Origin of the sequence: Grimontia indica, from assembly GCF_000333895.2 — a bacterium.
Taxonomy (GTDB): Bacteria; Pseudomonadota; Gammaproteobacteria; order Enterobacterales; family Vibrionaceae; genus Enterovibrio; species Enterovibrio indicus.
In genome coordinates this window covers 1-230,686 of the sequence record NZ_ANFM02000018.1, presented here as the reverse complement: position 1 = coordinate 230,686, position 230,686 = coordinate 1, and the positions used below count along the sequence as shown (strand labels likewise).

Sequence of the window (230,686 nt, the reverse complement as noted above, 5' to 3'; positions counted from 1 at the left end):
TCCGTTTTTGAGCCGTTTTTCAGTGTCGACCCTTCCCGGAACAAAGCCAATATGGGCCATGGATTGGGTCTTGCTATCGTTAAACTTATCGTTGAAAAACACGACGGGCATGCCGTTTTTGAAGAAAGCGCAAAGGGAGGAGCCAAACTCATTGTGACCATTCCAAACCAAAGACCCTGACAATCGCTGACAAACCCGTGACAAATTGATTCTATTGTCAGTTAGCCGAGTTTTGTACGGTGTTCATTAAGTGCACAAACAAGGACAGAATCATGAATAAATCTGCATTACTCTTTTCCATTCTCGCCGCTGCACCTACGGTACAGGCAGCGAATCAAACTTATATTCTTAACGGCAATATCTATAGCAAGCAAAGCACCTGGATTGCTGAAGCGGGCGTAGCTGCAACCAGCGACCTCTACAAAGAGCAAGATCACTCAGTTGTTCCACTCCTTAACTTTGGCTACCACGGCGAAGACTTCAACATCGACTTCAGTGGTGCAAACTACCGCTTTTATGGAACCGACGGTGATCTGGTCAATCTAGGTGTTCATCTCACCAGCGCGGGGATCGGTTACGATGACGATACCTCGGACTTCCTGAAAGGTATGGATGACAGGGACGTCAGTGTCGATCTTGGATTAAATGCTGACTTCCAAGTTGGTACCGGCGTGATTTCTACCTACTTCCAGCATGATATATCTGGCGCTTACAAAGGCTATCTGGCGGGTGTGAGGTACTTCGACATCTTTTCCATTGGCGATGCGAATTTGGTTTCCTTCGCAGGGGTGATGTTCCAGAGTAAAGACTTTGTGGACTACTACTTTGGCGTGCAGCCAAAAGAAGCACGCGCCAACCGACCTGAGTACACGGGCAGCAGTTCAATCGCTTATGAAGTAGGTTATAAGCTGATTTATCCTATCAGCGAGAACTGGAACCTGACTCAATCCACCCAATACACAGGTTTGGGTAGTGAAGTTGCTGACTCCCCTATTGTTGACAGCAAACACCAATGGCTGGTTGGCGCGACAGTCGCTTATCACTTCTGATCAAAAAAGCCTGACGACATAACATCGTCAGGCTTTTCTTCATTGTTTTGTTTAAGGTTAGGCTCTAAACCGAAGCACCATCAAACACATCAAATGGCAACTTGGTTGTATCGATACCATCAAGGCAACCGAGATTAACCCGATAGTGTCCTGGTTTTCTAAGTGTTTGATGGAAAGGATAAATCCCACAACGGTTACAGAAGTGATGTTTCGCCGTACCACTACCGAACGAATACGTCGCCAGCACACCTTCTGCTGCTGTGATATTCATGGCTTCCGGTGGCACGGTAAACGCGCTCATCAATGCCCCTTTCTTCTGGCAGATTGAACAATTACAGCGCAACCCTGATTTAATTTCATGCTCTTCGAATTCAAACGTCACCGACCCACAGTGACAACTTCCTGTATATTTCATGCCTTTCTCCCAGCTGTACTTATGATTATTTTTTGAGCTTTACCAGATTAACACGCCAAGCTGGTTATTTTTCAATCAAGGATTGTTAAGTGGTCTGAAAAACTAGGCGAAACGAAGTGCTATTCTGTTGGCATAACATTGAGGAGGGGAAGATGAACAGAAGAGTGGTCATTAACGGAAAAGAAATCTCCAACCCGGTTGCCATCTTGGCGCTTCAAGCTGGCGCATTAATCGTTGCCGCATTGGTCATTGCTTTTGTTTTCTTTGTGATTCTTCCGTTAGTCGGCCTTTTTATCGGCTCTATTTTTATTGCTGTGATTACCTTTTTGGTGGTCATTGCTGTTGCAGTGATTATCGGGATTTTCAGCAGCGTGATTTCTGCTTATCTTTCTGAGCTTTTCGGTGGAAATAGGCGTTAATCTGACTTTTCTTTTTCCACTAACCTCTCGGTTAGCCACTGTTGGCTGGTTTGGGTTTCTTCGCCACATCTCACCTGATACGCGCGGCCAGTAAACCAGCTTTTGGAAGCCACCTCTTCAATAAACATTTCCGTCGATTCCACCCTGTCTTCGGCATATTCCCACTTATTCTGAAGATGTTCGGCCGCCTGCAGATTGTCGTATTCAGAACCATTGCGTACAAAGGTACAATCCGAGCTTTTCATCTGCGCAATGAGGTATTCCACATCGTTTTTTACCGATGCGGAAGCTGGGATACTGACTAAGGCAGCGACAGCCAATGCCGCCGCAAGTCCTGATTTTTTCATCATTCCTGATTCCACCATTCAACCACTGGCAACGCCTCACCGATAGCCAAACGCTGACCAATCTCTGGGCTAACCATGGTCACGCCACGCTCATTGCTGATTTCCAGCGCCTTTTTCATCGGCTCTTTCCAGTCATGCATCGCCAGATCGAAAGTACTGTTGTGAATGGGCAACATCACGCTACCTTTGAGGTCAATGTGTGCCTGCACGCTTTGCTCCGGGAACATATGAATGTTCGCCCAAAGAGAGTTATAGGCACCAGTTTCAATCATGGTAAGGTCGAATGGGCCATATTTCTCACCAATTTCCTTAAAACCATCGAAGTAGCCTGAGTCGCCGCTAAAATACACCCGTTTTTCAGGGGAGAGCATTACCCAACTTCCCCAAAGTGTAGAATCGCGATCGGTTAGGCCTCGGCCTGAGAAGTGTTGCGTTGGTGTCAGGGTAAAATCAATACCATTGACCACCCGCGATTCCCACCATTTCAACTCTACGACTTTCTCTGCTGGCACACCCCAATCCTTTAGGATTGCACCAATCTTCAATGGCACTAAAAACAGTCCTGTTTTGTCTGCTAACGTTTTCACCGACATTTTATCCAAGTGGTCGTAATGATCATGACTGATCACAACCACATCGATCTCAGGCAAATCTTCTATTGAAATCGGTGCTGGATGGAAGCGCTTAGGACCCATAAATTGCACTGGTGAAGCGCGGTCGCTGAATACCGGATCAGTCATCACGAGACTACCATTCAGTTTCATCAACATACTCGAGTGGCCAAGACGATAAACCACATCTTCACGCTCATCGATCAGCTGCTCGGTCGTAATGGTATGCATTGGAAAATCAAACGTCGGCTTGGGCGTTCTCTCTTCCGCCTTAATGAAAGCCATAAGGATTTCAAAAGGGTTGCTTTGCCTTTCGAACGCCGGATCGCTATTTACAAATTTGTCTGGATAATCCGCTTCTGGCCCATCAGTACTGGAACAAGACAGCATTGTTGAACTCATCGCAATCACTCCTAGTGTCGTCAGTAAGGTGTGTTTCAAAAGGTTTCTGTCCATAGCGACCACGTGTTGATTGATGAATTTTGATGTAAACTACTCGGTGTAGTTTACAAAAGAACAATGAAAAGTAAACCGCTTAGTGTAATATAGTCACCGTTACTTTTTGAGTTGGCACCTAACCCAATGACAGTGAAGAAAAAAACCAGAAGCGAAATAAAGCGTGAAGCCATTCTGGAAGCCGCGCGTCAGGCTTTTCAGGAGTTTGGCGTGCAAAATACCAGCATGGATAAGCTTGCCGCGCTCGCCAATGTCTCCAAGCGAACCGTCTACAACCACTTTCCCTCTAAAGAAGCACTGGTGATGGAACTCCTCTCAGTGCTTTGGAAAAGCTCCATCACGCCAGAATGCCTTGAAGAGCTGTCGAAACTGCCACTGTCTGAACAGCTATCTACTCTGCTCTATCAGGAAATTGCAGTGATTGCCCAGCCAGATTATCTCGACATGGCAAAAGTGGCTTTTGGTCACTTCCTGTTCCAGCCAGAAGCGTTGCAGGAACAAATGAAGAGCATGTCGAAGGAAGATACCGCCTTACATGCCTGGCTGGTTGAACAAGACAGAATCGGCACCTTGAGAATGGAGAGTGTAGAGCTGGCGCGCACTCAACTGCACAACTTGATTAAAGGCTCAGCATTTTGGCCACAGTTGATTGGTGCTTGTCAGCCCCTTAATGAAAGCGAAGGAAAAGCTCTGGCAGAAAACACAGCTGCAATATTCCTTAGTCACTACAAGAAATAAACTCACTATCAATTTAATAAAAAGCGCTGCTAATCAGCGCTTTTTATTGACCACTTAAAATATACACATTGCAACTATCAAAGATAAATATATATAATTTCAATCACCACGCATGCTAACATCACCAGGGAAATTAGTGATAATACAATCATTATCGCGATATTAATATATCATTACACTAAAATAATATTTCTCACTTAATTTACCTTTTCATACATTCAAGCTCTCAGTTTCTGATTAAAAATGATCCAGCTCAAAAATAGTTTGCGATACATACCTATATTCCTTTTCCAAAGCCAAATTAGAAAAGGAAGTAATGATGAAAAAATTGAGCACGCTAATTCTTGCCTCTGCTGTCGCAATGCCAGCATTTGCCGATCATAATGTTATCGATGGTATGGACTTTGGTCCTCTAGCCTCTCTTGTGGGTACTTGGAAAAGTATTGAAACAGGCGGCGTTGATGTCGCACCGGCTCAGGAAGGTACTGAACAAGGTAAAGGCGCACCTGCTGTTACGCCATTCTACGAAACCATCACTTTTGAAGTGGCAGCCGACGCAGTTAACGCGAGCGATCAGAGTCTAGTTGCTCTTTACTATAAGCAGGAAGTTTTCCGTAAATCAGATGACTCTAAGTTCCACGACCAACGCGGATACTTTATTTACGATCAGGAAAACCAAATCGTCTATAACTCGTTCTGTGTTCCGCGTACTACTTGTGTAACTGCAGAAGGTACAGCTGGTAAGACGATGACATTGAAGGCATCAAACCGCGGTATCGCAGAGTCAAACTATATGACGCAAAACGCTACCACGACTGACTTTACGATGACGATTAATATCGAAGACGATAAGTTGACATATTCTCAAAATACCGCATTAAATATTTATGGCAGCGACTTTTCACATACTGATAGCAGCACCTTATATAAAGTAGCTGAATAAATAATAAAGCCAGCACTAATGTGCTGGCTTTTGCATTTGGCGGGTTTGGTTCATGGTTCTCGAACCCGCCGTTCCATAGGTGTTGATATCATATCGATTGGGTGAATAACCTCTTTGCTTACGGTACTGGGTGTCTAAGCTTCTCAGGTTGATACCGTAAGATTGGTTGATTCGTTCCACGACCTCATTGATCTGAGACTGCGGTGCATTCTGGGATCTGAGGAAATAATAAAGATTGATGGCACGTTGCTCATCCATAACTCACCTCCTCTTTCAGTGATGAAGTGAGTATAGATTTCAATCTGAGCTTTGATAATCCACCAAATCAGGAACAGATTATTTCCACCTAGCAATAATAGGGATCTTCGCACCAGTATTATACCCAAACAACCTGAAGATGCATGATTCAGCGAGATTGACTGGCGTTGTGATCGCGGCGTTCCTTTGCAGGTGTAGTCATCTCCATCAAAAAGGAACAACAAAGAGCACGGCGTCAGTCAACTCGCCCGAAGGGAGGCCCTCAATGCGCCCACTTCTTCGTTAAACTCCACGGAAATAGAATGACTATTCCTCGCGAAACTTGCCTCGAATTGAACGCATTGATGACCTCTGAATGCGAGCATCTTCAGGTTGTTTGGGTATATTTAACTATAACTTTCGAAACCAAAAGCTTCGCGATAGCCCGGCAATGCCTGAGCACCACCTGTATGCAAGAACACAATGTTGTCGCAGTCTTTGAATTCGCCTTTACGGATAAGGTCGATAAGTCCCGCCGCGCCTTTGCCGGAATAAACTGGGTCCAGCAAAATGCCTTCGTAGCGGGCAAACATTTCTATCGCTTCCATGGTGCTCTCCGCGGGAATGCCATAACCACCTCCAACGTAATCACAGTTAGCACGCACGTCTTCACGTTTAACAGCGCCAGAGATACCTAATAAATCGCAGGTCTTTTCTGCCAGCTTGAAAACATTCCCTTCTTGCTGTGGTTGAGGCACACGAACGCCGACACCAAGCAAAGGTATTTGGCTGTTAGTCGCAACAAGACCCGTGACTAGGCCAGCCTGTGTACCGGCAGAGCCAGTGGCGTGGACAAGGTGATCGATTCTAAGGCCCATCTCATTGGCTTGGTTGACCAGCTCCAACGCACAGTTGGCGTAACCCAATGCACCAATCGCATTCGAGCCACCACCCGGGATGATGTAAGGTTTTTTGCCTTCGGCACACAGTGTGGCAGCAACATCTTCCATCGCAGCATTCATGTCTGTACCGCCTGGATATTTGCTGAGTGATGCGCCAAACAGTTGTTCCAGCATCACGTTGCCATTGAGTACATAATCCGGGTCTTCGGACGCGGTGCGATCTTCCAGCAAAATATGGCACTCCAAACCACATTTCGCTGCGATTGCTGCTGTCTGACGACCATGGTTAGTTTGGGTCGCGCCTTGGGTAATGATGGTGTCTGCGCCTTGTTCAAGTGCATCTGCCATCAGGAATTCGAGTTTGCGGGTTTTGTTACCACCACCAGCCAGACCGGTACAATCGTCGCGCTTGATCCAGATTGTTGGCCCGCCCAAAGCTTCAGAGAGGCGCTTCATTGGCTCAAGCGGTGTAGGTAGATGCGCAAAGCGCAAACGTGGGAATCGTGAAAGGTGCATGTCGTTGTCCCTAACAGTTAAAAAATAGAAAAATTCATTGCTATTTCAGACTGAGAAACTTTTTTGACTTACGCCAATACCTATATTGAAGGGGCCCCGGTTACTTTTCGGCATAGCGAAAGCGTAACTTCGCTAATACTTTGATTATTTTGAATTAAGTTGACTCCACGGTGCTCTGCCGTTTAGTAACATTTAACGTTTATCAAAAACAGCAGCAGCATGTTTTGTGACCAAAGTTACATTAAGAAGAGATACCCTAAAATGATGAAGGCTTTATCTAATGGCAGTGCAAAAACGTGAATGAACAAACAAATTTCACTTACTTGGTCGTATTGAAGAACTCAGTCAGCACGATATGGGTGACGACTTGTTTCATCTCAGGAATCGCCTGAATCTCTTCCCGAATTTTGTTGATGCGATTCATGCTAGGCACTTCGAGATACAGCATCATATCTGTTTCTCCACTGATCGCATGGCACCATTTCACCCCCTCAATACGGCGTATAGTGTCAGCGTATGCTTCGCAATAGTGTTGGCTGGTGGAGGTGTCATATTTCAGCGCAAGATAAGCGCAGACCATTTCAACGCTTTTGTTCTCCACCACATCGGCGTGATAGCCAAGGATGACTTTGTCTTGCTCAAGCTTTTTGATTCGTGCTGTCACTGCGGAACGCGACAAATTGACGTCCCGCGCGATTTCGCTGACGGAACGACGTGCATCCACGCGCAGAATATCCAATATTTGTTGGTCGAACTTATCCATGTTCTTCTTTCGATTCTCTTTTCACAAACTCGTTGAATTCTGCGCGAAAACCGTCACTTTGTCAGCTTCAGCAATAAAAACCGTCAATCTGACGCTGAACAAAGACACTTTGCGCGATGCTTTTTCAATCAATCAGCTTTAATCTGACATCAATAGTCAACTCACAGATACTGGCTGGGACGCCCCATGAATCAACTCAAAAAAGAAATCACATTACTGTCCGGTATCGGCCAACTTTCCACCACCCTTTTGGGTACCGGGCTGTTTATGATCCCTGCTATTGCGGCAGGCATTGCTGGTGAGTTTTCCCTCTGGGCGTGGCTTTTCCTGTTCGTCGCGATTTGCCCGATTGCCCTGACATTCGCCCAATTAGGTAAGCGCTACCCGAATGCAGGTGGTACCGCTTATTTCGTCCGCAAAGCTTTCGATAAAAGGTTAGAGCGCAGCGTAGCCTGGCTGTTCGTCAGCGTGATTCCCGTTGGTGTTCCAGCAGCCGTTGCGCTTGCCGCAGGCTTTCTGCAACAGCTTTTGCCTGAGCCGATTAATGGCTCTCTGACAGCTCAACTTCTTACGGTCGCGCTCTTGGTGGGTGTCAATTTGATGGGGGCTAAATCTTCGGGTCAGCTGCAAACCCTTATTGCGATTAGCATTTTTCTCTTGGTCGGCGCTTTTCTGTGGAAAGGCGGCGTTGGCGTTACCGATCTGACCATGCCCTCCATCAATGAGGAATCCTTATGGCCCATTGGTGCTGCGCTTGGTGTAATGTTCTGGTGCTTTGTTGGTATTGAAGCTTTCGCCCATATGGGGGAAGAGTTTAAAAACCCGGAAAGGGATTTCCCTATCGCCATCATCGCCGGCTGTTTCGTTGCAGGAGCAACCTACTGGGCAATGTCTGTGGTCATACTAAAATTTGGCGCCTACGGCACCCAACAGTTTGATAGCGCTTCAATCCCCTGGTTGAGTGAGAACTTATTTGGCCCCAACTTTAAAATGCTGATCAGTGTCATTGGCTTCTCCGCCTGCTTCGCCAGTGTCAATCTCTACACCCAAAGCCTTTCACGCATGGTTTGGGCGCAAGCGCGAGAGAACAAGCCAGCAGGAAAAATGGCACAGGTCTCGAGCCGCGGCGTCCCCCAGAATGCGACCTTGAGTATCGGTGGTGTGCTGGCGGCCTCCTGTATCATAGGGTATTGGTCAGGCTTGGATTTGGAGTTTTTCCTTAAGCTCGCCAACAGTGTGTTCGTGTTGGTTTATCTGATGGCGATGCTCGCAGCATTCAAACTTCTGGAAGGTGCAGCGAGATGGCTGGCAGGTATTGCACTGGCACTCTGTCTAATTGTTTTCGTCTGCCTAGGCTGGTCAATGCTGTATGCGCTTAGCGTGTTTTCCCTTCTGATGTTGCAAGGCAAAAAAGACGTTTCAAAAGCGGCACTATAACCCGTCTAGACATAGCAAATATTTTGTGAGACCTTTCGCAAAAGTTTTGAAATGCCCAAATCTATTTGGGGTACAACAAGAAAGAGCGATCACGGATGTTTGTTTTATTAGATGGCGGCATGGGGCGAGAGCTTCAACGTATCGGCGCCCCATTTTCCCAGCCTTTATGGAGCGCTCAAGCGCTGATTGAAGCACCAGATTGTGTTTATCAGGCGCACCAGAATTTTATTGATGCGGGATGCGATGTCATCACAGTCAACAGCTATGCCTGCGTCCCTTTCCACTTGGGCGAGCAGCGATATCAAGAACAAGGCTTTGAACTGGCCGAGTCTGCCGCGCAAATTGCCCGTCGTGCTGCCGATGACAGCGAGAAGAAAGTCAACGTTGCAGGCTGTATTCCTCCAGTTTTGGGTTCCTACCGTCCTGATCTTTTCTCAGCAGAAAAAGCGCGTCCCATTATTCAAACATTGGTTGATGCACAAGCGGGTTACTCAGATATTTGGATAGCTGAAACCATTAGCTTGATTGAGGAATTCGAAACGATTTTCGAAGTACTCAAAACCACCAATCAACCTGCCTACTTTGCCTTCAGCTTAATGGACACTGAAATCGATCAACCTCGATTACGTTCTGGTGAATCTGTGGCAGATGCAATTCGCGTTGTCTGTGAAAAAGGCGTTGATGGCGTGCTGTTTAACTGTTCACAGCCCGAAGTGATGTTGGACGCCATTGCTGTGGCAAAAGCGATCATTGATGGCAGCGGCAAACAGATCTCCCTTGGTGCTTACGCCAATGGGTTTACGGTCATCCATCAAGACCATGAAGCCAATGATTCGCTGACCACAGTTCGTGATTTACCGGCTGATGAATACGCAGCGTTCGTTCGTGCCTGGCTGGATGCGGGTTCAAATATTGTGGGTGGATGCTGTGCAATTTTTCCGGAGCACATCGCCTATTTGGATGCACTCCGGAAGAGTCACGACTAGGTCGTCACTGCCAACTGACGTTGTTTCACTTTGTCACTTTGCAAAAATTCAATCACCAGTAGATTGAAAATCCGCGCTTTCTCAAGGTGGGTGTTGTGCGCCGCCAGCGGCACCACGGCGAGGTTAGTATCTTTTATGCCTCGCCACAGTGTTTCGGTTTGCTCCCACATGTACGAGCGATCGCTGTCTGGCCACAAAACCAGCGTTTTCGCTTCAATCTGTTCGAGGCGTCCCAGAGACTTCCACCCCGCCATCGCACGCAGTCCATTGATATAGGTTTGTGTGGACACACGTTCAGCAAGTGCCATTCCCCCAACAAAATCAGGATCCTCTTCCCCTTCAGAAAACCAAGTTCGGACGGTATCCCGAGCCACTTGCTCTGTGCCCTCTTTTTCGGCGCGCGCCATGCTGTCTTCAAGCGATTCAAAGCGCCCCGGCAAGCGACCATTCGGACCGGTTGCGTAGAGCACTAACCCCATCACCCTGTCTTTCGCTTTTATTGCCACTTCCTGGGCAATCATTCCTCCCATTGAATGTCCCATCAGATGAAAACAGTCAATACCGAGTTCATCCAGTTTTCCCAATACGAAATCTGCAAAGCCTTCAACGCTGTCCAGACCCGTTTCTTTCGCCTTTCCCCCATAGCCCGGCAAATCGAACGCGACAACGTCGAAGCGCGTTGAAAACAATTCAATCTGTTTTTCCCAATAGGTCAAACTGCTGAGAAACCCATGAACCAGTACCAACGTGGGTCCGGTTCCTACACGTATACAATTCATCGTTATTATTCCATTAACTCAGGGAGCCAAAGCGCTGTGTCAGGCAGTCCGACCAACAACAGCAGCAAAATCACAAGCGCGAAAATAAAAGGAACACAGCCAATGATCACATCCCCAATGGTCACGTCATCTCTGGCGAGACTCTGTATCACAAAGAGGTTGAGCCCGACAGGCGGTGTCAGTACGGCTATCTCCATGGTGATGGTGTAAACCACCCCAAACCAAATCAGGTCAAAGCCTGCCGCATGCACCAAAGGGAACAGGGTTGGCAGAGTGATAAAAGTCATGGAGACAGGTTCTAAGAACATGCCGAGAATGATGTAGAAGACCACAATCATTGCCAGCACGGCGTAAGGTGATAAATCCATTTCAACAAACAGCTGGGTAAACTGCTGTGGGATTTGGTGGTAGGTCATCACGAAGCCAAATAACACCCCTGATGACAGTAGCAAGCCCAAGTATCCCATGGTCTGCATCGTCGATTTGAGGGATTCGAGCAGGCCTTCCCAACGAAGGCCACCAAAGCAAAAAGCCATGATGAGGGTGATGACCGAAGAAACCGCCGCCGCTTCTGTTGGCGTCGCGATGCCTGCATAGATTGAGATGGTGATGACCAAGCCGATAATCATCACTGGCGTCAGCGCCGACAAAGCCACCAGCCAAGGGATCGGCTGGATGCTCTCTTGTCCCGGAATGTCCTGCGGCGCTACTTTTCCCCAGACAGCGACGATAATGAAAAACATCGTCACAAGCACCAACCCGGGTACCACACCCGCAATAAACAGCGAGCCAATGGATTGGTCTGTCACAATGCCATAGAAGAGCAAGATCAAGCTCGGCGGCAACAGAACACTCAGCGTCCCCCCAGCTGCCAATACACCGCTCGACAGGCGTTTCCCATAACCCAGCTTCAGCATTTGCGGCAAGGCAACACCACCGATAGTGAGCGAGCCGACCATACTCGAACCACATACAGCACCGAAACCTGCACACGCACCAATACTGCCATACGCCGCTGCACCACGTAGCGGAAGCTTACTGTGCATAAACCAGTAAAGGTTGGGACCAATCGAAGAGCGGCCTATCAATTCTCCTAGAAAAACGAACAGCGGAACCGCCAGAAGAATGTAGTCAAACCACACGCCCCAAAGTTTCAGTTCTACCGTCACCAAGGAGGATTTCAGGCTTAAGATATCGAGCAAAAATGGGATTGAAGCAGCAGCAAGCGCAAAGGGGATCGGTAAGCCAATGATGATGAATCCCATCAACAAGCCCAGCATACCTAGCCCGACAACGTACCATTCCATAACACTTCCTTGTTATTGTTTGTTTTGGCTGAGTTCAGCGTTATCCGTTGCCGCTCTTCCTTGCGGCTTACGAGGTGGTCTGCCAGCCAGCAGCAAATAGGTTGCAGTCAGGCAGAAGGCCATCAGGGATAACACGACGGGGATCCAAAAATAGAATCGCGGCCAGAGAAGAATTTCGGATGCCGCACCGGAATCAATCGACTTGAACATGGCTTTCGCTGATGCAGTAAAGAAGAATGCGCCAATCAGCAACATCACCAACATGTTCAGCTTGTCGACCCAAAATTGCAGGGTCGCGGGCAGCTTGTCACGCACGATCCCCACTTTGGGGTAGGCGTCATTCAACAGCGCATACGAGATACCGAGAAACGCGACAGGTACCAGCAGGAGCGCGGTGGCTTCTGTCACCATGCCATCTGGCGAATCGAGGATATAGCGAACTCCAACACCGTAGCTGATCCAGACAGCCTGGATCAGCACGATAACGGCACCGCAGTAGAGCAACGCTAGAGATAGCCGGTTCAAAGCCTTTAACAGGTTTGATTTCATACTGCGCACCTCTTCAATTATTCGCTGTGCGCTGCAAACAAGCTCCGGACTTTGTCAGCGAGTGGCACGCCACAGGCACCATTTACTTCTGGTGTCCATTTTTCCTGAATACCCGCAAGTAGTTCACCGGTACGTTCTTCAGACATGGAAACCGCTGAACCGCCGTTCGCCATCACTGCATTGCCGACTCGCTCATCAACCCAAGTTTCATAGCGCGGTTTCAGCCAAGCCTCGGCTTCCTTCGCCGCTTCCTTCAACGCTTTCTGGTTATCTGCGCTCAGGCCATCAAACTTGTCTTTGTTCATCATGTAGATGATGTTGCCGTAGAACATGTTGGCGTTAACCATGTAAGGCATGACCGACCAAAGTTTCCATGAACTGTATGTCGCGACGCCCATGTTGATGCCATCAACCACGCCACGCTCTGCTGACTGGAACACCTCTTTCGGCGCAACGAACACTGGCTTGCCGCCCCAGGTTTCGATCATCAGGCTCACCAAAGGACCAATCGAGCGAACCAACTTTCCGTTCAGCTTACCGATGTCGGATACAGGCTCTTCAAACCACCACTCTTGGTCGTAGGAATAGTTAGAGTTGATCAAAGGGATAAGATCAGCCTTTGCCGCTTCCGCTTCAATCAATGCTGCGTAATCAGCATCAAGCTCGATTTGTTTTTCAAGATTGATAGCAACGGGATACAGCGAAGTGACGCGATAACACGGCAAACGCTTATCGGCAGGAATCCAACTGATATCCGATACGCCGCCTTGAACCGCATCCACACCTTCACTCCAACCATGCAAAGTGCCGGATGGGAAAACCTGAACTTTCAAGTCGCCATTACTTTTCTCTGCCGCAAGTTCTGCAAATTTCTGGAAGCCTTGATAGCGAATGTCGGACTCGTTGACATAAGTGGACAGGCGAATGGTTTCTGCCGCTTGAGCGGTGAAAGGTAAGGCACCGACAATGGCGACACTTAATGCGCTTTTCAGAAAAGAACTGACGTTGTTGCGGTACTTCATGAGACTTCTCCCTAGTCTGATTTTCCATGCTTTGCAGCGCTGGACATTCGCTGCGGTTCATCCATATTGGTTTTCGGCCGCCGAGGTAGCGTGCGGCTAAAAACACTCAATTAAGCATGGTCAGGAGAGCTGATTTTGCATCATGCCAATTCGGTTGCCCTACATACCGAAAAGTTATGCCCCCAAATAACTCCCATAAATTCATAGCATTAAACACCGAAACTTCACTCATCCTAGAAAAGAAAAACTTTTCACACTTATCCTTAAATTTGGTGGTGAATAGGCCATTTTCTTATCTTTAAGCCTACGAAAAGAACGCTTTCTGATAGCTTTAATAAATCGAAGGAATGAAGTTCACGAACGACATTGGCACCAAGCCACGCTGTAACTGGCTCGGAGGGAGTATTGGATTTTAAACTATTGGAAGATTTTGTTTGTCTGGCGCATTCAAGCAGTTTTACGTCTGCCGCCAGGGAACGCTTTGTCACCCAACCCGCGTTCAGTCGACGCATTAAAGCCTTGGAACAATGGGTAGGCACAGATCTCGTGAACCGCGACTCTCCGCAACTGGAACTCACGGAACAAGGCAAAGCCTTTTTGGTTGAAGCGGAAGAGATCCTCAATCGACTGCATCTCGCCAGAGAATCGGCCCGGGCATTGAAGAAAACCCGAACCAATGAGATTTCCGTCGCCGCACAGAACTCGATCGTTCAAACGGTCTTTATGTCATGGATGCATGAAATCGAAAAAGAAGTCGGCCCTGTTTATGTGAAACTTTCGTCTGATCGTCTCGCTGATTGCGTAGAAATGTTCAGAAATGGGTCTGTTGATTACCTGCTTTGCTATACCCACAGCGAGCTTGGAAACGCTATTGATGACAACCGTTTTCAAAGCACAGTGATCGGCCAAGAAACCTTGGTTCCAGTCTCCCTGGCAACCAACAAACAAGCCATGTTTCATCTACCTGGTGAAGCCAATAACCCGATTCCTCTCGTGGCTTACACCCATCAGTCTTTGTTTGGTAAATCAATCGACCAATTGCTCGACAAAGAAGCGTGTTACCTAAACAGACGCTATGAAAACCCATTCGCCCATACCCTAAAATCCATGGTACTCGGCGGCTATGGCTTAGCTTGGCTCCCTTATTCATTTGTGAAGGATGAATTGGTGCGCGGAGAGCTTGCACTGGCAGGCGATGAGAAATGGAATATCCCGTTTGAAGTCAGGCTGTTTTATAGAAAGCCCGATGATTCGTTATCTCACGCGATTCATAACATTTCTGAAGGAATGACGGAGATGGCCAGCATTAAATAGGTGGGGAAACTACTGCCTTTTTTGCGCTATTCAACCCACAAACCGCAGATTTAACTACTTATCTCCACTGCAGTACTTTTTGCGTTCATCTCCACCCAACGACTTTAAATACCCTTTGTTAAACATGACCCCTCAAAGAACTATTGAAACCCAGATGAACTGCTGCTGTCTTTTGAGCACAGCAAAAGGTCAACCAAACCTTGAATCGTAGATTGCCTCTCAAAACCCATCAAATGAGGTAAATACATTCAATTAAAGCCCAGTAATGAAACAACTGCTTAGTCTTTTTTCCTAGTCTAAAAAAAAGTATCAACAACATAGTCATATAGGAGCGAAAAATGACACCTCGCCTTATCCCGTACACACTACTTACTGCCGCTCTTCTTCAAGGATGTAACGATAATCAAACCTGTATTGATGCCACTCCAAATATCGCGAATTATCAAGCCATAAGCGAACACATTCATGACCCCACCATGGAAAAGCAGGGCTCATATTACTACTTATATTCCAGCAGTCCCCTCGGCGCATTTTATTCCTCATTAGATAAAATCAACTGGGACTATCGTGGCAATGTATTTTCAGAAATACCTGTATGGCTGACAGATTCCATTGAGAACCTTGATCACATCGGCGCTCCAGATATTTCATTTTATAACGGGCAGTACGTTTACTTTTATCAGTCACATAAATCAGGCACTTGCAATGCAGCCACTGGCCTTTTGACAAATACCACTCTTGACCCAGAAGCGCCTGATTACAAATGGGTGGATCATGGTGAAATACTGCGTTCAAAACCTTTATTGGGAGAGATCATTTGTGGCGGTTATGGCAGGCACTATAACGCTATCGATGCCATGTTTTACGTCGATGACGACCAAAAACCCTGGTTAGTATTTGGTTCTACAATGGGTGACATATCGCTTGCAGGTGTTATTCCTCAAATTTACATGGGAGGTATCCATCTCTTGGAACTTGATCCTAAGACCCTGAAGCCAATCGATCCCAGTAAAATGATCACTTTAGCCAGCCGTCCCATTACCGATATTTCCACTGGCGAATTTGTGGTTGAAGCACCATTCATCCAGTACAAAAATGGTTTTTACTACCTGTACATGTCTTACAACAGTTGTTGTAAAGGCCCAGACACAAAATATGAAATCAGGGTAGGCCGTTCTAAAGATATACAAGGACCTTATGTAGATAGCTATGGAAGGCTATTGAATGAAGGCGGCGGCACAAAACTACTAGACAAAGATGGTGAGCAAATTGGAACAGGCCACAACGATGTCTTCACAGAAGACAATCAAGACTGGCTGGTGCACCACGCCTATGATTCTACTAATAACTACAAACCAACACTGCAACTCAGACAGATAGAGTGGGAGCAAGGTTGGCCAAAGGTATGCAACAAGTGGGTCGATAAGTAACTTTGAAAAATATGGCTGATTAGTAACAAAGCCCTCTCAAAAGAGGGCTTTTTGCACGAAATCCTCTGAATCAAACCATTTCGAAAGGCTTTTAATTATCACTTCTTCGTCGGCCTTCTTTTCGGCGTAGCCGGTGAAACCTTTCTCTTCGTTGTTGCTTTTAGCACGGCCTCGGTATTTACCTTGGGTGTTCTTGGTGTGCGAGGCTTGGGTTTTGGTTTCGGCTTTTCTTCGGTTTTGGGTTCTTCTGGCTCCGCGACCATCTTTTCGAACCGCTCTATCTCAATGAGCTGTTTTTTCTCTCGCGTTATCGCTTCATCCATTTTTTTATTGAACGCTGCACGTTGCTCTTCCAGTTCTTTGATACGACTTTCAACCTTTGCCTTTTTGGCCGCAGCGGCAGTGCGGGTTTTCACTACCGGATTCTTCACGTTATTCGGTTGAGCCGCCTTTTCCATTTCGCTGATGAGCGAAAGGTGTTTTTTCAATACTGTGCTTGCCTTTGCCATGATTTCGCTCCTTGGTTATGCCTGAGTGTTAAAGCCAGACTCAGGCGCTGGGAATTCAGGGTAATTGATGATAGAGCCGCGGACGACATTGCCAATAAAAGGCCCTTCCATGCCGTTGAAGTTGAACGAGGGAAGGAAGAAAGTACCGGATTTGACGTGGTTACCCATCACTGATGCTTGGCTGCCATTAAGGATGACTGTCGCGCCGTTCGCGATGTTGTCATCGTTGTTTCCGACGTGCTCAATGAAGTTGTTGTTGAACAGGACACGTTCAAAACGAACACGAATATTGTCGTTCAATCTGTTTGAAAGGATTTCTACCAAGGTGTCAGCACCACGGCCAAGGAATTTATTGTTGGCTACCTGACAGGCATAGCCGAGAAACACCACGCGTCTGTCGCCAAAAGGGAATGAAATTTCCATTAATCCTTGCATCAACAAGGCGCGGTCTTCCAAAACACGTTCCCGCGTCAGCAAATCAGAGTAGGAAACCAGATTGCTTTCCACACGGGCTTCAAGCACATACAGCGCGCCGATGCCGACGGTTCTTTGCTGATTCACCACGTCGTCTCGACCCACACCCGTGTTCAACACTTCATTGGATTCAATGTGACATTCACCGAGGTGGAACAGGCTCATGATGGAAGAAGCAAAAATATTTGCGCCTGATACACCCACGTAGTTGAGACGGTTTCCAATAATGCCCGCTCTCGCGATACACAGAAGAACGACTATCCCGCCATGGGTACAGTTAGCGATTTGGTTGTTGGTGATATCAACACGCACACAGCGCTCACAGAAAATCGCGGCACCAGCATCACGGATTTGATTGCTGTTGATTTGAACGTCTTCACACTCACTGGCAAACACTGCCAATGTAACGGTCACCATGGTGTTGTTTTCGATACTGACCAAGGTACATTGCGTTGCCGATACCGCGAGTTCAGTGCCTCTGTCGCCTGAAATGTCATTGTTGTCGACACGTAGCCCAACGACCTGCTCAGCGACGACGCCACCACTACACCCGCTAATCCAGTTTTGCGCGGCGGTGATACCACCAGTAAAGAGTTCATCGTCGTCACTGCCGATCATTATTGCGACTTGAGTTTCAACCTGCTCTTCGGTTTGAATGCGGTTGCGCTCAATCAAGGTGCCAACACCACGAACCATAATGCCAGTGCTCTCTTCCGCCAACAGGAGGATCTGGTTTTCAGACACCGTGCCGTATGCACAGTTTGATTCCACTGCAACCGCATCAAGCTCACCCACCATTCGGCTCAATGTGATGCGGTTTCCTTTGACTTCACTGTATGAAGCCGTTGAGAACGAAGCGCCGGCGGGTTGATTATTGATCACCACCCCTTGAGCGAAGCCGTCGATGTCGTTTTCAATAATCCTCGCCCGGCCCGATATTCGGGAGACGGCAACACCAATCAAACCGGGCAATTGCTCCCCATTGAAACGGACAAGGTTGTTGTTGATAGTCAGATCTTCTCCACCATCACCAATCCAGACACCGATCGGTGAGCCTTCGAACTGACAATGACTGACCCTTACTCGCTGGCAATCAAACAAACCAACAGCGGGGTTATTGATCGATTGGACGCTACCGTCGAGCGTCAGCACCCGGCAATCCTCGACCAAACTGTCCTGAACCGTTCTTAGTGAGATGATGCCTTCTGGCTTCTCCGTCGCGCCGCGATTCAAGATGGAGACGGTAGAGAGATGAATACCAGTGAGCACACTGCCATCGTCCGAACGGACATCAATAGCAGATTCACCGGAAAGGTTTCTGATCTGTGCGCCATGGCTTTCCCCATGAAGCGTCACGTTGGGATAACGAATTCGAAGCGCTCGACGAATGGTATGAACACCCACTTTCAGGCATACACAACCCCCAAATTCAGGGGAAAGGCTATCTAACGCGGCCTGAATATCTTCGCCCGGACGAACCACGACGGTGCAGCAGCCGGCTGTGCCAATCGGGTCACGGCAGTCCTGAAAAATCGGCTCAACAAACTCTCCTCCCAGAACATCCAGAACCGCCAGTCGGCAGTAGTGGTGATGGAAGGCCTGTGGAGGCGCTTCTGTCAGCGTTTCTACCGAGCTGTCTGCATAGCGGGTGATAAAACTCCAATTGTCGCTGACATGGTATTCTCCGGCGCCATCTTCGAGAGATATAGCCACTTCCACGCCATCTTCAAGCGCGATAAATGTGCCTTCTGGTGCTGGGATTAAACCATCACTTCCCGGCGCATCGAGATTAACGATTTCATTACCGTCAGTGTCCAAAACTACGCCAGATTGATCCCAGCGGCGCAGTATTGGATGAATAGACTGATTAGCGGCATTCGATGCGGGCATCAGCATAATTTCGCCAACGCCTAGGGGGTTTGCCAGTACAACGGTATTGGTCGCATCATTCACAGAAAGGATTTGCACCATGGCGCCAGGGTTACCTTCCAGCACTCGAACATCATCCGTTATTTCGGCCCAATCTCCCGCGTTGAATCTGAGGTAATCGTCTTTCGCTACCTGCTCTAACGTCAGAGTATTGTTTGCAGGTTGTGCGAGGATTCGTCCGGCAAACGCACCATTAACACGGGACCATTTCAGCAGTGGCACTTCATCTTCATTAGTGTCATGCACGGCCACCATGTAGGTGCGGTTTTCCAAACCTCGATAACCGCCTTCTGGTGGTAGTAAGCAAGGGTCATCGACCGCTGATGCTGGGTTTGCACGGGTAGAAAGGCGGGCAGCAGAAGGCTCAGTAAACGCTTCCCATCCTTCAATATCCTCATCATCGGTATTGCAGGTGACACCGTCATCCACAGCAAAGAGTTTTACCTGCCAAACGGTTTGTACCCGCGCGCTGGTATCTACGCCAATGGCCGGGTCGATGAGCTCTGGATCTTCAAGAAACGTGACCGGACGTTTCCAAACATCCAGAAAGGCTAAATAGCGACCATCTTCCAGCTCAAGCGGTTCCATAATGGGAAGATAAGGCTGGGCATCAAAAGGGACAGGTTCTGAGCTCCGCAACTCTTCCAATGGCAGATAAAAGTCGTGTTCCCCATGACCGAAGTTTTCCGCCATTAAGCCATCGACATAATAGCGGCCTGGGTTAATCAGCAATTCTCCACCAGAGATTTCAATCCGGAAACTGTCCGGCAGATGAGCCGGATATCCGCTGAATCCTGCTAAATCAATGGTTTCTGCACGAAAGCGTCGATCCACAATCGCCGCGCCCTCATTGAGCGGCGTATCCGACACCACCCTTCCCTGCATTGACACCAGTTCGGAGTAGTTATGGCGTGGATCAAACGTTTTTCCTGAAATATCTATAGCCATGAGTTCCTCCTCAGGTCACATAGATCAAGCCCGCATCAAGGCCGATGGGTAGAAATTCATTGAGACGAAACAGCAAAGCATCGTGCCGCTGCGGGTGATAGAGGTGGTGATAAACGCCCATTTCACTGCCACTGTCCGCGCCGCGCCGAATTTCCTCAGGAACGGAAAGCAACAGTTGACCGTAGGCAGGGTCGTTGTATCGGGTTGACGTAAACGCAGGCACAACGCGCGCCCGAACACCGCGAACGATATGGGAACGCGCCAAATCCGAAAGTTCCTGCCGTATCCTGACTTCTTCTGCTTCCACCGCTTTCAATGCCGCAAGTTGTGGCTGACAACGATGTTGACGTGGCGCTCTCGAATCTGGCGGAATAAAGGAAAATCTCGCACAGCCCGTCTGTCGTTGAAGTGCCCAGACTGGCGCAGTCCAATCGTCGCCTTCCGCTAACGCCGCATCCAGAATACTGTTGGAAATCAAGGGGAATGAGCGGGCACCTATTTTGCCAATCACAGTGGTTTCACAAAGTGTCAGCACACCGCCATGGCTGGTACCATCAAGCGAAGCGAAAGCTGTTCGCGAATTGGAGGTGGCGTCCAGAATGCTGTCTTTTATCGTGACAGCAGCGCCTTCGACAGTGCGAATTCCGCCGAGAATGGAACGTTCAATTTCCACAGTCACATTGGGAATTTCAACCACCAGCGAAGGCTGCTCTGGCGAAGTCGGCTCTCCGTTAATGTCCAGCGAAAGCCCCGGCAAAAGCGTGACATTGCGCAGCACCAAACGGCGAAGTGCGTTGTCGCCAGTATCGGGGATCAGCAAACGACCACCTGTCACTACCAATCCATCAAGGACGATCTCTGCTTCTTCACCGCCAATCAGCGTCATGTTATCGCCATCAAGATCAACAAAGGCGCGATGACCGTCAGCCGCACGCAGGGACAATGTTTGGTCGGCATTGACCGATACATTAAGCGCTTCGGTGAACACATGGGAAACACCAATTTCCGCTACGCCACCGTTTTGAATCTGGTCCAGCGCAGGCTGAATGACATCGCCCTCACCAATCTCCTGAGCGGGCGTATTGAAGACAATAAAGCCTTCGCCGCGAGGGTACGCGCCGCCTCCAATATCGGCGACTGCGCCATAGTGGTAGGTCACTTCGACGGTATCAGGCACGGGTATTGAGGTCGGAAGTGATAGCCTGCCTAACTCAGGATCAACGGAAATACGGTCGACTGGCGAATGCGCCCAGTCAGCGCCGTCATTGCTTAAATTGCAAATTTGGAGTTGATCAGCCGTCTGCAAAATTCCGTCAATCACCACCGCAAAAGCATGAGGATAAAAAGTCGCCAAACGCGAGCCTGCAATGCTTCTTCGTTTCAGCGCTACAGGCAGGTTTTCTTCTTCGGCGAGATGATTGATATTTGGCTCTGGGATAGGCTGATTGAACAATTGGGTATTGCACCCCAGCGGATTAAACAGGTAGCGTCGTGCATCCACCTGATAAGCAGGCACAATGGATTGACGATGATGAGCGAGACGCCACATGAATACACCGACATTCCGGAAATGATGTTGCCCTTCACCCTGACTGATTCGCCCCACTGCGGTGCTATAGCTGGCAGAATCAAATGCTGTTCCAATGGATTCGCACTTGGCACTGTTTCTCACATCCAAGGTGTAGTGATTGTTCGGACGAAGTGCTGCCAAATGCTCAGGTCTCGACAGCAAACGGAAGAATTCCACGACTCTGGCGGGATAACGTGTGGTGTCTGTCGCCAGTTGCTCTAACGCTAAGGCAACACCGCGACGACGGGTGATGCGAATCTGATTGGCAGCAGACGCGCGTTGGCTGACACCAGGGATCTCCGGACCATACCGATAACCCACCAACTCGCCCAAATACGGTGCCGCCCATTCGTCACAGGTTTCTATGAACTGGTTGTCGTAAAACCGGTCGATATCATGCTTCACGATAGCCGCCTGCTCAGCCAATATTTCCATCAGCGCTTTGAGCGGGAAGCCCTGCTCTTCATCACGCCGACGGTAAACCTCAGGCAAGAGGTTGTATAAGGATTCCGGTGACAAGCTACTCATAAGCTGGCCTCCATAAAATCAAGCGCTTCAGGGTGCAGGCTTAAAATGGTGGCACCTACGACTTCCCCCGAGGCAAGTTCGGCAACGGGGGCGGCAATAGCGTCATGACGTGTCGGCGTGTTTCCGGTGTAGAGTCTGTCAACCACCACCGCATCTAAGCCATCTACTTTGTGGAGCAAAGCAATCACTTCACTGGCAAAGACGGGCTGGCCGAAATCGCGGGCCTCAAAGGAAAGCGAATCCCGAAGCTGGCTTTCCGCACGGGATATGACATCATCAGCAAGATAGTCTTCGTTGACTTTGATTTTGATGCCCAGGCGGAAAAACGTTTGCCTGAAACTGCGCAAGACAAAACGGGTGAATGGATCACCAGCCGCCACCAACGCTTCCGTCAAGGCATCGTGTAAATCGCCACCTTCAGGCACTTGAACGCCTTCTTCTGCCGCCACGGTGACCACAACTTGAGGCCCACTGCTCAGATGCAGCCATTGCGATGTCGCCTTGGCGATGCCGCCATAGGCGCGGGAAAAATCGGCATAGTCTGTCAGGGAGACCACACGTCCCAAGGTTCGGCAGGAAAGTGGCGCACTGACGCGGATTTCATCGAAGCTTTCAGGGTCAGCCCCACCTTCCGCATCAAGCAAATTGTTTACGCCCTGCAAGCCCAAGGGTTGGGACATGAGTAGATTAAGTTGCCCTGCTTTCACCCGTCCTTCCAAACCCAAGGTTTTACGGTAGCTGGCTCGGATATTTTGTTGCCCTTTGCCCGGCATCGCCCCCATCACGCCATCACCAAACGCCACATGGCTGTAGCCGTTTTCATCGATGCGTAACGTGTAAACCCGATCTGTTGGCGAAGCATTGAGGAAGTGCGGCACCTGCTTCCAAAGGATCTTGTTAACGCGGATTTCCATCGTTGGCTTCACGCCTGTCGCCGTTGCTGCTGGCACAAAGGTTTGAGGCGTTTGTTTGGCAGTGAAGGTAAGATGCGGCGTCGCACTGCCATCGCCCAGTACTTCTGCCACAGACTCACCTTGTGTTGCTTTAGCGATGTTGGCGTGGATGCGCAAGCTTTGGGGCAAATAGGCAACGCCAATCGGCGCGGAAAACGTTAGTGTAGAAGTGCTGTTTTCATGCGTGATGGATTGGATTATCTGTGTTGTCACTACAGGCTCTTCCCCAAACCCATCCGCTTGACCCTTCAGAATAACTTTGCGTCCTTCTTCTGCGGTAAACAGACTGTTCAGCTCCAACGAGATACTGTTTTCATCCATTGGTTCAGTGATAGGCGGATCAGCAATATCAATCCATTCGCTGGCACCAAAACACGTGGTGCCACGGATGGATAGATCGTTAAAGTGATCATCATCGTTCAGGGTTAAACGCGAACTTTTACCCGTAACAGAAAAGAATGAAGCAGAGGTTTCCGCAGTGTCTGTCACGTTATAACGCGACCATTTCCTGCCGTCTTTCAGAACAACCGTGCTGCCCTTGCTGATTTCAGACACCGCACGTTCCAGATAGACATGGTTGCTGTCGTCTTCATCCATCACATTGAGCATGCCATCCGCCCACTGAGCATCTTCCAACCCGGCGTAAGGACCAGGAACGACATCGTCAACAACTGCTTCATCCCCATCCAAGACGAATACAGGCGATGTCCCCGTCAACGAATAGTGGAGCGTATCGAGCGGTGGCGCAGCGTGGCCGAAAATCGCCGCTTTGGTCCGGAATACCTGAACCTGCCTGACACTTTTAGATTGCGCAGCCAACGCGGAAAAGAAGGCTTTCTCACTGGTTTTTTCTTCCATCAGCACGGTACGAAGCTCTTTTCCGTTGATGGCTTTATCAACATATCCGCCCACTTCGGCAGCAAATACTGTGGTGATGGTACCCGTCACACCGGAATGTGTGGTGACTAGTGGCCCTTCACCGACTGGCGATACGTCTAGCCAGGTAAGATCTTTCGCATCTGGGTCTGTGGCGATGTCAGCTAACACAGGTGTCACTGCGTTGATGGTGGCAAAGACCTGCTGCTCATCGTCGGAGACAAAAAACACGGCGTCGCCCGGTTTCAAATTGAGATTGGTACCCGGCAATGGAATACGAGTCGTGCTTGCCGTCAATGGATGTGGCGCAGTGAGCCTAGGACGCATCGCATTCCAAGCTGCCCGCGCTGTCAGGTCTTCCAGCGTTTCGTAGATAACAGGTTTCTCGTCCTGCCCCGGCGTACTCTGCACTTTGGTCCCTGCAGGCACTGTGATTTCTTCCGGTATTCCTTCACCCGCAGCGATGGTGAAAGCCAGATCTGCTGTCGCTGCTGCGCCAGGATGAGGCGCGTAGTCAATCAGCATCGCCATTTCATGCAATGATCCGGTTTCCATCGCGGTGTTAACGTAGGCTTCGTTCAGCCACATTTCGTTGTAGAAGGTCAGCACATCACAACTGGCGGCCCAGGCATCAATGAGTGCCAACGAAAAATCACCAGAATCGCGCGAAGTCAGTACACCCAAAGCGCCATATTTGGCAGAAGAAAGTCTCGCGGTCATGCTGGCGAAAAAATCGTGGTATTCGCCGCTTCGATAACCGATTCGGGATAAACCTTGGGTGTTTTGTGGTGCTTTCGGTGTCAGCACCTCAATGCCGCTGCAAGCGCCACAATGGGATTCATGGTTTGCCATATCAACGCCCTCCATCCATATCGAGAAGGAACACGCCATTGCCCGGATGACTGATATCGTTGTCAATCCGTGCGATTTCCGTGCGGCCGAATTCGAGCTTTCTGTCTACCAACCCACTGGTTCTTGGGTCCCCAAAACGGCGGAATCGTGTCACTTTGGCTGCTATCACTCCTTCTACATTCTGAGCGGCAGCCAACCAAGGTGAGAGATGAAGCGTTTCTCCAGCACGGAACCGATTAGGGTGTAACAAACCTAAAGCGCCATCAGGCAAACGGTTTGACGAGAAGAGTTTCAACAGGCGCTGACGAACATGGGATTTCGACGCATTCGGCGCGACACAAACATGAAGCGTCACTTCAAGGGGAACATAAACTGGTGACGACACTTCCACATCATGGGCGGCGAGGCGGAATCTCTCGTAATGGTCACGAAGCGTGGTTCGCAATGTGTCAGACACTTCTACCCTGTCTTCCGGATCGGGCAAGGCAAAGGTCGTCATCCAACTGCCCGTGTGGATGTAGGCGCAACTGACGTCCTGAATACCGGCCACCCGTCGACCCAGCGCTTGATAGTCATCCCGCGTGACTGCCCGCTCTTGTGTTTTGAACAGGAAAGGCGCACGTTTTCTGATTTCCGCATTGGTTTCTGGGTTTCGCCCTCCTTCACCGGGGGTGATATTGCGTACCTCCGTTACCTCAGGAATAGGTAATGCGAGATGATATAGCTTGTCCGCACCGATGTGACCGGCTGACCCCACTCCTACGCGATAGTTGGCTGTAAACTGGGTTTCAGGCAAAGGGCGACGACCGTAGACGTTGTCACCAAATCGCAATGAAACCACGCCATCCCGCTCGATTTCCGTGGTAAATACCAAGGATGAATCGTCTGCTGCGAGCATATCCCTGATCACGTGATAAGAACGCACTTCAACGCCATCATCTGCATCAAGAGAAACACTGGCGAATGTTTCGCTCGGTGAAGGTGTTTTCAAAAGCTCCGTCGCAGGCGCGCCCTGCGTATAATCGGGGGAAAACGTCAGTGGACGATTGGCGAGAGTCGGCTGATATCTTGGGGTGATGGTTTCAGCCTGTTCCTGTTCGCAATTGGCTTCTGTGCAGCTTGCTCCTTTCGCGCTATCACCTTGCATGCCCTGCCCCGGCGCCCAACTCAGCGTTGGCAGTGGCACTTCTGGTAAACGCTCGCCAGAGATCGTTTGACCATGATCCACCAGCACCATATTACCCCGGGCAACGGTGACGGGTTCAAGGTACCGGCGTCCTTCCTCAATGGAAGTTTCTGATGAAATGCACATTGGGAAACGCAAGGCATCGGCGCCATGCCAGACAACCTCTGTGATAGGTAATTCCGTTACCGGATCGAGGAGTGGTTCACCATCTGCATCAAATGCCTGCACTTGTGTCAGGAGAACCACCTGGCGTTGCGACAGTTGTCGGTCAGCCTGAGTGCCACTTCGTGCCCCCATCACTTCTTCAAACGCCAGATACATGCCCGCTTCTAAATCAGGGAAGTGGCCATCTAAAGTGGCACTTATAGCGCCTTTTGGCAGGTAGCAACGAGCGTCACTCCAGGTATAAAAAGTGATTTCGTTGTGGAGGCTAAAAAGTGCAGGTACGTCATGGCAGGTTTCATACACAGCACCACTTTGCGCGAGCAAAGCGTCGTCTCTCGCAAATGTTCTGGGTTGCTCACTCAGTTGGGTACACACCGCGCTGCCTTGGGGAATGACCAAGGTGGCTGGGGCAATAGGATGTACATCTGCCGACACAGCAAAGTGGCAAAAACAACGGGCATTACAGCCTTCATCCACGCTGTAATCCACCAGCCGTGTCATGCGTTTGAGCGAAATCCGAGAGCGTGCTTTATTGAGATAGGCTTCCGTTGTGGCGGCATCTTGTTGGTAAGCCAGTTGGTCAGCGGTATAGGCCAGCACTTCCACCAGTGCAGTAGAAAGGTCTGCGGGGTGTCCGGTCGCCGCGGCTGGCGCCGTCACTGAAAGCCTGTCGAGCATCATGCGGCGGAAGGAATAGAAATCTCTTGCCGTGTAATCTATCTCTGTATTAAGGGTTTCTGGTTCAGGGCAATCGCAACTGCTTTGACAGTCGAATGGCGAAGGGCATTCAACTTTGAAAGAGAAGCTAACCGATGCCAGCGCAGGATCTATCTCTGATGGTGGCAACGGATTTAATGCGCTGGTGACAATGTTGATGGTGTAAGGCGAGAAATCACCGGGCTCGGCGACTTCAATCACCAATACATTGGTTTGTCCGTCCAGTCCCATCATGACATTGACTATTTCAATGGCATTCGGCCCTTCTATGCGAATGTTATCGACGGTGTAAACAAATGCACCGGGATCATTGACCAAATGTAAGTGAAGAAACCGTTGACGGTCAGTTTCCACCGCCGCTTCACGATCGATGACTTCAACGAAATCGATGCCATTCAAATCGGACTGGCGCACTGCCTCACGTCGGCGTTGGTCGCAGCAAAAATAGATCATGCTGACATCTCCCGCTCAAACGTGGCCTGTTGTGACTCTCCAGTAGGAAGAACGATGTAGGCAACATTGATAAAAAGCGCGCCATTGTCGAAATAGACGTCTACCTCAGAAAGATTGATATCGTCCTGCATCCAAGTTTGCAGCGAGGTCGCCACCAGACTCCGTGTGTTCTCAATCACCGCTTCGCTGACGCCCGCGAAAAGAAGACGGTTCAGCCCGCAACCGAATGTTGGCATCATCACCCGCTCGCCCGGCTCAGTGAAAAGCACCTGCTCGATACGATCGCGAATGACATCCAACCGCGTCGTGGTTGCTGTCCGGCCTTGGGTATCAATGCGATAAGGAAAATCGGGATAAGCCATAAGGATTCATTCCCTCAGGTCGCCAGTACACGCGGTTGAACCACGGATGGGAGCATAGGCGTGCCAGTGGGTGCGCAAACAGATTGTCCCGTTTGCAACGCGAAAGGCTGCCCCAATGACAACACGCGTACTGAGCCTGAAAGCCACTGCCCCGTCACACAAGGACCATTGCCAGCGTTCGGCGGTGGCATGGCACAACCGGCGACGGCATAAGGTGAGGTTTGCAACACAGTTGGTTGTCCCGACACCACCACCCTTGGATTAGGCACAGTGGGTGTCGCCTGCCCACCATGTGCGCAGGTGACTGTGGCACCAACATGAAGAATCGCTCCTGGCATTGCTTTTCTCCTTAGGTAATGGTCAGCGCGCCGTTATTGATATCCACGGTTGGTCCCACCATAGATATCTGCGCCCCTTTGCCGTTGTTGATGAATATGCCCGCGTCAGTCACTGACAGCGTTGCCCCTGTTGCTGTTTGCAGCGTGATACCGCCCATGCCCATTGGCCCGCCAATATCGCAAATCACAATGCCGTTATTCGCCATGGTTTGCAGCGTGATGGCTGAAATGGGCGGCACTGCGGTTCGCGCCAGCGTCGGTACATCCGAAGGTGAACCTGCAAAGCATCCCGTCCAGATGGGGTAATCCACATCCCCTTGTTCAAACTCGATCCACACGCCTGCACCAATAGGTGGGACCGAGAAAATTCCTGAGTTCAAGCCCAACACAGGCAGACAAGGCATACACCAGCTTCCGGGAACCATGCCCGACACGCTGGGAACCGTGGCGAGGATCCGTCCTTGCTGCATTGGGTCGACATTGTTGACCACGGTGCCGCGGAATTTACCGTAAAGAGGTGTTGTCATGCGGACACCCTGTTAACGGTCGACAGCAAACCGTCCCTACTCAATTGAAAATCCTGCTTCAATTCGCCTTCCTTAAAGGTGGTGGTAACAGATTCCACATAGTGAATGCCATTGAACGCCGGGCTCGAACCTCGCACATACACCAAGCGCCTAGCCATCAGCAAAGAACCGTAAGCCAGCACGTCCAACGAGCCTGTCATTTTCAACACGCGAACCGCAGATTGGGCTGCTTTCGCCATGCCGATCATGGCCGCCTGAACCGGCGAGTATTTAGCGGTTTCATAGATGTTTTTGGTCTTTAAAGTGATGGGGCGAATCAAGCCCAGTGGCGGATTGAGTGGATTGAAGTCTGGTACTGGAATCGTCAGTGGCATTTTGGTCTGAGGATTCTGAATGGTGACCAACGGAATGTAAGCTTCCTGCGCGTCATATGAGCCAGACAGCGAGGTCACATTACGGTTGGCATCCAAGTCGTCATTGAGCGGTTTCTGCACTTTCCCGATACGAACATCCGGCCCCCAATACGCGACAGACACACCCACGGTATCCGTGGTTTCTGTATAGAACACATACCCCACGCGGTCGGCCAACGATTGGATATAGGCGAGATCGGTTCCCTGCTGAGTGGGTATGCGGTCTGTCGGCACTGGTACATCAATCAACACAGACGGGATAACTTTTGGGACCAGCCCAAGGAACGCATACTTCGCCAGTACCAAGTTGATTCGGGCAAAATCGGGCATGGCAGGAAAGCGCATAAAGCTGAAATCGAGATAGCTGAGCACATGCGTCAAATCACTTCCGGTCACCGTCACCCGAGATACACCCGGAGCGCTGGCAGGGCTGACATTGTGTTGAGTGATAACGCCGTCCATCAACACACTCTGCTTGCCGTGCATTTCTACCGTAATCACGGTGCGCACCAACGGGATGGGATTGTTGCTGGCGAGCATAAAGATAGTGTGCAGCGGCGAATTGTTGTCGATTTCAAACACCAACTGAAAACCGGAAGGCCCCTCAGTTTTGGATTGCACTTCACAGGAAACAAAGGCGTTGATAACGGCTTTTGAAACCGGAACCGGTGCAACAGGGCCAATGTAAAGGCTCATGACAACATCAGACATCAACCCTCCCCATCGCCCGAAGAAAGGGCAATTTTCCGACCCGGTGTCGCCACCAAATCACCGGGATAAGCTTCCTGATTGGCATCCGCAATGTGCCACCAACGCGATGGCTCCGCGTAATACGCTGCCCCCAACAAATCCAACCTGTCTCCTTCCCTGACCAAAAGCATGGGAGCGGTGCCTTCCACCGCGGGTTGGGGGACGAAACGACGGCTTACAAAAACCCTCTCGGTGCCATTGCTGTCCATCATCACTTTTAAAGGCGCACCCGCATAACGACTGCTTGGCGTAAAGTCCGCGGTTTCGTCGGTGTTACTGAGAAGGTACTGGGTAAGATCAGTCATGCTATTCGCCCCTAATCATCCATCTACTGCGGGTTTGATGACTTTCGCTGCTTGCTTCTCGATGCCATCAAGGTAATGCAGGAAGAGCGACGAAGCAGGATGGTCAAAGCCTAAATCATCGACCGACAACACTTGCAGTGACAGGCTGGCTTTGGCGCGGATAGGATTTAACTGCGCGCTGAAAAACTCTTCCGCCACAGAAAGACTACCGACTTTAACAGGCATTCTTCGACGCAATCCCCAACTGAAAACAGGCAAAGGCTGGGTCATCGGAATAATGGTGAGCTTGCCTTGTCGCGCCAGCGTGTCATTGTCTAAAAGCTGGCGTTTGGTTGGTGAAATCAGGCTACGAAGCGCAGCGATGTAATGCCCTATTCCGTATTTCACTGCGTCCTCGTCACCCCGTGACATGGCATCTGTCGCATCGAGAATGGCATCAAACGTAATGGTTTCTTTTGGCGGACCATTCAGACGAAGTTGTTCACTGCGGGTTTCAGAGGTCGATGGCGATTTCACCTCAAACTGTGTATTGAGTGATTCCGGATTAATCAGCAACGGAATGGCACTCATTGGCTCCGCGCTTTGTGGATCCAACAGCACAATTCCCGCTTTGAGGTAGTTAGGTTGGGAAGACAGCATTTAGCGCTCCCTCCTAGCTGCAACAGTCCGGGATAATTGCCTTGCCGCTGAAGCCGCTGCTTGCTGCTGTGCCAGCCTTTGGTGCTCTGATGAGACGGATGTCATACCCGGCCAGTTTTCCCGAACGGCACCAGACATCACGCGATAAATTTCGCGATAGGAGGCGTTTTCAGCGATGTCGATTTGATCGAACCTAATCGTGATTTTCATTCATCCTCCTATGGCACCGCGAGATTGCCAGGAATGGTCCACCAAAGCGGTGGCGCTAATGATGGGATCATCCGAACACCGCGATAAATGAGATAACCAATGCCAACCGCAGCAGCCCCTGCAACCACAGGTTTAACGGCTGGGCGCAAATCCGGCATTTCGGGAAGTTCTGGCATACGCCAAGGCTCTGAAGGCGGCTCCACAGGTCTTGGTGTTGGGCGCGGAGCGGGCCTTGGTGAAGGCACTGGCTGTGGATTTGGCTGTGGGACAACTCTGGGCACAGTGCGAGGTAGCAACACTGGAACCGGTAAACGAACGCGGATTCGCACTCTTCTCGGGGCTCTTCTTCTGCGTGTGTTCCGACAGCGGTAGTAATAAACACCATTGGAAGCAGAACCACCCACAGCAGGCCAAACATCGATATTCTGCAAAGGGTTCGCCACAAATGGCATGGTCGGAAAGGCGTAAGACCACATGGTGGTTGCGGGGCCAATGATGCGCTGGTAATTGGCTATATCGCGGTTTAACTGGGCTTCGGCGTCAACCTGACGACCGTTTAACCAAGAAGCAGGCTTGATTTCTCCAACTTCATCTACAAAAGGCCCTTGAGACCATTGCTTCACCATGTCAGGTCGTGTTGAGCCGGGAATTTGAAAACCAGGGTGACCATTTCCCAAACAAGGTGTTGTGGGAGAAATCGCTTGGTGAAGTACACCACAGAATCCACCAATCTGGCGGTGCGCAGCGACGCCAATCTGACCCATTGTCATGGTTGGCACGTTACAACCTGCTACGATTGCCCGCTGGATTACTGGAAGTCTTCCCTGTGGCGATGCGCCATCCAACAACTTAGCTTGAGGAATGGGTGCCGAAGGATGCGGTCGGTTATCGCCAAAAGATTCCACCGCAGATTCTGGGATGAGATAGAGCTTGCTCTCTGGAGTCTCCAGCGACTGCAAATCAGTAAACAGGCTTTCAACCTCAGACTGCTCCATCATCTCGCCGAGAAATTCAAGGTCGTGGGAAGGTGATTCCGAGCCTACGACTTCCGCAGATTCTGCCGCCCCCATCCTTTGTGGGAAACGCCCGATCGAGCCTTGCGGTGACGACACACTGAAGCGCTTACCTGCAGCAAATGCATCACCACCCCGATCAGCCTCTTGCTCGTAAGTGTCACCTGCACCTTGAAGTTTCGAAAACGCCAGTCCTCTGCGCTGCTGCACCACATGCGTCAACTCATGCCCGATCAAACGTAAGCCTTCCGGTGTATCAGGCCGATAGAATCCGCTACCGAAATAGACATCATTGCCTGCGGTAAATGCCTTTGCTTCGAGTTGTCGGGCATAATTTTGCGCCGTACCACCGGTGTAAAAATTCACATCCGGCAGCGCAGTACCGAAGGTCTGTTCCGCACGCTCTCTTAAAGATTGCGGAATAGCACCATCAGGTTGAGTCGCACTCGTGCTGACAGTGGGCTTTTTCAATACTGGGCTGTTCGCAGCTGCTTTGGCGGCGCAAGCAGAACAAGTGCCTCCTGTCGGTGCTGCATTCCCACAGCCGCATTTTTTCTGAATCACAAAACCGTTACGTGGGGTATTGGCCGCTTTCTCAGCATGAGATTTTTGCAGTGTCAGCGAAGAGAACTCAGCCATAATCTAAATCCCCCGCTTTAATAGGACGTTCCAGCTTTTGAAGCTCTGCCGCGGCGGCTTCCATCAGCCACCGCATAGACACCGATTCATTGTATTGCGCCGCGAGAAACGCACCATTCAACGCAACATTGTGGATACTGCCGCCTGTGAGGTTAAGTCGAGCAAGCCGAGCTGGGTTAACGTCGGAAGCCAATGGAGTTTGGATCGGGAATACAGAGCGCCAGATCTTCTCTCTTTCCGCTGGCGCTGGGAATGGAAAATCCACCACAAAACGCAGACGACGCATAAAGGCTTTGTCGATTTGGGATTTTAGATTGGTGGCGAGAATCGCCAATCCGTTGAACATTTCAATCCGTTGCAGCAAGTCATCGATGCCAATATTGGCGAATCTATCATTGCTGTTTTTCACCTCGCTTCGCTTGCCAAACAGTGCATCAGCTTCATCAAAGAAGAGGATGGCTCCACAGCGCTCAGCCGCCTGAAATAAGGCGCGCATTTGCTTTTCGCTTTCGCCAATGTATTTGCTGATCACACTGGCAAGATCGATACGGTAAAGATCGAGGTTCAGGGTATTAGCAATCACCTCTGCTGCCATGGTTTTCCCTGTCCCGCTTTCACCGCTGAACATGGCGCTAATGCCCATGCCCCGGCTCATGCGTTCACGAAATCCCCAGGACTGATAAACACGGCTGCGAAGAGCAACCTGAGAAGCAAGCTGCTCCAACATCTTAGTTTGGGATTCCGGTAACACCAGATTCTCCCAACTGGCTTTGCACTCGATGCGTTGGGCGAGTTTCGAAAGCTCAGTAGACGCGCCACGTTGGCAGATTTTCCAAAGTGCTTTTTCAAATTCTGAGTCATTGTTTGCGCCACTTTGGGCAGCAGCCACTGAGGCAGAGCGGAAAATGTCTGGCTCGCTCATCGAAAACTGTTCGGCCAATCTTGCAGGGAGCTGTTTGTCTTCAACCGGAAGCAACTCTGACCAAATCGATTCCTGCTCTTGCACCGTGGGGCGTTTCACTTCAAGCGGAAAGCTTCTACTTGAAAGGGCTGCAGAAGCGCGACCTGTCTCAATCAACACCAATCCACGCAATCTCTCGACAAACTGCGCAGCCAGCTTTTGCTTTGGCGCATCGTCCGCTTCTTCGACCAATAGCAGCATGGGTAAAAGACTCGCTTCCCGCAGCCAGAGCCTTGCTAATGCATCTAAATCGTTCGCTCGAGAAGGTAGATTAGCTGCATTGATCCGTTGCAAACCGGTATTTAGCTCGGACGAAATAGAGACCGCCATTGTGCGCTTAGCGAAGGCATCATCACCAAAAAGCTCAAACACCGTCGAGGTATTATTCATTTCGAAGCGCTGGCTTTGAGAAAGGTAATTTAATGCGGCATCCAACTGTTGGCGCTGGGATGGCATAAGAGAAGCAGCAGATTCTGAATTAGCAGGCTCAAGCAATACGGAAAGGCGTTCATCGATATAGCTAAGGCCTCGGACAAAATTCACCACCCGCTCATCGGCACTCAATACTCCGTCGCCAGAACCTAACGGCTGCCATTCCACCAGCAACCAATAACGAAGTGGGGAATGCGGTGAAAAGCTGCTCCAGTCACATTCCGAGATCCGTGATACACAAAGCATCGCTGTCGGAAATGGATTTGAGTGGTTGCCGGAAAGTGTCGCGCAACGATCTCCCACCAATGGTTCAAGGGCGGCGGCAATCACCAAAGCCAATACGCTCTGGTCGCTTTCATTCAGTCCAAACTGATCGTTCAAGACATTGATTGAACTCGGGTTGCCCACTTTAGCTTCAGAACGAAATCGAGCATTTAAGGATGAAACCGATTCCGACGATGTGGTGCTGTCTTCGTCTGACAGCAATTTGAGCGCCCAATCTACCAAGGCGGCTAAATGAGCGTTGTTCAACGCCTGCCAGCGCTCAAGAGATTGCGCCTCTCTGGCTTGTTGCTGCTCAGAAATAGAAAATTGGATGGACTCAGACATTACGGCACCACCACTACCTGAGTCGGGTCGAAAATCGGTGCCCGAGGGGTAAAGTCAGGAGCAACAGGTGGTCTGTCACGAAGGATAAACCAGCTATCGACACCATCAACACGCAATCTGGCTGGGTAACTGCCTGCAGCCAGTGGCCCAAAGATAAAAACAAGGGTGTTTGTCGCCACTGCGACAGATTCCGCCGTCGCCCCTTCTGAACCGAGCCACATCATGGCTTGTTGTCCGGGATGAACATGCGGGGTAACGCTTAACGTGACAACCACAGTTTGACCATTTCGCACCACACTGGTGGGCGGCAAGGTCATCACTGGGGCGATTTGGGCGGAAAGTTGATTAGATTGTAATGGTTGACCACCAACGTCAGCAGTAAAGAAAAGTGAATAGATACCTGCTGCCCAATTGGCTGCAGCATTCGGCAGTGTCACTGACTGCGCGCGTGCTGTTCCGCCCGCCTCTGCATTGATTGTATGTTCCACCTCCTGTGAGATATGCGAGAGCGTAAATCGAGGATTCGCGCCATCCAGCGCAAAACCTTCGGTGTCCAGGGTATCTCCCAACCTTGCACTGGGCTGCAAGGCGGGAGGGATAATGCGCGCCAGTTGGGGGACTGACGGAACCAGACTTGGCTGGACATCGGGCCCTGTATTACCGGGGCCAATGGTCAATACCGGAAGCGCTTCCCGCGTGCCCTGTTCAACTTGCATCAACACGGTTGATACGCGGTAAGTCGCGGAGGGGCGGTACTGACTTTGCAATGCGCTCCATAACGCGGATTTTTCCGACACAGGCATTGGATGGGGCGCGATACGAATCGCCTCAGCCTGATCAGCCAAACCTGTGTCTGCCAGCGCTTGGAGAAGCGGAGGAAGGCCCGCAGCAATGGCGGGTGAAGGGTTTAGCGCAGTTTGAATTTCTGCGCGGGTAAACCCCGGATGTTCGTGAAGAATTTGCATGGCATAGCCAAGCAATACATCGTTGTGCAAATCCGCGGTGCTATAGGCACTCACGATGTAATACAGATCCAGCGGCAGCGGTGTGTTATTGATTCTATCGCCGTCGCTGTTTCGGGTTGGCAAACATTGGTTTGCCCAGGCAGCGTTGACTTCGGTGTGGTAAAGAAACACATTCAGCGCAGGGACATTATCTTCTTCCTGCGCCAGCATTTGGTCGGGTGGAAGCGCGTGAACAGGCACATTGGTATTCACCACGGTTGCCACGTCGTGATCGACCAAACCATCATTCAACAAATCACGAAGAAGTTGAGTGATACCTGCTATCGCCAACGCGCTACTCATCGTTTGCCCTCATGACGTTCGCGAAGGTAGTCAGTCAGGCTTACTGGTGGCTTCCAGCTTGGCGCTTTTTTCTCACCAGTTTTTGGTGCAGGCACAATGGAAACATGACCAATGGTCACAGACACTTCTAGATGGTCTTGTAGGCTCTCTTCACTTTTTGCTGAAAGAGCTGATTCAACGGGCGAAGCCGATGCCTTGTCATCAATTCGGGTAGAAACCGATTCATCACCTAAGATCGACGCCGCCACCTGCTTGGTGAAGTCACGACGTTTAGCGGACCGTTGCTGAGTTTCAGGTACCACAGAAGGAGACGCTTGCTCTAAATCCCTCAGCTCCGCGAGGGTCATGTTGTTGGACTCAGAGTGACTAAAATCACTTGAGGGAGCCTCAACGTTAGTGGAATTCGTCGGCAGGTTATCTGTGATTCCCCGGCGCTCGACGTTTGAAGAGTGTTGCTCATCGGAAGTTAACTGCACATCCGTTTTGGAACTCTGTATTGAGTGACTCATCACCTTATCTGGTGAAGCGGGACTATCTGGCGACGTTGGAAGCTGTAAGGAGTCAACTTCCCTGTGAAAGCCAGTTTCAATATTTTTATCAATACGTTGCGACAATGAATTGTTTGATGTGGCTGCCGGAGAGGTTTCACTGTGCTGGTTTTGAGTTCGCCCGACCTTCGAATTTGTCGGCTCGGGTGTCAGCCATTCAGTGACACTGTCACTGACAGATTCTGCCCCTGTGTTCGATATGGTCTCTCCCGCGTGGGAGTAATAGGAATGCACAACAGGTTTAAGCGATTGCTCACCGGAGATATTGCGGCGAAGAAATTGGCTGAGACCTCGACTCATCGTACTCCCCTCCTCACTCGATAATCATCGCAATGTGGCGACGGCGACGGGCAGCACTCATGGTGAGAATATCCTGGCTGGACCAACCGTATGCGGACGCGAGCAAATGCACATCCCAAAGCTGTTTCTCAACACTGGCAGAGAGCTGTGCCCAGAACTGGCTGGCAATATCAAATTGATGCAAGGTTTCCGCACCGCACTCCGGACAAGCCGAATTTAGCGACACAATAGAAAGAGGCTCACAGGCCAGCATTTGCTGTTCAATCTGTTCGAACAGCGCCTCCCAGGCACCTTCAGCATTCTCCTTCTCAGCCAGAGAAGCACGGATTTGTTGGAAACCTTCGGGGTCAATCACTCGCTGTGCGAATTGAAACATCATGGCTTCGCTGTTATCCAGCATGCTTAAATCCGCAATACGAGGAAGACGAAACTGGCATGGGATCCCTTCAAGATCCACGTCGTGATAAGCCGGGAGGTACGCATCCGTATCCAGAGAAGCCTGCACCGCATCCCACGCGCTGGAGAGCTCTGGTGAGGCGGTATTCAGGATTTGCGAAACAGTAAATGAGAGTTTGGTTTTCTCTCCACAGCCACTGCACGCCGCTTCTACTTCAATGGCATCACCAAACTGGCGCTGGTAAGCAAGCATCAATAAATGATCTCGGCCAGCAACCGTCCAATCAGGCAATGAAGGCTTCAGCGAATCAGGCACAAACGCCCCCGCCAGAAGTGCCGCTCGCTCCTGCGCTCGACTGGCAGAAGCCGCTTCCCAGACTTCCACCTGACGATTATCATTCAATGCCTGCAATACCATGCCCATCAGCGTCTACTCACTGTTCCGGATGAACGAAACTTGGCTCTTGCGCTGGCGTCACCGTCATACGCTCCCAGCCTTCGTTTTCGATTTTGATGGATTGAATCATGAACGCAGAACTGGAAGCATCGAGTCCAGGCAGCGCTTTGTACTCCGATACCCAGCAGCGGTAAATGCTGTAACTCAGCACCTTCTGGCCAGCTTCATTCATCACTTCCAGAATCAGGTTTTTGTGGAGATCTGCCAGCGATACTTCACCGCCTGGCTCAGTGCCGATTCGCCAAACCTTATTCGCCCACTGCTCGAATTGCAGATTTTCCGTGACACCACGTTCTAGGGTGATGGCTTCAAATTTCACCTGCCCTGGCGACTTGCGCGTGTGAGATGGATCGCCGCCTGCGCGGTATTCATTGACCTCTACCGTGCGGCTGAGACCAGAAACTTTCTGCACTGCCGCCAACACTTCACCACCGGCTTCCTTGATGATGAATTTGTACCCGGGATACGGCACAACCCGTTGACCGTTCACGTTGAGCTGAGACATAACGCCCCCTCGCTACATGTCCATAGAATTCATTGAAGTCGCCGATGACCAACGCCATCGGCGGGAGAGATTAGCTTCCACTGTTGTTCATCAGTTGCAGACTGACGACAACAAATTCCGCAGGTTTGAGGGGCGCAAAGCCCACCAGCACATTGACGATACCGGCGTCGATATCGGCTTGTGTGGTCGTTTCGGCATCACACTTAACCAGATAAGCCTGTTCCGGCGCACTGCCTTGAAACGCCCCCTGACGGAATAGCCCCTGCATAAAGCTGGTAACAGCAATGCGAATTTCCGACCACAAAGGTTCGTCATTCGGCATAAACAGCGACCATTGCAGACCGCGGAAAAGGGATTCTTCGATGAAAAGCGCAGTACGGCGAACAGGAACATACGTCCACTCTGAGGCCAGCTCGTTGGCACCTCGCAGAGTTCGAGCACCCCAGACGATATTGCCGCTGATGCCGCCATTTCGCAGGCAATTCAAACCGATGGGATTGAGCTGTCCGATCTCATTGTTGGTGAGGTTGTGGTTGAAACTAATCACATTGCGAAGGCTTGCAGTGATGCCTGCTGCTGCCGTCCAAATCCCCGCTTCTGAATCACGGCGGGCATATACACCGGCGACAGTACCGCTTGGGGCTATGGTCCGTAAACGGTTGTCGTTATTGGGATCAGGCACCTGAACACGAGGATAGTAAGCGGCTGTGTTACGGTGACGCAGACCTGCTCCTGCCACTTCATCCAGCCATTCAATGGCTTCTTCAGCGCTGTTCACATTCTCTGGCGGGTCAATCAGCATGAATGCACGCTGCTCTTCACAGTAAGCAATCGCTGGGCTAATCACACTCGACATATCCGCGACATTACCGCTGTTCAGATCTGACGCTTCCGGTATCAGCAGCAGATTGAAAATATCAACATCCTCCAGCGCGTATATACCGGTTCTGGCATTGCGGTTACCACGAAGTTGCGCGGCTTGTTGCGCGTTGGAAAGCAGAGAAAGGTCTTCTGCTGCGCCCGCAGTCGCCGCACTTTGGAATCCCGCTGGTGCTGCAGTGTTCATCGCGTACTGCTGGACGTTCGCTCTTGCGCCTGCGCCTACCAAACCCATCACGGTACCGAAGTCACCGGCCGATTCGGCAATCGAGATAACCTGCCCGGCCCGATATTGCGTGCTGTTTCTGCCGCTGAAAATCGCCAATCTGTCACCCCGAACCACCACCAGGCATTGCGCCCAAAGCGGGTCGGCAGGTCGCGTATCACGAATGGCGTTTTGTAGCATCAGCGCCGCGCCTGCCGGGGTGGTCGGTGGTGTGGTGGCATCAACATCTACGTTGTGGACACCGTTCCCGAGATCAATTTGCAGCATATTGTTGGCAGCCACTCCAGCATATTGAAGTGGATCCTGCACATCGGAATAGAAACCGCTTGGCGCGGGCATGTCTGTCCCGACAAAATTAGGGATTTGAACCAGCACAGAGTCATCATTCACCACGTTTTGCACGAAGCGTGTGTTGGTCGAGACCATCGAGACATTGCGATAAGTTTCATTACGAACGGGTACTTCAACGCCATCGACATGTCTGATCTCGGTAACTGATAGATTGAAAAGTGAAGCCGGATCAGACGTCATGTAGTCGATATCGATGCGGATGTGATTGTTCCAGCCACCGGGGTCGGTCACCGATTGTCCCTGGAACTGGCGTCCGGCGTTAAACACCAATGTCGTACCACCATTCCAGCTTTGAACGGATGCGCTGCCGTTTGTCCCACCTCCGATACGTACCGCGATAGATTCGCCGCCGCCATTTGTAAAAAATTGCGACACTGAATAGCTAACTTCGCTGTCGGTGTGAACGCCCCCCAAATGGGTGTCAAAATCTCCGACATGGAACATACGAACCGGTGTGTTCAAAGGCCCTCGGGAAAAGCGACCGACAAACGCAGCGATAGATGTGGCAGCACCACTGATGGAGCGGCTGCCGCTGGGAATTTCCTGGATGTAAACGCCGGGATATGTCAGTGCAACGGGCATGAGTGACCTCCTCAACCATGGCAGAACTCGTATAAATTGGCGTTGGGAGCGGCACAGCGGTCTGACAATACTCATTCGCATTTTGACTAAATCGCCGTGCTCAGAATATGCCACCACAGACACAGTATCAGTGCTGCAATACACAAAGGATGATGGCTAACTATCGCGTGACAGTGTGTTGCAAAAACAAGAGAGGGTTGGTCATGTGGGCGAAAGCGTCAAAAAAGCACGATCGTTCTAAACACCAGTTTTCAGAGTATTAGCAAAAATGTAATCGTTCTTATATCTGATGCGCTTTTTTTAAACAAAAATAGTGTCGACTGCCTTGCTTGGTATGCTTTTTCAGACAGAGAAGGAAAGTATTCGTACGATTGAGTTGTTTGGGTATATCTCCGAACAGCCCTTGTGTTCGGCTGTTCGGGTTCATTTCTTGCAGGATTATTGATTCACAAAAGCGTGGATATAATCAATTTGAGGCTGTTTGGTGAAGGCACCCGGGCGCAATGCCTGAATATCACGGATGATGTCTTGTAACTCCCAACCGCGCTCAAGTAGAAGGTGAGCAGACAATAAACCGGTGCGGCCTGAACCGCCCATGCAGTGCATGACGACCTTGTCGCCATTTGCAATGGCTTGGTGCAATTCTGATTGGCTGGCTTGCCACTTTGTCATGAACGTCGCGTCTGGTGCTTCATCATCTTCGATAACGATGTGGAACCATTTCATGCCAAGTTCCTGAACCAGTTCGCCCAGTTGCTCGACGCCTTTTGACGCCATTTCTTCTTCATTGATAGCAGTCACAACAGCAACCGCACCTTGCGCTTTAAGCTGTTGAAGGCTTTCCAACAGTGACAAGTCTTTGGTTCCCGGGCAAGGGGTCAAAATCAAAGCGCCAGATTCCACTGGCAATTCCCAAGTTGGATGTGTCATCCGATTCTCCCTAATTCTATTTTTCGGTGCAGGATCTTGGGGATGAATTATGACATTTAGATGACAGTGCGCCTACTGCCCAATTTTTGCCTTATTTTGTCTTAGATAAGTCAAAACCTAATGCATCTATGACCTTATCCAGCGTTTTGGAGAGTGCATTAACAAGCGCCTGGTACCCTTCATGTTCTAATGGCGACTGCGCGAAGAAGGTTTGGGATTGAACGATATCACCGTTGCCATCCACCAACATCCAGTCTCCTGCCACGGTTGCGTTACCTTGGTAATCACCATCAAACCGGCTGATGTTGAGTTGGAGCCTAGGCATTTTTCCGCTACTCAATGAGGCATTCGGGTACATGGGCCAATAGTTTGCCTTTGGCTTACGCAGTTGATTAACCAAACGTTCTGTCAGCTGTTGGGAAAGACTCTCAGCCCAGAGGTTATTTTGCGCAATCACAATCTCGGATGGTGACGTTTGATAGGCAATTCCCTCCCCTGCTAGATAGCCCGCAACTTTCACAGGCTGGATCAGCAAGATGGGCTGTTCTTTTCGCAACACGGCCTCTTTCAATTCCTCTTGAGGCAAGAGATACGTTGTGGTTGCGGTGTCAGGCGCGCTGCTACACCCCGCTATCACCGCTACGAATAGCCAGCTAAGCAATGATTTTCTCATTAGCGCTCTCCCTTCACTGGAATTGGATCTGACAACTGGTTTTCACCGAAAATCAGAGAGTCTGGTTTCTGGTTAAGTTTCTTCATTAACGGACTGAATCCATCCATGGCATCGTTGAAACCTGTCAGCGCTTCTTGCAGTTTCTGGTAGGACTCAGAGTCAGGATTGAAGCCGCGCAAGGTTCGCTGAAGCTCTTCCAGTGTATCCCTCAGCTCTTGAGGAAGCTTTTGGGCACCATCCTGTGCAAGCAAGCCATCGAGACGCTGAATCAGACTATCCAGTTCTTTACCCGCAGAATTCAGTGTCACCATGGTTTCTTGGGAAGCATCCAGTGTTTCCTCTAGGGAAGTCAGCACACCTTCGACAGGGAGCTTGTTAATCTTGTTAAGAATGCCGCCGATCTGCCGTTGGAACTGAACAAAATCTCCCGAAACAGACGGAAAGAAGTTATAGCCCCGATAAGTCGTCTGATACGTTTTGTTGGCTTCATCGGGATAGAAATCCGTATCGATATACAGCGCTCCAGTCAGCAGATTGCCGGTTTTTAGCGTGGCACGCAGGCCATGTTTGAACTCGGCTGCGAAAGCCTCTTTCAACTCTGACGGCGTGATTTCAACGTCCGGCTCGAGGATCCGCTCAACTTCAATATGAATAAGTACAGGAATTTGTTTGGACGCAAAGCCCCGCTTTTTATCTGTGAGATGCAGCGGCACTTTCTCCACCGTGCCAATGCGTATACCGCGGTATTCCACGGGTGCGCCGGGGTTTAACCCGCGGACGGATTCACTGAAAAGCAAGGCGTACTCTATGTAGTTATCAAACATTTGCTCCTGAACTTGCTTCAGGTCGTCATAGAGCTTGAACAAGGTCATCTGCTCTGTGATGGGATACCCTTTCGATTGCCCATCTGGGACACCAAAACTCACGCCGCCGCTGACCAGTGACTCCAGAGAGGCGATCTGCACTGCAAAGCCTTGGGCATTGAGGCGAATATCCAACCCTGACGTCAACCAAAAACGGGTTTCACTCTGGATAAGCGCATCGTATGGCTGGAAGATGAAAAGCTGATAGGTCGCCTTTTCTTTTTCCAGATCAAACCCAACCCTCTCTACACGACCAACGGTGTAACCTTCAAAAAGCACGGGGTCGCCCACTGACAACTTCCCTGCTCTTGGCGACGTTAATACAACCCGTAATCCTTTGGCATCTGGTGGGGCAATCGGCGGAATATCGAGCACGGTAAAGGTATCCTGAGATTCTTCCGACACGCCAGGACGCAGAGCGATGTATGCCCCAGAAAGTAAGGTACTAAGGCCTGATACACCTTCTTTGCCGATGCGAGGTTTCACCACCCAGAATGTGGCATCTTCCCGCAACATGCGATCGGCGTTTTTGTCCATCCTCGCTTTCACGACGATGGCTGAATAATCTTTGTTGAGCTGGACATCTGTCACCACACCCACTTTGACATCACGGGCGCGAATTTCGGTTTTCCCTGCTTCCAGTCCGTCAGCGGTTTGAACATGTAAGGTGATCAAGGTGCCTTGATTACTTTCGTATTGATAAAACATCCAAATACCGACCGCGAGAGACACCAATGGCAGAATCCACACTGCGGAAAATGAGCGTCCTTTTTTCACTGTAGCGGTGACTTGTTCTTCCTCACTCATACGTTTTTATCTCTTATTCTTGTGGTTGTGCAGCGCTTGGTAAGACTGGTGGGCTTGCCGCAGGGTCACGGTGTCTAAGTGGGCCCCAGAACACACGAGGGTCAAAAATCAAAGCGGCACACATGGTAAAGAAAACCACCAAGGCAAAATAAAATGCGGCGGGGCCAGGGCTGATACTCATCAAACCCTTTAAGTTGACCAACGCAGAAAGGATGGCGACAACGAACACATCAATCATCGACCAGCGGCCAATCAATTCGGTAAATCGGTAATACTTCAGTTTCTTCAACGCATTAGTGTCATCTTCTTTCCCTTGCTTTTCCGCCCTTAATAGCCAAATCATGATGAGCATTTTGGTCATGGGTACGAAAATACTGGCAATAAAGATGATTGCAGCGATTGGGTAAGAGCCCATGTTCCAGAGCAAGATAACGCCATCCATAATCGTAGATCGTTCGGTACTGCCGAGGCTCACGGTATACATCATGGGGTAAAGGTTGGCAGGCACGTAGAAGATGATCGCGCTGATAAGAAATGACCATGCCCAGCCAATATTCATATCGGGGTTGTATGGGTGTAATCGACTGTTACAACGCTGGCAATGCTTGTGGTGTGGGTCGTTGATTTGCTGACACACCCGACAAGCAACATGGTTTCCAGAAAGGTGTGTGTCTCCCGGTTTCACTTTGCCAGTGGGGTACGAGGGAAACAGGCTTTTCCAAAGCCATTCTTTATCAATCGCCCGGGAGAAAAACACCACCAGCGCACTGTAAGCACAGTAAGCCCAGAAAGCAGTGCCCAGCTCAACGTCTGCCAGTGCGGCAATCTTCACCAGACTGACAATCACCCCTACCAGAAAGATGTCTACCAGCAGCCAAATCTCTACGCGAAATACCAAGCGACTAAGTTGTTTCAACAGTGAAGGCGGTGTGTTGACGCCTCTGCCCTTTGAGGATTTACTGGCAACGTGAAAAAGGAACATCACCAGACTGATGTATATGGCTGGCAAAACAATGATTGTGATGAGCAACATGGCAGCGAGAGCATTGTTGTCGAAGTTATGGAAAACCTTCAGTGCATCCAGCAACGAAATGTTGTTACTGATGCCACTGGCACTGAAAGACATAAAAGGAAAGACGCAACTGAGCGTGAGCATAACCAGACAGGAAATACCGTAAGCCTGCACTTTCGCCGGACTGTTTTCCACCTGACGAACTAGCGTATGCCCGCATCGAGGACAACTCGCTTTACTGCTTCCTTCCATAGGCGGAATCGCAGAAACCAATCCACATTCATTGCATGCGATAAGTAATGGCGAAGGTTTCTGCATAGGATAGGTCCGGATGGATATTCAACTGAGTATACCTAGCGCACTGATCGTCAACGTCTTATCCTTGAAGCAGTACTACGAATTCCGACTGACAAAGCCCGTAAATCGTCACATACAAATACCCAAGCAGCCTGAAGATGCAGGATTCAGCGAGCTTGACTGTCGTTGTGATCGCGGCGTTCCTTTGCCGGTGTAGTCATCTCCATCAAAAAGGAACAACAAAGAGCACGGCGTCAGTCAACTCACCCGAAGGGAGGCCCTCAATGCGCCCACTTCTTCGTTAAATTCCACGGAAATAGAACCACTATTCCTCGCGAAATTTGCCTCGAATTGAACGCATTGATGACCTCTGAATGCGTGCATCTTCAGGTTGTTTGGGTATACCCCAGTCTGGCCATTTTCAGATATTCATTGCCCTATCCAAGGTAAAAGCGCAGAATAGCGCCCCTTTGTCCCAGTCTTCGGCACACTTGCCGACCAAGCCTGCTTTTGGGCACTCACTTACCGAGAAGTTAATTTATGGGTTTTACCGATCTAGGTCTTTCTGCGCCAATCCTCCGTGCTATTCAGGAAAAAGGTTACGACACCCCCTCTCCAATTCAGGCTCAGGCTATTCCTGCAGTTCTGGAAGGAAAGGATGTCATGGCCGCTGCGCAGACAGGTACAGGTAAAACTGCGGGCTTCGTTCTGCCAATCCTTGAACGTTTGAGCGAAGGCTCACGTACTCGTCCAAACCATATTCGTGCACTGATCCTGACCCCAACCCGCGAACTGGCTGCACAAATCCACGAAAACGCCGTGGTTTACAGCCGTCACCTTCGTCTGCGCTCTAGCGTGGTTTTCGGTGGTGTGAAGATTAACCCGCAAATGATGAACCTGCGTAAAGGCACAGATATTCTGGTGGCAACACCAGGTCGTCTGCTTGATTTGTACCAGCAAAACGCAGTGAAATTTTCGCAACTCGAAGTACTGGTGCTGGACGAAGCAGACCGCATGTTGGACATGGGTTTCTTCCGCGACATTAAAAAGATCCTCGACCTGCTGCCGAAGAACCGTCAGAACTTGCTGTTCTCTGCGACTTTCTCAGATGAAATCCGCGATCTGGCCAAAGGTCTGGTGAACAACCCTGTCGAGATTTCAGTAACACCAGCGAACTCAACAGCACGCACTGTTGAGCAGTGGATTTACCCTGCGGACAAGAAAAAGAAACCGGCGATGCTGGCAAAGCTGATTAAAGATGGCGACTGGAAACAGGTACTGGTATTCACCCGCACCAAGCACGGCGCCAACAAGCTTTCCCACTTCCTGAATGATGAAGGCATTACTGCTGCGCCTATTCATGGAAACAAGAGCCAAAGCGCCCGTACTAAAGCGCTGGCTGATTTTAAATCGGGTGATGTTCGCGTGCTGGTTGCAACCGACATTGCAGCCCGCGGTATCGATATTCCACAGCTGCCACAAGTCGTAAACTTTGAAATTCCACACGTAGCGGAAGATTACGTTCACCGCATTGGTCGTACAGGTCGCGCTGGTGAACCCGGCAAAGCAGTTTCACTGGTGTGTGCGGACGAAGCGGATGATCTGTTTGGCATCGAGCGTTTAATTCAACAGTTGCTACGCCGTGAGGAACTGGAAGGCTTCAAGCCAACCAATGCGCTGCCAGAGAAGGCTCTGGATACTCGCCCTATTAAACCAAAGAAACCGAAAAAGCCTAAGAAACCAAAAGCACAAAATGGTGAAGCAAAGGCGGCGCCAAAATCCGGCACAGCAAAAGCCAAAGACGGTCAGCCAAAAACTGACAAAGCACCTCAGAAGAAAAAGCCGTTCAAGGGTAAGCCGCGTAATGGTGGACAATCAGGCCAAAAGCCTGCAGCTAACCAAAACGATAACCGCACCAACAATGGTGAAGGTAAGCCACGCCGCGCAGGCAATGCGAACAGCAATGGCAGCAAAGGGAATGCAAACAAACCGAATAATCGCAAACCTAACCAATCGCGCCGAAAATCTTCTGGTGATAGCGTAAAAGTCAGTTGGGGCAATTACTGATTCGCAAATAACCCTATCTTCAATCAACCTGAAGACACAGGATTCAAAGAGTTTATGTATAAAGGCCAGACGGACGTCTGGCTTTTTTGTACTTCATATTTGGGGTATTCCCGCGTTCTCAAACCACACATCACCTTCCAACGCCAATGACATTCATCAATTTTCGCTTCGCTTTTAAGGTGAGGTAATTCACAGATTTATAGTATCTCCAATACCGAAAAGTTATTCAGGAAGCGTTAAGTTTCATCCATTACTTTGCATACGAAACAAGTTGTTAGACCCAACTTTCGTTTTTAACGCTTGGGTGCTCTGATTGTCTCGCTATTTACAAGGAAAAGAAAAACGCAGGGATTTACAGCTCTAAACAATTATTGACGGCTGAAAAATATAAGCGTGGTGGTCACTCATTTTACGCACGGACCATCCCTCAGAAATAGCGCGAAGAGCCCCGTTCAACTTTTGGGATTGTTTAATCCCATTCAGGAGATATTTTATGAAACGTGTTGTTATTGCTTCTGCCGCACTTTTTATGGCTCAAGGCGCTATGGCTTCTTCTTACGTCACTGGTAACCTGCAGTTCCACAGTCATGGCGACAAAATGCATGGTTCAGATGCCACTTCAACATTAGAAGCAGGCCATACCTTTAATAACGATATGGGTGGTTTTACCCTATATACCGAGTTTGACGGCATTCAGATTGGCGACATTCATACTGCTGATTCTGCATACATCACACTGGGCGGTGAGCAGTCATTCAGCATCAACGAAAACCTTTGGGTCGCTGCAGGTTACCAGCACCTTCTGCATGAAGGCGATACGATCCAGTACCGTCCATTGGTGAAAATCGGCTACAACTTCGATAACGGAGTACAAATCAGCAACCGTACCCGTGCTCACATCCACGAAGAAAGTGGTAATGACACCGACTGGCGCTTCGACACCCGCATTGCATACGCGGTAAACAGCGATGTCGCGCTGAGCTACAACAATGTGTACATGTATGCTGGTGATTACGATGCTAATGGCGATGCAAAAGACCACAGCATGGACCATGAGCTTCGCGCAACCTGGACCCGAAGCGGTGTGCAACCATACTTTGAGTATCGTAACCAAGGTGATAACACCAACAATGCATTTGTATTCGGTGCGTCGTTGAGTTTTTAAAATCAACTCACACATACACAACAAAGGGAGCCAAATGGCTCCCTACTCTTGCTTAGCTTCTAGTTGCTCAAGCTCAGGCAACGTCTCTCTCACCAACATCTTCTTCATCACCAACGCTTTCAATTGTTTATCAACAATATCCAGCTCCTCTTTTGCCTTTTCAACTTCACCATCGCTGATCAGTTTTTCAGCAAAAGAAATGCGGGCAACGAGCGGAGACAAACTAATCGCGTAGTTTTCCAATCCTCTGGCGAGGGCTTGAACCTGGTCTGCTCGACCACTTTTGGCGTACAAGCTGATGTTCGCAGCTCGTGTTCGGGCGGTTTCAAATTTCTCATTCATTGCATCAAATTCTGCAACCAGTCCAGACTGCCAGTGTTGAAGAGACTTGGCCACCTGTTCCGCTTCCGGCGTTTCGGGGAAAAGAAATTGAAGACTGTCGGCGTACTCCATACCCGCTGCATAGTTATCGCCAATATTCGATGCTGTGAGTATCGAGACTTTATCTGCATAACTTGGAAGCAGCTGTGACTGATATTCCTTCAAAGCCTGAGAGCCATATTCCGCTCGTATCGACTGTGCTTCTTCCAAGGAAATCACCTTGGGTTCAGCGCCGGCAATAGTCAGGGTTGAAAGAGGCGTTTCTGCGCTGCCCTGCACTTCCAACAATCCATATAGCAGTGCCGCACCAACGGCCAGACCACCCATAAAAATGAGTGCACTAGCGTTTTGCTTTTTCACTTCTACCTCAACGGGAGGAGGCGCAATTGCAACACCTTTGCTTTGGCGCTCTAAGCGATCGATATGCTCGAAGATGGTAAAGCCAAGTACGTCCAAATCGTCGACTTTACCTCCGCCATTTTTGGAAAGGTTTCTGTCTATCGCTTCAAGGGCACGCTCACAACGGTATAAATCACGAAGCTGACCGATACTTGGCTGAATCGCGCGAACCTCCTCGCCGATACGTCCAAGCATCCAGCGATAGAGCTCAGCACGTTTAGCATGAGGCATATTCTCATCGTCAGGTGCACGCAGCACCGCCACCTGAAGTTCTAAACCGTTGGCAAAGCCAGAGAGGCCCTGCGTTTTTATCGAGGCGACGGTGAAGTAGATGGCAACGAGAAGATCTGCCCCTTCTTCTGTCGCCACTTTTTCACAAAGCTCACGAACCTTGGTCCAGTCCGTCGAGCCAGCAAGCGGGTTAAAGCGTCGGTTTATCTCGCTGCGTATTTTCTGGTAGTCAGAAGAGTCCCGCAGTTTTGCGCTATTTTCTGCCAGTTTTACGCCATCGATGTCCGTCAACATCCACTGCGACACTGTGTTTGTCCTTGTTTTTATATTCAAGCCACCGAAAGTCAGTTGACCTTTGGTGGCTTGGTTTTATTGTCGTTAATATAAGGTTCGCGACAGGTTGAATCCTCTGAATATCGACGCAGTAAACGGATTGCTGTCTGCCTCAGAGTGCAGACGGTACATCACGTTTCCACCGTCAATGTTAAAGCGATAATCAACACTGGTAGAGCTTGAACCCACAACCTCGGCCTGTTCCAGCAAGCGGAAAAACGCCCAAGGTCCTCGAATACTGATCCCTCTTGGCGAAGCATTCGCTGCCACAGGAACCAGAGTGATTTTGCTGACCGCAGCTTCACGAAGTGTATTTGGCCATACCAACCCTACGTTTTTGCGTGGTCCGTGACTGTATTCAACATACTGGCCATCAATGTTGATAACAGAACGTCTTTTGTTCGCGCTCAGCTCAATCGGCTCAAGCGTGAACTCAACATCCAGCACGCCCTTGCGATTGAAGAATGCACCTTGAATCGCTCTTGCACGATCAATCTGATTCAGCACATCTTGGCGGATAAGGGTTTTGTCCCCTTCTTCTGAAGTAAACTCGCCCGTGTCTTCAAGGAACATTCGTAGGTTGCTTTCGTAGAAGTTATTCAGGATGCCATTAGGTGCAAAGAAAGCTTCGAAGTCTTCCAGCGCCACATCTTTAGAAGAACGCACATTAAACGGGTAACGCGAAGCGAGTTTGCTTTGGAACGGATTGAATACATCTGCCGCCCAACGAACTTCCAGATAACGAATCGCTTCCTGACGAATCACATACCAGCTCTCATCTGCCAGTTTTTTCAGCATGATGTCGTAAGGTTGTGGCATACCAGATGCAATGCGTTGAAGCACATAAATAGGGTCAGAGTTATTCAGCGATAGACGCGCTTTAGTCGCGTCCAAAGCGGCTTTACCGACATCCGGAGCATCGTTGATTGACTTCATGTACGCAGTCAGTTGGGTGACCGCATCCATCACTTCATCAAGGTAAATCGGTTTGCCCGGTTCGGTTTCCGAAAGCCCATTCAATGAAGAGAATTGGTTATCAACCATCGCTGCGACGCGATAGCGTGGAGACTTAATCAACTCTTCTTTCGCTGCGTCGCCTTCAGGCAAGGCCGGGAACAAGTCTGTGTTATCCGTGACTTCTTCAAGCAAGCGATGCAGAGGTTGGTTGTTACCTGTAATACTTTCCAGCACAAGCACCGCGTTATAGATATCCGGGAAAGATTTCACGTCGATATCGTTGGTCGCACGACGCCAGGTATCAGAGTAATCCGCCACATACAGGCTGCGGATCTTATCTCTCAATACGCGCTTATCTTCATCAGAGAAATCTATCGATTCAACCTGCCCCAGTACCCAACTATCTACCAGCGCCAGTTCTGAAACAGAATCTGATTCAGGAATGAAGTAGGTTTCGAAACCTTTCTTGGTCAGGATACGCGGGATATCAAGGTTGTTCGCTTCCGAAACACGTTCGGTAAAGACCACATCAAACACAGGACCGATAGAGGTCGCCAAATTGATTGGAGAGCCTAAAATCGCCGTCGATGCTTGCTTGAGATTACGGTAAACACGTTGTTCGATTGGCATACGGCTCAGTTCGCGCTGGGCGTTGTAAATGAGTCCATCGTATGGCGCCAATACTCTCTCTGCGTCTTCCTGTCCATCAACACGGTCACCCACCAGATCGGTATGCTCCATCGCGTAATCTAAATGCTGCATCAGGCGTTCTTGTGTTTCACGGTCGCCTTCGTACTGTTCTTGCCACTTGCTGGCAAAATAATTCTGCACCATGTTCTGATAACGGCCATCATCGTCCGTCATCATGCGGAAAACACGCAACGAACCCAGTTTGTTTTCGTCATCGTCTGCACCAACAACATCGGCAGCTGCCACTTTCATCAAAGCTGGCAAGTAACGATTTTCAAGCAGGCTGAGATACGTGCTTTCGACTTGTGGCCCAATGACATGGCCTTGGTACAAACCTAAATCTGAAATGAACTTCGGTTTTTCACGGAAGAAACCAAACTCCAGTGTGGCCTGACGAATCGTATCCAACGGCGCGAGGATATCGACGCCATTGTCGATAATTGCCTCTGATGCATAGTTGTTCTCGTACTCGTTGACCTTGGCTAATACTGCATCCGCCTGTTTTACGTTTTTCAGGTAGTACTTGTGCCAGGAACCGATCAATAGAAGAGACGCGATACCACAGGCAACGGCCGACAACATAATCACGCGGCGCTTGGTTTTCGCGACACGGAAGTTATCCGACGCCAAGCCTGCTTCCGGATAAATGACGTTATTGAACAGATTCTGAGTGAAGTAAGTGGTGGAGTTTGCGGCATTTTGTGCCGTATTCACCGCATGGGAAATACCGTAGCGGCGAGAGGCAGAATCGATAAACGCATTGGTCGGCACACCTTGCTGATACACGGAGGTGAAATACACGCCACGCACCAATGCCGATGTAGAAAACTGGTCACTACCAAATGCATCTTGAAGGAACTGCTTTAACACATCATGCAGACCTGCCATTTGACGGCTAAAGCTGTACATAGCAGTGCGATCTTCACCATCGAAACACTGCATCAAGGCTGTCGGCAGCATCTTGTTAACGCGTTCGACAAACTGCCCGAAGTCTTTATCAAACTCATTCAGCCAGCTATCGAGATCGTCCACGGAATCCAATGTGAAAGTGAAGCCCATGACTTCTTCACGCTCCGCTTTGGAGTAGTTACGGAAGAAGGGTTCAAAGCCGTGAAGCAGGTCGAGCTTAGTCAGCGATACATAAACAGGCAGACGGGTAGAAAGGGTTTCCATCAGCTCGCGAAGACGGGCACGGATCAGATTTGCATGTGCGCGGCGCTCAGTCGTCGTTGCCGTGGCAAGTTTAGCCACATCCAGCGCAATCACTACACCATTTAACGGGCGGCGGCTTCGCGTTTTTTCAAGCCATCTTACGAAGTGGATCCAGAGACGGCGCTCCATCTCCCCTTCACCATCGCTGCTGGTTGCACGTTGGGTTAGTAGCTCACCATCAGGGTCGATAAGTACTGAGTCATCACCAATCCACCAGTCGAAGGAAAACGGATTTTCACTTTTCTTGCCTGATGCACGCATGACCGATGAGAAAACAAAGTTCTGACCTGAGCGGTTAATTAGGCTTGTTTTACCTGCATTCTCTGGCCCCAAAACCAAATACCAAGGTAAGGCATACAGGTAGTTTCGTTTGTTCAGACTCTTTTGCAGTGCAGTCATCACCTGATTGAGTTCAGCTTCCTGACGCTCTTCATAGCGTTGGATTGGGTCTTCCTGAAGCTGACGTTCACGCGCCTGATCTGCATGGTAGCCTTTGAGTTTTCGCCATTGCAAAAAGCCCCAAGCCGCCAGCCAGAAAAGGGAGAAAATCACACTGGTAATAAGGCGCGCTGTAACAGGCTCCAGCGGGTGGCTCTCGTCAATTTTAAGCCACGGACCCGCCCACCATATCGCGACATTGATCAAGACGAAAATGGCCACCAGCAATATAGGTAACGCCGATTTCATGGCGGGTAGCATTTTCAGAAGAAGCGATTTTAACTTGCTGAACATTTCTTTCGATCCCTGCTTAAATTATGACTTCGCAATGTTTTCTAAACGTTGAATCAATGCGGGTTCCCAATCGGTGAGCGAGGTATGGTTGGCCTGCTCTAAAAGTTGGTGGTAGTGCTGATCTGCCATGGCAGAAAGGTTGTGACGCTTCATGACATCTGCTGAGAGCATGCGCCAATAAAACTGGTCTCTCGGTTCTTTGGATGTTGATAGGCCATCATTGAGCATGGCTAACGCCACCGACAGGCCGCCTTCATCTGCGAGGGTGAATGCTTCTTTGCGCTTTCCATCCCAATCAGAGGTGGTTGCTGAGCCCATACTTGTGGTGTCACCTTCATCAAGCCAACGACGTGTTTCTTCGCCAACATAAGGCATGCCGCCTTTGAAGCTAAGTTCAGCCACCGCAGGCACACGCTTCACAAAACTGCGAACTTCCGAAGCGATGGTATCTGCCCACTCTGCGTTGCCGAGTTTGAGCGCGATGCGATAACTGAGAAAATGACCGTCAATCCAGTAAGGAGCTACAGTGAGGCTTTGCTCTACCTTGCGCCAAAGTGCGTGGTCCGCACCCCGGCTGAGTTGATCTTCATACTCTGAAATTCGGTCTGCCGAGACTGGCATAAGCTGTGTTTCACCGTTCGCCTCGGCATCCGGCGCAGAGGTAATAGAGAACCACACGGCAAAGCGACGAAGACGGAGTGCCAATGCAATGCCGCCGTCCAACTCGGAGACAAATTCAGCCACTTTCAGCAGCGTTTGTTTAACAGCGCGGTCTGAGCTGCCATCTATCTCCAGTTTCGGAGAAGGTGCACTGGCTGACGAGGACGCCGTTTCAGAGGGTGCCGATGAAGGTACCTGTTGAACTTGCGGCTCTGGGGTTGCCAGTTTTCGTTTCAGCAAGGAAGCGATATCTAACACACCTTCTGTCGGCAGATCTTTTTCTTCTGCAGCCACTTCTAGTTCTTTTAGCGCTTTCTCCACTTCTTCTTTCTGATCGACATCGAACATGGAGAAATCGAGCTTCTCAGCCGCTTTCTCGGTGCGCTGAACAATCTGGGAGAAGAACTTACGACGCGGCAATACGCCACGCGGGCCGGGAGCGGGATAACAAGTATCCCAGTAAGCAGCGATGAAATCCGCCAGGATAAACACCGATAGAGTGAAACGCTCCGGTGAAGACTGATACTGCAAACACTGCAGAAGATGAGTCAGCAGTTTGAGGTCTTTGGTTTGCGTCTCAATCAGCTTCATCGCACTTTGTTCAGCTTCCCCCCACTGCACTTCTGCGTGAGAAAGTGAGCCGACTTTCATCATTTGGGTTTCAACAAAGTCCAACAGTGCGTCGTCCAACAGACGTTCACCGACTGGGTTTTCTCCGGCAATCGGCTTAGCGACTCTTTCTCGGTAGGTTTGCATATCCATGATTTGCTCCCCTACCAACGACATGTCTGGCGCATGGGTTTGATGCTCTCGCGCAAGTCGGCAGTATCAAACGTCAGGTTACCGATCGCTTCCAAATCAGAGCGAAGCACCGCGCGTTGGCCAGACATTAATGCCTTCATCACATCAATAGCTGGAATACCACGACCCGCACGCATGATGTTGCCAGTGTCATCGCTTAACCAACGCTGGGTGACACTGTAACCTGAAGACGCCATTACTTCCGCTTTACCCTCAGATGTTGCGGTTGGCAGTATCAACTCAACCCGGCTGATATTGTCGATACAGCTGAACATCAGAATGGGCATTTCATTCTTTTTCTGGTTTCTGTCAGGCAATGCAGTCGCTGTCATCCAAATGCCAGATTTGGGTTCAGCCCGATTGGCGTAGCGAAGCGCAAAACCGGTTTCATCTTCATTTCGCTCAGATTCGCTCTGTTTTGCGCGTTCCCATGCTTCCGGTTTTTGCACAATGACAGCGGCTTCTGGCTGACCAGAAACCGGCGTTTTGAACACCTCATCAAAACACGCCAGCCGGTCGAGCCTCGCTGGAATATTCACACACTCGGAGGCGCTTTGAATCAGTGCCTTGTTGTCAGTCTCGTTTGCCAGCGTGTTTGCGCTTGAGAACGCCAGCCCCACCATTAAACACAAAGAGATTGGTCGGTACGTCATATCAGTCAATCTCCATTTTCAGGCATTTATGCGCGAGAGTGCGTTTGGGTAAGCCAAGGCTTTCCGCTGCTTTTGAGCGATCGCCGCCGTAACTGGACAGACGATAGCGAATCACGCTGCTCTCGAAGTTCTGAACAGCAGCCTTGAGGTTGTTGATGTCATCAATATCCACGCCGATATAACTTTCAGAATTCACATCATCCGAATTCGCGGCGACTGGGCTGGTTTGCTGCAACACACGACCGCTAAAGCTGGAAGGGGTAATTTCTTCACCATTCGCTGTTAGCGCACAGGCGTATTCAATGAGGTTTCTCAATTCACGTACATTTCCAGGAAAGCTATGTCGATTCAGTAAATCCAGCGCGGCATAGCGAATACCAGCAATGTGTACACCTGCCTGCTTGTTGTATTCAGCAATGAAGTGTTTACAAAGTTCTGGGACGTCTTCTTTGCGGATATTCAACTCCGGCATGAAGACCGGGAATTGATTCAGACGGTAGTAAAGGTCTCGACGGAAACTGCCCTCTTCGGCCTTTTCTTCCATCGCCACATGTGTCGCCGCTACCAAGCGGAAATCTGCATTCACTTCACTGGAAGCGCCCACTGGACGATAGGTGCGGGTTTCGAGAACACGCAGCAGTTTGGCTTGCAGTGCCAACGGCATGTCACCGATTTCATCAAGGAACAATGTGCCGCCCTGCGCATCGGCAATCAGCCCTTGTTTAGCGCGATCAGCGCCAGAGAATGCACCTTTCGCATGACCAAACAACTCACTTTCCAAAAGGTTTTCAGGAATCGCAGCGCAATTGATGGCGATAAACGGCTTTCCTTTGCGGTCTGAAAGTTCATGCACCGCGCGGGCTACCAGTTCTTTACCTGTTCCTGTGTCGCCACAAATCAGCACGTTTAACGAAGATTGCGCCACAGTAACGACTTTCTCGCGCATTTCCTGCATCAGTCGGCTTTCGCCAATCAATACGTTTTTCAGTTCATAGGCTTGTTCGCGCTTCTGCTCATCGTTGCGAATACGCTTGATGGATGAACTCAGCGCTGAAATTTGGCGATGCTCTTCACCCAAATCCTGAATAATCTGGCTTTGGTTAATAAAGATCTCGCAAATGCTTTGCCACTGAGGATCAGCCAGCAAACTGCTCAGTTGATGAGAAGAACCTGTGATAGTCAGAATCGCTTTGGTTTTTCTTGCGCCCGGCGGAAGCGGCATCACCAAGACACTTTCACCGCGCTTGCGATGATTCATGAGCTCAACGAAAACCGCATTTTCTTGCCAGTAATTTAACTTGGTTGGGTCCAACAGCATGGCTGATGAGGATTGGAAAACATGCGCAAACGGATGGCTGAAATCGTCCACTTCCCAGTCAAAATGTTGGCCATTACCCTTGGCGCACAGCTTTCTGCCCTGCTGGCAAGGGAGCATGACCCACACGTTGCTGATCTGCAGGTTTGATTTCAACGCATCAACAAAGGTGTCCGCGAGCGTTTGCTGATCACGGATACCAGAAAGTGTTGCTGCCAGTGAAAGCCAATCTGCCATTGCTTATTCCACCTCGCTGACAAACTCGCCGTCTTCTGCGGTGAGATAAACGCGCTGCACAGGCTCTCTCGCGGCAAGCTTATTGAGCAAAGCCAACGATACTGGCGGCAGCAATTGACCTTCGATGATCGCTTCAAGCATGCGGGCGCCATTTTCCGAGCGTGTAGCACGGCGTTGAATTTCTCCCACCAGCGCATCATCAATTTCGGTTTCTGCGTCATAACGCTGGGCAAACACTTTAACCAAGCGGTTTAGCTTGCCTTTGATAATGGCATTGAGCGTATCGCCGCTAAGTGGTAGATAAGGCACAATTTCCATACGCGCCAGCAGCGCCGGTTTGAAGAAAGCGGCCAGCTCTGGATACAGCATTTCTTCCAGCAGTTGCGGTTGCTCTGCATAATCGACGATGGTCTGGTAGCCCAGATTCGAAGTGAGGAAAAACACCACATTCTGGCAATCAATCACACGGCCTTCGCCGTCTGCTAGCTCACCTTTATCAAACGCTTGATAGAAGAGGTTCAACACTTCCGGGTGCGCCTTTTCTACTTCATCAAGCAGCACGATGGAGTAAGGCATTTTGCGGATAGCTTCCGTCAGGATGCCGCCTTCTCCATAGCCTACATACCCCGGAGGCGAGCCAATCAGACGTGAAACGGTATGTTTCTCCTGATATTCAGACATATTGATGGTGGTCAGGAATTGCTTGCCGCCATAGAGTAGCTCGGCAAGTTGCACCACAGTTTCGGTTTTACCAACACCACTTGGCCCAGCCAGCAAGAAGGCCCCTTTCGGACGTCCGGGACGACGCAGGTCAGCACGTGCAGTCAGTAAGTGACGGTGAATCACTTCCAACGCGACATCCTGTCCTTTGATTTCATTACCCAGCAGTTCTGGAAGGTGGGTAATACGGCTCAGCTCATCAGTGTTCATCTGATCAACAGGAACGCCCGTCCAATCACCAATCACTTCGGCAATCTGCTGCGCATCCACATGTGGGTGAACCAAACGCTCAGTGTGTGGAATGGCGTCAAGCTCGGCATAAAAACCGCGCAATTCATTGCGAATGGTTTCGCGATCCTCGTCGCTCAGTGGCTCTTCTTCTTCTGATGGCACCGCAAGAATCTGCTGACGCTTTTCAATCACATCAGCAACCAGATCTTTCTGAACACGCCATGCTTCACGCAAAGCTCCCTGCTCTTCGAGATCTTTTGCTTCGTCAGCTTTAAGTGATGCAAGCAGCGCTTCGTCAACGTCATAGCCGAGCTCAGCCTGACGGTTCAACATATCAATTTGGCGTTGACGCTGAATGGTGCGAGTTTCCAGCTCTGCCAGACGACGCGGTGGTGAACTTAGGTTAATCGCGATTCGTGCACATGCAGTGTCGAGCACGTCGATGGCTTTGTCCGGCAATTGACGGCCAGAGACGTAACGCTCAGAAAGCTCCGCTGCTGCCACCAGCGCGTCATCACTGATCAGCACTTGGTGAGATTTTTCGTAAACGCCATGCAGACCGCGCATGATATCGACGGCTTGCTCGACATTCGGCTCGTCCAGCTTCACCAGTTGGAAGCGACGGCTCAATGCTGGGTCTTTTTCAAAGTACTTTTTGTATTCTTTCCATGTAGTTGCCGCGACGGTGCGTAGCTCACCACGGGCCAGAGCTGGCTTCAACAGGTTCGCCGCGTCACCGCCACCTTCCTGTGCACCTGCACCAATCATGGTGTGGGCTTCGTCGATGAAAAGAATGATAGGAACCGGAGAGGTTTTTACCTCATCAATGATGGCTTTCAGGCGTTTTTCGAACTCACCTTTTACAGAAGCACCTGCCTGCAGCAAACCTAAGTCCAGAGACATCAGATCAATGCCTTTCAGCGAGTCCGGCACATTGCCATCAACGATGCGCTGAGCGAGGCCTTCTACAACGGCACTTTTACCGACACCTGCATCACCAACGACAATCGGGTTGTTTTTACGGCGACGACATAGAATGTCGATCATCAGATTAATTTCGTCATCACGGCAAAGCACAGGGTCAAGTTCACCTTGCTTAGCCATTGCCGAGAAGTTGGTACAGAATCTCGCCAGTGCGGTTTCAGCTTCAGCAGGTACCGCTTGTTTTCCTTTGGAAGAATCAGATTTGACTGCTGTTTCAGCAGAATCTTCTGTCAGTCGCGCGAAGTGCTTCTTCATCGTTTCACGATTGACGCTTTCAAGCTGACGGATAAGGTTCAGCGGCAAGTAACGGTCCGGGCGGATAAGTGCCGCGAGGAAAATAACACCCGAGCGGATTTCCGAATGACCCAGATCAGTTGATCCCAGAAGCCATGCATCCTGAAGAAGTTCAACCAACAGCGGAGAAAACGACGGCGTATTTTCCGGCACGTTTTCGCGGCTCAGTGCATCGCCAGTCAGTTGACGAATGTGCGTGTGGTCCACTTCCGCGCTTTTCAGCAATACGCGTACGTCGCATAACGGGTTATCCAACAAAGTGAAAAGCAGATGCTCTACTGTCACTTCTGGATTTTGTCGCTCAATACTCAGCGCGCCCGCTTGCTCCAGCGCCAGTTTGGTCTGCTGGTTAAGTTTGCCAATTAACGTATGTAGTTCTATTCGGATCACGGGTTCACCTGTTACTGAAGAAGTTGATTAAGCTGTTCAAGCACGCTGGATGTTTTATTGCTGAGTGCGATGGAGTACCCCGTAAACACCACTGCAAGCAAAGTGATAAAGCCTGCGAAGATCGTCCACACCGGTACCTGCTTACTCAGGCGGTACTTGGTAGAAACCACGTTATTCGCGGCACTTGTCAGCGAGACTTGTTCGTTGTCATCCAGTTGACGCAGCAGTTGGTGAAGCTTTGTGATCACCTTTTCATATTCTTCGCGTCCTTTTTCCATCACCTTGTAGCGCCCTTCAAACCCAAGCGTCAGGCAAAGAAAGATGAATTCCAGCAGCGACTTGTAGCGCTCTGGCTCACTCTCCAGACGGGACAGAATCGTAAAGACTTTTTCTCCGCCCCAGGTTTCGTTATGAAAGCGGGTCAACAGCGAATGTTCGGCCCACACACTGTCTGCGCCCCAAGGCGTACTCATGATGGCTTCATCGACAAAGGAGCAAAGCACATAGCGGTAAGCCAGGATCACTGCGTGGTCATAACCTTTTTCAGTGAGTTCCACTTCAATGGCTTTCACTTCTTCCACAGCCTGCTTGTAGATGGTTTCCACGTTGTGGCACTCGGAGAGTTTTCTCACTCGAAGGGCCATCCCCAGCAGTGGTGTCGCAGCATCAATCAGTGGATTGATGTTGTCGCCTCGTAGCTTGAACCAGTAATCCTGGTCCGCATCGATGTTGGTCGCTTCATCAAACAGAAGGTGGTCGTAATGGCGCTCTTTATCCGGCGCATCGATATACATTTCTGCCATGGCTTAGCTCCTTATTGCCCAGAATTGCAGGTCGAGATCCGGGAAGTTACCGGCGACGTGGAAGGCGAAACCGCTGGCATTAGCCAACATCGCCCAGGCAGCGCTGGTTTTATCCAGCTGGTAATAGGTGTATCCCGCGTGGTAAGGCAACTGACGTGGCGCAACCGGCAACGGAGAAACCGGAATACCTGGCAATTGCAGTGAAATGAGTTCGCGGATTTTCTCCACGGAAGCCACTTTGGTTTGCTGAACAAACAGCTTGCGAAGCTCTTCCATTGGCATGCGAGCGCGTACTGCCAGAATGAAGTCGGCATCGCGGACCAGCGAAGGATCCTGAAGCGGTGCCACCATAAGGCCGTACTTGCGTTGATGAAGTTGAATAGAGACTGCACGCGGCTCCAGCACAATGCTGAGAGACTGACGAAGTCTGGTCATCACCGGCTTGAATGAAGAAACCGGCATGTCGTGCTGATAACTACCAAATTCCGGTGCCATTCGGCTTTCATCGGTGAAGGTTGCCAGCTCACCACACATGGAAGACAAAGCTTCATACAACCTTTCTGGGTGGAGGCTGCGCAGTCGCGACAGATGCTGGAGTTGCGGCTGCATGCGATTCAAAGATTGAAGCAACATAAAGTCGGAAACATCCGCCACACCACCTTGGCTTGGCGCGCCAATACGTTGGGAAATGTTCTTCGCACGTTCACGCATCAGTCCCGCCATTTCGCCAATAAAACGATGAAGCACGGACACTGCACCAACGTTCAAGTGGCAAGGTACGAAGCTATCATCGAGCAACACGCTGCCGTCAGGACGCTTTTCCAGAATGCGGGCAATCGCGATGGAGGCGTATGCACTTCGGTCTTCTTTTTCCAGCATCAAACGCAGGCAAACCGGACTCACATCAATCGGTGCCATGTCGCCTTGGAAGGTGTGAATATCACGTACTTCCTGACTGACAGAGGTGTATCGACCTGAACCTGCGCCTTCCGGCCAGGTCACTTCGGTGATCGAATCACTGCGAAGTGGAATGGCAAGATAGACAATCTGATTCGCAAGTGAACTATCGACCACTTCCAGCGCTTCTGGTTGCATGTCCTCCTGAGGAATGCGGAAGACAGTTCCGTCCGGCATCACGCCCGATGCGCTATCGAGCGCGATACGACCAAAGCTCAGATACTCTGCGTTCAGCGTCATTTCAGTCAGGCCATAGAGATAGCGGCTGACAGAGCCTACGCGCTCATCCAGCTGATATTCCAAATTACGCTGCTGCTGTTGAAAATGCTGCGGCTTAACAAAAAGCCCTTCGTTCCAGACAACCCGGTTTCTCGCTGACATCTTTACTCCACTTTATCCAGAACGACTTCGGTGCCATCGAAGTACATAAGCAGGTGGTAAACCCGACCAACCGGCAGGACCTTAACGACTTTCTTCCAATCACTGACATCTGGGTCAGAGAAGCGCGCCATCACGGAGATGTAGCGCGTGCTTTCATCAATCTGGAAATGATCGATAAATTTGAATTGCCCCGGAATTAAAGAGAAATCCCGGTGGTCGACGTAATTACTTTTCAGCGCGCCTTCAGCATCGCCTGCCAGTTGGTCAAAGCCGGACGCCAGAAACATGGAGTCGTCTTCCAGTTCAAAGACCTGCACTTCAATCGGTGTCGCATCGCCACTGATGTTGGGATTGACCTTTTGTGTCGCCACCAAACTGAACGTCACCGTTGTCGGTTGATCTTTTGGCAGTGCGTCATCGCTGCTCGAACAACCGAAAAGCGTGAATAGCAGAAAGCAACCTAGCAGACGTTTCATCGCCTTATACCTCCAGTTGTTTCTCACGAATCTTTCGGTCGTAAGCCTGATCAAAAATTTCCCAGAACAGCTTTTCGAAACCGCGTTGGCGGTCGGAAGTCAGCTCTTTGTAATAGTTTTTGTACATGTTCCATGCCCAGGCATCTGCAGACTCTGGTGACACTTCACCAGGACGGCGATAAGCACTGAATCGACGCATCAGCACTTCCGGTGAGAATGCGCGGAGAATCTGACCCAACGCTTCCACGGTTGCGCTTTGCACCGCTTCGTTGTGGTGTTGGATGTTGGTCAGGCTTTCACTGATGGCTGAAGGAGCAGACAGGTGAACCATACTGCGGTCACGATCAAACATGGTTTCGACTGTTTCTTCGTATGGCAGGCCTAGACGAAGTGGGTTGTCTTCAATCGGTTGAAGGTTCTTGTTCATCATGCCAAAGCGGCTTTCTTCTACCTGCTGATGCAGTGCAAGCAGACCACGAATGGCAGATTGCAGTGACGCGCCCATCTCTTCCGACAGTGCCTGCATTTCAGCCATGTTGCTGCTGTTACCCGCTTGAACGCCAAGACCACGGAAGATAGGACCTGTTACCAAGTGATTGCCGTCTTCTGCAGAGGCCTCACTCGCGTATTCGCCCGATGCATAACCACTGAATCCGTTATCGCCATATGCATTTTCTGGCTTGTCAGCATTTGCGTAGTCTCGCCCTACTTCTTGTTCCAGGCGTTCAAGGGTTTTGTCATCCATCAGGGCATCCTCATAGGGTAAAGTCCGTTTCAGCGTAATCGCTGAACTCATTTCGTATTCGCTATCTGCATGCACGGTTTTCTCTGCACCGTGCCATTCGGTGTCTTTTGCCAGCAGGTAACTTTCTTTCAACTGCTCGGCAGACATTTCCTGATGTTCACTCAGTGGATCATCACCAGAAGAAATTTGGGGAGTGGCAGCTTCAAGGGCGGCCAAAGGGTCATCAATCACTGCATCATCGGGATTTTCAACATCGCTATCGTCACGCTCAGCGCCAATCTGCGTCGCGTCTTTTTCTGTAAGAAAGACATTCTCTAATCCATGCTGATTCGCCGAACCGTCTGAGCCCGCGGCACTTAAATGAATGCGGATTTGGTAAGGACCAATCAGCACCATGTCGTTGTCTTTCAAGCGCGCTGATTTGCCTGCGCCGACGGGAATCGTGGCGCCATTCATGTAGCTCGCGCCGCGAACATCAAGCAGACAAAGCTCGCCATCGATTTCAACGATCTCAGCGTGATGCGGGAACACTCGGCCTTCTCTGTCGATCAGGTTCCATTCGTCGGCACCGCTGGAACCAATTGAGCCACCTTCATGGGTAAACACATGCGTGGCTGACAAACCTGCCTCCAAGTGCTGGGTGTTGGTTACCGTGAGAGTTGCCTGCTGCAACTGCGATTCCTGTTCTATCTTGGGATAGTGTTGAGACATATTTCCCTCTACTGCCTGGCCTGAATGCGAACCATGCGCGGTCGGTCTAATTCGCCCGTGAAGGACGACCAACCTAGCGATGCCGGATTTTGCGCAGAAAGACGCATCGGCGGTGCCTGGTCAGGCTTCAAACCAAGTTCCAAATCAAAAGCCATTTGCTCACGCAGCACGAACTCCACCAACGTCAGCAGAGGCATGTATTCCTTGCCAGAGGGGAGAAAGTCGCGAAAGCGCGCTTGCGTGAGTCCATTAATACAGATGACGAATTTTCCGCTTCGGTCAGCGACTTTATCGCCAATTACGGTGTCCATGCCCAACGCCACATTGGCCATTCCCAGACTCATTTTTTGTTCTTGGGGAATATCAACATGACGCAATTCCCATTGGCGGATGGTGACATCTTCCAAATCAAAGCAATGCGCAATAATGCCGCAGACCACCTGCGGAGAACGGCTACGTCCAGCCAACGTGCCGGCGTAAGACAGCATCTTGCACCAGTTAATCGGGGTCTCACCGCGAAGGTCACTGTCAGCCAAACCGACCAGTGCGAAAAGCTGCGCAGAAAAGGCATCTGAAGCATCTTCACGGAAGCGGATGTAGTAGCGATACTTGCGCCAAATTTGGTAAACCAGCGTGATAATGCGGTGGTTGAAGAAATCCAGAAACGGTTTTCTAAGGCCCGTTTCTTCGCTCTCTGTCAGTATCTCTTCAAGGAAGAAGCCCGGCAGTGGTGATTGTGCTCCGCTCATTCCAATGAATGTGGTTTCAAGGCGATAGCGGTCACCATTCACTTCTTCCAGCGCGGTAACGTCGCTGGCGGCAAAACCTAGACCAGGATGGTTACCAAACAGCAGCTTGCTGGAGGTCGACTTTTCACTTTCCGGATCCAAATCGTTGAGGTGGTGCATAAGCTCCACCAACTGATAGAAGTTGTAGGCTCTGACGTTTTTAGGCAGGCCCGATCCCTTGTTATCGCCCCCGTCCTTTTCATGAAAGTCAGGGGCAACAGTTTCCTCTATATCAGAGGTTGCTGTCCGTTCTGAATGCCCCATGTATACCTTTCCTGATTATCAGCATTGATGATCACCAACTCATGGAAGGAGTTGATGCTGGCGTAAAGAGAGAAAAATCGGCTGAGTACGGTGCCAAAAATGTAAAGCTCGCCCTCGGAGCCAAACGCACTCTGGGTTAAGGTGATTTCTGAACGCAATCCGCGAACCGGAAGTCCACGAATGAGTTTTTCAATCGGCTTGGATTGGATATCGACAATGCCATCCAAACGCTGGCGTGATACACGCTCTGCCTGACGGTCAACCAAGGCGCGGAAGTCGTAAGCTCGCAAAACTGAAGAGAGCGCATCCTTGGAAAGTAACGACAGATAGTTAAGCGACAAATTGGAAATCAGCGTCCAAAGTAATGTGCCATCAAGCATTGGGCGCATTGGCGCAGTCGGTTCGGTCAGGTTGCTGAACTTTGCATACGCGGGAGAAGAATCCGTCGGGATGCTGATATCGCCTTTTCCTAGCTCCAAAGGCAATTGACGGTTTGTACAGGTCAAACTCAGTGAAATCGCCTCGCTGAAATCCACACACTCGGTCTCATCGCTTCGGACGAAAGAGATGTGGTGATCAAAGCCATCGGTATGAACACTGTCTTTCACACGAACTCGGTAGTAGAGCGCTTTTCTATCGCGCGCACGTTCGATTTCATGCTGAAAGCTTTCAAATGGCGTATAGGTGCGAACCTGACCGCGAATGCGTCCTACGTTGTTTTCCTGCCAGCCCTGAACCAAATCCACACTGAATATTTCGTAGTGCGAGGCATAACGGCTGGAAGGCGTAATCTTGTATTCAGTGCTTTTGCCGTTGAGATCAATCGGATCTGCATCGTGAGAAAAGAGGTTGATGATTGGCGTGCAGTAGAGCTCGAAGCTTTCATCTTTCACGCGAACATCTGGCGGAAGCGTTTTTGAGAAGCTGAATCTCAGTGTGATTTTGCCTTGCGCTTCCTCAGGGACAAACTTGCCAAGATTTGGTACATCGAAAAACAGATAGGCTTCAGGAAACGAGAGATATTCCTGCAAAATGCGGTAACCTTCATAGACGTTTTTCGGATACGGCAAGATGGCATCATCACTGTCAAAGCCTACGGCTCTGAAGCTGTTTTTGGGTAAAGTGACAACTTTATCGCCAGTCACCACTTCCACTTTATCGAGGTAATGACTCAACCAGAGATAAAGCATTTCAGCACTGTAGGTTTCACCTCCAAGGAAGAAACGCAGTGAGTTCAACCCCAACTGCCCCGCCATTTGATCGCCGAGAATCGTCAGCTCAACATCAACCAGTGATGCATCTCGGGTATGAACGGTAGAGACTTTGTCGCGACGCAATGGATAAATATCAACATTACGACAGGTTCTGAAATGACAAACAGTGCCAAACACAGGATTGGCATCAAGTTGTGTGCCTTTCTCGATTTGTTGGGCGTACGTCAGCGCTTTTTCGTCTGGTGAGAATTGTGCAATGCTGATGCTGGGAACCGGACGAAGATAGTTCGGCCACAGCATATTGATAATCGAGTGAGTCAGTTCAGGAAATTCGTCTTCGACTTTTTCACGCAATCTTCCCGTCAGAAACGCAAAACCCTCAAGCAAACGCTCGACATCCGGGTCGGTATTTCTGCTGTTCAGAAAGCGGGCAAGCTGAGGGTAGACTTCTGTAAATTCAACGCCCTGCTCACGCAAGAACGCCAGCTCATCCCTGAAAAATCGATTCCGTGACACTTAAACTACTCTGTACTTTCGATTGCTATCCAACAGAAGTTCCATCTGCACATTCCTGTGCAAGGCTCCTGCATTGATTGATGCGGTAACTTGAAACCTGAGATTCAGCGGAGATCCGTTATCCGGCAGTACATGAATTTCCATGCTCTTTATCCGCGGCTCATAGGTTTCAATGCATCGTCGAATGGCTCGGCGTATCTGCAAAGCAAGGTCATGTGAACTCAGGGACGCATCGTTGAAATCAATCAAACCAAGATCCGGTGCACTCAGGGACTCACCCATTCGCGCATTCAGAAGATTGGTGACATTTCTCTTCAACGACTGCAGAACCTCATCGGTATCTGGTCCCTGAGTGACAGACCGCTTTGGTGCGTCAGCTTCTAACCTTTGGAAGAAGCTGACGCCGTACGCGGAGTCCTCTGCGTCAGGTACAGCCATGGATTACTGATCCAGACGGCCTACCAAAGACAGTTCGAAGTTCGCGCCCATGTATTTGAAGTGAGGACGAACAGCCAGAGAAACCTGGTACCAACCCGGATCGCCTTCCACGTCCATCACTTCCACTTTCGCTGCGCGAAGCGGACGACGGCTGCGGACTTCTGCCGGTGGGTTTTCCTGATCTGCCACATACTGACGAACCCAAGTGTTCAGCTCTCGCTCAAGATCCTGGCGCTCTTTCCAAGAGCCGATCTGTTCGCGCTGCAGCACTTTGATGTAGTGCGCCAAACGGTTGATGATCATCATGTATGGCAGCTGGGTACCCAGCTTGTAGTTGGTCTCTGCTTCTTTGCCTTCTTTAGTGTTCGGGAACACTTTTGGCTTCTGGATAGAGTTTGCAGAGAAGAAAGCGGCATTATCGCTGCCTTTACGCATTGTCAGAGAGATAAAGCCTTCTTCGGCCAGCTCAAACTCTTTGCGGTCAGTGATAAGCACTTCGGTAGGAATTTTTGCTTGAAGCGCACCCAGTGATTCAAACAGGTGAACAGGCAGATCTTCCACTGCACCGCCACTTTGTGGACCAATGATGTTTGGACACCAACGGTATTTCGCGAAGCTGTCAGTCAGACGTGAAGCCAGTGCGAACGCAGTGTTACCCCATAGGTAGCTTTCGTGTGAATCCGATACGTTTTCACGGTAGTTGAAAGACGTGATTGGGTTTTCAACTGGATCGTAAGGAACACGCAACAGGAAGCGTGGCGCAGTCAGGCCCAGGTAGCGTGCATCTTCAGACTCGCGCAGTGAACGCCATTTGGTGTAACGCGGGCTTTCGAAGGTAGCAGACAGATCTTTCAGGTTTGGCAACTCTTCGAAAGAGTCGATGCCGAAGAACTCCGGTGCCACTGAAGACAGGAATGGCGCATGAGCCATTGCACCTACTGAACCTACATATTGCAGCAGCTTCATGTCTGGTGTGCTTGGCGTGAACGCATAGTTACCAACAATAGCACCCACTGGTTCACCACCAAACTGGCCATAACCTGCTGAGTAAACATGCTTGTAAAGACCAGATTGCGTGGTCTCGGGAGCAAATTCAAAGTCATCCAGCAACTCTTGTTTCGTTGCATGGAGCACTTCAATTTTGATGTTTTCGCGGAAATCAGTGCGGTCAACCAGCAGCTTCAGGCCACGCCATGAAGATTCCATTTGCTGAACAGGCTCGCTGTGGAGAATTTCATCCATCTGGGCACTGATTTTCTTATCCAGTTCAACCAACATCTGGTCAACCAGCGCTTTATTGACTGGTTCTTCCTGCTGGTCTGAACCAATCAGGTTTTCAATGAATGCAGCTACACCTTTTTTGGCAACATCATAGCCTTCTTCGCTAGGTGCCATGCGGGTTTGAGCCATGATGTCGTCGAGCAGACTGCCAGATTCATAGGCAGAACTCTCAAGCGTTTTCTCTTGTACGGACATTAACAAAATCCTTTTCTCTTCTGCGTTGATTACTGTTCGTCAGCCGGTTGCTCTTCAGCACCCACCAGCTCCAGTTCAGCGAGTAACTTCTCGCGGGAATCTTCAGATGCCAGTAGCTCTTGGAGACGGGCGCGGAAAGCAGGGATATTGCCTAGCGGGCCTTTGAGAGCAACCAGTGCTTCGCGAAGCTCAACAAGCTTCTTCAGCTCAGGGACCTGGTTTGCTACTGAATCTGGAGAGAAATCCGCCAAAGACTTGAACGACAGTTCGACAGGAAGATCTTGACCTTCCTCTTCTGTCATTACGTTTGGCACTGAAGTAGTCACCGAAAGGTTGCTCTCTCGCATGACTGAGGTGAAGTTGTTTTTATCGACAGAAACGGCTTCGCGTTCTTCGATTGAGGTGTCTTCTGGGTGACCTTTGAAGTCGCCCAAAACGACCATTTTCAGCGGGAGTTCAATCTCCGCCTGAGCATCGCCGGTTGCTGGAACGTATTTAATGTTAATACGCTCTTTAGGAGCAACACTTCCCTCTTTCGCCATTTTACGCTCTCCTTTCGCTATAGAGACTTTATGGATTAAACATGTTTACGTTTCGACTTTTCACCGCAGAAAAAGCAACACCCAGATAGATGTAAATGCTATTAAGCAGCCAATAACCCCTGAAAAACTTAGAAGCAGGAGAAATTAAAGAAAACGGATCCCAACCGGATTTCTTGCATTAAGAAACGGCTAAGTTAGACATTGCTAATTAATCTATATGTACAGCAAAAAGAACTTTGGAGGGAAAAAGAAGAGAACAAGGAAAGTCTGGTGAAATGCAGAAATAAGTACGTCGTCAATGCTTGCGACAATATGCATAACACTCAAACATGATCACTTGTTAAGCTTGTACCACCTTAGAACCTTGCCAACCAACGTTATGTATTTATTAGTATTTTTTTGAAAGCATCGACTATTCACAACAATGATATATCGATGATCTCTATTGTGTTCTTTAACAGCATCTATTTGCATAACCTTCGATCCGGAGACTATACAAGCGCCAAAAATTTATAATTATGATGATTCAATAGTACGATCGTAGACAAGATATAATTTACTAAATTACAGAGATGAAATAATAAAACTAGACTTCAGTCGCGCTTTATTATTTATTGGACACATGGCCTATCGAGGGGCATTAAAAAAGCATTAATAATTCAATCTAGTACAAAACCCCTACTTAGAAATGTAAGGAAAAATAAATGGAACTTTAATTACAAAACCAACTATATATAAATTTAACTATAATCTAATTTGGCACTAACCCGTTTGACAAATGTAGCTCAAACACGCTAACCAATATTGACTATCTCTCCGCCAACAACCACACCAACAAAACTCACCGGATCCCCAGTTCTGACAACGGGTTTACCGTTTGCAAAAACCGTCGGAAAACCCGCGGCGATACTTCTAACATGAGGGGGCGATTTGGGTTTGTCGTGCGGAGTTATGGCGTCTTCTTGACGCGCAAGCGGAATGCCATCCACTTTTATAGCGGAAGAAGCGGCGACAACGGGAGAAGGATGAAAACCATCATGATCTGTCCCAATATTGCCAAGTACTACCGCATTTCCCATTTCACGCTCCTACCCTGATAAATTTGGTTCCTGCGTGATACAAAGCAATTAGTAGACCATAAATTACTCGCCAAGTATTCAAAGAGTTAGACATCTGCTCTTACCAGCTTGAGCAAGAAATTGCTCATTTTTCAGGTAACTAGTTGCCCAACTGGTCATTTCTTGCCCTGATTTCATTGTCTAAATCTGACAACGTTTGATGAGTTGCACTAACCCTAAAGCATGAGAAAAGCATTAACTTGTCATATGTACATTTTTAATGACGAAAAATTAGCTCACATCCAAAATCTCATACCATTCTGAGCTTTAGGGTCTGATGATCTTTTACACTTAAAAACTGAATGCAACCCCCGCCCCATAAGCACTTTCATCAAAGTTGTAGTTTGAAATAGTCAGACCATACCCAGTTTCTGCCTTCACATAGCCTCTCAAGCCCTGATAGATAGGAAAGTTCCAACTGACACCGTAATACAGATGGTCAAACTCATCTGCAAACAGGTTACTGACCTGCAGTTTAATTTCTTGTAACTCTGTGGGTTGCCAACCCAGCTCCAGTCTCGAATATCCCAGAAAATCTGCGATATCAGGGTTGTACGTTACATTACCTACTCTGATCCAGGGCTTGAAGCTGATGTAGCCCCACTCCCAATCATGTCGCGCATCCACATAGATCCGATTCCAACTGACTTCGTTATCACCGCCTGCCCCGTTGGACTCATGTTCAGCACCCAGGTCGATTTGCCAGTTTTCAATATGGAGTCGATAGAAGAGTTCAGGGTTGTAGTTGCTGTCTCTAAAGTAGGCAGAGCTGTCATATGCTTCCCAGTTTGAGCGTTGGGTATAAGCCAGATAGAGTCCGTCGTCACCAATTTCTATCATTTGATATTTGGCGCTGAACTGAAACTGGATAAAGGTATCTTTTGCTTCTGTTCCGTTCGGGTTCAATGGCTCAAATCGCTGCTGGTTAACACGGCGCTCTTTGTAGAAAGGAAGGAAGTAATTGTCTTTATGGGCAGAGAGTCCTTCGACAGCTGCTACAGCACTTGAGGGGAAAAACAACAGGCTGCTGATCGAAACACAGCCCAGTGCCAAAGATATAGATCTCATCAATACTCCCTAGTGTATATCGCACTTCATGCGCTCAATTGACTAATTCGGGAGTATAGACAGAGCTAAACCTTATCAGGTCACCCTTTTAGGGTGTGAATCAGCAATGATTCATTCGCCGCAATCTAGAAAAGGCTTACCTTAATGGTGAATCTGAAGAGCCCAGAATAAAGGTTCGAAGACCTTTTAACCTCTATTGATGCTTTCTTGAAACGCTCAGAGCTGAAAGCCTTGTTTCTCAAAACGCACATTCCATTTACCGTTGTTTTCTTTCTCGCAGTTTTCTTCCGTATCAAATTGCACGTGCTTGTTCATATCTTTCACTTTGATATCTATAGAATCCAATGCATCTTTGATAAGCCGATGAAAGCATTCTTGGTTGGCTAACGCCAAATTTTCCTGGGTGTCAAAGACACAAACGATGTTTAGCGAGTTCGGGAACCTGTCGTAATTTACAAAGTGGGTCAGCCACTCGAAGCCATCATTTTCTGACTGGGCAATGTCACACACTTGGGTTAGAGCCTTTCTGAGTGAATTATCGATTTTCTTGTCTGTCTTTCTCACATTCCTCACCTTTCGAGCTTCATAGCGCATTTGCTGTTTTACAGCATGTTAGGTGGGACCGAGGGTAAACACCAGTTCGGTGTCGACCGTTTAGATTGAACCCGCTTTGGTGCATAGCCACCCCAGAAGCAAACCCACCAATACAAAAAAGCCGCTGAATCCTATCAGCGGCTTCGAGTATCCAATTCAGCTATCGTGGATTAATTTGCAAACCCAGCGGCTTGTGAAGCTATAACAAACTCTTCGGTGGTTGGGTTTCTATTCGTACTGCATGAACTAAAGGGTATTGAGTTGGTCAGCTCAACAAATCATCCAGAAATGACCATAATCTCAGTCGTATACGAGTGTAAACGAGTTCTGTTTGATGGAGTCAAAAGCTACCTTTACAGTTGTGAATGCCACCAGTGCAGCTTACGGCTGCACTGAATGGTTAGAAGATGATTTAAACTTTGTCGTTAGGGAAAATATACAAAATCAGAAACCCTAAATAACCAACTCTCGCACTACAAGATGTCTTAAGTTGTGAGATGCTGGATAAAATGACTTCAACTCACCATGGTCCATCACCCAACAGGCATCAGCGATTTGCTCAATCAGTGAAAGGTTCTGCTCTGCCACAATGAAGCTTCGTCCTTGTTGAGCTTGTTCGAGGATCACCTCCCCCATTCGCTCGATGTTTTCAGGTTGAACTCCTTCTGTTGGCTCATCAAGTAAAGTCAGCAATCCGTCTTCGACGACAACTCGGCAAAATGAGACCAACTTCCTCTCGCCACCCGACAATTTCCCAGCCTGCACGTCATAACGTTTTTCTATGATCGGAAAAGCCTCAAGAAGGCGGTGAACAAGAGGGTTTTCACCCCACTTACCTGTCAGTGATAGATTATCCCGCACAGTCAATCCCCCAAAAACTGACTGTTCTTGTAATCCATGGCTAATTTGCTTTTGCTGTCGCTCAAAAGCATTCAAGCCCGACAGATCTTTTCCATTAAGGCATATATGACCTTTGCCGGGCACCAGCGCTCCCGACAAGAGCTTCATTAAAGTGGTTTTTCCCACACCATTGCGACCAGCAAGGCACACAACCTCTCCTTTCCCGATTGAAAAGTTCACATCCCTAACGATCGTAATATCGCCATACCCACCTGAAAGACCTTTCACATCCAGAATTTTGTCTGACATTACTTGGTTCCTCCTGCGTAAATGGCTCGTACTTCCTCGTTCTCACGAACAAAATCAAAGCTGCCAAAACACAACATAGAACCTTGATTCATCACCAGCACTTCGTCAGCCAATTTCTCCACCACTTGCATGTCATGCTCAATAATCACACAGGGTTTTCTCTCTCTGGCGATGTAATTTTTGATGATGTCGATGAGCGTTTTTGTCTCGACAGGTGAGAGTCCCGCACAGGGTTCATCCAGCAATAACAAGTCAGGTTCAGCAAGACAGGTCATCGTAAAGTCCAGCATTTGACGTTGCCCTACCGATAGCGATCCGGCCAAGACTTCACCCTGTTCAAGAAATGGCATCGCTTCGTAAAGCGCGTTTAAAGATGCAGAACGTTTTCCGTATTTGGCTACTCGGAATAATGGTTTCTTATTCGAACGGCTTGCCCACATCGCCAAATGAATATTCTCTTCAACGCTTAACGATGGGAATACACAAGGAATTTGTAATTTCCGACCAATCCCCTGACGTGCAGCGTCATAAGGTTTGCGGGGACGGAAACGCTCGCCATTCCATACGAGATTTCCTGATGAAAGCGGAAGCACACCTGTCATGGTGTTAAAAGCTGAGGTTTTGCCTGCGCCATTCGGGCCAATCAAGCATTGAATGCCTTTTCCGCCTAAACGCATATCCAATGACGAAAGTATATTGACGGCACCAACGGATACAGAGACGTCTTTGATGGCTAGCGTTACCCGCTTTTCGGGCGGGCAAGAATCCGTTTCTTCTTCTAACTTGTCATCCTCAATCCGCGTTTTCGTAGCGGGCAACCAACCGAGCAAGCCCTTGGGTAAAAAAAGCACCACAAGGATGAAAATGGTCGCGACAATCACCTCCCAGTAAGGAAAGGTTTCTTTCAGCTCACTGGATACCATTCCCATTGCCAAAGCGCCTGCGATAGGCCCAATCAAGGTAAAGCGTCCTCCCACTGCAGCCCATATTACGAACTCTGCCGAGAGAAAAAAGCCGAGTGCCTGCGGCGTAACGATTCCCTGATGGACACTGTACAACGCGCCCGCCAACCCAGAAACCGCAGCGCTTATGGCAAAGACAGTACTTTTCAGTTGGTCACTTTTGTAACCCAGTAAGTCAACACGCTGTTCATTATCACGGATGGCATTAAGCAAAAGTCCGAATGGCGTGTTTTCTAAATACTGAAGGGACAAAAGCACAACTGCCACTGCGCCTGCAATCACCCAATACAGGTTTTCGTAACGATCTGTTCCTGGAATGTCATTAATGCCATTAAGGCCGTTAAACCCGCCTGTGACACCATCAAAAACCAATGCTAATTGCGTTGCCAACATGGCAACCGCCAGTGTGATCAACGAAAAATACGGGCCGGAACTCGAAGTACGTGAGAACACCAGCTTTCCCAATGCGAAAGCTAACAGCGCCGGTACCAGAAGTGCCAAAACCAGTCCTTCTACGACACTGAACACCGATGCCTGCTCAACATTCACATAACCATAAAGATACGCGCCCAATCCAAAGAAAGCGGCTTGGCCAAGCGGTAAGAAACCTGCCTGCCCCCAACAAGACGCGACACTCAATGCTGCGAGTCCGAAGATTAAATAGAGACCAACCTCATATGCAGTAAAGCTATCGATAAACAGAGGCAGTGCGAAGATAAACGCGATCGCGTAAAAATTAACGTTGCGAAATGATGCCATTGGGTTTCCACCATAAAAAGAAAATCGACAGCAGAAGCACACCTGTATAGCCGACGACCTTGTCGAACAGGTTGGAGAGGGACTGATCTAAGCCGCCAATCATGCCGCTTCCCAGAATCAGGCCTTCAACGCTGCCGAGGCCGCCAATCACAAGGGCGAAAAATGAGGAGAGCAAGTAATCCAGCCCCATGTAGGGGTCGACCCTCACCAGAGGTGCAATCAATGCACCGGCGAGCCCTGCGGTACTGACACCGAAAACAAACGTGTAAAAGGCAACGCGTTCAGTGTTTATTCCGACAGCCTGCGCCAGTGCAGGGTTGTCTACCATCGCACGAATTTTGAGGCTGGCAGGGCTTTTTCTGAACCATAGGTAGATGCCGGTCATCAAGGCGGCAATCAACACCACCAAGAGCAATCGATAAACTGGGTAATCAACACCAACAACATCGACGGTGCCTGGCAAGTATTGAGGAACGTTTTGGTACTCCCTACCAAAAAGAGCCTCAATCCCTTTTCGGATGAGCATGGCTACACCCCAAGTTGCCAACAAGGTGTCAAACGGCCGCTGATAAAGGTGCCTGATGAGGCCCTTTTCCATGAGTGCACCGACTAAAGCACTCACAATGACAGCCAAAAAAAGGCCCGCAGGCCAAGGCAGTGACCATTGACTTGCGAGCAGCGCGCTATAAGCGCCAAGCATGACAAACTCACCATGCGCCATGTTCATCACACCTAGTAGTCCGAACACAGCGGCAAGGCCAGTTGCAACTAACGCCAACACTGAGAGGCTGTAGATGACGTTCAAAATATATAAGGTCAACACATCCATGTGCGTCACTCTCTCCATTAACTGCAGGTACTGCCGCTAGGCACGTTTTCAAAGGTTTCAACAACGCGGAATCTGCCATCTACGGCTTCCGCAAGATAGATATCCTTATCAACATGCCCCTTCGTCAACGTCATGTTCCCGCGAGGAGAAGAAAATGACGCGCCCTCAGAAGCGCTGGCAATTTTTTCAGCCGCTACGCCTTTTGCTTCGTTTGCCAAGGCTTTGAAGAGATAGACACCGTCATAGCAGGACTCACCTAATGCATTGAGTGCAGGTGCATCACTGCCAAACTTTTCGTAGTAGCGCTCAGCAAATGCGGCGGCTTTGGGCGAGTTAATGTTCTGAAAATAACCTGATGAAGAGTAAAGTCTTGCAGCATTTTCTGCCCCAATACCTGCTAGGGTATTTTCTTCTATTAAGGTGCCCAATCGCAGGGCTTGCTTGTCCAAACCGAAGTTTGCAAATGCGCGGTTAAAGCTCACTGATGCACCACCAACCAAAGTGATCAGTACTGCATCAGCGCCACTGGCTTTGATCTTTGCCAAGCTGGAGTCGAAGTTATCGGCTGAAAATGGCAGATATTCCTCACCGACTACCTCACCACCTGCTGCTTTAATGTATTCTTTCGCCGCAGCATTCGAGTCACGTGGCCAGTTGTAATCATTACCAATCAAATACCATTTACTGACCTTGTTGTTTTTTGCTAACCAGGGAATGACCGGTGCCAATTGCTGCGCAGGGGTCTCACCGAGTACATAAGTTCCCTCTGCGCATTCACCACCTTCATAGATTGGCGTATAGATGTAAGGCACCTCGCCTTTGAACAAGTTGGTGAGTGCACCTCGCACAGCACTGTCATGCATGCCAATAAACGCATCCACTTTTTCGCCTTTGTACAGGCGCACCGCATTTTTCAGCGCATCGGAAGGAGAACCGCCAGCATCGGCATAAAACACTTCAACCTGCTTGCCTAAAATGCCACCCGACTTGTTGATTTCTTCAACCGCCATTTCTGTGCAGTTTTTACAGGAGGGGCCAAACAGACCCGCGGGGCCTGACTGGGGAATCATCACACCGAGTTTAACTGTCTCCGCAGCGAGAGCCCGGGTTGAGACAAAAGTCGGTGCAATCGCTGCCAGCAGCGCAGCACTCATCGACGAAGTTAAAAATTCGCGTCTTTTCATTGTTGTGTTCCTTACATCTATGAAGAGTGGATCAGGGGCGTTGCGTAAAGTTGAAGACTGACTCCAGCGCTTCCGCGATCGATAGCAACCGCTCATCGCTGTTGAAAGGTCCATCAATTTCGATACCAACAGGCAAGCCGTTATGGGTTAGGCCAATGGGCAGGCTTATTCCTGGAATGCCTGCATTGCTGCCTGGATCGGTGTTATGAATAAAAGTTGGAAAGGTAGGTAAGCGTTCGCCATTAAGCTCAACGGTTTCATCATCACCAATAGGCGCGGCAGGCAGCAAAGTGGTTGGGAAGATGACAGCATCCACGCCTTGCTTCGAGAAATAGTCTGCGTAGGTTTGTTGGAGTTTAGGACGAACCACATTAACAGCTTCTCGATACACGGATTCTGGCATCGCGCCATCAGACATCAGCGAAGCCATCAATCCACTCACGTCAGGGCTTAAAGCATGTTCAGCGACGTCTTTAATACTGATATGTGATGCATGAGCGATAAGATAGGCAGGTAAGTCCTGCATAAATTCATAAAGCGCAATCGGGAAACTGCAGGCTTCATCAAGTTCACCAACATTGGGAATATCCGCCTCTACCAAGGTCACGCCCGCATCAGAAAGTTTCTTTAGGGCGTCTTCAGATAATCTGCCGACTTCAGGGTCTAGATTGTCAAAGAAATAGGCTCGGGGAACACCCAGCTTGATAGAAGAAAGACTCGCTACTTCATCAATGGCGGAATCGTTTTTGCCCGCCATGATGGCATCCAAGATTCGGCAATCCTTGACAGTATTCGCCATTGGACCTGCCGTATCCCGGGTATGGCTGACAGGTACCAGCCCTTCTGATGGATAGCGCATCATAGAAGGTCTAAAGCCAACGATCCCACAGAGTGCAGAAGGTAACCTTACGGAGCCTCCTGTGTCCGTTCCAATGCCTGCTGGCATAATGCCAGCTGCAATCGCCACAGCGACACCACCGCTTGAGCCGCCAGGGATCCGCTCGGTATTCCACGGGTTTTTCGACGCGCCGCTATATCCATTGTTAGTCGTAATACCAAAGGCCAGCTCGTGCATGTTTCCCATGCCACCCACTAAGGCACCACTGTTCAACAGCCGCTCAGCCACGACGGAAGCACTGCTGATATTTCCCGCTAATGCTTTAGTCGCAGCAGACGCAGCAAGAACACCAGTCTGAATGTTATCCTTGAAGCAAAGTGGGATGCCATTGAGCCCTTCACCTGCTTTTCCACTCTGGTCAACGTCCCTCGCTGCCTTTCGAAGCATCTCCCAGTCAACCGTAATAAAAGCGTTAAGGTGTTTCAGACTTTCCGCGCGCTCGATAACCGCGTCGATGTAGGATTCGCAGGTTAACTCACCCGATTTAAATGCTGCCTGCAGCGTTTCTAACGTAAACGGTACATCTCTCTTATCCGTCATCTCTTGCTCCTGAGAATTATGCTTCCTTTCCCTCTCAGCATGAGACGAGCACGAAAAAACCGCCATCCTCAACAATGAGGATGGCGGCAAAGACGTGAACTCAATTACTTCTCAGAAGGGGTTTCTGCATTGCGGATTGTCAGCGCTGGATTATGGGCAAAGAAGTTGTGTGGCATGATGTGTACCGTTTTCCACTCAGTGGACATAACAGGCCAATCCTCCATTCTTGGGATGTGATGAAAGCCAGCCGTAAACCAAGTAACGATATCTGCATTCATCAGGGAGCGGTCTTCTTTCACCCACTCTGCCAACGTGTCCGAGCCATCACTTTGCACAGCATATTTGCCTCCGGCGTAGCGCTGGTCCGGATCATAAACCGTGTTCCAAACGGCATATTGGATGTAGGCATTTCGCCTCATTGGTGGATCATTTTCAAAATCGAATGGCCCATAAGCCACCGAACCATGGTGTAGCATGTAGCCTGGTTTATGCCCCAGATACCCGTCGCGTTTTGCATTACTGATATGCAAGTATCTTGGCTTAGCGGTTGAGGTTTTGTATCTCGCATCCAGCTCAGAGTCGAGCATGGTGTGTTTCACTTCCCACATTGAGCGTCGCGGTACAGCGGGATCAACAGAGGCAGGAACAATGTCCATCGTTGCCGCATGGTTCACTGGTTGATCGATATCGAAGTCAATCCGGAAGTTGAAGTAATGATCATGATTCGCCGCGACTAAATTTGGGGCAATCAGGGTACCGTAGCGGGTATCTTCCTTGTAGGTTTCGCTGTCAGTGCTCACCGAAGCCACCCCTTTCACGGCATCAAGACCGGATGCGCCGACTTTGACATACAGTTGGCCACCTTGCTTCAAACGGTAATCAATCAGGTAGTCGTAGTTACCCACTTCAGATGCAGTGCGAATCACCAATTCCGTTTCAGGACGCCCTTCGGCAGGGACAAACTTATCTGGACCTTGCTCAAAGACTTCGTAATGACGCCATGCAGGATCGCCAATATTGCGCTCAAAAATACAAATAGCGTTAGGAATTTCGAGTGGATTACCTTGGTCATCCGCAATCATTGCGGGTAAGAACGTCGCATAAACCGGGCAATCAATGCCGGCCTCAAGCGGTGTCATAAACAGCCCAAACCCGTACTCACCACTGTCCATATAGGTACGCCAGTACCAGCCTTCTGTCGGGTCCATATAGGGTACAAACACTTCGGACAAATGCGCTTGATAGATAATCGGACGCCACGTGCCTTGGTCGTTCACGTCGATATTCGACACCACGAGACCCGCGCGTTTCTCGGTACGGAAATTCAAACGCCAGATGTCCCATTCAAGGTGACTCCCCTCAATGGTGTAATTCGGTTCACCCGTCTGAGTCACAACCGCCGGATTCGTTTTGGGTCTCAGTGGAACTCTTTTCGCCACTTCTTCTTCCGTGTAACCCCAATCGTCAGTGGGAAGCGGCACTGCGCCAGTATCAATGATTTCAACGACTTCTTTTTTGCCAATGTCATAGGTGGCAAATAAGCCCTCAATAGGCTTCGCGTAATAATTTGACCCGGTAGGGAGGACATAACATGGCACCTTCATCAGGCGCGAGTTTTCAAAGGCTTCTGTGAAGAAATTACCTGCGGTTAGAGGAAGACAAAAGACATCATCTGGTTTCAAACCACGTTTGGCTAACCCTTTTTCCATGTCTGGATGAGAAGTCGCGCCGGTCAATGCACCAATAAACTCTTCAAACAGGATCATGGGTTGACCGCTGCCCTTGATAAGTTGATTAGACTCTACTTTCTTCTGAGTGATGTTGACCACCGCTTCATAAAAACCCTCAGGTCCAGTCATCACCACTGTGGCACGTCTATCCAAGGGTTGGCCTTTTTTCCACGCCAGAACTTTCTCTTTTGGCGGCTCTTTTAAATCAATGAGAGGAAACAGCGTATTCTCGTCGGCTAGCTCAGAACCACGCAGAATGCTTTGTATCGATTTATATTCTTCGGCCGTCAGGCCATCCAGCGGGTGGGCACTCAATGGCATCGATAGCAATGCCACCAAAGCAAGAGGTAGAAATACAATCCTTTTTATCATCATCTCTTATCTCCTTTCATCCTTTTCACTTTCAGGGTGTTTTCACCTTAAAGGTTGAAGGATTTCACTTCTTGGTACTGGGCGTCAGACCCGTTGGAGGTCAACGACAGGAGAACAGCGGATTGCAGGCAATCCGCTGTTGGGGCCTACCGTTTTAGTAGTGGCGCAGACTCAGCGACCCAAGCGATTAATGCTGCCTGATGGGGTTGGCATTCCTGCCCACCCATTCCGCCAACAATCGGTAAGAAGGGGTCTTCAAGCTCCGTTTTCAAGCCGCTTAACGCCTCCATGACTGCCAAACCACAGTACGGCACATAGGCTGTGGAGTAGCCGCCTTCATGAATACATAGCAAGTGACCGTGACAGAGCTTCTCGGCTGCAGCCACCAAAGACTCAGTCATGTATCTATAGGTTTCGCTCGTCGCCATATTGCGGCCAAGCGGGTCAATCGCACTGCCATCAAAACCGGAAGACACAATGATCAGTTCAGGTTGATAAGCTTCCAGCGCGGGAAGTACAACATCTTCAAAGGCCTTGCGATAAGCACCATCACCAGAGCCCGGAGGTAAAGGAACGTTGATATTGTAGCCTTCACCCTCACCCTTACCCTTACCGCGTTCTTCCAATGCACCAGACATCGGTGGGTAAAAGTTATCCTGATGAATGGAAATAGTGAGCACACCTGAGTCTTGATAGAAAGCGCCTTGCTGGCTATTTCCATGGTGAACATCCCAATCAACGATGGCTATACGTCCCATACCGTGGACATCCCGGGCATAATTCGCCGTGATAACGCCATTGCCAAAAATACAAAACCCGCGCCCCATTTCAGGTTCTGCATGATGACCAGGCGGACGAACCAAGCAATACGCATTGTCGACGTGCCCTTCCATCATCCGATCCATCGCCTCTAAACAACCTCCCAAGCTCATCAGGGCGATTTCGTAACTACCTGGACCAAAGGGCGTAAGCTCACCAGCATCGCCGCCATTGGCATCACTCATTTCGCGAATGCTATCGATGTAGGCTTGAGTGTGAAAACTAAGCAAGTCGTTATTATTAGCCAGTCGCGGGGGAATCGTGGTTAGAGAATCAGCAAGGCCTGCCACATTCAGAAGATTAAGCAAGCGTCGCTTCGTTTCTGCATTTTCCGCATGCTTATCGGGTTGAATAGTGAGCCCAGGTGGCAGAAAAGCAGCGGCCTCTCCGGTGTTATGCCAGAAGTAGAGTTCGTGTGTCACCAATCCAGTCTTTCTCATCTTGCTCCTCCTTGGATAACCTGATCAGTCATTTGAATCAGGTGATTAACCAACAAGCTAGGAGCTAGAAGCAGAACCTTGAATGATGCAAATGCATTGTTTTACACTTTTTCAGAGGATTTCCCTGATGGTGTATCAAATAAGGGAACGGTATTTTTCCACCAACTCAACTTTGTTTCGGATGCCAAGTTTCAGGTAGATAGACTGCAGGTGATTGCGTACCGTCGTGGGAGCACGGTTAATCTCCTGAGCAATTTCCATATAGGTTTTCCCTTTTGCAAACAGCTCGGCAACCTGTGCCTCCCTTTCGGTCAATTCAGATAGCAAAGATGAAGGGTAAGCCCGCAAAAACCAGTAACTGTCTATCGATTCAAATGTCAGGGTGAAATGTCTTCCTTTCCATGACGAGATGTTCCCAAGCACACTTTCTTGAATCTCATCCGGTAGAACGCATCCATCCCAGTCCGGGTAGTCTCGTTTGAGCAGCTCAATAAAGCCAATCGACGGTGTATTCAGCATAAACCCACTGTCAAACATCGCTGCTTCCAATACGCTGTTTGCCTGCGCACTTTGGTTGGTCAACACCGAGAATTCAAGGCAGTGATTGAGGCTAAGTACAATGTGGGGCATGACAAGGCGAAGGCAATTCCCGTCTTGCGGTTCAAACGCTTCACCTTCCCTATTTCGGTACAGAGAGAGAAAATCCACCAGCAAACTCTCTCCCATGTTCCCTTTGGCATCCAGCAAGAGTTCAGGATCGACTTTCATGAACGAGAGCACTTGGTGAATGTCGTGCTGCCAAAGAAAATCACACAATGCTCCGCTCATTGTTTCTAGCTGAACCTTTGACATAAAAGGCGTGGTGGCATCGTTGTAGAGACTTTCTGCAATGGTGTCGCAGTCAGCAATTTTCTGCCATTGCTCAAAGTAATCTTCTGGTAATTGAAACAGCGAATTGCCGTGTACTTCAGGCGTATCAGAGAGTTCGGGAAAAAGAGCGCGTCCCCACCATGCGCTGTCAAAATGAATAAGCTGACGAAGCTGCGTAATGGTCCATTGCTTGAAATCACCAGGCTGCATATGGCTGGATGCCTGATAAAGCAGTGCGACAAACTGCAATATATCTTCAGTCGTTGAAACGCTTTTACCCTTCATCAGCCGTTACTCCATGGCCATTCGATTCGCTTTAAAAGCTTATATCCAAACCAACGGATTATGTAGGAAGCGGCAGAAGGTGGAGAGTTAACAAGTCAGGATAAGCAGGACTAGAGTCTGCTGACCCTAGCCTTTCATTTGCTCCAGTCGGGCATCCAACTTTTCCATCACACGAAGGAAGTCGCGGTACTCAACGGTATCAAGTACATCAATAAGCTCAGCTTCCCAATCCAGCGCTTTGGGAGCGATTTTCGCATAGAGATCACGGCCTGACTCACTGAGCGAAAGGAATGACGCACGGTTGTCTGTGCTGTCTTTTACCTTCAGCAAAAGACCTTTTTCTTCAAGCAGTTTGACCGCGCGGGAGACCCGGGATTTATCCATAAAAGTGAGATCACCGATGTCTTTGGCGTTCAGTTTTTCGTGCTCAGCCAACCGAGCAAGAATCCGCCATTCGGGAATAGAAACATCAAACTCTTCCCGATAGATTTTCGAGCAGGCGTTACTGATACCATCAGCCAAATTCACCATCCGATAAGGAAGAAACTGGTTGAGCATTAATGTGCGATGTTTTTTCTGTGTCATTCCTAATCCTGTAAAGCGTCCCAGACTTCCCGATCTTTCTCTGCGGTCCAGATCTCGGGCCAGTCCTTACCTTCAAATTCGTCCCATAATCGTTTTACATCAAACGGTAAGCAATGCTCAAATATCGGCCATGCGCCAAACTTAGGAGCGAGCAATGTGTGGGTTTCCTCGAATGCTTCTTTCAGGGTTCCACCACGCTTATGCACTGCTCCGACGGTGTCCAACATACCCGTTAAGAAGCCGCGGGTTTGCTCAATCGCAGCATTGACAGCATCGTTACCCCGTGCCACCGCACCACGCCCTCCGACTAATATATCAGCTTGATATGACTTCACTTTATCCAGAGTTTGAGATGACCAGTCAAAGTGGAAGGCATCCCCAGTGTAAAGTGCTGCCTGGGCCTCAACCAAGTCCCCTGCAAACAGTATTTTTTGCTTAGGCAACCAAGCAACAATGTCTCCTGCAGTATGCCCTCGGCCACAATGTTCAAGTATCAAGCTTCCGCGATCACCACCGAGCGGGATTTCAATGCGGCTGTCAAATACAACGTCCGGGTGCGTTAAACCCGGAATGCCCTCAGGCTCTCTGAACAAACGAGGCATACGCCCGAATTCACTTTCCCAATCCTGCTGGCCACGTTCTTCAATAAGCATTTTCGTGCTCTCATGCGCAATGATGGTTTCCGCGTTAAAAGCTGATGCGCCTAATACCCTCACTGCATGGTAATGAGACAAAACCAAGTATTTCACAGGCTTGTCCGTATGCTCTCTCAGCATAGTCAGCCAGTCCTGAGCAGCTTTGGGGGTGGCTCTTGCTTCAAAGGCGATAACGAAGTCTTCTGCTTCTATCGCGCCTACATTGGGATCACCCTCTGCCGTTAACGCGTAAACGCCTTCGGCTAATACCTCTAGTGTTTCCTGTTTTTCACCTAAGTCGGCGGATGATGCGAATGGTTTCGTTGCCATGTTGGTTCCTTTAGCGTGATTGACTTTCTAAAACCAAGATAGCAAATACTCTCATGTGAGATTTACAAATATCCATAAACATATCAAATATAAGACACTAAAATTTTCACTCATCAATGAGAGAGATAAAAACACAAGGTTAAATCTTTAATTTACAATACGTTAATAATTTAAGACAAAACAGGCTTATTAATAAAGAGCTAGATCCTCCCAAAATTGAAACAACATTTTCTTGATTCTGTCGTTTAATCACCTCTAAATTTATTCTTACATGAGAGCATTTTTAGATGGATTTTTATGTTATCAACTTATACCAATCCGGTTTATTCCTATTCGAGGAGTAAAGACCAACAATCAGGCACAGTGACCCATCACAAGGTCGTGATTATCGGTGGCGGGCCAGCGGGCTTATCCATGGCTATTGATCTTGCAAAGCAAGGCGTCGAGTCCGTCATACTCGATGACAACAACACTGTCAGCGTAGGGTCGCGGGCCATTTGCTTCGCCAAACGAACACTCGAAATCATGAATCGGTATGGCTGCGCAGAGCGGATGGTTTCAAAAGGCATCACATGGAAAAAGGGCAAGGTTTTTTTTGGTGACGAAAAGGTCTATGAGTTCGACCTACTACCTGAAAAACACCATAAGCTCCCAGCCTTTATCAACCTTCAACAATATTACTTTGAGGAATATCTGGTCGATGTGATTGAGACGCTATCGGAGGTCGATCTTCGCTGGAAAAACAACGTTCAGGTTGTTGATGCGCAAACAGACATCAACCTGCTAACCGTCGATACACCCGACGGCACTTATCAGATTTCCTGTGATTATCTTATTGTTGCGGACGGCGCAAACAGCCCTATTCGCACCAAGCTGGGTTTGGAAAGTAAAGGACAGGTTTTTCAGGACAGATTCCTGATCGCTGATGTGGTCATGAAAGCCGATTTTCCTACTGAGCGCTGGTTTTGGTTTGAACCCCCCTTCCACCCTGAGCAGTCCGCATTATTACATCGTCAGGCCGACAACGTTTGGCGCATCGACCTGCAGCTCGGGTGGGATGCAGACCCCGAATGGGAAAAAAGGGAAGAGAACATTCGTCCCCGTATCGAAGCCATGTTGGGGCCAGACAAACACTTCGACCTGGAGTGGGCTAGTGTGTATACCTTCCAGTGTCGGAAGATGGATGACTTCATCCATAAACGGGTGATTTTTGTCGGTGATGCAGCACATCAAGTCAGCCCTTTTGGTGCACGCGGCGCAAACGGTGCAGTCCAATCTGTTGAAAATTTAGCTTGGAAGCTATGCCGGGTACTGAACCAAACGGCCTCTCCCTTGTTGCTTCGTACCTATAATGATGAGCGACAGTTTGCGGCAGAAGAAAACATCCTGAATTCGACCCGCGCGACCGACTTCATCACCCCCAAAAGTACCATGAGCAAGGTGCTGAGGAATGCGACACTGGAACTGGCAAAAAACTACCCTTTTGCGCGTCCACTGATTAACAGCGGCAGATTATCGACACCCTGCACATACCGCAATTCAACGTTAAATACGCCTGACAGGGACACGTTCAATAATGTGTTGATTCCGGGTAGTCCTATTCTGGATGCGCCTGTAAACCAACATGAAATGGCTTCCTGGCTGCTCGATTGGGTGGGCAATCATTTCGTAATCATGATTGCAGAAAGTAGTACAGAACAGGATAAGCTTCTGGCTGAACTGGCAAAGATAAGCGACTTGGAAGTACTGCTAATCAGCCACGATCAGCAATCTGCAAACCTCCGAGGAATCACTCAACTGACAGACACACAGGGATTGCTCCACCAGAGATATGACTTATCTGAAGGTACGGCTTATCTCTTTCGCCCTGATCAAGTGATCACCGCACGCTGGCGACAGCCGGCAATTAACGACATAACAGAAGCCATGCAGCGCGCACTTGGTCACCAACTGGATGAAGCACAATGAAATTGAATATCGAGCCGAATTTCACCGATGGAGATGCATTCTATGCAGCACTCGCCAACATTTATAACTCTCTTCCTCCGGAAGAGGTCATGACGGTAAACGCCAAGTTGGTGTTGCTTCTCGCCAACCATATCGGCGAACAAGAAATTCTGGAACAAGCCATCGTGGCTGCAACCCAATAATTGCCCGTGCCGCCTCTTTTAGATGCACCTTATACCCAAATAACCTGAGGAAAAAGGTCAGGTTGTTTGGGTATATCCCTCTCTCATCAGTGGGTCAGAACTTTATGAATCAGCTGCGTTCTCCCCCTCACATTGAGCTTTTCAAAAAGATGCTTCATGTGAGTCCTTACCGTCGTGAATGAGACATTATATCGTCGGGCTATTTCCTTATCAGACAGCCCTTGTATCACCGCTAAACACACGTCCACTTCACGCGCGGTCAGGTGATACTCTTCCACCAGAAAGTCTTCATCCATCCCCGATGATGCATTGATGTCCGGGATAACATCGGGTCTGACATCTTCCTTAGAAAAAGCACCAGGTCTTGCTTGCTTCATGGCATTGGTGAAAGCTGCGCCCATTGCGTTGACAATTTCCACATCTCTTTTGGTGAAGTCATTGCGTCTGCGACTTCTCCAGATCCTGATGTCGCCGATGTTCTGGCGACCATCATGGGCATGGAAGTTTAGACCATACGTCAGCCCATCAATAGACAGGAAGTCGTTGAAAAACTCCGTTTGTTTCAACGCACTGTGCGGCATGATTTGACTCACTGCTGTTGCCTGTTTACGTTGCTGCAGCTTGGGCGTAATAGGATCGTGATACTGAAAATAGCTTTCATAGTGAGAGAGATTGTCGTCAGACATATTTATCGCCACGCGATGAGAAAAGCCGCACCGCGGCCCGTCCCATACATAGGAAGCAAAGTAATCAGCATCAAGAAGATCCAGCAAGCATTTACCCACTTGCCGGCGCATTTCCGAGCATTCCATGCCCGCATTCAAACACTCTGCAATCTGGAATACTGCATGAGTTTCTCGCATAGACAGGTTCACAACGTCCCCCTGTTACACAAATTTATCCATAAAGAAAATTAGGTAAACCCAGCGCCAAAGCGGGGATGAAAATAATGGCGAAAAGCCTCACCATATCTGCAACCCAAAATGGCATCACACCGCGAAATACCGTGCGATTATCAAGATCCTTGAACATACCGCTCAGCACAAAAACGTTCATGCCAACCGGCGGCGTAATTAAGCTGATTTCCGTGACCACCACAACCACAATACCGAACCAAATCAGGTCAAAGCCCATACTTTGAACCACAGGGTAAAACACAGGAACGGTCAACAGCATCATCGACATACTTTCGAGCACAGTGCCAAGCATCAGGTAAATCACGATGATCATCAAAAACACTAGCATGGGCTGAAGATCCTGAGTGGTCAGGAAATGCACCAATCCCTCAGGAAGACCCGCACGGTTGATAAAGTTGGAGAAAATCAACGCGCCCAGCACGACAAAGAATATCTTTGCACTCATCACCGCCGTTTCAAAAAGGACTTCCTTCAGCAGCTTTTTGGTAAGCAAGTCGCGCAGATAAACGATCACCAAGGCGCCAAAACTCCCAATACCTGCGGCTTCGGTAGGTGTGAAAATCCCCAGATATATCCCCCCCATAATGATGGTGAACAAAGAGGCAATACCGGCAATACCTTTGTAGGCCTCCCGCTTCTGCTGAGACGTCATTTCATGCCCACGGGGGCCTGCTTCGGGCGAGCGCCACACTACGTACTTTACGGCCGCCAGATACAATAAAATTCCCATCACCCCCGGCACGAAGCCTGCCGCAAACAACTCACGGATACTTTGCTCTGTCAAAATACCGTAGATAATCAACGCCACGCTGGGAGGAATAAGGATGCCAAGCGTGCCCCCAGCGGCAATACAGGCAGACGCCAAGCTGTCGGCATAACCAAACCGACGCATAGAAGGGATAGCCACCTGACCCATCGTTGCTGCCGTCGCCAGACTGGATCCACAAATCGCGGAAAAACCGCCGCACGCCGTGATGGTCGCCATGGCCATACCACCGCGGTGGTGTCCCACCAGCGCATTGGAAGCCCGAAACAATTCAACAGACATCCCTGATCGGCTGATTAAGTTACCCATCAAAATAAACAAGGGAATCACGCTCAACGCTGGGTCTTGTAAGGTATCGACAATTCGGCGGGCACTGATCGTCAAGGCAGCAGTGAAATTGAAATCTAGTAAAGAGGCATATCCTACGACGCCTACCAGTGTCATGGCGTAAGCCAAAGGCATTCGCAGGACACACAGCAGCAAAACAATCGTGAGTCCAATCAGAGCACTAATCATGACGCTCCCCCTCCAAGGACTCAACATGGCTATCTAAGGTCGCCGTTGAGCAGATTCCCCGGAACAAAAAGGCGAAAGCACTCAACAGCAAGCAGAAAGCAATCGCATACATCGCCCAAGAGGCCGGAATGTCGAGGTACTCTGTCACCAATTGCTTTCTGTCAGCACGTGCTGCCAATTTATGGACGCTCATCGCCAGATAGATGCAGCCAACACTGAGTCCAAGGGAATAAATCCTCTCAACCCACTTGGCAAACGCCGGGCTGATGGTATCCGTGAGTAAATCCACCCGGATTTGATCATCTTTAAAAACAAGTAATGGCAACATCAGCATAACCAATACCAACAGCATGAAGCCGGTCAATTCGCTGCCACCCAAGATAGGAGTGCCGAGAAGGTATCTGCCCAACACATCAAGGACGGTTAATAACATCATGCCTATCAGTGCCACAGCACTTGTCCAACGCATCAAGGGAAACAGGTAACAACATCCTTGTTGGAACAATGACCAGTAGTGTTGGCCAATGCCTGTTTTATTACTGACCATTAGCGACCTCATATGCCTGAGCCTCTTCGCGGAATGCTCTCAAAGCAGCTTTGGCATCCACGTCACGATCTTTGACTGACTCAACCCAAGCCTTATCTAAGTCGCCGGTGACCGCAGCGAAATACGCCAAATCCTGGTCAGATGCATCAACAATCTGGTTCCCTTTTTCGCGGGCGATACCTTCTGCATAGTCGTCAGCATCAGCCCATGCTTTCGCCGCCATTGCGGACAGTTTCTCGCCGGATACCGCCATAATGGCGTCTCTGTCTTTTTCAGACAGCCTATCAAGCGTATCTTGGCTCAGAAAAATACCGAAACTGCCCAAATACATGCCATGAGGCAGCTTCAGTGTATAAGGTGCAACTTCATGTAGTTTCAGTGTCGTTTTAGTCGACATCGGGTTAAACACACCATCTACAACACCTTGCGTCAGCATTTCATAGATTTTGTTAGCAGGCGCTGCGACGCCGGTAACACCGAGGCGCTCACCGATTGCAGACTGAATGCCGCCACCCACACGGATTTTTTTGCCTTTGATATCCTCAAGGCTCTCCAAAGGTTCACGCATATGGATCTGGCCGGGGCCATGAGTAAAAACGCCTACTAATTCAACGCCATCATGTTCCCCTGCCTCAGCAAGGTAATCCTCATGAATCCGCCAATGGGCGACAGATACCGCTTCTGATCCGGCATTGTGGTTAGGTAATTCCGCGAGGCTCGTCAGTTTAAACTGACCAGGGAAATAGCCGTGGTAAGTCCAGGCACCATCTACCGCGCCATCTTCCACCAAGTCAATCAGACTGTTGGGACTTCCAAGGTCATAGACCAAAGTAATCTTAACGCGCCCTTCAGTCGCTTCTTCAATCCATTTCCCCCATGTTGGCAACACGGTTTTATTCATCGCCGCTGCTGGGGAAAGCCATGTGGCAATCTTAAGTTCAACCTCTGCCATCACACTCATAGGCAGGAAAAGCAAACCTACTGCTACTCGCCAAAACACTCGTTTCATTACAACCTCACAATCCGTTACGATACACATAATGACAATATTTAACATATAACGTAACATGTCATAACAACAAACTAACATTACGATAAATGCGTTGATTCTCGTTCTTGAAACAGCCCCGCACACAACGCTATTAAAAACATAAAGTTAGAGACAAAAGATGTTAGTGGTAGACGAATAAAAGACAGAAGAGTGATTGAGAAGCACAGTACTGAAACAGCTAGACAGCCGACAGGATGTAAACTTTTTGTGATAAATAACGAAGGCAAATAGCATGACGACTTTTTGCACTTTAGCCTTGATGACTCGAATTTTTTCAATAGACCCAAATTTCGAACCAGAAAAATCTGAGTAACCGCGCAACCAAGGAGGGCTGTCGTGTTATCCCATCTTAGATTGAGCCAAACCAAGCCAAGCCTCGTGCACCTCGACGAGTTACAAACCATGATCACTGCATCATGCGGGCAGTACGCACTTGAGCCAAAACAAACCGACACCCCCTCTCTCCAAGGCGCGCTCGAGCCCTTCATGCTGTCCCGCTACGAAGCCATTAGTGTTTGCATGAATGTGGGTCAGGTAACACGGTCAGAACGCATGATTAAACAAGATCCTGGTGATCATCTTTATATGCTGGTTCAGGATGAAGGTCGTTGCGTCGTCGAGCAAAATCACAAGCAACACACCTTGTTGCCCGGCGACATATATGTCGTCGATTCTACCCAACCAAGCCGCTTTATATTGAATGGTCATGCCTCCAGACAAATCTCTATTCACCTTCCACGTGAAGAGATGCTCCACCGATACGGAAAAGCCATTACTGGTGGCGTGATGGTGGAGCATGACGATCCTTTGCGAACCGCGCTTATTGCTGTGGTAGCAAAATCAATGGAGGAAGGCATGCCAGACTCCTGCGCCCGATTGATGGATTCCACTTTTGACCTTTTAGGAATTTACATCGACGGGAAGGAAAAACAGAAAAGCCAAAGCGAGCGTGAAAAACAAGGCGTACTTGGGCGGGCACTCTCTCTGATCGACCGAAACTTTAACGACCCGGCATTCGACGCGTGCCAACTTGCCGATAAGCTAGGGATATCCAGTCGGACCCTTCAACGCCAGTTTCAATCCCTTGGGGAGTCACCTACCCGAAAACTCATCAATACCCGACTTGATAACGCAAAAGCGCTGTTAATGGGCATGTCTCAAAGCGACGATCACAGCTCTGTGACCAACGTGGCCTACCACTGCGGCTTCAGCGATCTCTCCTACTTCTACAAGGAGTTCCACAAGCGTTTTGATATGGCACCAGGCGCGATTGTGAACTGTCGCCAATAGCCAATGAGTTTGGCGGTTTGTTCCAAGTCACTCAAGTTAACTCATCCTAAGGTGGGGTAATCATACTCATCAACGAGGATTGGAAACATGAGTACGGAAACACAGAACCCTACAAAGCCATATTTAATGACAGTGAATGGGCAAGGCAGAAGTGCTGATACCTACTTTGAGGTGTTAAACCCTTCCACGCAGGCTATCGTTGGACTGGCACCACAATCAAACCAACAAGATGTCGACGCTGCAGTCGCCGCAGCTAAAAACGCCTTCCCAACGTGGTCATCAACTCCACATGAAGAGCGTGTCGCACTTTGCCAACAAATCGTCACCCTAATCAAAAACAACAGTGAGGCCTTAGCCACACTGATCACCCAAGAACAAGGCAAGCCGCTGAATGGCTTGGGCTCCCGTTGGGAAATCGGTGGCGCTTGCGCATGGGCCGAATACACCACCAGCCTGAATCTGGGCGTGAAGGTCCTTCAAGATAACGAAGAAGGCCGGCTTGAGTTGCACCGCAAACCTTTGGGGGTTGTCGCCTCCATCACGCCTTGGAATTTCCCGGTACTCATCGCTATTTGGCACATCATGCCAGCGCTTGTTACTGGCAATACCGTCGTCATAAAACCCTCCCCCTACACCCCACTTTCCACTTTAAAGCTCGTTGAGTTGATGAATCAGGTATTGCCACCCGGCGTCGTGAATGCCGTTGCGGGTGAAGACACTAACGAAAACAGCGTTGGACAATTGCTATCATCACACCCTGATGTCCGTAAGGTGGTGTTCACCGGTTCGACAGCAACAGGCAAGTCCATCATGCGCAGTGCCGCAGATTCCATGAAAAGACTCACCCTCGAATTGGGCGGAAACGACGCGGGTATCGTTCTGCATGATGCCGATCCAAACGCCATCGCTGAGGGGCTTTTCTGGGGAGCCTTCATCAACAATGGGCAAACCTGCGCCGCGCTTAAGCGCCTTTACGTGCATGAGAGCATCCATGACCAGGTTTGCGACGCATTGGTGGAATTCGCCAAACAGGTTCCGTATGGCGATGGAATGGATGAAGGTTCCATTCTTGGTCCACTGTGCACCCCTTTTCAGTTTGAAAAAATCAGCCGCCTTGTCTCAGAAGCGGCAATCAAAGGCACTGTGCATCTCGGTGGCAAAGCTGCAAACGGTCAGTTTTTCCCACCCACCATTATCTCTGGGCTGGAAAATGGCGATTCGCTGGTCGATGAAGAGCAATTTGGGCCCGCTCTCCCCATTATCCGTTACACCAATATTGAAGATGCAATTCAAGCTGCGAATGACAGCAGTTCAGGCCTTGGCGGCTCAGTATGGTCATCAGACACACAAGCCGCAGCAGATGTCGCGAAACGCCTCGAATGCGGCTCAGTCTGGATAAACCGCCACGGCATGATCCAGCCCAACGCACCGTTTGGCGGAGTCAAAAGCTCAGGTCTAGGTGTGGAGTTTGGAGAAGAAGGATTAGCCGAATACACCGATATTCAGGTGGTATTTAACTGAAGGAGAAATCATGTCTGCATTTGAAAACGCAACCGAGTTCTTTCATGCTTGTGAATCAGGCAAAGGTTGGGAGGCCTGCAAAGGCTTCGCTGAACCCAACGCCGGGTTTGATTCCCAAGCTTTCGCCCTCACTGACATTCAAACACTGGAAGATTACACCCATTGGATGCACGGTATCACCAACGGTCCTATGGCAGGCAGCCATTATGAGCTCACCACCTCTGCTTTTGACCATGACAAAAACACTGCGATTTTCTTTGGCACCTTTTTCGGTATCCACAGTGGAGAAGGTGGGCCTGTAGCGGCCACAGGGAAAAAGTGTGCAAGCCACTATGTGTATGTGATGCAATTATCTGATGAAGGCAAAGTCACGCATATGACCAAAATATGGAATGATGGCTGGGCGTTGAAAGAGCTAGGCTGGACAGATACCCAAACGACCTGAAGATATTCGCCGAATCCTGCATCTTCAGGTTGTTTGGGTATAAGCGAGATAAAAGAAACCGCCCCATCAGGGCGGCTTCTATTAGCTTTATTTAATCTTGGGTTCTTTTCTAGATGTCCCATTACTGGCTGTTGTCGAGAACCCATTCATCAACGAAGTGTCCTCTAGGTTTTTTCTGCCTAACGTCATCATTAATCCTACGGACAGGTAAACCAGGACCGAACAAATTGGGGGGTATAATCCCATAAATTAATGGGTTGGGTTGCATTGGCTGACGTCGATCGTCTTCCTGCGCAGGCAAACCTAAATATTTCAGCGCTTGAAGCGACAGCGGCCCATCACTTTCAACATGGCAAGATTTACAGAACGCATTTTCACTTGAATCCGGGCGCGCCTCATTGAATGCCAACCTATGAATATCCAATACTTCCTCACGCAGTGACACGGTTCCTCTCGGGATTTGGGCCATATTTGCTCCGCGCTCTACATTGTAATTAACATAACAGGCATATCTAACGGATCCATCATCACCTACTTGTTCAGCAATTGCCTTATGTGATGACCCTGGATACCTACTTGCAATTCTATTCCAAAACACATTTTCTCTGATTCGGACCAGGGTGCCACGAGCGTGATTGCAATACTCTTATTGGGTCAAAGCTCTGGAAATTACTTTAAAGTCGTCAATCCAGCCTATAAAGCCATCACCTTTGCTTCGTTTACCCAAATGCCAGACGTTACGTTTTCCATTTGGATCATTGTTGTGGGCAAAAGACTGGTTCATAGGTGAGTATATAAATACGTTGGGATCGATGAAATCATCAAAAGCTAAGCAAGCATCAATAGATATTTAAATTATCAACCAACATAAATAAAGCTCATTCAAAATAAAAACCATCCCATATGAAAATTTATTTAAATTTGAATAACAGATTTAAATTATTTTATGCAATAATGAATATCAAGGTGAATTTATTTATATTAATACCAAATAGGAATGAGGAGCAATGAGATTAAGTCTAATGCTTTTTTAATGATAAAAAACCAAAGATCTTAAAATCAATTAATTTATATTTATAAAAAACAAATTAGCTGCTAGTAGTAGAAGCATCCTTATTACAGGGATCATAAAAACATCAATATAAGAATAATCTTATTGACCTTTAATATCATTTAGGCAGTTTTGTAAAGGAGCTTAACTATGACATTCAGGAAGTATGGTATTGCGCTAGCACTCGTCAGCGCCTACCCATTTTCATCGCTAGCATCTGATACATGTTTAGGTAACGTATATTCTATGAATGCGGGACGTGGAAACGTCGGAATGCTGATCGATATCAAAGAAAAACAGGTGATGGACAACAGCACGTATTCTGATGCATCTTCACGAGCTACATTTAATTCTCTCGCGAAGTTTAGTTCGCCAACAATGTCGTTCAACCCAATAACTAATCGTCTCTACTATGCGAACGCCCCTCAACCCAAGTCATATCACGTTGAAGTGCCAGAAGGCCTTTTAACTGATCAACAAATGAACAACTTAGACTTACACGCCAAAACCGTTGAAAGTTACCAACTGGCTTACTACGACCCAGAGAGTGGTGAACATATCAACGGCCCAACAACAACAAAACAGATTACTCGAATGGCTTTTAATCCTGCTACCGGAGAGCTTTTCGCCTCAGATAACAGCAGTATTTTTAAGGTAAACCCTGAAACTGGTGAGATTACTGATATTGGGACCTTTGATATCGGTTTAAGGGCTGGAGGTTTTAGTAGTTGGGGAGATTTTATTTTCCACGAAGGAGAGCTGTTGTTCATTACTAACGGCAGAACATTTGTTATTAACACCGAAACCGGTGCTCAAACGCTGAAAGCGTTCCACTATGTGGACTTTGTTACAGGAGCAGCAATAGACCAAAATGGCCAAGTGTTGATTACCGCCAAAAACCAAAACGTATCTGGTAACGTGAACAGCAACCACCTTTTCCGTCTTAAGCCTTCCACCGGGGAAACCAAACGTGTTGGTCTTTTTCCCACCCGCATTAGCGCAATGGGTACGGTCACTACTGAATATTCTGAATGTTATGACAGAACTATGTTCAAAAGTGACGAAAAAGCTGAGTTAACTGGTGTTTCTGGAAATAAAGTTTACGAAGGCAGCTATGCAACCTTTACCGTAACGTTTGATAAAGCACTTCCAGAAGACACAGAGGTCACTCTTGCATTAAAAAACGGTACAGCACTCCGAGGGACAGATTATACAGATAATGTCGTCGTGAGGTATGAAGGAGGCAGCTCTGGTATAAGTTTAGTCAATAACGTGGCCGCGCCAATTCCAGAAGGAGTGGATAGATTTCAAGTGCTCGTGCCCACAACTAGCGACTACAATAAGGAATCGGCGAAAACCTTCTCGCTTGAAGTCTGGATGAACAATGACACCTCAAGCAAGTTGATTGGTACAGCGACAATCCTTGATGACGATGAATATAGCTGTGGACCTAATGGAGTTGTTTACGTAACAGCAACCAATGATCCGCAATCAACAACGCTTAGACTTGACTGTAAAGCACCTTATGCGAAAGCACTTTTGATAACTAACGGAACTTATAAAAAGCACGCGAATTATACTGATGAATCATATCCGTATGCACACTATTATGATGACTGGGAAAGAGGTCCCCAGCCACAATTTGGCTGTAATTCAAGTAACGCGGGTGCAATTGCATACTACAATATTAAATCCAACATATCATTACTTCCAGATGGAACTAATAGCTGCGGCATAACCATCATAAGAGCAATATGTAATTCATCGGGCGGTTATACCGAATATAAATATGCATCTCCTCAAGGTCCAGCAGGCTGTGAATATGAATGATGGCACTAAGTTGATATTGCTATAACATCTATATTCATTTAAGGTAAATGATAATTACCATCAAATAAAAACGCGCCTTTGGGCGCGTTTTTTATTGTATGTCATACACTATAATGTTCGGTAATTATCATTATAAACCCGAGATTTCATCAATAACCCCCTCCTCAGTGACATGAGAGTTCGTTGTTTTCAGAACATGCTCTATAAATAACCTAAGGGCGGGGTTGGGAGAGTTAGTTTTCCAGTTTATGTAAAGGGATATCTCTTTGTCGAAGCCTTCAATAGGTAAAACTTTCAAACTAGGCCTACGCATTTCTTTGGCAATTTCCACAAAAAATCCGATGCCGTTCCCGGACATCACCAATGCAGCAAGGCTATCGAAATCGTAAGCTCTGATAATAGGATTTTCTTCAATAGAGTATGAGTTTAGAAATTCTAATATCTGGATGTTGAACGGTTCCCACGCTTTGGACTCTCCAAGAATTAACGTTTTTCCCAAGAGATCATCTGGTCTCAATTCATTTTTCTGTGCTAATGAATCTGATGACGAGATGACTGCCATAAGCTTATGTTTTGAAACTGTTTTGTAGTCATATCCACTTTCCAAAAAAGGCGAGCTGCAAAAGGCTATATCTATATCACCCGAAGCTAACGCAGTATGCTGTTCATGGGAAGGTATAGAATATAATGATGTTTCTATATCTGGGTAGTACGCCCGAAAATCTCTCAACAGAATAGGTAAAACATAGGTATTCATTGGAATTGTATTGTAAGCAATCGCTAAAGTACCTTTCTTACCTTCTATCATTTTCTGCGCACTCTGGTACGCCAATTGAATACGATCCGCCCCCTTGGCTAAATCGGACGCAAAAATTCTCCCCAACTCTGTCAGTTCAACATTTCGGGTATCTCTTAAAACAAGCTCCGCACCTATTTTATTTTCTAATCTAGCCACATGCCTACTCAGGGTTGGTTGGCTAACCCCCAGATACTCTGCAGCCTTAGTAAAGCTCTCATGCTGAGCAAGCGCTAAAAAAGCACTGATTTCACGATATAGTTTTCTAGATTCCATTCATTCACTTTTGCATAACAACGATAAAAAATGTGTCTATAATTATCAAGACACTTGAATTAAAATGGTTTTTTCCACAATGAGTTACTTGGGTATTGTAATGAAAAAGAGCGTTCTTATCTTCACCCTTACATTAATTAACATTAGCTCATTATTCCAAGTCAAGGCTGAAGAAATTTCCTTTTACTCTCCAATAAAAGAAGGAAGAAGTGAATCTGCAGACATGCGGAGCTTTGCTAAAAAAGTCAGTCAATTAACTGCTGGATCTGTCAATTTTAATATGCACTACATGGGTGAATTAGGGTTTGATAATACTGAGTTACTCAGGCAACTAAAGCGTGGTTATGTAGGTGCTGGTGCTGTGTATCCTCCTTATTTATCACGTGATGTCCCAGCATTTGGTGCCTTATATATAGAAGGAGCACTTTTAGACTTTAAATCGCATGAACCCGCAATTTCTGTTATTGAAGATTCATACAGGACAGTGTTCGATAATTGGGGGATCGAGTATGTTGGTTATGCTCAACCACCACTGTATGACGTATCTGTATTTTGTAAAAACCCCATCAATACGATTGCAGGTCTAAAAAGAAAAAAGCTAAGAGTTTGGACTTCGGCACAGGTTGAAACATTCAACAACCTAGGTATTGCAGCACAAATTATCCCAAGTTCAGAAATGTACATGGCACTCCAAACTGGTGTAGTAGACTGCGCCTTGTATCTTGGAGAAATTGGTATTTTTGCATCACTGCATGAGGTTGCCCCTTACGAGGCCTTTTTGGTGCCATTTGCTTCATTACCTGTAGCCCTGGGTGTCAATAAAAATATTTTTAATCGCCTTAGTGATGAACAACAGGCTGCAGTTCGTGAAGCCGGACAATGGATCAGCGCCAAGACGCTTAAGAAAGCACTGAACGATGTCGCAGCTAAGACTGCCAATCGTGAAGCTCGCGCTAAGGGAGGCATCAAACAACTTCCTGCTTTTTCTAAACAGGATGTAGAGAAGTTTGTAACTGCAGCGAATGAGGTATGGTTTCGTATGGCGAAGGAAGGAGGTGAGGTTTCTCTGAAAGTATATGAAAGCTTAATGACCCAGCCGCAAGAGTGTATTAGCACTCAGTCATGTTAAAAGGTGATAAAAAAATCACATTGAAATGGCCCGGCTTCGCCATTTACTGGATTGTAAAAGTTCAATTATGGCTCGCTGTTTGCGCTGCCGCACTGATGGTGTTACTTGTCTTTACGGCATCACTGATGCGGTACTTCTTTTATGCTCCCTGGTCACCGACAGAAGAACTGGTTGGGTTTCTGTTTTACTCAAGTTGTTTTTTATGCTTACCCGCGACAACTTGGGAAGCGCGACATATCCAAATATCTCTATTCGATAACGTCTTACCTATCCCGCTGAGAGCTGCTTTAAAAAAACTCGCAGCGCTTTGCCTCATTATCATGCTTGGTGTGTTAGTCATCTATGGGCTAGAAAATGCTGTATTCACCCATTCTTTAGGATCTCGAAGCGAAATGACCAAAATGGCGCTTTATCCATGGATGCTTGTCATGCCATTCAGCTTGGGAAGCATGGCTATCGTTGAATGCTATTTAATGGTGAACAAACACCAAGATCTACCTTCTATATTGCCCTCCAAGGAAACTAAACCATGATATGGGGAGCTCTCTGCACCACCATAATCAGTTTGGCCATTGCTGGAGCCACTCTGGGGCTCATACTTGGTGGAACCGGGTTAGTCCTATTACATTTCCTGGTTGGTGAAGGCGCCGGAGTGATGGCTGCTGAAGTGCTCTGGACAGATTTAACCAAATACACATTAGCGTCCATTTTAATGTTTATTTTAGTGGGCGATCTTTTTTTCGAGAGCGGTATGGCATCTGAAAGTTATCGCGCCTTAAGCCCTCTGTTTCAGCGTATTCCCGGCAAACTTCTACATACCAATGTCGCTGTATGCATGTTATTTGGTGCAGTCAGCGGTACCTCCACAGCAACAGCAGCAGCCGTGGGTTCTTCCGCCTATCCAGAACTTATTTCTCGTCGGTACAATCGCTATGCAGTTTTAGGATCTTTAGCCGGAGCTGGAACGCTTGGCTTATTGATCCCCCCCAGCATAGCCTTGATTTTATACGGCGCACTGATGGACGTTTCTATCGCCAAATTGTTCCTTGGTGGAATCTTCCCAGGCATTTTATTTGGACTAGCTTTCATGGCATATATTGCCATTCTATCCTTGACCAAAGAAGGCATTACTCCCAAACAAGAAGCTCAGTATAGCGGTGCAGAAACCATGCGCTCCTTGCTCAACATATGGCCTCTTTTGATTTTAATGACCTCAATATTGGGACCCTTATACTTTGGATTAGCGACACCTACCGAGTCAGCTTCCTTTGGCGCTATGTTCTTGCTTGTACTTGGTTTCACCGTTGGCGAACTGACTGTCTGTCGCCTTATTTCAGTTTTGCAGGCAACAATGATCAAGTTTGGCGCTATTGTCTTTGTGGTGATGGGAGCGATCATCCTTAAACAAGCAGTTGGTATTCTTGGCTTGCCCAGAATGGCTGTAGATACAATTACCTCCATATCCCCCGACGCGACTTATGTGTTGATAGCCATCATCGTCTTCTATCTTGCAGTAGGCTGCCTTTTTGACGGTATCTCTATACTTTTACTGACATCACCGTTTGTCGCTCCTTTACTCATTAGCTGTGGTTACGATCCTATCTGGATTGGTGTGCTGATAACCATTTTGATAGAAATAGGTATGATCACTCCTCCCGTTGGACCCAATTTATTTGTGCTATCTTCAATTGCTTGCTCAAAAGTGAGTGTTGGAGAAATTGCGATAGCCACTATCCCCTATTGGCTGATACTACTCGCTGGCATTGCCATGATCACTTGGTTTCCTCAAATCGTTCTTTGGCTTCCAAACCAAATCATGTGAAATCAGCAGCTGTTGTTTTAAGACTCTCCAACGAACGCTTTCCGAACCAGTTTTCTCGACCGTTAAACGCCGACAAAACAGCAAAACGATATGAAGATTCGATATTCTCACCGCATCCGAACCGTAAAGGCCCCAGAGTCTGTTGACCTTTGGTTACAGAGAAAAATTAAGTTTAATAAAACCAAGACATCCTGCACTGCTATCGTATCAGCATAGTGGCGTTAACTTTACCTTCAAGTAAAGGCACTATCCAAAATTAATCACACTCAAGACTTATTAAACCCCGGGTCCCAAACTCGAAAAATCGCACATTAGAAGATTCCAGTTCTTTTATATTAAAAATTCATTAGATGATATTAGTTTTGTATTACATCATAAAAAAATAAAAATCCGAAGTTAAACCACCCTCTTCATAATATTTTTTAATGCAGCATTCAAATATGTATAAATAGCACCGCCCCCTCTTAAATTGAATAAGAAAATCGCAGTAAAACTGAAAAATTACATTTTAATCATAAGTGTATAAAAAGTCACACTGAACTAAAGACGAAATAATGCACCCTAATGAAAAATCAACACATAAAGAAAAAATAATCTTTATTATACATACAGTTAGAGACATTAAAGATCGTTCAACTTCTTTAAAGAAATAAAAACCATACAGTTAAGAAAAAGAATTACTGCACGTATAAATAGACAAAAAAGCGTGAAAATAAAATTCGAACATCGTTCAATTACATGAGCGTTTCACTTTCGAGACACCTATTTATTTTAGTTTTTTACAGGTTGATCATTTAGTATTCAACAATTAAATTGAAATGGTAAATAAATCCAAGATCAGAGAGCCTTCCTATTAATTAATAGTTAGCAATAGGATATTTCTTGCTGGTCGATTTAGATATCAAATATTAAGTATAACAAACGTAATACTGTTACTTGCGGACACTAAATGTGCGACCACAAACTACCACTCTATGGGAATACACCCATAGGGGGCTGTTATTACTTAAATAAAAATGAGGCATAAATAACATGGCGGCAAAAAGAGCGAGAATAAAGAAATTCGTCAGCTCGCTGGCGGTTATCTGTATAGCAATGGCTTTCAGTGCTCACGCGAATGCTGTTGAAAAATTAAACCTGGGCATCAAAGCCGGATCTCAATGGGCTGAAGATGATAGCTATCACACCAGTAAGCCCACAAGCACCATTGCCGGTGTTTCAGTTGGGGTCATGCTTACCCCGTCCTGGGGCTTAGACCTGGACTACCAGAAGCACGGCAAACTCGACGCAAAAGCCACGGGTGTGCATGTCAACACTCAGCTAATTTCTGCAGCACTCCGATATGAGTATCACTGGCAGACGGGCTGGGCTGGATATGGACGACTGGGCGCAGCTTACTGGGATATGGACAAAACAGCGCCTAATCAAGCCATGCTAAAGGCCAAAGGCATTTCCTTTCTAACCGAAGTCGGTGTGTTGTATGACCTAACACCGAGCCTAAGCCTTAGCGGTGGCTATCAGTTTATCGAAGGGATTGGTGATGACAAGACAGGTCAATATGACAGTCATGGTGTCGTGCTGAGTGTCGTCTACTCGCTGGGCGATTCATTTTAAGGGAGCTAATCATGAACATTAAAATGCTTAAATCAGTATTGGAAACTTGTGTATCACATGCAAAGATTCAGCGTCGCGTGGTCTTTCTGGGCGCACTCCTCGGCGCACTGACACTCAGCGGTTGTAATTCAGAAGGGGCGTTTAGCGCTAAAACACCAACACCACCAAAAACACAGGCGACACCACCAGGTTCACTGAGCCTCTCAAAATTGGTCGTTAGCGGCGAAAACAGAACATTTGGAGCAGGAGATGCTGATACCCCGGTTGTTTTTTCCTGGAACAGCTCAGAAGGGGCAAACGGTTACACCGTATGCCGTTTTGATAACAGTCTCCAGAATAATTGTGACCCCATAGGGAAAACCACAGAAACGATGCTTAAGACTCCATTACTTTCGGGTCCTCTCAAAGCGCGTAAATCAAAATACTTTGTACTTGCCAAAAATGATAATGGAGTCACACCATCGAATGAACAGGAGCTCACTCCAATACAACTGAAAGACCTTGTTACGTCTATTAAAGATTTAGACAACGAGAAGCATCATGATAGATATGGCAGATCTGTATCCCTGTCTAAAGATGGTCTCACTCTAGCTGTAGGATCACCAACTACCAATTACAGTGGTGATGACAAGATCACAAACGCCGGAGCTGTCTTTATTTACCGCCTTAAAGAAGGGAGTTGGGCCAAAGAAGAAAAACTAGAGCCCGATCAACCTAGCATAGACGACCGATTTGGCTATTCTGTGTCGCTATCGGAGGATGCTAACACTCTGGCTGTTGGAGCGCCACACGCAGATAACTCTGGTGCTGTTTATGTTTACCACTATAACGAAAGTGAGGGTCTCTGGAAGCTGAAAGGCGCCAAAATAAAGGCGCTAGAAGCAAACTTGGGAAAAGGTTTTGGCTTGTCAGTCTCTCTGTCGGCAGATGGCAACACCTTGGCTGTGGGGCACCCAGATGCGAATGCCTCTGTGCATACCGGAGGGGTAGCGTTTGTTTATCGTTATACTGATGCTGCCTGGGATAATGGGACCCTCATTAAGGGAGAGTATGTCGAGAAGTATAATAGGTTTGGCCTCAGGGTAGCGCTATCTGCAGATGGTCACACACTGGTCGTGGCTGCACGTCATGATAACAAAGACGCCTTAAATTCTGGCGCAGTATATCTGTTCAGCACCTCAGACACAGAGGTGAGTTGGAAACAGGAATACTACATAAAAGCACCTAACCCTAGGAAAGGCGACAATTTTGGTTCGTCGATATCCTTGTCTGACGATGGTAACACCCTCGCGGTGGGAGCTCCTGTAACAGACACCAAAATTAATGATGACACTACCTTATTAAGCACGGGCACTGTGTATGTGTATCGCTATAAGGATGGAAACCTTAGCGAGCCCAACACCATCAATAAAAGTTTCGGCAATATTCCTGATGATCTAAAGGATTCAAGCACAGGCCATGATGCATTCGGCTGGTCCGTGTCTCTATCCAGTGATGGCAACACTCTTGCCGTGGGAGCACCAGGGCAGGATTCTGGTGAAATTGCCTTTAACGGAAATGAGGCTGATGACAATAACGACGAAAGAAACTCCGGCGCAGTTTATATATTGAGCTTTGAAGATGGTGAGTGGGAACAAGAGAAAAATGGCTATATCAAAGGTACAGAGCCTCTAAAAGATGACTGGTTCGGTTGGTCAGTCTCCCTGTCAGAAGATGGCAACTCCCTAGCGGTAGGAGCCCCTAGTTGGAGAGGAGGGACGAAGGATAACAGTCCAAATCTAAAACCTGGGCGGGTATATATCTATTAGAAAATGATGAATAGGAGTGGCGGACATGAACCAGAATTATGCATCTGAATGCTCAAAAATCTAACTGGCAAATGATGGAAATGTAAGTCACTCACTATCCACTTATAACCACTAAATAGAACCTTCGGTTCAGACTCAAAATCAAATATACAGAATATTTGTTGTCGAGCCGCTATCAAGGAAGGCAATCATGATTTTGTATCTGCTCCGGCGCAGCTTAAACAGCAGTGACAACAAGTCTCTCTGCCCTTTCTGCCTGCGCCTTGAAGGATTGATGGCGATGTTTCCAGAGATTCGACATAACATAGAAGTTAGGTATGTCGATTTTCAGAAACCTCGTTATCAACTCCTGGAGTTTCTGGGGGAAAAAAATCAAGTATGTCCAAATTTGGTGCTCAATGAAGGTGACCAGTTTGGTTCAGAAAAATTCTCAACGTTGGCCCCTACGGGCGTAAAATATATTGATAAAACTGAGGACATTATCCAGTTTTTCATTGAGCGTTTTGAGTTACTTTAAATTGACTGATAACGCATAAGTAAAGCCGCCAAAAGGAAAAAGTGTGCAAGCCATTATGTGTATGTGATGCAATTATCTGATGAAGGCAAAGTCACGCATATGACCAAAATCTGGAATGATGGCTGGGCGTTGAAAGAGCTTGGTTGGACGCAGTAGGAAACCGAAGAGCCGCCGGATAATAAGGCGGCTCTTGTTGTTGAACCATTAGTGCTTTTCAGGCAGGTCAAAACGTTCGATAAAGTACTGGATAATTTCATCGGTCTTATCAATATGACGCATACCTGTTGAAGCTGACACAGAGAACTTTTCCGAACCAAACTGGTCGCCTTCATTTAAGACCAGATTTGGACAAACTTGATTTGTCTCCCCCAAAAATACCGGTAGATCTCCACGTGGCTTCTGGAAATCGACATACCTAACTTCTACGTTATGGCGGATTTCTGGAAACATGGCCATCAGCCCTTCAACCTTCATGCAGTAGGGGCAAAAGTACTTCTTACCACCGTCGTTAAAGTCTCGCTTAAGCAAATACAAAATCATGATGGCCCTCCTTGGTAACAGCGTAAAAAACCATAATACGTACTTTTCGCATTTTGTTTCGAATCAAAACTGATAATTAGACCAAGTCACGATGATCGTGAGGGTTAGATCGCGGCTTAGTGGCAAGAGGACACTATGAAGTATGTGGTTTTGTTCGAGAGGATTGGCTGCTGACGCAGCCAAAAGAAGGCTATTGCCTATTGAGCGGAGATGGGGTCGTGTGTGTTAAATTTCAACTAGTTTCGAGAAATCACTGACTTTGTACTTGTCGAAACGGCTATGACAATGCTCTGTGTATTCTCCAGTTTCTTTGTTCTTACGCTTACCATTAAACCAGATTGAGCGCTTACCTACATTTTTTCCCTTTTTATTCTGATTAGACTCTTTTATAAAGTCTTTAGACGACATAATCCAAAACTGTTCTAAACGCTCAGAATAAAAAACAAAATAATAATTATCACGAAGATCATGAGTAATTGCAGAAAACAAAGCTGCATCTCCCATCGTAACCTCTTTGGAGCGAGCTTTTATTTGTATTTCAATAAATGTTCCATCAGGTTTTCTGATCACCGCATCGATGCCATTATCATCAATTAAAGGCATGTATACATCAATACCCTCTTTAAGCATTAATCCGGAAATCCAATATTCCATCCTCTTACCAAATCCAGCAGAATGTCGAAATGAAATAGCCATACATAATCCAATTGAAATTTAACGCCCAATTAAGGGGTGAACAACGCTTCCACCCAAACCTAAAGCATTGTGCCATAAACACTAAATTTGAAGTAGAAGCAAAAATGCCGAGCGTTGTGAATCCCTCTTAAATTGCTTGTTATATGCTTGATTCGTCTTGACCCATATCAAAACGAGCTTTCTTAAATTTTTCTAAACACCTTCGTGGATTAGGCCTGATTTTTAATAGAAAAAGCACGAACGACAAAAAAGCGAATGCTGTAGCTACTTGTACAGCAAAAATCTCGGCGTTCTTGCCACCACTAAATGCCACAGATTTTTGTTCATAATAAAAACCGGTACCAGTATAAAAAATGTCAGGGCTGAAATAAGTAACAAACTTCTTTCTTCCTTTAGTTACCGTATATGAATAACTACCGAAATTTGGTCTGAGCAACTCAACACGATTTACTACAACAGATGGCGTACCCATGCCAGTGAATGTTTTGGTTGTAGTTTTAAGAACAGGGAGACCTTCATTCGTAAATTTTGGCGCTTGAACTTGTATGGGCTTGAGCTCTGATTCTAGTTTCTTTTTAGTTAGTAACTCTGCTGTTGGGATGTTCTCAGTTTCTATTTCATTTGGGATATAACCCAAAACAACATCTTCGTAGACAGGCTCTGTAACTTGAACCTCAATTTTGGTTTCAGGGCTCAAAAGCCAGAAAAGCGTGTAACACAAATACCCTACTACTAGGCCTATGCCAGCAGATATCTCATTGAACCACGCTAACTTAGATTCAACTTGCTGAAATTTCATCAATGCTCCTGCATATAACAGCGTATTAGAAGACAAAATGTCGGAATAAAACACGACACTTTGTCTTGTAATAACAATGGCACTGATTCTATCACTAACTAACAGTTTGTTTTAAAAGAAAATTATCACCAATCGAAAACTGTGACGTACAAAAAGGACTAAGCGTCCCTTTTGTTGCATTGAGGTAAACTGGTTTGATTCTGTTTGTAAAAACAGTGCTTAACGAAACGACATTCAATCCCACTTTTTCACGCTAACACGGTTTCTAATCCGCAAACTTTGGCTTGATGCGTTCATCAATCACCATACGTTTTCGGTCTGCTTCAATTGTTTTTAACGGCTCTACCTGCTGCATGGTCGCAAGGCAGCGCTCGGTAAGTTTGATATAGCCATCGGTACCTAGACTCTTCCAAGAGACTTCTTTTTCACTTAGTTCACGGATGACTTTGGCAGGGCTGCCAAGGGCGAGCATTTGAAGCCCAACCCGTAAATGGGACTTTCCCTGCCGCTATTTCCGCTTTGGTTAGTTTGCTCGGTTTACGAAAAGGAAGAATGCCGCATTTTGGGCAAAAGTAGTCTTCTGCGGTATCACTTCCCCATTGGTATAACACTGCTTTTCTATAAGAAATGTGCCTCGAGTAAACGTCCACGTTTATTGCATGTTATGCATCTAGCTTACTACGTAACTTGATACTGGAAACTATAAAAGCAACCACAGGAGTCCATACAACGACGGCTAAGAGAAGCGTCTTAAAGTTCAAAAGAGCAAACATCGGTGCGAGTAGTAGCCATAAAGGCCAATTTAGCCACGCTGTTACTATTGAGCTACCCGCAAAGCCTTGGCAATCGAAGCCAATAAGCATGGCATCATAGGCGTAGCAACCCACAAAATCAGTACCTTTGCGACCATGCTCTGCCAATCCAAAAACCACCAAGTCGGCTAAGATAGCCAAGAGCAAAGCCGCTAGAAAATAAGTCGAAATATTTCTTACGATTGTCCATTTCATGATGATGCATAACGCCACAATAACGGGTGCTTACCAAACCGCCAAAAAACGCTTTAATCCTTTGTATTCACGACACATTAAAAATCTTCCGCAGTGACAAAGCGACCCATTAAAAGTCTTTTGTCAGTACACAGCCGGAGTCACTTTTCTTTGTTAAACTTAAATTCGCCAGTTATGGTTGCCGGCTGAAACCAGATTGTATATAAACACACTGGATTATCTTTGAACTGGATTACTCCTGATTTAAAGGATCCTGTTTGATCATACAGCCGAATTCGATATAAAAGGATCCCAACATCTTTTCCTTCATGCTCTTCGTATATGTATTGCTTTCTCTCAGTCTCTAGGCGAGTAAAACCCTCGAAGCCTTCTCTAGGAACGTGTTTAAAAATTACGTCCAGATCATTGTCAGTCATTTTGTTCGCTATGTCTTTGCAGTATATAGCTTTTAGAGATTCAGGCTTGTACTGAAAAAGTACATCGGTAACTTCTTGAAGTCTCATTTCATTGCTTGATAAAGACTGCCGCATATAAGAAAACACTTCAGTGTTTGCATATGCTAGATCTGTATTAAGAGCAAAAATCAGTAGTAGAAACTTCTTCATGGTTATACCCTTGATTCTAACTTTTCGCATAAGCGGCGAGCGTTTATGCGAGTTTGGATCTAATGGCACGATGTTTCATGTATTTGTTATGCTCATGCTGAATGGTAACCAAACCTAGTAATGACAAACACCCGATATATCTATATGGCATAAAAATTATTGCTAAACTCACAACATCTTCTTCGTTTTAGCGCATAACAGCGTATTGGACACCAAAGTGGTGTATCTAAACGTCCCAGAACAGGAGTACCTCGGTATTATGGTCAACACCATTCAATACTGTGCGCGAAAGCAGTGTCAATTTTGATAATTACCCGCTTATTACCCATTCAGGATAGTGAAAACGACTCGTTTTCAGTCATAGAAAATCTAATCCGCAAACTTCGGCTTGATGCTTTCATCAATCACCATCCGCTTTCGGTCTGCTTCAACGGTTTTCAACGGCTCAACTTGCTGCATAGTCGCAAGGCAACGTTCGGTGAGTTCTATATAGCCATCCGTGCCTAGACTCTTCCAGGTCACTTCTTCCTCTCGAAGTTCACGAATGACTTTGGCAGGGCTGCCAAGGGCGAGCATTTTTGAGGGAATTTTCTGTTGGGAGGCAACAAGGGAGTGAGCGGCGACGATACTATGGGCACCAACCACCGCACCGTCCATCACCACCGTATTCATGCCAATTAGTGCGCCTTCTTCAATAATACAGCCGTGTAAGATGGCGCTGTGTCCGATATGACCGCGCTCATGAACCACGACATCGATACCAGGGAAGGCGTGAATCACACAGTTGTCCTGCACATTGGCGTTGGCTTTGATGTGTATCCGGCCAAAATCGCCCCGCAAACTGGCAAAAGGCGCAATGTAACTGCCCTGCTCTACGATGACATCACCGATTAAAACCGCTTCCGGGTGAACATACGCACCCTCTTCTACCACAGGCGAAATACCGTCCAATGCATAACAGGGCATGACTACTCCTTAGTCTGTTTAGTGTCAGTTCAGTGTGATGCCTCCGAAGCGTTCACAGAACTGTTTATCGGCTTTTGGAAGAGGCCCATCCGCCGCGCGGGCAACAGCATCGACGTGTTGCTCGGCCGGATACGCCACCAGGTTGTAGATATTGTGTGTCAATGTTCGTGCCGCCTTACCTGGCCAGTTTCCCGGCAATAACTCTTCGGGTAATGGCGGGTATTTCAACAGCGCACGACGATAAATGTGGATCAGCAGTGTGCGTACCTGAAAGGCTTGTGCAGGCTCCAGTTGCTCACCGTTTTCCAGCAACGACAGAACTGGCCTGAACTGGCTGAGTAGGGTATGAAACCTGCCTTCCACTTCTTCCAGTTGCCACAGCTTTGCCACCAGCGATTTCAAGTTGGCTTCGTTACCTTCCGAAAGGTCACAAGAGGAGGCTTCGAACACTAGGGCTTTATCGTTCAGCTCATGTTTGCTCAACAGCTGCCGTGTCGCATCTTTGTCTGCGCGCGGATACAACATGACGGAGGTCGAAAGAATTGCGTAACCTGCCGACTCCAGTTGCTTTCTTGCCTCCATCAACTCACTGCCACTCAGTGAGGGCAAGGCTATCATCTGCCACTGGCGGTTCCACTCAGCATCATGTGCACTGTATATCCGCTCTTCCGCTGCCGTGAATCGGTCCATCGCTTCTTCCGTGACGTGATAGAAACTGTATCTACCACTGCGTTCAGCCGTCAGCCAGCCATCTTTGACCAAACGAAACACCGAAGTTCTGACAAACCGGTCAGAGACATTGAACACACTTAACAGCTCAATCAGGCTGGAAAGACTGATTGAGCCACCGCGACGGGCAAGGATGTCACCAAAGACCGTCATGATGAGCGAGGTGCCGCTGACCGAGTCAGCGGCGAGAATGTCAGAAAGCAGCTTCCCTAATTTTTGGTTCATACGTTTTTATCCATAAACATAGCGCTTTGTTATTTTGTACCTTCAGGGCACTTAGCTTCATGTTACACAATCACAACAAAACAGCAAAAATATGAATCTGTTAATTAGGGTCTGTCGCGTTCTTGCATCGATTCTCTGTTACCGCTTCTATCGCTTATCGATCACTCGCTTGGCTTTGCCCTCTGAACGCGGCAACACGCCAGCTGGCACTACTTCCACTTTGGATGAAATGCCAATAAAGGTTTTCACTTTGCCTGCCAGCTCATTCGCCAAACCATTTAACTGAGAACCATGAACTTCAGGTTGCTGTTCCACCCTTATTGTCACGCAGTCCATATTGCCCTGCTTAAACAGCTCAATCAGGTAATGGGGCGCCAGGCCACGGGTATTACAAATTTGTTCTTCTATCTGGGTGGGGAAAACATTCACACCTCTAATAATCAGCATGTCGTCGCTGCGACCGGTGATTTTCCCCATTCGGCGCATGGTGCGCGATGTGCCGGGCAGAAGGCGGGTCAAATCGCGGGTACGATAGCGGATAATTGGCATCGCTTCTTTGGTGAGACTGGTAAATACCAACTCCCCTTCCTCGCCATCTGGTAATACTTCGCCCGTTAATGGGTCGATAATCTCCGGATAGAAATGGTCTTCCCAAATGGTTGGGCCATCTTTCGATTCCACGCATTCCTGCGCGACACCTGGGCCAATCACTTCAGATAAACCATAAATGTCTACCGCATCCATCGACAAGCGACGTTGCATCTCTTCACGCATGGCTTCTGTCCAGGGCTCTGCACCAAAAATACCTACCCGCAGGGCAAGTTTTTCTGGGTCCATACCCTGCCTCGCCATTTCATCAGCGATGTTAAGCATGTACGAAGGCGTCACCATAATGATGTCTGGGTCAAAATCCCGAATCAGCTGAACTTGCTTCTGGGTTTGGCCGCCACTCATTGGAATCACAGTACAACCCAACCTTTCCGCCCCATAGTGGGCACCTAGACCACCCGTGAAAAGTCCATAGCCGTATGAAATATGCACTTTGTCTTTAGGTCTGCCACCCGCTGCGTAAATAGAACGGGCTACCACGTCCGCCCACATATTTACGTCGTTTTGTGTGTATCCCACCACCGTCGGTTTGCCCGTCGTACCACTCGAAGCGTGAACGCGAACCACCTGCTCCATTGGCGTACAGAACATGCCGAATGGGTAGTTATCGCGAAGGTCAGCTTTTGTGGTCATAGGGAACTTACTGAGGTCAGACAGTGTTTTCAAATCGTCTGGATGGACACCATGTACCTTGAATTTCTCGCGATAAACCGGCGAGTTTTCATAGACGTGGTTCAACGTGTTTTTAAGACGTGATAGCTGAAGTCCGCGTAACTCATCAATGCTGGCATTTTCAATCGCGTGCATCCCTACCTTACTGCTCATCTTGCTCTCTCCTTTCAAGGCTTTACTTCCAGCTCCATCGCTTTTCAAGGTTCGCCTCTTAAAGCGTAGTCGCCAATTCGATTATTTATTCATGTTACACATTATTGATCATTTACATTTATTGTGTATCATAAAATTTAACCATTCATAAACATTTTTATTAAACCTCGACAACAATTAACCGCTTTCGCAGGGATTGATTTGGGTCGAACGCAAATGCGAACACGTAGAAGGACACGTGACATGAAGGCAAAAAGTTTTGTTTACGGCGCATGGCATGAAGGAGCTGCAGAAGGGGTTTCCGTTGCTAATGCCATCACGGGAGAACCGATTTGTTCTGTCAGCTCTGACGGCATTGATTTTGCGAAAGTAGTGCGATTTGGCCGTGAAGTAGGTGGCTCTGCGCTGCGCGCAATGACCATTCATGAACGCGCAGAAATGCTAAAGGCTTTGGGTTTGAAACTACTGGATAACAAGAAGCGCTTTTACGATATCTCTCAATGGACGGGGGCGACCAAAGCTGATAGCTGGGTTGATATTGAAGGTGGTCTTGGCACCATGCTGAGCTACTCAAGTATTGCCCGCCGTGAACTGGGCAATGAGCCTTTCATCGTTGAGGACAAAGCCCAACCACTTTCTGCAGATGGTTCCTTTGTTGGCCGGCACATTCTCACACCAAAACCCGGCGTTTCAGTTCACATCAATGCCTTTAACTTCCCTTGCTGGGGCATGCTGGAAAAAATTGCTCCTAGCTTGATCGCAGGCGTGCCCGTGATTGTTAAACCCGCCACACAATCGGCTTACCTGACGCAAGCGATGGTCGAGGATATGGTCGAAAGCGGGCTCCTTCCTGACGGCTCTCTCCAGCTTATTTGCGGAAGCGTGGGCGATCTGTTGGATCAATTGGGCGAACAGGACAGCGTCACTTTTACTGGCTCGGCATCAACTGGTCAAAAACTCAAAGTACATCCCAACATCGTTGCCCATAGCATTCCATTCAACATGGAAGCAGACTCGCTGAACTGCAGCATTCTTGGTGAAACGGTGAGTGAAGACGATCCAGAGTTCGATCTTTTCATCAAAGAAGTCGCAAGGGAAATGACGGTCAAGGCGGGCCAGAAATGTACGGCCATCCGTCGCGCACTGGTGCCACGCACCAAAGTCAACGCAGTGAGTGAAGCGCTTAAAGCGCGCCTTGCCCGCGTGTCGATGGGCGACCCTTCTATTGAAGGCGTCAAAATGGGTCCTCTGATTGGTAAAGGCCAGCGGGATGATGTGGCGGCTCAGGTCAGCAAGCTTTGCGAGCAAAGCGATGTGCTGTTGGGCGGGAACGACGCGGCAATGGAACTTGTCGGTGACCATTGTTCTCAAGACGCTTTTTATCCGCCGACCGTGCTGCTCTCCAAAGCCCCAACCGAAGAGGGTTATGTCCACAGCGTTGAAGCATTCGGTCCGGTTTGTACGCTATTGCCCTATGACAACGTCTCCCAAGCGGTTGCCATTGCTTCACTGGGTAAAGGCAGTCTGGTGGGTTCAGTGGTGACCAACGATGCATCAGAAGCATCAGAGCTTGTGCTGAAAGCAGCCGCCTACCATGGCCGTATGCTGATCCTGAACCGTGACAATGCCAAATCCTCAACCGGACATGGTTCGCCGCTCGCGCCGCTTGTTCATGGTGGTCCCGGACGCGCCGGTGGCGGTGAAGAGTTGGGTGGCGTCCGTGCCATCAAACACTATATGCAGCGCACCGCGTTGCAGGGTTCACCCACCATGCTGACCGCGATTACCCGCGAGTACACCGCAGGCGCTGAAAAAACCCGAACGCCAGTCCACCCTTTCCGTAAGTACTTCGATGAACTGCAAATTGGTGAAAGTCTGACCACGCACAGACGCACGGTTACTGAAGCTGACATCGTGAATTTTGGTTGTCTCTCGGGCGATCATTTCTATGCCCACTTCGATGAGATTGCCGCAAAAGATTCACTGTTTGGTCAGCGCGTGGCTCACGGTTACTTCGTGCTTTCAGCAGCCGCAGGCTTGTTTGTCGACCCCGCGCCAGGTCCGGTACTTGCCAACTACGGCTTAGAGAATCTGCGCTTTATTGCTCCGGTCGCGATTGGCGACACCATTCAGGCGGACATTACCGTGAAGCAGAAGATCAAGAAAACCCGCCGCCCGGATGAGGAACGCGCAACGGGTGTGGTGGTGTGGGACGTATTGGTACGCAACCAGAATGACGAGACCGTCGCGGTGTACGACATCATGACTCTGGTCGAGCGTCAGGAGGGTTAAATATGAAGAAGCCAATAAACTTCATCACCATACTTTTCACCGTCCACAATGGTGTCGCGACCTTGGTGCTGAACCGACCGGACTCGCTCAATAGCTTCAATGCGCAAATGCATGAAGAAGTAAAAGCCGCCATCCGAGAAGTGCGTGAAAACAGTGAGATCCGCTGTTTGCTCATCACGGGTAATGGTCGGGGCTTTTGTGCCGGACAAGATCTGAATGACCGCGCCGTGAATGACGCTAGCGCCCGCGTTGATTTGGGCGAATCTGTCGAGCGCAATTACAACCCATTGATTCGCGCCATCAGCACGCTCAATGTTCCCGTAATCTGCGCCGTTAACGGCGTAGCCGCTGGCGCTGGTGCCAATATCGCCATGGCTTGTGACATTGTCTTTGCTGCCCGCTCTGCAAGCTTTATTCAGTCTTTCGCCAAAATCGGACTGATCCCGGATTCCGGCGGCACCTGGAACCTTACCCGCGCACTTGGCCTGCCCAGAGCAAAAGCCCTGGCGTTGCTGGGTGAAAAGCTTCCGGCAGAGCAAGCCGAGGCTTGGGGAATGATTTGGCGCTGTGTTGACGATGAAGCCTTGATGGAAGAAGCCAATGCGGTAGCAGAAAAACTCGCCAGCCAGCCGACTCTTGCCCTCGCCAATATCAAACGCCTGTTGAATGCATCGTTTGCCAACACGCTCGACCACCAGCTTGAGCTGGAAAAAGAGGCCATGCGTAACCTTGGCTATTCAAAGGATTACGCCGAAGGCGTGGCTTCATTTCTTGAAAAGCGTTCACCGCAGTTTAAGGGGGAATGAGCATGGATGCGGACCAAATAGCGCAAGCCTGCGCGCAGCACATGTTCAATCATGACAGTGTCTCCCGCAACATGGGCATGGAAATCGTGCACATGGCCTGTCGGCAGAGTGAAGTCACCATGCGCGTCACCCAAGAGATGTTGAACGGTCACCAAACCTGTCATGGCGGCCAGATTTTTAGCTTGGCGGATTCAGCATTTGCTTTTGCCTGCAATTCAGAAAACGAATCTGCCGTGGCCTCTGCCTGCTCTATCGATTTTCTGCGCCCCGTCAAAGAAAACGATGTGCTGACTGCAAGGGCGCATGTGATGCATCAAGGCAGAAGAGCTGGCATCTACATCGTCAATATTACTAACCAGAACCAGGAGCTTGTCGCCATTTTCAAGGGCAACTCAGCACGCCTGAACCAAGCCGTACTCCCACCAGATCAAAGGAGTGATTCATGAAGCATGCTTATATCTGCGATGGCATTCGCACCGCATTTGGCCGCTACGGCGGCACGCTCTCCGCAGTGAGAGCCGATGACCTGGGCGCAGTACCTATTCGCGCTCTGATGGAGCGTAACCCGCAAATTGATTGGTCCCAGATCGAAGAAGTCTTCTATGGCTGTGCCAATCAGGCCGGTGAAGATAACCGCAATGTGGGCCGCATGAGTGCCCTTCTGGCAGGCATGCCAGATTCTGTCCCCGCCACCACCATCAACCGCCTTTGCGGTTCAGGTATGGACGCCGTCGGCACAGCAGCCCGCGCCATTGACTGTGGAGAAATTGAACTGGCGATTGCCGGCGGCGTGGAATCCATGTCCCGCGCTCCCTTTGTGATGGGCAAAGCGCAAACCGCTTTTTCCCGTCAGGCGGAAATCTTCGATACCACCATTGGCTGGCGTTTTATCAACGACAAAATGAAGAAACAGTACGGCGTTGATTCCATGCCTGAAACAGCAGAAAACGTCGCGGAAGATTTTAAAGTCAGCCGTCAGGATCAAGATGCCTTTGCCCTTCGAAGCCAACAACGTGCCGCCAACGCACAGGAAACGGGTGTTTTCGACGCTGAAATCACACCAGTGATGATCCCACGCCGTAAGCAAGAACCGCTTTGTTTCGAGAAAGACGAACACCTTCGCGCTACCACTGCTGAAGCACTGGCGGGATTGCCCACGCCTTTTCGTGAATTTGGCAGCGTCACCGCTGGCAATGCGTCAGGTGTGAACGATGGTGCGGTTGCCCTGTTGCTCGCATCAGAGAGTGCCATTGAGAAACATGGTCTCAAACCCCGTGCCCGCATTCTTGCCATGGCAACCGCTGGCGTACCACCTCGCATCATGGGTTTTGGCCCCTCTCCAGCAGCCAAGAAAGTGCTGAAACTGGCGGGTCTGACCCTCGATGACATGGACACCATCGAGCTCAACGAGGCGTTTGCCGCACAGGCGTTAGCGGTAACCCGCGACCTTGGCCTGCCGGATGATTCACAGAAAGTGAACCCCAATGGCGGTGCTATCGCGTTGGGTCATCCTTTGGGTGCCAGTGGTGCACGACTTGTGCTTACCGCCCTAAATCAACTTGAACGCACGCAAGGTAGATATGCCCTTTGCACCATGTGTATTGGTGTCGGTCAGGGCATCGCCCTCGTGATTGAACGTGTTTGACTTTCTGCACCTGAAAACGGAGCAATGACAATGAAAAAACTAAGACAGGAAGCCCAGGAAAAAGCACTGCTGGAAGCCTTTCAGCAGAAGATTGATCGTGAAGAAAAGATCGAACCAAAAGATTGGATGCCAGAGGCCTATCGCCAGAACCTGATCCGTCAAATCTCGCAACATGCGCATTCTGAAGTGATTGGTGAACAACCGGAAGGTAACTGGATCACCCGCGCGCCGTCGCTGCGTCGCAAAGCCGTGCTGCTCGCCAAAGTACAAGATGAAGCCGGTCACGGCTTGTATCTCTACAGCTCTGCCGAAACACTCGGAATCAGCCGCGCAGAAATGATCGAAGCACTGCAAACCGGAAAAGCGAAATACGCCTCTATCTTTAATTATCCCACCCAGACCTGGGGCGATATCGGGGCGATTGGCTGGCTGGTTGATGGCGCGGCTATCTGTAATCAGGTTTCCTTACAGCGCACCTCATACGGCCCTTACTCACGCGCCATGATCCGCATCTGTAAGGAAGAAAGTTTCCACCAGCGTCAGGGCTATCAAATCATGCTGGCACTCGCCAATGGAAGCGAAGAGCAGCGCCAGATGGCACAAGATTCACTCAATCGATTTTACTGGCCATCACTGATGATGTTCGGCCCGCATGATGCAGAGTCTGCGCACTCAGCACGTTCAATGCAATGGAAAATAAAACGCGAAACCAATGACAGTCTTCGTCAGAAGTTCATTGACCAGACCGTGCAGCAAATTGAGTTTCTTGGGTTGGAACACCCAGACAAAGCCATTAAATGGAACGAAGAACGCGGCCATTACGACAGCGGCGAAATCGATTGGGAAGAGTTCTACAACGTGATTAATGGCAACGGACACTGTAATCGCCAGCGTATTCAGCACCATGTGAACGCTCACGAAGAAGGCGCCTGGGTGCGTGACGCGCAGAATGCGCACGCAGAGAAAGTCAAACAACGTCAACAACATGCTGTGGCTTAAGGAGAAGCGCGATGACTCTGGAAAATCTCGAACTGTTTGAAGTCTTTGTTCGCGGTAAGCGCGGCCTTGACCATAAGCACGTTGGTAGTCTTCACGCGGAAGATGCCGCACACGCTCTGCAATATGCACGAGACTGTTACACGCGCCGAAGTGAAGGTGTGAGCATATGGGTGGTTCGCTCGGCCGATATTTCTGCTTCACAGGAAGATGACAACGAAGCTTTCTTCGACCCGTCAGACGACAAACCGTACCGCCACGCCACCTATTACCCACTTCCGAAAGAAGTCGGCAACATGTAAGGAGGCATGAAAATGGAACAACAACAAGATTTGCTCCGCTACGTGTTGAGCCTTGGCGATGACGCATTAACGCTCGGACACCGTTTGTCCGAGTGGGCGAGCAATGGGCCTTTTCTGGAAGAGGACATTGCACTGGGTAATGTCGCACTGGACTACATTGGCCGCGCCCGCATGTTTTATGGCTATGCCTCAGAACTGACCAACGGTGAGAAAAGCGAAGATGATTTTGCCTTTCTTCGCGGAGAGCGTGATTACATCAATCACCTCATCAACGAGCTTCCCCGCGGGGATTTTGCGTTCACCATGGCAAGGCAACTTATTGTCGACATATACAGCCAATTGTTTATGACACAGTTGCTGGAGTCCAACGACCCAGTGTTGTCAGCGATTGCTCATAAGTCGATTAAAGAAACCCGTTATCACCTGATGCGCAGTAAGGATTGGACCATCAAGCTCGGGGACGGCACTGAAGAAAGCCACCAGCGCATGCAGACCGCCTTCAACGATTTGTGGGGTTATATCCCAGAGATATTTGAGCCGGACGACACAGAACAGCGATTGGTTGCCGCCGGCATAGCCGTGGATACTTCTGATCTTAAAGCCAGTTTTGACGCCCAGTTAAGCCGCGTTTTGGAAGAAGCCACGCTTGAGGTTCCAGCTGATGAATGGGCAGTGCGTGGAGGCCGAAAAGGCTATCACACGGAACATCTCGGTCATTTGTTAGGCGTGATGCAAAGCGTACACCGCGCTTATCCAGGTTGTGAGTGGTGAGCTATGGAAACCATCCCAGTAACACCACATGCCCGGTTTGAGCGGGTGAAGATGCGGGCAGAGTCTACACTGCCAGACGTTTGGCAGTTGCTGGACGAAATTGCTGACCCTGAGATCCCGGTGCTTTCTATTTGGGATATCGGGATCCTACGTAATGTCAGCGAACAGGACGGTAAGCTCCTTGTCACCATCACCCCCACGTATTCCGGCTGTCCGGCGGTGGAGACGATCAAGGAAGATATCCTGACTCTCCTGTCTGAAGCCGGTTATGGCAGCGTTGAAGTCAACACCGTGCTTTTCCCTCCTTGGTCAACCGACGACATGTCCGAGTCTGGCCAACGAAAGCTGAGGGAATATGGTATTGCGCCGCCCTCAGATGCACCTGATAGCTGCCTTCGACTGACGCCCGAGCAAGGAGTGCGCTGCCCTCACTGCGGCTCATCAAACACAACAAGGATCAGCGAATTCGGCTCAACAGCCTGTAAAGCGCTATTCCGTTGCGAGAGCTGTCATGAGCCTTTCGATTTCTTTAAATGCTTGTAGTAAAGGGAATTGACCATGAGCGAAACCAATTTCTATTCATTAAAAATAAAACATACGCAGCCCCAGACTGACTCTGCTTTGTGCGTCACTTTCGATATTCCTGACACGCTGACTGAGACATTCCGCTTTGTTCAAGGGCAGTTTCTCACATTGCGCGCCAACATAGATGGGGAAGAAGTACGACGTGCTTACTCGATTTGTTCCGGTGCCGATGAAGGCCTGTTACAAGTCGCGATCAAACGCGTGGATGGCGGTAAGTTTTCCAACTTCGCCAATGACACGTTTGAGGCAGGTCTTACGGTTGATGTCATGCCGCCACAAGGCAGCTTCTATACAGAGCTGAATGCATCTAACCAGCATCATTACATGTGCATCGCCGTCGGAAGCGGGATCACGCCGATTTTGTCGATCATCAAAACCGTACTTTCTCAGGAGCCCAATAGCCGTATCACCTTGATTTACGGCAATCGTCAGAGCAACACCATGATGTTCGCTGACACCCTGGGTTATCTGAAAAACCGCTACATGACCCGATTCAGTTGGATAAACATCATGAGTCAGGAAGATCAGGGCTCAGACCTGTTATCCGGCCACATTGACGTGAAGAAAGGTGCCGCACTGCAAAAACATCGCCTGATTGATATCAACAGCACCGACCATGCCTTTATCTGTGGCCCTGAATCCATGATGGCGGAAGTCTCCAGAGGGTTCCGTATTGAGGGGCTTTCTGATGACCAAATTCACTATGAGCTTTTCTCCTCATCGTCTGAAGATGCGCAAGTTGCACTGGAAAAAGCCAAACAGCGTGTCGCCAACTATGGCGAGGAAAAAATGAGCAAAGTGACCGTCACCGCTGATGGGCGCTCTATCACCTTCAAGCTGGCGACTGTGGGTGAAAACATTCTCGATGCAGGCATCGATAATGGCATGTCACTCCCCTATTCATGCAAAGGCGGTGTTTGCTCCACCTGTAAAGCCAAGCTGGTGAAAGGCGAAGTCGAGATGGACATCAGCCACGGCCTTGAACAACACGAGATCGATGCAGGTTACATCCTGACTTGTCAGGCGCACCCTCTTACTGATGATGTGACAGTTGACTTCGATCAGCGATGATTTCGACCAAGGATAGGAAAAATTATGCTTCTTTCTGACACCGTGAGTCTTCTCATTGAGGATGGGGTTGGGGTAATCCGGGTAAACAACCCACCGGTAAATGCCCTCTCCCATTCAGTACGGTCTGGCATTTTGGCCGGACTGGAACAGGCAAATGCCAATCCAGATATTTCCGCCATTGTGATTGGTTGTGACGGCAACACCTTTATTGCCGGCGCTGATATCAAAGAGTTCGGCCAAATGCCCAAAACACCTCACCTTCCTGATGTGTTGCATGCGATTCGAAACAGTGTGAAACCCGTGACGGCTACACTTCATGGCACCGTGCTTGGCGGCGGTTTCGAATTGGCGCTGTCCTGCCACTACCGGGTTGCCATGATAGGCACAAAGGTTGGCTTGCCCGAAGTGAACCTCGGCCTTATACCGGGTGCCAGCGGCACTCAGCTGTTACCCCGTTATGTAGGTGTAGAGAAGGCCCTTTCCATGATCACGTCCGGCAAGATGGTATCGACAGATTCCCTAACGGATCTTATCGATATGAAGGTCGATGACGGCAAGTTAGGGCAAGCATCGTCACCGCTACCCGAGCACGCCTCTCTGGTTAACCAAGCAGCGACTCTTTTCTCCCAACGCACAGCTAACGATGTCTTTGTTGCACCGGACAAGCGGGATATTCCGGATTTTTTCGAAGAAAATATCTTCGAAAGCTGGCGTAAAAAGCTCGCCAAAAAAGCCAAAGGCCAGCTCGCTCCTCAAAGAGCCATTGATGCCATTGAAGCCGCGACTAAGCTCCCCTTTGACGAAGCCTTGGCCCTGGAAAGAACCCTGTTTCTGGCCTGCCGGGATTCCGAACAATCCAGTGCCATGCGCTATGCCTTTTTTGCTGAAAAACAAGCAGCTTCCGGCTATGCCAAATCGACGTCTGACGACGATATTCAATCGGTCGCCGTCATTGGTGCAGGCACAATGGGCGCCGGTATTGCCATCGCTTTTGCAAATAGTGGTTACAGCGTCACTTTAGTGGAAACCAATGAAGATCTGTGCGTCTTGGGTTTAGAGCGCATTCGTCACCAATATCAGAAAATGTATGATCAAGGCCGGGTATCAGAAGCGCAAAAAGAACATGCCCTCTCGCTGATTTCTGGCACCAGTGATTATGGCAACCTTGCCAATATTGATTTGGTGGTCGAAGCAGCATTTGAAAAAATGTCGGTGAAGAAGATCATTTTCTCTTCTTTAGATGCAGTCTGTAAGCCGTCGACCATCTTCGCGACCAATACCTCCTATCTGGACATTGACGAGATAGCCACCTCTACCACCCGACCCAAGCAAGTCATCGGCATGCACTTTTTCAGCCCCGCTAACGTGATGAAACTGGTTGAGGTGGTCAAAACCCGTTCGACATCCGAACAAGCTGTCAGTGCAGTCATGAAGACAGCCAAGCGACTGGGCAAAGTACCGGTTTGTGTTGGAGTTGGCTTTGGATTTGTTGGCAACCGGATGTATGCCGCTTACGGCCGGGAAGCCAATATGCTATTGCTGGAAGGCGCAAGCCCGGAACAAATAGATTCGGCGATGGAATCCTGGGGCATGGCGATGGGACCGTTGGCAGTGAACGATATGTCCGGTATCGATATCGCCTACAAAGCGCGCCGCGAGTACCCACCGATTTACGATGATCCTGCCTACTTTCTCGCAGCCGATACCATGGTTGAACATGGACGACTCGGCCGAAAAACGGGTGTGGGCTTTTACCGTTATGAAAATGGTAAGAAAACCAATGACCCAACAACAATGGCACTGATTGCTATTGAAGCAGAACGTTTAGGCATTGAAGCCAGAAGAATCAGTGATGAGGAAATTCAGAACAGACTGGTGCTTGCTTTGGTCAATGAAGGGGCAAATTTATTAGAAAAAGGAATTGCCAGAAACAGTGAAGATATAGATACCATTTGGCTAAATGGCTACGGATTCCCCCGTTTTCGAGGTGGTCCAATGTATTACGCCAAAGCAGCAGGAATAAGTAACACGATTGAAAGCATCAATTATCTTTACCGTGAAACAAATAAAGCATGGTGGCAACCTTCTGAGAAATTAGAAACTATTTAAATTCATCTTACGCACTAGCAACTCTATTTTTCCCGCATTAATTTGCGGGCTTTTTTATGCCTAAAAAAGACCTTAACTAACGTTAAGGCCAAATACTAGGCGTGTACTAAATGGTAAGTACCAATTGCTAGGGATTAATCAGTAGAGCTTTCCTATATTTTTAAACGGAAGACTTAGAAATAAGCAACTGCATTGAGCAGTGCGATAAATTGATCGTCTGATGTCCCACCAGCAAACAGTCCCGCACCATTGCCTTTATAGGTGTCATAGCGAAGTTCAGGACGGATCTTTAAGTGCTGATTCACACTCCAGTCGAGGTTAGTAGTAAGGGAGTAAACATCACCACCTGTTGCCCCTACTGAACTCCATAGCACATTCGCTGCATTCTCATCATCAAACCATTCGGCACGGGCTGCGAAGAAGAGGTTATCGTCCAGTTTATATCTCGCGCCCAGATTCAACCCCATCCAGTCACTGTCTTTAGTGATAAATACAGGTGCCGCTGCTACATCGCCACCTTCCTGAAAGCCATAAACAAACTCTGCAGCCAACTGCAGGTCTGGATTGACAGTTTGGATCAGCGTGGTAGAAGAGTGAAAACGGTCGAGCTTCTCATCGGTAGAGCTAACAGCAATGTAGGGTGAACCGCCTTTGGCAGCGCCAAATGCATCGCCTTCGCCATCACCGTAGATAAACTCGAAATCTAACCAGGTTGCTAAATCCGGGCTACGCCAGCGCGCTGCACCGATAAAGGTTGGACGCTTTTCATCCCAGTTATTCCAACCCGCCACCAGACCGGCATCAAAGCTCAAAAGCCCAAAGTCTTCATCCGTCGGTACTTTGATGCTGGCAAGCGCACCAACGTGTTTTGAAGGGCCATGTTGCGTGGCGTAAGTGTGCGTGACAAACCAGTTAGGCGGCGTAAAAGGAGCACCGACTTCATTGCCGATGAAAGTGAAGAAGCTACCTACCATCAATGTCATACCATCTAATACTGGCAGGTACGCATCAATGTAAAACTGCGGAATGGCGAGTTTGTTGTCGTCATCGTTATCGAAGGTGTAGTCGTCAATGCCTGCAGTACGGAAAAACTGAATATCCTGGCCGTACATAGCTGTCACGTTGAAATCAATACGCGCTTCACCAACCGGACCTGGGAATGGACCTACCCGACTCAAGACGTTCTGAGCCGGTGCAAAAGCACCAGTCGGCAAACAACCCATGCCCTTACACAACATTAAGCCGATTTGGTTTAGGCCTACACCGTCTTTCTGGTTTAAAAAGGCACCGTTGCTGATATTGCCATCGCCAATCGTGTCTGAAGCATGAAGTGCCGTCGCTTCTGCCCAGCCTGCGACAGTGATTTCATATTCATCTAGCGCGTTGTTTGTCGCTGCACGAAACAGCGAGCCGCCAGCAGGTTCAGCATTCGCTAACCCCACTGTAGGTACCATTAATGCCAAAGAGACTGAAAGTCCCAATATATTCCTTGTTAATCTCATACTGCTTTCCTTTGATGGTTTAATTATCACATCTAGCGGTGATAATTTTCCTTGATTTTTAAATTCATTTATTAGCCAACTAAAAGAACAAATAGACGAAACCAGTCCCCGCAAAAACGGAGATTCATGGGATTATTTTTATTATTTAAATAGAGTGGACACTGGAGCCTAGTTGGACAATCCTCAAAATTAAGGAGAATTGTCCAACTTATACATCTATGACAATTTAACGCCTGCTAATAAACCCGTTCCTTCAGTACAATTAATATATTCCCCATACTGAGAGCCAGCTGGTAATACAGATACTTCGTGCCAAAGTTGTAGCTGAAGATCAGGTCCATACTTGGGTGCAATTTCAAGGAAAGTATTAAATATCGCTACATGAGTAGGATGGCTTTCAGACCATGCCTCTAAGTCTGACATCGTGCGGAAGAAGGCAAGACCAAACGTGCACTCCTGCTTGCCTTTAAAGGGCAAAAACTGCGTCATATAACGGCAGCTATAACAATTGACCTCATCACCTTCATCACGCAGGAAATTCATGCCCGCTTTAAGCACTGGTTCAATTTGATTTAGGTACTCTTCCCTTTGGGTACCCGTAGTGTGACTCCAATCCTGACCAGATCGGATAATGCAAAGGTTCTCATGTGCACGAACCACAACACGATTTCCCTGTTGCTCAATCACTTCCAAAGTCTGATGCGCTTCAAAAGGGTTTTCAGCCGAGAGCGGAATACGATCCCGCATCCCTCCCCAATAGCCATGACGTTGAATAGGGCCTTCGATGTCCTTGCGTATCTGACTAAAGCCATGATTGTGTACCGGGCCAGAGAACAGGGTCTCAAGACGTTCAAAAGGTACATTGAACACCTCCCTGAAAATCCCAAACCCCCACTTGTCATCCGAATATAACTCCCAGAATAAGGTCACAACATCGCTGTGCAGCCAATCTGCGCAGGCTTGCGCATCCATCCAATAGATAATCGCAATGGTTTGGCTGAGCCCATCTTTGTCTTCGCAGGTTGCAAAATCGCAAACATCCGCGTTTTTAGCGAGGCCATTCAGTGCACCAACAAACTCGCTGATGTAAGCATCAGATTTGTGCTGACACCCTATAATGCACATGCTGACGTCTTGTTGGTTTTCGGCAAATACCGAACTCCATGCTGGTACGGGTGGCTCCCAATCCGGTGGCATCTTCAGAGGCAGTTTTCTGTTGGTTGTATTATTCGCCATGGTGAGTACTCCTTGTGCTTATGACTTCAAATTGGTGACATCGGTTGTCTAGGCCTTACCAAGGTTTAAGTCGGTGCAACAATGAAGAACGTTCACTCACAACTTCAACCGCTTCCTCCTGCCCCGTTGTTGCCAGCTCTGACATTGCCGTTTTTGACGCATCAAGGTCTGTAACTTCTACAACTGCACGTCGTTTTTCACGATCTATCAGTAAACGTGTAGCATCTTTCTTCGCATAGTGGCCCGCAGGGTCAGCGACAGCTTTGGCATAAGGGATCATGCTGAGGTCAATATCTGCAATCACTAAGCCCTCTTCCGTCTCTCCAATTTCAGAACCAATAGACTGCCCATCCGGCGCGTAGATTTTGGTGTAACCACCCCCGATCTGGCACATCGCCTCTTTTTCGGGATCACCCTGACAAAGCATTTCCTGCTGCGCTTTGCTCACCGTGGCGCATGGCGCAATAACGTAACAGCCACCTTCCACGGCATACATCATGCTGGCTGCGTTGTTCACTACGTCGCCAAGGGCATAGGCCATTCCACGATAGAGGGAAAAATTCGGCCATGCCGCGCAATGGATCTGTTCATTCTGAGCGTACATCGCATACTTAGAGAGTGGCTGAAGATGCTCCCAACAGGAAAGCTGTCCAATGCGGCCAATTGACGTTTCCTTTACTGCCAGGTCGCTACCATCACCTTCACCAAACACAGTGCGTTCTACATGGGTAGGTTTGAGTTTTCTTCTACGGCTGATAATTTCGCCATCTTCGCCATAGTGCCACTGCGAGATATACAGGCTGCCGCCATCACGCTCACTCACACCGATCGAAACCTGAATATTGTTTCGACGAGCCGCTTCAGCAATGGCTTTGTCTTCCTCGCTGCCCGCTTCAATGCTGCTGTCAAAATAACGCCCTACAAATTGCATCTGCCATGCAACTGGGCCTAACCAGATATGATTGGGATAACCTGGAAGCCAGGTTTCCGGGAAGACCACCAACTTGCACCCTTTGGAAGCGGCTTCATCGATATACGCTTCGGCTCGCTGTATCCCTTCTGCGAGATTTAAAAAAGATGGTGCTGCCTGTACCGCAGCCACTTTAAATACTTCCGACATCGCGCGTTCTCCTTCTTCGCGTGTAGTAATGTGGTTTTAGCCACCCACTCATAAGTGATGTCTGGCAAATGATGAAAACCAGAGCCTTACGGCGGGCTTCTAAAACACTAAGAGGCGAACGGGAGGATTGCTTGCGTAAGAAGGCGGCCTTAGTTGTCGTAAAAGGCAGCGGCCAAACCGACTCACATTTGAGACAGTGTCAATTTTGCATTTGGTGTTACAACATAAAGGTAGGGTTTAAAAGAGAGCACACGGATGAGTAGTACCGTCAAAAGGTTTACCTATGACACAAGCCATTGCCAACCTAGCGAAAAGTTCGCTTTTTGGCGGGAGTCGGTGTGCGATGCTTATGTCAACTTAGGATGTGAAGCTCTATCTCGAAAAGACTTTAAAGGAAGAATTGAACTCTCCAAACATGACGTTATTGACCTTTCCTTTGTGTCTGGGTCGAAACACAAGGTCATCAGGCGTGCGGAAGACATTGGGCGCACATCAGAAGCCGAATTCCTGTTAAGTATTCAACTTAACAACCGTTCTGTTATCGAACAATGTGGCCGTGCGGCTCCACTATCCCGCTACGATTTTACTCTGTATAGCAGTACAGAAACCTACTCCATTGACCTCGAAGAAGACTTCAAACAGTTAGTCATCAAGTTTCCAAAGAAGGCACTATTAAGCCGGCTCCCTGACGCCAATATGCTCACGGCAATTCCCGTCAACGGGACATCTCAACTAGGCAGTTTGGTGGCAACGACGGCGTTAAATATTTCTTCGCTTATCGACAGCCAAACCACGGACTGTAAACTCCTGTTGCAAGAGACATTGATAGATTTGATCGCCACGTCATTAGCACCACTCCGAGGCTCTCGTCTCGAGTTGTCTCAGCCAGAGCAGCAACTGCTGATTCGCGCCAAGTCTTTTATTCTCACAAACCTGCAAGATGCCAGCCTTAACCGTGAAGACATTGCGAAAAGCCTGGGGTTGTCAGTACGTCGCCTTAGCGAAGTGTTTACGAAAAATGGAGAAACGGTATGTGGCTTTATCCGAGAGAGCAGAATGCAGAAAATCGCCAGTGATCTAGTGGATGAGCGCTTTCAAAAAGCGGGGATCAGTGAAATCGCATTCAAGTGGGGGCAGAACAACCTTCAACATTTCTCTCGCACCTTCCGAGACCAATTCGGTTGTTCACCCAGAGATTACAGACAAAGCAAATTATAACTAGGCGCAACAGCATTCGTGCCTCATTCCCACTTAAAAAATGTATGCCGCACCCGCGTTACTTGCTCCCTCATCAGGTGTGCTTCCAACGCCAGTGGTACTTGAATCCTCAAGAAATGCGCCCACTGCAAGCATGTCTCCGTCTTTTCCAAGACTCACCGACACGCCAAAATTATCTCCAGCCCCAGTATTAGGTGATTTTAAATACGCGTGATGGGCCCAAATAGCGTTCTCGTAACGGTATATGTAGGCTGCACCGGAATCTACAGCCCCTTCATCAGGCGTGCTGTTAATACTCAAGGTACCAGAGTCTTCTTCCCGAGCTCCTACTGCAAGTGTGTTACCGCTAGAAGATAAATCAACAGACCAACCGAAATAGTCACCTGCACCGGTATTCGATGCTTTAATGTAGGCATCTTGACCCCAGTTTCCGCCCGAATAGCGGAAGATATAGACCGCGCCTGCGTCTGTCGCACCTTCGTCGGGTACGCTGTCAACACCGATTGTACTCGAGTCTTCATATCTTGAGGACACTGCCATTACATTGCCATCGCCTGACAAGGAGACCGACCAACCGAATCGATCACCAATCCCTGTGTTGGATGCTTTCACATAGGCTTGCTGCGACCAGACACCGCCAGAGTAGCGAAAAACATAGGCAGCCCCAGCGGCACTCAGCAAATCGTTGGGGGTACTGTTAATCCCTGTTGTATCTGAATCCTCCCAAGTAGCCCCCACTGCAAGGGTGTTGCCATCCCCTGACAAAGATACCGAATAGCCAAAATAGTCAGACGCGTCAGGGTTTGAGGCTTTGATGTAAGCTTCCTGCGCCCAGCTGCCTCCGGTAAAACGATAGACATACGTAGCCCCTGAATTATATAACGAATTGTTTTCTGCGTTGTTAACGCCAGTGGCTGACGAGTCTTCCGCATATGCCCCCACCGCAAGGGTGTTGCCATCAGATGAAAGGGTCACAAACCAGCCGAAGTAGTCGCTAGCACCCGGGTTAGAAGCCTTTATGTATGCCTCTTCACTCCAGCTCCCCCCAGCATTACGGAAAATGTAAGCAGCGCCCGATAATGTTGCTGACTCATTCGGAATACTGTTAACACCACTGGAGGAAGAGTCCTCTGCGTAGGCGCCAACTGCAATTGTATTACCATCTGCTGACAATGCGAGAGCCCAACCAAATCTGTCCCCCTCCTGACTGTTTGACGCTTTCAAATAGGCTTGCTCTGCCCAGTGCCCATCCAAATATCGGAAAACATATACAGCTCCTGCTATTGCTGCCAGATTGTCAGGTGTGCTGTTTATGCCTGACGAGCTAGAGGCTTCTGAATACGCACCCACTGCCAGTGTCGACCCATCAGATGATAGGGACACAGGCCGACCAAAACTGTCGTCAATATCCGTATTAGATGCTTTGATGTAAGTGATTAACGCGGTAATGTCTGAAGGTGACAAAGATAACTCGTTAGACAGTGTACTCCCAACTTCATTACTGGCTTTTACGAAAAATTCAGAGAGGTGATCTTTGAGAGCGCCAGTGACATTGATAGTTGCCGTTGTTCCGGATACAACCCCCATCGATTCGCAGTTATCAGGTTGCGTTTCGTCTTTTCGACAAACCGTATATCTCGAAGCACCTTCAGCAGCATCCCAAGAGAAAGTAATCGGGCAAGAACCTCCCCCCGAGGAAACAGAAGCAGACAATGACTGAAGGTTAAATGCTGATGGCGGTGACATTGTCGGTGACGTTATCGACTCCGAAGCTCCACTTCCTGAATCAAATACATAGTCTATATTGCACCCGTTCAGAAAGACTAATGTACTCCACAGAAAAATACCTTTTAAATACTTCATCTCCGCCTCCAAACTTACTACCCATACAAGTATTCAGAGGAACCAATAATCAATGCAAATAAAACCATACAAGAAAAAAGAATACTCATACAACAAATAATTAACTGACAGAAAAATATCCAACACCTTTATACTAGACTAAATAAAATTAATTTTTTCATTGAAATAAAATAAATAGTTATGACCAATATTCTCTACAAAAAATGAAGAACGAAGTACCATTTACAGAAAAAACATAATAAATAAAATAAAAAATAACAACTTAGATAAAACGATAGATAAAAGACTATTCGTACTTAATCTCACATTGATATTACGGAACGAAAGACTGTATAAAATAAAGACAAATTAAAATGATCAGTGAAAAGGTAAGAACGACGGATGGGTATACTTAGGCGACCTAAGGATACGCGAATTCAGAGGTCATCAATGCGTTCAATTCGAGGCAAATTTCACGAGGAAAAGTCGTTCTATTTCCGTGGGATTTAACGATGAAGTGGGCGCATTGAAGGCCTACCTTCGGGCGAGTTGACTGACGCCGTGCTCTTTGTTGTTCCTTTTTGATGGAAATGACTACATCTGCAAAGGAACGCCGCGATCACAACGCCAGTCAACCTTGCGATTCCTTCACCCCAAAGTTGTTTGGGTATATACACAAATAGCAGGCTCAGGAAACGCCACCAACACGGTTAGAACGGCTTAATGTATGCAACTCACTTGAGTCCTCTGAAGATTTTGCGCGTGGCTCCATTTTTACCTGAACATTGTGTGTCTTAATTCCAGCTGCTTGGAATCGTACAGCAATCCCCGTGCGAATATCACTGGCAAGGTTCCAAGCCCTTGTCGCGGAATTTGTCCAACCTGCAACCCAACATTGGTAGGCATCTTTATCAAGGTTCATCACCCAAAAATCTGGTGATTCTTGGGAGATAAAATGCTTGCTGCTCTGAACGGACTCAATGGCCATTTGCCGCACAAGCTCTAAATCATTTTCGTAAGAAGTGTAAAACTCCACATGCACCCAGATATAAGTGTCGTTATAGGTAAAACTCTCCAGCTCCAGAGAGAGCATTTTGCTGCTTGGAATAATTAGTCGCTTCCAGTTCCAGAGCTTAATAATCGTGTGGTTAAGGCTAATGTCTTCCACCGTTCCATATTGATCTTCAATCACGACCGTATCTCCGACACGGATCGCTTTGGAAAGAGAAAGTACGACGCCCGCAATAATATTTTCAATCACAGGTTTTGCGGCAAAGCCGAGAACGGTGGTGGAAACAGCAACCATTAGCGAAACCATTGCTGCTGGCATCGAATTCAGAAATGGCAGCGATAATGCGAGACCTAACACGATAAAGATGAAGAAAAAGGTGATCTTTCGGATAATCGAAAAACGGTTTTCGATTTTTTCAACTGCCGCATCAATCTCCCCAATCTGACCTTCTGCTTTGGGTAAGGATGTCTGAACACTGTTAAAGTTCTTCAGGCGTCTTAGTCGTTTTTCCCTATTAGACTTTGACTTCAATAAGGCCGATGTCGCCCACCAGATAACAGCAACCCCCACCACACTGACTGTGCCGAGGTAAATATAAAGGTTATCTAACACCATCTCACTCCAATCCCTTTTTGCCGTTAATTTAAACTAGCCGCATGTATTGCTTTGCTGTCTATTTAGTACTGCCAACCCTGTTTTTGGAAACGTACGTTCCATTTACCGTTATCGTCATTTTCGCAGCTTTCTTCGGTATCAAAATATACGTGCTTGCCAATATCTTTCAGCTTGATATCGATGGAAGCCAGCACATCTTTGATGAGACGGCGAATGTGTTCCTGGTTGGCTTGGGCCAAGCTAGATTGAGTGTCAAAAATACATACGATAGAAAGCGAATTAGGGAATCGATCATAGTTAACAAAATGGGTCAGCCACTCGAATCCTTGATGTTCCGATTGGGCAGTATCACAGACTCGTGTTAGCGCATGTCTAAGCGAATTATCTATTTTTTTGTCCGTCTTTCTCACTTCCCTCACCTTTCAAATGTCGAACTGCACTTGTTGATTTACTGCATGTTAGGTGTGAAGAAAGGCAAACACCAGTGCAGTGTCGGACTGCACTAGTTAGATATCGATATCGCGACATTTTATATACCCAAACAACCCGAAGATGCAGGAAGCAGCGAGATTGACTGGGGTTGTGATCGCAGCGTTTTTGTAGGTGTAGCCATCTCCATCAATAAGGAACAACAATGAGCACGGCTCGTCCGAAGGGAGGGCCTCAATGCGCCCACTTCTTGGTTAAATCATGGGTAAATAGAACCACTATTCCATGTGAAATTTGCATCGAATTGAATACATTGATGATCTCTGAATACAAGCTTCTTCAGGTTGTTTGGATATAAAGATGGCTGCCTCTAGCCCCTGACTGTCGTCAGCGGCTAGAGGGTTATTCTGAGGAGAGAAAACGAGACTCAAGTCTTTCAGTCGAAATCAAAATCAGATACGTACTTTTTCTTAAATTGCTGCAAACTCTCACCTACCTCGCCCTGCATCTCGGCACCAGCAGAACGGTTATCCATAGGCATCCAACCGTATGGGTTGTTGTCGTACATTAAGTTCACATGGCGACACAGCCCGAACAGGTTGTTGTATATAGAGTGTTCATTGACCCCAAACTCATTAAGCTCTTGAATAATTTTCACTTTTAGATCTGGCATGATCGGAAGCTCAGTCAACGCGGAATGCATTCCTTCTTCCTCCTCCAACGCCGTGAATTGAGGACGACCCTGAATAAGGGTGGAGGCATGCACAGTTAGCCGTTTGTTTTTGTCTGCGGCTTTCCCGTAGACAGGCATGATGTGTGTTTGCGTAATCGCAAAAGGATCATCGTCCATACCCAGTTGCGGAATACTCTCCGTGTTCAGTACATAAACAAGAGGCTGAGATCCTGAACTATGACAGGCGTACCATAGCGCCTCGTAAGGATTAATCGTCCAGTCCAACAAACGGGTTTCCAAGCCGGCGTTGTGTGCTTTCATCAGTAAGTGGCATGTCGAAGGATTATCAATGTCGATGTAGTCCCGGCCATACTCTGCGATATGCGCTAACATCTTGGCTTCCGTTTCTACGGTTTTGGTATGACCCCTAGCCGCCTGAGGGAGCAATTTGCAGCGGATATTAGGCTGACCTCGAAACAGCATGGTTTTGTTAGTTTCGGTGATATTTTCAACCGCTGCCGTAAAGGCAGACAGTGAGTCTATATAGTTAATATGATTCATAATTTCCTCGCATTGGAGTAGCCAACTGAGCTGTTTATCTCTTTTTGTACGACCGTCACCGCGATAACGTTAACAATGTCATCCACGCTGCAACCCCTCGATAAGTCATTCGCTGGTTTTGCCAAGCCTTGCAACAAAGGACCAATCGCAACCGCTCCTCCAACACGCTCTGCCAGCTTGTAGCAAATGTTGCCCGCCTCCAGGTTAGGGAAAATGAGGACATTCGATTTCCCTTTTACGTTGGAGTTAGGCAGTTTCTTCTTCGCGATATCCGCGACAATCGCCGCATCCAATTGGATATCTTCATCGATAGCAATGTCCGGCAACTGCTGCTTTACCCGTTGAGATGCCCTGACGACCTTGCTGACCGATTCGTGCTGTGCACTGCCGCTGGTTGAAAAAGACAACATCGCGACTTTCGGTTCTTCCATGAGTAAGGTTTCTGCATTCTTCGCTGCTGCAATAGCAATGCTCGCCAGTTCTTCGTCGGAGGGATCAATCACCAGCCCACAATCTGAAAAAATCAGTCCTCCTTTCAAGGTGTGGAAGGGCTGGCACAGCATCATCAGAAAGAAGCTGGACACAATCGTGCTGGTGCCATCCAATCCAATGATTTGTATTGCGCTGCGAACGACATCTTTCGTTGTGTGCACTGCCCCAGCGACTGAGCCGTCTGCGAGTCCTTTGGCCACCATAAGGTTGGCAAAATTGAGTGGCTTAAGCGTCTCTTGCAACGCCTGCGTAGGCGTGATGCCTTTCTTTTCCCTAAGCGCGAGATACAACTCCGACAGAGAGGCGGTGAGCGGGCTGGATTGAGGTTCAATCACCTCAAAATCATCCAGTCGAACGTTAGCTTCGTCAGCGGCCAGTTGTAGTTTTTCTCTTTCACCAACCAAAACGACCTTTGCAATTCCGTCTTGTTGAGCCTGAGCGGCGGCGATGAGAATCCGTTTATCATCGCCTTCACATAGCACAATTTTTGAGTCCAACTTTTTCGCTTTCTCAATAATATTGTTTAGTGCTTTCATCACTTACTGCTCTCTTAACGTCACTTTTCAAAACCCAATATCCCTATGGGATTTCATCCGAATATCTCTAAACAAAGCTTTCGTTTGTCTACTCCTCTTTATGAGCCCACCAGCGAAGGAAGCCATAGGGTGAGTTGTGGGAAGAAGGCAATAACAAACACGCCAAGCACAGAGGCAAAAACGAAGGGATGAATTCTTGAAGTAATTTGCTCGACGCTCGAACCGCCGATACCGGACGCGACAAAAATGTTCTCTCCCAATGGCGGCGTCGCAAAGCCAATGGATAAGGTACAAATCACCACGATCCCAACATGCGTTGGATCCGCGCCTAGCATGTACATGATGGGCAGTAGGACAGGCACAATGATCATTATCGCCGCCAGCGTTTCCATAAACATGCCGATAAAGAGCAGTAACATGATGGTCAATGCCCAAACCAGATACATGTTGTCCGTGACACTCAATAGCGCATCAGCCACATGAACCGGAATTCGCTGCTCGATAAGAAGACGCCCGAAAACCGTGGCAGCGAAGAGAATCAAAAGAACACGGCCGGTTATCCATGTTGTGGTGGTCAAAGACTTAAGCACATTCCTAAATTTCAGTTCTTTATGTAAAAAGAACCCCACAAATAGCGAGTAGAAAATCGCCACCACCGCCGACTCGGTTGGCGTGAAAATGCCACTATAGATCCCGCCCAGTATCAGAAATGGCGCAAGAATCGACCAAACACCCCGACGCAACGAGTGGTTGATGTCAGGAAGAGACCAGGACTCCATCAAGCCTTTGTAGCCACGACGTTTTGAGATGTAGTAGTTGGTCAATATCAGGGTTGTCGCCATGATCAGTCCGGGAACAACACCTGCAATAAACAATTTGGGGATGGAGACAGTATCAAACTCGCCATGCAGGGATATCGCTTCTGGCGGTGCCATCAACCCCATCGCAGAGATACCGAAGATGACAATAGGTATGGACGGAGGAATGATTATTCCTAAGCCGCCGCTTGCGGCAGTCACCGCTGACGCGTAGCTTGCTTCATATTCGCGTTTTACCATTGCAGGAATCATCAGCATGCCCACTGCTGCCGTGGTCGCTGGCCCTGAACCGGATATCGCACCGAAGAAAAGACAGGCAAAAACCGTTGCGGCACCAAGTCCGCCTGTTACCGGGCCTGCCATGTTTTCTGCAATATCGACCAATCGGCGTGATATACCAGAGGCCTCCATCAAGGCTCCGGCCAAAACAAAAGATGGCAGTGCCATCAGTGGAAAGTTCCCGACAGACGTGAATGCGATTTGCACCAGTGCAATAGGGTTTTTATCCAAAATCAGGTAGGCCGCCATCGATGCGCCAGCCAAAGAAACGGTGATAGGTGCCCCAAGCACCAGCAGAACTAAAAAACCACCAAATAAAATGAGTGTTAAATAGGCTTCCATAAGGTTGAATCCCTTCTCGCTATCTTTTCACCGCCGGGCCTATGGCAGCTTGGGAATATCCATCTTTTTTTCGCTGAGCTTGCGGATCTCTTCTGCCTCTGGGTCATCGTGTTCAATACCTTTTAAGCGATCGATGACATTCCATAGAATCCGTATCGACATCAGCAAAAACGCGATGGGCAGAATCATGTAGATGTACTTCATTGGGATACCGGTGGTTTGAGACTTCCAAAACAAGTTCATCTTGTTGAAAACAAAGTCATAACTCAGGTAAACAAAATACAGATTGAAAGCAATCCAGAGCAGATCGGCGATCGTCTCGCAGACGGTTTTTACGATGGGTGGAAAGTAGTTAAAGTGGAAAGAGACTCGGTTATGAGCAGACATTTTTGCTGCGACAACAGCACCTAAATAGGTAAACCAAACGAATAAATAGGTCGCGACTTCATCACCCCAAGGAATGGAGTATTGGAAAAACTGTCTAACCAAGATCTGCGTAAACAAAAGCGTGACAAATACCGCCAGAAACAAGCAGCAGATGTATTCTTCAATCCTGTTTAGGTGACGACGCACTGGTAACATTATCGACATGCTCTTACTCTCAACGTTCAGGCTTCAAGGGTGAGTTCAATAGCTAACCCGTCGGACACGTTCCGTGCCCGACGGGTATCTCGATTATCGACCGAGCTGTTTCAGTGCGTTATCCAGTTTTTCTTTACCACCGATACTGCTGTAGAATTTCGGCCAAACAACAGTTGTTACACTCTCAATCCATTCCTTCTCGTTATCAGCCGGTTCGGCGATTTCCATGCCTTTTGCTACCAGCTCTTTCTTGATGCGATCTTCGGTATCTTTAAGAAACTCAAAGCTATGTACCGTCGCTTCCTGACCCGCCTCTAAAATCGCCTTTTGCATTTCGGGTGATTGGTCCTGGAAGACCGACTCACTGATGATGAGGGGCTCCATCGAGAAGATGTAACGGATATTGGTCACGTACTTCTGTACTTCATTGAATTTCATGGCAGAAATAGTGATGTAAGGGTTGTCCTGACCATCAACCACACCTTGCTGGAGGCCGGTAAAGGTCTCTGACCACGCCATGGGTGTAGGGTTAATACCCAGCGCCTGATAGGAAGCAATCATGATTTCATTTCGGGGAACGCGGATCACCAAACCTTTTAGATCTTCAGGCGTTTTGACAGGACGTTTAGAGTTGGTGAGAACGCGGAAACCTGAATACGCCCAACCAACAATTCTGACGCCTGCGTCACGTATGGTGTTCTCTACAAGCTCTTTACCAATATCGCCTTGCGTCAGTAGTCTCGCCTCTTCAGCTGACTGAATCACATACGGCATCGTCAACAGGCCAACAGTGGGAGAAAAAGGCGTCACGTTGTTGATGGCCAACACAGAGAAATCAAGTAAGCCGATAGCTGCATTGTTAACTGTATCTTGCTCGGTACCTAACTGGCCATTGGGAAAGAGGTCAACCTTAGCTTTACCACCCGTTTTATCACTGAGTTTTTCAGCAAACGTTTTACCCAGTTCCCATTGTGTACCACCAGCAGCATCACCCAGCGCCATTTTGAATGTTTGAGCGTATAACTGCGGAGTGGTCAGCGCCATGCTGAAAGCGGTGACAATAGCGAGGACGTTACTACGAATTAATTTCATGATCTTAACCTCTTTAATTAGTGTATTGATTCTGACTTTCCTCGGGTGCTAGCCACCCAATGCAGGCGGCAAAACGTTGCTTTAGATTTCGGTTTTATTGTCCCAAACCAACTGAATTCTCCGTTTACAGCTGGTTTGGCGTCATGCTTGGCTCCATCAAGCAGGTGCGCTGCAGCGAGCGTCTATCAATTTCTGATTCGAATACATGCGCCTACATCACTAAAGCACTTCGTCTTTTAAGTGATACCAACGGTATAGGAATCGCTGCCCTAGCCTTCGAAACGGTGCAAAGTATTCGGATTCAACAAGCTCTCTCACATTTGGATAAGGTAACTTTGACTGGAAAATCGGAAGATTGAGGTCTTTTGTGTCACCCGCAATCCACTGCGCTAACCGTTTGCCAGCCTGCGCGGAGTACATCACGCCATTGCCGCCATAACCCAATGCGTAATAGAGGGTCTCAGATTCGTTTGGCTGAAAAATTCTTGGCATCATGTCATGGCTCACATCCACCCAACCCCACCATGAGTAATCGATACTAATGCCTTGTAAAGCAGGGAATTTTCGAACCATGTCCGCGTATAGCTTGTCCTCATACTTCTGTTTTGGCGCGTCAAAACCGGTAATGGCGCTACGCGAGCCAATCTGTAGCCGGTTATCAGGAAGTAACCGGTAGTAATGCCGAAGAACACGGGTGTCTGTGATGATCTGCGTTGTTCTGAAACTGCACGCCTCAATTTCTGAGGGTGTTAAAGGCCGGGTTACCATGGAATTAGACAGTATGGGCAGCAAGCGGTTTTTCAGCTGAGGGTGCAGCGATTGAGAGGTATAGCCCCCCGTTGCGATGCCTACGCTTTGCGCTTTTACCGTGCCATGCGGTGTTTGAAGGTAGTGGATACCCTTTCGTGTTTCCCACCCGGTGACTGGGCTTGCAGGGTGCACTTTCACGCCTAAAGCACGTGCCTTCTTCAAATAACCAAAGGCCAGTTTGCCCGCATGTATGCCAATCCCCTCGGGTTCATGCAACGCCCCTGCTGCTTCCACATCGTTGACGTATTGCTCTTTGACGGTCTGGGCATCAAAGATTTGAGCATCATAATTAAACGTTTTACGAAGCAGTTGCGCCTCTTTGACTAGCCCTGGCATCACCTTCGCTCGGTGCGCAATATAGAGATGTCCGCCCGGCTGGGGATCACAATCGATGTCTTTGATCAGCGATTTGAACGTTTCCATGCCATCTACACACTCTTGATGCATGCGAAGCGCCGTATCTAACCCCCATCGCTCTATCCACTGTGAGCGCTTTAGCCGGCCAGAAGCGCATTGAGCCTGACCGCCATTTCTGGTGCTGCAACCCCAACTGGTGCGGTTCGCCTCTAGAACAGTCGCTTTAATGCCATAGTTTTCTGCAAGAAAAATAGCAGCGGTCAGTCCGGTAAACCCCGAACCGACGATCACCACATCGGCATCAGTATCACCGGGCAGCGGGCCATCGTCTTCCGGTGGCGTACCCGCAGTACCAATCCAATATGAAGGAGAATAATCCCTACCTTTTCCTGGCGTCGCATCCACAAGGGGATCGTAGGCGGGGTCATAAGCATCAACTGCTGGCGTCGGGGAGCGGGAGAGCTCCTTTTCGACACCAGATATCTCTTGACTGGCTGATTCCATTGCTTGCTCCGATATCAATTGCTACAAGAATCCCAACAACAATCAAACCACTAAGGCAGGTCTGTCTTTGCGGAAGGCATTTTTCACTGCAATCTTGCCGTCACGGAGCGTAAACACATCCACCATGCGCGCTTCTATCCGGCTGCCATCAGGTTTTGTTGCACAGAAAGTAGACTCAGTGATGGCTTTGCTCCCGGATAAAATCGTGTGCTCTGCATCTTTCCAACACACATCAGGAAAGGTTTTCCACACTTGCTCAAATGCATCTCGGACGTCATCAAACCCTGATATTGTGGTGCCTTGAAGCTCGCTACCGGCTGCCGTATGAAAAACACAGTCTTCCGTCATAAATGTCATCAGTGCTTCAACATCGTGGTCATTCCACGCTTTCGAAAACGCGTCCAAAAAATCGGTGGTGATGGAATCCGATTTTGCCTGAGTCATAGGGTTGTTCACGTTAAAACTCCTTTTCATCCGCGGTCAGCGCTTTAAGCTGAACCTTGTTATTTTTGAAATCTGTCTCGGGTTAATTTTTAAGAGAGGTCTGGCCGAGCGCACTCAGCCAAACACTCACTCTTTATTTAAAGAATTTCCTTTCTCGGTGCTGTCGACTTCGCGACACGCGGTTAAACGTAATCCTGATACTTTTCTAGGAAGCGAACAGGTGTCGAAAGCGCATCACGACGGAATGGGTCTCCCAACTCTTGGGTACACATGATTTCAATCACGGTGGTTTTCCCTTCGTTCATTTGTTTGTCGATGGCTGCTTTGAGTGCTGGGCCAACATCTTCCAAACGATCCACAGTGACACCTTCCGCACCCATCGCACGTGCAATTTCTGCGAAGCTTTGGTTATCCAGTTCGCCCGCCACAAATCGACGGTTGTAAAAATCAACCTGGTTCTTCTTCTCTGCGCCCCATTGACGGTTATGGAATACCACTGCGGTGACTGGGATGTTGTGTCGTACACAGGTCATGGTTTCAACCAAGCTCATTCCCCACGCACCGTCACCGGCGTAAGAAATAGCGGGTCTGTCTGGTGCTGCCATTTTGGCGCCAATAATGGTTGGGAAAGCGTAACCACAGTTACCGAAGCTCATTGCCGCGAAGAAGCTGCGGGGCTTTTCGAATCTTAGGTAGCTGTTAGCAATGGAGTTGATGTTGCCAATGTCAGTAGAGACCATGACATCCTCAGGCATGGCTTTTTCAAGCTCGCGCAGGACTTGGCGCGGATGGAGGTATTCGCCACCGGAAAATGGCGTTTCATTCGCGTTGTGCTCAATCATATCGAGGCTGAAAGCGTCTTTTTCATGCGTCCACTCATCCAGCTCTTTTTCCCAAGCATCTTTTTCCTGTTTCATGATGCCAAGACGCTCTTCTTTATTGCTGTCACAAGCCAGCTCTCGGCCACTTAACCGTTCAGTCAGTGCCACCGCTGCTGCTTTCGCATCACCACAGATACCGACTGAAATTTTCTTCACCAATCCCAGCATTTTGTTGTCAGCGTCAATCTGGATGATTTTGGCGTTCTGCGGCCAATAATCGAGACCATGTTGTGGCAAGGTGCCAAATGGACCCAGACGGGAACCCAAAGCAATGACAACGTCTGCTTGCGCGATCAATTTCATCGCCGCTTTTGAGCCTTGGTAGCCCAGTGGACCACACCATTGTGGGTGTGAAGCCGGGAAAGAGTCATTGTGCAGATAGCTGTTTACCACTGGCGCACCTAAACGCTCAGCCAGCGCTTTACACTCTTCTACAGCATCAGCCATTACCACGCCGCCACCGGAAATGATCACAGGGAACTTGGCTTCTGCGAGAATATCAGCAGCCTCATTCAAGCTTTTCTCACCGCCAGGACCACGGTCTAAACGGGCAGGTTTTGGAATTTCACAAGTGATTTCACCATAGAAATAGTCGCGCGGAATATTCAGTTGCGTTGGGCCCATTTCGCTCATGGCTCTGTCAAAGCAGCGTCCTGTGTACTCCGCCATTCTTGCTGGGTGAGTGACATGTCCTTGGTATTTAGTAAATTCCTGAAACATTGGCAGCTGATTACACTCTTGGAATCCGCCCAACCCCATGGTCATGGTTCCTGTTTCCGGTGTAATCATCACCACTGGGCTGTGTGCCCAGTAAGCTGCTGCTATCGCAGTCACACAATTACTGATCCCTGGGCCATTCTGTCCAATCACCACCCCATGATTCCCTGATACACGTGAGTAACCATCTGCCATGTGCGCTGCACCTTGCTCATGAACGACCGGGATCATTTGAATACCCGCAGGCGCGAAGATATCCATCGCATCCATGAATGCAGAGCCCATGATGCCAAACATCGTTGTGACGTTGTTTGCGACCAGTGTTTCCACGAATGCTTCTGATGGCGTCATCTTGGTTGGACCTTCAACAACAGTGCGCATCGATGATTCACTCATAACGTTCTCCTTGCTAAATTTCATATTATGGAATTAAATGTTTCGTTATACGGAATTTGAAATTTAGTTAATGCCATGTTTCTGGATTGGTCAACCAAAAATTTAAATAACGGAATTTTTGATATCGAAAGTCTCACCAGCGAGAAATCGCCTCGTTGGTAAAAACAAGACATAAGAAGGCTCGCTATAGGCTTAATAACGGAGGAAAAATGGAGAGGACGATGATGCAAGGACCCGATATCCAGGTGTCGGCCAAAGAAACATTCGGTATCGATACAGAGTTAGTTGTACCCGCTTTTTCCAGCACCAGCGAGCTGGTGCCCAAAATCGATCCTGACTACGTCTTCAATCCAGAAGTGACCAGTGCGATTCTCGCGGGCTTTGCTCACAACCGAAGAACACTGATTCAAGGGCTACATGGCACAGGTAAATCCACCCACATTGAGCAAGTTGCAGCCCGGCTTAACTGGCCTTGCATGAGGATTAACCTTGATGGGCATATCAGTCGATTGGACTTGGTAGGAAAAGATACCTTGGTGATCCGAGACGAAAAGCAGGTCACCGAATTCCAGGACGGTATTCTGCCCTGGTCTGCGGCCCGACCGATTGCGCTGATCCTCGACGAATATGACGCTGGCAGACCTGATGTCATGTTTGTTATTCAGCGCTTACTTGAGAAAGACGGAAAGCTTGTCCTGACTGACAAAAACCGGGTGATAGAGCCTCACCCTTCATTCCGCCTGTTTGCCACAGCCAATACTGTCGGTTTAGGCAATTTGCAGGGCCTGTATCATGGCACTCAGGTATTAAACCAAGCCCAGATCGACCGATGGAATCTGGTTGTCACTCTGAACTACCTCAAGCCAGAAACTGAAGCCAAGATTGTTCTTGCGCGTGTCCCATCAAAAAACACAGAACGCGGACGAAAGCTGGTGGCTCAAATGGTTGAGATTGCCAACCTGACACGCAAAGCGTTTTCAACCGGTGACATATCAACCTTAATGTCGCCACGAACCGTGATTACGTGGGCGGAGAATTGTGAAATATTCAGTGACCCTAGAACTGCCTTCCGCCTCACCTTCCTCAATAAATGTGATGAAGCTGAATGGCCAATCATCAACGAGCTTTATCAACGCTGTTTTAATGAGGAAGTCATAGAGGAAGACTCCGCTTTAACGGGTGCTGAAAGATGAGTCGCGCTCACCACCCCGAGCCCGCACCTTTTACCCGAGCCCAGCAGCGCAGACGGGAACTGACTCTGGCAACCATCCGGTCGGAAACGGGCAACTCGGAGCTCAAACTTCGTGGTGAGCGTTTTTACAATGGAGCGGTGTATGTGCCGATCTCGGCCGCTCATTTACAGACTCATGATCTTTCCCATGATGCTCAAGCACAGCGCGGACGTGCTGATGCTATATCAGCGCGTCTGTTGTTTAGCAATGCTGATGTTCACCGCTCAACCATGCCTGCAGACCCTGTCTCGGGCATGCTTTATGACCTACTGGAACAATTTCGCACAGAAGCTCTTCTCAGCGGAAACCACCAGCCAGGCACACAACAAAATATTCGCTATCGGTTTGACGCTTGGAGCAGGCTCGCATTGCACACGAATCTGATGGAATCAAAGCTCGGTATCTTAATTTTCACTGTGATACAGATTGTCCGCTCACGCCTGTTTTCAACGCCCATCGACCCAGAAATTGAAGATTTAATAGAGGCGACCCGCGCCGGTATCACACCCTGTCTGGGTTCAGAACTGGCAGGTCTTCGTCGCAATAAAGACCATCAAACATTTTACGGCCGACACGCTCTATCACTGGCTGAGAAAGTGTCCAACATGGTGAGTGAGTGTGAGAACAATGAAGATGACAATGAAAGGAGTGAGCAGATCCTCAGTGCTTTTCCCCTGTTACTCAGCACGGATATAGAAGCCGACAATACCTACTCTTCAGTCACAGGGGGAAACAGCAAATCATTTGAAATGCACCGCCTTCAATATCGGGTTTTTAACCGTGAATTCGATACCGAGATCGACGCATGCAGTTTGGTGAGAAAAGTACAGCTTGCAGAGTTTCGCTCACATCTTGATAAACGCTTTCTTCATCTGGGACTTAACCTTCGGGAAATATCCAAACGCCTATTGCTTTGTTTAAACCAAAAAACGCGCGACGGCTGGCAATTTGAGGAGGAGGAAGGTTACATCGATGGAAGCCGCCTTCCACAGGTTGTCTCATCGCCTATGGAAAGGCGCGTATTTATCAAAGAACACTTCGTTGAACGTCCTGACAGCGCTGTCACCCTACTGATTGACTGCTCAGGTTCGATGAGGCAACACATGGAAAGCATAATCCATCTCGTTGATGGGCTGGTCAGGGCACTAGGTATTGGTGGCGTGCCTACTGAAGTTCTGGGATACACAACCTGTGCTTGGAATGGCGGGCGGCCTTACAAAAAATGGCTAATGACCGGTAGGCACGCAATGCCAGGCAGAATGAACGAAGTGTGCCATTTGATTTTCAAAGATGCTGGAACACATTGGCGCCAAGGCTCTAAAAACCTGGCGGCATTGATGAAGGGAGATATTTTCCGTGAAGGTATTGATGGCGAAGCGATTGAATGGGCATGTGCAAGGTCGCGTCAGATAGATGCCTCAAGACATTTGTTACTAGTGATATCTGATGGAAGTCCGATGGATACCGCCACCAACCTGACCAATGACGACTTCTATTTGGATAACCACCTCAAGCAAGTCATAGCAAGCCGAGAAAAACAGGGCGATATCATCACTGCTCTGGGTGTGGGTGTGGACCTTAGCCGCTTTTACCCACTCAATTTAACCTTAGACATCGACTTCCAACCTGATAGTGCGACTTTCAACGATGTCATCACACTGATTGCAGAATCAGTACGAAGATCTGATGGCAAAAGGAGGTCATGAAAACCGTGATTTAGTCGTCAACGCCGAAGCGGGATAAATGGCAGAGGATTTCATTTTTCAAGATGGTTTGTTGTCATTTTCCAGAATTTTGATATATATGGCGGGTATGGAATAAGGGAGAACCATGAAAACGAAGAACAAATCTGATCTGGCTGTTGTGGACGGCGACACGCCAACATTACGTCTATTTTCATTGCTGGAACTTATCGCTAAAAAAGACGAATTTTTCTCGCTACAAGATCTCACCGAAGAAACCAACATCCCCAAGCCTTCACTGCATAGAATGCTTCAACAGCTGGAAAGTGCGGGTATCATCCAGCGCGACGGTGACGACAGACACTATGGCAAAGGCGCAAGACTGCGTCATATGGCAGAGAATGTCTTGCTCAACTCCACCACGCACAGCGCACGACACAACCTGTTGAGCCAATTAAGAGATGAAGTGGGTGAAAGCTGTAACCTGACATCCCTGTCCGGCGGTGAGGTCATTTACGTAGACCGCGTTGAAACTGAAGCTCCATTGCGTTTCCATTTACACCCTGGTTCCCGAGTCCCCGTTCACTGCTCAGCAACAGGTAAACTGTTTCTGGCAAATATGACCCCTTCCCAGCGCCGCAGGCTGCTTGGTAACTCTGAGATGACCGCCTTCACTGAGAAAACGATCACTGACCTGGCTTCGTTGGAGGAAGAACTGGAAAACGTCCGTGCCTGCGGTTACGCCATCGACAACGAAGAGTTCCTACCCGGATTGTTGTGTGTCGCGGTTCTTGTGCCATCCAAGCGCGGAAAATCCAATCTCGCTGTCGCCATTCAGGCACCTATCATGCGACTCAAAGCCGACCAAGCCTTACATTTCCTCCCTGCACTGCAAAGGGCATCTCTCGCGTTTGCGAAGATAGAAGAAGAAAGCTGGGGTGAAGATTCTTGATGCTACTGGTACACACCAAAAATACGAATATTCCAACTACTTGCCGATCCTAACGACTCCCCGTTGAGGAGTCTGAGGTTGGCCATTCGATGTCTTCCATTGACGTGATATCGAAAGCTCTTGAAAAGAACTCTCTTCTCAAAATAATAAGAATAACAATCAGGAAAACAGCATAGAAAACATAAGGATGGATAATCCAAGCCAGTGAGGATATTCCAAAGTAATAAGCTCGCACACCATATTGAAAGTGGTAAGAGGCCAGCACGCTCATTTCGGAGAGTTTGTTGACAACGAGGCTCGTCGCTTTTGAATCCTTTTCACTAGGCTCTGGCGCTGACCCCAGCATAAGCAAAGAGTTCGCGTGTAAACCCATAGACCACGCAAATTCAAAAAACGCAATCACCATGATAATTAACAAACTCGTTATTTTTAAAACCACTGCCTCCTCTGTCGTGCCATTCAAGTAAGAAAAAGAGTTTAACTTTTCGGTGATTGAGTGGCTTGCACCTAACAGCGCAACTAAGCCGCTAATAACAAAAACGGTCGTTGTAGCGAAGAAAGACACATTGTGAATCAATCCTCGCACCAAACTGACATCCGTAATTCTCTCATGGCGCCAGAGCATCTGGGTTGCCCACGCTTTTCTCCACAACATCATTTGGCTGGAAATATTCTTCCCAAATATCGCCTTACTTATAGGCTCATAAAGAAATAGAGACAAAAAGAGAACAACAAATGCAACCAAATCTCCGTCGTTTAGCTTTAGTAAGAATTCACTCATCCTCTGCCACCCATCACGCCTTTCATTCTTTGATCGCATCTGACCAGGCTGACATCACCTCTGTGATGCCAGCATTCTCAAGTTGGCCACCTACAACCTGACTCGAAATGATGCTTGGGCAAGCGAAGTTAAACGGATATATCGTCCTCGGGGCTAATTTGACCTGTTGTATTGTTCCCCTTAAATCTTCAATGAGGTTTTCATCCATTGTGTCATCCACAATCGTGAGCTCATTGAGACTGGTATCTATCCTTGGCATACACATCGCTTTCTCTATATCCATCTTGTAATCCAAGATAAACGAGGAAAGTTGCGCTACAGCAGGCATGATCTTACGTCCACCCGATGCGCCTAACGCGAAACAGTGACCATCGTTGCGTTTGAGAATGGTGGGACACATATTCGCCAGGCATTTTTTGTCCGCAGCGAGCGAGTTTGGCTTATTAGGTTCCGGATCAAACCACATGATCCCATTGTTCATAAGAATGCCACTGTCTCCCAACATCAACTTGGAGCCAAAAATGGAAAGCAGTGTCTGCGTCACCGATACGCAATTTCCCTCAGAATCAACAACGTTAAAATGTGTCGTGCAACTAGGTGCTACTTCCTTACGTTCATCTCCCATAAAGCGGTAGCGCTCTTCGTTGGCTAACCTAATTGCAGTGTCGTAGACCTGGTAGGCTTTTGAGTCAGGAGAATTGCCCTCTGGCTGCCAATTCTCCATCAGTGAAAAAGTGCGTTTTAAGGTTGGACCGGCAGTCATTGATGGCGTACCAAATATGGTATGGCCGCGATAACTGTATTTATCCGCAGTCTGCAGAGTGGCTGTGTAACTTTCAAAGTCTTCCAAACTATGCCGGCCCCCTGCTGCAGCGAGTTCATTGACAATAGTTCTTGCTAACTCCCCGCGGTAAAAACTTTGATGGCCTTCTTCCGCTATGGTTTCCAGCGTTTTAGCCAGACGTGACTGATCGCAGACGTTTGATGAATGAGACGTCCACGCTGAAGATTTAGGGAAAAGACCAGAATCCAAAAACGTCTCCGCAGACGCTTTAAACGGCACCAGATCTTTGGCGACGGAAGAAATAACTAACTGTGCATACCAGTCAACGACCAGCCCTTTCTTAGCAAGGTCTATGGAAGGCTCAATGAGTGCTTTCCAGGGAAGAGATGAAAAATGCTCAGCAGCCAACCCCATTCCAGCCACTTGGCCAGGAATGGCAACCGCGAGCGCCCCCGTCACATTCCTGTCTTCATGGACGCGAGTCCAAGGAAACAAATCTGTCGCTGAACCTTCAACCAGCGGATAATCTTCGACGTTAAGATTCTTAGGGGACTTCATACCGAAGTTGATCACCTTAACTTCGTCAGTTTTAGCTAAACGAATCACCATAAAGCCGCCACCACCGATACCGCTCATCCAGGGCTCCGCGACGCCTAAGGCGAACGATGTTGCTATTGCCGCATCCACTGCGTTTCCGCCTTTTCTTAGAACCTCAGCACCAATTTCTGACGCAATACGGCTTTGTGACGTCACCACACCTCGGTGCGTACGAACAACTTTCTTCTTGATATTCCACGAGGATGATTGAGACAAACTCACTGTTAAACTCCATTTTTATTCGTATTACGACGGAAAATCACCACCGCAGATATGACTGATAAAGCTAAAAACAACACAGAAAGTGGTGTAGAGACGAAGATGAGCCAATTCCCTTCAGACAGGGTGAGCGCCTGACGCACTGCTTGTTCACCCACTGGCTCAAGAACAAAGCCAATCATCATTGGGGCAAGCGGAAAATCGAGCTTTCGCATGACGTAACCCAGCAAGCCGAACCCCAACATAATCCAAAGATCGACCGTGCTGTTGTTGAACCCATAAACGCCAACAACACAAAACACAGCAATGATGGGCAACAAGACACTTTGGGGTATTCTCGTAATCTGAAAAAACAGCTTTATCGCGACCTTACCAACAAGAGGTAGAAACAGTGATGCGATAAAAAGCACGACGAACAGTGAATAAATCAACGAAATATCATCACTAAAAAGCGCAGGACCAGGCGCCAAGCCATGTATCAGGAAGGCTCCCATCAGAACAGCGGTTGTCACATCTCCTGGCACACCTAATGCGAGCAGAGGAATCAAAGCACCACCGCAGGTAGCATTGTTCGCTGACTCTGCGGCAGCGACTCCCTCTAACTCTCCTTGGCCAAATTTCTCGGGTGTCGCCGATTTCCTTTTTGCCTCGGAATAGGACAGAAACGCCGCGGGCGTTGCTCCCAATCCGGGTATCGCCCCCAGCACAACACCAATGAATGAGCCTCTGCAGATGGTCTTTAAGCTCCCCCTGATTTGAAACCATGAAATAGATGAACTGGCTTTGCTGTTGGCTTGTTTCGCTGTCTGTTTCTCAACCAACTTTTCTGCCTGGATCAGGAGCTCAGAAACGGCGAATAAACCGATCAACATCGCCATCAGCGAAATACCATTCATCAAATTGACGTTATCAAAAGTGAATCTTGGGGTGGCCACCATCGGGTCTAGTCCGACGGTTCCAAAAAGAAACCCGAGTGAAGCGGTAATTAGACCTTTGGAAAGTGAATTACCCGATACACCAGCAACAACAAGAAGCGCAAAAAGTACTAGGGTTGCGAACTCCGGCGGTCCAAAATTAGTTGCCAGCTTGGCAAGGGAAACAGCGCCCAAAACCAATATGACAGTGGCAATAACATCGGCAATAACGGACGCCCATAACGCCATTCCCATCGCCTCGCTTCCTCGTCCTTTTTGAGCCAAAGGATAGCCATCCAGAACAGTCGCCGCTGCTGCTGGAGAGCCTGGCGTATTTAAAAGAATGGCAGGGATACTCCCCCCGAAAAGACACCCCTTATAAGCCCCTAGCAAAACACAAAACGCAGTTAGAGGGCTAAATCCATAGGTCAATGGAATAATCAATGCAATACCCATGGTGCCAGTTAACCCCGGGATTGCACCCATAAAGATGCCAAATGCAACACCAACAAAAATAGCGACAAGATTAAGTACAGAAAAAACTGAAACAACAGATTGAAGGATCTCGCCTTCCATACCACCCTCCTTGGTTTAAACGGACATTCCCAGTCCAATGACAAACAGTGCATAGAGCGCGAGAGTGACCAGAGCCGGTATGATGATTAGCGTCGCTGGTCGTCGTACTCCATTGATGAGAAAGAGCAGAAACATCATTGCTGATACAGAAAGGATGAAGCCGTATGTTTCAAACACACTGATAAACAGAACTATCACAAGGACAGTAAGAAGAGGTCGAAACCATGTCCCAACACTCTGCTTTGAAGCGGCAGTTTCGTGCTCACCAGCGGCTTTATCAAAGCTGCTTATAAACAGAAAAACTGCGCCAATACCAACCAACGTACAACCAAAGTATGGGAAGAATCTCGGTGACAACGCGATAGATTGAGTATCTTCAACCTGTCCTGGTATTAATGTGGCACCTATAAACACAGCAATAATGGCAAGCACCACTGCTGACAATCTGTCCTTTGATTTTTGATTCATCATTCTTTCCTGAATTCCTGCTCTACTCTTCCTGCTCTCAATACTGGGCTATTTCCCTAGCCCAGAGAGCTGAATGATTTCGCCTTGCTTGTGGAACGTCTCTGTCACGTTCTTCTCGAATTTCTTCGCGTCGAGATAGTTCACCTGCATAGCCAGTTTTTCGATAATCTCCTTGAAGTCCCCACTTTCTGTCGCAACTTGTATTGCGCTGGCAAGCTTCTCTACCACTTCATCGGGAATCCCTTTTGGACCCGCAATACCCAAAATAGAAGGCGCGGAGATGTCGTAACCTGCATCAATCAAGGTTGGCACATTTGGGAACTCAGCCATTCGTTTGTCTGTGATGATTGAAAGGAGTTTAAATTCACCGGAACGGACTTGAGGCAGCCACTCCGTCGCTCCAGCCATCAAATCAACATGCCCACCCAAGAGTGCCGTAACACTTGCAGCACCGCCTTTAAATGGGATCGCCTTCCATTTCAACGACTCTTGTTGCGCGAGACGCTCCATAGCAAGGTGTTGTGGAGTACCGGCACCAGCAATGGCGTAACTCACTTCGCCCGGATGTTGCTTCACATATTCAACAAGCTCTTGAATAGATGAGTACGGCGCATCCTTGGGGGCCACTATTCCAAGGTTCCATTGGGCAATTTGAGAGATGAAAGAAAAGTCGTTTAACGGATCATAAGGCAGGTTTTGCATATGGGGAGAGAGTACTGCCGCGCCTGTCGTCAGTGTAAAAATAGAATATCCGTCAGGGCGTTGCGCTTTCGACAACGCAGCCGCGACAGACCCGCCACCTCCCGGCTTATTGATGACGGTAACTTTCTTACCAAGACTTTTCTCAAGTTCGGTGGATAATACGCGCGACACCGTATCCGTTGTTCCACCGGCTCCATAACCAACGGTTAATTTGATTGTTTTCTTCGGCCATTCAGCAGCTTGAGTAAAGCTAGCGACAATAGAAAGCACAGCAAAAAGCGTAGCGAATAGATACTTCATGATATTTACCTCCATATAAATATTGCATTGCAATACTTTGTTGTGTATTGTGTTACTTCGTTAACAACCCTATAACGATCAGGTTACGATCGCAAACCAGATCTTGCGTTCTAATGTCTTATTTCTGAGGATTTAGAGGATGGAGAATCGCTTATTTGTTGGCTCAGTTAAGAAAGCCTTTGAAATTATTGAAGCTTTTGATGTGACCACGCAAAGCATGAGTTTGACCGAACTTGTTCAGGTCACGGGGATGGGGAAAAGCGCAGTCCAACGATATGTCTATACCCTTGAGGAGCTGGGATACCTGACGAAAAATCCAACCTCAAAGCGATATGAGCTCTCCTTAAAAATGCTCCTTCCAGCAAGTAGTTACCTTAGTCAGAACAATCTGGTGAGCGCCATCAACCCACACATTATCAATCTGCGTCAGAACCTGGATGCGCGCGTTGGCGTCAGTGTCTACCATCAAGAAAAAGTGGTTTATCTCATTCCGTTACAAAGCATCACCGAAGCCTATCCCAACGATTATCCGGGCTTTACTGTCCCCATTTACTGTACAAGTTCAGGCAGAATATTCCTTTCCACTTTTGATGATAATAAGGTCGACTCTATTTTGGAGAAGGAAGTCAAAAGACCATTCACGCCGCTGACAATGACAAATGAAGAAGACATTAAGAATGAAGTGAAGAAGTTTAAGCAAAATGGATATTGCATAACCAATCAAGAGATAAGTCACGGAAAAATAAACATTTCTGTACCCATACTGAATTACGACAAAGAAATAATAGCCTGTATTGTCGCCATATTTAAAACGAGCGAATGGGATGAAAATCGCTTAATCAAAGAGGTTTTCCCTAAGATCCAGGAGGTAGCTTCATTTATCAGGGTTCCCTCAAGATAGCGTATTGAGAATGAATGCCCCCATTAACAGTAAAAAGTAAAAACGGCGCTATATACCCAAACGACCTCTGAATGCGAGCATCTTCAGGTCGTTTGGGTACATAACAGCGCCGTTTTTATTTGTCAGCACAGCAATAGATTTTAAGGTCGGGCTCCCTAACCCACAGCTGAAAACTGCACAAGATAGGTCGAAAGCGGCGGCCAGAAAGCGATGATCATCCATGCCACCATCAGTGCAAACAGGTAAGGCATTACGTATTTCACAATGGTGAAATACGGTATTCCCGTGATCCCGCTGGCAACATACAAATTCAATCCATAAGGTGGCGTGATAAACCCAATGGCATCACCAACCAAGAAGATTACCGCGAAATGAATCGGATCCACCCCCACGCTGTAAGCAATTGGCGCAAGAATAGGCGCAAGAATGATGGTATTGGGCAGGCTTTCTAACACCGTTCCGGCCAATAACACCAACATCATGCAGGCAATCAAAACAAACGTCGGGTCACCAATTGCAGACATCCATCCACGCACCACTTCACCAGCACCCAATAGGGAAAGCAACTGTTGCATCACAACGGATATCGCGATCAGTGGTGCCAGCATGCCCGTAATTTGCCCGGAACGCAGTAAAATGTTCGGCAACTCGCGCAGTTTGATTTGTCGCGTGATCAGCACGCCCGCTATCAAACAGAAACCCACCGTGACACCGGCTGCTTCAGTGGGAGAAAAGGCTCCGGAATAGATGCCGTATATCACGATTCCGATGGCAATTAAGCCGAGGTAGGCTTTTAAACCGGTTTGAAAGATACGCTTAGGCTCAAACTTGATTAGGTTACCCCATCCATTCTTCTTACAGACGATGTAGCACGCCAACTGCATTGCAATAACCATGAGTAAGCCAGGTAACATTCCACCAACGAACAAATCGCTGATCGAAAGATCGAGCAGGAAGCCATAAACAATGAAGATGATACTTGGCGGAATAATGATGCCCACTGTGCCGCCCGCCGCAGCGGTGGCAGCAGCAAAACGTTCATCATAGTTATTCTTCGCCATCTCTGGCTGCATGATGGAACCGATGGTCGCAGTCGTCCCTGCATTGGAACCGGAAATAGCGGCGAACATTCCGCACGCACCAATGGTGGCCATTCCCAAGCCCCCTCTCACCCATCCTAAAATGGAATAGGCAAAATCAGACATACGTTTGGCGATACCGGCAGCATTGATTAAGTCTCCTGTCATGATGAAGAGTGGCAAGGCCAGTAAGCCAAAGAAGTTCAAACCTTCAAATAAGGTCACGCCAATATTGGCAAGGGTAAAATCGATAACGAGGCTACATCCTACAACCCAAAAACCAATCACAAGAAAAATTGGAACGCCGATGATAAATAGCAGTGTGACACCGAGAGAAATCAGCGTAATGAGAGTGCCGTCTTCCATATCCTGCTCCTAATCCAGTAGTGATGCTTGGAGCACGAAAGGCTCTTTACGCTGATATTGCTTAATGTCTTGAGCGAGATTCTGCAGCACGCGAATGACGATCAGCCCCCAAGCCAGTGGCGTAGCTAAGTAAAACCACCACTCCATGACATCATCCGTTCCACCCACAATGGCGAAATTGTCATAAGCGATGTAGGTTTGACTCGTTGCGTGATAGATCACGATGATGGCGAAGGCAATCCAGAGCACCGCATCCAAAACCAAGCAGTAAAATTGATGTTTGTAGGAGAGTCGCGAACGAATTTCGGTTAACGCTAGATGCGTACGTTTTTTGATGTTGTATGAAGCACCAAACCACGTCACCCACAAGAAAAGCAGTACAGGCACTGTCGTGCTCCAGGGTACTTGTTGGTTGAACAGAAACCGCCGAACAACCTCCACAAAAATTATCCCAGCCATACTTGAATAAGTGATCAAGATGATGACCTTTTCCGTGTTTTCATCTAACCATTTGAGCAAGGTTTGTAGCGGTTTCATGCTGACCTCACAGAGTTTGAAGTAAAGACACGCACAGGCCTGTTTGCGGATATGTTTTCACATCAGTAAGCAGACACTGTGCGACCCTATTTAGCTCATCCACCAGCGTTGTGGCGGCACATTAACAGCGGAAGTGTCGCGCGGAATTTCTCGCGCAATATCGTAGATTTCTTGGTAGGTATCGTGTCCGCCGGACCACTTATTCAAACGGTCACGCCACTGTTCCCAAGGTTCTGGGTTGAACTCTGGCGAACACATTTCTTCTGCTTTACGAAGTTCAGCATCAGACAAAGTGGCAACTCGGGTATTGTTTTCAGCGAAGATGGTGCCCGCCCGTGGCGGGTTCGTTGCACCGATGACGTCAGTCAGTGCCGCCTCATTCATGCCTTGTGTGAAAATCTGAGCGACATACGCAGACTCCATCACATCATCCTGAAGATCGGAGCCCAACTTATCAAACACCGGTAGACTCATGGCCGTGTGCTCAGTCCCTGAGAAGAATTTCAGGTCAACACACTGCGAAACCACCGGTGCCATACCCGCATAAGCCACCGCCCCCATCCAAGTTTCTGCTCCATCGATAAGCCCTTGTTTCAGACCATCCAGGGTTTCTTCCCAAGCAATCGGTACTGGGTTGAGATTCATCAACTGCATGGCGATACGCCCCAATTGCGTACCCGTTACACGGTTTTTCGTGCCCGCTAACTGGTCGATCGACGTGACGAGAGGCTTGTCTTTCCATTTCAAGCCAAGCTGGATACCTCGCAGCTCGCAATGGGTAAACAGAAATTGCATTTTATGACGCTGGCGCAACGGCTCTCTAAACAGGGGCTCGCTTTTCTTGCTGTAGAAAAAATGAAACTGAGATGCGCGGGAAGGGAACATGTAGGCGTAATCCAACACATTGAGATACGGCGCACCGCCAGCTGAGTTTTGGGTTGAGGCAGAATACATATCGATGATGCCCTGCTGTGTTTTCTTCACACAATTGGTTTGCCCGCATATCTGATTGCTGCCAATGAACTCAACCCGAATTTCGCCGTTTGTCCGCTCCTCCAGATCTCTTGCAAAGAAAAGCTGCGCCGACTTTTGAATATCGAGGTTCTTCTCGTTAAACCCGGACGCACCAAATTTAAGTTGAAATTTAGGTGGCGCAGAATAGCGTTCCTTTTGGGTATTTTCGGCGGCTCGTGCTAGTGAAGATACCGTGGCACCTGCTCCCAAACTACCTGCTGCGATAAGGGTGGAGGTCATCCCAAAATGGGCTGACACCTTCATAAAATCTCGCCGCGTGAGTTTTTCCCGATTTTTGCTCATGCTCGCACTCCTTTGTGTTGGCTGTCGCTCAAACGTTTACGCTGGCATGCCCACATTTGCGTTCTCAAACAGAGCCTTCTGCATTCAATCATCACGCTCTGAAATTCAAGCAATCCAACGTTCAGTGGAAAATTTTTGCTCCGTGTTTTTGGTAACGCTTCAACCACTCCATGTTAAAGAATGGTTAAAAAATGAACCGGAACATTCCATTTATGGCATAGAAAAATCAAAATTCAAGCCTTGACTATAAAAATCGAGATAACTAGTCTCATATTTTAATGTGTGAGAATTTTCGATTTCGCGCTGGATCGGGAGCATCTCGCCTTGAATACATGACAGTTACTCGTGAACAGGGAGAAGGGAAAAGATGGGATTATCTTCAAATCATTACGATTTTATTGTTGTTGGAGCTGGATCTGCCGGGTGTGTTCTTGCCAATCGTCTGTCTAAAAACCCATCGGTCCGGGTCCTTTTGATAGAAGCTGGGGGGAAGGACAACAATCCCTGGTTGCATATACCGGTGGGGTATTTCAAGACCATGCACAACCCAAAAACAGATTGGTGCTATCTCACAGAACCTGATCCGGGTATCAATTCTCGCCAATTGCAGTGGCCAAGAGGAAAAGTGTTAGGAGGCTCCAGTGCTCTGAATGGGCTGTTGTATGTTCGCGGACAAGCAGAAGATTATGATCATTGGGCAGCGCTCGGAAACCAGGGGTGGTCGTATCAGGAGGTGCTTCCCTACTTCAAAAAGTCAGAAGATCAGGAACGCGGTTCCGACGAGTATCACGGTGTAAATGGCCCGCAGAAAGTCAGCGATTTGCGCTTACGCCGCCCGATTGCCGATCACTTCATCAACGCCGCGACCGCGCTGGGTATACCTTATAACCCTGACTGTAATGGCGAAGTCCAAGAAGGTGTCGGTTACTTCCAGCAAACCGCATATAAAGGCTTCCGCTGGAGTACAGCAAAATCCTTCTTGCGCCCCGCTAAGCATAGAGAAAACCTGAATATTCTCACCAATCACCATGTATCAAAAGTGCTCTTTGAGAACAAAACTGCCACCGGCGTTGAAGTACTCAAAGAGGGTGCTAAAAAGCAAATTATGGCGAGTCGGGAAGTCATTCTGAGCGCCGGTGCCATTGGCTCGCCACAGTTACTTCAACTTTCAGGAATCGGTCCAGCTTCTCTGCTTAACGCTCTGGGCATTGCGATTGTTCAAGACTTGCCTGGTGTGGGTGAAAATCTGCAAGACCATCTTCAGGTGAGATTGGTCTTTAAAACCAGTGAGCGCACACTCAATGACGAATTGAATAGTCTGACGAAACGAGTGATGGTGGCGCTGCAATACCTCTTTAACCGAACAGGTCCACTCACTCTGGCAGCAAGCCAAGTCACCATTTTCACACAGTCCGACCCAAGCTTATCGCGTCCAGACATTCAGTTTCACATGCAACCGCTTAGCGCCGACAAACCCGGGGATGGCGTACACCCCTTTTCAGCGTTTACTGCGTCAGTGTGTCAACTTCGACCTTATAGCCGCGGGAGTGTAAAAATCACGTCGACAGATCCTCTAAAACATCCAGCCATTCAGCCCTGCTATCTGTCTGATGAGCGCGACCAGACTGTGATTATCAATGCCATTAAAGTCGCAAGAAAGATAGCGAGTACGCCTCCGCTTTCAGAGCATGTGCTAAGCGAATATGTGCCAGGTGAAAAATTCCAATCAGATGAAGAGTTGTTGGCAGCAGCCAGAGAATACAGCCAAACCATTTATCACCCAACCAGTACCTGCAAAATGGGGGTTGATGAGATGGCTGTGGTAAACCCAAGATTGCAGGTTTATGGCGTTAAGAACTTACGTGTTGTAGATGCTTCAATCATGCCGGAAATAGCATCAGGTAACACAAATGCACCCACTATCATGATTGCAGAAAAGGCCTCTGACATGATTCTGGAAGACCATGGTTTCGCGCAGTAACGGGCTGTTCAGACTGCGCCGAAGAAAGTGTTCGCCATCAAGAATGGGGAGAGTCTGCTGGCTATTTGGTTTCAGTTTACCCTTTTCGCTCACCAGACTCTAAATTAGCGAGTTTTACTCAATCGTCAGTTATACCAAATTCCGCGACAGCTAGACGCTGGGCAGCACGGCGAAGTAGCGGCAAATACTGTCTTAACTCTTCTGTCGTTTTACGCGCAGAAGGTGCATGAACGGCGACAGTAAAAGCGACGCGGTTATCGTTGTTGATCACGGGAACCGCGATTGCCACCATATCATCAAGAAACTCACCAGAATCCACACCCACGCCATCTTCGGCTATCTTCGCCAAATGCGCTTCCAACTGAGTGAGATCCGTGATGGTTTGCGACGTCTCGCGAGTCAGGTTCATGCTTTTTAACAGTCGTTTGCGCGTTGCAGCCTTCATATCTGCGAGGAACAGCTTACCCGATGCTGTGCAATGCAGTGGGTAATGCGCACCGACAGGCAAATGAATGCGATATGGCCAGTTAGTCTCAACACGTTCCAGATAGAGAATTTCATAGCCATCCAAAATCGTCAGGTTACAGGTTTCACCTATCTCGTCAGAGAGCTCTTTCAGAATGGTATAGCGATGTGCATTGATAGAAGAATTTTTAAGAGTGGCTCTGGCCAAATCTAACAAACGAGTGCCAGCGGTGAAACGCTTTCCATCAGGTTCACGCTGCAACAATCCATCCTCTTCCAGTTGTTGCGCGATACGATGAACGGTTTGTTTTGGTAGATCTAACTCTTCAGCAAGATAGACACTGGAAAGTGGCTTTTCAGCCTTCACAATTTTTTCAAGGATATGAAAGCCACGAATAAGCGTTGATTGTGTTTCCTTCATTCTGCCCCTCCGTTTGTTGTTTGTTCTTTTTAGGAACGCGAGAAATGAAATATAAAACTATCTTGATTTTATTAATTGGACACAAAAATCGCCAACACAACGCTAATAATTGAGACATTGAGTCCTGAATACCCACTCAATTTCAATGTTGGACGGGAGATACAGCATTGGGAGAGAAAGCCCGTATTTGGCGATTTAACCGTTGGCCTCAACGCCACGAATAGTTTGTATGATTTTCTGAGGTTAGTTTTGAAAAAAAGCCGCTGACTCTCATCAGCGGCTTTTCGTACTCAATTCAGCTATTGTGGATTAGTTAGAAAACCCAGCAGCTTGTGAGGCAATAACAAATTCTTCGTTGGTTGGATTTCTATTCGTATCGCTTGAATAAACGATGTATTTAGTTAGTCGCTCTAAGCGACTGCGAAGCCATTGAATCCCGAATTTTTCAAGCGGCATCCTGTCACCCACTACCCGACCAATTGATAAAACCACCAGCGCAGCCAATGGCTGCGCTGAATGGTTTTTGGACAGAAGCGGCTTTTTCGCTGCAGAACATGTGTAACTTCGTGGTTGACCAACCGTACGACCTCATCACTTGTTTCCTCTACTCCATCCATTACAGCGGCAGTATTGAAAACCTGCGCGCATGTATTGAAAGCGCGCACGCTGCAATGGTAGATGGTGGTGTGTTCTGCTTCAACGCGGTCGCGAAAAATCTGATCAACAACGGCTCCTTCGTGCGTCATATTGTTCAGCATGAAGGCAGTGAGTTTGCTTTCAAATCGGGCTGGTTCTACGGCGGTGAGGGCGACAAGCAAGCGCTCAAGCTCAGCATTGAAAAGACCACAGACAAAGTCACCGAAGAATGGCACGACGAGCGCCCAATGGTCGCGGTAACCTTCCAAGAACTCACTGAGCTGTTAGCGCCTTACTTTGAAGTGACGGTATTCGAGCACGACTACGAAAAGCTGGAGATGTGGGGTAACGCGTCAGGTAACGCTATTTTCGTTTGTGTGAAACGCTAGGCTGTGCTGCTCTATTTCTATTGTACATCACTCCTCTAATAACATACTCAACGCCTCGAAGCACGGGTTGACTTAAAGAGGAGTGAATAGAAACCGCTCTTTCACTTATCAGTCCCATCACTCATATCACTGGTATCAAAAATGCCTCATAGCTGGTTGCAATCTCACATCCAACAAGGCTTGGGCTTGATTTTGTCGTGTTTACCAGCAAAATGCCTTTTTTAGCCCTCTGATTGAGTCATCGATGACAAAAAAGCTCACCATATTGGATATCGCAAAACTGGCTGGCGTTGGTAAGTCGACGGTTTCCCGTGTGTTGAACAACGATTCTCGCGTTAAAGATGAGACACGTGATCTCGTTCAGTCCGTTATTGCTCAACATGGTTTTTCTCCCTCCAAGTCAGCACAATCCATGCGGGCAGGTCGTTCCCGCCTGATTGGAGTTATTGTCGCTAAACTCGATTCCAGTGCCGAAAACGCAGCGGTAAGCGGTATTCTTTCAACGCTCTATGCGCAGGGTTATGATGCTGCCATCATGGAAAGCCAGTTCGATGCAGCCCTCACCGCAGAGCATATCGAGGTACTCAAACGCCGGAATGCTGATGGTATTATCATGTTTGGCTTCTCGGATTTTGATGTCGACCAGCTCTCTCCTTTTGAAGAAAGATGTGTAGTAATGGCGGTAGATACCGATCGCTTCAGCTCTGTCAGCTATGACAACCGTGGCGCTGTCGAACAATTGATGACTCATTTTTATGACGAAGGCTTGAGGTACATCAGCTACCTGGGGGTCAGCCCTAAAGACTTAACAACGGGTAAAGCGCGACTCGACAGCTACCTCTGTTTTTGCCACTCACACGGGCTTGACCCCGTATGGAATACCGCTGAGGTGACACTGGACAGTGGTTATCAGAACACCGACGCGCTAATTCGAAGAGAAACCCAAGCCGTTGTCTGCGCGTCTGACACATTGGCGCTCGCCGTGGGTAAACGATTACAGGATATTGGCCGTTCAGACATTCGTCTCGGCGGCATTGGTAACCACCAACTGCTTCGGTTTGTATTTCCACAATCTATTAGTGTGGACTTAGGTTACCGACAAGCGGGCGAGGCGGCAGCGAAACAGCTTCTCACTCAACTCGAAAACCCAAAGAAAGCAAACTCTTACCATTTTTTACAGCCCAGTAGACTCTTGCTGACCGACAACGACTAAGCGCTGTTCCCCATTTATCCCGATCGACTGCTTTGTGAGCTAAATCCTGTTTTGGGAATGTTCCCACGGCATCCTGAGCAAAGCCTGATATATTTTTGGGAACGGTTCCAAAAGCTAACCATGAATATCAACATGCAGGGATTAAGACTATGAGTAGCATTACGGCAAAAGGGGTTGACGACCTTATCCGTTTAGTCGGCGGAAGAGAGAACATAGCAACAGTGAGTCATTGCTTGACGAGGCTTAGGTTCGTGCTAAATCAGACGGAGAAGGCTGATGCCAAAGCAATAGAGAAATTGCCAATGGTGAAAGGCTGTTTCACCAATGCCGGGCAGTTTCAGGTCGTAATCGGCACGGACGTCGATCAAGCATTCAAGCTACTGGAGCAACAAGCTGGCATCAAAGGTGAATCAAAGGAAGCAGCAAAGAAAGCAGCCCGACAGAACATGAATGTGTTGGAGCGTGCCATATCACACCTCGCAGAAATTTTTGTTCCCCTTCTGCCCGCTATTATCACGGGGGGACTGATCCTCGGTTTTCGCAATGTCATCGGCGATGTGGAAATGTTCGGAGGGAAAACACTCATCGAAACCAGCGAGTTCTGGGCAACCTCACACAGCTTTTTATGGTTGATTGGTGAAGCCGTGTTCTTCTTCCTGCCTGTCGGAATATGTTGGTCCACCGTCAACAAGCTGGGTGGCACACCCATATTAGGAATTGTCTTAGGAGTAACCTTGGTTTCTCCACAACTGATGAACGCCTACCTCATTGGCACACAAGCCCCTGAAGTCTGGGATTTTGGCGCCTTCGCTATTGAACAGGTGGGATATCAGGCACAAGTAATACCCGCTATTTTCGCCGGTATGGCCCTCGCGTTTATTGAAACACACCTAAAGCGCATTATTCCGTCTTACCTCTATCTCGTTGTCGTGCCTTTTCTTGCCCTGACCACTGCTGTCATTCTAGCTCACAGCATCATTGGTCCAATCGGCCGTGAAATTGGAAGTGGTGTTGCCTTTTTAGCTCGCGCCGCCATGACGGGTGACTATGCGTTTATTGGTGCAGCCATCTTTGGATTCCTCTATTCCCCTTTAGTGATCACCGGTGTCCACCACACAACCAATGCAGTCGACCTTCAACTGATGCAGGAAATGGGAGGTACACCTATTTGGCCTATCGTTGCCCTCTCCAACATGGCACAAGCCTCGGCGGTACTCGGAATTATCATTATCAGTAAGAAAAAAAATGAACGCGAAATCTCGGTCCCGGCGGCCATTTCCGCTTACCTCGGTGTCACAGAGCCCGCCATGTACGGAATCAACCTTAAATACCGCTTCCCCATGTTGTCAGCCATGATTGGGGCGTCGATGGCAGCAGCGTTATGTGGCTTTGCTGGTGTGATGGCAAACGGCATTGGCGTGGGCGGATTGCCGGCCATCTTATCAATACAAAGTCAGTACTGGAGTGTATATGGCATCGCCATGTTAATAGCCATTTTTGTCCCTATGTTGCTGACAATCATGACTTACAAGCAACAGGAACGAACTGGGAAACTGGCATTAGCCTAATGCAGAACCCAATGAATACGAAGAGAGAAGCCATGTCTAAGACAAATGAATGGTGGCGTTCAGCCACCATTTATCAAATATACCCAAAGAGCTTTTGCGACACTACAGGTTCAGGCTCAGGCGATATCAAAGGAATTATCAGCAAGCTGGATTACCTCTGTTATCTGGGTATTGATGCAATTTGGATCACGCCAATCTACCAATCACCACAAATCGATAATGGTTACGATGTATCTGATTTTTACACCATTTCACCAGAATACGGCACCATGGATGACTTTGATGACCTGCTGGCTCAAGCGCACAGCCGTGGTCTTCGCGTGATCATGGACATGGTGTTCAACCACACCTCGACGGCTCACCCCTGGTTTCAATCTGCACTTGAGTCAAAAGACAATCCCTATCGTGATTTCTATATTTGGCGCGATCCGGTCAATGGGCAGCCCCCCAATAACTGGCAGTCCAAATTTGGTGACAGTGCCTGGGAGCTTGATGCCCATAGCGGGCAGTACTACCTACATTTATTCGCGAAGGAGCAGGCGGATTTAAACTGGGAAAACCCGGCAGTACGCCAAAATATCAAAAACATCATGCAATTTTGGGCCGAGAAAGGAGTAGATGGTTTTCGACTCGACGTCATCAACCTTATTTCCAAACAGCAGGATTTCCCTGATGACAACGAGGGTGATGGACGACGATTTTACACCGATGGTCCAAAGGTTCACAAATACCTTCAAGAGATGAACAAAGCCATCTTCCAGCGATATGGTGTAGTGACCGTCGGTGAAATGTCATCAACCTCATTGGAGCACTGTCGACAGTATTCATCCCTGTCGGGCAAAGAGTTATCGATGGTATTCAACTTCCATCATCTCAAAGTAGATTATCCCTGTGGCGAAAAATGGCAGTTGGAGCCTTTCGATTTCCTTCAAATGAAGAAAATTTTCCGTGATTGGCAACAGGGACTTTTCAATCAGGGATGGAACGCGCTTTTTTGGTGCAATCATGACCAACCCAGAATTGTTAGTCGTTTTGGTTGCGATAAGAAGTTTCGCGTCGAATCCGCGAAGATGTTAGCCACCGCTATCCACCTTATGCAAGGGACACCATACATTTATCAAGGTGAAGAGCTGGGCATGACCAATCCCAACTTCCAGAATATCGACGATTACAGGGATGTTGAAAGCCTCAATGCCTATCATATGCTCATTGCGAAAGGACTGCCCAAGGAGGAGGTCTTAACGATACTGAGCGCTAAATCTCGGGACAATTCGCGTACGCCGATGCACTGGAATGATAGCAAAAATGCAGGGTTCACAACTGGCACGCCTTGGATCAATTGCGCGAGTAACTCAGTTGAGATCAATGCAAAACAGTCGATCGAAGATAATAAGTCCGTTTTTTATCATTATCGGGATTTAATTCGATTAAGAAAGTCAATAAGCATCATTACAGATGGGGATTATGAAGATCTTCTCCCATACCATCTCGACATTTTTTGTTATCGAAGAAAGAATGATAAAAACGAAATGGTTGTACTCAATAATTTCAGACCCTACCATGTCACCCTGGATAATTTCGGTATAAGCTTGAGTGGCGGGGATGTACTTATTCAAAACTATAAGGATTTCGTAAATATCGAAAGCGTATCATCTTTGACATTGAGACCATTCGAGAGCGTCGCTATATTATTTTAAAAAAGACGGCAAATATCGTTGTATAAATAATCAATGCTCTCACTTCGAAAATTTCCGGCGGTTACTTTCCACATGATAAGTTCTTTCCGCCGGATGCCTTCCTCAATTTTCTAAAATCACACGCCAACACAGCCTCCTAAGAGACAAAGTGTAACCTCTTGAATTTATCCCAAATGCCAGCATGATAGAGCAACTTTCTACGATTGCTTCATTTGCGCTCTCGAACGTTGGTCGCCTGCCCTCGCGCAGCAATCGTTGTCATCATTTACACCCAAGGATTTGTTGATCATTAACCAAAGAGATAAATCGCTAATAATGGCGAACATTATGATTATAATTAATGCGTGATATAAAAAATTCAAATATCACTGACAAAGTAAAAATTCCTCAAGAATGTCTTGACTTGCCTATTATATAAAACACCTACTAATTGCACGCAACTAATTACATTAACAAACAATTCACCACCCTAATATCAAGATTGTAATTCCGCCCAGAAAATTAGACCATGAAAACCAATTCACTTTGTGACCGGTTTTATTTCCTTGTTGATGTTTGTCACCTTTTCACCCTATCAACCCCAATTTTAGCAAATTTAAAAATATTCATTTAGATCGCTTTGTACGAGCATAAATGTGAAAAGAAAATAACAAGGAGTAAGGCATGAAAAAAGTAACCCCCCTAACACTTGCTGTTATGTGTGTTTTGTCCAGTGCGTCCGCATCAGCAGTAGAATTCACTGGCTACGCGCGTGCTGGTACCGCAATCAGCGGTGATGGTGTAGGTGACCAGTCATTCGCGAAAAATGCTATCGGTCGCTTGGGCAATGAGGGCGACAATTACTACGAGTTTGGCTTCGTTCAAATGCTGCAGGAAGGTGCACAAAACTGGCAACTGACAGCGATGTTGTCGAAAGGGGATGATGGCCGCAGCAGCTGGGAAACCGACGTCTCTGACGGTGATGATTCGGTCAATGTGCCGCAATTTTACGTGACGGCGTCCGGGTTGTTTGCGTCAGCGCCGGAAGCTGTACTTTGGGGTGGAAAACGCTTTTATCAACGTAAAGACGTACACATCACAGATTTCTTCTTCCTCAATAATTCAGGCACGGGTGGCGGTATCGAGAATATTCGAGTCGGCGATCAATCACTGTCTCTGGCATTCATTCAGGATGGAAAAACCGACAACTCGACAGGCTACTTAGTTGACGCACGTCTGGCTGATATCCCGCTTTGGGACAGCGCGACACTCGAATTGATTGGCGTTTATAACTTTGCCACAGAACAGGATGAACGAAATGAAGTGTCAGACGACGGCATTTTCCTCACTGGGATCATCCACCAAAACCTTAAGAACGGCTTCAACCAAACAGCCTTTCAATATGGTACTGCCGGCTATGGTGATCAGCTTGCTAATTTTGGCCAGGGAACAGGCTACGCGCGCGGGAGTGATGTGCAAAATGATGCAAGTGGCTTTCGAATCATTAACTGGGGTGTGGTGAGTTTTGGCGAAGCGTGGGAAATGGGACACCAACTCTCCTACCACCGTGGCATAGACCTGAACAATGGCAAAGGGAACTCTGATTTGTTTTCGGCGGTCGTGCGTCCAATGTACAAATGGAGCGATACACAAAGAACCATTGCTGAACTTGGTTACTTCTCAAAAACTGAGGACGGAAAACAAGACCAAGGTGGAAGCAAGTTCACACTCGCTCAGGCCTGGTCAATGGGTGATAGCTTTTGGGCAAGACCCGAAATCCGATTCTATGGCAGCTACATGACCGACAGAGATGGCAATAGATTTGGCAGTAAAGGCGACTCTGAATTCGTTACTGGTGTTCAAATGGAAGTCTGGTTCTAATCATTCATCGTTTTCATACTGCCAATAGCCTTTCCGTTGCGACAGACAGGACAGGCTTTGTTCATCAATGCTGCCAGTCATTGGTGTTTTTTTAGCCGCGACTTGGCTGTGAACCGTTCTCAATTGTTTTACCGTGTACTTGTGCTACGCTATATTGGGAACGGTTCCAATGCTTTTTGCTGCGCCACCTTACTGGGAGCCATTCAACTTCAAATCGACAATTGTTGGTTTAAGGAAACCAACTCTGTACAGCCATTTTTTAGCTCACCCGTTGAGCGAATAGGTATGATTGGTAAGGGCAGGGAAGATGGAGAGAAGGATAAATCAAGCGTCATTTGCTTCGCAGCCTTTATTGGACCTCTGCTGGGTGAGATGTTTCGTTACGGTTGCTCAGTACGGTTCAGTCACTGAAGCTGCAAAATATATGGCGTTATCTCAGGCTGCCGCGTCTTTGCAACTCAAAAAACTGGAGGAAGTCGTCGGAACCAAATTGGTGCAACGTACATCTCATGGTGTTAGCCTGACACCGGCTGGCGCAAGGTTGCTCCCTCACTCCCTTCGATTGCTGGAGACTAATCGCGAAGCTCTATTTGCAACACGCGAAAACAACAAGCCAACAATCCTATCCTTGGGGGTACCGGCGGAAATCATTCATCCCTCGATACCCAGAGCCGTTCGTGCATTCAAACGCTCAGGCAACCACCAGGTAAACGTAGTGACTTCAGACGCAAGCCAGCTGCAAGCGGCTTTCGAGCAGTCAGAGTTAGATATTGTTCTTTCAATTGACCCCTTTCCCATACCTGATGGCAGAGTGTTAGCTATTCGAAAACTCGTATGGCTATGTGCTCAGGACAGCGAAAGTTGTTATCAGCGCCCGCTGCCCATCATCTATCGGCAGAAGTGCGAGATTAGTGTCTTGGTTGAAAACACGCTTCGCCGTTCAGGTATTTCAACAGATAGAGTGCACGAAGCAAGAGATACCGATGAAGCCGTGTTGTATGTAGCGGGTGATGAGGGTCTCTTCTTCTCATTGTCTTCCGTGCTTCAAGACGGATTAGTCAAGGCCCCGGTCTCAGCGCAGCTGCCCAAACTGCCAAATGTATATATCAATCTTCGCATGCGGGATTTGAAGCTGGAGATCCTCCGGATGTTGACACTGTGTTTGGTCGAGGCATTCTCTACCGAAAACCACTGATACCCGCGATTGTATTTGGACATAAAAAGACCCCCAATAATAGGTTGTCCAACTATTGGGGGTCAGTTCAATCAGCGGCTTTTCTTTTTTAGCTTCTCGCGCTTAATTACTTTGTAAATTCAGCGGCTTGAGAGGCAATCACGAATTCTTCGTTGGTTGGGATAACAATCGCAACCGCGCCAAGCATGTCAGATTTAGCAATAACACCGCCGTTGCCGAAACGTGCTGCTTCGTTACCTGCTTCATCTTCCACAAAGCCCAGAAGCTTCAGGTTCTTCAGGATTTCACGACGGATAGGCAGTGAGTTCTCACCGATACCACCGGTAAAGATGATCGCGTCGATGCTATCCAAAGGAATCATGTAAGAACCAATGTACTTGGCTACACGGTAAGTGAAGACTTCGAACGCCAGTTTCGCACCTTCATGACCACTTTCCATCGCTTCCAGAATGCCGCGCGCATCTGAAGTCAGGCCTGATACACCCAAGAAACCTGATTTCTTGTTCAGAGCTTCGAACACTTGCTCCTGGCTCCAGCCTTTCTTCAGCAGGAATTCAATAATACCTGGGTCAAGGTCACCACAACGGGTGCCCATCATCAGACCTGAAAGCGGAGTGAAGCCCATGGAAGTATCAACAGACTGACCATTTCGAACCGCACACACAGAAGCGCCGTTGCCCAGGTGAACAGAGATGAAGTTAGCTTCTTCAACTTGTTTGCCCAGCTGTTTTGCTGCTTCGCGAGTCACGAAGTAGTGGCTGGTACCGTGGAAACCGTAGCGACGAATACCGTAGTCCGTGTACAACTCGTTAGAGATGGCACCAGTGAATGCCTTCTGCGGCATGCTTTGGTGGAAAGCGGTGTCGAACACTGCCACCTGAGGCAGCGCTGGGAAAGCTTTCATTGCCGCACGGATACCCATCACGTTAGCTGGGTTGTGCAGCGGCGCAAGATCGCTCAGTGCTTCAATTTCTGCCAATACGTCTTCGTTCAGAAGCGTCGCATCAGCAAATTTCTCGCCGCCGTGAACAACACGGTGGCCAATTGCAACCAGTTGGCTGCCAACATCCATGCTCTCCACCAGCTCAACAATCAGGCTTACTGCTTTCTCGTGATGGTTACCACCTTGTTCCAGCATGGCTTCTTGCTTGTCTTGGCCTTCGCGTTTCCAGCTAATGCGCGCATCTTCTAGGCCGAAGCACTCGCCCAGACCAGAAAGAATCGCTTCTCCGGTTTGTGCGTTCATCAATGCGAATTTAAGAGAGGAACTGCCCGCGTTAAGGACCAGTACTAGTGAATTGCTCATGAAAAATCTCGTTGGCAAATGGGTGTAGGATTCGAACTCGAGAGCCCATTATTAAATTAATTTTGAACAATTCAACTTAAATTTGAATGAGAAGCCCTTTTTTGGCCTTTTACTGTTTCAGATCAAAAATAGGCTCCTAACGCACAGAAAACGGGCACTTTAGAAGAAAGTGAAGGACACAAAAAAGGCTCCTTCAAGAGGAGCCTCAGAAATCTGTCGAGCTGGCTTTATCAAGCCATGGTAAGTAAGGATTTACCCAGCAGCCACTCGAGGTCCTTTTCAAACTCTTCACCATAGCGGTTGCAGCAGACATCATGCAGTTTTCTGCTGGCATGACTGGTGAATTCCACGGCATTTTCCGACGAAACAGTGTGTAGAAAAAAGAGACGGAGAACGGCAATAAAACGGTTGTCTGAGCGAAGGGCTGTCAGCCAGCTTTCTATAAAAGAACGCTTATCGCCTTCCAAGTCCAATCTGTCAATCAGGATGCCCAGTAGCCTGTCATCCAAGCGAGTGATGAAATCCGTTTTCTTTGGAAAGTGATGGCTAATTCCCGTTCTGGAAATCCCCGTTTGCTGGCTCAGCGTGGTATACGACATCTTGTCATATCCCAAGGTCACCAACTGATCGACCACTGCATCCAGAATTAACCTGATGGTTACTTCTGTATCTTCTTTGCTTCTCTTTGGCATAGCTTTATCCCTGTTTTTTGGCTTCCGTAAGCTTTAACAATCAAGACATCACTACTACCGCTGTTAACGCTGTTGTTAGTATGGATTTCACGTATGTAGAGCTTGATTATGTTGGTACAAAGAGGGTTTACCGACTACCGACCCTTAACTTAACAGTCTTAAAGATAGTACATCCGTATAAATTATGAGCCATATAGATGCAAAAAAGATGAGAAGCGTGAAGGGCATTGCATAAGCTGGACCAACAAGTGTTATCAAGGTGTAACACGCTGAAAGACAAATGCTATTCTTGTCAGTAAATCTCTAACGCTGATTGTTGCAGCGTTACATGCATCATAATTTGAACAAGCGTTTGAATTAATAGCTTGACCCTTGTCCTATAAGACGCCTAATTTAACAAACTAGTAACATAGAATTAAAAACAAACTCTTTTCCCTACAGTTATACGGGGTCCTTTTATGGCTCAACAAAAACCATATCTACAAATGCTGCGCTGGGCTGAAGAACGCCCCAATGAAATCTTTCTTCGACAGATCATTAACCGGAAGTTCAACGACTTCACCTACTCCGATGTCGTTGACCAAGCGTTACGTATCGTCACTGCCCTGCGTGGCATGGGTCTCGAGCCAGGAGATCGCGTCGCACTGATCTCAAAAAACTGTGCAGAGTGGTTCACCGCTGACTTAGCGATGATGCTCGGCAGCTACATCAGTGTGCCTATCTTCCCAACAGCCGGTACGGAAACCATCTCTCATGTGCTTGATCACAGTGAATCCAAAGCCCTGTTCGTGGGTAAATTGGATGACACACAAGCACTGAAGGATTCTTTAGTTGATCGTGCAGATATTCCTACCATTGCTTTCCCTTACCCAACCATTAATTGCGGTTACGATTGGAAAGACTTGATTGCCCAAAACGATCGTGCGGACGTGAAGCCTGATCACCAAGACGATGAACTGATGTCTATTGTTTATACCTCGGGCACTTCAGGCTTACCGAAAGGTGCAATGCTGACTTACGGTGCACATGCTTGGTCTGCGCAGCAATTGATTAATCACATTGGTATGCGTGAAGGCGAGCGACTGTTCTCTTACCTTCCTCTGGCGCATATCACAGAGCGCGTCTATATCATGGCGACGGCAATGAATGCAGGTATCTGCACAGCCTTCCCTGAGTCGCTCGATACCTTCATTGAAGACGTGAAGATGCATCGCCCTACCCTGTTTATTTCGGTGCCTCGCTTGTGGACCCTGTTCCAGCAACGTATTCAAGAAAAACTGCCAGATAGCAAACTTAACTTCCTGCTTAAGCTGCCTATCATTTCTGGCCTGATTAAGAAGAAAGTGGCGACGAATCTCGGTTTGGATCAGGCTCGTGTTCTGGGATGTGGTTCAGCGCCGGTTTCCGCTGCGTTGCTGCGCTGGTATGAAAGACTGGGGCTTAACATTACTGAAGCCTGGGGTATGACCGAATCCTACGCTTACAGCACCCTGAACTATCCGTTCCGCAGTGACAAAATTGGCTCTGTGGGTAACGCAGGGCCAGGTGTCGAAATCAAAATTGCGGAAGACGAAGAAATTCTGGTTCGCAGCCAAGGTTTGTTCACCGGTTACTACAAAAACCCTGAAGCGTCCGCTGAAACCATTGTTGATGGCTGGCTGCACACAGGCGATATCGGCTTCTTAGATAACGAAGGCTTTCTCACCATCCAAGGCCGCAAGAATGACACCTTCAAGACAGCGAAAGGTAAATTTGTTGCGCCAGTACCTATCGAGAAGCGCTTGTTCGAGCTCAGCAATATAGAAATGATGTGTCTAGTGGGGTCTGGTATGCCAGGGCCTATCCTGCTGGCGTTGCCACACCACTTCCCTGATTTTGACAAAGAACGCTATGAGCGCCGTGTGAAGAAAGTGATTGATACCATTAATGGCGAATTGGAATCACACGCGAAAATCAAAGGCGTGTTAATGATCAAAGAGCCATGGAGCATCGAAAATGGCCTTCTGACGCCAACACTCAAAATCCGCCGTCATCTGTTAGAGAAGAAATACCACGACACAGGTGCGAACTGGCCATCTGGCACATTGGTTCAATGGGAAGAGTAAGCCTCGATAAATAAGCATGGAAAGCGCGGGTTTTGCCCCGCGCTTTTTTAGTTTGGGTATAGCAAAACGGATCACCACCTTCTTTCAAAATTCTTTTTAAAAAGCCCTACTTTTAACAAGCTCTATTGTAGTAATATTACATAAATTCCAACATACAGACGCTAGGGAAATACCCAACCAGCGGCTGCTATTGAGAGAGAAAGTGATGAGCCAAGAAGAATACCAAGTATGCGATGCCTGCGGTGTAACAGCAGAAATGGGCTTTGTTATCGGTGAAGGTGACGAAGTGGCAGAAGTTGAAATCTTCGCTGAAGATAAAGCTTCGGCTGTTGCTGAATTTCAACGTTATCTGGATCTGGCAAAGCAAGTAAATGACAAGGTTATCCACGATCTTGATGAGAATGCCGAGCTTTCACTGAACCCACTGGCGGTTAAACTCAAGTTCGAATGCAGCGCTGAAAAGCTGATTTTTGAACTGCGCAGTCGCTCGCTGTAAATCGCATTCAAAAAAGCCGCGTACCAACGCGGCTACCTTACTTAAAGTCAGAACAGCTCTGGAGTTTCATCCACTTCATCGACGCCCAGAGATTCAATGACCACTTCTAATTTGCTTGCAGCAGCTTCATATTCGAACTTGCGAATTGCATCTTCCACACCGGAGAGATCCACTTCCATGCCTTTCGAGTTCTCTTTGATGCCAGTGATGAAATCTACCGCCTGAGTATCAAAGTTGTTCAGCAAAATCTTCAACTGTTCGAGCTCAATACGAAACTCTCTTGGCGTGTAACCGGCAAACGCCTGAACCTCTTCTTTTTCTTCTTCGGGTTCTGCACCCGGAATGTAGGATTGAATTTCCTGCAAGCACTGCTCGATTTTATCCATCAGCGATGCTTCCATTTTCAGCTCCGAGCCCGCTTGGTCTTCAAGGTTCCCTGCCAGTACCGCCAGGCCTTTCGCGGACACATTAGCGGCTGCGCCTTTCAAAGAGTGGGCAAACATTTCAACTTCATCCCTCTCTTCATTGGCGAGTTGTTCGCGTACCTTGTCGATCACCGCCAGCTTGGTTTCCGTAAACGCCGTGATCACTTTCCAGTAGGCATCCACATTGCCGCCAATCCGTGTAATCCCCTCATTTGCGTCCAGCACGAGCGGGTCGATGTTGTCCATATCTGCCGTTGGCGTTTCTTCTTTTTTGCCATTGAGCGCTACGGAAGATTTCACCGCTTCTTTCGATGCAGACGTCCAACGCTGAATAGCTTTGAGCAGCTCATTCACATCAATAGGTTTGGAAACGTGGTCATTCATCCCCGCTTCCTTACATTGCTTCACATCCCGCTCCATGGCATTCGCTGTCATCGCAACAATTGGCAAGCTGGCAAGGGCTTCGATTTCTCGTATTTTCCGGGTTGCTGTCAGGCCATCCATCACTGGCATTTGCATGTCCATCAACACGATGTCGAATTGCTGTTCTTGCACCATATCCAGCGCCACCTGACCATTATCTGCCACCTCAATGGTCGGGTTGAATTGTTCAAGAATCCCTTTCGCCACTTCCTGGTTAATCATGTTGTCTTCAACCAGTAAGATAGTCAGCCCGGTAAAGTCGATTTCCTCAGTTTCGTCTTTTTCCGCTTCACGACAGTTGGCTAGTTTCATTTCTTCCCTGCCAAAGGCTTCCATCAGCGCATCAAACAAAGATGATGGGTTGATGGGCTTTACCAATGACGCGTCAAAGACTTTCTGGACTTCTTCATTGATCAAGCCAGAGTCCTCACCATAAGCACTGGCAAGAATGACTTTTGGCATCTTGTTCAGAGGTTTATCGCGAATTTGTAGTGTCGCTTCATCGCCGTTAATGCCTGGCATTTTCCAGTCCATGACAACCACATCAAAGCCGTCATGGCTCTTATCTGCGGACTCCACTTCGTAAACCGCTTCTTCACCATTCGAAACGGCTGCAACGCGCAGATCGAGGTTATCCAGCAGCGCATACATGATGTCGCGGGACGCTTGGTTATCATCCACCACCAGCACGCGTTTATCATGAAGAATCGTGGTACGTGCAACCTGCTCTTTGATGCTGGATTCACTGCGGCCACAACGAATGGTGAACGAGAAGGTCGATCCTTTGCCCGGCTCACTTTCCACCCAGATTCGACCGCCCATGAGTTCGACAAAACTCTTCGAAATGGTCAAGCCGAGGCCCGTACCACCGTATTTACGGGTTATCGAACCGTCAGCTTGTGAGAACGACTGGAACAAGCGCCCTAATTGCTCCTCGCTCATACCAATACCGGAGTCCTGAATGTCGAACTGAACTTCGATGATCTCGTTAGCATCACTGACTTTGCGGGCACGAATGATGATTTCGCCCGTTTCAGTGAACTTCACGGAGTTACCGGTCAGGTTAATGATGATTTGTCCCAAACGGAGCGGATCGCCCACCAAGTCGTCTGGGAGATCTGGGTCGATATCAAAGATAAGCTCCAGGTCTTTTTCTTTCGCTTTCACGGAAATGATGTTGCTGATGTTGTCTAACACCTCACTGAATCGGAACTCGATATGTTCAACGGTGAGTTTGCCCGCTTCAATTTTCGAGAAGTCGAGAATGTCGTTGATAATGCCCAGCAGGGATTTACCGGCTTTCTCGATGTTCCCGACATAGTTGCGCTGTTTATCGTTCAAATCTGTCAGCAACGCAAGATGAGACATACCGAGAATCGCATTCATTGGCGTGCGGATCTCATGGCTCATATTCGCCAGGAATTCCCCTTTCGCTTTACTTGCTTCGGTGGCCTGATCTTTCGCCGCAATCAAATCAGATTCGAGGCGTTTCTGGGTCGTCACGTCTACGAACAGGCCGACAATACCCATTGGCTCCCCATCACCGCCGAAATACGTCGCTTCGTAAACGGTCAGTATCCGGACATCGCCACTCGCATTGGCCAGTTCAATGTCATAAGCCGTAGATCCCGAGTTTTCAAGAAGCTCTTTTTCTTTTTCAACAAACATGGTGGCGACATCATTGTCGAAAAGCTCTGCAGGTGTTTTATCCACGACGTCGACAAAGAAGAGACCAAGGAAATCGGTGAACGCATCATTAACACCGATGTAAGTGCCTTCGGTATCGCGGAAGTAGGTTGGATTGGGAATGGCGTTGATGATTTGTTGATTAAGTTTGAGCTGTTCGGAAACGCGTTGTTCGGCTTCCATTTGAAGTTCAGCATTGATGGTCAACTGAATGCCGACAGCCAAATCTTCCTGCACTTCGTTGAGCCAGTCTATTTCTTTGTCAGAAAGTAAACGCACTGAACCTAACTCAAGCACGCCGACCATTTCGTTATTCACAATCAGAGGAATGAAATACATTTCACTCAAAGAAAGTTTGCCCACTGGCAAGGTCAAAGCGAAGTGGTCTTTGTCGTTGCGAATCCTTAGTGTTTCTTTTGTGACCAGAATAGTGCGGTGGAAAGAAACGGTTTCTTTCTGCATCGCTTCAGATTGCTCATCAACACCGACGCCACCGACCAGATTCATGCTGTCATTTCTTACGACATAAAGCGCCGCATACGGTAACTCGAGGCGTTGAGAAAAGAAATTCGCGACTTGGAAGCCAAGTTCTTCCATGCCAGAACAACCGCGAATCAAGTCTGAAAATGCTTTAACCTGGCGGCTGAATTCAAAGCGTTCCGCAATTTCACGTAACACTTCATTTTGCGCCTGGGCAAGATCTTTCAGCTCGCCCTGTCTATCAACATCCAACTTAAATTCAAATTCTTTGTCGCGCACCTTGCTGACAATCGTGCTTCGGATGTTATCCAATGGTTTGAGGAAGCGGAACCAAAGTAATGTGGTTGTAGCAAGCACCGCAATCAATAACATGCCAGCCATGGTAATGGCGATGCCATCCATATTGGCGCGCTCTTGTTTCAAGACTTTTAGGTCTTCGGAAGTCTTTTTATCAATCGCATCATAGAAAGCACCAATAGGCCCCATGATTTTGTTGGTGGCGTGAATATAGTCCGGTCCAAATAGCATTTGCCGAGCAAGTTCTGGGTCTGGAATCACACGTTCGATGCCACGGGCTGTGCGTTTTCGGCCTTGGATCAAGTCCATGGCCGTTTGCTCAATGCTGATGAGATCCTGTGAGCGTGAGAGCGCTTGGGTCAAGAAAGACATGTGCGCTTCGCTGATCCCAGACTCACGCATCCTCGCTAGCAGTGAGGGATGGGCGGGACGGTTTGGGATATTGGGCTCAATAATTTCTTTATTGGGATCAGACTGCTGTGACCAGTAGTCAAAATTGTAATTGTCAGGTGTAGCCAGTTGCCCGTTACGCACCGCCTCAACCTGTTCGAACAGATAGCGCCAACGATTGTTGGATGTCACTGCGTAACTACGCGCAAATTTTGTCAGAAGTTCAGAGCTATGTTTCAGCTCAATGGCCAATTTGTATTGCTGATAACGCTGCTCATAGATGGCGTTTATTTGCTGAGTCAACGAATCAGAACGCAAATGGGCGATGATGATTGCTACGCCGAGAAAAAGAATTAATCCCATCAACGCGAAAAAGATGTGGCGTATAGATCTCATTTTGTCTCCAAATTCTCTATATGGTGACACTCATATCAAATAAGAGTAGACCCCACTTGCTGCTTGATAAAGTGAGAAAGGACAAAACCTGTTTGCACTTATTGACTTAACTCAGAATAAATGGGCTACTGTCATCGAATAAAAATTAAACAAAGCGTTTCTATTACCTACCCGCCCCTACGTTTGGTGGTTTGCCCGCAAGGAATTGGGCATAAAAACAAGGAGAAACAGGCGTGACACCGATTTTTAAAGGCACGACAGCCATGTTGGTGGGGATCACGATCCTCAGTGTTGATGCGCTGCTCATTCGGTTGATTGAAGCGTCCGGTTGGACATTATTGTTCTGGCGTGGGCTGCTGTCTGCGCTCATCATCGCTAGCTTTATGATGGCGACCCGCCCTGCCCAGACAATTTCGGCACTTAAAAAGCCCTCCAAAGCGTTGCTGGTAGGCTCGTTTGCATTCTCTATTTCGACGGTTTGCTTTGTCCTTTCTATCGACCATACGCAGGTTGCCAGCACCCTTATTATCATCAACATCAGCCCGCTGATCTCTGCCCTTCTTGCATTCCTGTTTCTAAAAGAGCGGGTTGATAGCAGAACCCTCATCGCCATCGTGGCGGCGATGGTCGGCGTTGGTTTCGTTTTCTATGGAAAGGCGATGCCTACGGCCTCCTTTGGCAATTTGATGGCGCTGATCACTGCATTTATGCTGGCAACTTACTTTGTGATTTTGAGGAAAAGTAAAAGTGCTAATGCCCCGCTTTACCTGGTTCTGGGTGGGCTTTGTACTTCAACAATCTCACTGTTTGCGGGCGCAGAGCCTTTTTCACTGACTCCCCAGGAATGGAAATACACCTTGTTGCTATGCGGTGTCGTCGTCCCAATTTCGTTTGTGTTGATTTCAATTGGTCCGAAATACCTACCCGCTGCGCACGCAAACTTGTTCATGCTCCTTGAAGCGATTCTTGGACCACTGTTTGTTTGGGCCGCTTTGGGAGAAGTACCAAGTAACAATGTGCTGGTTGGTGGTGGGATTGTATTGTTGACTTTGGTGGTGTTTACGCTGTCTGCTGCCAAAAAACATCGCGCATCAAACAAAAAACCCAGCTAGGTATAAGCTGGGTTCTATAAATATCCGCTTTGTATCATAACCGCAGACTCTGCCAGGCTTCGCACATGGTACGGAAGGTTGCGGCATCCCCTTCCGGTCTGTCTGGGTGCCATTTCAGCGCCATCTTGCGCCACTGGCGTCGGATTTCTGTATCAGAGGCATTTTCAGCCAACCCTAAAGCTGCCAGCGCATTTCGGCGCTCAACAGTCGTTTCACTGCAGTGGCCCACGTGTTGCTGATAGCGTTTCCAGAATGAACTCAACAGTTCGCGAACGTCTTCCGTTTGCGCGTCGTAGTTATTCCAATCCATGTAGTAGCCGCGAAGTGGGTCATCGCGGTTCACTTCATGTTGCACAAAACCCGAACCTGCACCACGCCACATGAGACGGATATCCATCGACTCTACCTGCAACCATTGCTGTGGCAGCAACATTTCCTGCAATTGGTAAAGTGCGTTCATGATAAGAAAATTACGCTTGAACAAGTCCAGTTGAGGGTCGTCATCTAGATGGTCCATGATGGTATTTTTCTGCAGTTCTGCCATCAGGTAATGCACTTTCCAGCTTTGGTTTGACGCTTCAAGTACACTCAAAATCGGCCAGATCAGAGGGTTATCAATATCATCCCGTTGTTCCGCAAGCATACAACTCTTTCTCCTATCGACCTCATGTCGTACATATAAGACATTAATCCATAATTCCGTGAATCGCCTGCTTAATTAAGCGGTTCTGTCCGATTTCACAGTCTCTTGCTTCCTGTGCCAAAGAAATTGCATTTCTATTGATAGAAAGCTCACTTAATCAGGCCAGCATATCCAGTGCCAGTTTTGCAACTTGGTGTAAATTATTTCGACACCTGAAGCGCGCATCTCTCGCAGCTGATTGAGAGACAAAAGAAAAAGGCCGATGCATAGCATCGGCCTTTTCTCAGGGTTTATTCTCTAGCGTTAACCGCGATAGTAACGCTGAGGAACAAACGGCATTTTTTCGACGGTCATCGGCAATTTCTTACCGCGTACTTCTGCAAAGACTTCAGTACCAATAGCAGCACTGGCTGTAGCCACATAACCCATGGCAACTGGCTGGCCTTTGGTTGGGCCAAATGTACCACTGGTCACTACACCAATTTCGTTGTCGTCAGCATCAAACAACACAGCGCCTTCACGCACTGGCGCTTTGCTTGAGCCCAATAGGCCAACGCGCTTGCGGGAAACATCTTTGGTCGCGATTTGGTCAAGAATGATGTCTGCGCCAGGGAAACCGCCTGCACGCTCGCCATCGGCACGGCGTGGCTTACTGATTGCCCAAAGCAGGCTGCCCTCTACTGGCGTAGTAGTGGTATCAATGTCGTGCCCGTACAGGCAAAGGCCACACTCAAGACGCAGTGAGTCGCGAGCTCCCAGACCAATCCACTCTACTTCCTCTTTCAACAGCAGTCGGCGTGCAAACTCTTCTGCTTTGTCTGCTGGAACAGAGATTTCGTAACCGTCTTCACCGGTATAGCCAGAACGGCTGACCAGACATTCGATGCCAGCCAAATCCATTTTCGCTGCATCCATGAACACCATGTCAGCAACCGCTGGGTTCAGCGTCGCCAGTACAGTAGCGGCTTCAGGGCCTTGCAGTGCAAGCAGAGCGCGATCTTCAATCACTTCCAGTTCGACATCTGCTGGGATGTTCGCGCGCAAGTGTGCGATGTCTTGCTCTTTACAGGCAGCATTAACCACCACAAACAGGTGATCGCCAAAATTGGTCACCATCAGGTCGTCCATCAGACCGCCTTGTTCGTTAGTAAGCAGCGCGTAACGTTGCTTACCTTCTGGCAAATCAATGATGTCTACCGGCACCAGCGCTTCCAGTGCCTTCGCTGCATTCTCGCCGTGCAGACGCAACTGACCCATGTGAGAAACGTCAAACAGGCCCGCGTGTTCACGGCAATGAATATGTTCTTTACGCACACCCAGTGCGTATTGCACTGGCATGTCATAGCCAGCGAATGGAACCATTTTCGCGCCCATTTCGATGTGAAGGGCGTGCAGTGGGGTTTTAAGTAGATCCTGAGACATGTTTCACTCCATGATCACGGCGCTTGCCGACTTGCTAAATAATCATCCGCGGTATCTGCGGGGATAAAATCCAATCTTAAGATGCCGTAACCCAAAGGATCTGGGCATCTTCTTCACTGAGCGAAGTGAGCATATGCCCCATCGCAGCGTCGTAATACACGCTGTCGCCCTCATTCAGTTCAATCGCTTCGTAAAACTCAGAGTAGAAGGCAATGCTGCCTTCCAGCACTAAAAGAAATTCTTCACCATCGTGGCGAATCCATTCGTCATACTCTTCAAACGAGCGCGCCCTCACGCGGGATTTAAACGGAAACATCTTCTTATTAGTGAGCTGGGTCGCCAATAATTCATGTTCGTATGTCCCTGTTGGGCGGCACTTCCCTTCGCCTACACGGGTAATATCACGGCGTCCGGTTGCCTGGCGCGACTTTGGTGGCGCAAACAGCTGCGGAATATCAATCTTCAATCCAACCGCCAGTTTTTGCATGGCCTGGAAAGTTGGAGAGATCTGTTCATTTTCGATTTTCGACAGCGTGGAGCGAGCCAGACCGGTAAGCTTGCTAGCTTCTTCTAACGTCAAACCGCTATTGGTTCTGATCTCTTTCAGCCGTTCACCCAAACGCAGCGGAGCAATTGGCGCATCGGCCTGCACGCTGGCTCTTTCAACGATAACTGACGGATACACGTCCTGTGCATCTGGCTCTGACATAACTCGACTCTCGACTTGATGTTGCTGGTGGCGGCCATTCTGACACAGTCATCACGAAGACCAACACGAATAAGTTAACACTTTTAACAAAAAGTTTCCTATTGGAAACTTGGCTAAATCTTCATCACCGAATTGAAGCTAACTTATCAGCACATGAATTTACACCGATAGACACCCCATTTTTGCCAATATAAATCAACTCTGGCTGCCATCGTATAACGCGTTGAATTTATTGACCACACCTATCCTGAAAGGATTTAGCATTTGCAATCTTGCGTGTAAAAGAGTAAAAAAGCAAACGTTTGCGCAAGGTAAGTATTTTAAGAAAGTCTGATATTGAGCAAATTGTCAGAACTGTTGGCGAGATCACATCAAGAGTTTCCTATAGGAAATTTTGTTTTGCAGGGCGCAAACACGTTTTGTATGTTACGCAAATGTTGAAGTTCAAATAACAATAAAACGCCACGCTTGCTATACCCAAAGTAATAAGCACTTCAACGTGACAACTGGGCAAGCGATGACGGGATAGTCATCAACCGGCACCCAAGCCAGAACGGTGGTGCGTAACCTACAAAAAGCAAGGAGACGTGCAATGAGTCATAGCATGTTTGACCTGTTTAAAATCGGCGTTGGTCCGTCTAGCTCCCACACTGTGGGGCCAATGGTCGCCAGCGCAAGATTTGCAGAAGAATTGCGCGATAAAGAAATCCTCCACAATGTGGAAACCGTGACAGTCGAACTCTACGGTTCGTTGGCACTGACAGGGAAAGGTCACGCTACGGATGTCGCGTGTGTGATGGGACTGATGGGCGAATGGCCTGACAGCGTAAACCCAGACGATATCCCTACCATGACTAACATGGTGAAAGGCAGCAAAGAGCTACCACTAGATGGACACCGCTTTGTTCCTTTTGATTGGGACACTGACTTGGTTTTCCATTTCGACAAAGTGCTGCCAGAACATCCCAACGGAATGACATTGACTGTGAAGGGGGACAACGGCGAAGTTTTGCTTTGTCGGACTTACTTCTCAGTCGGTGGCGGTTTTGTCGTAGAAAAAGGTGAAACTGATGCCCTTACATCAGATTTTACCCCGCCGTTTCCGTTTAATAGCGCGGTGGAATTGCTCGCCCATTGCGAGCAGCAGAAAAAGAGTATCGCCGAGATCATGTTTGCCAATGAACTGGCTCGTGCCAAAGCGCACGACAAAAAGGCGACCATGAAAACGGTCAACGAACACATTGATGCTATCTGGCATGTGATGAACGCCTGTATTGAGCGAGGCATCACGCAAGATGGTGTGTTGCCAGGCGGCTTACAGTTAAAACGCCGGGCAAAGAAATTGCACGACTGCATTATCAAGAAAGACTTGGACGGCCTGCCGCTCGACACCAATGACTGGGTCAATATGTTTGCCATGGCGGTCAACGAAGAAAATGCAGCAGGTGGCCGCGTTGTTACCGCGCCAACCAATGGTGCAGCTGGCGTGATTCCAGCAGTATTGGCGTACTACAACAAGTTTGTTTCACCGAACAATATGGAAGGGATAAGAACCTTCTTGGCAGCCGCAGCAGCGATTGGTTCTCTCTATAAAACCAATGCCTCTATTTCCGCTGCAGAGGTGGGTTGTCAGGGTGAGATAGGTGTTGCCTGTTCAATGGCAGCAGGCGGATTAGCCGCCGCCATGGGTGCCACTTCTGCACAGATTGAAAATGCAGCAGAAATCGGTATGGAACACAATCTGGGACTGACCTGCGACCCAATCAACGGTCTGGTTCAGGTGCCATGTATTGAAAGAAACACCATGGGTGCAGTGAAGGCAATTAATGCCACCAGACTCGCACTTAATGGCGATGGAGAGCACCACGTTTCGCTCGATAGCGTGATTAAAACCATGCACGAAACAGGACTCGACATGATGAGCAAGTACAAGGAAACGTCCCAAGGCGGACTGGCAACCAACGCAATCGCAATCAACGTTGTTGCCTGTTAATAGCGTACTTGCCAGACAGGAATATTAGACGGGTTTGGAGCAGCCCAGGCCCGTAAAATTTTTATGCTGCAAGCAGCAGCGACGATTTAACTCGTTTCACACGGAGAAGTAAAAATGGATGCAACCCTGAAATTTGCTGAGAGCCACGAGTGGGTAAAAGACAATGGCGACGGTACTGTGACAGTAGGTATCTCTGATCACGCGCAACAACTGCTGGGTGACGTGGTATTCGTTGACCTGCCAGAAATTGGCACCGAAGTTGAAGTCGGCGAAGGCTTTTCACTCGTAGAATCTGTAAAAGCAGCGTCAGATATTTACGGACCGGTAAACGGTGAAGTGGTAGAAGTTAACGAAGATCTGGAAGACAGCCCAGAGCTGGTTAACGAAGCACCTTTTGAAGGCGGTTGGATTGCAAAAATCAAGTTGGCTGACGACAGCAACCTTGATCATCTGATGAGCGCTGACGCTTATCAGGAAACTATCGAAGACTAATTCAGGACGAAGGTCATGACAGAATCACGCTTACTTGATCAACTGCAGGCTGACAACGAGTTTGTCTCCCGTCATAACGGGCCGCGCGTATCAGACCAGCAAGCGATGCTGAACACAGTAAATGCCACCAGCCTTGAGCATCTCATCGAAGAAACTGTGCCAGCGGGTATTCGCCTGCCGCAACCTATGACTCTGGACGCGCCACTGAGTGAAGTGGCGATGTTGAGCAAGCTGAAAGCTATTGCCAGCAAAAACGTCATCAAGCGCAGCTTTATCGGTCAGGGTTACTACGGCACCCACACGCCAAACCCAATTCTCCGTAACGTGTTGGAAAACCCAGGTTGGTACACGGCGTACACCCCTTACCAGCCAGAAATTTCTCAGGGTCGCCTTGAATCTCTGCTGAACTTCCAGCAAATGGTGATGGACCTGACCGGCATGGAGCTCGCTAACGCTTCCCTGCTTGACGAAGCAACGGCAGCTGCAGAAGCCATGACGCTGTGTAAGCGTGGTGGTAAAAGTAAGAGCAACACTTTCTTTGTGGCAGATGACGTTCACCCGCAAACGCTGGACGTGATCAACACCCGTGCTGGCTTCATGGGCTTTGACGTAGTCGTTGATGCTGCTGATAACCTGCCTCAACACGATGTGTTTGGCGCCCTGCTGCAATACCCTGGCACAACGGGCCAGGTACGTGATCTGACCGCTCTTATTGCTGCGGCACAAGCGAACAAAACGCTGGTGACGGTTGCTGCTGACCTACTCTCTCTCACCCTGCTGAAAGCACCGGGTGAAATGGGCGCAGACGTCGTGATCGGTTCTGCACAACGCTTCGGCGTACCTATGGGCTTCGGTGGCCCACACGCTGCATTCATGGCAACACGTGACAAATTGAAGCGTACTATGCCTGGCCGTGTGATTGGTGTGTCTATCGACTCGAAAGGCAACCAGGCACTTCGTATGGCAATGCAGACGCGCGAGCAGCACATCCGCCGCGAGAAAGCGACCTCAAACATCTGTACTGCGCAGGCACTGCTGGCAAACATGGCGGCTTTCTACGCTGTTTACCACGGTCCAGAAGGTCTGAAGAAAATTGGACGTCGTGTTCATCACCTGACGGCACTGGCAGCAGCGGCATTTAACCATGCTGGTATCGCGCTTGCGTTCCATGACTTCTTCGACACGATTACGCTGAACACAGGCGATCAAACTGATGCACTGTTCAATAAAGCGCAAGACGCTGGCTTCAACCTTCGCAAACTGGATGGTCAGTTGGGCGTGAGCTTCGACGAAACCACCACATTGGCTGAAGTAAACGCACTGGTTGCCGCGCTGACTGACGAAACGGACGTGGCGCAATATGCCTCTTCTGTAGAAGCAGACGAATACGCCGCTATCCCAGAAGCGTGCCGCCGCACCAGCGATTACCTGACGCACCCTGTGTTTAACACTCACCAGAGTGAAACCCAGTTGATGCGCTACATGAAGAAGCTGGAAAACAAAGACTTCTCCTTGACCCACGGCATGATCCCGCTCGGCAGCTGTACAATGAAGCTGAATGCAGCCGCAGAGATGATTCCTGTGACTTGGCCTGAATTCGGTGAACTGCATCCATTTGTTCCTGCTGATCAAGCACAAGGTTACGGCGAGCTGGCGGATTCTCTCAGCAAGATGCTGTGTGAAATCACAGGTTACGATGCCATGTCCCTACAGCCAAACTCTGGCGCACAAGGTGAATACGCGGGTCTGATTGCGATTCAGCGTTACCACGAAAGCCGTGGTGAAGCTCACCGTAATGTCTGTCTGATCCCAAGCTCTGCACACGGCACTAACCCGGCATCTGCTGCCATGGTGTCCATGAAAGTTGTTGTGGTTGGCTGTGATGAAGACGGCAACATTGACGTAGAAGACCTGAAAGCAAAAATCGAGAAACACCGCACCGACCTATCGTGCATCATGATCACTTACCCTTCTACGCACGGTGTGTATGAAGAAGCGGTACAGGAAGTGTGCGAACTGGTTCATGAAGCTGGCGGTCAGGTTTACCTGGACGGCGCGAACATGAACGCACAGGTTGGCCTCACCAGCCCAGGCTTTATCGGTTCAGACGTTTCTCACCTGAACCTGCACAAAACCTTCTGTATCCCGCACGGCGGTGGTGGTCCAGGTATGGGTCCAATCGGTGTGAAATCGCACCTTGCACCATTCCTGCCAGGACACGTGATTGAAGGCACCAACTGCGCAGTTTCTGCTGCACAGATTGGTAGTGCATCAATCTTGCCAATTTCATGGGCATACGTTGCCATGATGGGTGAGCAAGGTCTGACGGAAGCAACTAAGGTTGCCATCCTGAGTGCAAACTACGTGATGGAGCGTCTGCGTCCTTACTATCCGGTTCTGTACCGCGGTACTCACGGTCGTATTGCGCACGAATGTATTATCGACATTCGTCCAATCAAAGATGCATCTGGCATCTCTGAGGAAGATATCGCGAAGCGTCTGATGGATTACGGTTTCCACGCACCAACCATGTCTTTCCCAGTTGCTGGCACACTGATGATTGAGCCAACAGAAAGTGAAGACAAAGCCGAGCTGGACCGCTTCTGTGACGCGATGATCGCAATTCGCGAAGAGATCGCTAAAGTTCAGGATGGTGAATGGCCACTGGAAAACAACCCATTGGTTAACGCGCCGCACACACAGAGTGACCTGATGGCTGCAGATTGGGAGCGCCCTTACAGCCGTGAGTTGGCTTGCTTCCCAAGCGCACAATCGAAAGATGCGAAGTACTGGCCAACAGCGAACCGTGTCGATAACGTCTACGGTGACCGTAACCTGATTTGTTCTTGCCCGAGCATTGAGAGTTACATTGAAGACTAACAGGTGACACGGTTTCACCACCAAAAGCGAGCCCATCGGCTCGCTTTTGTATTTTTGGAACTAACATCCCGTGCAATGCATTTCATTAAAATCTCCCACTAATGCATCTATTTGCAAAATAGGCAGTTAGTACAAATCCCCCATAAACACCACCCATTTTTTGCTCAACAAATGTTCATATTTGTCGACACAAATATATGCATTACAAGACATAATCGTGATGAGAATCACTTTCATTTATTGGCAGTTAATAGTTCCTAACACTATTTTCATTTCATTGAGCACAATTTCTCGCTATTGATACACGAATAATTAACAAATAAATAACATTGGCTAGGGGACAAAGAATGAAGCTTAAGCAGAAAATGTTGTTGATCCTTCTTGGTATCGGGTTAATCCCCGCTGCCATTATTTCTGTCTTTTCGTTACAAATGGCCAGCGCCTCGTTGGAGCAGCAAACGTTCAGTCAACTTGAAGCACTTCGTGAAGTGAAAAAAGATGCCGTTGTGCGTTACTTTGACAGTGCAGCCGCTCAGTTGACCACCACTGCAAATTCATCCGCATTGGCAGAAAGCGCGATTGGAATGATTGATGCCTATCGAACCGCGCCAACTGAAATCAATGCTGACCAAATTTCAGAACAAAAACTTGTCTCCTACTACCAAAAAACACTGATATCACCGACTGAGCAAAAACGCGGAACCAGGCTCGACACAGATGCTTCGTCTCTCGTCGATGAGCTCAGCACTTCCGCGAAATATCTCCAGTACGCTTACCTTGTCGACAACGACAACAGCAACAAAGCCTTGATGTCGGCCAGTAATTTTGGTCTGCGCTACGATTTCCACCACAAGGCCATTCATGACTACCTTGCTTCGACCAAAGAGAAATTTGGCTATTACGATATTTTCCTGATTGACGTCGAAAGCGGTAACGTTGTCTATTCCGTCAGTAAGGAAACTGACTTCGCCACCTCGCTGAAAAAAGGGCCGTTCTCAGATAGCGGTCTGGCGGATGCATATCAACAAGCAACCGGCTTGAAGAAAGGACAAGTCACTTTTGTCGACTTCGCGAAGTATCTGCCATCGTTCAATGACCCCGCAGGCTTTATCGCCACACCGATTTATGACAAAGGCGAGGCCGTTGCCATCCTCGCTTACCAATTTCCGATTGATCGCCTCAACGCCATCATGGGAGAACGCGCTGGGCTGGGCGAAACCGGTGAAACCTATCTGGTCGGGGCTGATAATCTGATGCGTTCTGATTCTTATCTCGATCCCGTCAACCACTCTGTGATTGCTTCATTCAGCAACCCAGTTAAAGGCGCGGTGAAAACACAGGCTGCGACACAAGCGTTAAATGGCATTTCCTCTGTGGAAACCATTATGGATTACAACGGAAACCCAGTGTTATCCGCCTATGCCCCACTTTCCATTCTGGGAGCAGATTGGGCGATTCTGGCTGAAATTGATGTGGCTGAGGCCTTTGCATCTGTAACAACGCTTCGTAACTCTGTACTGGTCACTATTACCATCGCGTTGGGCATTATCGCAGCTGTGGCGATTTACTTTGCCAATGCCATCACCCGTCCACTCGGTGGCGAACCAAAAGAAATGCAGAAAATTGCAGATACCATCTCCAAAGGGGATCTGACACTCAGTTTCACGATTGATGACGCCAGCAGTGGTGTTTATCGCTCAATGTACGACATGACGAACAATCTGAAGGCGCTGACAGGTAGTGTGGTGAAAGCGACCGAGCAGCAATCTTCGGCGTCTTATCAGCTGTCGCAAAGCACGCGTGATACGTTGCAGAACATTGAGAAGCAAAACAGCAGCACGCTCCAAGTTGCCACCGCCATGGAAGAAATGACCATGACGGCCAATGAAATCTCCAACAATACCTCTGAAACCGCCCGTGCAGCGGCGGAAGCGCAGGAGCTCATCAAAGAGAGTAATCAGGTCGTTCATTCCGCTTCCAACAAAATGATGGACCTGGTTTCTGATCTCAATGTCGCCAAAGAAAAAACCAACTTGCTGGTAAAAAGTGCTGATGATATTTCCGGTATTTTGGTGACCATTGGGCAAATTGCCGAGCAGACCAATCTACTTGCACTGAACGCAGCCATCGAAGCGGCGCGAGCAGGTGATCAGGGAAGAGGCTTTGCCGTTGTGGCAGATGAAGTCCGGAGCTTGGCGCAAAGTTCGCAAAATGCGACTGAAGAAATCGCTAGCTTAATCACCTCGCTACAAAAAGTATCTGATGAAACCCGCAAAGCGATGGAAACCGGCGCACAAAATGCCGCGCAGGTGGCGAATCAAGCGATGGATAGTACTGACCGCCTGGAATCAGCCGTCGCTTCTGTCGAGCGTATTGCAGATATGACGATTCAGATGGCGAGTGCGTCAGAACAACAATCCACCGTCGCAATCGACATCAACAAAAATCTGGTCGACATCAATTCAATGTCCCAAAGTACAGCAACAGCCATGCACCAGATCACCGAAGCCAGTACCGAACTGACGAAATTGGCGAAAACGTTGGAACATCACACCAGCCAATTTTCAATTTAGCTCTCATACCCAAACAAGCTGAAGATATAGATTTCAGCGCGTTTGGGGATACTTAAATATCTTTGTTAAAAGCCACTTTTTCGAAAGTGGCTTTTTTGTCTAAAAATGGCCTTAAAACCTGACCTTTCCGCGCATTTATCATAGAAATTTGAAGTCAAATAGTTGCCTTTCATAAAAAACAAATCTTGTATGATTAATAAGACAACCCACTGTTTATCCATTGTATAAAGTTTCTTTCGACAGTTGCCATTGCGTCTAATTATTTTAAAAAGCTCAGACCAAAGTATGAATATAACCTCATATAAGCAACTCGGACTAACATACTGATTTATTGAATTTCTCTTATTTTTCATTGCAGAAGAAAAATAAACGAGGCCAATAAGCGAGTTAGCCAATTTTCTATTCAATGTTGTAACCGAAATAAAAATGGCAACTTCTCGATATCAAAGACAAAAACGCTTGTGGCGAAACGTTTGGATTAGGACAGCATTTATCAAAAGCATGGAAGCGGCCTTCCGCAAAGTCTACCAATACGCCGAACCCAATCTGACACTGGTCGGGTGGATGGGGCTTATTGGCTTTCCCCTCTATTACTTTGTCTGGACTGATTTCCTACCGCAAACCTATGAGAATCTTCCATTACGACTCTTCTGCTGCGTGTTTTTTGTCATCGTGCTAATGCGGAACAAACTCAAACCGCCTATCAAAGACCAGATGCATTGGTTTTATCAAATTGCTATCACCATCGTTTTACCGTTTTTCTTCTTCTACATGTTGCTGATGAACAACTGGTCAACCGTCTGGTTATTGTCATTTATGGCCGCGGTTTTCCTGCATATTCTGATGGTTCACATCACTTGGGTCATGTTTGCTCAGACCCTGATTGGCCTCAGTTCCGCCATGCTTTGCGCATGGGTAGCTAGCGGGTATCACCTTGAATTTTCGATGGACTGGACTTATGTGCCGGTTTTTCTCTTCATCTATCTTTTCGGCAATATTTTCTTTTTCAGAAACCAGCAGGAACATGAAACCAAGGTGTCGATTGCCAAGGTCTTTGGCGCTGGCATTGCCCATGAGATGCGAAACCCACTGGGTGGACTTTGCTCCACGTTAGATTTAATTCGTACTACCCTGCCCGATCCCTCCAACAGCAACAAACAGGTCTATCAACTCAGTGAAGAAGACATCAGGCTACTGCGTGAAGTCAGTAGCGATGCGATGAACATCATCCGCGCCGGAAACGAAACCATCGACCTGCTGCTCACTTCTATTGACGAAAGTCGTGTCTCCCGATCCTCCTTCAGACGCCACTCGGCCAGTCATGTTTTAAAAGGAGCAATAGACAGCTTCGGTTACAAGAGCACAACGGATAAGTCCGCCATCGTATTACGCACTGAGGAAGACTTTGAGTTTTTGGGTAGTGATACTCTGCTCAAGTACGTCATTTACAATCTTTTCAAAAATGCTTTTCACCATCGCAGCAGTGAAAACTTTGCGATTGATATCATTTTGGAAAGCGATCAGTACGATAACCGCATCATTGTCAGAGACAGTGGTCAGGGTATTCCCCGAGAATTGCTTGAAACTATCTTTGAAGATTTCTACACCACAGGCAGGACAGGAAATTACGGTCTGGGCCTCCCCTTCTGCCGGAAAGTGATGCGCTCATTTGGGGGAGAAATTTCCTGCGATTCAAAACTTGGCGAGTGGTCAGCGTTTACCATGACTTTCCCAAATATCGACTCCCCGACAGCTGATGACATTAAATCAAACCTCATCAAACTGAAGTCGATGTTGGTTGTCAGTGACGAAACAGACTTGGTTGCGCGTGCCAACAAAATCAGCAAGGAAGCCGGGTTTAAACTGCAAGTATTCAACGTACTGGAAGCACTGCAGAGGCGGGACTATGAATTCGAATATGATGTGATTGTGGTAGACCTTGAGAGCGTTAAATCTAACGGCGATGTCCTGAGCCACATCGAACCTTTGCTGTCCTTCACTGAAGCGCAAATTGTGTATCTACATAATGGCTCGGTTGCACTCCACTCAACACACTCAGTTTATCAGCCTATCTGGATTGAAACGCTGGTCTGGCGTATCAACACCCCTGCCGTTATCGAGCAGCTGTTTTTTGATACCGCAGAAGTGGCGCCAACCGGCCCTGCGGTCACGCCAGGACATTCGCTCAATCAGACCATTATGGTCGTTGATGACAGTGAAACACTGCGGCAATTCACATCAATACTGCTAGAGAAGCAGGGATTCAAAGTCATCCAGTGTCCAAACGGAAACAGTGCGTTAGAAACCTTAATGGATGATGCCCAATCCATTGATTTGATATTGATGGACGTTGAAATGCCCGTTATGGATGGACTTGAAACATCCAGAAGGATCCGCGATGCGAAACATCGCCACGCTAACGTCCCCATCATTGCCCACACTGGTGATGATTCTAAGCCCACGCTCGATAAGATCATTAGCTCAGGCATGTCTGACTTCATATTGAAGCCATCAGACCTTTGTAAACTACGCGACAAAATCACTATCTGGCTGCAGTAAAAGCCTCTAGGGTCTGTTGACCGTTGACCCTAGAGGCTCAACAAAGTTAGTAGAAACATAGTTCAGGATGATCATACGCTGCCTGGCATACAGTAAGCACTTGATCGATATCCCTGTTGCTCATGTCGGCACTCAAAGAGAACCGGATGATCGCTTTGTTTTTTGGCGTTGCTGGCGCACAGAACACCGCGCCATAAACGCCATTGGCTTCCAGAAAATCCCGCACCAGTTCCGTGTTTTGCTCATCACCACACTCTAAAGAAATGATTTGGGAATCGCTTCGTATCTTGAACCCAATGTTTTGCAGCCCAGCACGCAGTAAGTCGGAAATTTCAAACAGTCGCCTTCGCTTAGGGTCAGCCTTCATGATGACGTCAAGCGTGGCATCCAAGCGAGCGATTTCCTGTGGCAATACCGTGGAACTAAAAATCGCGGGGAACGACACAAAAGGCAAAGATGTAATCAGTTTGTGCGGCCCCAACACTGCGCCTGCGCGATAGGCAAAAGCTTTGGCAAGACTGGTCGTCACAAAGTCCACGCGGTCACGCACGCCCATTTCATTGATAAGGCCTGAACCTTCTGGCCCGTGTGTTCCCAGAGAATGAGATTCATCGACAACCAGCGCGCAACCAAATGCTTCAGCAACATCACAGATTTCAGGGAGCGGTGCCACCGTGCCAATAGTGCTATAGACCGAATCCACCAAAATAATGCCTTCTCCGTGTTTTTTAATCTGACGTTTTAGATTACTCACGCTGTTATGCATGAAAGGAATAATTTGCGCACCGGCTATTCTCGCTCCTTCCCAAAGTGACATATGGGCAAAAAAGTCGATATACACGCGGGTTCCAGGCTCACAAATGGTTTGGAGCAAACCAACATTCGCAGCCCAGCCCGACTGAGAAAGCACGCAGCCATCCATACCGACAAATTCTGCCAATCTATTTTCAAAATCAGGTTTATGATCCTCGTCCTGTAAAAATACCGCTGACATCACCACGTTCTCACTGGAACTGGCAATGGCATTGAGATGAGCTGATTGGATATTGTCATCAAGACTCAGCGATAAATAATCGTTACTTTGCATCACAACAGCGCCTTCTCCTGGCCGGCTACTCACTGGCAGAGGCCTGGCATTCTTATAAGGTTCTGTCATATCCCGCAAAAAAGAGTTAAGACGCGCATCGATAAAAGAAGGGAGTTTTTTTGTATTAGTTGAAAGATTGTCCATAGCCAAGCCTCTTCTTGTTAAAGAAAAACGCCAAGAGCGGCGTTTGATGTTTTGGTTTATACCCAAAGCACTTCAGCAAGCCGTCGAAAACGAGTTTTTGCTGCCTGAATATATGGCTGATTATGTATGAGGCTTAAGTGGTCAGACTTTTTAAGTTTGCGAATTTACAGAATTATTTATTGAATTAACCTGTATAAATCAATGGGCATACAAAAAAGACGAACTGTCAAAAAAGCTCGTCTTTTCAATATTTAAATAGAATTTACACTGAGGATTTATCCCGGAATACGCCACCAATAAATCTTAGACCTCGATAGATTTGCTCAATCACTTTATCTGTATGCCCACCAGCAAATACGTGGGAAGTAACATTAAGTTGCAGTGTCTCAAATGTCTCAATCATGGCGCTAAAGTTATCTAATATAGGCTCACCGACGGACTCCCCTTCGTTATCGCCTATCTCAGTGTAAATCGGTAAGTCGGCTATTTTCTCTGCCCGGTTTATTGCCATTTCTGAAAGCTGGAAGCTTTCCAATGCGGCGACAATTTGATTGATGTCCTTTGATATATAAAGCAGCGGGTTTTCTGCATCAGGTGCAATGGCGCGTAGAATCGTGAGATATGCATAAATAAACCATTCCGGTTCACTTCCCCGAGTGAGCTTAGCGAGCTCCTGCTCAAAAAAGTCAGAATGCCGCTGATAGTCATGCCTTTTCATCATCATGCCTGCCGGGCTTAAACCAACGCAGGTGCGATATCGCTCAGGGAATTCAAAGGCGGCCATCATCGCGCCAAAACCTCCCATAGAGTGTCCCATGATCGCTATCTTTCCTGGCTGGGTTCGGTAACGGATATCAATTTCCTTAACGATATCCGTCGTCAGGTAATCAAGAAAATTCCCAGATATTGGTGAATTGATATACCAAGAGCCATTCAATGAACTTCTGCCGTCAACAGCCACAACAATGGAAGCCTCAAGATCCCCTTCATCAATAAGTTCATCCAAAATATCGTCAAGGCCAGCTTCGTCATTCAATCCTTCATCAAACCAGGCACTCGGTTCACCTTCGTAACCATGAAGGACATAGATGACAGGGAAAGTTCGGTTGGTATCGGCATAGTAGCCATGAGGAAGATAAACAATGATCTCCCTGTCAGCATTTTCACCCGCAACATTGTCCTTCAATGAGGGAGCGTCGAAACTGAATTGCTCAAGTGTGCCGCTAGGCGTTGGGCTCAGGTCGTCCTCAATCTGATAGTCAAATGACATAAATGGATCCTTTGCGATAACGAATACATTTCATCTTAAGTGACTATTTTTTAATGTAAACCTCCTTCATTTTCTAACATCATCTACTGTGATGGCGGCTTCTTTTCCTTGCTACCTTTAACGCTAAAACAAACCTGATAATGCAGGGTACTGTGACTTTGACATCGTTGTGATCACACGTAAATCAAACATCCTTATTCAGAGCGCCCCTACCCGAGCATTTCAGGTTGTTTGAACACAATTGTATTGCCACAACAGCTCTTTCTATCTCAGTACCAAGTTCAAGACACTTTTATAAGGAGTTGCTTGAGTAGATTAAATGAGCCTGTGTTTCCACCACCGCAATTCGTCTCTTTTCACTCAGGAAATGCAGGCCTCTCGCTCACTAGTTAAGGAGAAAGAGCAAATGACTAAGCTTGTTGATATCGAAGGTATTGGTGAAACCTACGCGGAAAAACTTGAAGCGATTGGTATTTCAACCATTGAGCAACTTCTGGAAAAAGGCGCTCAACCTTCAGGTCGTAAGTCCATTGCAGAAGACAGTGGCATCAGCAGCAAACTCGTGCTGAAGTGGCTAAACCGCGCTGACTTGGCACGTGTTAAAGGGATCAGTACTCAATATGCTGATCTTCTGGAATTTGCAGGGGTTGATACTGTGCCAGAATTAGCACAGCGCAACGCAGCAAATCTAACCGCGAAAATGGCAGAGGTAAATGAAGAGAAAAATCTCGTTCGCCAATTGCCAGGCGAAAGCAAAGTAGAAGATTGGATAGCACAAGCGAAAGATCTGCCTCGCGCGATCCATTATTAAGATTCCCAAACAAAGAAGCTGGCATGATAGCCAGCTTCTATTTAGGATCTTTCTGGAAATTCGTCACTTTTTAATGCGCGAATACCGAGTTTATTTCGGCAATTTCTTCATTGCTCAGATATTGGAAATTGTCGTTAGCAGCCTGCATTCTCAGTGCTGCAGTCTCTTCCAACTCTTCAACATTACAAAGCGCATCTTCAAGATCTTTTCCCATAACTACCAACCCCAAATTGGCGATTAAAATGGCATGGTGATGTTTGGCTTTTTCTGCCAGATAAAAAGATCCAGAAGATCTAAATAGCGGAATTTTAGGAAGCGTCATCGTTCTCATTGCCACGATAGGAGACAGAGTCGGCAGTACGTTTTCGACATCCAGTTCGTCTTTCTGAACTAACTTGGAAATATGCTTTGGTGTAATAGTAAATATAGCTTTATGTTTCGGGTTGGCATTATAAATATCTAAGTGATGATCGACTTCCCAACTAGGAGAGTCGCCGGAGATAAGTTTCCCATCAAGAGAGACCACCGAGAAATGCTCTTGCTTCAAACGACCCATTCTCAGCCCATTCGTTGTTACCACGACAGTTCCATCTTCTAATTGAGCCGACAGGTTTCCGGATTCTCCTGTATCGTGTCCTTGCAAAAAGAGTTTACGACCGTAATCAACGAGCTTATTTCGTAGATCGCCTTGCCCAAACATGCCACATCTCCAACAAATTCGCTTCCAGTGCACCGCTGCGTTTTCAAGGTTTGTATGTTCAGAATATTGATCGCTGTTATACGATCGCATTATTTATCACCGAACAATACACACTAACTTATTTACGATCCTTTCTAAGTACGAAACTAAGAAAGGATCCATATCATCACCGGGAAATGATCCTTTTTCCTTTTTGGATGGTAATGATATTGATGTGGCTGGATGCGTTTTTAATTATTTCCTCACCACACTTTGTTATTTTTTATCATTTTGATGATCACGCAACAGAAAATGCGATCTGATCCGTTTTTATTTTATTAATGAGACCTCTATCAACATTTATTAGGCAAATATCACTAAAGTTTTTCTCTTTTCTCATTATTGCCAACAGTTATTGAGAGCAATCCATCTTATTTTCTTCGATCATTGAGAGCCCTATCATCAGTTTTTCATGCCGATACTCTTTAGCATTTGGATCTTTCTTACGCCCGAGCATTAGATCCATACCAAAAGCATTTGAATGCGTCAGAATGTCTGTACCCAGAGACTAAACGGACAAGTATTAGGCAATAGTGCAGCCAAACTTGGAATCACTTCACAATTTTATCGCCATGGCTTCATTTCACCGCGATGGCTCAAGTAGTCTGAAATTCTGTTTGAACGGCGTTTTCATGGGTTTTAACCAGGAAGGATGTACGCCTATCAACCAAGGAAGGTAAATATGGCAGAACAAGAGAACAAACTTTACTGCAGTGATTGCGGGAAAATGACTGCCCACACACTGGTGCAACTTGAGCCAAGAAAGGCAGAGCCGGATGCGACTTTGTTTCGGCGTGCAACGATAGTGCTTTCGAACTCTATGGATATGGTACTTGGCAGTTCTTATCAGCAATGCGATTGTTGTGGTTCTACATTTGGACACACAGACAGTATCGGTGGCATTTAGTGGATTTAGACAAACTCAGCCAGCACCTCAGGGAAAACGGCTTTAACGCAGTATTGAAAGACGGCAAGGTGCGTGTGAAATGGGGATGGAGTACCTTGCCAGTCACCATAGAAAATGACCCTGTCAGTGGGATCCTGAGTGTTAGTTATAATCAGCTCGCCCAACTTTTTCTTATCGGCCTTTTTTCATTTATGACCTTCGCTTTCTTTAGCTGGGGATCGTTTCTTTCATCAGGCGCCTATTTTGCCATCGCAATGATCTCTCTCGCCAATCTCTTGCTGACAGAATCAAACGCGAAAGAGCTTCGTCAACATATTCGCCAAATGGTAATACCCACCAAATAGCGCGATAAACAGAAAATCGCGCAATTTTGTTCAAGTTTTCGTTTCCTCTCCCTTCTATATTCTGCAAAGATGTTAAACAAACGGATGAGGGAACGGACGTGGACACAGACAATCGCTTCCAGTTTGTAAATAGTGAGCACCTTGATGGTGTAGCTGTGCTTGACGCAAATATGAGCGACTTCACTTACGACAAACACGCCCACGAAGAGTTTTCTATTGGTGTGACTCTTAAAGGCAGGCAGGATTTTTTCTGTCAGAGCGCTTTCCATAAAAGTCCTGAAGGCGGCGTTATCCTATTCAATCCGGAAGATGTTCATGATGGGAGTTCGGGAGGAGACCAAAACCTCGAGTACTTGATGCTCTACGTCCACCCAGACAGTATTACTGCTCAAACCAAAGCGCTTGGCGTGAAGACACCAACGTCGCTACGAATCAAAGGCTGCTTACTCAACGATGTTAAACTCCGCAATCAGGCGTTGATCCTTTCCAGCCTGATTAAAGATCCCTCCTGCCATCGTATTGAGCAGGAATCTGCACTCTTTAACCTCTCACATACTCTGGTGTCATTAGCTGGCATGTTAGATGAAGCTAAGCCAACAAACCGCAGAGATACCTTGCTAACACGCGCCAAAGACTTTGTGCAGGACAACCTCGCTAAAGATATCGCTATTGATGATCTTGCTGATGCTGCCAACATGTCGAAGTATCATTTTATCCGTCAGTTTCGGGCGCAGTTTGGTATTACACCTCACCAATACGTCATCAATTGTCGTATTAATGGTTCTCGCAAAGCGCTGGAAAGCGGCCAGCCTGCAAGCGATGTTGCTCAGGAATTCGGTTTTGCCGACAGTAGCCACTTCAATCGAAGGTTCAAGCGCGTCTTTGGTATGACGCCAAAGCAATACCAGCTTCAAATCTCTGACTAACTTCCCTCTCTGAATTCTATAAAGGACTTCCTATGTTCGAACTTTGGGCATATGCCTTTGGCATTATGTATTCTCCAGGCCCTGTGAATCTTCTAGGCCTGAATGGCGGACTTCAAAATCGCACACGAGAGGATCTCGGATTTTTCGCAGGCGTCGCTACCGCAATGCTGATTCTCTTCATTTCGATGTTACTGATTGGCGGCACACTGGTTTCCACGACTTCCCTTCCTTATATCAGCATTATTGGTTGCAGCTATATTCTTTACATTGCGTGGAAGCTGGCCAAAGCGAAAGTGGACATCAATAAGAGTCCATGCAATAAAAACGCGATGACGTTCCACGACGGACTGGTGCTGCAATTGCTTAACCCAAAGGGCATCATTGCGACGCTCCCGATTGTGACGATTCAGTTCCCTGCTGCTGGCATCCATGGGATGGAGAGCCTGTTCTGGATTGGGAGCTTGACCATACTGGCTTTTGGCGCACCTGCCTCCTATTCCCTTATCGGCAGCTTGCTTGGCAAGCGCATAGCTAATCCCGTTTATTTCCGGGTATTTAATATCAGCATGTCAGTTCTGTTGGTCTATGTTTCCTTAGACATCGCCCATCAGCAAACTTATCTTCCTTGGTTTGGACAATAAAGGAAGGATTAAAAAACCGCCCGAAGGCGGTTTTTATTTATCAGCCGATTAACGCGTCACGTAGGTACGCACAAATTCACTGATCGCAACCAGGTCTGCAATGGCAATGAATTCTTCTGTCGTGTGCACTTTCGCCATACCAGTAGAAAGGTTCACGGTTTTCAGGCCTTTCTCGTTGAAGATATTCGCATCTGAGCCGCCACCTGTTGGTTTGGTCACTGGCTCAACACCGTTGGCTTCGAAGGCTGCTTTGATGGCCATAACGTGCGGATCGCTGTCTGCAATCTGGTAAGCGTTGTAAGAGCGGGTAGATTCTATCTCAATACCTGCACCGTGCTTTTCAGCCGCGGCTTCGAAGGTTGAAACCATGTGTTCAACCTGCTTCGCCAACTTATCGTCATTCAGCGAGCGCGCTTCTGCTTCTATATACAGTTCCGGCATCACAATGTTTGTCGCCTGACCGCCGCGAACGACACCAATGTTAGCCGTGGTTTCTTCGTCGATACGGCTCAGATTCATTTGGCTAATTGCATCAGATGCTACAGTCAGGGCATTGATGCCTGTTTCAGGCGCAAGGCCAGCGTGCGCCGGTTTACCTTTGATGGTTATTTTCAGGCTTTGCTGACCAGGAGCAGTTGTAATAATGGTGCCGATTGGGCCGCCTGAATCCAGCACGATGGCTTGGTGGGATTCAATTTTGCTCATGTCGAAGTGTTTAGCACCTTCCAGACCAAGCTCTTCGTAAACGGTAAACGCAACTTCGATGGTCTTGTGTGCTTCACCACTTTCCTGAATTGTGCGCACAGCTTCCATGACGGCTGCAATGCCAGATTTGTCATCGCCACCCAAAATGGTGTCACCTTTCGAGCGGATAATACCGTCTTCAATCACTGGCTCGATGCCGTTGCCAGGGGTAACAGTATCCATGTGGCTACTGAACACAATGCTGCCTTCCTGCGAGCCTGCCAGCTTGCCATAGATGTTGAAACCGTTAGTGATGTGCTCAGGCACAGGAAGTTTTGTGACTTCAAAGCCCATTTGACCCAGTTGCTCTGCCAGTGTTTCTGCCATGGCTTTTTCGTTGCCAGATTCACTGTCAATTTTCACCAGCTCAATAAAATGCTCAACCAGTCTTTCTTGATTAATCTTTGTCATCGGTGTGCGACTTCTTCTCTGCGGGATGAGGCAACACCTTAAACCTATCCCGCAGAACATTTTGATGGGCTACATCAAAGAAAAGGTCGATTTGGTTGTCTATCCGCCGAAATCTTCCAGTTATCAGGTCCGTCGTTACCAAAAGCCTCAACTTGCTCCTTACACATCGGTTTTGTCCATCAAGGCCATCGAAATATCCCTCTTAAAAACAGAAATATTAATGACTAGAATAACGTGCAGAAAAAGGAACCTCTTTATAGCGGAAAAGCAAATTTTAGGAATGACATAAAAATAACAAAACCATGACAATTTAGCAGAAAGAGAATCCAAAGAAAGAGTGTCAAAAGATTATTCAATCACTTCTTCTCGAATGTATGCAAGTAATGGCATTCAGTTAAAACCGCATTCGACCCATGCAACCGATTACACCCAACTCACTGATAAAGGTAGATTAATGAATGTAGGCTTCACCTAACGATTTTTCAAACACTTAGAGAGAGCATGTCATACCCACCATATTAATATATTAGTTAACAATGAAATTTAAATATAACTAAGAAGCAGAGAATATATTTTTAACGTTGTAAATTTCGCTTTAACAATCAACTAAAATCCCATATAGATATCCTTTATGGAGATTCTATTTCTTATGCATTTGCCAAATTTACAATGCAAGCAGGAATGCAAATGATAAAATTTGATCCAGTGGAAAACCGGATATTTACTGATACACGAAGTGTGGGTATTGGTCACCGGGAAGGACTGATTCTCGAGTTACTGCTAGAGCGCGCGCCGGATGTGATCGAGAAGCAAACAATTATTACCCACGCCTGGGGAAACGTCTGTGTGGGTGATACCTCACTGGCTAAATCCATCAGCACTTTAAGGCACGCTTTTTTAAAACTTGGTGTCAAAGAGAGCCCAATCGTTACGGCTCCAAGAGTGGGATATCGAGCACTACCGGGCAGAGTACAATGCATTGAGATTCCATTGGAAAGTAGCCACGAGCACAGCCACTCAGAAGCATTACCCAATCCAAGGAAGGATCTCGATTCCTTGCCCGAGCAGCAACAAGTAGCTTCGGAGAGCAATCATAAAAATCATCAGCTCCCCATCCGCCCTAGCTATATTAAAGCAGCACTCAACGCATTCTCTATCGCTTTGGCATTTACCACACTTGCCACTCTCTCCGTCAAACTGGATCTCGTGCCCTGGCCAGCCCCCCACTTAACATTAACCAAACAGCATGTTGGTGAATTGGTGCTGATTAAATCCCCGTCCGTAAAACTCTCACTACCTCTCAGGCGATTACTCGCTTCAAACCAGTGTGATTGTGTCGTTTATGTCGGGCTCGGAGGTGGTGAAAATGAGCTTTCATGGTTCCATCGCCAAGCGCAAGACGCCATTAACCTCACTTATCGCTCAGGGCAGTTTCCCGTCGTCGCAGCTCAAATTACGCAATTTGTGGAGCAACGAAAATGAAAGTCACCATTGCTTTTGTCGTCCTTAGCACCAGCGTGTTTATCGGTGTACTGGCCTTGCCCTGGCAACAACAATTAATGTCTGGTCATTACCAGCATTTCCTCGTGCAAGTTCATCCCGATCACAGTACTACCATTGCCAAAGGCCAGACTGCTGTTGATGGTCGTTCTATCATTCATGTTTCCAGCATAGAAGATGGCACTACTGAACAAACCAGTCTGGTGAGGCTGACAGGACACTTAGCATCAACACTCGATTCCAGTTTCCTTCTTCAGTGTGATGTCAAATTGGTCTATGTCGATAACCTAAGCAAGACCACCAATTTTTTGTATGCGACGCCTTACTTGTTTTTCGAAGAGGGAAGCTGTCTGGCAAAACTGGATGTTATCTATGAAGATCCAGAATTCTTACTCATCAAGGATGAAGTCTCCGAGCATACCCAGTTAATTACCCGCTTATAAAGCAAGAGTAAGTTTGAAAATATAATCGTAATACGATGATTTTATTGGCGATTACTTTTCATTGTTTTTCAGTTAGCACCACCCAAGAGCGGTGCCATGCTGGCTCTGCGTTACCAATAACGCAGGAACACAACATCTAAAAACAATGGAGAAAAAGCCATGCCTAGAGTCACCCTATCGCTGATCACACTGTCTCTGTTTTCAGCGTTTTCTACACCCAGCTTTGCGAAGGTTTTTCCTGATCAGCTTGTTGTCGACTACCAGGGAGAAGATGTATGTCGCTCTGGTTATCGTCCTATCACACGCAGTGAAGCCACTTTACATCGCGACTATCTGCTATCGAAAATGGGTCAGTGGCAAATTACCGGTTTGAAAGATGACTGGGTCATCATGGGGACTGGACATGAAGGGCGAATAAAACAGGATTTACCCAACTACAGTACGTGGTGCCATCCAACCAACACGGGAAATACAGGGATTCCTGACGTCGCGAAACATACTTTGCCTGAAGGAGAAGAAATCGATATTCAATACAATCTGGTTTCGGATGAAAGCAAGTTTATCCGCCCGCTAAGCAATCTAGCTCACAACCTTGGGTACGCTTGGGTCGGCGGAAACAGTAGCCCTTATGTTGGCAGAGACATGTCGGTCCGTCAGGAAGGTGACAAATGGGTAATTCAAGGCAACAACCGTGGTTCCTGTGACGGGTACCGGTGCGACGAGAAAACGGCTATCAAAGTCAGCAACTTCAACTACACGCTGAACAGTGATGATTTCTGGCACGGTGATGTGACTGAGTCCAGCAAGCAGTTGGTGAAAACCGTGTATGTAACGGCTAGAAACCGCAGCGACATTACACAGCAGGTGGTCATTGACCTCAAAGTGGATGAATCCACCAACTGGTCGAAAACCAACACTTATGGTTTCTCACAATCCGTGCAAACCAAAAACACGTTCCAGTGGCCTTTGGTCGGCGAAACAGAATTGACGATCAAACTGGAAGCTAACCAAAGCTGGGCGAACACCAATGGTGGTGCGACCTCAGAAGCAGTCACACTTCAGGCTCGCCCTATGGTACCTGCCAATTCTGAGATCCCTATTCGCGTGGAGCTATACCGTTCAAGTATCTCCTACCCTTACCAGTTCAGCGCAGACGTTAGTTATGATGTCGAATTCGACGGCTTCCTTCGCTGGAGTGGTAATGCATGGCATACCCACCCAACCAACCGCCCTACCCACAAACATACTTTCACCATGGGACGAGCCAGTGAGCCTTCTGCCGATATTCGGCACCAGTGGAATATTCGTCATATCCCGGGCGCATCACAATGGTGGGATTGGAGCTGGGCAATTCAGGAAAATGGTTTACAGAACATGCAGAGCGTCACCAGCCAAAGCCTTCGTCCGTTCGAAGCTGTTGTCTCCGGTGATTTCTATGCAGAATCCCAGTATGCAGGCACCATCGATATTGGGCAGGCACAACCTATCTCTGAGTCGCGTCGCTCTAAACGCAGTGTGACGGAAACACTTCGTCAGGGTGATATTGAGCTGGAAACCAATTTGGATACTGATGAAATGCGTGCGCTCGGCTTTGGTGAAGTAGAGATCAGCATTCAAGCTGCGCAGTAATGGATATTGTGAATTGAATGAGAAACCGCCGCATATGCGGCGGTTTTAATGTTGGATTTGTCAGAGCTTCAATCGGGCATGCCGACGTAACGCTCACTGTCGGCGATAGCATTTATCCAACGCAGAATGTTTGGATAGTTTTCCAAGCTGAACCCGCCCTCGTGCGCCACATGCGTGTAGGCGTATAGCGAGATGTCTGCAACCGTCATGGTATCACCAACAAGGAAAGCCGATTTTCCAAGCTGCTGATCCATCAATTTCAGCGCTTTGTGTCCACCGGCCTGAAGCGAGTGGTATTCATCAAGCCGCTCTGCAGGCATTCCCTGGTATTTCTGAATGAAGCGGGCAACCGCAATAAAGGGTTCATGCGAGTATTGTTCAAAGAAAAGCCATTCGTAGACTTTGGCTTTTAAGAAGTTGTCAGTCGGCAGATAAGAAGTACCTTCTGAAAAATAGCCCAATATGGCGTTTGATTCTGACAACACACGGCCATCATCCAAAACCACTGCGGGTATCTTCCCATTGGGGTTCACCGCCAGAAATTCGGCCGTTTTCGTCTCGCCTTTCAAGATATCGACATGCTGCCAATCGTGTTTAATATCCAGAAATGAAAGAATCAGCTTCACTTTCAGGCAATTTCCGGACTTCATGTCTCCGTATACAAGCATCCTTTCCTCCTAACCTGTGATCTCTTCGCCCGCTTCTCCCTGCGGAACCACAACCGTGTTCAGTTTGGATTCCTCAATCCACTGCTTCATAGCGGCATCACCCAACACTTTGTCCATGTAGCGCTGCGCTTCAGCGGACACAGAAACGCCATAGGACAGAAAGCGCAACGCGACAGGCGCATACATCACATCAGCAATCGAGAAGTCACCGAACAGCCAGCCACCTTTATCACCAAACTGTGCCATTTGCTCAGTCCAGATAGCATCTATGCGCGCGATGTCTTTCAAGCACGCTTCCGACGCCGAGATATTGCGGCGTCCTCGAATATTCATCGGCATCTCTCCGCGAAGTGCGGTGAATCCAGAGTGCATTTCGGCAGAGAGTGCACGCGCCTTGGCACGATGTGCGACGTCTTCTGGCCAGCCTTTTCCATTGAGATATTGTTCGTTGACATACTCACAGATCGCCAGAGAGTCCCAAACTGCAACATCACCATCCACCAGCACTGGGACCTTTCCGGCGCCTGAGTATTTTCCCACCTCGGTGTAGAAAGCATCCGTAAACAAATCGAGATCAACTTCTTCAAAATCAATATCAAAGTCTCGGAGAACCAGCCAGCCACGTAGTGACCATGTTGAGTAATTCTTGTTGGCGATTATCAGTTTCATCAGGCTCTCCTTTCCCTTTGCTTTTTGTTGATATGAACGAGTATGCTCAGAAGCAGGACAGGTTTCTAACGCATAGTTTTGATACCTAGTATTCGATTTCATGATGCAAGGACAGATCGAGAATGGATATCGATTCACTGCGAAGCTTTTTAGCCATCGTGGACACAGGCAGTTTTACCCGCGCCGCGGCACAGATTCACCGCACGCAATCTGCCATCAGTATGCAAATTAAAAAGCTGGAAGAAGAGCTTGGCAGTCCGCTGTTTGATAGAGATAAACGGCCACTTACCGTGAGCCTTGCTGGTCAGCGTTTGGTCAGCCACGCCCGGAGACTGGTTGCCTCACACGATGAAGCACTGGATGCTTTCATACGTGAAGACAACACCCGCCCTATCCGTATCGGATGCCCTGACGACTATGCCCAATCATTGCTCCCTGAGCTACTTGAGGCTTTCAGACAGCAACTCGGCAAGGTGACCTTTGATGTGCTTTGCGCTTCCAGTGTGCGTTTGCGTCAACGACTCGACAGCGGTGATTTGGACTTGGCCATCGTCACCCGAGCCCCCGACTCTGACGAAGGTTGGCTGCTAAAGCATGATAAAGGCGTCTGGGTATGTGGTGATGACCCAACGTTAGTGGAACGTCGACCTTTGCCATTAGCCTTGTTTGATAAAAGCTGTAAGTTCCATACCACCGCACTCGACGGACTCGGCAAGTTTGGTATTGATGTCGATTTGGTCGCGTTCACCACCAGCGCGTCAACGTTGGTAGGTTTGGTGAGAAACCAACAGGCGCTTTCCGCCATGGCGTCTGGGAGCATACCATCAGATCTGAAAGTGCTGTCGAGTGCCAACTTACCGCCACTTCCTGCTATTGATATTGTGATTGTTGCCGCGACCCATTCACATCCAATGATCACGCCGTCGATGATTTCTTCCATTTCCCATCAGTTCACGGCAGCGCAAGCAAAAATCGCCTGATGAGATTGCTAGAGACAAAAAAGCAGCCTTAAGGCTGCTTTTTGCATCCAGACTCTTAAGCCTAACGACTGATAGCCAAATACGCACCAGCACCAATCATAAGAGAACCGGCACTGCGATTCATTCGCTTAACCGCTTTTTCCGTTTTGAGTAGCTTTGCTGCGCGATCTGCGCCCACAGCGATCATCATGACACCACTCATCAAGGCAAAACCTGCCAGTACATTCGCCAGCACTACGTCACCCATGCTAAGAAGCGTCACATCCATAAAAGTTGGCAAGAACGCAATATAAAACAGAATAACCTTAGGATTTGAAGCTGAAATCAAGAAGCCTTGGGCAAAATCAGCGGCTGCACCGGAGGATTTCTTAACGGTTTCCTCAGATAACTGCGCGACCTGCGGCAAAGCTTTGAACATCTTGTAGCCCAAATAAATCAGGTAAGCAGCACCCACATAGCGAATCACGGTAAACAACCCTGCGTAATTTTCTGCAATGGTTGCTAGACCAAAACACGCTAGCGTCAGGTAAATCAAATCACTTGCTACCATGCCAGAAGAAATCGCCACACAATCTCGCCAGCCAGTCACCATAGCTCGCGCCAGTATGGCGAAAATGCCCGGGCCGGGAGTAATGGCAAAGACGAATATAGCGATGCTGAATGTAATCGCTCCTTCCAGAGTCATCTATTGTTCCTCACGCTGCTTTTCACCGTATGATCGACACTAACAAAAGCCAGCATAGCCCTCAGTTTGAGTTTCGACTGAGTTTTCAAACTTCTTCCATCCGCACAGCAAGATTCCCGGCTAAAGAATATCTATTCTTACCGTTTGCTTTCGCGTCGTACATGGCCTTATCTGCCTGTTCGATAACTTGTGCCAACGATGACGGATCATTCGAAGACCAATAGCGAACACCTATACTTGCGCTGACTTTTGGCTTGCAATTGTTGATCACGATTTCATCGCTGAGTTTTTCCAGCAGTCGGTCGGCAACGGTATCGACCGGAGCATTGCCATACAGCGCAATCAGGAACTCATCACCAGATAAACGGGAGACAAAGTCACGACGCGACACGGACGCTTTCATACGTTCAGCCACCACTTTCAACAGCTCATCACCCACCTGATGACCGAACTGGTCATTCACCGATTTGAAGCCATCCAAATCGATAAACAGAATGTGCATATCGCGCTCTTTGTCATGGTCTTGGGTTAACTTTTCCAGCGCATGAGCACGGTTCGCCAAGCCTGTCAGCGCATCGTGGTTTGCGATGTAGTTAAGGCGCTGAATTTCCATTTCTGTCGACAAGTCAACAATGGTAATCACGAAACCTTCCACGCTACCTCGATGGTTAGTAAGAGTTCGCGCGACGACCTGACAAGGCATTTCAATGCCACCGTGTCCAACCAGTGTACGATGCCACTCCATGGTGCCGTCCGTTAGCAAGGTCTTCAGCTCCGCAAAACTCAGATAGCTTTCACTGTCTGTCGACAGGGTGCGCCACGAGTAGTGGACACCGAAGGTATCAATGCAGGCGGCGTTTTGTGTTTTGATGGTGAGATCACGAGACATCACCAGCGTTGCGTCCTGACTCTTATCGAAGATCAGCTCAGCCAGTTTACGGCGCTGCTCAGCCTCTCGCTGCTCCGTGACATCTTCAAACTGAACCAGAGAATGTTGCGCCGCCAACATGGGTTGAGTGCTGAGCTGAAAGACCTTTCCAGTCGACGTATGTGTCAACTCAATGCCCTTCATCGGCTGGTGATTGTCAATGGCATGAGAGATCGCATGAACCCGGGATGCAGGCGAGAAGGTTTGTAATAGCTGTGGCAGATTTCTCGGTGAGCAGTTGACCTGACGCAACAAATACTCCGCTGCAGGGTTGAAATAAGTCACGACATCACCCGGCGCGATAACCATGACCCCATGCTCCATAGTATCCAGCACCTCTCCAATGTACTGACTCTTATTTTCCAACTGGTTAAGGGTTTGCTTTAACTGATAATCGCGCTCAGACAAATTGGAAACCAGATCGTTAAAGCACGCCGTCAATTGCCCCAACTCGTCGTTGTGTTTGACGGGAATCGCACGCCCGAACACGCCCAATCGCAACATAGAAGACATCGATTGATGCAAAGATGCCAGTGGATGAGAAACCAGACGATGCAACAATTGCGCAAAAACCAATGCCAACAGAGAGAGCAAACTGGTGCCTGCGGTGAGATAGCCCACTAAGAAATGGCGTTCTTCTTCAATCGCAGCTCGGGAGACATACACCTCGATAAAGCCAAGAATTTCTTCTCCAAGCACTATCGGTTTTTTAACACGCTCAAATTGTGTATCACTACAGGTAATGGCACTGCCGTTTGAACGACAATCCGGCGGCAACTCCATGACTGACGCAAAGTTAGCATCATCTATAGTGCGAACCTTTGCACCAATCAAATCAGGGTCAACACGCAGCGCTTCAAGCTGTTCCAGCGCTGTCTGTTTGTCATCAAATGCCAGTGCTGCCGTGAGGTTAACCGCTGCAGCATTAGTCAGGATTTTGGTACGTCCAATCAGGCTTTGTTCCATTTTGTCTTCGGCGACATTTTCAATCGCAAAGCCCAGCAGCACTACGCCTGCAGTCATCAAAAACCAGGTTGGTAACACCAGTTTGATTCTGAGCGGGAGGTTATTCAGCCAACGAACAATCATGCTTTGTCCTCCTCATCAATTACCGCTATTGAAAGCAGTTGAGAACGGAGAGAGAACGGAGCACCCGCTAAATGACTTCTGTTGATCAGTGGCTTAATCCGGTTATTCATACGAACAAATGCCATCATGCCACCCGACCTGATAAACCGGCGTCCATCTCCCACTAGCAATGCATCAGGAAAGCGGGCTTTCAGTGCCGACACTTGGTCAGCCTGATCGGCAGTGGAATAGACAATATGGCACCCGGGTGGCTGGATTTGGGTATTTTGGATTTGATGAAACACTGCCTGAGGCTTCTGTTGAATAATTGCCTTCAATTTTTGGCTGACACCGTTATCGGCATCCACGCAGAAGTGATATTGAGATAACGATTGATGCGACGACTTCCAATCCACCAATAAAGCAAAGCGGAATAAATAGACCGCTTTCAAATCGTCATCCTGAATATCACTAGCCAACGCACAGGTACTGATTGAGAAGGCAAGCAACGCCGAAAGCCAGAGCGTAAACGCTCTGGCTTTGTAGTGTTGATAAAGATGCTGCCAAGACAGGGGCATTACGGAAGCTGCCAATCTATTTCCAACCAGTATTGGGTGCCGTTATCAAAGCCGCTATAGCTTTCAGGGTACTCATTCACTTGATCGTTAAACAGGTTCTCTACCGAGAAGATAAACTCTGGGAAATCTTTGGCAGGTTTCCAGCCTGCAATAAAATCCCAGGTCAGCACTTCTGGCCAGCCATAATCTTCCTGACTGCCTAACAGCTCATCGGGCTTGGAAGCAGCCACGTAGTTCAAGACATTGCTGACCCAAAGATCCGGCGTGATATCCCACATGATTTGAGCATTGGCCAGGTGGACAGGTTCGTTTTCATAGCTGCGAAGCGGCCCTTCACTACTGCCGCACACCTCGCCGTGACACTCTGCTTTAATTTTGCGGTAGGAGTAGCTGGCGTTAACCTGAAAATCGCTCGACGGTTGCCATTTAACACTTAATTCGCCACCTTGGGTTCGAGCACTTAATGGCGCTATCTGGCGATATTTATAGACATCGATAATGGTACCGACAGTCCCAGGAGAAGAGTCCTCCCAGATGTAATTACGCTCAGCACTTTCCAAAAGCCATGCTGGAATATCCGACTCTTCACTTAAAAAGAGATTGGCATCAAATTGAACCGTTTTATCTACCCAGAAGCGATAACCCAGCTCAAACGTCTCCACCTTTGGAACTGGCATATTTTCATCACCTTGATTCACAATGACCTGCATATAATCAAAGGTGTATGGCAAACAGTTATTTGGGTTTCCGGCCTCACAGAACGCTACGTCACTGGCATAGATGTTTTGATGGAAATCCGTTGTTCTGCCTTGGCGTGCTGGCGTAATGACCGCTCTACCCCAACCTGCCCAAATTCGTTGGTTGTCGCTGAGATCCTGCATTAAACGAATTTGTGGTTGAGCGAAAGTGTCGTCGACCAAATTGAAATACTGCCAACGGTTACCAACCATCAATTCGGTGCTATCCGTCAGCGGGTAGGTATAGTTGAGATAAAGCGCAACGCTTTGATTGGTGAAACCAGGTTCATCAGTCACACGCAGATACGGCGATGTATATCTTTCGTGATCACTGTACGGACGGAAGTATTCATCGACCAAACGATAGTTCAGACCCACCATAAAGTGGCCGCCAAGCACGTTGCTGTCGGTATAGGTTGTTTCCGAATCGAAGCGGGTAAAATAGGCGTTGCGATCACTGGCATTACTGTTGCTGTATGTCAGCCAGAATTGCTGTTCCCAGTGGGTATCTTGGCTCAACTCCTGAAGATATTTAATCCCCGCGAAGTATTCCTCAGCCACCATTTCCGTATCAAACGCCACGTAATCTTCCATATCCTGACCCGGATAAAGGAAGTGGGGTTGGTAGGTTAGCCATTGGTAATCTTCACGGGAACGGATGCCGCCAAACTGGAAGGAAATGGTACGGTCGAGGTTTTGGTAATCGCCGCGCATACCGAATCGTTCAGTGTAAACACGGAAGTGCTGCTGATCTTTTACCAGCTCTTGATCCGTCGTCCAAGGCATATGCTGAACAAACTCGGCGTACCCGCTCAGGAAGAAGTTGTCCGCGACTTCACCGCCGTGTCGAACCTGATATTCCTGATAGTGATAGTTACCGACAGAAGCAGATACCCGTTTTCTTGGGGCATCTTCAGCGTCCAAGGTAATAATATTGATGACAGCATTTGCGGCATTTCCGCCCCAAATCGTTCCCACCGGCCCGAGCACGACTTCAATGCGATCGATGTTATCTAGGCTGACAGGAATTAAGTCCCAGTCCACACCCGAAAACATGCCATTAAACACACTTCGGCCGTCAACCATCACCAACATGGTGTTACTCAAAGCTTCGTTGGTAGTACGAGCCGCGATACCCCAATCGTAGTTAGAGAATTTGGCGACATGTAAACCCGGTGCCAGCACCAGTACGTCGGCGACAGATCTCGCACCCGATCGTTTAATCTCTTTTGACGTGATGACATGAACGGCGGCGGGAATATCAGCAAGGCTAAGTGAAGTTCGGGTCGCTGATACCACTTTGGTGTCAGAAAGAGACTCAAGCGGCATATCAAGCAGCGCATCAAGATCCACATCAGCCAGAGAAGGCAGTGAAAAAGGTAGGCTTAAACAAGCAGCCATCGCGGCTCGGCGGGCTTTAAGCATTTCGCGTATTCCAGAAAATCGTTATTGGCACGTTGCCGTAAATCTGCATCCGTAAGGTGACATGTCATCCGTGTGTTGCTGGGTTCAAAATGCGGTAGATCAACTTTTGAACTACAGTGTACTTTGAGTGAGATTATACGTGCGACAGCACGGGCAGAATAGCGATTTAGGAAGGAGAAAATAGGGTTTTTAGCACGCTAAGAGGCATATCTCATTGTAAGTCATATAAATGACGCCAATATCAATAATTGCGTCATTTATATGACGAAAGAAGCCCAAATCAGATAATAGATTTCAATGAGTTAGAAATTTCTCATTTATAAAGCGGAAGACTGCATTTATACCAGCTTTTTCAATTTCGCCAGTCCATAAGCAGCGACAGTGACATTGTCTTTGATCTCTCCTTCCATCATCATTCGCTCAAATTCCTCGATGGGGAAAGGACGTGAGATCAGATCCTCCTCTTCAACATCAAGAGACTTACCCACATCCGTCAATTGCGTCGCTAAATAGATATGACAGGTTTGGTTGAGGAAACCATAAGCGATGTAGTGCGCGCCCACATAGACCATCTCTTTCGCATCTAACCCTGTTTCTTCGCGTAGCTCGCCTTTTGCTAATTCAAGATGATCAGCATCGGGACGGGATTCCCACGCGCCTTGCGGCAGCTCCCAACAACGCTGTTGAACGGTATAGCGAAACTGCTGGACTAAATGGACCTGTCCGTTATCAATCGCCATGATCACCGCGCAATCAGGTTTATCTACCACACCATAGATACCTTCAGCGCCACTGGGGCGAAGGATTTTGTCTTCACGAACAGTCATCCATTTGTTTTGGTAGACCACTTTAGTATCGAGCTGTTTAATCATTGTTCTGCTATTCCGTTCTGAACCATTAAATAGGGGCTGTTGACCTTTGGTGGTTAAATTTTGTTCTAGCTATAAGCGTTTTAGGCGCGGCGAGGTGTGTGCCGCCTAGTCATTCTAAGCAAATACACCTCAACAAAGCATAAAACGCTTAGAGCTGAACCCTTCGGGCAGCCTTTGTGGGGAATTTCTGCTGCGTTATCGGCTTCTCATGTAGGCCAGCTACACATCGAAGCCTCTGCCTTGCATAAAATCCCCACAAACGGCTGCAAAAAATCATCACCAAAGGTCAACAGCCCCTAGCATCTAATTCTTCACTGATGATACATGCTGTGGCTTGCCAAAATTAGGATTCGTGATATTTTTCGCATCAGTTATTCAACTGGAACAGTGACCATGCCAAAGGCAAGTGAAATTAAAAAGAACGCCGTTATCGAACACAACGGTAAAGTACTGGCAGTTAAAGACATTGCTAAGCTGACGCCAAGCGGCCGCGCGGGCAACAGCCTTTTCCGTATGCGTCTTTACGATGTAGCAACCGGCGCGAAAGTTGACGAAAGCTTCAAAGCAGACGACATGATTACTCTGGCGGATTTCAGTCGCCACCCTGCTGACTTCTCTTACGTTGATGGCAACGAGTACGTGTTCATGGATTCTGAAGACTACACCCCTTACCACTTCAACAAGGATGATATCGAAGAAGAATTGCTGTTCATCACTGAAGAAACCAAAGGCATTCAGGTACTGGCTGTGAGCGGCAAACCTGTGGCTCTGGAACTGCCTTCGGCTGTTGATCTGGTGATCACCGAGACTTCACCGTCTATCAAGGGCGCTTCAGCAAGTGCACGTACCAAGCCAGCAACGCTGACCACTGGTCTGGTTGTTCAGGTTCCTGAATACGTGGCGCCTGGCGACAAAATCCGCGTTAACACCGCTGAACACAAATTCATGAACCGCGTAGAATCTAAATAATCTCTGCAACGCTTCCTAATAAAAAGCCCCGGCCTTGAGCCGGGGCTTTTTATTAGGCCTTCCTTCCCACTTCCCATGAAAAACCTCCTCTCTTCGCAGGTAATAACTTGATTACTGTTTGCTGCCTGCTCTCCAAATCTAGAAACATGCAATCTCCTTGAAGAATGAAATTTGAGAGTCACTCGCAAACAATGAAGACTCTCACGTTGCAACTTGTTTATAAGCACGCTGCATTGCTTCTTTTTAAGTGAGCATAACGCTCGCTTTGTAAATCAAGGAGCAAACATTGAAAAACAAAATAACAATGGCGCTTGCCATGACATTGATGTCACCTTGTCTATTCGCTGCTGAGACGATCACCCTTAATTCTGCTGAAGTGTCGCCACGTATCGTCGGTGGCGTAGATGCCAACCCAGCGGAATGGAAGTTCTATACCCAGATTGTGAATTCAAACAGTAACCGCTCTTTCTGCGGTGCCAGTTACATCGGCAAGGGATTTGTCTTGACTGCCGCACACTGTGTGGACACCGACGCACCAAACCATATTGCCGTTAAGATTGGCGGCTACCGATACAATGGCACCGATGGTGTGCGGGTTAATGTTTCAGAGATCTATATCCACCCCAATTTCAATACACGCAATCTGGCCAATGATATTGCCTTGCTTAAACTCGCCAGCGTGCCTACGGGATTAACACCAGTTGAAATAGCTGAAGGGTCGCTATACCAGTATGTGTCAGACGGAGATTTACTGACCGTAGCAGGATTAGGCCGAACCTCAGAGGGCGGTAGTTCACCGACAGTATTGCAGGAAGTGGACGTACCTTTGGTTTCTGATGCAACCTGTCGTCAAGCAGGTGGCAGTTACACGTCCGTCGGAGGTGTGTCATTCTGTGCTGGTGTACCGCAAGGTGGCATTGACTCCTGTCAGGGTGACAGTGGCGGCCCAATTGTCGTCAACCGAGGCGGTGTTACTACACAGCTCGGTATTGTCAGTTGGGGCGTCGGCTGCGCCCGCCCAGACAAATACGGCGTTTACAGTGATATCGCTGCTCTTCGTGAGTTTGTTGATGGTGTTGTTTACGGAGGCATAGATAAAGTCAGCCTCAGCTACACCGAGAATCAAGTGCTTGCTGATTTTATTGCTGGAGAGCCCAAACTACACACATTCACTATCCAAAACACTGGGTTTGCACCTTTCACGATTGACCGTTTAAACGTCTCTGGTTCCGGCGTCGCAACCTCTCCTGTGATCACCAATGATCGATGTCTGCAAACTACGCTGCAGGGGAACGAATCCTGTCAGGTCGGTATTGAGTTTGGTGCCAAAGAAGTCGGTATTGCAAAAGCAACCCTGACGTTTGAGATCGACCAAACAACAACGGTATATAAAGCCAATGTGTCAGCCACTGCCAAACCAGCGATCGGGTATTGCTCTACCGATTGGCAAGAAACTGCGGTCTACTTGCCTGGTGACACTGTCACGTGGAATGGGAAACTCTGGCGTGCAAAATGGTGGACACAAGGTGAACATCCATCCACCAGCGGCCAATGGGGCGTATGGGAAGAAGTTGGCATTTCAGACTGTGGTCCCGTCAACCCTGTCGAGCCACCAGTACAACCGCCTGTTGAACCAGAACCACCAGTGACGCCAGAACCACCGACGGGTTCAGACAGCTATGTAGCAGGCACTTCATACTCGGCTGGCGATATCGTCACCAATGGCGGTTCTACTTACGAATGTAAGTCTTGGCCTTATAACCTTTGGTGTGGCTCTGCCCCAAGTGCCTATGAGCCGGGTGTCGGTACCAACTGGCAAGATGCCTGGATCCTTCGCTAACTAAAACTGCCCCGATGCAAAACATCGGGGTAATGTTATTCTCCTGCTCCTCGCATAGAACGCTCACTGTCTTCAACCAACAGCCTTGATGCGTAGTGTTTTAACGCCTCCCAATTACTCAGGCGAATACTCATTCCATGCTCCCATGCGGCGCTCGCCGCTTCATTTTGCTCATGAGCCGAAATCGTTGGCACTGATGCACTGTTCGAGGCAGAAAAAGGAGCCAGGCTTAATTCTATTTGCATGCTGTTTTCCTCGAGGCCCAGATCTTTTTGAAGGTAAATATCTGGATACCGGGAGCCCGCATTCAGAATGCACTCGATATCATCCGGCGAGTCATTCCTTTGCCAGCAAACACGCACTGATAGCCCTTTACCTGCCAGTTTAAGAAGCTCACCAAATGCCAGCCAGCGGTTGCGGCAATCTTTGACTGACATCGACACCTGTGGGACGCCAATTAACCTTTCAACTGCCACATCAATCAAAGCAGGCAAGTGGCAAAACAAACTGCCACCATGAAGGTTCACGCGGATATTGCCGTCGATGATTTCGCACCGCGGAGCACGCGCTTCTCGCTCTTCATCTAAGGTAGGTAAAGCCTCGACAAACATCGAAACGCCACTCAACCCTGCCATTTCCAGATCAACCACAGTTTCCGCGATGGTATCTGATTCACCATGGGGGTGGTTTAACGCATCAAAGGCCTTAGTGCATAGCCCCACCAATTCGTTGTGAGAGACCTGGATCATAGCGCCTCCCTATGCTCTGAAGACGAGGTTAAAACAGGAAACAGCCAAGAGTCAGTGTCTGCACCATTACCCAATTCTGCAAAAATTGGAGCACCTTGGAACAAGGTCACTCTCACCCAGCGGTCAGAGCGGGGATCGAACTTAGTCGCTCCAAACATCGAAAGCTTGCAGCGAAGCAGGTGCATGGGCAGCACATTTTTCGCCAGCACATTGATTTGAATATCCCCCATGGGGCAATTGCCAAGCGTCCAAATACGACGGGCAATCATTCTGAAACGCGTATTTTCAAGCAGGAACTCGGCCAGTGATGTGGATGAATCCACCTGTTTTAGCGAGTGGTAGAACCTTGAAGCCTGCCTGCCGACATCAAGCCCCAGCTCTTTTTCTTCCCCGGGTTCTTCACCGCGCACCGCCATGCGAGGCTCTTCTTTATCCTGTGAGCGATACCAAAACCAGTACTGATTATCTGCTTCAGAAAAATCTATCTCCAATGCCCAGCGATAACGCGTTTCCAGCAGAGAAATCATGGTCGACACTTTAATGCCCGGTGTCAGTGACAAAGATTCATCTGCATTCATTTCATTGCAAAAAGGATCGACAATGTCTGGGAATGTTTCGAGCAAACAAGTGACCAGAATTTCCTGTGTTTCGAAAGAGTATTTTTCCGCCGTAGAGATGGCATCAACCCAATATGACCCATCACTGGAAAGCATCACAATGTCCTGCTCTAGGGACGGCAGTTCATCTACACTTTGGGCGTTTAAGCCTTTCTGATGCGCGTCAATGGTCACCACTTCTTTCAGGTGTTTTCTGGCCTTGTGTAACAGAGACAACACCCTCACTGCGCTCTTTTCGCAGACAGATTGCTGCGACACTGCCGCCAAAGCCATTTCCCGGTGAGTCAACCAATTGTCTACCACTCTTGGATGACGAATAAGATAAGGCGCCATACCCAAACCCGTGGCATTGCCTACCCCGATATAGCGCTGTAACTCAGGTGACAAGGTAGTCGCATGAACGCCGCCTTTTTGCTTCGCCAGAAAATGAACCCAGTCCAGACTGAATTCGCGAAGCATATAAACCGCACACATTTGCGCACTGAATGAGAGACGGAAATCCGGGTTTTCATTCAGCGTTTCAAAGTCCGCAATCCCAAATTTTCCATTTCCATAGACAGCGGTTGTCCGGAGGATGTACCCCACATTTGCGATTTCCTGAGCATTGGGTTGTTGCCCAACCGACAACGCGTCAATCAGATGTTCAAACACACGCACACTCTTGTTGGCTCGGGATAAAACCAGCACTTGCGTGGTATTTCTGCCAGCTTCCTGCAGCGGCACATTTTGACGCAAGCGATCCAGCTCTCTCTGATCAACCCGTCCCTTGACCAGCGCCATGGTCACATCCCACTTTTCCGCAATGACACGGTCATTGCGCTCTTCATCGGCAATAGCCGTTGAAAAAACGACCAGTTGATAAACCCCATTTGGCGTCAGCAGCTCATAGACTGCGGTACCAAAACCTTCTGCAGCAATGTCCCATTGAACGCATTCAATCTTCCACTGCTCAGATTCCATCTTTCTCAGCAAACTACGCACGAAGCTAAGACGGGTTTGGTGCATCGCACCCAATCGATAGGGATCCATCACCACAGCTGGATCACGCAGCATAGTGACACTTTCCATAGCAGTTTTTGCATTCATGAAGCCACACCTACAAACGCTTAGCATTGTTGATTATTGGGGGACAGCTTTATTCATGCTGTCCCATATTTGCCCCGTTACTTTCAAATCGCGACCATCAATCCAAACCCTGCTCTTTCGCCATTTGCAGTGCGATTTTCGGACCATTCCACAGTGACGGCAGCAGGATGAGCGATACCGGCACCGCAGTGATAACAATGAAAGATTGGAGTGCGGAAACGCCGCCAGAGCCAAGGGAGATAAGAATGATGGCGGTAGCCCCCATCATGACACCCCAGAAAGTGCGCATCAGACCATTTGGGTTGAGGTCGCCGCTGATCACCACGCTGATGGTGTAAGTCATGGAGTCACCCGTGGTGACAATGAACACCGTGGTGAGGATTAGGAATAGAATCGACATCAGCATGGGGAAAGGCAGTTGCTGAGTAATGGCAAGCAGTGACGCCGGCAGGTTAAAGCCTTCGAATGCTTTACTCACCGAGCCAGGTTCTGCCATTTCAAAAGCCAGACCGGAGCCACCCACAATGGTGAACCAGAAGCAGGTGATAAGCGGCGCAATGATGCTGATCGTAGTGACCAATTGACGAATCGTTCTGCCACGGGAAATTCGTGCAATAAAGATGGCCATCATCGGACCGTAGCCCAGGAACCAGCCCCAGAAAAATACAGTCCACCAGCTCAGCCAACCCATATCGCCGCGGAAGGTAGCCATAGGGATGAAGTTGTCGACCATGGTGCCTACGCCTTGCAGGTAACCATTAATAATGAAATCAGTCGGGCCAACCAAAAGGATATAAGCCATCAAGCCCACAGCCAAAATCACATTGTAACGACTCAGGATCTGGATACCGCGGTTGACGCCACTCAATGCTGAGATGGTGTAGATAGCGATTGCACAGAGGATGATGATGAATTGGGTTGTAAAGCCATCAGGCAATGCAAACAAGGCGTTCAGTGCGTAACTGATTTGCAAGCCAAGAAAACCAATTGGCCCAATGGTCCCCGCCGCAACCGCTATGATGCAGCAAGCATCAATCAAGGCACCAAACATACCTGTCATGGCGCGCTCACCGAATACCGGGTAAAGCAAAGTACGCGGCTTGAGGGGTAGCCCTTTGTCATAGTGCAGGTGCATCAGCACAATAGTGGTCAGCGTGCCGAGGATGGCCCAGGCAAGGAAACCCCAGTGCATGAAGGACTGCGCCAATGCATTAAATGCCTGACGCTGAATATTGCCTTCAGGCACGCCATACAGTGGAGGAGGGTTAACGAAGTGAGCAATCGGCTCTGCCGCCGCCCAAAAGACACCTCCGCCAGCTAAAAGGGTACAAAGAATGATTGCCAGCCATTTGAAGCCTTCCATCTCAGGCTTGTCCATCGCACCTAAGCGCACCTTTCCGGTACCCGGGCTAAACGCCAGTGCAAGACCAATCAAAAACGTCGCCAGCAATAGCAACTGCCAATAAGGCCCAAAGAAGGACACGCTCCAACTGAAGCCAGCATTAACCAGCGAAGACAGAAGCTCGTTATCAACCAGCGCTGTCACCACAAACAGCGTTAGAAATCCGCCGCTCATCCAAAAAACCGGATTATCAAGACCCAGTTTCACCCAGACACTTTGTTCCTTATTTACAGTGCTTGTCTTCTCTGCATTGAGTAATTCAGACATCATCTGTCTCCACGTTGTCATTAGCCTCTGAACCAGCGTCCAGAAACCTTGCTCCTTGTGAGCGGTTATCCCGCTTCGCGAAATGTTTAGATATTTATTCCGGCTTTAAGCCGTCTTCCAAAAAAGTGAGCCAGTTGCGGCCGAGTATCCCTGCCGTTTCCTGTTCACTGAATCCAATTTCGCGCAATCCCTGATAAATATTTTTTAGCCCGCTAGTTTCTGGGAACCACGGCAAAGCCGCAGGCCAGCCAGCGTTTGAAGCCGAGCCTTCTCCGTAATCGAGGCTTTTCGACCATCTGCCATTTCGCATCCATTCGAGAACACTTTGTGGCTGGTTTTGACAAAGGTCGCTGCCAATAGCGAGGCGTTCTACACCAACCATTTCAGCGGCATCGGCGACCATTCGGCAAAAGTCTTCCAGGCTGCAATCGCTGCCGCCAGGAAGGTGGAAAGGGTAAAGACTGAAGCCAAGCAAACCGCCTCTTTCACACAAGGCGCGGATCACTTCATCCGACTTATTGCGAAGCGCTGGGTGTGCGCGCTGCGGGTTGGCATGGCTGATACAGATAGGGCGTGAAGACAGATCAATCGCTTCCAGCGTTGAACGCTCAGAGCTGTGTGACATATCGACAATCATGCCAACACGGTTCATTTCCGCGATAGCTTGCTTGCCAAAGCGGGTCACACCGCTGTCTTCCTGCTCGTAACACCCCGTCGCCAGCAAGCTCTGGTTGTTATAGGTCAACTGCATGATCAAAAGACCGAGCTTACGCATGACCTCAATCAAGCCGATTTCATCGTCGATCGGCGAGCAATTCTGGGCACCGAAAAAGATGCCAACCTTGCCTTCGCTTTTCGCCTTGAAAACGTCTTCCATGGACAGAACAGGCATGATCAGATCGCTGTTTCGCTCGAAATGTAGATTCCACTCGGCAAAACGGGTCAGTGTTTCACGTGCATTCTCGTGGTACACCAAGGTCACATGAACCGCAGTGACACCGCTTTGTTTGAGCGATTCAAAATACGCTCTGTCCCAAAGGCAGTATTGCAATCCATCGATGATGATTTCGTCCTGATACATAAGCTGTCCCTACCCTGTTCAATTAGTACGCGCGCTGGTAAGCCGTTTTCACGATGGTGTAGAAATCACGTGCATACTGGCCCTGCTCGCGCGGACCAAAGCTGGATTCCTTGCGGCCGCCAAACGGCACGTGGTAGTCAGTGCCTGCCGTTGGCAGGTTCACCATCACACAACCGGTTTGGGCTTGTTGCTTAAAGAGGGCGCTGCTGCGAAGGCTGGATGTCACAATCCCCGCAGTCAGGCCAAAACGGGTTTCATTCACTTTGGCGATGGCTTCATCCAGAGAACCGACGCGCTGAACACAGGCCATAGGAGCGAATAGCTCTTCCTGATTGATGTCCCAATCATTCTGGGTATTGATGAACAAGGTCGGCGCCATGTAGTAACCGTCGTTTTCAAGGGTTAAACGCTCACCGCCGGTGACCAGTTCCGCTCCCAGTTCATGGGCTCTCTCTACCCATTTCAGGTTTGAAGAGAGTTGGCGTTCATCGACGACTGGCCCCATAAACACGCCGTCTTCCAACGCATGACCGACTTTCAGTTGCTGCATACGCGCGGAAAGTGCTTCAACGTAAGCATCATGAACGCTATCAAGGACGATAAGGCGGGAGGACGCGGTACATTTCTGACCTGTCCCAGAGAATGAGCCGGCAATGGTAGCTTCAACGGCGATATTGATGTCAGCGTCTTCGGCAATAACAAGGGCATTCTTACTGCCCATCTCAAGCTGGCAGCGAACAAAGTTAGGCGCCGTCGCTGCCGCCACTTTTCGGCCTACATCTACTGAACCCGTGAAGCTGACAGCATCGATTTCGCTGCTGTGGATCAGGGTATCGCCCACTTCAGAGCCCGACCCCAGCACTAGGTTAAACACCCCTGCTGGCAGCCCTGAACGATGAATGATGTCTGCCAATGCCACGGCACTTGCCGGTGTCAGGTTGGCAGGCTTCCAAATCACGCTGTTACCAAATGCCAGCGCTGGCGCGATTTTCCAAGAGGCGGTCGCCGTCGGGAAGTTCCATGGCGAAATGATCGCTACGACACCCACCGCTTCGCGAGTGACTTCCACCTGAACGCCGGGACGCACAGACTCGGCCATTTCACCCATTTGGCGCAGCACTTCCGCCGCGTAGTATTGGAAGAATTGTCCCGCACGGTAAATCTCCCCGCGACCTTCAGCGAAAGGCTTGCCTTCTTCACTGGAAAGCAAACGACCCAGATCATCACAGCGAGCAATCAGCTCATCGCCAATGGTTTGCAATACTTTCTGTTTTTGCTCCAACGGCGTTTTCGCCCACACTGGTTGTGCTTCACGGGCACAGGCAATCGCCTGATGAACCTGAGCTTGGCTGGCTTGCGCAAAGTCACCCAAAGACTCGGAAATGTTAGATGGGTTGATATTGGCAACCGTTCGGGTTCCCTGACACCATTCCCCACCGATGTAGAGTGCATTTTCTCTATTCAGGTTCATCGTTGACTCCTTGATTTCTATTTCTCATTCCAAATTCATTCGTTATTGAGGAAGCGCGGCGTATACCACCAGCTCCACCAACATGCCTTCCCTTGCTAAACCCGCCACCACCATGGCCGCGCGGTTTGGATAGGGCGCATTAAAATATTCCGCATAGACCTTGTTAACAGTATTGAGGTAGCTACGGTCAGTCACGTAAATCAGCACTTGGAGTACCGCCGAGCTTGTCACACCTGCACTTTCAAGTGTGTGCATCAGGTTATCCATGGTTTGACGGGTCTGTGCTTCAATGCCGCCATCCACCAGCTGGCCTTGGCTATCAATCGGGATTTGAGCAGTGTAGAGCGTGCCGTTATGCCCTACCGCCCACTCAAGGGGCGCTTTTGAGGCAAACAGATCTGTTTTAATCACGGATTTCTCTACGTGGCGATTCTCTTTGGGCAACATTGAATTCAGACTCTCTTTGTCAATTTGTTAACAATTGATTAAAGTCTGCCTTACAATTTTTGATAAAACGAACGGTTAATTTTTTTCAATTGTTCAGTTTTATTTATCACTTTCCGGAGAGGGGTTTGGAGATATGGATATCAAGCTGCAGCAGTTGAAACACTTTTCTCTGGTGGCAGAACAGCGTGGTTTTCGCGCTGCGGCTTCAAGAGCCAATCGTTCACAGGCTGCACTGTCTACCTCGGTAAAAGAACTTGAAAAGATACTGGGACAATCCCTTTTTGATACAGGACACAAGGCTAAGCTCACCCCTTTTGGCGAATTCTGTCTTCCTAAAATCAATCAGTTCCTCAAGCTCTATGATGAGCTGAATTCTGACCTCTGCGCTGCCGCCGCAGGCCAATTAGGTCAGGTTAGAATCGCCAGCGTTCCTTCTGTCGCCGCCAAGTTGATTCCTACCATTTTGGCAAGCTACACAGAAAATCATCCCAATGTGGATGTCGCTTTGGTCGATGACAACGCAGCCGGTGTCGAAGCAAGGTTGCTCGCAGGTGAAGTAGATTTGGCGCTGGGGAATTGTCTCCATATTCAGGATGAACGCATTGAATTCACACCGCTGCTGGCTGACCCCTTGGGTGTCGTGTGTTTGAAGGACCATCCTCTAACACAGCAGGCAAGAGACATCGAATGGCAAGATTTGGTGGCGCTTCCTTTTGTAAAAAATGGCACTTGTACCTTGCTTGAGCCTACGCATGCTAATGTACTCGCTGCCAACGCACGCTACAGCGTCGAAAACATAACTTCCCTGTTTTCCGTTTTAAAGCTCGGGATAGGCATTACTACCCTGCCTAAACTTGCTTTCCCAGATGACGAGAAAGATCTTTGCTGGCTCCCTCTAACAACACCTTATGTGGAAAGACAAATTGGTATCTTACGGCTGAAAGATCGCTACTTTTCGCCGCAGGCTTATGAATTTTACGAACTGTGCAAAACACGACTTGCTGATGATAGGAAAAACCAATCTTAACGATAGGAGAAATGAAATAGCCTCAAAGCCGGGATACGAATAATCTACACCTAAGCAAATCAAAGGAAAGGTTTTCAAAATGAGTACATTAACCGTGCGTTGTCCACATTGTAATAAGCTGAATCGCATTCCAGCTGAGCGCGTTGATGAGAATCCAAGCTGCGGCATTTGTAAGTCTTCGCTGCTGACAGGAAAACCGATTGAAGGTACTGATGACAACATGGATGCCCTGCTCGCTTCTGGCAAGCCAGTGGTTATTGATTTCTGGGCACCTTGGTGTGGTCCATGTCAGGGATTCGCGCCAGTATTTGAGGCCACCGCAAAAGGTAAGCAAGAAGACGCTATCTTCGTCAAAGTCAACACTGAAGAGCAGCAAGCGCTGGCAGCGAAATATCGAATCCGCAGCATCCCGACCATCATGGTGTTCAAGGATGGCAAAATGGCCCAACAAATCAACGGTGCGCTGCCACAAAATGAGTTCAACGGCTGGTTATCCCAGACTATTTAACTCTTTTCACTATCCATATCGAGGGGCGCTAAAGCGCCCTTTTTTTGTTTCGATTGAACCGAAACCCTCAATAACGACAAAAACCAAGGGGTTGTTATCAAAAACATTAAATGATAATAATTATCATTATCTATGAAATAATTCGGGGCCGGTAGATGATCGACAGAACGTTTTTATACACAGAGTATTTTCAGTCGTTGGAAAGGTTTAATAGTTCAGACATTGTCTGGGGCTATGAGCCTGATGTGGTTTACCACTTCATTCAGTCTGGTGTCACGCTCGCTTCCTACCATGAGTTAGGCGCAGAAAACGAAAGCCCGCTGCTCGCCGAGCTGTATCTGCGTCAGATTTATTTCGCAATGATTGAAGCCATCCGCGACCCCGAACGATCACAGCAATTCCGCCATGTGTGTCTGAACATGATTCATGAGCCTCTGATTGCGCTCAAACGGTTTTATAAACGCCGCCATGGCGGGGAACAGAGATTCCTCTCACTACAACTCGAATTACAACGCCTTCAGGCACCATTGGATTAAAGGCAAAAGGACCCTGTATGACTACCCAAGAATTCAGAACAGAGAAAGACAGCATGGGGGAAATTCGCGTTCCTGCCGATGCCCTCTACCAAGCACAAACTCAGCGTGCCGTCGACAATTTCCAGTTCAGTCGACACACTATGCCAGCCACTTTTATTCAGGCCTTGGCATACATTAAGCAGACCGCTGCTATCACTAATGCGCAGCTGGGTTTGCTGCAAGGTGATATTGCTGAATCAATCTCTGATGCTGCCCAAGAGATCATTGATGGTGAACACCTCGACCAGTTTCCTGTCGATGTATTCCAAACCGGTTCTGGTACCAGTTCTAACATGAATGCCAATGAAGTGATTGCGACGCTCGCCAGCGCCAAGCTCGGCGATATCGTTAGCCCAAATGACCACGTAAATATGGGCCAAAGCAGCAATGACGTAATCCCTACTGCGATTCAAGTCAGTGCCGCTTTAACGATTGAAAAGCACCTTCTGCCATCTTTGGCACACCTCTCCCATACACTGCATATGAAGCGTGAAGATATCGGTGCCGTGGTCAAAACAGGGCGCACTCATTTGATGGATGCGATGCCTGTGACTTTTGATCAAGAACTCGGAGGCTGGCAGTTCCAGGTTGAGCATGCCAAAGAAGGTATTGAGCGCAGCCTGAAAGCTGTTAAAGCACTTGCACAAGGCGGAACGGCTGTTGGTACAGGTATTAATGCAGATCCGCGCTTTGCTTCCGCATTCGCCCACAACCTGTCACAAGCGACAGGCTCGCAGTTTGAAGCCAGCGAAAACTTCTTCTTCAACCTCAGCAGTCAAGACGCCATGGTTGCTTTGTCTGGCCAACTCAAGACGGCTGCTGTTGCCATCATGAAGATTGCCAATGATCTGCGTTGGATGAACTCCGGTCCGCTGGCGGGATTGGGCGAAATTGAGCTTCAAGGCTTGCAGCCAGGATCTTCCATCATGCCGGGAAAAGTGAACCCTGTGATTCCTGAAGCAGCAGCGATGGCAGCAGCGCAGGTGATTGGTAACGACGCCACCGTCACCGTGGCAGGTCAGTCTGGCAATTTCCAGCTTAACGTGATGCTTCCAGTGATTGCTCACAATGTGTTGGAGAGTATTGAACTGCTCAGTAACAGTTCGCGTGCACTCGCAGACAAAGCCATTTTCACGTTCACGGTTAGGAAAGAAAATCTGGATGTTGCGCTGGCGAAGAATCCCATTTTGGTTACTGCGCTCAATCCTGTGATTGGCTATCTGAAAGCGGCAGAGATCGCCAAAAAGGCTTACAAAGAAGGTCGAGCCATCATTGATGTTGCGGAAGAAGAGACAGATTTAGACAGAGAAACGTTAACGCGCTTGCTCGACCCTACCCAACTCACCCAAGGTGGATTGGCAGAATAGAATAAGAATACCCAAACGACCCGAAGATGCTTGAATTCAGAGGTCATCAATGCGTTCAATTCGAGGCAAATTTCGCGAGGAATAGTGGTTCTATTTCCGGGGAATTTAACGAAGAAGTGGGCGCATTGAAGGCCTCCCTTCGGGCGAGTTGACTGACGCCGTGCTCTTTGATGTTCCTTTTTGATAGAGATGACTACACCTGCAAAGGAACGCCGCGATCACAACGCCAGTCAATCTCGCTGAATCCTGCATCTTCAGGTTGTTTGGGTATTACTCAAAGCACTACCTTCACTTGCTGAAATACCGGAACAGCAGTTAGATTCCGGACGACAAACGCCCTCAATTGAGGGCGTTTGTTGTTAGGGGCTGTTGACTTTTGGTGGTTAAATTTTGTTCTAGCCATAAGCGTTTTAGGCGCGGCGAGGTGTGTGCTGCTATTCTAAGCAAATACACCTCAACAAAGCATAAAACGCTTAGGGCAGAACCCTTCGGGCAGCGTTTGTGGGGAATTTCTGCTGCGTTATCGGCTTCTCATGTAGGCTAGCTACACATCGAAGCCTCCGCCTTGCATTAAATCCCCACAAACTGCTGCAAAAATCATCACCAAAGGTCAACAGCCCCTAGTGAAAGCGAACTTCCTAAATCAGGAGTTAGTGTTTTTTCGGTCCGTAACGAACCAGATCTTTGCCAGTCTCAAACACTTCAGGGGTTACGTCACGCGCGAGGATCAGTTGATGCTTATCATCCAGTACGGCAAGAAACGGCTGACCCGTTGCATTGTTAGTTGCCAGCGCAACACCCGCTACACCCGTCAGTCCCAGACCACCGCTTTCAATGGCGATAAGGAAGGTTTCCAGCTCTTCGAGGGTGCTGATGATATCAATTTTGTCAGTCATAAATTCGCAGTTAATGTGGTTTGAATAATGCGCAGGATTATTCCATGTCAGACACGCCATTGGCAACGAGACGCGCTTACTTTGTCACGGTTCCAATGGTTTCCGCTAACTCTGAAAAATAGGGATTCCACGTTAAACGGGCATGGATTTTACCTTCTTCCAGATAGTCATAACTGGAATACCAAAGTTCGTCACTATTAGGACACGCTTTTTCTGCTTCCTCACTCTGGCCGTTGTCACAAACCAATTGGCTACCGTTTTTGCCGTAGTATTCGTTGGTTGGAGAGAACAACACACTCATGTGAGAAAACGTACTGATACGTTGCTCTGGAATGGATGAAGCCAAAGAGATAATGCGTGTGTCTCCTGTGATTTTCCCGTCCCCGTACCATACAAAACGGCTTTGAGGATGAAGAAAGCTCGACTTAAACAGGTCAATGGTTTCAGCAGAATCCAACACGCTATCGCTCTCACTGATGACCATCAGTACAGGCTTGCGATATGGCATTTCTGATAGCTGATCATTCACTTCACTGACTGACTCAGAAAATAAAGCTGCACCGTTTGTAGCCAAGGTAGCGTAGCGGGTGTAGTTGTCTTCATGCGGATCAACATCCAGCCAATCCAGGAAATAGTTGGCCACTGGGGCAATCACATGAAGAGAATCTTTTGGTGCCATGGCAGGAGAGAACAACAGCAGGCCATCAATATCATTATGTTGAGCAGCATAAGCCGTTACGAGATTTGCACCCGTCGAGAAACCGCCCAGCCAGATTTCATCCACGTCATTTGCCAACAGCTCTGCGTGATGTTGAACCACCCGCTTCCAATCATCAAAGGTTGGCAAAATCAGGTCGCCGGGACGCGAGCCATGACCGGGAAGTAACACGGTTCTAACCAGAAACCCCTGCTCAGAGAGAACGTTGGCAATATCTCTGAAATAGAATGGAGAATCACCTAGCCCATGAACAAAAAGTACGCCTTTAGTCGGCGTAACTTGGTCCTTTGGAGCAAGCTCAAACGGCGCATTTGCATCAATTTCTGTCTGCTTGTCGTCCGTCAAAAAGACCCGGTTTTGCTCCAGCCAAAGTTTGGTGTCTTTAACATATTCGTCGAACGACGTTTGCTCATACTCAGGCAATTTCTCTGATGTTTGATACAAGGGCTCATCAGGTGCCTGCAAACAGCCTGTTGTCAGGAATGCTCCTCCCAATACAACAGCTGCCGCTTTCAAATAAGTTGAGTAATTGGATTTCATAAAACCTCTCGCAGGATGGGATGAGCCATCCCTACTGATTAATGAAATCACTGTAAACAACGCAGTGTGAAAAAAATGTCAGCCGTTGTGAAAATTAGCCAAATGCTATTATTTTTCATGACTTTAAAATGGACAGGCTGTGGGCTTTTATGAAGTAAAACTTGCCTCGACATACTAGCGCTTGGCAACAATTCTCATCTCTACCAACGCATTGTCTGGGATAAACTCCGATACACCAATGGCAGACCAAGCAGGATATGGCGCTTTGATGTACTCATCCTTAACCATAGAGAAAACATCGATGTACTTTTTTAGTTCTATGTGAAATGTGGTCATTTCAACGATATCTGAATAACTGAGTCCTGCCGCATTCAGGTAAACACCCAGTTTGTAAAACGCATCGTGAAACTGCTCTTCCGGGTCTGTGCTGATTGGCTTGTCTTTTCTTGCAGCCGTCACACCGGAAAGATACACAGTGCCATCGGCATCCATCACTGGCGAAAAATGCCAATCATCGAAGTAATGCTTAAATTCTTCCGGGACGATTGATTTCTTCATGACACCCTCTTCGTCATCAGTACATCAATAATTGTGGTGCCTTCAAACTCTTCCGAAACAAAACCATCCGCATTTTCAAAACCATGCTTCGTGTAAAACTGAATGGCTGTTGCGTTGTTATTCAGCACGTATAAATGGATCTTTCTCACGCCGCTATCTCGAGCTGCATTTTCCAAATTGCGCATAAATAGACTCCCCATACCCTTTCCATATTGGGTTGGGCAAAGGTACAACTTACTTAGCTCAATGATCTCTCTGGCAACTGGGTGGACTCGATAGGACATAAACCCAACCACTGTGGAGGCACTTTCCGCAACAACAACAAATTCCGCATTTGTTTGTATAGTTTCCTGCCACTCTTTAATCCGGGCTGAGAGCGTATAGCCTTTGATATAGTTCTCTGGCATTAACCCCTCGAATGCGACTTCCCAAGAGTCGACATGAATTTTTGCTATTTGCTCCACGTCAGATAACACTGCTTTTCTGAGTTTTATCTCCATCTTTTCTATCCTGATGCCTGACCTTTTTGGACGGCATAAGGTATCACCCGCCACTATCTGTTACTGACAGGTGACCCCCTTAAAATGTAACTTCCCAACATGCGTCGCAAATGCCAAAGAGGTCCAATGAAACTCGCTCCTTTCCCACCATTGGGAGTGCTGTCTTTTTTGGTTCTTTTCTGCAAGTCAGCATTACAGAAATTGTCTTGTTCTTTTCCCTTAAAGCGAATAGTGGTGTTCGGTCGCCTGAATCAGTTGCCAGCACTGGGTTTCGGCTGTAATATCGCGCCGATTTTTTCGGGCTCGGATGTCTTTCTGACCGCCCAACCGACGAGATTCTCTGAGTAAATTCAGATGTTAACGCGGGGATGACGATATATCCCTGGAGTATTAATGCGCCCTATCGAGGGGGCCTTTGGAGGTGGAAACCGACAATGAAAAAATGGTCTTCAATTCTGGCCAGCGCTGCATGTGCAGCCGCTATCTTCACCACACCGGCACAAGCTGCTGATGATCAGCTGATTTTCGCGAACTGGGGTCCTTACATCTCAACAGAGCTGTTGGAACAATTTACCCGCGAAACTGGCATCAAGGTTATCTACTCAACGTACGAGTCGAACGAAACCCTGTATGCGAAAATGAAAACCCACCCAGACGGGTATGATCTTGTGGTGCCATCAACCTACTTCGTAGCAAAAATGCGCGATGAAGGTATGCTCCAGAAAATCGACCATTCGAAGTTGAACAACTTCACCGAGCTGGATAAGAACTACCTCGACAAGCCGTTCGATCCAAGCAACGATTACTCCATTCCTCACGTGATTGCGATGACAGGTCTGGCAGTGAACACAGACATGTACAACCCAGAAGATTTCGACAGCTGGGCAGATCTGTGGAACCCAGAGCTCGAAGGCCAAATCATGCTGATGGATGACACCCGCGAAGTGTTCCACATCGCACTGCGTAAGCTGGGTTACTCAGGTAACTCAACCGATCCAAAACAGATTGATGAAGCATACGAAGAGCTGAAAAAGCTGATGCCAAACGTATTGGTATTCAACTCAGACAATCCAGCGAACCCTTACCTGTCTGGTGAGGTGGGTCTGGGCATGTTGTGGAATGGCTCTGCAGCCGCTGCACAACGTGAAGGTCTACCGATTGAGTTGGTATGGCCGAAAGAAGGCGGTATCTTCTGGGTAGATAGTCTGGCAATTCCAAAGAACGCGAAGAACACCGAAGCGGCTCACAAGATGATCGACTTCCTTCTTCGTCCAGAGATTGCAGCAAAAATCAGTGCTGATACTGGTTACCTGACTGCGGTTGAGAAATCTAACGCTGCATACAAAGACAACCCAACCCTGTTCCCGCCACAAGAAGACATTGACCGTGGCGAGTGGCAAGACGCCGTTGGCGACCTGACCGAGAAGTACGAAAACTACTTCCTGCGCTTGAAAACCGGCGAATAACTTTTCGCGTCTGTTTACATAAGGCCACCTCAGAGGTGGCCTTTTCATTGTTTTTCCTTACTTTTCCTACGTAAATATTCTCTGAGAAATCGTCTCATCTTTTAAATTGAGCGTTTGTTTTAAACCGATAGGCAGGCATTTTTTGCAGCACTGCATACGCTTTATGAAAGCGGTTTCTTCTATTCACCCCAAGGCCGAAGTTTTGCCTATTCCAAAGCCAACCAACTGGATTTGCAGATATTTTCTTGGGGTGATTTTTTTTAGAGGAATGAGAAAGAAAAAGAGACGTTAAGCTCTAAGCCAAACTTAACGCCATTAGCACACTGCAGAAAGCGACCTCTCAGCGCTAACACTTATCGTGCTTAATAAACCAGGCGTGGTTTAAGGGTACTCTTCAGAACCATTAGAAAGTGACGACGGCGCCTAACGCGTAGGTGTTGTTTTTCTCGGTGTTACCTTCGTTCACTTCGGTACGGTTATATTCTGCCACCAGGGTCAGATTGCTATTCACAGTATGGAACCAAGCCACCGCTTTGTTTTCGTACTCCAGCGTTTTGGTGCCATCAGTGTCGACTTCAGTGTTGCCGTAGGACAGCACAAATCGCTCACTATCAAAGGTGTAAGAGCCTTGCAGCAAATAGCCATCTGACTTGGTCTTTTCTGTACTCACGATAGTATCCAAGCCAGCCACATCTCCTAGCCCAGTAGTACTGAAACCAGAAGCATTCAACGCTAAACCACCGAAGCCAACTCGCACACCACCGCCCAGACCATCCGAATCAACAGTGCCATTACTGTCTTCCGAACTTTGGGTCACACCATTGATGTAAGCTTTGAAGTCAACAGTATCAAAGTCGCCGGTGTAAGTGATTTCACTTTCAAATCGAGGGCTGTCTTCCGAGCTGTTTGCGCTCTTCTTGCTTGGGTCCATCACACCCACTGCAATTTGGAAACCAGACAGATCAGGTGTGCGATAAGTCATTTGAGCTTTCGGGAATGGGTAGGTGTAACCCGAGCCAATGTTACCGAAAGAAACGTTTCCACCGTCAATAAGACCATAGTAATCACTGCTTTGGCCGTGACCGAGTAGCAACTCATCGGTAAGGATGTTGCTGCGTGAAAACAGACCGAAGTCCTTACCCAGCAATACCTGTCCCCAATCAGAATCAATAGTGGCGTAGAACTGGCGCACATCAATACCAGAGCGGGTACCTAAGCCTTCTGCACCGCGATTATTGTCGGTGTCATTGAGCGTGACCCAGAATGACGAACGCGCACCAATCTTGAGATCATTCACTTCGGTTTTAAAATTAAAACCAATGTAGTTAGGCAAAAAGCCGATACGAACACGAGACTGGTCACGACTGATTTTATTGCTGTTCGGATCATTGAAGTCAGACAAACGATCAGAGCTCGAATTGGTATAGAAGACGTTGACCAGAAGATCGGTGGTAACAGAATGGGTATCATCGTCATAGAGCGTTACAGCGGCAGATGCATTTGCACACATCATCGCCAAAGTCATTGGCGCAAATTTAAGCGCATGCTTATTCATTAATGGGTACTCCTTACTCATTTTTGCACAAGGCCAAATAACACCACTGCAACTTGGGTAAATCACAGTGAGCACTCATCGTATACCGACGATAATAACCTAATAATTAAGAGTTAGGATGAAATAAGCCCCACTTTTGAATGAGGAACTAAGAAAGGCAAGAAATACGCTTCCACGATAATTGAACACTAGCTATCTATGCACTAAATATTCAATTATTTGAATATTGGCCATTTGAGAAGCTATGGTGAATATTTGCGTTTCAAGGATCGGTGCTAGGAGACTATGCTGGGGCACCAGAAAATGAAAAAGTGTCCTCCAAATAACAAAAAAAGAGCCGACATTATCGGCTCTTTTCTTATTAGGCTATCAGTCGCTGAGGCTTAGCAAATCTGCCCTGCCCCCTCAGAAATGTCTTTCTTGTTCTCAAGAGTCGCTTGAGCTGCCAAACGAAGTCCTTCGACGATAGTATCCAGAGACATGGATGGCTGATCGGTCGCAGCTGCTTGCTCTGGTAGCAGAGGGATATGAATAAAGCCGTGGCCGATATCTGTGTCACGTAAAAAGTGTTGAATACCATAAAATACGTGGTTACAGACAAAAGTACCTGCGGTATTCGAAACCTGGCAAGGAATACCGTTTTCCTGAAGCTTGCGAGTAATCGCTTTGATCGGCAAGGTCGAGAAATAGGCCGCAGGCCCTTCTTCATCGATAGGCTCATCAATCGGCTGGTTTCCGCCATTATCTGGAATACGGAAGTCGTCCATGTTAATTGCCACACGCTCAGGTGTGATCGCATTGCGACCCGCAGCCTGACCGACGGTTATTACATAACTTGGTTGATGCGCCTCAATGGCTTCACTGATCGCTTTCAGTGCATCATACCGCGTTACCGGCACTTCACAGGTCACAATCACGCCACCGTCAAGCTCAGCGCCATCTAGTTTTTTCACCGCTTCCAGCGCAGGGTTGATCGATGCGCCGCCAAACGGCTCGAAACCCGTAATCAGAACTTTTTTCATCGCTTTCCTCAGAATGCAAAGCTGTACATAACAAATATGTTGAATGCCAAGATGATCAGCCCTGGGATCACCTGCATCAGAATAACGTGGTGCTTGTTTTTCAGTTCAAGCAACGCGGCTGGTACGATATTGAAGTTTGCCGCCATAGGTGTCATCAGGGTACCGCAATAACCTGAAAGCATGCCCAGCACACCAATAATTGCGGCGTTACCTCCGTTTTCCAACACCAATAGTGGAATACCGATACCTGTCGTGATCACCGCAAAGGCCGCAAAGGCGTTACCCATCACCACAGTGAAAATCATCATACCGGCACAGTAGGCAATCACATTTACCAGCAGCATGTTTTCCGGGATCATCATTTTCACGATTTGCGCGACGGTATCCCCCACACCCGCTTGATTAAACAGATAACCCAATGCAGCGAGAAACTGCGACAAAATTGCGGCCCAGCCAATAGAGTCAATCAGGCGACGACCTTCGTTCAGGCTGTGTATAGGCTGACTCTTCGTCATGACCAGCGCCACAATGATTGACGCAATCGAAGCAATACCCAGACCCACCAGCGCGCCCAGAGAAGTGAATTGGCTGATAGCAACGGTTCCCACCGGCACAATCGCCGCTGGGATAAAGAGTTTGTTTTTCAGCACCGACGCGGTTTTCTGACGCTCTTCTTCGTTGGTGGTTTTGTAATTGCCCGCACCCATGAAGCCGCCAGCAGCCAGCGCAGTCAACGCAAGTACCATCAAGCCTGTCACCCAGTTCGGTATCATCGTGCCGAAGATAAAGGTCACACCGTAAATTAACCAGAAAAGGCCAGTACCAACTCGTTTGGGATTGTCTTTGTCCAAAAAGGTTTGAAGTGAGAAAGCCAGCAACAGCAAACCTGTGGTTTGGTAAATATATTCAAGCATGGCCATTACCCTTCGCTTTTAATGTCAGTCGCCGTTGCAGCGGCTTTTTCTAAGTTTTTCAGCAAACGGGCTTCCATGATTTTGCTGAAAACCACGAACACGATGTAAGAAGCAATAGCCGTTGGCAGCGCCCACAACGCCATGGTTTCTAATTGCACATCCAACTTGTTATCAGCCATCACGCCTTTAATCAGCAAGATACCGCCCGTGCCGATAAACAGCAGTTGGCTGAAGAAGTTACCAAAGTTTTCACTGGCAGCGGCGAGCGCGCGAATGGCCTGACGCTTCTCTTCTTGCAGCTTCGGTGAAACTTTCTCTGCTGCCGCTTCCGCCATAGGTGCAATTAAAGGACGGATCATTGATGGGTGACCGCCAATGCTCAAACCCATGCCATTCGTCACTTTCCGTAGTAGTAGATAAGTCATCAGAATTTTGCTGACAGACGCTTTTTTCATGGAACCGATCAGCTGTTCTGCACGTTGACGAAGACCATAGCGTTCTAGGATGCCAATCATGGGAAGAATAAGAATGAAAAGAGACATATAGCGGTTTTGGGTGAAGGATTGGCCCAGCGTGGAAAGAATATCCATCAAGGCGATATCGGCAACGAGGCCCGTTGCTACCCCAGCAACTAAAATAACAAGCAAGGTGTTTAGCTTTAGTGCCAACCCTACCGTAATAATTACGATGCCAATCAATGGCCAGAAGTCGATCATGTTTGCCCTCTACACGGCGTTTTTATTGTGTTTTTGGCAGGTTTCCACCTGCCTTCCACCCGAGTATACGAGAGCCGAAATTTCTCCTCCAATCAGAGTTTTTTGTTATAACAACCAATAAATCACTTCAATTACTCCAGCCATTCATTTCCACCACTAAAGTCGGAAAACTCTCCTCCATTTAAGCAAGAACCCTGCTTTGGCTTGCCTATTTATTCTCCCTTTATCTCTAACATAAAAGGCAATGAGCACTTCAAATACGGCGAGCGGGTGAAAATTGAACGAAATGCGCTAAAACCAAGCAACTATTAGGATTATACCCAAATAACCTGAAGATGCAGGATTCAGCGAGATTGACTGGCGTTGTGATCGCGGCGTTCCTTTGCAGGTGTAGTCGTCTCCATCAAAAAGGAACAACAAAGAGCACGGCGTCAGTCAACTCGCCCGAAGGGAGGACATCAAAGCGCCCACTTCTTCGTTAAATTCCACGGAAATAGAACCACTATTCCTCGCGAAATTTGCCTCGAATTGAACGCATTGATGACCTCTGAATGC

The 230,686-nt window shown here is 48.2% G+C and carries 198 protein-coding genes and 1 pseudogene (1 of these 199 cut by a window edge); 69 read left to right on the top strand and 130 right to left on the bottom strand.

The window, feature by feature from the left end:
- Together D515_RS12315 and ompV are read left to right on the top strand one after the other, a co-directional pair.
- A protein-coding gene (locus D515_RS12315; RefSeq protein ID WP_239643973.1) for an ATP-binding protein crosses the window boundary here: on the top strand, window positions 1-180 show its 3' portion. It extends 996 nt beyond the left edge of the window; only the last 180 of its 1,176 coding nucleotides appear in the window; the start codon falls outside the window, past its left edge; the stop codon is at window positions 178-180.
- Between the two features lie 92 nt (window positions 181-272).
- Complete coding sequence (gene ompV, locus D515_RS12310) at window positions 273-1,049, top strand: outer membrane protein OmpV (RefSeq protein ID WP_002538856.1); 777 nt, start codon at window positions 273-275, stop codon at window positions 1,047-1,049.
- A 64-nt stretch (window positions 1,050-1,113) separates the two neighbouring features.
- Here the strand turns inward: ompV and D515_RS12305 are convergent, their stop codons facing one another.
- Window positions 1,114-1,464, bottom strand: coding sequence for a GFA family protein (locus D515_RS12305; protein WP_002538855.1), 351 nt, complete (start codon window positions 1,462-1,464; stop codon window positions 1,114-1,116).
- A gap of 152 nt (window positions 1,465-1,616) precedes the next feature.
- Here D515_RS12305 and D515_RS12300 point away from each other — a divergent pair, with 152 nt between their 5' ends.
- A complete protein-coding gene (locus D515_RS12300; RefSeq protein WP_002538854.1) occupies window positions 1,617-1,883 on the top strand; it encodes a hypothetical protein in 267 nt (88 codons plus the stop codon).
- On the opposite strand, the gene D515_RS12295 is transcribed toward D515_RS12300, so the two are convergent.
- Both D515_RS12295 and D515_RS12290 read right to left on the bottom strand, forming a co-directional pair.
- A complete protein-coding gene (locus D515_RS12295) occupies window positions 1,880-2,233 on the bottom strand; it encodes a DUF5329 family protein (protein ID WP_002538853.1) in 354 nt (117 codons plus the stop codon). The two genes, D515_RS12300 and D515_RS12295, sit on opposite strands and share 4 nt — an antisense overlap.
- The gene (locus D515_RS12290) at window positions 2,230-3,243 is read right to left on the bottom strand and encodes an MBL fold metallo-hydrolase (protein WP_039850015.1); all 1,014 of its coding nucleotides are present in this window, start codon (window positions 3,241-3,243) and stop codon (window positions 2,230-2,232) included. Before D515_RS12290 ends, D515_RS12295 begins: the two co-directional genes overlap by 4 nt.
- Window positions 3,244-3,423: 180 nt before the next feature.
- Between D515_RS12290 and D515_RS12285 the strand changes: the two genes are divergently transcribed.
- Window positions 3,424-4,035 carry a TetR/AcrR family transcriptional regulator gene (locus D515_RS12285; protein WP_002538851.1) on the top strand — a complete coding sequence of 204 codons (612 nt, stop codon included), beginning with the start codon at window positions 3,424-3,426 and terminating at the stop codon, window positions 4,033-4,035.
- 319 nt (window positions 4,036-4,354) lie between these two features.
- Entirely contained in the window at window positions 4,355-4,978 is a 624-nt protein-coding gene (locus D515_RS12280) for a heme-binding beta-barrel domain-containing protein (protein ID WP_039850014.1), read from the top strand.
- Window positions 4,979-4,993: 15 nt separating this feature from the next.
- Here D515_RS12280 and D515_RS12275 read toward each other — a convergent pair whose 3' ends face one another.
- The 3 genes from D515_RS12275 to D515_RS12265 form a co-directional block, all read right to left on the bottom strand.
- Window positions 4,994-5,236 (bottom strand): hypothetical protein, encoded by a 243-nt coding sequence (locus D515_RS12275; RefSeq protein ID WP_002538849.1) that lies wholly within the window; start codon window positions 5,234-5,236, stop codon window positions 4,994-4,996.
- Window positions 5,237-5,622: 386 nt separating this feature from the next.
- Window positions 5,623-6,633 (bottom strand): D-cysteate sulfo-lyase, encoded by a 1,011-nt coding sequence (cuyA, locus tag D515_RS12270; RefSeq protein ID WP_002538848.1) that lies wholly within the window; start codon window positions 6,631-6,633, stop codon window positions 5,623-5,625.
- A 319-nt stretch (window positions 6,634-6,952) separates the two neighbouring features.
- Window positions 6,953-7,396, bottom strand: a complete 444-nt coding sequence (locus tag D515_RS12265) for an Lrp/AsnC family transcriptional regulator (RefSeq protein ID WP_002538847.1) — start codon at window positions 7,394-7,396, stop codon at window positions 6,953-6,955.
- Window positions 7,397-7,582: 186 nt separating this feature from the next.
- Here D515_RS12265 and yjeH point away from each other — a divergent pair, with 186 nt between their 5' ends.
- Together yjeH and D515_RS12255 are read left to right on the top strand one after the other, a co-directional pair.
- Window positions 7,583-8,833: an L-methionine/branched-chain amino acid transporter gene (yjeH, locus tag D515_RS12260; protein WP_002538845.1), complete on the top strand. Its 1,251-nt coding sequence runs from the start codon at window positions 7,583-7,585 to the stop codon at window positions 8,831-8,833.
- A 95-nt stretch (window positions 8,834-8,928) separates the two neighbouring features.
- Window positions 8,929-9,819 carry a homocysteine S-methyltransferase family protein gene (locus tag D515_RS12255; RefSeq protein ID WP_002538844.1) on the top strand — a complete coding sequence of 297 codons (891 nt, stop codon included), beginning with the start codon at window positions 8,929-8,931 and terminating at the stop codon, window positions 9,817-9,819.
- Here the strand turns inward: D515_RS12255 and D515_RS12250 are convergent.
- Genes D515_RS12250 through dctP (D515_RS12235) form a run of 4 tightly spaced genes read right to left on the bottom strand, consistent with a single transcriptional unit; the run spans window position 9,816 to window position 13,476 of the window.
- Window positions 9,816-10,598, bottom strand: a complete 783-nt coding sequence (locus D515_RS12250; RefSeq protein ID WP_039850013.1) for an alpha/beta fold hydrolase — start codon at window positions 10,596-10,598, stop codon at window positions 9,816-9,818. The genes D515_RS12255 and D515_RS12250 overlap by 4 nt on opposite strands.
- 5 nt (window positions 10,599-10,603) lie before the next feature.
- Window positions 10,604-11,905, bottom strand: coding sequence for a TRAP transporter large permease (locus D515_RS12245; RefSeq protein ID WP_002538842.1), 1,302 nt, complete (start codon window positions 11,903-11,905; stop codon window positions 10,604-10,606).
- Between the two features lie 12 nt (window positions 11,906-11,917).
- Window positions 11,918-12,454, bottom strand: coding sequence for a TRAP transporter small permease (locus D515_RS12240; protein WP_002538841.1), 537 nt, complete (start codon window positions 12,452-12,454; stop codon window positions 11,918-11,920).
- Window positions 12,455-12,471: 17 nt separating this feature from the next.
- Entirely contained in the window at window positions 12,472-13,476 is a 1,005-nt protein-coding gene (gene dctP / locus D515_RS12235; RefSeq protein ID WP_002538840.1) for a TRAP transporter substrate-binding protein DctP, read from the bottom strand.
- A 405-nt stretch (window positions 13,477-13,881) separates the two neighbouring features.
- On the opposite strand from dctP (D515_RS12235), the gene D515_RS12230 reads away from it, so the two are divergent.
- Entirely contained in the window at window positions 13,882-14,790 is a 909-nt protein-coding gene (locus D515_RS12230) for a LysR family transcriptional regulator (RefSeq protein ID WP_039850012.1), read from the top strand.
- A gap of 338 nt (window positions 14,791-15,128) precedes the next feature.
- A complete protein-coding gene (locus D515_RS12225) occupies window positions 15,129-16,220 on the top strand; it encodes an arabinan endo-1,5-alpha-L-arabinosidase (protein WP_002538838.1) in 1,092 nt (363 codons plus the stop codon).
- Between the two features lie 98 nt (window positions 16,221-16,318).
- Here D515_RS12225 and D515_RS12220 read toward each other — a convergent pair whose 3' ends face one another.
- The 23 genes from D515_RS12220 to D515_RS12110 form a co-directional block, all read right to left on the bottom strand.
- The gene (locus tag D515_RS12220) at window positions 16,319-16,729 is read right to left on the bottom strand and encodes a hypothetical protein (RefSeq protein WP_002538837.1); all 411 of its coding nucleotides are present in this window, start codon (window positions 16,727-16,729) and stop codon (window positions 16,319-16,321) included.
- A 15-nt stretch (window positions 16,730-16,744) separates the two neighbouring features.
- On the bottom strand, window positions 16,745-20,080 hold the full coding sequence (locus tag D515_RS12215; protein WP_002538835.1) for a DUF6519 domain-containing protein: 3,336 nt from the start codon (window positions 20,078-20,080) through the stop codon (window positions 16,745-16,747).
- Between the two features lie 10 nt (window positions 20,081-20,090).
- A complete protein-coding gene (locus D515_RS12210; protein WP_002538833.1) occupies window positions 20,091-22,178 on the bottom strand; it encodes a hypothetical protein in 2,088 nt (695 codons plus the stop codon).
- Window positions 22,175-24,859 (bottom strand): baseplate J/gp47 family protein, encoded by a 2,685-nt coding sequence (locus tag D515_RS12205; RefSeq protein ID WP_002538832.1) that lies wholly within the window; start codon window positions 24,857-24,859, stop codon window positions 22,175-22,177. The genes D515_RS12210 and D515_RS12205 overlap by 4 nt, the downstream gene beginning before the upstream one ends.
- Before the next feature lies 1 nt (window position 24,860).
- Entirely contained in the window at window positions 24,861-27,380 is a 2,520-nt protein-coding gene (locus tag D515_RS12200; protein ID WP_002538831.1) for a baseplate J/gp47 family protein, read from the bottom strand.
- Entirely contained in the window at window positions 27,377-27,742 is a 366-nt protein-coding gene (locus D515_RS12195; protein WP_002538830.1) for a GPW/gp25 family protein, read from the bottom strand. Before D515_RS12195 ends, D515_RS12200 begins: the two co-directional genes overlap by 4 nt.
- 14 nt (window positions 27,743-27,756) lie before the next feature.
- The gene (locus D515_RS12190; RefSeq protein ID WP_002538828.1) at window positions 27,757-28,080 is read right to left on the bottom strand and encodes a hypothetical protein; all 324 of its coding nucleotides are present in this window, start codon (window positions 28,078-28,080) and stop codon (window positions 27,757-27,759) included.
- Window positions 28,081-28,091: 11 nt separating this feature from the next.
- Window positions 28,092-28,607 carry a phage baseplate assembly protein V gene (locus D515_RS12185; RefSeq protein WP_002538827.1) on the bottom strand — a complete coding sequence of 172 codons (516 nt, stop codon included), beginning with the start codon at window positions 28,605-28,607 and terminating at the stop codon, window positions 28,092-28,094.
- Complete coding sequence (locus tag D515_RS12180) at window positions 28,604-29,731, bottom strand: hypothetical protein (RefSeq protein ID WP_002538825.1); 1,128 nt, start codon at window positions 29,729-29,731, stop codon at window positions 28,604-28,606. The genes D515_RS12185 and D515_RS12180 overlap by 4 nt, the downstream gene beginning before the upstream one ends.
- Window positions 29,731-30,075 (bottom strand): LysM peptidoglycan-binding domain-containing protein, encoded by a 345-nt coding sequence (locus tag D515_RS12175; protein ID WP_002538823.1) that lies wholly within the window; start codon window positions 30,073-30,075, stop codon window positions 29,731-29,733. Before D515_RS12175 ends, D515_RS12180 begins: the two co-directional genes overlap by 1 nt.
- A 15-nt stretch (window positions 30,076-30,090) precedes the next feature.
- Window positions 30,091-30,714 carry a CIS tube protein gene (locus tag D515_RS12170; RefSeq protein WP_002538822.1) on the bottom strand — a complete coding sequence of 208 codons (624 nt, stop codon included), beginning with the start codon at window positions 30,712-30,714 and terminating at the stop codon, window positions 30,091-30,093.
- A complete protein-coding gene (locus tag D515_RS12165; RefSeq protein ID WP_002538820.1) occupies window positions 30,715-30,924 on the bottom strand; it encodes a hypothetical protein in 210 nt (69 codons plus the stop codon). It lies immediately after the preceding gene.
- A gap of 8 nt (window positions 30,925-30,932) precedes the next feature.
- Window positions 30,933-32,576 carry an eCIS core domain-containing protein gene (locus D515_RS12160; protein ID WP_002538819.1) on the bottom strand — a complete coding sequence of 548 codons (1,644 nt, stop codon included), beginning with the start codon at window positions 32,574-32,576 and terminating at the stop codon, window positions 30,933-30,935.
- Window positions 32,569-34,578 carry an ATP-binding protein gene (locus D515_RS12155; RefSeq protein WP_002538818.1) on the bottom strand — a complete coding sequence of 670 codons (2,010 nt, stop codon included), beginning with the start codon at window positions 34,576-34,578 and terminating at the stop codon, window positions 32,569-32,571. Before D515_RS12155 ends, D515_RS12160 begins: the two co-directional genes overlap by 8 nt.
- Complete coding sequence (locus tag D515_RS12150; RefSeq protein ID WP_002538816.1) at window positions 34,578-35,885, bottom strand: Pvc16 family protein; 1,308 nt, start codon at window positions 35,883-35,885, stop codon at window positions 34,578-34,580. Before D515_RS12150 ends, D515_RS12155 begins: the two co-directional genes overlap by 1 nt.
- Window positions 35,882-36,733 carry a hypothetical protein gene (locus D515_RS12145; RefSeq protein WP_002538815.1) on the bottom strand — a complete coding sequence of 284 codons (852 nt, stop codon included), beginning with the start codon at window positions 36,731-36,733 and terminating at the stop codon, window positions 35,882-35,884. The genes D515_RS12150 and D515_RS12145 overlap by 4 nt, the downstream gene beginning before the upstream one ends.
- Before the next feature lie 13 nt (window positions 36,734-36,746).
- Window positions 36,747-37,553: a T4 family baseplate hub assembly chaperone gene (locus D515_RS12140; RefSeq protein WP_002538813.1), complete on the bottom strand. Its 807-nt coding sequence runs from the start codon at window positions 37,551-37,553 to the stop codon at window positions 36,747-36,749.
- A gap of 10 nt (window positions 37,554-37,563) precedes the next feature.
- Window positions 37,564-38,091, bottom strand: a complete 528-nt coding sequence (locus D515_RS12135) for a phage tail protein (RefSeq protein ID WP_002538811.1) — start codon at window positions 38,089-38,091, stop codon at window positions 37,564-37,566.
- Between the two features lie 70 nt (window positions 38,092-38,161).
- Complete coding sequence (locus D515_RS12130) at window positions 38,162-40,129, bottom strand: phage tail sheath family protein (RefSeq protein ID WP_002538810.1); 1,968 nt, start codon at window positions 40,127-40,129, stop codon at window positions 38,162-38,164.
- A gap of 438 nt (window positions 40,130-40,567) precedes the next feature.
- The gene (locus D515_RS12125) at window positions 40,568-41,059 is read right to left on the bottom strand and encodes a phosphatase domain-containing putative toxin (protein WP_002538809.1); all 492 of its coding nucleotides are present in this window, start codon (window positions 41,057-41,059) and stop codon (window positions 40,568-40,570) included.
- Window positions 41,060-41,150: 91 nt separating this feature from the next.
- Window positions 41,151-41,732 carry a PqiC family protein gene (locus tag D515_RS12120; RefSeq protein ID WP_039850011.1) on the bottom strand — a complete coding sequence of 194 codons (582 nt, stop codon included), beginning with the start codon at window positions 41,730-41,732 and terminating at the stop codon, window positions 41,151-41,153.
- Window positions 41,732-43,402, bottom strand: a complete 1,671-nt coding sequence (gene pqiB / locus D515_RS12115; RefSeq protein ID WP_002538807.1) for an intermembrane transport protein PqiB — start codon at window positions 43,400-43,402, stop codon at window positions 41,732-41,734. Before pqiB ends, D515_RS12120 begins: the two co-directional genes overlap by 1 nt.
- A gap of 13 nt (window positions 43,403-43,415) precedes the next feature.
- Window positions 43,416-44,732 carry a paraquat-inducible protein A gene (locus D515_RS12110; RefSeq protein WP_002538806.1) on the bottom strand — a complete coding sequence of 439 codons (1,317 nt, stop codon included), beginning with the start codon at window positions 44,730-44,732 and terminating at the stop codon, window positions 43,416-43,418.
- A 519-nt stretch (window positions 44,733-45,251) separates the two neighbouring features.
- Here D515_RS12110 and D515_RS12100 point away from each other — a divergent pair.
- Window positions 45,252-46,778 (top strand): DEAD/DEAH box helicase, encoded by a 1,527-nt coding sequence (locus D515_RS12100; protein ID WP_002538805.1) that lies wholly within the window; start codon window positions 45,252-45,254, stop codon window positions 46,776-46,778.
- 493 nt (window positions 46,779-47,271) lie between these two features.
- A complete protein-coding gene (locus tag D515_RS12095; RefSeq protein ID WP_002538804.1) occupies window positions 47,272-47,943 on the top strand; it encodes an oligogalacturonate-specific porin KdgM family protein in 672 nt (223 codons plus the stop codon).
- 42 nt (window positions 47,944-47,985) lie between these two features.
- Here D515_RS12095 and D515_RS12090 read toward each other — a convergent pair whose 3' ends face one another.
- From D515_RS12090 to D515_RS11955, 28 genes are all read right to left on the bottom strand, one after another.
- A complete protein-coding gene (locus tag D515_RS12090) occupies window positions 47,986-49,260 on the bottom strand; it encodes a type VI secretion system ImpA family N-terminal domain-containing protein (protein ID WP_002538803.1) in 1,275 nt (424 codons plus the stop codon).
- 72 nt (window positions 49,261-49,332) lie between these two features.
- Window positions 49,333-52,878, bottom strand: coding sequence for a type VI secretion system membrane subunit TssM (tssM, locus tag D515_RS12085; RefSeq protein ID WP_002538802.1), 3,546 nt, complete (start codon window positions 52,876-52,878; stop codon window positions 49,333-49,335).
- A gap of 21 nt (window positions 52,879-52,899) precedes the next feature.
- Complete coding sequence (gene tssA / locus D515_RS12080) at window positions 52,900-54,300, bottom strand: type VI secretion system protein TssA (protein ID WP_002538801.1); 1,401 nt, start codon at window positions 54,298-54,300, stop codon at window positions 52,900-52,902.
- 11 nt (window positions 54,301-54,311) lie between these two features.
- Window positions 54,312-54,992 (bottom strand): type VI secretion system-associated protein VasI, encoded by a 681-nt coding sequence (gene vasI / locus D515_RS12075; protein ID WP_051997508.1) that lies wholly within the window; start codon window positions 54,990-54,992, stop codon window positions 54,312-54,314.
- 1 nt (window position 54,993) lies between these two features.
- Window positions 54,994-56,544: a sigma-54 interaction domain-containing protein gene (locus tag D515_RS12070; RefSeq protein WP_002538794.1), complete on the bottom strand. Its 1,551-nt coding sequence runs from the start codon at window positions 56,542-56,544 to the stop codon at window positions 54,994-54,996.
- A 3-nt stretch (window positions 56,545-56,547) separates the two neighbouring features.
- Complete coding sequence (tssH, locus tag D515_RS12065) at window positions 56,548-59,163, bottom strand: type VI secretion system ATPase TssH (protein ID WP_002538790.1); 2,616 nt, start codon at window positions 59,161-59,163, stop codon at window positions 56,548-56,550.
- A gap of 11 nt (window positions 59,164-59,174) precedes the next feature.
- A complete protein-coding gene (gene icmH / locus D515_RS12060; protein ID WP_002538789.1) occupies window positions 59,175-59,966 on the bottom strand; it encodes a type IVB secretion system protein IcmH/DotU in 792 nt (263 codons plus the stop codon).
- Between the two features lie 3 nt (window positions 59,967-59,969).
- On the bottom strand, window positions 59,970-61,304 hold the full coding sequence (gene tssK / locus D515_RS12055; RefSeq protein ID WP_002538788.1) for a type VI secretion system baseplate subunit TssK: 1,335 nt from the start codon (window positions 61,302-61,304) through the stop codon (window positions 59,970-59,972).
- Window positions 61,305-61,306: 2 nt separating this feature from the next.
- Window positions 61,307-61,780, bottom strand: a complete 474-nt coding sequence (gene tssJ / locus D515_RS12050; protein WP_002538787.1) for a type VI secretion system lipoprotein TssJ — start codon at window positions 61,778-61,780, stop codon at window positions 61,307-61,309.
- Between the two features lie 4 nt (window positions 61,781-61,784).
- Window positions 61,785-63,236 carry a type VI secretion system-associated FHA domain protein TagH gene (gene tagH, locus D515_RS12045; protein ID WP_002538786.1) on the bottom strand — a complete coding sequence of 484 codons (1,452 nt, stop codon included), beginning with the start codon at window positions 63,234-63,236 and terminating at the stop codon, window positions 61,785-61,787.
- An 8-nt stretch (window positions 63,237-63,244) separates the two neighbouring features.
- Window positions 63,245-64,288 (bottom strand): type VI secretion system baseplate subunit TssG, encoded by a 1,044-nt coding sequence (gene tssG, locus D515_RS12040; RefSeq protein WP_039850007.1) that lies wholly within the window; start codon window positions 64,286-64,288, stop codon window positions 63,245-63,247.
- The gene (gene tssF / locus D515_RS12035) at window positions 64,252-66,018 is read right to left on the bottom strand and encodes a type VI secretion system baseplate subunit TssF (protein WP_039850006.1); all 1,767 of its coding nucleotides are present in this window, start codon (window positions 66,016-66,018) and stop codon (window positions 64,252-64,254) included. Before tssF ends, tssG begins: the two co-directional genes overlap by 37 nt.
- Window positions 66,019-66,456, bottom strand: coding sequence for a type VI secretion system baseplate subunit TssE (gene tssE, locus D515_RS12030; RefSeq protein ID WP_002538782.1), 438 nt, complete (start codon window positions 66,454-66,456; stop codon window positions 66,019-66,021).
- Window positions 66,457-66,459: 3 nt separating this feature from the next.
- Window positions 66,460-67,932, bottom strand: a complete 1,473-nt coding sequence (gene tssC / locus D515_RS12025) for a type VI secretion system contractile sheath large subunit (protein WP_002538781.1) — start codon at window positions 67,930-67,932, stop codon at window positions 66,460-66,462.
- A 29-nt stretch (window positions 67,933-67,961) separates the two neighbouring features.
- Window positions 67,962-68,474 carry a type VI secretion system contractile sheath small subunit gene (gene tssB / locus D515_RS12020; RefSeq protein ID WP_002538780.1) on the bottom strand — a complete coding sequence of 171 codons (513 nt, stop codon included), beginning with the start codon at window positions 68,472-68,474 and terminating at the stop codon, window positions 67,962-67,964.
- A gap of 794 nt (window positions 68,475-69,268) precedes the next feature.
- Window positions 69,269-69,553: a type VI secretion system PAAR protein gene (locus tag D515_RS12015; protein WP_002538779.1), complete on the bottom strand. Its 285-nt coding sequence runs from the start codon at window positions 69,551-69,553 to the stop codon at window positions 69,269-69,271.
- A 330-nt stretch (window positions 69,554-69,883) separates the two neighbouring features.
- Window positions 69,884-70,660 (bottom strand): phospholipase A, encoded by a 777-nt coding sequence (locus tag D515_RS12010; protein ID WP_002538778.1) that lies wholly within the window; start codon window positions 70,658-70,660, stop codon window positions 69,884-69,886.
- A 216-nt stretch (window positions 70,661-70,876) separates the two neighbouring features.
- Window positions 70,877-71,224: a hypothetical protein gene (locus D515_RS12005; protein ID WP_039850005.1), complete on the bottom strand. Its 348-nt coding sequence runs from the start codon at window positions 71,222-71,224 to the stop codon at window positions 70,877-70,879.
- A gap of 483 nt (window positions 71,225-71,707) precedes the next feature.
- A complete protein-coding gene (locus tag D515_RS12000; protein ID WP_002538776.1) occupies window positions 71,708-72,403 on the bottom strand; it encodes an ATP-binding cassette domain-containing protein in 696 nt (231 codons plus the stop codon).
- Window positions 72,403-74,124 (bottom strand): branched-chain amino acid ABC transporter ATP-binding protein/permease, encoded by a 1,722-nt coding sequence (locus D515_RS11995; protein WP_002538774.1) that lies wholly within the window; start codon window positions 74,122-74,124, stop codon window positions 72,403-72,405. Before D515_RS11995 ends, D515_RS12000 begins: the two co-directional genes overlap by 1 nt.
- Window positions 74,102-74,953, bottom strand: a complete 852-nt coding sequence (locus D515_RS11990) for a branched-chain amino acid ABC transporter permease (RefSeq protein WP_002538773.1) — start codon at window positions 74,951-74,953, stop codon at window positions 74,102-74,104. The genes D515_RS11995 and D515_RS11990 overlap by 23 nt, the downstream gene beginning before the upstream one ends.
- Before the next feature lie 17 nt (window positions 74,954-74,970).
- The gene (locus D515_RS11985; RefSeq protein ID WP_002538771.1) at window positions 74,971-76,137 is read right to left on the bottom strand and encodes a substrate-binding domain-containing protein; all 1,167 of its coding nucleotides are present in this window, start codon (window positions 76,135-76,137) and stop codon (window positions 74,971-74,973) included.
- A gap of 31 nt (window positions 76,138-76,168) precedes the next feature.
- On the bottom strand, window positions 76,169-77,575 hold the full coding sequence (gene iaaH / locus D515_RS11980) for an indoleacetamide hydrolase (protein WP_002538770.1): 1,407 nt from the start codon (window positions 77,573-77,575) through the stop codon (window positions 76,169-76,171).
- A gap of 104 nt (window positions 77,576-77,679) precedes the next feature.
- Window positions 77,680-79,680, bottom strand: coding sequence for a copper amine oxidase (locus D515_RS11975; RefSeq protein WP_002538768.1), 2,001 nt, complete (start codon window positions 79,678-79,680; stop codon window positions 77,680-77,682).
- Window positions 79,681-79,823: 143 nt separating this feature from the next.
- On the bottom strand, window positions 79,824-80,936 hold the full coding sequence (locus D515_RS11970) for a class II histone deacetylase (RefSeq protein ID WP_002538767.1): 1,113 nt from the start codon (window positions 80,934-80,936) through the stop codon (window positions 79,824-79,826).
- Window positions 80,937-81,071: 135 nt separating this feature from the next.
- Window positions 81,072-82,091, bottom strand: coding sequence for a response regulator transcription factor (locus D515_RS11965; protein ID WP_002538765.1), 1,020 nt, complete (start codon window positions 82,089-82,091; stop codon window positions 81,072-81,074).
- A gap of 126 nt (window positions 82,092-82,217) precedes the next feature.
- Complete coding sequence (locus D515_RS11960) at window positions 82,218-82,676, bottom strand: MarR family winged helix-turn-helix transcriptional regulator (RefSeq protein ID WP_002538764.1); 459 nt, start codon at window positions 82,674-82,676, stop codon at window positions 82,218-82,220.
- Window positions 82,677-82,678: 2 nt separating this feature from the next.
- Window positions 82,679-83,641 carry an MBL fold metallo-hydrolase gene (locus tag D515_RS11955; protein ID WP_002538763.1) on the bottom strand — a complete coding sequence of 321 codons (963 nt, stop codon included), beginning with the start codon at window positions 83,639-83,641 and terminating at the stop codon, window positions 82,679-82,681.
- Window positions 83,642-83,938: 297 nt separating this feature from the next.
- On the opposite strand from D515_RS11955, the gene D515_RS11950 reads away from it, so the two are divergent.
- Together D515_RS11950 and D515_RS11945 are read left to right on the top strand one after the other, a co-directional pair.
- Window positions 83,939-85,609: an FAD-dependent oxidoreductase gene (locus tag D515_RS11950; RefSeq protein WP_002538762.1), complete on the top strand. Its 1,671-nt coding sequence runs from the start codon at window positions 83,939-83,941 to the stop codon at window positions 85,607-85,609.
- Entirely contained in the window at window positions 85,606-85,791 is a 186-nt protein-coding gene (locus D515_RS11945; protein WP_002538760.1) for a DUF2783 domain-containing protein, read from the top strand. Before D515_RS11950 ends, D515_RS11945 begins: the two co-directional genes overlap by 4 nt.
- 86 nt (window positions 85,792-85,877) lie before the next feature.
- On the opposite strand, the gene D515_RS11940 is transcribed toward D515_RS11945, so the two are convergent.
- The 4 genes from D515_RS11940 to D515_RS11925 are packed head-to-tail and all read right to left on the bottom strand — an operon-like array spanning window position 85,878 to window position 89,546.
- Entirely contained in the window at window positions 85,878-86,666 is a 789-nt protein-coding gene (locus D515_RS11940) for a response regulator transcription factor (RefSeq protein WP_239643972.1), read from the bottom strand.
- 22 nt (window positions 86,667-86,688) lie between these two features.
- On the bottom strand, window positions 86,689-87,990 hold the full coding sequence (locus tag D515_RS11935; RefSeq protein WP_002538758.1) for a TRAP transporter large permease: 1,302 nt from the start codon (window positions 87,988-87,990) through the stop codon (window positions 86,689-86,691).
- A complete protein-coding gene (locus D515_RS11930) occupies window positions 87,983-88,537 on the bottom strand; it encodes a TRAP transporter small permease (RefSeq protein ID WP_002538757.1) in 555 nt (184 codons plus the stop codon). Before D515_RS11930 ends, D515_RS11935 begins: the two co-directional genes overlap by 8 nt.
- Complete coding sequence (locus tag D515_RS11925) at window positions 88,527-89,546, bottom strand: TRAP transporter substrate-binding protein (RefSeq protein WP_002538755.1); 1,020 nt, start codon at window positions 89,544-89,546, stop codon at window positions 88,527-88,529. The genes D515_RS11930 and D515_RS11925 overlap by 11 nt, the downstream gene beginning before the upstream one ends.
- Before the next feature lie 378 nt (window positions 89,547-89,924).
- Here D515_RS11925 and D515_RS11920 point away from each other — a divergent pair, with 378 nt between their 5' ends.
- The 3 genes from D515_RS11920 to D515_RS11910 all read left to right on the top strand — a co-directional run bounded on the left by D515_RS11920 (window position 89,925) and on the right by D515_RS11910 (window position 92,844).
- Window positions 89,925-90,878, top strand: coding sequence for a helix-turn-helix domain-containing protein (locus D515_RS11920; protein WP_002538753.1), 954 nt, complete (start codon window positions 89,925-89,927; stop codon window positions 90,876-90,878).
- A gap of 87 nt (window positions 90,879-90,965) precedes the next feature.
- Complete coding sequence (locus tag D515_RS11915) at window positions 90,966-92,399, top strand: aldehyde dehydrogenase family protein (protein ID WP_002538751.1); 1,434 nt, start codon at window positions 90,966-90,968, stop codon at window positions 92,397-92,399.
- Between the two features lie 10 nt (window positions 92,400-92,409).
- Window positions 92,410-92,844 (top strand): hypothetical protein, encoded by a 435-nt coding sequence (locus tag D515_RS11910; RefSeq protein WP_002538749.1) that lies wholly within the window; start codon window positions 92,410-92,412, stop codon window positions 92,842-92,844.
- Between the two features lie 121 nt (window positions 92,845-92,965).
- Here D515_RS11910 and D515_RS11905 read toward each other — a convergent pair whose 3' ends face one another.
- A complete protein-coding gene (locus D515_RS11905) occupies window positions 92,966-93,313 on the bottom strand; it encodes a hypothetical protein (RefSeq protein ID WP_002538748.1) in 348 nt (115 codons plus the stop codon).
- Between the two features lie 732 nt (window positions 93,314-94,045).
- Between D515_RS11905 and D515_RS11900 the strand changes: the two genes are divergently transcribed.
- A complete protein-coding gene (locus tag D515_RS11900) occupies window positions 94,046-95,725 on the top strand; it encodes a YncE family protein (RefSeq protein ID WP_002538744.1) in 1,680 nt (559 codons plus the stop codon).
- A 130-nt stretch (window positions 95,726-95,855) separates the two neighbouring features.
- Here the strand turns inward: D515_RS11900 and D515_RS11895 are convergent, their stop codons facing one another.
- Window positions 95,856-96,797 carry a LysR family transcriptional regulator gene (locus D515_RS11895; RefSeq protein WP_002538743.1) on the bottom strand — a complete coding sequence of 314 codons (942 nt, stop codon included), beginning with the start codon at window positions 96,795-96,797 and terminating at the stop codon, window positions 95,856-95,858.
- A 100-nt stretch (window positions 96,798-96,897) separates the two neighbouring features.
- On the opposite strand from D515_RS11895, the gene dctP (D515_RS11890) reads away from it, so the two are divergent.
- From dctP (D515_RS11890) to D515_RS11865, 6 genes are all read left to right on the top strand, one after another.
- Window positions 96,898-97,926, top strand: a complete 1,029-nt coding sequence (gene dctP, locus D515_RS11890) for a TRAP transporter substrate-binding protein DctP (protein ID WP_039849995.1) — start codon at window positions 96,898-96,900, stop codon at window positions 97,924-97,926.
- Window positions 97,920-98,459 carry a TRAP transporter small permease gene (locus D515_RS11885; protein WP_039849994.1) on the top strand — a complete coding sequence of 180 codons (540 nt, stop codon included), beginning with the start codon at window positions 97,920-97,922 and terminating at the stop codon, window positions 98,457-98,459. Before dctP (D515_RS11890) ends, D515_RS11885 begins: the two co-directional genes overlap by 7 nt.
- Window positions 98,456-99,748: a TRAP transporter large permease gene (locus D515_RS11880; protein ID WP_002538739.1), complete on the top strand. Its 1,293-nt coding sequence runs from the start codon at window positions 98,456-98,458 to the stop codon at window positions 99,746-99,748. The genes D515_RS11885 and D515_RS11880 overlap by 4 nt, the downstream gene beginning before the upstream one ends.
- Before the next feature lie 1,032 nt (window positions 99,749-100,780).
- A complete protein-coding gene (locus tag D515_RS11875; protein WP_002538738.1) occupies window positions 100,781-101,362 on the top strand; it encodes an outer membrane beta-barrel protein in 582 nt (193 codons plus the stop codon).
- A gap of 11 nt (window positions 101,363-101,373) precedes the next feature.
- Complete coding sequence (locus D515_RS11870; protein WP_002538737.1) at window positions 101,374-103,170, top strand: hypothetical protein; 1,797 nt, start codon at window positions 101,374-101,376, stop codon at window positions 103,168-103,170.
- 190 nt (window positions 103,171-103,360) lie between these two features.
- Window positions 103,361-103,687, top strand: a complete 327-nt coding sequence (locus D515_RS11865; RefSeq protein WP_002538736.1) for a DUF3088 family protein — start codon at window positions 103,361-103,363, stop codon at window positions 103,685-103,687.
- Window positions 103,688-103,891: 204 nt separating this feature from the next.
- Here the strand turns inward: D515_RS11865 and D515_RS11860 are convergent, their stop codons facing one another.
- From D515_RS11860 to paaK, 9 genes are all read right to left on the bottom strand, one after another.
- Window positions 103,892-104,227: a DUF3088 family protein gene (locus D515_RS11860; protein ID WP_002538735.1), complete on the bottom strand. Its 336-nt coding sequence runs from the start codon at window positions 104,225-104,227 to the stop codon at window positions 103,892-103,894.
- Between the two features lie 225 nt (window positions 104,228-104,452).
- Window positions 104,453-104,923: a hypothetical protein gene (locus D515_RS11855; protein WP_039849993.1), complete on the bottom strand. Its 471-nt coding sequence runs from the start codon at window positions 104,921-104,923 to the stop codon at window positions 104,453-104,455.
- Window positions 104,924-105,062: 139 nt separating this feature from the next.
- Window positions 105,063-105,722, bottom strand: coding sequence for a hypothetical protein (locus tag D515_RS11850; RefSeq protein WP_002538733.1), 660 nt, complete (start codon window positions 105,720-105,722; stop codon window positions 105,063-105,065).
- 265 nt (window positions 105,723-105,987) lie between these two features.
- Window positions 105,988-106,194, bottom strand: a complete 207-nt coding sequence (locus D515_RS11845; RefSeq protein ID WP_002538732.1) for a hypothetical protein — start codon at window positions 106,192-106,194, stop codon at window positions 105,988-105,990.
- Between the two features lie 190 nt (window positions 106,195-106,384).
- Window positions 106,385-106,729, bottom strand: coding sequence for a hypothetical protein (locus tag D515_RS11840; protein ID WP_039849992.1), 345 nt, complete (start codon window positions 106,727-106,729; stop codon window positions 106,385-106,387).
- 140 nt (window positions 106,730-106,869) lie between these two features.
- On the bottom strand, window positions 106,870-107,334 hold the full coding sequence (locus D515_RS11835) for a hypothetical protein (protein ID WP_039849991.1): 465 nt from the start codon (window positions 107,332-107,334) through the stop codon (window positions 106,870-106,872).
- 369 nt (window positions 107,335-107,703) lie between these two features.
- Window positions 107,704-108,300, bottom strand: a complete 597-nt coding sequence (locus D515_RS11830) for a phenylacetic acid degradation protein PaaY (protein ID WP_002538731.1) — start codon at window positions 108,298-108,300, stop codon at window positions 107,704-107,706.
- Window positions 108,301-108,324: 24 nt separating this feature from the next.
- Window positions 108,325-109,254, bottom strand: a complete 930-nt coding sequence (paaX, locus tag D515_RS11825; protein ID WP_002538730.1) for a phenylacetic acid degradation operon negative regulatory protein PaaX — start codon at window positions 109,252-109,254, stop codon at window positions 108,325-108,327.
- A 147-nt stretch (window positions 109,255-109,401) separates the two neighbouring features.
- Window positions 109,402-110,688 (bottom strand): phenylacetate--CoA ligase PaaK, encoded by a 1,287-nt coding sequence (gene paaK / locus D515_RS11820; protein WP_002538729.1) that lies wholly within the window; start codon window positions 110,686-110,688, stop codon window positions 109,402-109,404.
- Between the two features lie 243 nt (window positions 110,689-110,931).
- Here paaK and paaZ point away from each other — a divergent pair, with 243 nt between their 5' ends.
- From paaZ to D515_RS11770, 10 genes are read left to right on the top strand one after another with little or no spacing between them, the layout of a single operon-like run.
- Window positions 110,932-112,980 carry a phenylacetic acid degradation bifunctional protein PaaZ gene (gene paaZ / locus D515_RS11815; protein WP_002538728.1) on the top strand — a complete coding sequence of 683 codons (2,049 nt, stop codon included), beginning with the start codon at window positions 110,932-110,934 and terminating at the stop codon, window positions 112,978-112,980.
- Between the two features lie 2 nt (window positions 112,981-112,982).
- Window positions 112,983-113,786: a 2-(1,2-epoxy-1,2-dihydrophenyl)acetyl-CoA isomerase PaaG gene (gene paaG, locus D515_RS11810; RefSeq protein ID WP_002538727.1), complete on the top strand. Its 804-nt coding sequence runs from the start codon at window positions 112,983-112,985 to the stop codon at window positions 113,784-113,786.
- Window positions 113,787-113,788: 2 nt separating this feature from the next.
- The gene (gene paaI / locus D515_RS11805; RefSeq protein WP_002538726.1) at window positions 113,789-114,232 is read left to right on the top strand and encodes a hydroxyphenylacetyl-CoA thioesterase PaaI; all 444 of its coding nucleotides are present in this window, start codon (window positions 113,789-113,791) and stop codon (window positions 114,230-114,232) included.
- The gene (gene pcaF / locus D515_RS11800; RefSeq protein ID WP_002538725.1) at window positions 114,229-115,431 is read left to right on the top strand and encodes a 3-oxoadipyl-CoA thiolase; all 1,203 of its coding nucleotides are present in this window, start codon (window positions 114,229-114,231) and stop codon (window positions 115,429-115,431) included. The genes paaI and pcaF overlap by 4 nt, the downstream gene beginning before the upstream one ends.
- A 30-nt stretch (window positions 115,432-115,461) precedes the next feature.
- Window positions 115,462-116,430, top strand: coding sequence for a 1,2-phenylacetyl-CoA epoxidase subunit PaaA (paaA, locus tag D515_RS11795; protein WP_002538724.1), 969 nt, complete (start codon window positions 115,462-115,464; stop codon window positions 116,428-116,430).
- A gap of 11 nt (window positions 116,431-116,441) precedes the next feature.
- Window positions 116,442-116,729, top strand: a complete 288-nt coding sequence (gene paaB / locus D515_RS11790) for a 1,2-phenylacetyl-CoA epoxidase subunit PaaB (protein ID WP_002538723.1) — start codon at window positions 116,442-116,444, stop codon at window positions 116,727-116,729.
- Window positions 116,730-116,741: 12 nt separating this feature from the next.
- Window positions 116,742-117,500, top strand: coding sequence for a 1,2-phenylacetyl-CoA epoxidase subunit PaaC (gene paaC, locus D515_RS11785; protein WP_002538722.1), 759 nt, complete (start codon window positions 116,742-116,744; stop codon window positions 117,498-117,500).
- Window positions 117,501-117,503: 3 nt separating this feature from the next.
- Window positions 117,504-118,043 (top strand): 1,2-phenylacetyl-CoA epoxidase subunit PaaD, encoded by a 540-nt coding sequence (paaD, locus tag D515_RS11780; RefSeq protein WP_002538721.1) that lies wholly within the window; start codon window positions 117,504-117,506, stop codon window positions 118,041-118,043.
- A gap of 15 nt (window positions 118,044-118,058) precedes the next feature.
- Window positions 118,059-119,156: a 1,2-phenylacetyl-CoA epoxidase subunit PaaE gene (paaE, locus tag D515_RS11775; RefSeq protein ID WP_002538720.1), complete on the top strand. Its 1,098-nt coding sequence runs from the start codon at window positions 118,059-118,061 to the stop codon at window positions 119,154-119,156.
- A gap of 24 nt (window positions 119,157-119,180) precedes the next feature.
- Entirely contained in the window at window positions 119,181-121,265 is a 2,085-nt protein-coding gene (locus D515_RS11770) for a 3-hydroxyacyl-CoA dehydrogenase NAD-binding domain-containing protein (RefSeq protein WP_002538719.1), read from the top strand.
- 173 nt (window positions 121,266-121,438) lie between these two features.
- Here D515_RS11770 and D515_RS11765 read toward each other — a convergent pair whose 3' ends face one another.
- The 3 genes from D515_RS11765 to D515_RS11755 form a co-directional block, all read right to left on the bottom strand.
- Window positions 121,439-122,767 (bottom strand): outer membrane beta-barrel protein, encoded by a 1,329-nt coding sequence (locus D515_RS11765; protein ID WP_002538718.1) that lies wholly within the window; start codon window positions 122,765-122,767, stop codon window positions 121,439-121,441.
- 216 nt (window positions 122,768-122,983) lie between these two features.
- The gene (locus tag D515_RS11760; RefSeq protein ID WP_002538717.1) at window positions 122,984-124,003 is read right to left on the bottom strand and encodes a phenylacetaldoxime dehydratase family protein; all 1,020 of its coding nucleotides are present in this window, start codon (window positions 124,001-124,003) and stop codon (window positions 122,984-122,986) included.
- A gap of 55 nt (window positions 124,004-124,058) precedes the next feature.
- Window positions 124,059-125,123 (bottom strand): carbon-nitrogen hydrolase family protein, encoded by a 1,065-nt coding sequence (locus D515_RS11755; protein ID WP_002538716.1) that lies wholly within the window; start codon window positions 125,121-125,123, stop codon window positions 124,059-124,061.
- Window positions 125,124-125,378: 255 nt separating this feature from the next.
- Here D515_RS11755 and D515_RS11750 point away from each other — a divergent pair, with 255 nt between their 5' ends.
- Complete coding sequence (locus D515_RS11750; protein WP_002538715.1) at window positions 125,379-126,341, top strand: AraC-like ligand-binding domain-containing protein; 963 nt, start codon at window positions 125,379-125,381, stop codon at window positions 126,339-126,341.
- Between the two features lie 33 nt (window positions 126,342-126,374).
- Here D515_RS11750 and D515_RS11745 read toward each other — a convergent pair whose 3' ends face one another.
- The 11 genes from D515_RS11745 to xsc all read right to left on the bottom strand — a co-directional run bounded on the left by D515_RS11745 (window position 126,375) and on the right by xsc (window position 139,723).
- Complete coding sequence (locus tag D515_RS11745) at window positions 126,375-128,087, bottom strand: FG-GAP repeat protein (protein WP_051997507.1); 1,713 nt, start codon at window positions 128,085-128,087, stop codon at window positions 126,375-126,377.
- A gap of 784 nt (window positions 128,088-128,871) precedes the next feature.
- Window positions 128,872-129,810, bottom strand: a complete 939-nt coding sequence (locus D515_RS11740) for a mechanosensitive ion channel family protein (protein ID WP_002538713.1) — start codon at window positions 129,808-129,810, stop codon at window positions 128,872-128,874.
- Window positions 129,811-129,872: 62 nt separating this feature from the next.
- Complete coding sequence (locus tag D515_RS11735) at window positions 129,873-130,220, bottom strand: hypothetical protein (RefSeq protein WP_039849986.1); 348 nt, start codon at window positions 130,218-130,220, stop codon at window positions 129,873-129,875.
- Window positions 130,221-130,675: 455 nt separating this feature from the next.
- The gene (locus D515_RS11730) at window positions 130,676-131,473 is read right to left on the bottom strand and encodes an FRG domain-containing protein (protein ID WP_002538709.1); all 798 of its coding nucleotides are present in this window, start codon (window positions 131,471-131,473) and stop codon (window positions 130,676-130,678) included.
- Window positions 131,470-132,501: a phosphate acetyltransferase gene (gene pta / locus D515_RS11725; protein WP_002538707.1), complete on the bottom strand. Its 1,032-nt coding sequence runs from the start codon at window positions 132,499-132,501 to the stop codon at window positions 131,470-131,472. Before pta ends, D515_RS11730 begins: the two co-directional genes overlap by 4 nt.
- Window positions 132,502-132,599: 98 nt before the next feature.
- The gene (locus D515_RS11720) at window positions 132,600-133,940 is read right to left on the bottom strand and encodes a TRAP transporter large permease (RefSeq protein WP_002538705.1); all 1,341 of its coding nucleotides are present in this window, start codon (window positions 133,938-133,940) and stop codon (window positions 132,600-132,602) included.
- Between the two features lie 39 nt (window positions 133,941-133,979).
- Window positions 133,980-134,531, bottom strand: coding sequence for a TRAP transporter small permease (locus D515_RS11715; RefSeq protein WP_039849985.1), 552 nt, complete (start codon window positions 134,529-134,531; stop codon window positions 133,980-133,982).
- 84 nt (window positions 134,532-134,615) lie between these two features.
- Complete coding sequence (locus D515_RS11710) at window positions 134,616-135,614, bottom strand: TRAP transporter substrate-binding protein (protein WP_002538703.1); 999 nt, start codon at window positions 135,612-135,614, stop codon at window positions 134,616-134,618.
- 219 nt (window positions 135,615-135,833) lie between these two features.
- Entirely contained in the window at window positions 135,834-137,285 is a 1,452-nt protein-coding gene (locus D515_RS11705; protein ID WP_002538702.1) for an FAD-dependent oxidoreductase, read from the bottom strand.
- 42 nt (window positions 137,286-137,327) lie between these two features.
- The gene (locus D515_RS11700) at window positions 137,328-137,759 is read right to left on the bottom strand and encodes a nuclear transport factor 2 family protein (RefSeq protein WP_420835371.1); all 432 of its coding nucleotides are present in this window, start codon (window positions 137,757-137,759) and stop codon (window positions 137,328-137,330) included.
- A gap of 152 nt (window positions 137,760-137,911) precedes the next feature.
- A complete protein-coding gene (gene xsc / locus D515_RS11695) occupies window positions 137,912-139,723 on the bottom strand; it encodes a sulfoacetaldehyde acetyltransferase (protein ID WP_002538700.1) in 1,812 nt (603 codons plus the stop codon).
- A 209-nt stretch (window positions 139,724-139,932) separates the two neighbouring features.
- Between xsc and D515_RS11690 the strand changes: the two genes are divergently transcribed.
- The 3 genes from D515_RS11690 to D515_RS11680 all read left to right on the top strand — a co-directional run bounded on the left by D515_RS11690 (window position 139,933) and on the right by D515_RS11680 (window position 143,589).
- Window positions 139,933-140,916: an AAA family ATPase gene (locus D515_RS11690; RefSeq protein WP_039849984.1), complete on the top strand. Its 984-nt coding sequence runs from the start codon at window positions 139,933-139,935 to the stop codon at window positions 140,914-140,916.
- The gene (locus tag D515_RS11685; protein ID WP_002538698.1) at window positions 140,913-142,661 is read left to right on the top strand and encodes a cobaltochelatase CobT-related protein; all 1,749 of its coding nucleotides are present in this window, start codon (window positions 140,913-140,915) and stop codon (window positions 142,659-142,661) included. The genes D515_RS11690 and D515_RS11685 overlap by 4 nt, the downstream gene beginning before the upstream one ends.
- A 124-nt stretch (window positions 142,662-142,785) precedes the next feature.
- On the top strand, window positions 142,786-143,589 hold the full coding sequence (locus D515_RS11680; protein ID WP_002538697.1) for an IclR family transcriptional regulator: 804 nt from the start codon (window positions 142,786-142,788) through the stop codon (window positions 143,587-143,589).
- Between the two features lie 49 nt (window positions 143,590-143,638).
- Here the strand turns inward: D515_RS11680 and D515_RS11675 are convergent, their stop codons facing one another.
- From D515_RS11675 to D515_RS11655, 5 genes are read right to left on the bottom strand one after another with little or no spacing between them, the layout of a single operon-like run.
- Window positions 143,639-144,370 carry a DUF599 domain-containing protein gene (locus D515_RS11675; RefSeq protein ID WP_002538695.1) on the bottom strand — a complete coding sequence of 244 codons (732 nt, stop codon included), beginning with the start codon at window positions 144,368-144,370 and terminating at the stop codon, window positions 143,639-143,641.
- A gap of 22 nt (window positions 144,371-144,392) precedes the next feature.
- On the bottom strand, window positions 144,393-145,973 hold the full coding sequence (locus D515_RS11670) for a gamma-glutamyltransferase family protein (RefSeq protein ID WP_002538694.1): 1,581 nt from the start codon (window positions 145,971-145,973) through the stop codon (window positions 144,393-144,395).
- A 2-nt stretch (window positions 145,974-145,975) separates the two neighbouring features.
- Window positions 145,976-147,460, bottom strand: coding sequence for a tripartite tricarboxylate transporter permease (locus D515_RS11665; protein ID WP_002538693.1), 1,485 nt, complete (start codon window positions 147,458-147,460; stop codon window positions 145,976-145,978).
- A gap of 15 nt (window positions 147,461-147,475) precedes the next feature.
- A complete protein-coding gene (locus D515_RS11660; RefSeq protein WP_239643971.1) occupies window positions 147,476-147,931 on the bottom strand; it encodes a tripartite tricarboxylate transporter TctB family protein in 456 nt (151 codons plus the stop codon).
- A gap of 45 nt (window positions 147,932-147,976) precedes the next feature.
- The gene (locus tag D515_RS11655; RefSeq protein WP_002538691.1) at window positions 147,977-148,930 is read right to left on the bottom strand and encodes a tripartite tricarboxylate transporter substrate binding protein; all 954 of its coding nucleotides are present in this window, start codon (window positions 148,928-148,930) and stop codon (window positions 147,977-147,979) included.
- Window positions 148,931-149,069: 139 nt separating this feature from the next.
- Between D515_RS11655 and D515_RS11650 the strand changes: the two genes are divergently transcribed.
- On the top strand, window positions 149,070-149,831 hold the full coding sequence (locus D515_RS11650) for an IclR family transcriptional regulator (RefSeq protein WP_002538690.1): 762 nt from the start codon (window positions 149,070-149,072) through the stop codon (window positions 149,829-149,831).
- A 155-nt stretch (window positions 149,832-149,986) separates the two neighbouring features.
- On the opposite strand, the gene D515_RS11645 is transcribed toward D515_RS11650, so the two are convergent.
- The 3 genes from D515_RS11645 to D515_RS11635 all read right to left on the bottom strand — a co-directional run bounded on the left by D515_RS11645 (window position 149,987) and on the right by D515_RS11635 (window position 153,067).
- The gene (locus tag D515_RS11645; protein WP_002538689.1) at window positions 149,987-151,276 is read right to left on the bottom strand and encodes a TRAP transporter large permease; all 1,290 of its coding nucleotides are present in this window, start codon (window positions 151,274-151,276) and stop codon (window positions 149,987-149,989) included.
- Window positions 151,277-151,285: 9 nt separating this feature from the next.
- Complete coding sequence (locus D515_RS11640; protein WP_039849983.1) at window positions 151,286-151,813, bottom strand: TRAP transporter small permease; 528 nt, start codon at window positions 151,811-151,813, stop codon at window positions 151,286-151,288.
- A gap of 90 nt (window positions 151,814-151,903) precedes the next feature.
- Window positions 151,904-153,067 (bottom strand): TRAP transporter substrate-binding protein, encoded by a 1,164-nt coding sequence (locus tag D515_RS11635; protein ID WP_039850025.1) that lies wholly within the window; start codon window positions 153,065-153,067, stop codon window positions 151,904-151,906.
- Between the two features lie 430 nt (window positions 153,068-153,497).
- Here D515_RS11635 and D515_RS11625 point away from each other — a divergent pair, with 430 nt between their 5' ends.
- Window positions 153,498-155,111 (top strand): GMC family oxidoreductase, encoded by a 1,614-nt coding sequence (locus tag D515_RS11625; protein WP_002538683.1) that lies wholly within the window; start codon window positions 153,498-153,500, stop codon window positions 155,109-155,111.
- 118 nt (window positions 155,112-155,229) lie between these two features.
- On the opposite strand, the gene D515_RS11620 is transcribed toward D515_RS11625, so the two are convergent.
- Window positions 155,230-155,997, bottom strand: coding sequence for an IclR family transcriptional regulator (locus D515_RS11620; RefSeq protein ID WP_002538680.1), 768 nt, complete (start codon window positions 155,995-155,997; stop codon window positions 155,230-155,232).
- Between the two features lie 530 nt (window positions 155,998-156,527).
- Between D515_RS11620 and D515_RS11615 the strand changes: the two are divergent.
- The 6 genes and pseudogenes from D515_RS11615 to D515_RS11590 form a co-directional block, all read left to right on the top strand.
- Window positions 156,528-157,022, top strand: a pseudogene (locus D515_RS11615) (SAM-dependent methyltransferase); the annotation flags it as partial.
- A 244-nt stretch (window positions 157,023-157,266) separates the two neighbouring features.
- The gene (gene treR, locus D515_RS11610) at window positions 157,267-158,235 is read left to right on the top strand and encodes a trehalose operon repressor TreR (protein ID WP_002538676.1); all 969 of its coding nucleotides are present in this window, start codon (window positions 157,267-157,269) and stop codon (window positions 158,233-158,235) included.
- Between the two features lie 149 nt (window positions 158,236-158,384).
- Window positions 158,385-159,803, top strand: a complete 1,419-nt coding sequence (gene treB / locus D515_RS11605) for a PTS trehalose transporter subunit IIBC (protein ID WP_039849981.1) — start codon at window positions 158,385-158,387, stop codon at window positions 159,801-159,803.
- A 32-nt stretch (window positions 159,804-159,835) separates the two neighbouring features.
- The gene (gene treC, locus D515_RS11600; protein WP_002538673.1) at window positions 159,836-161,500 is read left to right on the top strand and encodes an alpha,alpha-phosphotrehalase; all 1,665 of its coding nucleotides are present in this window, start codon (window positions 159,836-159,838) and stop codon (window positions 161,498-161,500) included.
- Between the two features lie 663 nt (window positions 161,501-162,163).
- On the top strand, window positions 162,164-163,360 hold the full coding sequence (locus D515_RS11595) for a maltoporin (RefSeq protein WP_002538670.1): 1,197 nt from the start codon (window positions 162,164-162,166) through the stop codon (window positions 163,358-163,360).
- A gap of 367 nt (window positions 163,361-163,727) precedes the next feature.
- Entirely contained in the window at window positions 163,728-164,555 is an 828-nt protein-coding gene (locus tag D515_RS11590; protein WP_160167788.1) for a LysR family transcriptional regulator, read from the top strand.
- Window positions 164,556-164,661: 106 nt separating this feature from the next.
- Here D515_RS11590 and D515_RS11585 read toward each other — a convergent pair whose 3' ends face one another.
- Entirely contained in the window at window positions 164,662-165,861 is a 1,200-nt protein-coding gene (locus tag D515_RS11585) for an acetate/propionate family kinase (RefSeq protein ID WP_039849978.1), read from the bottom strand.
- A 230-nt stretch (window positions 165,862-166,091) separates the two neighbouring features.
- Window positions 166,092-166,553, bottom strand: a complete 462-nt coding sequence (locus D515_RS11580; RefSeq protein WP_002538662.1) for a TetR/AcrR family transcriptional regulator — start codon at window positions 166,551-166,553, stop codon at window positions 166,092-166,094.
- A gap of 458 nt (window positions 166,554-167,011) precedes the next feature.
- Between D515_RS11580 and D515_RS11575 the strand changes: the two genes are divergently transcribed.
- Together D515_RS11575 and D515_RS11570 are read left to right on the top strand one after the other, a co-directional pair.
- Window positions 167,012-168,658: an AMP-binding protein gene (locus D515_RS11575; RefSeq protein ID WP_002538661.1), complete on the top strand. Its 1,647-nt coding sequence runs from the start codon at window positions 167,012-167,014 to the stop codon at window positions 168,656-168,658.
- A gap of 205 nt (window positions 168,659-168,863) precedes the next feature.
- Window positions 168,864-169,154, top strand: a complete 291-nt coding sequence (locus D515_RS11570) for a DUF406 family protein (protein ID WP_002538659.1) — start codon at window positions 168,864-168,866, stop codon at window positions 169,152-169,154.
- Window positions 169,155-169,201: 47 nt separating this feature from the next.
- On the opposite strand, the gene D515_RS11565 is transcribed toward D515_RS11570, so the two are convergent.
- Window positions 169,202-173,251, bottom strand: a complete 4,050-nt coding sequence (locus tag D515_RS11565; RefSeq protein ID WP_039849976.1) for a response regulator — start codon at window positions 173,249-173,251, stop codon at window positions 169,202-169,204.
- 233 nt (window positions 173,252-173,484) lie between these two features.
- Between D515_RS11565 and D515_RS11560 the strand changes: the two genes are divergently transcribed.
- Window positions 173,485-174,363 carry a DMT family transporter gene (locus tag D515_RS11560; RefSeq protein ID WP_002538657.1) on the top strand — a complete coding sequence of 293 codons (879 nt, stop codon included), beginning with the start codon at window positions 173,485-173,487 and terminating at the stop codon, window positions 174,361-174,363.
- Window positions 174,364-174,397: 34 nt separating this feature from the next.
- Here the strand turns inward: D515_RS11560 and D515_RS11555 are convergent, their stop codons facing one another.
- The 3 genes from D515_RS11555 to D515_RS11545 form a co-directional block, all read right to left on the bottom strand.
- The gene (locus D515_RS11555; RefSeq protein WP_002538655.1) at window positions 174,398-175,006 is read right to left on the bottom strand and encodes a DNA-J related domain-containing protein; all 609 of its coding nucleotides are present in this window, start codon (window positions 175,004-175,006) and stop codon (window positions 174,398-174,400) included.
- 303 nt (window positions 175,007-175,309) lie between these two features.
- Window positions 175,310-176,428: a glycine cleavage system aminomethyltransferase GcvT gene (gene gcvT / locus D515_RS11550; protein ID WP_002538653.1), complete on the bottom strand. Its 1,119-nt coding sequence runs from the start codon at window positions 176,426-176,428 to the stop codon at window positions 175,310-175,312.
- A 76-nt stretch (window positions 176,429-176,504) separates the two neighbouring features.
- Window positions 176,505-177,137: a helix-turn-helix domain-containing protein gene (locus D515_RS11545; protein WP_002538651.1), complete on the bottom strand. Its 633-nt coding sequence runs from the start codon at window positions 177,135-177,137 to the stop codon at window positions 176,505-176,507.
- 592 nt (window positions 177,138-177,729) lie between these two features.
- Here D515_RS11545 and D515_RS11540 point away from each other — a divergent pair.
- The 5 genes from D515_RS11540 to D515_RS11520 all read left to right on the top strand — a co-directional run bounded on the left by D515_RS11540 (window position 177,730) and on the right by D515_RS11520 (window position 187,634).
- On the top strand, window positions 177,730-179,130 hold the full coding sequence (locus tag D515_RS11540; RefSeq protein ID WP_002538649.1) for an L-serine ammonia-lyase: 1,401 nt from the start codon (window positions 177,730-177,732) through the stop codon (window positions 179,128-179,130).
- Between the two features lie 114 nt (window positions 179,131-179,244).
- Complete coding sequence (gcvH, locus tag D515_RS11535) at window positions 179,245-179,622, top strand: glycine cleavage system protein GcvH (protein ID WP_002538648.1); 378 nt, start codon at window positions 179,245-179,247, stop codon at window positions 179,620-179,622.
- 15 nt (window positions 179,623-179,637) lie between these two features.
- Window positions 179,638-182,502 (top strand): aminomethyl-transferring glycine dehydrogenase, encoded by a 2,865-nt coding sequence (gcvP, locus tag D515_RS11530; protein WP_002538646.1) that lies wholly within the window; start codon window positions 179,638-179,640, stop codon window positions 182,500-182,502.
- A gap of 347 nt (window positions 182,503-182,849) precedes the next feature.
- The gene (locus D515_RS11525; protein ID WP_002538645.1) at window positions 182,850-185,075 is read left to right on the top strand and encodes a methyl-accepting chemotaxis protein; all 2,226 of its coding nucleotides are present in this window, start codon (window positions 182,850-182,852) and stop codon (window positions 185,073-185,075) included.
- Between the two features lie 501 nt (window positions 185,076-185,576).
- A complete protein-coding gene (locus D515_RS11520; protein WP_002538644.1) occupies window positions 185,577-187,634 on the top strand; it encodes an ATP-binding response regulator in 2,058 nt (685 codons plus the stop codon).
- A 46-nt stretch (window positions 187,635-187,680) separates the two neighbouring features.
- Here the strand turns inward: D515_RS11520 and cqsA are convergent, their stop codons facing one another.
- Window positions 187,681-188,865 carry an alpha-hydroxyketone-type quorum-sensing autoinducer synthase gene (gene cqsA, locus D515_RS11515; RefSeq protein ID WP_039849973.1) on the bottom strand — a complete coding sequence of 395 codons (1,185 nt, stop codon included), beginning with the start codon at window positions 188,863-188,865 and terminating at the stop codon, window positions 187,681-187,683.
- A gap of 262 nt (window positions 188,866-189,127) precedes the next feature.
- The gene (locus tag D515_RS11510) at window positions 189,128-190,135 is read right to left on the bottom strand and encodes an alpha/beta hydrolase (protein ID WP_002538639.1); all 1,008 of its coding nucleotides are present in this window, start codon (window positions 190,133-190,135) and stop codon (window positions 189,128-189,130) included.
- 406 nt (window positions 190,136-190,541) lie between these two features.
- Here D515_RS11510 and D515_RS11505 point away from each other — a divergent pair, with 406 nt between their 5' ends.
- A complete protein-coding gene (locus tag D515_RS11505; RefSeq protein ID WP_002538638.1) occupies window positions 190,542-190,946 on the top strand; it encodes a DUF4332 domain-containing protein in 405 nt (134 codons plus the stop codon).
- A gap of 70 nt (window positions 190,947-191,016) precedes the next feature.
- Here the strand turns inward: D515_RS11505 and D515_RS11500 are convergent, their stop codons facing one another.
- Window positions 191,017-191,646: a class II aldolase/adducin family protein gene (locus D515_RS11500; protein WP_039849971.1), complete on the bottom strand. Its 630-nt coding sequence runs from the start codon at window positions 191,644-191,646 to the stop codon at window positions 191,017-191,019.
- 721 nt (window positions 191,647-192,367) lie between these two features.
- On the opposite strand from D515_RS11500, the gene D515_RS11495 reads away from it, so the two are divergent.
- The 4 genes from D515_RS11495 to D515_RS11480 all read left to right on the top strand — a co-directional run bounded on the left by D515_RS11495 (window position 192,368) and on the right by D515_RS11480 (window position 194,503).
- Window positions 192,368-192,592, top strand: coding sequence for a hypothetical protein (locus tag D515_RS11495; protein ID WP_002538632.1), 225 nt, complete (start codon window positions 192,368-192,370; stop codon window positions 192,590-192,592).
- A complete protein-coding gene (locus tag D515_RS11490; RefSeq protein ID WP_002538631.1) occupies window positions 192,592-192,936 on the top strand; it encodes a hypothetical protein in 345 nt (114 codons plus the stop codon). The genes D515_RS11495 and D515_RS11490 overlap by 1 nt, the downstream gene beginning before the upstream one ends.
- 98 nt (window positions 192,937-193,034) lie before the next feature.
- A complete protein-coding gene (locus D515_RS11485) occupies window positions 193,035-193,862 on the top strand; it encodes an AraC family transcriptional regulator (RefSeq protein WP_002538630.1) in 828 nt (275 codons plus the stop codon).
- A gap of 32 nt (window positions 193,863-193,894) precedes the next feature.
- Window positions 193,895-194,503 carry a LysE family translocator gene (locus D515_RS11480; RefSeq protein ID WP_039849970.1) on the top strand — a complete coding sequence of 203 codons (609 nt, stop codon included), beginning with the start codon at window positions 193,895-193,897 and terminating at the stop codon, window positions 194,501-194,503.
- Between the two features lie 48 nt (window positions 194,504-194,551).
- Here the strand turns inward: D515_RS11480 and D515_RS11475 are convergent, their stop codons facing one another.
- Window positions 194,552-195,658: a M20/M25/M40 family metallo-hydrolase gene (locus D515_RS11475; RefSeq protein ID WP_002538627.1), complete on the bottom strand. Its 1,107-nt coding sequence runs from the start codon at window positions 195,656-195,658 to the stop codon at window positions 194,552-194,554.
- 687 nt (window positions 195,659-196,345) lie between these two features.
- On the opposite strand from D515_RS11475, the gene D515_RS11470 reads away from it, so the two are divergent.
- From D515_RS11470 to D515_RS11460, 3 genes are all read left to right on the top strand, one after another.
- Window positions 196,346-197,140, top strand: a complete 795-nt coding sequence (locus D515_RS11470; protein WP_002538626.1) for a winged helix-turn-helix domain-containing protein — start codon at window positions 196,346-196,348, stop codon at window positions 197,138-197,140.
- Window positions 197,137-197,601 carry a hypothetical protein gene (locus D515_RS11465; protein ID WP_002538625.1) on the top strand — a complete coding sequence of 155 codons (465 nt, stop codon included), beginning with the start codon at window positions 197,137-197,139 and terminating at the stop codon, window positions 197,599-197,601. Before D515_RS11470 ends, D515_RS11465 begins: the two co-directional genes overlap by 4 nt.
- Window positions 197,602-197,760: 159 nt before the next feature.
- Window positions 197,761-199,230: an aerolysin family beta-barrel pore-forming toxin gene (locus D515_RS11460; RefSeq protein ID WP_002538623.1), complete on the top strand. Its 1,470-nt coding sequence runs from the start codon at window positions 197,761-197,763 to the stop codon at window positions 199,228-199,230.
- Window positions 199,231-199,298: 68 nt separating this feature from the next.
- Here the strand turns inward: D515_RS11460 and D515_RS11455 are convergent, their stop codons facing one another.
- Window positions 199,299-199,898, bottom strand: a complete 600-nt coding sequence (locus tag D515_RS11455; protein WP_002538621.1) for a glutathione S-transferase family protein — start codon at window positions 199,896-199,898, stop codon at window positions 199,299-199,301.
- Between the two features lie 9 nt (window positions 199,899-199,907).
- Window positions 199,908-200,567 carry a glutathione S-transferase family protein gene (locus tag D515_RS11450; protein WP_002538619.1) on the bottom strand — a complete coding sequence of 220 codons (660 nt, stop codon included), beginning with the start codon at window positions 200,565-200,567 and terminating at the stop codon, window positions 199,908-199,910.
- A gap of 122 nt (window positions 200,568-200,689) precedes the next feature.
- On the opposite strand from D515_RS11450, the gene D515_RS11445 reads away from it, so the two are divergent.
- A complete protein-coding gene (locus tag D515_RS11445; RefSeq protein WP_002538618.1) occupies window positions 200,690-201,547 on the top strand; it encodes a LysR family transcriptional regulator in 858 nt (285 codons plus the stop codon).
- Window positions 201,548-201,608: 61 nt separating this feature from the next.
- Here D515_RS11445 and D515_RS11440 read toward each other — a convergent pair whose 3' ends face one another.
- The 5 genes from D515_RS11440 to D515_RS11420 form a co-directional block, all read right to left on the bottom strand.
- Entirely contained in the window at window positions 201,609-202,232 is a 624-nt protein-coding gene (locus tag D515_RS11440; RefSeq protein WP_002538616.1) for a LysE family translocator, read from the bottom strand.
- Window positions 202,233-202,317: 85 nt separating this feature from the next.
- Entirely contained in the window at window positions 202,318-204,249 is a 1,932-nt protein-coding gene (locus D515_RS11435) for a diguanylate cyclase domain-containing protein (RefSeq protein WP_002538615.1), read from the bottom strand.
- The gene (locus D515_RS11430; protein WP_152442367.1) at window positions 204,246-204,821 is read right to left on the bottom strand and encodes a YfiR family protein; all 576 of its coding nucleotides are present in this window, start codon (window positions 204,819-204,821) and stop codon (window positions 204,246-204,248) included. Before D515_RS11430 ends, D515_RS11435 begins: the two co-directional genes overlap by 4 nt.
- Window positions 204,806-206,968, bottom strand: a complete 2,163-nt coding sequence (locus D515_RS11425) for a TonB-dependent receptor plug domain-containing protein (protein WP_002538613.1) — start codon at window positions 206,966-206,968, stop codon at window positions 204,806-204,808. Before D515_RS11425 ends, D515_RS11430 begins: the two co-directional genes overlap by 16 nt.
- A gap of 338 nt (window positions 206,969-207,306) precedes the next feature.
- A complete protein-coding gene (locus D515_RS11420) occupies window positions 207,307-207,840 on the bottom strand; it encodes an NUDIX domain-containing protein (protein WP_002538611.1) in 534 nt (177 codons plus the stop codon).
- Between the two features lie 393 nt (window positions 207,841-208,233).
- On the opposite strand from D515_RS11420, the gene efpL reads away from it, so the two are divergent.
- Window positions 208,234-208,809 (top strand): elongation factor P-like protein EfpL, encoded by a 576-nt coding sequence (gene efpL / locus D515_RS11415; RefSeq protein WP_002538609.1) that lies wholly within the window; start codon window positions 208,234-208,236, stop codon window positions 208,807-208,809.
- A 316-nt stretch (window positions 208,810-209,125) separates the two neighbouring features.
- On the top strand, window positions 209,126-210,649 hold the full coding sequence (locus D515_RS11410; protein WP_239643974.1) for a trypsin-like serine protease: 1,524 nt from the start codon (window positions 209,126-209,128) through the stop codon (window positions 210,647-210,649).
- A 35-nt stretch (window positions 210,650-210,684) separates the two neighbouring features.
- Here the strand turns inward: D515_RS11410 and D515_RS11405 are convergent, their stop codons facing one another.
- The 6 genes from D515_RS11405 to D515_RS11380 form a co-directional block, all read right to left on the bottom strand.
- Window positions 210,685-211,398, bottom strand: a complete 714-nt coding sequence (locus D515_RS11405) for a DUF3726 domain-containing protein (protein ID WP_002538607.1) — start codon at window positions 211,396-211,398, stop codon at window positions 210,685-210,687.
- Window positions 211,395-213,101 (bottom strand): hypothetical protein, encoded by a 1,707-nt coding sequence (locus D515_RS11400; protein WP_002538606.1) that lies wholly within the window; start codon window positions 213,099-213,101, stop codon window positions 211,395-211,397. The genes D515_RS11405 and D515_RS11400 overlap by 4 nt, the downstream gene beginning before the upstream one ends.
- Window positions 213,102-213,198: 97 nt before the next feature.
- The gene (locus tag D515_RS11395) at window positions 213,199-214,770 is read right to left on the bottom strand and encodes a BCCT family transporter (protein WP_039849968.1); all 1,572 of its coding nucleotides are present in this window, start codon (window positions 214,768-214,770) and stop codon (window positions 213,199-213,201) included.
- Window positions 214,771-214,864: 94 nt separating this feature from the next.
- Window positions 214,865-215,851 carry a membrane dipeptidase gene (locus D515_RS11390; protein WP_002538603.1) on the bottom strand — a complete coding sequence of 329 codons (987 nt, stop codon included), beginning with the start codon at window positions 215,849-215,851 and terminating at the stop codon, window positions 214,865-214,867.
- Between the two features lie 22 nt (window positions 215,852-215,873).
- Window positions 215,874-217,322, bottom strand: coding sequence for an aldehyde dehydrogenase family protein (locus D515_RS11385; RefSeq protein WP_002538601.1), 1,449 nt, complete (start codon window positions 217,320-217,322; stop codon window positions 215,874-215,876).
- 42 nt (window positions 217,323-217,364) lie between these two features.
- Window positions 217,365-217,769: a RidA family protein gene (locus D515_RS11380; RefSeq protein ID WP_002538599.1), complete on the bottom strand. Its 405-nt coding sequence runs from the start codon at window positions 217,767-217,769 to the stop codon at window positions 217,365-217,367.
- A gap of 133 nt (window positions 217,770-217,902) precedes the next feature.
- Between D515_RS11380 and D515_RS11375 the strand changes: the two genes are divergently transcribed.
- The 4 genes from D515_RS11375 (at window position 217,903) to D515_RS11360 (ending at window position 221,246) form a co-directional block, all read left to right on the top strand.
- Window positions 217,903-218,796 carry a LysR family transcriptional regulator gene (locus D515_RS11375; RefSeq protein WP_002538597.1) on the top strand — a complete coding sequence of 298 codons (894 nt, stop codon included), beginning with the start codon at window positions 217,903-217,905 and terminating at the stop codon, window positions 218,794-218,796.
- 79 nt (window positions 218,797-218,875) lie between these two features.
- Window positions 218,876-219,304: a thioredoxin TrxC gene (gene trxC, locus D515_RS11370; RefSeq protein WP_002538596.1), complete on the top strand. Its 429-nt coding sequence runs from the start codon at window positions 218,876-218,878 to the stop codon at window positions 219,302-219,304.
- Between the two features lie 155 nt (window positions 219,305-219,459).
- Window positions 219,460-219,840, top strand: a complete 381-nt coding sequence (locus D515_RS11365) for a hypothetical protein (RefSeq protein WP_002538595.1) — start codon at window positions 219,460-219,462, stop codon at window positions 219,838-219,840.
- A 17-nt stretch (window positions 219,841-219,857) separates the two neighbouring features.
- Window positions 219,858-221,246, top strand: a complete 1,389-nt coding sequence (locus tag D515_RS11360; protein WP_002538594.1) for a class II fumarate hydratase — start codon at window positions 219,858-219,860, stop codon at window positions 221,244-221,246.
- A 650-nt stretch (window positions 221,247-221,896) separates the two neighbouring features.
- Here D515_RS11360 and D515_RS11355 read toward each other — a convergent pair.
- The 4 genes from D515_RS11355 to D515_RS11340 form a co-directional block, all read right to left on the bottom strand.
- Window positions 221,897-222,142: a hypothetical protein gene (locus D515_RS11355; protein WP_002538593.1), complete on the bottom strand. Its 246-nt coding sequence runs from the start codon at window positions 222,140-222,142 to the stop codon at window positions 221,897-221,899.
- A 76-nt stretch (window positions 222,143-222,218) separates the two neighbouring features.
- The gene (locus tag D515_RS11350; RefSeq protein WP_002538590.1) at window positions 222,219-223,400 is read right to left on the bottom strand and encodes an alpha/beta hydrolase; all 1,182 of its coding nucleotides are present in this window, start codon (window positions 223,398-223,400) and stop codon (window positions 222,219-222,221) included.
- Window positions 223,401-223,574: 174 nt separating this feature from the next.
- Window positions 223,575-223,958 carry a Rid family hydrolase gene (locus D515_RS11345; protein ID WP_002538589.1) on the bottom strand — a complete coding sequence of 128 codons (384 nt, stop codon included), beginning with the start codon at window positions 223,956-223,958 and terminating at the stop codon, window positions 223,575-223,577.
- Window positions 223,955-224,458: a GNAT family N-acetyltransferase gene (locus D515_RS11340; RefSeq protein WP_039849967.1), complete on the bottom strand. Its 504-nt coding sequence runs from the start codon at window positions 224,456-224,458 to the stop codon at window positions 223,955-223,957. The genes D515_RS11345 and D515_RS11340 overlap by 4 nt, the downstream gene beginning before the upstream one ends.
- A 434-nt stretch (window positions 224,459-224,892) precedes the next feature.
- On the opposite strand from D515_RS11340, the gene D515_RS11330 reads away from it, so the two are divergent.
- Window positions 224,893-225,924, top strand: coding sequence for an extracellular solute-binding protein (locus D515_RS11330; protein ID WP_002538584.1), 1,032 nt, complete (start codon window positions 224,893-224,895; stop codon window positions 225,922-225,924).
- A 403-nt stretch (window positions 225,925-226,327) separates the two neighbouring features.
- On the opposite strand, the gene D515_RS11325 is transcribed toward D515_RS11330, so the two are convergent.
- The 4 genes from D515_RS11325 to D515_RS11310 form a co-directional block, all read right to left on the bottom strand.
- Window positions 226,328-227,479: a porin family protein gene (locus D515_RS11325; RefSeq protein WP_002538582.1), complete on the bottom strand. Its 1,152-nt coding sequence runs from the start codon at window positions 227,477-227,479 to the stop codon at window positions 226,328-226,330.
- 383 nt (window positions 227,480-227,862) lie between these two features.
- Window positions 227,863-228,501, bottom strand: a complete 639-nt coding sequence (gene pcp, locus D515_RS11320; RefSeq protein WP_002538581.1) for a pyroglutamyl-peptidase I — start codon at window positions 228,499-228,501, stop codon at window positions 227,863-227,865.
- A gap of 8 nt (window positions 228,502-228,509) precedes the next feature.
- Window positions 228,510-229,415, bottom strand: coding sequence for a DUF979 domain-containing protein (locus tag D515_RS11315; protein ID WP_002538579.1), 906 nt, complete (start codon window positions 229,413-229,415; stop codon window positions 228,510-228,512).
- 5 nt (window positions 229,416-229,420) lie between these two features.
- Window positions 229,421-230,131, bottom strand: coding sequence for a DUF969 domain-containing protein (locus D515_RS11310; protein ID WP_002538578.1), 711 nt, complete (start codon window positions 230,129-230,131; stop codon window positions 229,421-229,423).
- Between the last annotated feature and the right edge of the window lie 555 nt (window positions 230,132-230,686).

Bases quoted from the DNA above. Each gene is read 5' to 3' on its own strand.
- ompV (WP_002538856.1), top strand. From the start codon at position 273: ATGAATAAATCTGCATTACTCTTTTCCATTCTCGCCGCTGCACCTACG.
- D515_RS12305 (WP_002538855.1), bottom strand. From the start codon at position 1,464: ATGAAATATACAGGAAGTTGTCACTGTGGGTCGGTGACGTTTGAATTC.
- D515_RS12300 (WP_002538854.1), top strand. From the start codon at position 1,617: ATGAACAGAAGAGTGGTCATTAACGGAAAAGAAATCTCCAACCCGGTT.
- D515_RS12295 (WP_002538853.1), bottom strand. From the start codon at position 2,233: ATGATGAAAAAATCAGGACTTGCGGCGGCATTGGCTGTCGCTGCCTTA.
- D515_RS12290 (WP_039850015.1), bottom strand. From the start codon at position 3,243: ATGAGTTCAACAATGCTGTCTTGTTCCAGTACTGATGGGCCAGAAGCG.
- D515_RS12285 (WP_002538851.1), top strand. From the start codon at position 3,424: ATGACAGTGAAGAAAAAAACCAGAAGCGAAATAAAGCGTGAAGCCATT.
- D515_RS12280 (WP_039850014.1), top strand. From the start codon at position 4,355: ATGAAAAAATTGAGCACGCTAATTCTTGCCTCTGCTGTCGCAATGCCA.
- D515_RS12275 (WP_002538849.1), bottom strand. From the start codon at position 5,236: ATGGATGAGCAACGTGCCATCAATCTTTATTATTTCCTCAGATCCCAG.
- cuyA (WP_002538848.1), bottom strand. From the start codon at position 6,633: ATGCACCTTTCACGATTCCCACGTTTGCGCTTTGCGCATCTACCTACA.
- D515_RS12265 (WP_002538847.1), bottom strand. From the start codon at position 7,396: ATGGATAAGTTCGACCAACAAATATTGGATATTCTGCGCGTGGATGCA.
- yjeH (WP_002538845.1), top strand. From the start codon at position 7,583: ATGAATCAACTCAAAAAAGAAATCACATTACTGTCCGGTATCGGCCAA.
- D515_RS12255 (WP_002538844.1), top strand. From the start codon at position 8,929: ATGTTTGTTTTATTAGATGGCGGCATGGGGCGAGAGCTTCAACGTATC.
- D515_RS12250 (WP_039850013.1), bottom strand. From the start codon at position 10,598: ATGAATTGTATACGTGTAGGAACCGGACCCACGTTGGTACTGGTTCAT.
- D515_RS12245 (WP_002538842.1), bottom strand. From the start codon at position 11,905: ATGGAATGGTACGTTGTCGGGCTAGGTATGCTGGGCTTGTTGATGGGA.
- D515_RS12240 (WP_002538841.1), bottom strand. From the start codon at position 12,454: ATGAAATCAAACCTGTTAAAGGCTTTGAACCGGCTATCTCTAGCGTTG.
- dctP (WP_002538840.1), bottom strand. From the start codon at position 13,476: ATGAAGTACCGCAACAACGTCAGTTCTTTTCTGAAAAGCGCATTAAGT.
- D515_RS12225 (WP_002538838.1), top strand. From the start codon at position 15,129: ATGACACCTCGCCTTATCCCGTACACACTACTTACTGCCGCTCTTCTT.
- D515_RS12220 (WP_002538837.1), bottom strand. From the start codon at position 16,729: ATGGCAAAGGCAAGCACAGTATTGAAAAAACACCTTTCGCTCATCAGC.
- D515_RS12215 (WP_002538835.1), bottom strand. From the start codon at position 20,080: ATGGCTATAGATATTTCAGGAAAAACGTTTGATCCACGCCATAACTAC.
- D515_RS12210 (WP_002538833.1), bottom strand. From the start codon at position 22,178: ATGAGTAGCTTGTCACCGGAATCCTTATACAACCTCTTGCCTGAGGTT.
- D515_RS12205 (WP_002538832.1), bottom strand. From the start codon at position 24,859: ATGGCAAACCATGAATCCCATTGTGGCGCTTGCAGCGGCATTGAGGTG.
- D515_RS12200 (WP_002538831.1), bottom strand. From the start codon at position 27,380: ATGATCTATTTTTGCTGCGACCAACGCCGACGTGAGGCAGTGCGCCAG.
- D515_RS12195 (WP_002538830.1), bottom strand. From the start codon at position 27,742: ATGGCTTATCCCGATTTTCCTTATCGCATTGATACCCAAGGCCGGACA.
- D515_RS12190 (WP_002538828.1), bottom strand. From the start codon at position 28,080: ATGCCAGGAGCGATTCTTCATGTTGGTGCCACAGTCACCTGCGCACAT.
- D515_RS12185 (WP_002538827.1), bottom strand. From the start codon at position 28,607: ATGACAACACCTCTTTACGGTAAATTCCGCGGCACCGTGGTCAACAAT.
- D515_RS12180 (WP_002538825.1), bottom strand. From the start codon at position 29,731: ATGTCTGATGTTGTCATGAGCCTTTACATTGGCCCTGTTGCACCGGTT.
- D515_RS12175 (WP_002538823.1), bottom strand. From the start codon at position 30,075: ATGACTGATCTTACCCAGTACCTTCTCAGTAACACCGACGAAACCGCG.
- D515_RS12170 (WP_002538822.1), bottom strand. From the start codon at position 30,714: ATGCTGTCTTCCCAACCTAACTACCTCAAAGCGGGAATTGTGCTGTTG.
- D515_RS12165 (WP_002538820.1), bottom strand. From the start codon at position 30,924: ATGAAAATCACGATTAGGTTCGATCAAATCGACATCGCTGAAAACGCC.
- D515_RS12160 (WP_002538819.1), bottom strand. From the start codon at position 32,576: ATGGCTGAGTTCTCTTCGCTGACACTGCAAAAATCTCATGCTGAGAAA.
- D515_RS12155 (WP_002538818.1), bottom strand. From the start codon at position 34,578: ATGTCTGAGTCCATCCAATTTTCTATTTCTGAGCAGCAACAAGCCAGA.
- D515_RS12150 (WP_002538816.1), bottom strand. From the start codon at position 35,885: ATGAGTAGCGCGTTGGCGATAGCAGGTATCACTCAACTTCTTCGTGAT.
- D515_RS12145 (WP_002538815.1), bottom strand. From the start codon at position 36,733: ATGAGTCGAGGTCTCAGCCAATTTCTTCGCCGCAATATCTCCGGTGAG.
- D515_RS12140 (WP_002538813.1), bottom strand. From the start codon at position 37,553: ATGGGCATGGTATTGCAGGCATTGAATGATAATCGTCAGGTGGAAGTC.
- D515_RS12135 (WP_002538811.1), bottom strand. From the start codon at position 38,091: ATGTCTCAGCTCAACGTGAACGGTCAACGGGTTGTGCCGTATCCCGGG.
- D515_RS12130 (WP_002538810.1), bottom strand. From the start codon at position 40,129: ATGCCCGTTGCACTGACATATCCCGGCGTTTACATCCAGGAAATTCCC.
- D515_RS12125 (WP_002538809.1), bottom strand. From the start codon at position 41,059: ATGACACATCCAACTTGGGAATTGCCAGTGGAATCTGGCGCTTTGATT.
- D515_RS12120 (WP_039850011.1), bottom strand. From the start codon at position 41,732: ATGAGAAAATCATTGCTTAGCTGGCTATTCGTAGCGGTGATAGCGGGG.
- pqiB (WP_002538807.1), bottom strand. From the start codon at position 43,402: ATGAGTGAGGAAGAACAAGTCACCGCTACAGTGAAAAAAGGACGCTCA.
- D515_RS12110 (WP_002538806.1), bottom strand. From the start codon at position 44,732: ATGCAGAAACCTTCGCCATTACTTATCGCATGCAATGAATGTGGATTG.
- D515_RS12100 (WP_002538805.1), top strand. From the start codon at position 45,252: ATGGGTTTTACCGATCTAGGTCTTTCTGCGCCAATCCTCCGTGCTATT.
- D515_RS12095 (WP_002538804.1), top strand. From the start codon at position 47,272: ATGAAACGTGTTGTTATTGCTTCTGCCGCACTTTTTATGGCTCAAGGC.
- tssM (WP_002538802.1), bottom strand. From the start codon at position 52,878: ATGTTCAGCAAGTTAAAATCGCTTCTTCTGAAAATGCTACCCGCCATG.
- tssA (WP_002538801.1), bottom strand. From the start codon at position 54,300: ATGGATATGCAAACCTACCGAGAAAGAGTCGCTAAGCCGATTGCCGGA.
- vasI (WP_051997508.1), bottom strand. From the start codon at position 54,992: ATGACGTACCGACCAATCTCTTTGTGTTTAATGGTGGGGCTGGCGTTC.
- D515_RS12070 (WP_002538794.1), bottom strand. From the start codon at position 56,544: ATGGCAGATTGGCTTTCACTGGCAGCAACACTTTCTGGTATCCGTGAT.
- icmH (WP_002538789.1), bottom strand. From the start codon at position 59,966: ATGGCAGAAATGTATATCGATGCGCCGGATAAAGAGCGCCATTACGAC.
- tssK (WP_002538788.1), bottom strand. From the start codon at position 61,304: ATGTCAGCGAGAAACCGGGTTGTCTGGAACGAAGGGCTTTTTGTTAAG.
- tssJ (WP_002538787.1), bottom strand. From the start codon at position 61,780: ATGAAACGTCTGCTAGGTTGCTTTCTGCTATTCACGCTTTTCGGTTGT.
- tagH (WP_002538786.1), bottom strand. From the start codon at position 63,236: ATGTCTCAACACTATCCCAAGATAGAACAGGAATCGCAGTTGCAGCAG.
- tssG (WP_039850007.1), bottom strand. From the start codon at position 64,288: ATGGGGCATTCAGAACGGACAGCAACCTCTGATATAGAGGAAACTGTT.
- tssE (WP_002538782.1), bottom strand. From the start codon at position 66,456: ATGGCTGTACCTGACGCAGAGGACTCCGCGTACGGCGTCAGCTTCTTC.
- tssC (WP_002538781.1), bottom strand. From the start codon at position 67,932: ATGTCCGTACAAGAGAAAACGCTTGAGAGTTCTGCCTATGAATCTGGC.
- tssB (WP_002538780.1), bottom strand. From the start codon at position 68,474: ATGGCGAAAGAGGGAAGTGTTGCTCCTAAAGAGCGTATTAACATTAAA.
- D515_RS12015 (WP_002538779.1), bottom strand. From the start codon at position 69,553: ATGGGAAATGCGGTAGTACTTGGCAATATTGGGACAGATCATGATGGT.
- D515_RS12010 (WP_002538778.1), bottom strand. From the start codon at position 70,660: ATGAGATCTATATCTTTGGCACTGGGCTGTGTTTCGATCAGCAGCCTG.
- D515_RS12000 (WP_002538776.1), bottom strand. From the start codon at position 72,403: ATGTCAGACAAAATTCTGGATGTGAAAGGTCTTTCAGGTGGGTATGGC.
- D515_RS11995 (WP_002538774.1), bottom strand. From the start codon at position 74,124: ATGGCATCATTTCGCAACGTTAATTTTTACGCGATCGCGTTTATCTTC.
- D515_RS11990 (WP_002538773.1), bottom strand. From the start codon at position 74,953: ATGGATGTGTTGACCTTATATATTTTGAACGTCATCTACAGCCTCTCA.
- D515_RS11985 (WP_002538771.1), bottom strand. From the start codon at position 76,137: ATGAAAAGACGCGAATTTTTAACTTCGTCGATGAGTGCTGCGCTGCTG.
- iaaH (WP_002538770.1), bottom strand. From the start codon at position 77,575: ATGACGGATAAGAGAGATGTACCGTTTACGTTAGAAACGCTGCAGGCA.
- D515_RS11975 (WP_002538768.1), bottom strand. From the start codon at position 79,680: ATGATGATAAAAAGGATTGTATTTCTACCTCTTGCTTTGGTGGCATTG.
- D515_RS11970 (WP_002538767.1), bottom strand. From the start codon at position 80,936: ATGAGAAAGACTGGATTGGTGACACACGAACTCTACTTCTGGCATAAC.
- D515_RS11965 (WP_002538765.1), bottom strand. From the start codon at position 82,091: ATGAAGGGTAAAAGCGTTTCAACGACTGAAGATATATTGCAGTTTGTC.
- D515_RS11960 (WP_002538764.1), bottom strand. From the start codon at position 82,676: ATGACACAGAAAAAACATCGCACATTAATGCTCAACCAGTTTCTTCCT.
- D515_RS11955 (WP_002538763.1), bottom strand. From the start codon at position 83,641: ATGGCAACGAAACCATTCGCATCATCCGCCGACTTAGGTGAAAAACAG.
- D515_RS11950 (WP_002538762.1), top strand. From the start codon at position 83,939: ATGTTATCAACTTATACCAATCCGGTTTATTCCTATTCGAGGAGTAAA.
- D515_RS11945 (WP_002538760.1), top strand. From the start codon at position 85,606: ATGAAATTGAATATCGAGCCGAATTTCACCGATGGAGATGCATTCTAT.
- D515_RS11935 (WP_002538758.1), bottom strand. From the start codon at position 87,990: ATGATTAGTGCTCTGATTGGACTCACGATTGTTTTGCTGCTGTGTGTC.
- D515_RS11930 (WP_002538757.1), bottom strand. From the start codon at position 88,537: ATGGTCAGTAATAAAACAGGCATTGGCCAACACTACTGGTCATTGTTC.
- D515_RS11925 (WP_002538755.1), bottom strand. From the start codon at position 89,546: ATGAAACGAGTGTTTTGGCGAGTAGCAGTAGGTTTGCTTTTCCTGCCT.
- D515_RS11915 (WP_002538751.1), top strand. From the start codon at position 90,966: ATGAGTACGGAAACACAGAACCCTACAAAGCCATATTTAATGACAGTG.
- D515_RS11910 (WP_002538749.1), top strand. From the start codon at position 92,410: ATGTCTGCATTTGAAAACGCAACCGAGTTCTTTCATGCTTGTGAATCA.
- D515_RS11905 (WP_002538748.1), bottom strand. From the start codon at position 93,313: ATGGCCCAAATCCCGAGAGGAACCGTGTCACTGCGTGAGGAAGTATTG.
- D515_RS11900 (WP_002538744.1), top strand. From the start codon at position 94,046: ATGACATTCAGGAAGTATGGTATTGCGCTAGCACTCGTCAGCGCCTAC.
- D515_RS11895 (WP_002538743.1), bottom strand. From the start codon at position 96,797: ATGGAATCTAGAAAACTATATCGTGAAATCAGTGCTTTTTTAGCGCTT.
- dctP (WP_039849995.1), top strand. From the start codon at position 96,898: ATGAAAAAGAGCGTTCTTATCTTCACCCTTACATTAATTAACATTAGC.
- D515_RS11885 (WP_039849994.1), top strand. From the start codon at position 97,920: ATGTTAAAAGGTGATAAAAAAATCACATTGAAATGGCCCGGCTTCGCC.
- D515_RS11880 (WP_002538739.1), top strand. From the start codon at position 98,456: ATGATATGGGGAGCTCTCTGCACCACCATAATCAGTTTGGCCATTGCT.
- D515_RS11875 (WP_002538738.1), top strand. From the start codon at position 100,781: ATGGCGGCAAAAAGAGCGAGAATAAAGAAATTCGTCAGCTCGCTGGCG.
- D515_RS11870 (WP_002538737.1), top strand. From the start codon at position 101,374: ATGAACATTAAAATGCTTAAATCAGTATTGGAAACTTGTGTATCACAT.
- D515_RS11865 (WP_002538736.1), top strand. From the start codon at position 103,361: ATGATTTTGTATCTGCTCCGGCGCAGCTTAAACAGCAGTGACAACAAG.
- D515_RS11860 (WP_002538735.1), bottom strand. From the start codon at position 104,227: ATGATTTTGTATTTGCTTAAGCGAGACTTTAACGACGGTGGTAAGAAG.
- D515_RS11855 (WP_039849993.1), bottom strand. From the start codon at position 104,923: ATGGCTATTTCATTTCGACATTCTGCTGGATTTGGTAAGAGGATGGAA.
- D515_RS11850 (WP_002538733.1), bottom strand. From the start codon at position 105,722: ATGAAATTTCAGCAAGTTGAATCTAAGTTAGCGTGGTTCAATGAGATA.
- D515_RS11845 (WP_002538732.1), bottom strand. From the start codon at position 106,194: ATGCTCGCCCTTGGCAGCCCTGCCAAAGTCATCCGTGAACTAAGTGAA.
- D515_RS11840 (WP_039849992.1), bottom strand. From the start codon at position 106,729: ATGAAATGGACAATCGTAAGAAATATTTCGACTTATTTTCTAGCGGCT.
- D515_RS11835 (WP_039849991.1), bottom strand. From the start codon at position 107,334: ATGAAGAAGTTTCTACTACTGATTTTTGCTCTTAATACAGATCTAGCA.
- D515_RS11830 (WP_002538731.1), bottom strand. From the start codon at position 108,300: ATGCCCTGTTATGCATTGGACGGTATTTCGCCTGTGGTAGAAGAGGGT.
- paaX (WP_002538730.1), bottom strand. From the start codon at position 109,254: ATGAACCAAAAATTAGGGAAGCTGCTTTCTGACATTCTCGCCGCTGAC.
- paaK (WP_002538729.1), bottom strand. From the start codon at position 110,688: ATGAGCAGTAAGGTAGGGATGCACGCGATTGAAAATGCCAGCATTGAT.
- paaZ (WP_002538728.1), top strand. From the start codon at position 110,932: ATGAAGGCAAAAAGTTTTGTTTACGGCGCATGGCATGAAGGAGCTGCA.
- paaG (WP_002538727.1), top strand. From the start codon at position 112,983: ATGAAGAAGCCAATAAACTTCATCACCATACTTTTCACCGTCCACAAT.
- paaI (WP_002538726.1), top strand. From the start codon at position 113,789: ATGGATGCGGACCAAATAGCGCAAGCCTGCGCGCAGCACATGTTCAAT.
- pcaF (WP_002538725.1), top strand. From the start codon at position 114,229: ATGAAGCATGCTTATATCTGCGATGGCATTCGCACCGCATTTGGCCGC.
- paaA (WP_002538724.1), top strand. From the start codon at position 115,462: ATGAAAAAACTAAGACAGGAAGCCCAGGAAAAAGCACTGCTGGAAGCC.
- paaB (WP_002538723.1), top strand. From the start codon at position 116,442: ATGACTCTGGAAAATCTCGAACTGTTTGAAGTCTTTGTTCGCGGTAAG.
- paaC (WP_002538722.1), top strand. From the start codon at position 116,742: ATGGAACAACAACAAGATTTGCTCCGCTACGTGTTGAGCCTTGGCGAT.
- paaD (WP_002538721.1), top strand. From the start codon at position 117,504: ATGGAAACCATCCCAGTAACACCACATGCCCGGTTTGAGCGGGTGAAG.
- paaE (WP_002538720.1), top strand. From the start codon at position 118,059: ATGAGCGAAACCAATTTCTATTCATTAAAAATAAAACATACGCAGCCC.
- D515_RS11770 (WP_002538719.1), top strand. From the start codon at position 119,181: ATGCTTCTTTCTGACACCGTGAGTCTTCTCATTGAGGATGGGGTTGGG.
- D515_RS11765 (WP_002538718.1), bottom strand. From the start codon at position 122,767: ATGAGATTAACAAGGAATATATTGGGACTTTCAGTCTCTTTGGCATTA.
- D515_RS11760 (WP_002538717.1), bottom strand. From the start codon at position 124,003: ATGGCGAATAATACAACCAACAGAAAACTGCCTCTGAAGATGCCACCG.
- D515_RS11755 (WP_002538716.1), bottom strand. From the start codon at position 125,123: ATGTCGGAAGTATTTAAAGTGGCTGCGGTACAGGCAGCACCATCTTTT.
- D515_RS11750 (WP_002538715.1), top strand. From the start codon at position 125,379: ATGAGTAGTACCGTCAAAAGGTTTACCTATGACACAAGCCATTGCCAA.
- D515_RS11745 (WP_051997507.1), bottom strand. From the start codon at position 128,087: ATGTCACCGCCATCAGCATTTAACCTTCAGTCATTGTCTGCTTCTGTT.
- D515_RS11740 (WP_002538713.1), bottom strand. From the start codon at position 129,810: ATGGTGTTAGATAACCTTTATATTTACCTCGGCACAGTCAGTGTGGTG.
- D515_RS11730 (WP_002538709.1), bottom strand. From the start codon at position 131,473: ATGAATCATATTAACTATATAGACTCACTGTCTGCCTTTACGGCAGCG.
- pta (WP_002538707.1), bottom strand. From the start codon at position 132,501: ATGAAAGCACTAAACAATATTATTGAGAAAGCGAAAAAGTTGGACTCA.
- D515_RS11720 (WP_002538705.1), bottom strand. From the start codon at position 133,940: ATGGAAGCCTATTTAACACTCATTTTATTTGGTGGTTTTTTAGTTCTG.
- D515_RS11715 (WP_039849985.1), bottom strand. From the start codon at position 134,531: ATGTCGATAATGTTACCAGTGCGTCGTCACCTAAACAGGATTGAAGAA.
- D515_RS11710 (WP_002538703.1), bottom strand. From the start codon at position 135,614: ATGAAATTAATTCGTAGTAACGTCCTCGCTATTGTCACCGCTTTCAGC.
- D515_RS11705 (WP_002538702.1), bottom strand. From the start codon at position 137,285: ATGGAATCAGCCAGTCAAGAGATATCTGGTGTCGAAAAGGAGCTCTCC.
- D515_RS11700 (WP_420835371.1), bottom strand. From the start codon at position 137,759: ATGAAAAGGAGTTTTAACGTGAACAACCCTATGACTCAGGCAAAATCG.
- xsc (WP_002538700.1), bottom strand. From the start codon at position 139,723: ATGAGTGAATCATCGATGCGCACTGTTGTTGAAGGTCCAACCAAGATG.
- D515_RS11690 (WP_039849984.1), top strand. From the start codon at position 139,933: ATGGAGAGGACGATGATGCAAGGACCCGATATCCAGGTGTCGGCCAAA.
- D515_RS11685 (WP_002538698.1), top strand. From the start codon at position 140,913: ATGAGTCGCGCTCACCACCCCGAGCCCGCACCTTTTACCCGAGCCCAG.
- D515_RS11680 (WP_002538697.1), top strand. From the start codon at position 142,786: ATGAAAACGAAGAACAAATCTGATCTGGCTGTTGTGGACGGCGACACG.
- D515_RS11675 (WP_002538695.1), bottom strand. From the start codon at position 144,370: ATGAGTGAATTCTTACTAAAGCTAAACGACGGAGATTTGGTTGCATTT.
- D515_RS11665 (WP_002538693.1), bottom strand. From the start codon at position 147,460: ATGGAAGGCGAGATCCTTCAATCTGTTGTTTCAGTTTTTTCTGTACTT.
- D515_RS11660 (WP_239643971.1), bottom strand. From the start codon at position 147,931: ATGATGAATCAAAAATCAAAGGACAGATTGTCAGCAGTGGTGCTTGCC.
- D515_RS11655 (WP_002538691.1), bottom strand. From the start codon at position 148,930: ATGAAGTATCTATTCGCTACGCTTTTTGCTGTGCTTTCTATTGTCGCT.
- D515_RS11650 (WP_002538690.1), top strand. From the start codon at position 149,070: ATGGAGAATCGCTTATTTGTTGGCTCAGTTAAGAAAGCCTTTGAAATT.
- D515_RS11645 (WP_002538689.1), bottom strand. From the start codon at position 151,276: ATGGAAGACGGCACTCTCATTACGCTGATTTCTCTCGGTGTCACACTG.
- D515_RS11640 (WP_039849983.1), bottom strand. From the start codon at position 151,813: ATGAAACCGCTACAAACCTTGCTCAAATGGTTAGATGAAAACACGGAA.
- D515_RS11635 (WP_039850025.1), bottom strand. From the start codon at position 153,067: ATGACCTCCACCCTTATCGCAGCAGGTAGTTTGGGAGCAGGTGCCACG.
- D515_RS11625 (WP_002538683.1), top strand. From the start codon at position 153,498: ATGGGATTATCTTCAAATCATTACGATTTTATTGTTGTTGGAGCTGGA.
- D515_RS11620 (WP_002538680.1), bottom strand. From the start codon at position 155,997: ATGAAGGAAACACAATCAACGCTTATTCGTGGCTTTCATATCCTTGAA.
- treR (WP_002538676.1), top strand. From the start codon at position 157,267: ATGACAAAAAAGCTCACCATATTGGATATCGCAAAACTGGCTGGCGTT.
- treB (WP_039849981.1), top strand. From the start codon at position 158,385: ATGAGTAGCATTACGGCAAAAGGGGTTGACGACCTTATCCGTTTAGTC.
- treC (WP_002538673.1), top strand. From the start codon at position 159,836: ATGTCTAAGACAAATGAATGGTGGCGTTCAGCCACCATTTATCAAATA.
- D515_RS11595 (WP_002538670.1), top strand. From the start codon at position 162,164: ATGAAAAAAGTAACCCCCCTAACACTTGCTGTTATGTGTGTTTTGTCC.
- D515_RS11585 (WP_039849978.1), bottom strand. From the start codon at position 165,861: ATGAGCAATTCACTAGTACTGGTCCTTAACGCGGGCAGTTCCTCTCTT.
- D515_RS11580 (WP_002538662.1), bottom strand. From the start codon at position 166,553: ATGCCAAAGAGAAGCAAAGAAGATACAGAAGTAACCATCAGGTTAATT.
- D515_RS11575 (WP_002538661.1), top strand. From the start codon at position 167,012: ATGGCTCAACAAAAACCATATCTACAAATGCTGCGCTGGGCTGAAGAA.
- D515_RS11570 (WP_002538659.1), top strand. From the start codon at position 168,864: ATGAGCCAAGAAGAATACCAAGTATGCGATGCCTGCGGTGTAACAGCA.
- D515_RS11565 (WP_039849976.1), bottom strand. From the start codon at position 173,251: ATGAGATCTATACGCCACATCTTTTTCGCGTTGATGGGATTAATTCTT.
- D515_RS11555 (WP_002538655.1), bottom strand. From the start codon at position 175,006: ATGCTTGCGGAACAACGGGATGATATTGATAACCCTCTGATCTGGCCG.
- gcvT (WP_002538653.1), bottom strand. From the start codon at position 176,428: ATGTCTCAGGATCTACTTAAAACCCCACTGCACGCCCTTCACATCGAA.
- D515_RS11545 (WP_002538651.1), bottom strand. From the start codon at position 177,137: ATGTCAGAGCCAGATGCACAGGACGTGTATCCGTCAGTTATCGTTGAA.
- D515_RS11540 (WP_002538649.1), top strand. From the start codon at position 177,730: ATGAGTCATAGCATGTTTGACCTGTTTAAAATCGGCGTTGGTCCGTCT.
- gcvH (WP_002538648.1), top strand. From the start codon at position 179,245: ATGGATGCAACCCTGAAATTTGCTGAGAGCCACGAGTGGGTAAAAGAC.
- gcvP (WP_002538646.1), top strand. From the start codon at position 179,638: ATGACAGAATCACGCTTACTTGATCAACTGCAGGCTGACAACGAGTTT.
- D515_RS11525 (WP_002538645.1), top strand. From the start codon at position 182,850: ATGAAGCTTAAGCAGAAAATGTTGTTGATCCTTCTTGGTATCGGGTTA.
- D515_RS11520 (WP_002538644.1), top strand. From the start codon at position 185,577: ATGGAAGCGGCCTTCCGCAAAGTCTACCAATACGCCGAACCCAATCTG.
- cqsA (WP_039849973.1), bottom strand. From the start codon at position 188,865: ATGGACAATCTTTCAACTAATACAAAAAAACTCCCTTCTTTTATCGAT.
- D515_RS11510 (WP_002538639.1), bottom strand. From the start codon at position 190,135: ATGTCATTTGACTATCAGATTGAGGACGACCTGAGCCCAACGCCTAGC.
- D515_RS11505 (WP_002538638.1), top strand. From the start codon at position 190,542: ATGACTAAGCTTGTTGATATCGAAGGTATTGGTGAAACCTACGCGGAA.
- D515_RS11500 (WP_039849971.1), bottom strand. From the start codon at position 191,646: ATGTTTGGGCAAGGCGATCTACGAAATAAGCTCGTTGATTACGGTCGT.
- D515_RS11495 (WP_002538632.1), top strand. From the start codon at position 192,368: ATGGCAGAACAAGAGAACAAACTTTACTGCAGTGATTGCGGGAAAATG.
- D515_RS11480 (WP_039849970.1), top strand. From the start codon at position 193,895: ATGTTCGAACTTTGGGCATATGCCTTTGGCATTATGTATTCTCCAGGC.
- D515_RS11475 (WP_002538627.1), bottom strand. From the start codon at position 195,658: ATGACAAAGATTAATCAAGAAAGACTGGTTGAGCATTTTATTGAGCTG.
- D515_RS11470 (WP_002538626.1), top strand. From the start codon at position 196,346: ATGATAAAATTTGATCCAGTGGAAAACCGGATATTTACTGATACACGA.
- D515_RS11465 (WP_002538625.1), top strand. From the start codon at position 197,137: ATGAAAGTCACCATTGCTTTTGTCGTCCTTAGCACCAGCGTGTTTATC.
- D515_RS11460 (WP_002538623.1), top strand. From the start codon at position 197,761: ATGCCTAGAGTCACCCTATCGCTGATCACACTGTCTCTGTTTTCAGCG.
- D515_RS11455 (WP_002538621.1), bottom strand. From the start codon at position 199,898: ATGCTTGTATACGGAGACATGAAGTCCGGAAATTGCCTGAAAGTGAAG.
- D515_RS11450 (WP_002538619.1), bottom strand. From the start codon at position 200,567: ATGAAACTGATAATCGCCAACAAGAATTACTCAACATGGTCACTACGT.
- D515_RS11445 (WP_002538618.1), top strand. From the start codon at position 200,690: ATGGATATCGATTCACTGCGAAGCTTTTTAGCCATCGTGGACACAGGC.
- D515_RS11440 (WP_002538616.1), bottom strand. From the start codon at position 202,232: ATGACTCTGGAAGGAGCGATTACATTCAGCATCGCTATATTCGTCTTT.
- D515_RS11435 (WP_002538615.1), bottom strand. From the start codon at position 204,249: ATGATTGTTCGTTGGCTGAATAACCTCCCGCTCAGAATCAAACTGGTG.
- D515_RS11425 (WP_002538613.1), bottom strand. From the start codon at position 206,968: ATGCTTAAAGCCCGCCGAGCCGCGATGGCTGCTTGTTTAAGCCTACCT.
- D515_RS11420 (WP_002538611.1), bottom strand. From the start codon at position 207,840: ATGATTAAACAGCTCGATACTAAAGTGGTCTACCAAAACAAATGGATG.
- efpL (WP_002538609.1), top strand. From the start codon at position 208,234: ATGCCAAAGGCAAGTGAAATTAAAAAGAACGCCGTTATCGAACACAAC.
- D515_RS11410 (WP_239643974.1), top strand. From the start codon at position 209,126: ATGACATTGATGTCACCTTGTCTATTCGCTGCTGAGACGATCACCCTT.
- D515_RS11405 (WP_002538607.1), bottom strand. From the start codon at position 211,398: ATGATCCAGGTCTCTCACAACGAATTGGTGGGGCTATGCACTAAGGCC.
- D515_RS11400 (WP_002538606.1), bottom strand. From the start codon at position 213,101: ATGAATGCAAAAACTGCTATGGAAAGTGTCACTATGCTGCGTGATCCA.
- D515_RS11395 (WP_039849968.1), bottom strand. From the start codon at position 214,770: ATGTCTGAATTACTCAATGCAGAGAAGACAAGCACTGTAAATAAGGAA.
- D515_RS11390 (WP_002538603.1), bottom strand. From the start codon at position 215,851: ATGTATCAGGACGAAATCATCATCGATGGATTGCAATACTGCCTTTGG.
- D515_RS11385 (WP_002538601.1), bottom strand. From the start codon at position 217,322: ATGAACCTGAATAGAGAAAATGCACTCTACATCGGTGGGGAATGGTGT.
- D515_RS11380 (WP_002538599.1), bottom strand. From the start codon at position 217,769: ATGTTGCCCAAAGAGAATCGCCACGTAGAGAAATCCGTGATTAAAACA.
- D515_RS11375 (WP_002538597.1), top strand. From the start codon at position 217,903: ATGGATATCAAGCTGCAGCAGTTGAAACACTTTTCTCTGGTGGCAGAA.
- trxC (WP_002538596.1), top strand. From the start codon at position 218,876: ATGAGTACATTAACCGTGCGTTGTCCACATTGTAATAAGCTGAATCGC.
- D515_RS11365 (WP_002538595.1), top strand. From the start codon at position 219,460: ATGATCGACAGAACGTTTTTATACACAGAGTATTTTCAGTCGTTGGAA.
- D515_RS11360 (WP_002538594.1), top strand. From the start codon at position 219,858: ATGACTACCCAAGAATTCAGAACAGAGAAAGACAGCATGGGGGAAATT.
- D515_RS11355 (WP_002538593.1), bottom strand. From the start codon at position 222,142: ATGACTGACAAAATTGATATCATCAGCACCCTCGAAGAGCTGGAAACC.
- D515_RS11350 (WP_002538590.1), bottom strand. From the start codon at position 223,400: ATGAAATCCAATTACTCAACTTATTTGAAAGCGGCAGCTGTTGTATTG.
- D515_RS11345 (WP_002538589.1), bottom strand. From the start codon at position 223,958: ATGAAGAAATCAATCGTCCCGGAAGAATTTAAGCATTACTTCGATGAT.
- D515_RS11340 (WP_039849967.1), bottom strand. From the start codon at position 224,458: ATGGAGATAAAACTCAGAAAAGCAGTGTTATCTGACGTGGAGCAAATA.
- D515_RS11330 (WP_002538584.1), top strand. From the start codon at position 224,893: ATGAAAAAATGGTCTTCAATTCTGGCCAGCGCTGCATGTGCAGCCGCT.
- D515_RS11325 (WP_002538582.1), bottom strand. From the start codon at position 227,479: ATGAATAAGCATGCGCTTAAATTTGCGCCAATGACTTTGGCGATGATG.
- pcp (WP_002538581.1), bottom strand. From the start codon at position 228,501: ATGAAAAAAGTTCTGATTACGGGTTTCGAGCCGTTTGGCGGCGCATCG.
- D515_RS11315 (WP_002538579.1), bottom strand. From the start codon at position 229,415: ATGCTTGAATATATTTACCAAACCACAGGTTTGCTGTTGCTGGCTTTC.
- D515_RS11310 (WP_002538578.1), bottom strand. From the start codon at position 230,131: ATGATCGACTTCTGGCCATTGATTGGCATCGTAATTATTACGGTAGGG.